This is a genomic window from Burkholderia sp. 572 (assembly GCF_040545135.1).
Lineage (GTDB): Bacteria > Pseudomonadota > Gammaproteobacteria > Burkholderiales > Burkholderiaceae > Burkholderia > Burkholderia cepacia.
In genome coordinates this window covers 225574-452721 of the sequence record NZ_JBEPLH010000002.1, presented here as the reverse complement: position 1 = coordinate 452721, position 227148 = coordinate 225574, and the positions used below count along the sequence as shown (strand labels likewise).

Annotated in this window: 214 protein-coding genes, 3 tRNA genes, 1 other RNA gene and 1 pseudogene (2 of these 219 cut by a window edge); 89 read left to right on the top strand and 130 right to left on the bottom strand. The window is 67.0% G+C overall.

What is annotated here, in order from left to right; genetic code table 11:
* From yoaA to ABIC51_RS05755, 3 genes are all read right to left on the bottom strand, one after another.
* On the bottom strand, positions 1-30 hold the 5' portion of the coding sequence (gene yoaA, locus ABIC51_RS05765; protein WP_027787247.1) for a DNA repair helicase YoaA. Its footprint begins 2217 nt before the window's first position; 30 of the gene's 2247 nt are visible here — the first part of the coding sequence; the start codon lies at positions 28-30; its stop codon lies beyond the left edge, outside the window.
* Positions 31-85: 55 nt separating this feature from the next.
* A complete protein-coding gene (locus ABIC51_RS05760; protein WP_006478692.1) occupies positions 86-301 on the bottom strand; it encodes an HP1242/YdcH family protein in 216 nt (71 codons plus the stop codon).
* A gap of 77 nt (positions 302-378) precedes the next feature.
* The gene (locus ABIC51_RS05755; RefSeq protein WP_027787246.1) at positions 379-1131 is read right to left on the bottom strand and encodes a hypothetical protein; all 753 of its coding nucleotides are present in this window, start codon (positions 1129-1131) and stop codon (positions 379-381) included.
* 160 nt (positions 1132-1291) lie between these two features.
* Between ABIC51_RS05755 and ABIC51_RS05750 the strand changes: the two genes are divergently transcribed.
* Together ABIC51_RS05750 and ABIC51_RS05745 are read left to right on the top strand one after the other, a co-directional pair.
* Positions 1292-3616, top strand: a complete 2325-nt coding sequence (locus ABIC51_RS05750) for a Tex family protein (RefSeq protein WP_027787245.1) — start codon at positions 1292-1294, stop codon at positions 3614-3616.
* A gap of 413 nt (positions 3617-4029) precedes the next feature.
* On the top strand, positions 4030-5058 hold the full coding sequence (locus ABIC51_RS05745; RefSeq protein ID WP_175899109.1) for a terpene synthase family protein: 1029 nt from the start codon (positions 4030-4032) through the stop codon (positions 5056-5058).
* A 22-nt stretch (positions 5059-5080) separates the two neighbouring features.
* Here ABIC51_RS05745 and ABIC51_RS05740 read toward each other — a convergent pair whose 3' ends face one another.
* The 17 genes from ABIC51_RS05740 to ndk all read right to left on the bottom strand — a co-directional run bounded on the left by ABIC51_RS05740 (position 5081) and on the right by ndk (position 23808).
* Complete coding sequence (locus ABIC51_RS05740; RefSeq protein WP_027787243.1) at positions 5081-6997, bottom strand: potassium transporter Kup; 1917 nt, start codon at positions 6995-6997, stop codon at positions 5081-5083.
* Between the two features lie 276 nt (positions 6998-7273).
* Positions 7274-7870, bottom strand: a complete 597-nt coding sequence (locus tag ABIC51_RS05735) for a phosphoribosyltransferase (RefSeq protein ID WP_021163124.1) — start codon at positions 7868-7870, stop codon at positions 7274-7276.
* A gap of 6 nt (positions 7871-7876) precedes the next feature.
* Positions 7877-9223, bottom strand: a complete 1347-nt coding sequence (locus tag ABIC51_RS05730) for an adenylosuccinate synthase (protein ID WP_011352252.1) — start codon at positions 9221-9223, stop codon at positions 7877-7879.
* A gap of 113 nt (positions 9224-9336) precedes the next feature.
* Positions 9337-10485 (bottom strand): ATP phosphoribosyltransferase regulatory subunit, encoded by a 1149-nt coding sequence (locus ABIC51_RS05725; protein ID WP_027787242.1) that lies wholly within the window; start codon positions 10483-10485, stop codon positions 9337-9339.
* A gap of 103 nt (positions 10486-10588) precedes the next feature.
* Entirely contained in the window at positions 10589-10780 is a 192-nt protein-coding gene (locus ABIC51_RS05720) for a DUF2065 domain-containing protein (protein WP_011352254.1), read from the bottom strand.
* A 36-nt stretch (positions 10781-10816) separates the two neighbouring features.
* Complete coding sequence (gene hflC / locus ABIC51_RS05715; protein ID WP_027787241.1) at positions 10817-11716, bottom strand: protease modulator HflC; 900 nt, start codon at positions 11714-11716, stop codon at positions 10817-10819.
* 15 nt (positions 11717-11731) lie between these two features.
* The gene (gene hflK / locus ABIC51_RS05710) at positions 11732-13072 is read right to left on the bottom strand and encodes an FtsH protease activity modulator HflK (protein WP_175852613.1); all 1341 of its coding nucleotides are present in this window, start codon (positions 13070-13072) and stop codon (positions 11732-11734) included.
* 47 nt (positions 13073-13119) lie between these two features.
* Positions 13120-14295 (bottom strand): GTPase HflX, encoded by a 1176-nt coding sequence (gene hflX, locus ABIC51_RS05705; protein ID WP_027787240.1) that lies wholly within the window; start codon positions 14293-14295, stop codon positions 13120-13122.
* Between the two features lie 72 nt (positions 14296-14367).
* Entirely contained in the window at positions 14368-14607 is a 240-nt protein-coding gene (hfq, locus tag ABIC51_RS05700) for an RNA chaperone Hfq (protein WP_006399927.1), read from the bottom strand.
* Positions 14608-14762: 155 nt separating this feature from the next.
* Positions 14763-16100: a ribosome biogenesis GTPase Der gene (gene der / locus ABIC51_RS05695; RefSeq protein ID WP_027787239.1), complete on the bottom strand. Its 1338-nt coding sequence runs from the start codon at positions 16098-16100 to the stop codon at positions 14763-14765.
* Positions 16101-16347: 247 nt separating this feature from the next.
* Positions 16348-17493 carry an outer membrane protein assembly factor BamB gene (gene bamB / locus ABIC51_RS05690; protein ID WP_042977620.1) on the bottom strand — a complete coding sequence of 382 codons (1146 nt, stop codon included), beginning with the start codon at positions 17491-17493 and terminating at the stop codon, positions 16348-16350.
* A 41-nt stretch (positions 17494-17534) separates the two neighbouring features.
* Positions 17535-18164, bottom strand: coding sequence for a tetratricopeptide repeat protein (locus ABIC51_RS05685; RefSeq protein WP_027787237.1), 630 nt, complete (start codon positions 18162-18164; stop codon positions 17535-17537).
* Positions 18165-18219: 55 nt separating this feature from the next.
* Positions 18220-19560, bottom strand: a complete 1341-nt coding sequence (hisS, locus tag ABIC51_RS05680) for a histidine--tRNA ligase (protein WP_027787236.1) — start codon at positions 19558-19560, stop codon at positions 18220-18222.
* 16 nt (positions 19561-19576) lie between these two features.
* Positions 19577-20881 (bottom strand): flavodoxin-dependent (E)-4-hydroxy-3-methylbut-2-enyl-diphosphate synthase, encoded by a 1305-nt coding sequence (gene ispG / locus ABIC51_RS05675; protein ID WP_027787235.1) that lies wholly within the window; start codon positions 20879-20881, stop codon positions 19577-19579.
* Positions 20882-20993: 112 nt separating this feature from the next.
* Entirely contained in the window at positions 20994-22022 is a 1029-nt protein-coding gene (locus ABIC51_RS05670; RefSeq protein WP_027787234.1) for a helix-turn-helix domain-containing protein, read from the bottom strand.
* Positions 22023-22187: 165 nt separating this feature from the next.
* Complete coding sequence (rlmN, locus tag ABIC51_RS05665) at positions 22188-23327, bottom strand: dual-specificity RNA methyltransferase RlmN (protein ID WP_027787233.1); 1140 nt, start codon at positions 23325-23327, stop codon at positions 22188-22190.
* 55 nt (positions 23328-23382) lie between these two features.
* Entirely contained in the window at positions 23383-23808 is a 426-nt protein-coding gene (gene ndk, locus ABIC51_RS05660; protein ID WP_011352265.1) for a nucleoside-diphosphate kinase, read from the bottom strand.
* Between the two features lie 249 nt (positions 23809-24057).
* Between ndk and ABIC51_RS05655 the strand changes: the two genes are divergently transcribed.
* Positions 24058-24756 carry a Bax inhibitor-1/YccA family protein gene (locus ABIC51_RS05655; RefSeq protein WP_006761414.1) on the top strand — a complete coding sequence of 233 codons (699 nt, stop codon included), beginning with the start codon at positions 24058-24060 and terminating at the stop codon, positions 24754-24756.
* Between the two features lie 65 nt (positions 24757-24821).
* On the opposite strand, the gene rlmD is transcribed toward ABIC51_RS05655, so the two are convergent.
* Entirely contained in the window at positions 24822-26276 is a 1455-nt protein-coding gene (gene rlmD / locus ABIC51_RS05650; protein ID WP_021163112.1) for a 23S rRNA (uracil(1939)-C(5))-methyltransferase RlmD, read from the bottom strand.
* A 151-nt stretch (positions 26277-26427) separates the two neighbouring features.
* On the opposite strand from rlmD, the gene ABIC51_RS05645 reads away from it, so the two are divergent.
* Complete coding sequence (locus ABIC51_RS05645; protein ID WP_175861590.1) at positions 26428-27282, top strand: endonuclease/exonuclease/phosphatase family protein; 855 nt, start codon at positions 26428-26430, stop codon at positions 27280-27282.
* A 30-nt stretch (positions 27283-27312) separates the two neighbouring features.
* On the opposite strand, the gene ABIC51_RS05640 is transcribed toward ABIC51_RS05645, so the two are convergent.
* The 10 genes from ABIC51_RS05640 to ffs all read right to left on the bottom strand — a co-directional run bounded on the left by ABIC51_RS05640 (position 27313) and on the right by ffs (position 36880).
* Positions 27313-28089 (bottom strand): 3'-5' exonuclease, encoded by a 777-nt coding sequence (locus tag ABIC51_RS05640; RefSeq protein WP_021163110.1) that lies wholly within the window; start codon positions 28087-28089, stop codon positions 27313-27315.
* Between the two features lie 3 nt (positions 28090-28092).
* Positions 28093-29181, bottom strand: a complete 1089-nt coding sequence (rpoS, locus tag ABIC51_RS05635) for an RNA polymerase sigma factor RpoS (RefSeq protein WP_027787230.1) — start codon at positions 29179-29181, stop codon at positions 28093-28095.
* A gap of 11 nt (positions 29182-29192) precedes the next feature.
* A complete protein-coding gene (locus tag ABIC51_RS05630) occupies positions 29193-30077 on the bottom strand; it encodes a peptidoglycan DD-metalloendopeptidase family protein (protein WP_175899105.1) in 885 nt (294 codons plus the stop codon).
* A 5-nt stretch (positions 30078-30082) separates the two neighbouring features.
* Complete coding sequence (locus ABIC51_RS05625) at positions 30083-31015, bottom strand: protein-L-isoaspartate(D-aspartate) O-methyltransferase (RefSeq protein WP_027787228.1); 933 nt, start codon at positions 31013-31015, stop codon at positions 30083-30085.
* Positions 31012-31773 (bottom strand): 5'/3'-nucleotidase SurE, encoded by a 762-nt coding sequence (surE, locus tag ABIC51_RS05620; RefSeq protein ID WP_027787227.1) that lies wholly within the window; start codon positions 31771-31773, stop codon positions 31012-31014. Before surE ends, ABIC51_RS05625 begins: the two co-directional genes overlap by 4 nt.
* Positions 31774-31995: 222 nt before the next feature.
* Complete coding sequence (locus ABIC51_RS05615) at positions 31996-33201, bottom strand: CaiB/BaiF CoA transferase family protein (protein ID WP_027787226.1); 1206 nt, start codon at positions 33199-33201, stop codon at positions 31996-31998.
* A gap of 48 nt (positions 33202-33249) precedes the next feature.
* A complete protein-coding gene (gene recR, locus ABIC51_RS05610) occupies positions 33250-33846 on the bottom strand; it encodes a recombination mediator RecR (RefSeq protein ID WP_006478665.1) in 597 nt (198 codons plus the stop codon).
* Between the two features lie 31 nt (positions 33847-33877).
* Positions 33878-34204 carry a YbaB/EbfC family nucleoid-associated protein gene (locus ABIC51_RS05605; RefSeq protein WP_006482124.1) on the bottom strand — a complete coding sequence of 109 codons (327 nt, stop codon included), beginning with the start codon at positions 34202-34204 and terminating at the stop codon, positions 33878-33880.
* A gap of 92 nt (positions 34205-34296) precedes the next feature.
* Positions 34297-36654 carry a DNA polymerase III subunit gamma/tau gene (locus tag ABIC51_RS05600; RefSeq protein WP_175899102.1) on the bottom strand — a complete coding sequence of 786 codons (2358 nt, stop codon included), beginning with the start codon at positions 36652-36654 and terminating at the stop codon, positions 34297-34299.
* A gap of 127 nt (positions 36655-36781) precedes the next feature.
* Positions 36782-36880, bottom strand: an RNA gene (gene ffs, locus ABIC51_RS05595) — signal recognition particle sRNA small type.
* 400 nt (positions 36881-37280) lie between these two features.
* Between ffs and trxA the strand changes: the two genes are divergently transcribed.
* The 8 genes from trxA to ABIC51_RS05555 all read left to right on the top strand — a co-directional run bounded on the left by trxA (position 37281) and on the right by ABIC51_RS05555 (position 45875).
* Positions 37281-37607 (top strand): thioredoxin TrxA, encoded by a 327-nt coding sequence (gene trxA, locus ABIC51_RS05590; protein ID WP_006402348.1) that lies wholly within the window; start codon positions 37281-37283, stop codon positions 37605-37607.
* 193 nt (positions 37608-37800) lie between these two features.
* Entirely contained in the window at positions 37801-39063 is a 1263-nt protein-coding gene (rho, locus tag ABIC51_RS05585; RefSeq protein ID WP_006478662.1) for a transcription termination factor Rho, read from the top strand.
* 133 nt (positions 39064-39196) lie between these two features.
* A complete protein-coding gene (locus ABIC51_RS05580; RefSeq protein ID WP_146252784.1) occupies positions 39197-39697 on the top strand; it encodes a MerR family transcriptional regulator in 501 nt (166 codons plus the stop codon).
* Positions 39694-41250, top strand: coding sequence for an MFS transporter (locus ABIC51_RS05575; protein ID WP_124544621.1), 1557 nt, complete (start codon positions 39694-39696; stop codon positions 41248-41250). Before ABIC51_RS05580 ends, ABIC51_RS05575 begins: the two co-directional genes overlap by 4 nt.
* A 38-nt stretch (positions 41251-41288) precedes the next feature.
* On the top strand, positions 41289-42122 hold the full coding sequence (locus ABIC51_RS05570; protein ID WP_175861588.1) for a M90 family metallopeptidase: 834 nt from the start codon (positions 41289-41291) through the stop codon (positions 42120-42122).
* Positions 42123-42279: 157 nt separating this feature from the next.
* Complete coding sequence (locus tag ABIC51_RS05565) at positions 42280-42540, top strand: type B 50S ribosomal protein L31 (RefSeq protein WP_021156486.1); 261 nt, start codon at positions 42280-42282, stop codon at positions 42538-42540.
* 144 nt (positions 42541-42684) lie between these two features.
* Positions 42685-44517, top strand: a complete 1833-nt coding sequence (locus ABIC51_RS05560) for an ArnT family glycosyltransferase (RefSeq protein ID WP_027787221.1) — start codon at positions 42685-42687, stop codon at positions 44515-44517.
* A 2-nt stretch (positions 44518-44519) separates the two neighbouring features.
* Positions 44520-45875 carry an MATE family efflux transporter gene (locus tag ABIC51_RS05555; RefSeq protein WP_175861587.1) on the top strand — a complete coding sequence of 452 codons (1356 nt, stop codon included), beginning with the start codon at positions 44520-44522 and terminating at the stop codon, positions 45873-45875.
* A gap of 11 nt (positions 45876-45886) precedes the next feature.
* Here the strand turns inward: ABIC51_RS05555 and lipA are convergent, their stop codons facing one another.
* From lipA to ABIC51_RS05525, 6 genes are all read right to left on the bottom strand, one after another.
* On the bottom strand, positions 45887-46852 hold the full coding sequence (lipA, locus tag ABIC51_RS05550) for a lipoyl synthase (RefSeq protein ID WP_027787219.1): 966 nt from the start codon (positions 46850-46852) through the stop codon (positions 45887-45889).
* Positions 46853-46854: 2 nt separating this feature from the next.
* Positions 46855-47970 carry an acetoin dehydrogenase dihydrolipoyllysine-residue acetyltransferase subunit gene (locus ABIC51_RS05545; RefSeq protein WP_354006381.1) on the bottom strand — a complete coding sequence of 372 codons (1116 nt, stop codon included), beginning with the start codon at positions 47968-47970 and terminating at the stop codon, positions 46855-46857.
* 4 nt (positions 47971-47974) lie between these two features.
* Positions 47975-48979, bottom strand: a complete 1005-nt coding sequence (locus ABIC51_RS05540) for an alpha-ketoacid dehydrogenase subunit beta (RefSeq protein ID WP_048021073.1) — start codon at positions 48977-48979, stop codon at positions 47975-47977.
* A 54-nt stretch (positions 48980-49033) separates the two neighbouring features.
* Positions 49034-50017 carry a thiamine pyrophosphate-dependent dehydrogenase E1 component subunit alpha gene (locus tag ABIC51_RS05535; RefSeq protein ID WP_021156490.1) on the bottom strand — a complete coding sequence of 328 codons (984 nt, stop codon included), beginning with the start codon at positions 50015-50017 and terminating at the stop codon, positions 49034-49036.
* A gap of 77 nt (positions 50018-50094) precedes the next feature.
* Positions 50095-50871: an SDR family NAD(P)-dependent oxidoreductase gene (locus ABIC51_RS05530; protein WP_027787216.1), complete on the bottom strand. Its 777-nt coding sequence runs from the start codon at positions 50869-50871 to the stop codon at positions 50095-50097.
* Positions 50872-50930: 59 nt separating this feature from the next.
* Entirely contained in the window at positions 50931-51989 is a 1059-nt protein-coding gene (locus tag ABIC51_RS05525; protein WP_048021069.1) for an ATP-NAD kinase family protein, read from the bottom strand.
* Between the two features lie 536 nt (positions 51990-52525).
* Here ABIC51_RS05525 and ABIC51_RS05520 point away from each other — a divergent pair.
* A complete protein-coding gene (locus ABIC51_RS05520; protein ID WP_175899097.1) occupies positions 52526-54439 on the top strand; it encodes a sigma-54-dependent Fis family transcriptional regulator in 1914 nt (637 codons plus the stop codon).
* A 25-nt stretch (positions 54440-54464) separates the two neighbouring features.
* Here the strand turns inward: ABIC51_RS05520 and ABIC51_RS05515 are convergent, their stop codons facing one another.
* Both ABIC51_RS05515 and ABIC51_RS05510 read right to left on the bottom strand, forming a co-directional pair.
* Complete coding sequence (locus ABIC51_RS05515) at positions 54465-54899, bottom strand: carboxymuconolactone decarboxylase family protein (protein WP_027787213.1); 435 nt, start codon at positions 54897-54899, stop codon at positions 54465-54467.
* Positions 54883-55344, bottom strand: coding sequence for a MerR family transcriptional regulator (locus ABIC51_RS05510; protein WP_060084261.1), 462 nt, complete (start codon positions 55342-55344; stop codon positions 54883-54885). Before ABIC51_RS05510 ends, ABIC51_RS05515 begins: the two co-directional genes overlap by 17 nt.
* Before the next feature lie 290 nt (positions 55345-55634).
* Here ABIC51_RS05510 and ABIC51_RS05505 point away from each other — a divergent pair, with 290 nt between their 5' ends.
* On the top strand, positions 55635-56246 hold the full coding sequence (locus tag ABIC51_RS05505; RefSeq protein ID WP_060084262.1) for a ComEA family DNA-binding protein: 612 nt from the start codon (positions 55635-55637) through the stop codon (positions 56244-56246).
* Between the two features lie 88 nt (positions 56247-56334).
* On the top strand, positions 56335-56766 hold the full coding sequence (locus ABIC51_RS05500) for a YidB family protein (protein WP_027787210.1): 432 nt from the start codon (positions 56335-56337) through the stop codon (positions 56764-56766).
* 127 nt (positions 56767-56893) lie between these two features.
* On the opposite strand, the gene clpB is transcribed toward ABIC51_RS05500, so the two are convergent.
* Together clpB and ABIC51_RS05490 are read right to left on the bottom strand one after the other, a co-directional pair.
* Complete coding sequence (gene clpB, locus ABIC51_RS05495) at positions 56894-59491, bottom strand: ATP-dependent chaperone ClpB (RefSeq protein ID WP_027787209.1); 2598 nt, start codon at positions 59489-59491, stop codon at positions 56894-56896.
* A gap of 157 nt (positions 59492-59648) precedes the next feature.
* Positions 59649-60167, bottom strand: a complete 519-nt coding sequence (locus tag ABIC51_RS05490) for an Rrf2 family transcriptional regulator (protein ID WP_027787208.1) — start codon at positions 60165-60167, stop codon at positions 59649-59651.
* 254 nt (positions 60168-60421) lie between these two features.
* Here ABIC51_RS05490 and ABIC51_RS05485 point away from each other — a divergent pair, with 254 nt between their 5' ends.
* A complete protein-coding gene (locus ABIC51_RS05485) occupies positions 60422-60991 on the top strand; it encodes a group III truncated hemoglobin (protein ID WP_146252790.1) in 570 nt (189 codons plus the stop codon).
* Between the two features lie 79 nt (positions 60992-61070).
* Here the strand turns inward: ABIC51_RS05485 and ABIC51_RS05480 are convergent, their stop codons facing one another.
* The 6 genes from ABIC51_RS05480 to ABIC51_RS05455 form a co-directional block, all read right to left on the bottom strand.
* Positions 61071-61547, bottom strand: coding sequence for a molybdenum cofactor biosynthesis protein MoaE (locus tag ABIC51_RS05480; RefSeq protein ID WP_060174307.1), 477 nt, complete (start codon positions 61545-61547; stop codon positions 61071-61073).
* A gap of 10 nt (positions 61548-61557) precedes the next feature.
* The gene (moaD, locus tag ABIC51_RS05475; RefSeq protein WP_011352296.1) at positions 61558-61815 is read right to left on the bottom strand and encodes a molybdopterin converting factor subunit 1; all 258 of its coding nucleotides are present in this window, start codon (positions 61813-61815) and stop codon (positions 61558-61560) included.
* Positions 61816-61834: 19 nt separating this feature from the next.
* Positions 61835-63082 carry a molybdopterin molybdotransferase MoeA gene (locus ABIC51_RS05470; RefSeq protein ID WP_027787205.1) on the bottom strand — a complete coding sequence of 416 codons (1248 nt, stop codon included), beginning with the start codon at positions 63080-63082 and terminating at the stop codon, positions 61835-61837.
* 276 nt (positions 63083-63358) lie between these two features.
* Positions 63359-64810, bottom strand: coding sequence for a threonine synthase (thrC, locus tag ABIC51_RS05465; RefSeq protein ID WP_175899094.1), 1452 nt, complete (start codon positions 64808-64810; stop codon positions 63359-63361).
* 14 nt (positions 64811-64824) lie between these two features.
* A complete protein-coding gene (locus ABIC51_RS05460) occupies positions 64825-66153 on the bottom strand; it encodes a homoserine dehydrogenase (protein ID WP_021156505.1) in 1329 nt (442 codons plus the stop codon).
* 52 nt (positions 66154-66205) lie between these two features.
* Positions 66206-67444 carry a pyridoxal phosphate-dependent aminotransferase gene (locus tag ABIC51_RS05455; RefSeq protein WP_027787203.1) on the bottom strand — a complete coding sequence of 413 codons (1239 nt, stop codon included), beginning with the start codon at positions 67442-67444 and terminating at the stop codon, positions 66206-66208.
* A gap of 315 nt (positions 67445-67759) precedes the next feature.
* Between ABIC51_RS05455 and ABIC51_RS05450 the strand changes: the two genes are divergently transcribed.
* The 9 genes from ABIC51_RS05450 to ABIC51_RS05410 all read left to right on the top strand — a co-directional run bounded on the left by ABIC51_RS05450 (position 67760) and on the right by ABIC51_RS05410 (position 76121).
* Positions 67760-68134 carry an Mth938-like domain-containing protein gene (locus ABIC51_RS05450; protein ID WP_027787202.1) on the top strand — a complete coding sequence of 125 codons (375 nt, stop codon included), beginning with the start codon at positions 67760-67762 and terminating at the stop codon, positions 68132-68134.
* 123 nt (positions 68135-68257) lie between these two features.
* Positions 68258-69934, top strand: coding sequence for a glycosyltransferase family 39 protein (locus ABIC51_RS05445; protein WP_027787201.1), 1677 nt, complete (start codon positions 68258-68260; stop codon positions 69932-69934).
* Positions 69935-69947: 13 nt separating this feature from the next.
* Positions 69948-70319: an EamA family transporter gene (locus tag ABIC51_RS05440; RefSeq protein WP_027787200.1), complete on the top strand. Its 372-nt coding sequence runs from the start codon at positions 69948-69950 to the stop codon at positions 70317-70319.
* 130 nt (positions 70320-70449) lie between these two features.
* Positions 70450-71601 carry a DegT/DnrJ/EryC1/StrS family aminotransferase gene (locus ABIC51_RS05435; protein ID WP_027787199.1) on the top strand — a complete coding sequence of 384 codons (1152 nt, stop codon included), beginning with the start codon at positions 70450-70452 and terminating at the stop codon, positions 71599-71601.
* 6 nt (positions 71602-71607) lie between these two features.
* Positions 71608-72645: a glycosyltransferase gene (locus ABIC51_RS05430; protein WP_027787198.1), complete on the top strand. Its 1038-nt coding sequence runs from the start codon at positions 71608-71610 to the stop codon at positions 72643-72645.
* Complete coding sequence (locus ABIC51_RS05425; RefSeq protein ID WP_060084266.1) at positions 72642-73589, top strand: formyltransferase; 948 nt, start codon at positions 72642-72644, stop codon at positions 73587-73589. Before ABIC51_RS05430 ends, ABIC51_RS05425 begins: the two co-directional genes overlap by 4 nt.
* Positions 73586-74641, top strand: a complete 1056-nt coding sequence (locus tag ABIC51_RS05420) for a bifunctional UDP-4-keto-pentose/UDP-xylose synthase (RefSeq protein ID WP_006482864.1) — start codon at positions 73586-73588, stop codon at positions 74639-74641. Before ABIC51_RS05425 ends, ABIC51_RS05420 begins: the two co-directional genes overlap by 4 nt.
* Positions 74642-74654: 13 nt before the next feature.
* Positions 74655-75551: a polysaccharide deacetylase family protein gene (locus ABIC51_RS05415; RefSeq protein WP_027787196.1), complete on the top strand. Its 897-nt coding sequence runs from the start codon at positions 74655-74657 to the stop codon at positions 75549-75551.
* Positions 75552-75659: 108 nt separating this feature from the next.
* Entirely contained in the window at positions 75660-76121 is a 462-nt protein-coding gene (locus ABIC51_RS05410) for a peroxiredoxin (RefSeq protein ID WP_006756046.1), read from the top strand.
* 192 nt (positions 76122-76313) lie between these two features.
* On the opposite strand, the pseudogene ABIC51_RS05405 reads toward ABIC51_RS05410, so the two are convergent.
* Positions 76314-76558 (bottom strand): annotated as a pseudogene (locus ABIC51_RS05405) (hypothetical protein); the annotation flags it as partial.
* On the opposite strand from ABIC51_RS05405, the gene ABIC51_RS05400 reads away from it, so the two are divergent.
* Together ABIC51_RS05400 and ABIC51_RS05395 are read left to right on the top strand one after the other, a co-directional pair.
* Positions 76454-78256 (top strand): PhoH family protein, encoded by a 1803-nt coding sequence (locus ABIC51_RS05400; RefSeq protein WP_059694576.1) that lies wholly within the window; start codon positions 76454-76456, stop codon positions 78254-78256. The pseudogene ABIC51_RS05405 and the gene ABIC51_RS05400 overlap by 105 nt on opposite strands.
* A gap of 239 nt (positions 78257-78495) precedes the next feature.
* Entirely contained in the window at positions 78496-79596 is a 1101-nt protein-coding gene (locus tag ABIC51_RS05395) for a C40 family peptidase (RefSeq protein ID WP_175899084.1), read from the top strand.
* A 137-nt stretch (positions 79597-79733) separates the two neighbouring features.
* Here the strand turns inward: ABIC51_RS05395 and ABIC51_RS05390 are convergent, their stop codons facing one another.
* The 10 genes from ABIC51_RS05390 to ABIC51_RS05345 form a co-directional block, all read right to left on the bottom strand.
* Complete coding sequence (locus ABIC51_RS05390) at positions 79734-80744, bottom strand: inorganic phosphate transporter (protein ID WP_027787193.1); 1011 nt, start codon at positions 80742-80744, stop codon at positions 79734-79736.
* Positions 80745-80754: 10 nt separating this feature from the next.
* Positions 80755-81381 carry a DUF47 domain-containing protein gene (locus ABIC51_RS05385; RefSeq protein WP_006478627.1) on the bottom strand — a complete coding sequence of 209 codons (627 nt, stop codon included), beginning with the start codon at positions 81379-81381 and terminating at the stop codon, positions 80755-80757.
* A 138-nt stretch (positions 81382-81519) separates the two neighbouring features.
* Positions 81520-82902, bottom strand: coding sequence for a replicative DNA helicase (locus tag ABIC51_RS05380; RefSeq protein ID WP_006486249.1), 1383 nt, complete (start codon positions 82900-82902; stop codon positions 81520-81522).
* A gap of 135 nt (positions 82903-83037) precedes the next feature.
* A complete protein-coding gene (rplI, locus tag ABIC51_RS05375) occupies positions 83038-83490 on the bottom strand; it encodes a 50S ribosomal protein L9 (protein ID WP_021156519.1) in 453 nt (150 codons plus the stop codon).
* Positions 83491-83517: 27 nt separating this feature from the next.
* Entirely contained in the window at positions 83518-83793 is a 276-nt protein-coding gene (rpsR, locus tag ABIC51_RS05370; protein WP_006486248.1) for a 30S ribosomal protein S18, read from the bottom strand.
* A gap of 4 nt (positions 83794-83797) precedes the next feature.
* Positions 83798-84097 (bottom strand): primosomal replication protein N, encoded by a 300-nt coding sequence (gene priB / locus ABIC51_RS05365; protein ID WP_011657069.1) that lies wholly within the window; start codon positions 84095-84097, stop codon positions 83798-83800.
* 40 nt (positions 84098-84137) lie between these two features.
* Positions 84138-84512, bottom strand: coding sequence for a 30S ribosomal protein S6 (gene rpsF / locus ABIC51_RS05360; protein ID WP_006402295.1), 375 nt, complete (start codon positions 84510-84512; stop codon positions 84138-84140).
* A gap of 242 nt (positions 84513-84754) precedes the next feature.
* A complete protein-coding gene (locus ABIC51_RS05355) occupies positions 84755-85651 on the bottom strand; it encodes an anti-sigma factor family protein (RefSeq protein ID WP_175899082.1) in 897 nt (298 codons plus the stop codon).
* On the bottom strand, positions 85641-86282 hold the full coding sequence (locus ABIC51_RS05350) for an RNA polymerase sigma factor (protein ID WP_059587858.1): 642 nt from the start codon (positions 86280-86282) through the stop codon (positions 85641-85643). The genes ABIC51_RS05355 and ABIC51_RS05350 overlap by 11 nt, the downstream gene beginning before the upstream one ends.
* A 163-nt stretch (positions 86283-86445) precedes the next feature.
* Positions 86446-87357, bottom strand: a complete 912-nt coding sequence (locus tag ABIC51_RS05345) for a substrate binding domain-containing protein (protein WP_027787190.1) — start codon at positions 87355-87357, stop codon at positions 86446-86448.
* 172 nt (positions 87358-87529) lie between these two features.
* Between ABIC51_RS05345 and gcl the strand changes: the two genes are divergently transcribed.
* The 4 genes from gcl to lysM all read left to right on the top strand — a co-directional run bounded on the left by gcl (position 87530) and on the right by lysM (position 92044).
* Complete coding sequence (gcl, locus tag ABIC51_RS05340; protein WP_027787189.1) at positions 87530-89305, top strand: glyoxylate carboligase; 1776 nt, start codon at positions 87530-87532, stop codon at positions 89303-89305.
* A gap of 43 nt (positions 89306-89348) precedes the next feature.
* On the top strand, positions 89349-90158 hold the full coding sequence (gene hyi / locus ABIC51_RS05335; protein WP_021162122.1) for a hydroxypyruvate isomerase: 810 nt from the start codon (positions 89349-89351) through the stop codon (positions 90156-90158).
* 26 nt (positions 90159-90184) lie between these two features.
* Positions 90185-91090, top strand: a complete 906-nt coding sequence (locus ABIC51_RS05330) for a 2-hydroxy-3-oxopropionate reductase (protein WP_330771982.1) — start codon at positions 90185-90187, stop codon at positions 91088-91090.
* Positions 91091-91573: 483 nt separating this feature from the next.
* The gene (lysM, locus tag ABIC51_RS05325) at positions 91574-92044 is read left to right on the top strand and encodes a peptidoglycan-binding protein LysM (RefSeq protein WP_021162125.1); all 471 of its coding nucleotides are present in this window, start codon (positions 91574-91576) and stop codon (positions 92042-92044) included.
* Positions 92045-92149: 105 nt separating this feature from the next.
* Here lysM and ABIC51_RS05320 read toward each other — a convergent pair whose 3' ends face one another.
* A complete protein-coding gene (locus ABIC51_RS05320; protein WP_175899079.1) occupies positions 92150-93172 on the bottom strand; it encodes an asparaginase in 1023 nt (340 codons plus the stop codon).
* Positions 93173-93443: 271 nt separating this feature from the next.
* Here ABIC51_RS05320 and ABIC51_RS05315 point away from each other — a divergent pair, with 271 nt between their 5' ends.
* The 3 genes from ABIC51_RS05315 (at position 93444) to ABIC51_RS05305 (ending at position 95248) form a co-directional block, all read left to right on the top strand.
* Positions 93444-93734, top strand: coding sequence for a PsiF family protein (locus ABIC51_RS05315; RefSeq protein WP_011549641.1), 291 nt, complete (start codon positions 93444-93446; stop codon positions 93732-93734).
* Between the two features lie 246 nt (positions 93735-93980).
* Positions 93981-94439 carry a membrane protein gene (locus tag ABIC51_RS05310; protein WP_027787186.1) on the top strand — a complete coding sequence of 153 codons (459 nt, stop codon included), beginning with the start codon at positions 93981-93983 and terminating at the stop codon, positions 94437-94439.
* A gap of 221 nt (positions 94440-94660) precedes the next feature.
* Entirely contained in the window at positions 94661-95248 is a 588-nt protein-coding gene (locus ABIC51_RS05305; RefSeq protein ID WP_011352325.1) for a BPSL1445 family SYLF domain-containing lipoprotein, read from the top strand.
* A gap of 96 nt (positions 95249-95344) precedes the next feature.
* Here the strand turns inward: ABIC51_RS05305 and ABIC51_RS05300 are convergent, their stop codons facing one another.
* The 9 genes from ABIC51_RS05300 to mltG all read right to left on the bottom strand — a co-directional run bounded on the left by ABIC51_RS05300 (position 95345) and on the right by mltG (position 103946).
* Positions 95345-96409, bottom strand: coding sequence for a glycosyltransferase family 4 protein (locus tag ABIC51_RS05300; protein WP_021162641.1), 1065 nt, complete (start codon positions 96407-96409; stop codon positions 95345-95347).
* A 238-nt stretch (positions 96410-96647) separates the two neighbouring features.
* Positions 96648-97823: an AAA family ATPase gene (locus ABIC51_RS05295; RefSeq protein ID WP_354006380.1), complete on the bottom strand. Its 1176-nt coding sequence runs from the start codon at positions 97821-97823 to the stop codon at positions 96648-96650.
* 22 nt (positions 97824-97845) lie between these two features.
* Complete coding sequence (locus ABIC51_RS05290) at positions 97846-99018, bottom strand: mechanosensitive ion channel family protein (RefSeq protein WP_060311808.1); 1173 nt, start codon at positions 99016-99018, stop codon at positions 97846-97848.
* A gap of 90 nt (positions 99019-99108) precedes the next feature.
* Positions 99109-99465: a Rap1a/Tai family immunity protein gene (locus ABIC51_RS05285; protein ID WP_006485939.1), complete on the bottom strand. Its 357-nt coding sequence runs from the start codon at positions 99463-99465 to the stop codon at positions 99109-99111.
* A 119-nt stretch (positions 99466-99584) separates the two neighbouring features.
* Entirely contained in the window at positions 99585-100295 is a 711-nt protein-coding gene (locus ABIC51_RS05280; RefSeq protein WP_027787182.1) for an ankyrin repeat domain-containing protein, read from the bottom strand.
* A 43-nt stretch (positions 100296-100338) separates the two neighbouring features.
* Positions 100339-101118, bottom strand: a complete 780-nt coding sequence (locus ABIC51_RS05275; protein WP_146252794.1) for a TatD family hydrolase — start codon at positions 101116-101118, stop codon at positions 100339-100341.
* 141 nt (positions 101119-101259) lie between these two features.
* Positions 101260-102288: a DNA polymerase III subunit delta' gene (locus ABIC51_RS05270; protein WP_021162646.1), complete on the bottom strand. Its 1029-nt coding sequence runs from the start codon at positions 102286-102288 to the stop codon at positions 101260-101262.
* A gap of 18 nt (positions 102289-102306) precedes the next feature.
* Positions 102307-102927, bottom strand: coding sequence for a dTMP kinase (tmk, locus tag ABIC51_RS05265; protein ID WP_027787179.1), 621 nt, complete (start codon positions 102925-102927; stop codon positions 102307-102309).
* Positions 102927-103946 (bottom strand): endolytic transglycosylase MltG, encoded by a 1020-nt coding sequence (mltG, locus tag ABIC51_RS05260; RefSeq protein ID WP_021162648.1) that lies wholly within the window; start codon positions 103944-103946, stop codon positions 102927-102929. Before mltG ends, tmk begins: the two co-directional genes overlap by 1 nt.
* Before the next feature lie 77 nt (positions 103947-104023).
* On the opposite strand from mltG, the gene ygfZ reads away from it, so the two are divergent.
* Both ygfZ and ABIC51_RS05250 read left to right on the top strand, forming a co-directional pair.
* Positions 104024-105058: a CAF17-like 4Fe-4S cluster assembly/insertion protein YgfZ gene (ygfZ, locus tag ABIC51_RS05255; protein WP_146252795.1), complete on the top strand. Its 1035-nt coding sequence runs from the start codon at positions 104024-104026 to the stop codon at positions 105056-105058.
* Between the two features lie 76 nt (positions 105059-105134).
* A complete protein-coding gene (locus tag ABIC51_RS05250) occupies positions 105135-105980 on the top strand; it encodes an NRDE family protein (RefSeq protein ID WP_060084278.1) in 846 nt (281 codons plus the stop codon).
* A gap of 20 nt (positions 105981-106000) precedes the next feature.
* Here the strand turns inward: ABIC51_RS05250 and ABIC51_RS05245 are convergent, their stop codons facing one another.
* The 4 genes from ABIC51_RS05245 to ABIC51_RS05230 all read right to left on the bottom strand — a co-directional run bounded on the left by ABIC51_RS05245 (position 106001) and on the right by ABIC51_RS05230 (position 108420).
* Positions 106001-106441, bottom strand: coding sequence for a GNAT family N-acetyltransferase (locus ABIC51_RS05245; RefSeq protein ID WP_146252796.1), 441 nt, complete (start codon positions 106439-106441; stop codon positions 106001-106003).
* Positions 106442-106479: 38 nt separating this feature from the next.
* A complete protein-coding gene (locus ABIC51_RS05240; RefSeq protein WP_021162652.1) occupies positions 106480-107439 on the bottom strand; it encodes an alpha/beta hydrolase in 960 nt (319 codons plus the stop codon).
* 190 nt (positions 107440-107629) lie between these two features.
* Positions 107630-108109 (bottom strand): PaaI family thioesterase, encoded by a 480-nt coding sequence (locus tag ABIC51_RS05235; protein WP_146252797.1) that lies wholly within the window; start codon positions 108107-108109, stop codon positions 107630-107632.
* The gene (locus ABIC51_RS05230) at positions 108106-108420 is read right to left on the bottom strand and encodes a Dabb family protein (RefSeq protein ID WP_027787175.1); all 315 of its coding nucleotides are present in this window, start codon (positions 108418-108420) and stop codon (positions 108106-108108) included. Before ABIC51_RS05230 ends, ABIC51_RS05235 begins: the two co-directional genes overlap by 4 nt.
* A 5-nt stretch (positions 108421-108425) precedes the next feature.
* Here ABIC51_RS05230 and ABIC51_RS05225 point away from each other — a divergent pair, with 5 nt between their 5' ends.
* On the top strand, positions 108426-108665 hold the full coding sequence (locus ABIC51_RS05225; protein WP_124544599.1) for a hypothetical protein: 240 nt from the start codon (positions 108426-108428) through the stop codon (positions 108663-108665).
* 629 nt (positions 108666-109294) lie between these two features.
* Positions 109295-111436, top strand: coding sequence for a glucosidase family protein (locus ABIC51_RS05220; RefSeq protein WP_175757929.1), 2142 nt, complete (start codon positions 109295-109297; stop codon positions 111434-111436).
* Positions 111437-111582: 146 nt separating this feature from the next.
* Here ABIC51_RS05220 and ABIC51_RS05215 read toward each other — a convergent pair whose 3' ends face one another.
* The 5 genes from ABIC51_RS05215 to ABIC51_RS05195 all read right to left on the bottom strand — a co-directional run bounded on the left by ABIC51_RS05215 (position 111583) and on the right by ABIC51_RS05195 (position 119075).
* Entirely contained in the window at positions 111583-112983 is a 1401-nt protein-coding gene (locus ABIC51_RS05215; protein ID WP_027787173.1) for a GGDEF domain-containing protein, read from the bottom strand.
* A 261-nt stretch (positions 112984-113244) separates the two neighbouring features.
* Positions 113245-114423: an acetyl-CoA C-acyltransferase gene (locus ABIC51_RS05210; protein WP_059553275.1), complete on the bottom strand. Its 1179-nt coding sequence runs from the start codon at positions 114421-114423 to the stop codon at positions 113245-113247.
* Between the two features lie 49 nt (positions 114424-114472).
* Positions 114473-115105 (bottom strand): bifunctional nicotinamidase/pyrazinamidase, encoded by a 633-nt coding sequence (gene pncA, locus ABIC51_RS05205; protein ID WP_027787171.1) that lies wholly within the window; start codon positions 115103-115105, stop codon positions 114473-114475.
* 40 nt (positions 115106-115145) lie between these two features.
* Positions 115146-117230, bottom strand: coding sequence for a 3-hydroxyacyl-CoA dehydrogenase NAD-binding domain-containing protein (locus ABIC51_RS05200; protein ID WP_027787170.1), 2085 nt, complete (start codon positions 117228-117230; stop codon positions 115146-115148).
* 201 nt (positions 117231-117431) lie between these two features.
* The gene (locus ABIC51_RS05195; RefSeq protein WP_059708046.1) at positions 117432-119075 is read right to left on the bottom strand and encodes a 3-(methylthio)propionyl-CoA ligase; all 1644 of its coding nucleotides are present in this window, start codon (positions 119073-119075) and stop codon (positions 117432-117434) included.
* 151 nt (positions 119076-119226) lie between these two features.
* Between ABIC51_RS05195 and ABIC51_RS05190 the strand changes: the two genes are divergently transcribed.
* The 5 genes from ABIC51_RS05190 (at position 119227) to ABIC51_RS05170 (ending at position 123036) form a co-directional block, all read left to right on the top strand.
* Entirely contained in the window at positions 119227-120795 is a 1569-nt protein-coding gene (locus ABIC51_RS05190) for a protein adenylyltransferase SelO (RefSeq protein ID WP_354006379.1), read from the top strand.
* Positions 120796-120839: 44 nt separating this feature from the next.
* Positions 120840-121271, top strand: a complete 432-nt coding sequence (gene msrB / locus ABIC51_RS05185; protein WP_021163396.1) for a peptide-methionine (R)-S-oxide reductase MsrB — start codon at positions 120840-120842, stop codon at positions 121269-121271.
* Between the two features lie 123 nt (positions 121272-121394).
* A complete protein-coding gene (locus tag ABIC51_RS05180; protein ID WP_011352350.1) occupies positions 121395-121925 on the top strand; it encodes a septation protein A in 531 nt (176 codons plus the stop codon).
* A 1-nt stretch (position 121926) separates the two neighbouring features.
* Positions 121927-122235, top strand: coding sequence for a BolA family protein (locus ABIC51_RS05175; protein WP_027787167.1), 309 nt, complete (start codon positions 121927-121929; stop codon positions 122233-122235).
* Between the two features lie 18 nt (positions 122236-122253).
* Entirely contained in the window at positions 122254-123036 is a 783-nt protein-coding gene (locus tag ABIC51_RS05170) for a peptidylprolyl isomerase (protein ID WP_027787166.1), read from the top strand.
* A 166-nt stretch (positions 123037-123202) separates the two neighbouring features.
* Here the strand turns inward: ABIC51_RS05170 and ABIC51_RS05165 are convergent, their stop codons facing one another.
* On the bottom strand, positions 123203-123748 hold the full coding sequence (locus ABIC51_RS05165; protein WP_175899160.1) for a GNAT family N-acetyltransferase: 546 nt from the start codon (positions 123746-123748) through the stop codon (positions 123203-123205).
* Between the two features lie 5 nt (positions 123749-123753).
* On the bottom strand, positions 123754-127818 hold the full coding sequence (gene purL / locus ABIC51_RS05160) for a phosphoribosylformylglycinamidine synthase (RefSeq protein ID WP_027787164.1): 4065 nt from the start codon (positions 127816-127818) through the stop codon (positions 123754-123756).
* Positions 127819-128149: 331 nt separating this feature from the next.
* On the opposite strand from purL, the gene ABIC51_RS05155 reads away from it, so the two are divergent.
* The 3 genes from ABIC51_RS05155 (at position 128150) to pgi (ending at position 132794) form a co-directional block, all read left to right on the top strand.
* Positions 128150-129451 carry an FAD-dependent oxidoreductase gene (locus ABIC51_RS05155; RefSeq protein WP_027787163.1) on the top strand — a complete coding sequence of 434 codons (1302 nt, stop codon included), beginning with the start codon at positions 128150-128152 and terminating at the stop codon, positions 129449-129451.
* Positions 129452-129515: 64 nt separating this feature from the next.
* A complete protein-coding gene (locus ABIC51_RS05150) occupies positions 129516-131060 on the top strand; it encodes an NAD(P)H-hydrate dehydratase (RefSeq protein ID WP_175899075.1) in 1545 nt (514 codons plus the stop codon).
* Positions 131061-131171: 111 nt separating this feature from the next.
* Positions 131172-132794: a glucose-6-phosphate isomerase gene (pgi, locus tag ABIC51_RS05145; protein WP_060194394.1), complete on the top strand. Its 1623-nt coding sequence runs from the start codon at positions 131172-131174 to the stop codon at positions 132792-132794.
* 77 nt (positions 132795-132871) lie between these two features.
* On the opposite strand, the gene ABIC51_RS05140 is transcribed toward pgi, so the two are convergent.
* Complete coding sequence (locus tag ABIC51_RS05140; RefSeq protein ID WP_060084289.1) at positions 132872-133585, bottom strand: ABC transporter ATP-binding protein; 714 nt, start codon at positions 133583-133585, stop codon at positions 132872-132874.
* Between ABIC51_RS05140 and ABIC51_RS05135 the strand changes: the two genes are divergently transcribed.
* Positions 133584-134258, top strand: coding sequence for an arylesterase (locus tag ABIC51_RS05135; protein ID WP_027787160.1), 675 nt, complete (start codon positions 133584-133586; stop codon positions 134256-134258). The two genes, ABIC51_RS05140 and ABIC51_RS05135, sit on opposite strands and share 2 nt — an antisense overlap.
* 72 nt (positions 134259-134330) lie before the next feature.
* Here the strand turns inward: ABIC51_RS05135 and ABIC51_RS05130 are convergent, their stop codons facing one another.
* On the bottom strand, positions 134331-136265 hold the full coding sequence (locus tag ABIC51_RS05130; protein ID WP_027787159.1) for a SurA N-terminal domain-containing protein: 1935 nt from the start codon (positions 136263-136265) through the stop codon (positions 134331-134333).
* Between the two features lie 602 nt (positions 136266-136867).
* On the opposite strand from ABIC51_RS05130, the gene ABIC51_RS05125 reads away from it, so the two are divergent.
* Complete coding sequence (locus ABIC51_RS05125; RefSeq protein WP_175899071.1) at positions 136868-138259, top strand: DUF1254 domain-containing protein; 1392 nt, start codon at positions 136868-136870, stop codon at positions 138257-138259.
* Positions 138260-138487: 228 nt separating this feature from the next.
* Here ABIC51_RS05125 and ABIC51_RS05120 read toward each other — a convergent pair.
* The 6 genes from ABIC51_RS05120 to tig form a co-directional block, all read right to left on the bottom strand.
* Positions 138488-138564: transfer RNA gene (locus tag ABIC51_RS05120), tRNA-Asp, on the bottom strand.
* A gap of 23 nt (positions 138565-138587) precedes the next feature.
* Positions 138588-138663, bottom strand: a tRNA-Val gene (locus ABIC51_RS05115).
* 203 nt (positions 138664-138866) lie between these two features.
* Positions 138867-141290 carry an endopeptidase La gene (gene lon / locus ABIC51_RS05110; RefSeq protein ID WP_011352361.1) on the bottom strand — a complete coding sequence of 808 codons (2424 nt, stop codon included), beginning with the start codon at positions 141288-141290 and terminating at the stop codon, positions 138867-138869.
* Positions 141291-141487: 197 nt separating this feature from the next.
* Complete coding sequence (gene clpX / locus ABIC51_RS05105) at positions 141488-142759, bottom strand: ATP-dependent Clp protease ATP-binding subunit ClpX (protein ID WP_006489345.1); 1272 nt, start codon at positions 142757-142759, stop codon at positions 141488-141490.
* A gap of 163 nt (positions 142760-142922) precedes the next feature.
* Positions 142923-143576 carry an ATP-dependent Clp endopeptidase proteolytic subunit ClpP gene (gene clpP, locus ABIC51_RS05100; protein ID WP_010092137.1) on the bottom strand — a complete coding sequence of 218 codons (654 nt, stop codon included), beginning with the start codon at positions 143574-143576 and terminating at the stop codon, positions 142923-142925.
* Positions 143577-143716: 140 nt separating this feature from the next.
* Entirely contained in the window at positions 143717-145063 is a 1347-nt protein-coding gene (tig, locus tag ABIC51_RS05095) for a trigger factor (protein ID WP_027787157.1), read from the bottom strand.
* A 386-nt stretch (positions 145064-145449) separates the two neighbouring features.
* Between tig and ABIC51_RS05090 the strand changes: the two genes are divergently transcribed.
* Together ABIC51_RS05090 and ABIC51_RS05085 are read left to right on the top strand one after the other, a co-directional pair.
* On the top strand, positions 145450-146595 hold the full coding sequence (locus ABIC51_RS05090; RefSeq protein WP_060206004.1) for a glycerate kinase: 1146 nt from the start codon (positions 145450-145452) through the stop codon (positions 146593-146595).
* Between the two features lie 62 nt (positions 146596-146657).
* Positions 146658-147107: a MarR family winged helix-turn-helix transcriptional regulator gene (locus tag ABIC51_RS05085; protein WP_021160399.1), complete on the top strand. Its 450-nt coding sequence runs from the start codon at positions 146658-146660 to the stop codon at positions 147105-147107.
* Positions 147108-147286: 179 nt separating this feature from the next.
* On the opposite strand, the gene ABIC51_RS05080 is transcribed toward ABIC51_RS05085, so the two are convergent.
* Complete coding sequence (locus ABIC51_RS05080; protein WP_027787155.1) at positions 147287-148285, bottom strand: 2-dehydropantoate 2-reductase; 999 nt, start codon at positions 148283-148285, stop codon at positions 147287-147289.
* Between the two features lie 98 nt (positions 148286-148383).
* A complete protein-coding gene (locus ABIC51_RS05075) occupies positions 148384-149529 on the bottom strand; it encodes a helix-turn-helix transcriptional regulator (protein WP_060358428.1) in 1146 nt (381 codons plus the stop codon).
* Positions 149530-149831: 302 nt separating this feature from the next.
* Between ABIC51_RS05075 and ABIC51_RS05070 the strand changes: the two genes are divergently transcribed.
* The 4 genes from ABIC51_RS05070 (at position 149832) to ABIC51_RS05055 (ending at position 153578) form a co-directional block, all read left to right on the top strand.
* Positions 149832-150878, top strand: a complete 1047-nt coding sequence (locus tag ABIC51_RS05070; protein WP_175899069.1) for a porin — start codon at positions 149832-149834, stop codon at positions 150876-150878.
* 21 nt (positions 150879-150899) lie between these two features.
* A complete protein-coding gene (locus ABIC51_RS05065) occupies positions 150900-152108 on the top strand; it encodes an MFS transporter (protein ID WP_175899066.1) in 1209 nt (402 codons plus the stop codon).
* A gap of 16 nt (positions 152109-152124) precedes the next feature.
* A complete protein-coding gene (locus tag ABIC51_RS05060) occupies positions 152125-153234 on the top strand; it encodes a histone deacetylase-like amidohydrolase (RefSeq protein WP_175899058.1) in 1110 nt (369 codons plus the stop codon).
* A 113-nt stretch (positions 153235-153347) separates the two neighbouring features.
* A complete protein-coding gene (locus tag ABIC51_RS05055; protein WP_021160392.1) occupies positions 153348-153578 on the top strand; it encodes a hypothetical protein in 231 nt (76 codons plus the stop codon).
* 103 nt (positions 153579-153681) lie between these two features.
* Here the strand turns inward: ABIC51_RS05055 and ABIC51_RS05050 are convergent, their stop codons facing one another.
* On the bottom strand, positions 153682-154149 hold the full coding sequence (locus ABIC51_RS05050) for a hypothetical protein (RefSeq protein WP_226128706.1): 468 nt from the start codon (positions 154147-154149) through the stop codon (positions 153682-153684).
* Positions 154150-154173: 24 nt separating this feature from the next.
* Positions 154174-154260, bottom strand: a tRNA-Leu gene (locus ABIC51_RS05045).
* 235 nt (positions 154261-154495) lie between these two features.
* Between ABIC51_RS05045 and hpnD the strand changes: the two genes are divergently transcribed.
* On the top strand, positions 154496-155329 hold the full coding sequence (hpnD, locus tag ABIC51_RS05040) for a presqualene diphosphate synthase HpnD (RefSeq protein WP_146252809.1): 834 nt from the start codon (positions 154496-154498) through the stop codon (positions 155327-155329).
* Positions 155330-155342: 13 nt separating this feature from the next.
* Here the strand turns inward: hpnD and ABIC51_RS05035 are convergent, their stop codons facing one another.
* From ABIC51_RS05035 to ABIC51_RS05025, 3 genes are all read right to left on the bottom strand, one after another.
* Positions 155343-156551 carry a DUF1501 domain-containing protein gene (locus ABIC51_RS05035; RefSeq protein WP_027787148.1) on the bottom strand — a complete coding sequence of 403 codons (1209 nt, stop codon included), beginning with the start codon at positions 156549-156551 and terminating at the stop codon, positions 155343-155345.
* Positions 156552-156618: 67 nt separating this feature from the next.
* Positions 156619-158121 (bottom strand): DUF1800 domain-containing protein, encoded by a 1503-nt coding sequence (locus tag ABIC51_RS05030; protein WP_175899056.1) that lies wholly within the window; start codon positions 158119-158121, stop codon positions 156619-156621.
* A 140-nt stretch (positions 158122-158261) separates the two neighbouring features.
* Positions 158262-158540 carry a hypothetical protein gene (locus ABIC51_RS05025; RefSeq protein ID WP_011352385.1) on the bottom strand — a complete coding sequence of 93 codons (279 nt, stop codon included), beginning with the start codon at positions 158538-158540 and terminating at the stop codon, positions 158262-158264.
* A 258-nt stretch (positions 158541-158798) separates the two neighbouring features.
* Here ABIC51_RS05025 and ompR point away from each other — a divergent pair, with 258 nt between their 5' ends.
* From ompR to ABIC51_RS05005, 4 genes are all read left to right on the top strand, one after another.
* The gene (gene ompR / locus ABIC51_RS05020; RefSeq protein WP_006478565.1) at positions 158799-159533 is read left to right on the top strand and encodes an osmolarity response regulator transcription factor OmpR; all 735 of its coding nucleotides are present in this window, start codon (positions 158799-158801) and stop codon (positions 159531-159533) included.
* A 40-nt stretch (positions 159534-159573) separates the two neighbouring features.
* On the top strand, positions 159574-160935 hold the full coding sequence (locus ABIC51_RS05015; protein WP_027787146.1) for an ATP-binding protein: 1362 nt from the start codon (positions 159574-159576) through the stop codon (positions 160933-160935).
* Between the two features lie 189 nt (positions 160936-161124).
* A complete protein-coding gene (locus tag ABIC51_RS05010) occupies positions 161125-161673 on the top strand; it encodes a peroxiredoxin (RefSeq protein ID WP_006478563.1) in 549 nt (182 codons plus the stop codon).
* Positions 161674-161749: 76 nt separating this feature from the next.
* On the top strand, positions 161750-162277 hold the full coding sequence (locus ABIC51_RS05005) for a carboxymuconolactone decarboxylase family protein (protein WP_011352388.1): 528 nt from the start codon (positions 161750-161752) through the stop codon (positions 162275-162277).
* A 132-nt stretch (positions 162278-162409) separates the two neighbouring features.
* On the opposite strand, the gene ispF is transcribed toward ABIC51_RS05005, so the two are convergent.
* The gene (gene ispF / locus ABIC51_RS05000) at positions 162410-162895 is read right to left on the bottom strand and encodes a 2-C-methyl-D-erythritol 2,4-cyclodiphosphate synthase (RefSeq protein WP_021160386.1); all 486 of its coding nucleotides are present in this window, start codon (positions 162893-162895) and stop codon (positions 162410-162412) included.
* 28 nt (positions 162896-162923) lie between these two features.
* The gene (gene ispD / locus ABIC51_RS04995; protein ID WP_059233911.1) at positions 162924-163634 is read right to left on the bottom strand and encodes a 2-C-methyl-D-erythritol 4-phosphate cytidylyltransferase; all 711 of its coding nucleotides are present in this window, start codon (positions 163632-163634) and stop codon (positions 162924-162926) included.
* A gap of 107 nt (positions 163635-163741) precedes the next feature.
* Between ispD and mfd the strand changes: the two genes are divergently transcribed.
* The 4 genes from mfd (at position 163742) to ABIC51_RS04975 (ending at position 170256) form a co-directional block, all read left to right on the top strand.
* Positions 163742-167212, top strand: coding sequence for a transcription-repair coupling factor (gene mfd, locus ABIC51_RS04990; RefSeq protein WP_027787144.1), 3471 nt, complete (start codon positions 163742-163744; stop codon positions 167210-167212).
* Positions 167213-167327: 115 nt separating this feature from the next.
* Entirely contained in the window at positions 167328-168548 is a 1221-nt protein-coding gene (gene argE / locus ABIC51_RS04985) for an acetylornithine deacetylase (protein WP_021160382.1), read from the top strand.
* A 60-nt stretch (positions 168549-168608) separates the two neighbouring features.
* A complete protein-coding gene (locus tag ABIC51_RS04980) occupies positions 168609-169628 on the top strand; it encodes a threonine/serine dehydratase family protein (protein ID WP_027787142.1) in 1020 nt (339 codons plus the stop codon).
* Positions 169629-169824: 196 nt separating this feature from the next.
* Positions 169825-170256 carry a DUF3574 domain-containing protein gene (locus ABIC51_RS04975; RefSeq protein ID WP_226128752.1) on the top strand — a complete coding sequence of 144 codons (432 nt, stop codon included), beginning with the start codon at positions 169825-169827 and terminating at the stop codon, positions 170254-170256.
* Positions 170257-170339: 83 nt separating this feature from the next.
* Here the strand turns inward: ABIC51_RS04975 and ABIC51_RS04970 are convergent, their stop codons facing one another.
* Positions 170340-172856, bottom strand: coding sequence for a penicillin-binding protein 1A (locus tag ABIC51_RS04970; protein WP_027787140.1), 2517 nt, complete (start codon positions 172854-172856; stop codon positions 170340-170342).
* Between the two features lie 443 nt (positions 172857-173299).
* On the opposite strand from ABIC51_RS04970, the gene ABIC51_RS04965 reads away from it, so the two are divergent.
* From ABIC51_RS04965 to ABIC51_RS04950, 4 genes are all read left to right on the top strand, one after another.
* On the top strand, positions 173300-173980 hold the full coding sequence (locus ABIC51_RS04965; protein ID WP_021160377.1) for a PspA/IM30 family protein: 681 nt from the start codon (positions 173300-173302) through the stop codon (positions 173978-173980).
* Between the two features lie 90 nt (positions 173981-174070).
* A complete protein-coding gene (locus ABIC51_RS04960; RefSeq protein ID WP_060084302.1) occupies positions 174071-175237 on the top strand; it encodes a tetratricopeptide repeat protein in 1167 nt (388 codons plus the stop codon).
* A gap of 232 nt (positions 175238-175469) precedes the next feature.
* Entirely contained in the window at positions 175470-175901 is a 432-nt protein-coding gene (gene mscL / locus ABIC51_RS04955; protein ID WP_006487991.1) for a large conductance mechanosensitive channel protein MscL, read from the top strand.
* Between the two features lie 333 nt (positions 175902-176234).
* A complete protein-coding gene (locus ABIC51_RS04950; protein ID WP_027784713.1) occupies positions 176235-176681 on the top strand; it encodes a hypothetical protein in 447 nt (148 codons plus the stop codon).
* Positions 176682-176747: 66 nt separating this feature from the next.
* Here the strand turns inward: ABIC51_RS04950 and ABIC51_RS04945 are convergent, their stop codons facing one another.
* Positions 176748-177641, bottom strand: coding sequence for an NAD(P)-dependent oxidoreductase (locus ABIC51_RS04945; protein WP_146252813.1), 894 nt, complete (start codon positions 177639-177641; stop codon positions 176748-176750).
* Between the two features lie 135 nt (positions 177642-177776).
* Here ABIC51_RS04945 and ABIC51_RS04940 point away from each other — a divergent pair, with 135 nt between their 5' ends.
* Together ABIC51_RS04940 and ABIC51_RS04935 are read left to right on the top strand one after the other, a co-directional pair.
* Complete coding sequence (locus tag ABIC51_RS04940) at positions 177777-177986, top strand: dodecin (protein WP_021160372.1); 210 nt, start codon at positions 177777-177779, stop codon at positions 177984-177986.
* Positions 177987-178208: 222 nt separating this feature from the next.
* The gene (locus tag ABIC51_RS04935; protein WP_006478550.1) at positions 178209-179138 is read left to right on the top strand and encodes a LysR substrate-binding domain-containing protein; all 930 of its coding nucleotides are present in this window, start codon (positions 178209-178211) and stop codon (positions 179136-179138) included.
* Between the two features lie 157 nt (positions 179139-179295).
* On the opposite strand, the gene ABIC51_RS04930 is transcribed toward ABIC51_RS04935, so the two are convergent.
* Complete coding sequence (locus tag ABIC51_RS04930) at positions 179296-180708, bottom strand: 8-oxoguanine deaminase (protein ID WP_060194407.1); 1413 nt, start codon at positions 180706-180708, stop codon at positions 179296-179298.
* A 518-nt stretch (positions 180709-181226) separates the two neighbouring features.
* Between ABIC51_RS04930 and uraH the strand changes: the two genes are divergently transcribed.
* Both uraH and ABIC51_RS04920 read left to right on the top strand, forming a co-directional pair.
* Positions 181227-181580 (top strand): hydroxyisourate hydrolase, encoded by a 354-nt coding sequence (uraH, locus tag ABIC51_RS04925; protein ID WP_059694643.1) that lies wholly within the window; start codon positions 181227-181229, stop codon positions 181578-181580.
* 52 nt (positions 181581-181632) lie between these two features.
* A complete protein-coding gene (locus ABIC51_RS04920) occupies positions 181633-182826 on the top strand; it encodes a urate hydroxylase PuuD (protein WP_021160368.1) in 1194 nt (397 codons plus the stop codon).
* Positions 182827-182927: 101 nt separating this feature from the next.
* On the opposite strand, the gene ABIC51_RS04915 is transcribed toward ABIC51_RS04920, so the two are convergent.
* Complete coding sequence (locus ABIC51_RS04915; RefSeq protein ID WP_060358418.1) at positions 182928-183338, bottom strand: ACT domain-containing protein; 411 nt, start codon at positions 183336-183338, stop codon at positions 182928-182930.
* Positions 183339-183413: 75 nt separating this feature from the next.
* A complete protein-coding gene (locus ABIC51_RS04910) occupies positions 183414-184334 on the bottom strand; it encodes a LysR substrate-binding domain-containing protein (protein ID WP_060206027.1) in 921 nt (306 codons plus the stop codon).
* Between the two features lie 134 nt (positions 184335-184468).
* On the opposite strand from ABIC51_RS04910, the gene ABIC51_RS04905 reads away from it, so the two are divergent.
* Positions 184469-185284, top strand: coding sequence for an aminotransferase class IV family protein (locus ABIC51_RS04905; protein WP_208451260.1), 816 nt, complete (start codon positions 184469-184471; stop codon positions 185282-185284).
* 26 nt (positions 185285-185310) lie between these two features.
* On the opposite strand, the gene ABIC51_RS04900 is transcribed toward ABIC51_RS04905, so the two are convergent.
* Positions 185311-185715 (bottom strand): RidA family protein, encoded by a 405-nt coding sequence (locus ABIC51_RS04900; RefSeq protein ID WP_027787133.1) that lies wholly within the window; start codon positions 185713-185715, stop codon positions 185311-185313.
* A gap of 152 nt (positions 185716-185867) precedes the next feature.
* Between ABIC51_RS04900 and ABIC51_RS04895 the strand changes: the two genes are divergently transcribed.
* Positions 185868-186830, top strand: coding sequence for a LysR family transcriptional regulator (locus tag ABIC51_RS04895; RefSeq protein ID WP_146252815.1), 963 nt, complete (start codon positions 185868-185870; stop codon positions 186828-186830).
* A gap of 86 nt (positions 186831-186916) precedes the next feature.
* Here the strand turns inward: ABIC51_RS04895 and ABIC51_RS04890 are convergent, their stop codons facing one another.
* The 11 genes from ABIC51_RS04890 to ABIC51_RS04840 all read right to left on the bottom strand — a co-directional run bounded on the left by ABIC51_RS04890 (position 186917) and on the right by ABIC51_RS04840 (position 197111).
* Complete coding sequence (locus tag ABIC51_RS04890; RefSeq protein WP_027787131.1) at positions 186917-187429, bottom strand: ureidoglycolate lyase; 513 nt, start codon at positions 187427-187429, stop codon at positions 186917-186919.
* A complete protein-coding gene (alc, locus tag ABIC51_RS04885; RefSeq protein ID WP_027787130.1) occupies positions 187426-188439 on the bottom strand; it encodes an allantoicase in 1014 nt (337 codons plus the stop codon). The genes ABIC51_RS04890 and alc overlap by 4 nt, the downstream gene beginning before the upstream one ends.
* Before the next feature lie 62 nt (positions 188440-188501).
* Positions 188502-189023 carry a 2-oxo-4-hydroxy-4-carboxy-5-ureidoimidazoline decarboxylase gene (gene uraD / locus ABIC51_RS04880; RefSeq protein ID WP_027787129.1) on the bottom strand — a complete coding sequence of 174 codons (522 nt, stop codon included), beginning with the start codon at positions 189021-189023 and terminating at the stop codon, positions 188502-188504.
* Positions 189020-189973, bottom strand: a complete 954-nt coding sequence (puuE, locus tag ABIC51_RS04875; protein WP_175899050.1) for an allantoinase PuuE — start codon at positions 189971-189973, stop codon at positions 189020-189022. Before puuE ends, uraD begins: the two co-directional genes overlap by 4 nt.
* Before the next feature lie 148 nt (positions 189974-190121).
* Positions 190122-190913 carry an aspartate/glutamate racemase family protein gene (locus ABIC51_RS04870; RefSeq protein WP_060311849.1) on the bottom strand — a complete coding sequence of 264 codons (792 nt, stop codon included), beginning with the start codon at positions 190911-190913 and terminating at the stop codon, positions 190122-190124.
* 10 nt (positions 190914-190923) lie between these two features.
* Positions 190924-192408 (bottom strand): NCS1 family nucleobase:cation symporter-1, encoded by a 1485-nt coding sequence (locus ABIC51_RS04865; RefSeq protein WP_175852580.1) that lies wholly within the window; start codon positions 192406-192408, stop codon positions 190924-190926.
* Between the two features lie 149 nt (positions 192409-192557).
* Complete coding sequence (locus ABIC51_RS04860) at positions 192558-193262, bottom strand: GntR family transcriptional regulator (RefSeq protein WP_027787125.1); 705 nt, start codon at positions 193260-193262, stop codon at positions 192558-192560.
* A gap of 307 nt (positions 193263-193569) precedes the next feature.
* On the bottom strand, positions 193570-194508 hold the full coding sequence (gene ldcA / locus ABIC51_RS04855; RefSeq protein WP_027787124.1) for a muramoyltetrapeptide carboxypeptidase: 939 nt from the start codon (positions 194506-194508) through the stop codon (positions 193570-193572).
* 100 nt (positions 194509-194608) lie between these two features.
* Positions 194609-195205, bottom strand: coding sequence for a tRNA adenosine(34) deaminase TadA (tadA, locus tag ABIC51_RS04850; RefSeq protein ID WP_021160355.1), 597 nt, complete (start codon positions 195203-195205; stop codon positions 194609-194611).
* Positions 195202-195603: a DnaJ family domain-containing protein gene (locus ABIC51_RS04845; RefSeq protein ID WP_006478536.1), complete on the bottom strand. Its 402-nt coding sequence runs from the start codon at positions 195601-195603 to the stop codon at positions 195202-195204. Before ABIC51_RS04845 ends, tadA begins: the two co-directional genes overlap by 4 nt.
* A gap of 278 nt (positions 195604-195881) precedes the next feature.
* Complete coding sequence (locus ABIC51_RS04840) at positions 195882-197111, bottom strand: MFS transporter (protein ID WP_175852579.1); 1230 nt, start codon at positions 197109-197111, stop codon at positions 195882-195884.
* 324 nt (positions 197112-197435) lie between these two features.
* Here ABIC51_RS04840 and ABIC51_RS04835 point away from each other — a divergent pair, with 324 nt between their 5' ends.
* The 3 genes from ABIC51_RS04835 to ABIC51_RS04825 are packed head-to-tail and all read left to right on the top strand — an operon-like array spanning position 197436 to position 200199.
* Complete coding sequence (locus tag ABIC51_RS04835; protein WP_060084312.1) at positions 197436-198206, top strand: GntR family transcriptional regulator; 771 nt, start codon at positions 197436-197438, stop codon at positions 198204-198206.
* Positions 198203-199942 (top strand): fumarate reductase/succinate dehydrogenase flavoprotein subunit, encoded by a 1740-nt coding sequence (locus ABIC51_RS04830; protein WP_027787121.1) that lies wholly within the window; start codon positions 198203-198205, stop codon positions 199940-199942. The genes ABIC51_RS04835 and ABIC51_RS04830 overlap by 4 nt, the downstream gene beginning before the upstream one ends.
* A gap of 11 nt (positions 199943-199953) precedes the next feature.
* Complete coding sequence (locus ABIC51_RS04825) at positions 199954-200199, top strand: 4Fe-4S dicluster domain-containing protein (RefSeq protein WP_006764074.1); 246 nt, start codon at positions 199954-199956, stop codon at positions 200197-200199.
* Here ABIC51_RS04825 and ABIC51_RS04820 read toward each other — a convergent pair.
* A complete protein-coding gene (locus ABIC51_RS04820) occupies positions 200168-200338 on the bottom strand; it encodes a hypothetical protein (RefSeq protein ID WP_175852577.1) in 171 nt (56 codons plus the stop codon). The genes ABIC51_RS04825 and ABIC51_RS04820 overlap by 32 nt on opposite strands.
* 18 nt (positions 200339-200356) lie before the next feature.
* Between ABIC51_RS04820 and ABIC51_RS04815 the strand changes: the two genes are divergently transcribed.
* From ABIC51_RS04815 to ABIC51_RS04795, 5 genes are all read left to right on the top strand, one after another.
* Complete coding sequence (locus ABIC51_RS04815; protein WP_175899049.1) at positions 200357-201352, top strand: HEAT repeat domain-containing protein; 996 nt, start codon at positions 200357-200359, stop codon at positions 201350-201352.
* The gene (locus ABIC51_RS04810; RefSeq protein ID WP_175899047.1) at positions 201349-201663 is read left to right on the top strand and encodes a gamma-butyrobetaine hydroxylase-like domain-containing protein; all 315 of its coding nucleotides are present in this window, start codon (positions 201349-201351) and stop codon (positions 201661-201663) included. The genes ABIC51_RS04815 and ABIC51_RS04810 overlap by 4 nt, the downstream gene beginning before the upstream one ends.
* Positions 201664-201760: 97 nt before the next feature.
* A complete protein-coding gene (locus ABIC51_RS04805; RefSeq protein ID WP_027787118.1) occupies positions 201761-202645 on the top strand; it encodes an NAD(P)-dependent oxidoreductase in 885 nt (294 codons plus the stop codon).
* A gap of 46 nt (positions 202646-202691) precedes the next feature.
* A complete protein-coding gene (locus ABIC51_RS04800) occupies positions 202692-203183 on the top strand; it encodes an NUDIX hydrolase (protein ID WP_146252821.1) in 492 nt (163 codons plus the stop codon).
* Between the two features lie 103 nt (positions 203184-203286).
* A complete protein-coding gene (locus tag ABIC51_RS04795) occupies positions 203287-203751 on the top strand; it encodes an acetyltransferase (RefSeq protein WP_060084316.1) in 465 nt (154 codons plus the stop codon).
* 131 nt (positions 203752-203882) lie between these two features.
* On the opposite strand, the gene ABIC51_RS04790 is transcribed toward ABIC51_RS04795, so the two are convergent.
* Positions 203883-204449, bottom strand: coding sequence for a TetR/AcrR family transcriptional regulator (locus tag ABIC51_RS04790; protein WP_226128700.1), 567 nt, complete (start codon positions 204447-204449; stop codon positions 203883-203885).
* Positions 204450-204545: 96 nt separating this feature from the next.
* Between ABIC51_RS04790 and ABIC51_RS04785 the strand changes: the two genes are divergently transcribed.
* Complete coding sequence (locus ABIC51_RS04785; RefSeq protein ID WP_175899045.1) at positions 204546-205199, top strand: DJ-1/PfpI family protein; 654 nt, start codon at positions 204546-204548, stop codon at positions 205197-205199.
* 235 nt (positions 205200-205434) lie between these two features.
* A complete protein-coding gene (locus ABIC51_RS04780) occupies positions 205435-206052 on the top strand; it encodes a 3'-5' exonuclease (RefSeq protein WP_059494117.1) in 618 nt (205 codons plus the stop codon).
* Between the two features lie 205 nt (positions 206053-206257).
* Here the strand turns inward: ABIC51_RS04780 and ABIC51_RS04775 are convergent, their stop codons facing one another.
* The 4 genes from ABIC51_RS04775 to guaB form a co-directional block, all read right to left on the bottom strand.
* Entirely contained in the window at positions 206258-207613 is a 1356-nt protein-coding gene (locus tag ABIC51_RS04775) for a glycosyl hydrolase family 18 protein (RefSeq protein ID WP_146252825.1), read from the bottom strand.
* An 845-nt stretch (positions 207614-208458) separates the two neighbouring features.
* The gene (guaA, locus tag ABIC51_RS04770) at positions 208459-210078 is read right to left on the bottom strand and encodes a glutamine-hydrolyzing GMP synthase (protein ID WP_027787108.1); all 1620 of its coding nucleotides are present in this window, start codon (positions 210076-210078) and stop codon (positions 208459-208461) included.
* Between the two features lie 116 nt (positions 210079-210194).
* On the bottom strand, positions 210195-210806 hold the full coding sequence (locus ABIC51_RS04765; protein WP_060084320.1) for an Asp23/Gls24 family envelope stress response protein: 612 nt from the start codon (positions 210804-210806) through the stop codon (positions 210195-210197).
* A gap of 6 nt (positions 210807-210812) precedes the next feature.
* Positions 210813-212273: an IMP dehydrogenase gene (gene guaB / locus ABIC51_RS04760; RefSeq protein ID WP_027787106.1), complete on the bottom strand. Its 1461-nt coding sequence runs from the start codon at positions 212271-212273 to the stop codon at positions 210813-210815.
* Between guaB and ABIC51_RS04755 the strand changes: the two genes are divergently transcribed.
* Complete coding sequence (locus ABIC51_RS04755) at positions 212272-212550, top strand: hypothetical protein (protein ID WP_155633576.1); 279 nt, start codon at positions 212272-212274, stop codon at positions 212548-212550. The two genes, guaB and ABIC51_RS04755, sit on opposite strands and share 2 nt — an antisense overlap.
* A gap of 1 nt (position 212551) precedes the next feature.
* Here ABIC51_RS04755 and ABIC51_RS04750 read toward each other — a convergent pair whose 3' ends face one another.
* Positions 212552-213358 (bottom strand): DUF2182 domain-containing protein, encoded by an 807-nt coding sequence (locus ABIC51_RS04750; RefSeq protein WP_175861621.1) that lies wholly within the window; start codon positions 213356-213358, stop codon positions 212552-212554.
* A gap of 37 nt (positions 213359-213395) precedes the next feature.
* Positions 213396-214160, bottom strand: coding sequence for a DUF899 domain-containing protein (locus tag ABIC51_RS04745; RefSeq protein ID WP_175899043.1), 765 nt, complete (start codon positions 214158-214160; stop codon positions 213396-213398).
* A 114-nt stretch (positions 214161-214274) separates the two neighbouring features.
* On the opposite strand from ABIC51_RS04745, the gene ABIC51_RS04740 reads away from it, so the two are divergent.
* From ABIC51_RS04740 to ABIC51_RS04730, 3 genes are all read left to right on the top strand, one after another.
* The gene (locus ABIC51_RS04740) at positions 214275-215495 is read left to right on the top strand and encodes a helix-turn-helix domain-containing protein (RefSeq protein WP_226128698.1); all 1221 of its coding nucleotides are present in this window, start codon (positions 214275-214277) and stop codon (positions 215493-215495) included.
* Between the two features lie 31 nt (positions 215496-215526).
* A complete protein-coding gene (locus ABIC51_RS04735) occupies positions 215527-216210 on the top strand; it encodes a Vgb family protein (RefSeq protein ID WP_060194439.1) in 684 nt (227 codons plus the stop codon).
* Positions 216211-216346: 136 nt separating this feature from the next.
* A complete protein-coding gene (locus tag ABIC51_RS04730; RefSeq protein ID WP_175861557.1) occupies positions 216347-217342 on the top strand; it encodes a DMT family transporter in 996 nt (331 codons plus the stop codon).
* 54 nt (positions 217343-217396) lie between these two features.
* Here the strand turns inward: ABIC51_RS04730 and ABIC51_RS04725 are convergent, their stop codons facing one another.
* Both ABIC51_RS04725 and ABIC51_RS04720 read right to left on the bottom strand, forming a co-directional pair.
* Complete coding sequence (locus ABIC51_RS04725) at positions 217397-217720, bottom strand: RnfH family protein (protein ID WP_175861556.1); 324 nt, start codon at positions 217718-217720, stop codon at positions 217397-217399.
* 4 nt (positions 217721-217724) lie between these two features.
* Positions 217725-218162 carry a type II toxin-antitoxin system RatA family toxin gene (locus tag ABIC51_RS04720; protein WP_027787100.1) on the bottom strand — a complete coding sequence of 146 codons (438 nt, stop codon included), beginning with the start codon at positions 218160-218162 and terminating at the stop codon, positions 217725-217727.
* A 98-nt stretch (positions 218163-218260) separates the two neighbouring features.
* Between ABIC51_RS04720 and smpB the strand changes: the two genes are divergently transcribed.
* A complete protein-coding gene (gene smpB / locus ABIC51_RS04715) occupies positions 218261-218707 on the top strand; it encodes an SsrA-binding protein SmpB (protein WP_006478511.1) in 447 nt (148 codons plus the stop codon).
* Positions 218708-218932: 225 nt separating this feature from the next.
* On the opposite strand, the gene ABIC51_RS04710 is transcribed toward smpB, so the two are convergent.
* The 3 genes from ABIC51_RS04710 to ppsA form a co-directional block, all read right to left on the bottom strand.
* Positions 218933-219868: an SPFH domain-containing protein gene (locus ABIC51_RS04710; protein ID WP_014896750.1), complete on the bottom strand. Its 936-nt coding sequence runs from the start codon at positions 219866-219868 to the stop codon at positions 218933-218935.
* 33 nt (positions 219869-219901) lie between these two features.
* Positions 219902-220336: an NfeD family protein gene (locus ABIC51_RS04705; protein WP_027787099.1), complete on the bottom strand. Its 435-nt coding sequence runs from the start codon at positions 220334-220336 to the stop codon at positions 219902-219904.
* A gap of 205 nt (positions 220337-220541) precedes the next feature.
* Positions 220542-222941, bottom strand: coding sequence for a phosphoenolpyruvate synthase (gene ppsA, locus ABIC51_RS04700; RefSeq protein WP_146252829.1), 2400 nt, complete (start codon positions 222939-222941; stop codon positions 220542-220544).
* 375 nt (positions 222942-223316) lie between these two features.
* On the opposite strand from ppsA, the gene ppsR reads away from it, so the two are divergent.
* Entirely contained in the window at positions 223317-224132 is an 816-nt protein-coding gene (gene ppsR / locus ABIC51_RS04695) for a posphoenolpyruvate synthetase regulatory kinase/phosphorylase PpsR (protein ID WP_021159117.1), read from the top strand.
* A 103-nt stretch (positions 224133-224235) separates the two neighbouring features.
* On the opposite strand, the gene ABIC51_RS04690 is transcribed toward ppsR, so the two are convergent.
* The 4 genes in view from ABIC51_RS04690 to lpxA are tightly spaced (at most 3 nt apart) and all read right to left on the bottom strand, a layout consistent with a single transcriptional unit that may run on beyond the window.
* On the bottom strand, positions 224236-225012 hold the full coding sequence (locus ABIC51_RS04690; protein WP_027787097.1) for a TrmH family RNA methyltransferase: 777 nt from the start codon (positions 225010-225012) through the stop codon (positions 224236-224238).
* Entirely contained in the window at positions 225009-225653 is a 645-nt protein-coding gene (rnhB, locus tag ABIC51_RS04685) for a ribonuclease HII (RefSeq protein ID WP_027787096.1), read from the bottom strand. The genes ABIC51_RS04690 and rnhB overlap by 4 nt, the downstream gene beginning before the upstream one ends.
* Complete coding sequence (lpxB, locus tag ABIC51_RS04680) at positions 225650-226819, bottom strand: lipid-A-disaccharide synthase (protein ID WP_027787095.1); 1170 nt, start codon at positions 226817-226819, stop codon at positions 225650-225652. The genes rnhB and lpxB overlap by 4 nt, the downstream gene beginning before the upstream one ends.
* A 3-nt stretch (positions 226820-226822) precedes the next feature.
* On the bottom strand, positions 226823-227148 hold the 3' portion of the coding sequence (lpxA, locus tag ABIC51_RS04675) for an acyl-ACP--UDP-N-acetylglucosamine O-acyltransferase (RefSeq protein WP_021159113.1). 463 nt of this gene lie beyond the right edge of the window; 326 of the gene's 789 nt are visible here — the last part of the coding sequence; its start codon lies beyond the right edge, outside the window; the stop codon is at positions 226823-226825.

Below are 227148 nucleotides of genomic sequence, written 5' to 3'. Positions count from 1 at the left end.
ATCGGGGGTGGCTTCAAGCGGTGAATTCAAGGCAAGCGTTCCTGTGTCCAGCGCCCGGGCGGCGCCGGCGCTTGCCAGGCCGCGCTCAGGCGCGCTTATCCGGTTCCAGCTGCGATTGCAGCAAAATGATTTTGTCCTTGGCCGCCAGCTTTTCCTTCTTCAGCCGGTGCAGCGTGATGTCGTCGATGTCGGAGTGCCCTTCCTTCAGCTCGATCTCCCGAGCGAGCTGCTGGTGCTGCTCCTGCAATGCAGCCAAACGGTTGTGCAATTCCTGCTGCTGTTCCGTGTGACGGTTTTGCATGTTTGCCTCCTCATCGAAGCAGCGCGCCGGCTGGCGTGCCAGCGCGCACGAGACTGATTCCGGATCAATCCAACACGTTACTGCCCCTGCTGTTGCTTCTGCTGCGCCTTTTCGGTCGCTTCCTTCTGACGCCGCTCGACATCGGCCTTGTGCTGCACGGCTTCCTTCTGCTTCTGCTCGTAGCGTGCGGCGTTGTCCGCCCGCTCCTGCGCCTTCTGCGCGGCCTGCTGGTGCGCCTGGTCGAGCTTGCGCTGGAAGTCGCCCTGCTTCTGGTCGTACGCCTGCTTGTTCGCCGCGCGCTGCGGCCCTTCCGCGCCGCGCTGCGCCTGCTTCAGCGCATTCTGCTCCTGCTTGTCGCGGAACGCAGCGGCGTTTGCCGCGTCGTTCGCCGCGCGCTGCGGCGCTTCCGCCGCGTCCTGCGCCTGCTTCAGCGCCTGCTGCTGGTCGCGCTGCTGCGCGCGCACCGCCCGCTGCTCGTCGTTGAGCGCGAGCTGCTCCTGGCGGATGCTCGCCCGCTCGTCGCGCATCTGGTCACGCGCCTTGCCGAGACAGTGATTGACGAAGAACTTGCTGTAGCAATCGTGCTCGGCCACCGCATAACGATAATCGTTTTCCGCGGAGCGTTGATTGAGCACTTTTTGACGGGCGTCGAAATCCGGTGCGGCCGCGGCCGTCACGGGTGCGGCCGCGGTGGCGGCCGGCGCGGTGGCGCCCGAAGCTTGCGCGAACGCGCTGGAAGGCCCGGCAGACAAAGCCGCGGCGAGCGCTGCGCCGAGCGCGACGAGAGAAATTCGGGAAGTTGGCAACGTCGTAGGAAAGCTGCGGGACATGTGTCAAATTCTATCACCCCCGGCTGGACGCTCCGCCATTTATGGCAAAATGCCCCGCTTCACTCACCCGCGGCATCTGGCCCGTCGGGCCCGCCACGCAGCCCGCCGCTTCGGGCCTGCCGGCCCGCGCCGCGATTTCAGCAGGCAGATCATCCACGACATGACGGAAACCGTAGCACTCAAGATCGTACAGCGCATCGCCACCGAACTGTCCGTCCAGCCGCGCCAGGTCGCGGCGGCCGTGCAACTCCTCGACGAAGGCTCGACCGTTCCGTTCATTGCCCGGTACCGCAAGGAAGTGACCGGCAACCTGGACGACACGCAGTTGCGCCAGCTCGAGGAACGCCTCCTGTATCTGCGCGAGCTCGAGGACCGCCGCGCGGCGATCCTGTCGAGCATCGACGAACAGGGCAAGCTGACCGACGAGCTGCGCGCCGCGATCGACGCGGCCGACAGCAAGCAGGTGCTCGAAGACCTTTATCTGCCGTACAAGCCGAAGCGCCGCACGCGTGCACAGATCGCCCGCGAGGCCGGCCTCGAGCCGCTCGCGCAGGCCCTGCTCGCGAACCCGCTGCTCGACCCGCAGGCCGAGGCGGCCGCCTACGTCGACGCCGACAAGGGCGTTGCCGACGTGAAGGCCGCGCTCGACGGCGCGCGCGACATCCTGTCCGAACAGTTCGGCGAAACGGCCGAGCTGCTCGGCAAACTGCGCGATTATCTGCACAGCCAGGGCGTCGTGTCGTCGGCCGTCGTCGAGGGCAAGGAAAACGAGGAAGGCGAGAAATTCCGCGACTATTACGACTACGCGGAAACGATCAGGACCGTGCCGTCGCACCGCGCCCTCGCACTGTTCCGCGGCCGCAACGCGGGCGTGCTGACGATCAAGCTCGGCCTCGGCGAAGAGCTCGACGCCCAGGTGCCGCATCCCGGCGAGGCGATGATCGCGCGCCATTTCGGCATCGCGAACCAGAACCGTCCGGCCGACAAATGGCTGTCCGACGTATGCCGCTGGTGCTGGCGCGTGAAGGTGCAGCCGCACATCGAGAACGAACTCCTCACGCAGCTGCGCGAAACGGCCGAAACCGAAGCGATCCGCGTGTTCGCGCGCAACCTGAACGACCTGCTGCTGGCCGCGCCGGCCGGCCCGAAGGCCGTGATCGGTCTCGACCCCGGCCTGCGCACGGGCGTGAAGGTCGCGGTCGTCGACCGCACCGGCAAGGTGCTCGCGACCGATACGATCTACCCGCACGAGCCGCGCCGCGACTGGGACGGCTCGATCGCGAAACTCGCGCGCCTCGCCGCGCAGACGCAGGCCGAGCTGATCAGCATCGGCAACGGCACCGCCTCGCGCGAAACCGACAAGCTCGCGAGCGAGCTGATCGCGAAACACCCGGAGCTGCGCCTGCAGAAAATCGTCGTGTCGGAAGCCGGCGCGTCGGTCTACTCGGCGTCCGAACTCGCGGCGAAGGAATTCCCCGACATGGACGTGTCGCTGCGCGGCGCCGTGTCGATCGCGCGCCGCCTGCAGGATCCGCTCGCCGAACTCGTGAAGATCGAGCCGAAGGCGATCGGCGTCGGCCAGTACCAGCACGACGTGAACCAGCGCGAACTCGCCCGCTCGCTCGACGCGGTCGTCGAGGATTGCGTGAACGCGGTCGGCGTCGACGCGAACACCGCGTCGGCCGCGCTGCTGGCGCGCGTGTCGGGCCTGAACGCGACGCTCGCGCGCAACATCGTCGACTACCGCGACGCAAACGGCCCGTTCCCGTCGCGCGAGCACCTGCGCAAGGTCCCGCGCCTCGGCGACAAGACCTTCGAACAGGCCGCCGGCTTCCTGCGCATCAACGGTGGCGAGAATCCGCTCGACCGCTCGTCGGTGCACCCGGAAGCGTATCCGGTCGTCGAGCGGATGCTCGCGAAGATCAGCAAGCGCATCGACGACGTGCTCGGCAACCGCGAAGCGCTGTCGGGCCTGTCCCCGACGGAATTTGTTGACGAGCGTTTCGGCCTGCCGACCGTGCGCGACATCCTGTCCGAACTGGAGAAACCGGGCCGCGATCCGCGTCCGGAGTTCAAGACCGCGACGTTCCGCGAAGGCGTCGAGAAGGTGTCGGATCTCGTGCCGGGCATGACGCTCGAAGGCGTCGTGACGAACGTCGCCGCGTTCGGCGCGTTCGTGGATATCGGCGTTCACCAGGACGGGCTCGTCCACGTGTCCGCGATGTCGACGAAGTTCATCAAGGACCCGCACGAAGTCGTGAAGGCCGGCCAGGTCGTCAAGGTGAAGGTGCTCGACGTCGACGTGAAACGCCAGCGGATTGCGCTGACGATGCGCCTCGACGACGAGGCAGCAGCGCCCGGCACGCCGTCGCGCGGCGGCCAGGATCGCGGCAACGCGGGGCGCGGCGCCGCCCGCCCGCAGCGTTCGCGCGAGCCGGAACCGGCCGGCGCAATGGCCGCGGCGTTCGCGAAGCTGAAGCGCTGAGCACGCGAAAAGCGTCGCCGCACAAAAAACCCGCCTCCCGGCGGGTTTTTTTATTGAATCGTCGTCCGCATTTTCGATATCCGGGATGAAAAACGAATATGCGCGTTTCCATCGTCATTCCCCTGCGTTTAATCGGCAAATTAAACAATCCGCGTTGCGACATGCGTTTTCTTGACGCTTCACAAGTGACACATAAAATAAGTTTTCGAACGGCCGTATTTTGATGCTTCTGTATTGGGCAGCGATCTTGCCGTTCAGCGGCCGCGTTCTCCGCGGCGCTCGCATGCACGGTGAATATCCTGCCCCCCGTGTTTCGGTCTCGCCTTTTTTGCAGTCGATTCGCGACGCATTGCATCCGGTATTCGCCTGACCGGCGAACCGGGACGGATTCGCGAAAAATGGATCGGGGAACCATGACAGACGACCATCTGAAAACCGAACTGGCCGCATTGCACATGCCCGTTTTCGACGTGCCGTGGGCCGGCGCCTGTTCACCGCACGTCGAGCGAATCGAATCGCGCATGCTCGAGTGGGCCGACGCATACGGCCTGTTCATCAGCGACGCCTACCGGGAACGCGTCGTACGCACCCGATACGGCTGGCTCGCCGCGCGCTGTTACCCGAACGCCGATCCTTCCCTGCTGCAGGCGCTCGCCGATTATTTCGTGTGGTTCTTTCTCGTCGACGACCTGTTCGTCGATCGCGTCGAGCCGGTCGGCCCCGATACGTTGCGCAATCTGACCGCGATGATCGATGTGCTCGACTACGAATGTACCGGCCCCCAGCCAATATATGGCGAGCGAGCATGGCTCGATGTGTGCCAGCGCTTGCGCGCCCGCCTGTCGGCCGAGCATTTCGCGCGCTTCGCACAAGGCATGCGCCTGTGGGCCACCACGGCCGGACTGCAGATTATCGGCCACCTGAGGGCCGAGCCGATCGCAGTGCAGCAATACGAAACGATCCGGCGTCACACGAGCGGGATGAATCCTTGCCTCGCGCTGGCGGACGCGGCCAATGCCGGTGCCGTCCCGCCCGATACGTTTCATCGGCCGGAAATCCAGACGCTGTTCCGGCACGCGAACCATATCGTCTGCTGGAGCAACGACATCCAGAGCGTCGGCGTCGAAGCGGGCCAGCCCGGGCAGTTCCGGAACATGGTGATGATCCACGCTTCCCGCGGCCATACGCTGCAGGCCAGCGTCGACTACACGGCCGAGCGTGTGCGCGCCGAGATCAGCGCATTCGTCCTGTGCGCCGATGCACTCGCCCAGCATGCCGACACGCGCGTGCGCGGCCTTGTCGACGGCTGCCGATACTGGATTCGCGGTTATCTGGATTGGGTCGCGCGGGATACGCAGCGCTATACGGCTACGGCCGCGGCCGGCGATGCGGACGATCGCGGCCTGATTGCCTGGTCGGCGGACTCGGCGGCGCGCGGCTGAACGACCCGCGCGCCGCCCCCGGTCAGATCTCGATCTTCGTCCCGAGCTCGACCACGCGGTTCGCCGGGATCGAGAAGAAGTCGGTCGGCTTCGCGGCATTCTGGTGCATCCACGCAAACACGCGCTCGCGCCAGATCGACATCCCGGGCAGATGCGTCGGCACGACCGTTTCGCGCGCGAGGAAGAACGACGTGTCCATCAGCTCGAACGTCATGTCGTGCGTGCGCCCGAATTCCTCGAGCACGGCCTTCACGTCCGGCGTCTCGTTGAAGCCGTACTCGGCCTTGACGATATACAGGCCGCCGCCCGCATCACGCGCGGTCTGGCGCTTGTCGTCGCGCACGTAGGGAAAATCGCGCGTCACGAACGTGAGGAAAATGGTCCGCTCATGCAGCACCTTGTTGTGCTTCAGGTTGTGCAGCAGGCTGACGGGCACGAGCTTGTCGTTGCCGGTCAGGTAGATCGCGGTGCCCGACACACGATGCGGCGGATGCGCGAGCAGGCCCTGCAGGAACGGCTCGAGCGGAATACCGTCGGCCGCCGTGCGCTCCTTGACGATGTGACGCCCCTTGTACCAGGTCATCAGCAGGAAGAACAGCAGCGCGCCGATGCCGAGCGGCAGCCAGCCGCCCTGCGCAACCTTCAGCAGGTTCGCGCCGAAAAAGCCGAGGTCGACCGCGAGGAACACGGCGATGATCGCGCCGACCAGCAGCCGGTTCCAGTTCCACACCTTCACCATCACGACCGCGGCGAGCACGGTCGTGATCACCATCGTCGCCGTCACCGCGATGCCGTACGCGGCCGCGAGGTTGTCGGAGCTCTTGAAGCCGATGACGATGCAGAGGATCACGAACAGCAGCAGCCAGTTCACGACCGGCACATAGATCTGGCCGATCGCGAGATCGGACGTATGCAGCACTTTCATGCGCGGCACGTAGCCGAGCTGGATGGCCTGCGACGTCAGCGAATACGCGCCCGAGATCACCGCCTGCGACGCGATCACGGTCGCGACCGTCGACAGCACGACGAGCGGCAGCAGCCCCCATTCGGGTGCCAGCAGGAAGAACGGGTTCTCGATCGCCTTCGGGTTCTGGATCAGCAGCGCGCCCTGGCCGAAGTAGTTCAGCACGAGCGACGGCATCACGAGCCCGTACGCGGCGATGCGGATCGGCTTCGCGCCGAAGTGGCCCATGTCCGCGTAAAGCGCTTCCGCACCGGTCAGCACCAGCACGACCGAGCCGAGCACGACATAGGCCTGCAGCACATGCTCCGACATGAACGACGCGGCGTAATACGGGTTGATTGCCGCGATGATGCCCGGCACGCGCACGATGTGGTACACGCCGAGCGCGGCAATCACAACGAACCACAGCACCATGATCGGGCCGAACAGCTTGCCGACCAGCGCGGTGCCGTGGCGCTGGATCCAGAACAGCGCGATCAGGATCACGATCGTGATCGGCATCACGAGATGGGACAGGTGCGGCGTCGCGATCTCGAGACCTTCGACCGCCGACATCACCGAGATCGCCGGCGTGATCACCGCGTCCCCGTAGAACATGCACGCGCCGAAAATCCCGAGCGCCATCAGCGCGCCCGCGACGCGGGTCTTCGAGTCGAGCGGCCGCAACGACAGCGCCATCAGCGCGAGCACGCCGCCTTCGCCGTTGTTGTCCGCCCGCATCACGAACAGCAGGTACTTGATGCCGACCACCAGGATGATTGCCCAGAACAGCAGCGAGATCACACCGAGAATCGATCCTTCGGTGAGCGGGATACCGTGTGCGGGGCTGAACGCCTCCTTGAGCGAATACAGCGGGCTGGTGCCGATGTCGCCGAACACGACGCCGATGGCTGCTATCGCTAGCGCCCGCATCGAGTGTTGCTGCGTCGAATGCGGCGCGTGTGCTGCGTCGGTCGCGTGGATCGTGTCGTTCATATGAAGCGTAATAATCGGGTCCGGGTCGGACAAAACGAGCGCTATTCTACTCGCGCCCCCTTGAAACGCCGCCCTGCTCTGTTGCCTTGGAACCACGTGAGCCACGCCATGCATGCAATCCGGCGCAAGCTGTGGCAGGGCTGCCAATCATAGCCGGGGCAGCGCCGTCTGCCTACCGGATCCGCGGCCCGCGCGCCGCCGGCGTGCATGGCGCCCCAATGAAAAACGGCGCCGCAAGCGGCGCCGTACAAGGCTTTCCTTCGATTGGCCGGCCGCTTACGCGCCCGAACCGTCGCGCTGTGCGCGACCGCGCTTGATCCACGCCTCGAGGTTGTGCGGGCGAACCGTATCCCATTCCTCGAACGGCTGATGAATCCACGGATTCGTCGGCAGATACTGCGTGTGATAGTCGGGCTTGACCTTCGAGCAACCCTTGTACCAGAGCACGGCAGAACGCACGGCCGTCACGGACGGGTAGCGCTCCTTCAGGTGCTCCTGCACGCGCGCAAGCGTGACGCCCGAATCGACGAGATCGTCGACCAGCAGCACGTTGCCCGCCAGATTGCCGCGCGTCATCGTGATGTACTGCGCGATGTCGAGCTCGCCCTGCTCCGTGCCGGCCGCTTCCCGGTACGAACTCGTCGCGAGGATCGCGAGCGGCACGTCGTAGATGCGCGACAGTTGATCGCCGACGCGCAGGCCGCCGCGCGCGAGGCACAGGATCTGGTCGAACTTCCAGCCCGATGCATGTACCTGGAGGGCGAGCAACTCGATGAGACGGTGATATTCGTCCCAGCCTACCCACAGGTTCTTGTCGTCGTTGCGCGGATCGGTCATCAAGTCTGCCGCCGTCATCGTGATTTGCTGCGTCATCTGGGGTTACACCTTGAACGGATGGCGGAGCAGGATCGTTTCGTCGCGGTCCGGGCCCGTCGATACCATGTCGACCGGCACACCGGCCACTTCCTGGACGCGGGTCAGGTAAGCCTGGGCGTTCGCCGGCAGCGCTTCCCACGTCTTGATGCCGACCGTGCTTTCCTTCCAGCCGGCAAACGTTTCGTATACGGGCTCGCAACGGGCCACGTCGGCGGCACCGCGCGGCAGGATGTCCGCATCCTTGCCGTCGATCTTGTAGCCGACGCACAGCTTGACTTCGTCGAGGCCGTCGAGCACGTCGAGCTTCGTCATGCACAGGCCCGACACGCCGTTGATCTGGATCGAGCGGCGCAGCGCGGCCGCGTCGAGCCAGCCCGTGCGGCGCGGACGGCCGGTGACCGAACCGAATTCCTTGCCGACGTTCGCGAGCGTGACGCCGACCTGGTCCTGACGCTGCGGGTTGTCCGCATCGTACAGTTCGCTCGGGAACGGGCCCGAGCCGACGCGCGTGCAATACGCCTTCGTGATGCCGAGGATGTAGTTGAGCTTCTGCGGGCCCACGCCCGCGCCGGCCGACGCCGCACCTGCGACGCAGTTGCTCGACGTGACGAACGGATAGGTGCCGTGATCGATGTCGAGCAGCGTGCCTTGTGCGCCTTCGAACAGCAGGTTCTGGCCCGCATTGTTCGCGTCGTACAGGCGGCGCGACACGTCGGCCACCATCGGCTTCAGGCGGTCGGCATAACCGAGCATCGTGTCGAGCGTCGCCTGGAAATCGACGGCCGCGCCGCCCAGGTACTGGGTCAGCACGAAGTTGTGGAAATCGAGGTTTTCGCGCAGGCGGTCGGCGAAGGTCTTCGCGTCGAACAGGTCCTGCACGCGCAGCGCGCGGCGGCCGACCTTGTCTTCGTACGCGGGGCCGATGCCGCGGCCCGTCGTGCCGATCTTGCCCGCGCCCTTGCGCGCTTCGCGCGCCTGGTCGATTGCGATGTGGTACGGCAGGATCAGCGTCGTCGCTTCGGAAATGAACAGGCGGTCGCGCACGTTCACGCCGGCCTCTTCCAGCTCGCCGATTTCCTTGAACAGTGCTTCGGGGGACAGGACGACGCCGTTGCCGATGTAGCAGGCGACGCCTTCACGCATGATGCCCGACGGAATGAGGCGCAAGATCGTTTTCTTGCCGCCGATGATGAGGGTGTGGCCGGCGTTGTGACCGCCCTGGAAACGCACGACGCCCTGAGCGTGGTCCGTCAGCCAGTCGACGATCTTGCCCTTGCCTTCATCACCCCATTGCGTTCCCACGACGACGACATTGCGCCCGGGAGTCACGTTCACTGCGCTGGCAGACATGTTGATTCGTTAGCTGGTTAAAAACGTATTCTACCTATGTTCGCGGGCGATTCCGAATTTTTCCGTTTCGCTTCAACGATATGCACGCCGAAGCACGTCCCGCGAACGCCTCTTTATCGGGGTTCGACCACCCATGCGCCGTTGCGCTCGACGAGCGACCGGTCGCAGGCGAACTCGTCAAGCACGTGATCGTGGCCCGGCAGCGCCTGGATCACGACCTCGCCCGCATCGCGCAGCGCCGAAACGGCCGCGCTCAGCGCGTCGTCCTGCGCCCACGGCGCGAGAATCGCGGTACCGCGAGCCTCGACCGGCGAAATCCGGGCGAGCTCGCGCAGGTCGAGCGAGAAGCCGGTGGCCGGACGCGCGCGACCATACGCCTGGCCGACGTGGTCGTAGCGGCCGCCGCGTGCGATCGCGTTCGGCACGCCGTCGATGTAGGCGCTGAACATCGCGCCGCTGTGATACGCGTAGCCGCGCAGATCGCCCAGATCGATCGCCACTTCGGCACCCTTCGCCTGCGCCGCGAGTTGCGCCAGATCGTCGAGCGCCCGCGTGATTTCGGGCAGCACCGGCAACCGCGTCCGCGCCTCGGCGAGCACGCTCGCGTCGCCATAGAGGTGCGGCAGCGCGCGCAGCGCGGCGCGCGTATCGGCGCCGAGATCGTCGGTCAGTTCGTTCAGCAGCGGCACGTCCTTGCCCGACAGCGCGTCGTACAGCGACTCGCCACGCTCCGCGGCCTGCGCGTCGCGCGCCAGCAGCGCCGCGAGCACGCCCGCGTGGCCGAGGTCGAGACGGATGCGCGACAGGCCTGCGAGATGCAGCGCATCGAGCATGAGTTGCTGGATCTCGAGGTCGGCTTCCAGCCCGGCATGCCCGTAGATTTCGGCGCCGATCTGGATCTGCTCGCGCGTCGCGTGCAGGCCGCGCGGACGCGTATGCATCACGTGGCCCGCATAGCAAAGGCGCGTCACGCCCTGGCGGTTCAACAGGTGCGCATCGATCCGCGCGACCTGCGGCGTGATGTCCGCGCGCAGGCCGAGCGTACGGCCCGACAGCTGGTCGACCAGCTTGAAGGTGCGCAGGCGCAGGTCGGCGCCGCCGCTCGTCAGCAGCGACTCGAGATACTCGAGCAGCGGCGGCATCACCATTTCGTAGCCATACGAACGGAAGCGGTCGAGCAGCCTGCGGCGCAGCTCCTCGATCTTGCGCGCTTCCGACGGCAGCACGTCGGCGATATTCTCGGGAAGTAACCAGGTCGACATCGGTACGGTCCTACGACGGGAAACAGCGCGCGACCAAGCGCGCCGCGATGTGAATCGGAAATTCTGAATTCGGGCGGGACGGACGGCGGATGCGCCGTCCGGATCAGGTGGCGAGCAGCAGGAGTATGAGCCCGAGCACCATCACGATCAGCCCGCCGATCCGGATATGATGCGGCGGCCGCTCAGCTATTCTACGAAACGTGTCGCGCCAGGCGACGGGAAATACGAAGGGGAACGCCCCCTCGATGATCAGCATCAGCGCTACTGCGAGCAACAACGAGCCAGCCAGGTCCATGCGAGCGACGGCGCCGCTCGACGCGGCGCCCCAAGGTCAGTGTTTGCGGGGAGCAGCAGCCGCCGGTGCGGCACCGCCCGTCGGGCTGCGCATGAAGCGGAAGAACTCGCTGTCGGGATCGACGACGATGATGTCGTTGCGCTTGAACGTATTCCGGTAAGCCTGCAGGCTCGCGTAGAACTGATAGAACTGCGGATCGCGGCCGAACGCATCGGCGGCGATCGTCGCAGCCTTCGCGTCGCCCTCGCCCTTGATCGTCTGCGCGGACTTGTACGCGTTCGCGAGCACGGCCTGCTGTTCGCGTTCGGCGTCGGCCTTGATCTGCTCGACGTCGGCCGCGCCTTGCGCACGCACCTGCGCGGCCTGATCGCGCAGTGCGCCGATCATCCGCTGATAGACGGCATCGGTTTGCGCGGCGGGCAAGTCGACGCGCGTCAGCTGGACGTCGACCACATCGACGCCGAAACCGGACGCCTTTGCCTTCACTTCGTCGCGGGCCGCATCGGCGATCGCACGCTGGCCGCCAAGCGCATCGTCGAGCGCACGCTTGCCGAACGCGTCGCCGAGTGCGCCCTTCAGTGCGCCGGCCAGCCGTTCGCTGGCTGCCGCCGGGTCGCCCCCCGTCGCCGTGAAATACTTCATCGGATCGCCGATCCGGTACTTCACCGCATAGGCGACGAGCAGATCGTGCTTGTCTTCCGTCGCCAGTTGCAGCGGATCCGACGACTCGAGCGATTGCAGCCGCGTGTCGATCAGCGTCGCCGTCTGCAGCGGCGGCGGCAATTTGAAATGGATGCCGGGCCCCGCCAGTTCAGGCTGGGCGCCGTCGCGCCCCGACAGCACGGCCGCATGGCGCGGATCGACGGTAAGGACTGTCGAGGATGCCGCAAAGGCAACGATCACGATTGCGACGACGAGCGCAATGATTCGGTTCATGTTCTGCGCTCTCCGTTACTTCAGATCGTCTTCGCGCGACCGGCTGCGAAACGCCTCGCGCGATCGCAGCACGTCGTTGCCCGACGCTGCCGCAGCCGACGCCGCACTCGCGGGCGCCGCTACCGCCGGCGCGACGGCCGCCGGTGCCAACGCCGCATCGGGTGCGGATGCCCCCGTGGACGCCGCGGCGTTTTGCCGCCCCTGCTCGACGAGCTTGTCGAGCGGCAGGTACACGACGCTGTTGCCGCCCTTGTTGCCGACGAACACCTTCGTCGAGTTCGAATAGATTTCCTGCATCGTCTCGAGATACATCCGCTCACGGATCACCGCAGGCGCCTTCGAGTACTGCGCATAGACCTGCTTGAAGCGGTCGGCATCGCCTTCGGCTTCCGTGACCACGCGATCGGCATACGCCTTTGCTTCGTCGACGAGCTTCGCGGCATCGCCCTGCGCCTTCGGCAGCAGGTCGTTTGCATACGCCTGCGCGGCGCGCTTCGCGGCCTCGCGCTCGTCGCGCGCCTTGGCGACTTCGCCGTACGCGGCCTGCGTCTGCTCGGGCGCCGCAACGCTCTGCATCGTGACGGCCGTCACCTCGAGTCCCGACTGGTAGCGATCGAGATCGCGCTGGATCGCGGTGGAAAGCTGCTCGCGCAGCGCGTCGCGGTCCTGGTTCAGCACGTCGGCGGCGCTGCGCGTACCGACGATCGCACGCACCGCAGCCTGCGCGGCCTGCGACACGCTGCGCTCCGGATCGACGCTGCGGAACAGGTAATCGGTCGCGGAACGGATCCGGTACTGGACGATGAAGCGCACGTCGACGATATCGGCATCGCGCGTCAGCATCGCGGCTTCCTTCACGTTCGCGAAGCGCACGACGTTGTTGCGGCCGATCTCGATCGAGCGGACCTGCGACGTGTCGACGATCTCGTGCGACGCGAACGGATACGGCGCGCGCCAGTGCACGCCCTGACCGACCGTACCCGACAGTTTGCCGAGCTGCAGCACGACGCCTGTCTGGCCTTCCTGCACGACGAACAGCCCGCTGCCCGCGTAGACCGCGACCAGCACGCCGATCACGATGCCTACGCCGACTCGCGCGGCCCGCCCGTTGTCAGGACGAAAACCGTTGCCGCCCTTGCCGCCGAAAAGGCCGTTCAGGCGCCGGTTGAAGTTGCGCCACATCTCGTCGAGATCGGGCGGACCATCACCGTCGCCGCCTTGCGGACGCTTCGATTCGTTCGCACGGGGACGGGATCCGTCTTTGCCATTGCCTTCGCCGCGTCCCCAGCGGGGATCGTTGATCGACAGCAAGGCGCGCATCCGCCGCCAGGTACTCCGCTCGTTGTATTCGTTCACCAGAGTTTGTTCACCAGATTAGACGCCGGCGAACCGGCCGGGACCGGTTAGCGCCCGTGTTCGGAAATCGTGTGGTCTTCGTGTGGTTCAGCGGGGGCGCCGTCGAGCGCGCCGTCGGGTAACGTCGCGCCGGAAAGGTGTTCCGCGGAGGCGATTTCGGCGATGGCGGCACGCAACGCGTCAAGACCCTGACCGGTGCGCGCGCTCAAAAAGACGCGCGAAATATTACCATACTCGTCCCGCTCGACCGCGTCGCCGCGGGCCGCCAGCTCAGGCACGGCGTCGATCTTGTTGAACACCAGTACCTGCCGGATCGTGTCCGCGCCGATCTCGTGCAGCACGCCGTTGACCTGCTCGATCTGTTCGAGCCTGACCGCGCTCGATGCATCGACCACGTGCAGCAGCAGATCCGCGTGAATCGTTTCCTCGAGGGTCGCGCGGAATGCGGCGACCAGCTGGTGAGGCAACTCGCGGATGAACCCGACCGTATCCGACACGACGATCTGGCCGACCTCGTCGCCGAGATACACGCGCCGCGACGTGGTGTCGAGCGTGGCGAACAGCTGGTCGGCCGCATAGGCCTGCGCTTTCGTCAGCGCATTGAACAGCGTCGACTTGCCCGCGTTCGTATAGCCGACCAGCGACACCGACATCGTGCCGCTGCGCGCGCGTTGCCGGCGTTGCGTGCTGTGTTGCCGGCGCAGCCGGTCCAGCCGCGACTTCAGCATCTTGATGCGCTCGCCGATCAGCCGGCGGTCGGTTTCGAGCTGGGTTTCGCCAGGGCCGCGCAGGCCGATACCACCCTTCTGCCGTTCGAGGTGGGTCCACGCGCGAATGAGTCGCGTCGACAGGTACTGGAGCTGCGCGAGCTCGACCTGCAGCTTGCCTTCGTGGCTACGGGCGCGCTGCGCGAAGATGTCGAGGATGAGGCTGGTGCGATCGACCACACGCCTGTTAAGTGCCTGCTCCAGATTACGTTGCTGGGCCGGCGCCAATGCGTGATTGAAGATGACGATTTCGACGTTGTGCGCGTCGCAGGCGAGCCGGAGTTCTTCGGCTTTGCCGCTGCCGATGAACATCTTGGCATCGGGACTGGAGCGACGACCCGTGAGGGTGACGGCGGGACGGGCCCCCGCACTGGAGGCGAGAAGACTGAGTTCTTCGAGACTGGCTTCGAAATCGGTCTTGCCGAAATCGATGCCGACGAGCGCTGCGTTGATCAAATTTTCAGGTGTCAAGATAAGGCGGCTGGCATCGGTCGCTCGCGGCGACCGGATGCCGGCCGCTGCGATAGGTTAGGACGAGGCTTCCGCGTCCGGGTGGAAATTCACCGGGCGCGCCGGCACGACCGTCGAGATGGCGTGCTTGTACACCATCTGGGTCACCGTATTACGGAGCAACACGACGTACTGGTCGAACGATTCAATGTTCCCTTGAAGCTTGATGCCATTGACGAGGTAGATCGAAACGGGAACGTGCTCTTTGCGCAGTGCGTTCAAAAACGGGTCTTGTAACAATTGCCCTTTGTTGCTCATGGCGTACTCCATCTTTTTTTGCAGGTTGATCTGGATTGGCGGCGAAGAAAAAGAGATCCGGCGCCAATCGCTACACTATAGCCGATTTTGCCTGGCCCACCCGGGGCATAGGCCGTGCGGCCTACCCCTTGTGTAACGCGTGTAACAGGCGTGCTTCAGCTCTTGTCCGCGTACGGATTGTTCGACGAACGGAACTCTATGCGCAATGGAGTCCCTGTCAGTGAGAAAGTTTCGCGGAACCGGTTTTCCAGGTAACGCTTGTACGTTTCCGTCACGGCGTCGAGCGCGTTGCCGTGGATGACGATGATCGGCGGATTCTGGCCGCCCTGGTGCGCGTAGCGCAGCTTCGGACGCACCGGGCCGCGACGGCGCGGCTGCTGGAACTCGACTGCCTCGATCAGCGCGCGCGTGAGCTTCGGCGTCGGCAGCTTCGCCATTGCCGCCGCGTACGCGTCGTCGACCGAGCGCATCAGCGTGCCGATGCCGGTCTTCTTCGTGGCAGAAATGAAGTGCGATTTCGCGAAGTCGAGGAATTTCAGCTTGCGGGTCAAATCCGCTTTCGCCCGATCGCGCGCATGCTCGTCGAGCCCGTCCCACTTGTTGACGCCGATCACGAGCGCGCGACCCTGTTCGACGACGAAGCCGGCGATGTGCGCGTCCTGATCGGAAATGTCCTGCTGCGCATCCAGCAGAAGAATGACGACGTTCGCGTCGGAGATCGATTGCAGGGTCTTCACGACCGAGAACTTCTCGATCGCCTCGAACACCTTGCCGCGGCGTCGCAGGCCGGCCGTGTCGATCAGCGTGTATTTCTTGCCGTTACGCTCGAAGTCGACGTAGATCGAATCGCGCGTCGTGCCCGGCATGTCGAACGCGATCACGCGATCCTCGCCGATCAGCGCGTTGACGAGCGTCGACTTGCCGACGTTCGGGCGGCCGACGATCGCGATCTTGATGCCGCGCGACGGATCGTTGTCGTCCTCTTCCGCCGGCCGGTCCGCGTACGCGACCTCCAGCGCCTCGTTGATCATGTCGGTCACACCGTCGCCGTGCGCGGCCGAGATCGCGCGCGGATCGCCGAGCCCGAGCTCGTAGAAGTCGGTCGCGACCGCCGTGTACTTCATCCCCTCGGCCTTGTTGACGACCAGGAAGATCGGCCGGCCGGTCTTGCGCAGGTAGTCGGCGATCGACTTGTCCTGCGGCGCGAGCCCGTTGCGGCCGTCGACGATGAACACGACGACGTCGGCTTCCTCGACGGCCTGGCGCGTCTGGCGCGCCATCTCGTGCAGGATGCCGTCCTTCGCGACGGGCTCGAAGCCGCCCGTATCGACGACCAGGTACGGCCGCTCGCCGACGCGCCCTTCGCCGTAATGGCGATCGCGCGTCAGGCCGGGCAAGTCGGCGACCAGCGCATCACGCGAACGCGTGAGCCGGTTGAACAGCGTGGATTTCCCCACATTGGGGCGCCCAACGAGGGCAATGACCGGTTTCATCTGTGTTTTCTACGGTGAAGCGCAGCAGCGGGAGGCCCGCTGCTGCGGGCGGCTGCGCTGAATGAAAATATCACGAATTCGCGCCGCGCCGGATGCGCGCGCCTGGCGCGCGATGCGCGCCGTCGTCTTTCGTCTCGAACTGCCTTTCAAATACCGAGCGGCCGGGAGCACCGGCCGCCTTCAAGTCGCGCGACCACGGCGCGCGGGACAAGCCCGTCGCGCCGCGGTCGCGCATGTTTCCTGCGCGTCAGCGCGGACGGAATCCGTACAGGCCGCCGTCCTTCGTCTGCACGACGAGCGTATTGCCCGCGAGGACCGGCGCCGCCGTGATCGCGCTGCCGTCGGTCTTCATCCGCGCGATGAAGCTGCCGTCTTCGCGCGACAGGAAATGCACGAAGCCCTTGTAATCGCCCATCACGACCGCGTGCCCGAGCAGGTACGGCACGCCGACGTCGCGGCTCTTCAGCTTGTCGTTGCGCCAGAGCTGGTTGCCCGAAGCGGCATCGTACGCGGTCACGACCGACCAGTCGTCGCCGCCGGCAACGACCGAGTCGTCCTGCGCGAGGCCGCTGCGGCTCGAGAACGGCTTTTCCCACAGCGGGCGCCCCGAGTTCGCATCGAAGCAGCCGAGCTGACCCTGGAACGTCACCGCGCAGGCTTCCGCGCCCACAAGCGTCGGCGGGCCGCTGACGTCGTTGATGCGCTCGACCTCGGTCACGCCCTTCGGGAACGACACCGGCGTCTGCCAGAACGGCTCGCCCGTCTGCAGGTTGATCGCGACCAGCCCGCCGCCGGGGAAACCCGCCAGCACCGCCGCGTCACCGGCGAACGTCATGCCGGCCGACACACGCAGGTTCAGCGGCACCGCGCGGTTGCGGTAGTTCCACTTCTGCTCGCCCGTCTGCGCGTTGAACGCGACCACCTGGCCGTCGATCGTGCGGACGACCACCAGGCCGTTGCCGACGAGCGGCGGCGAGAAGATCTCGCCCTGCACGCTGGTCTTCCACAGTTGCTTGCCGTCCGGGCCCAGCACGAACACGCCGCCCTTCAGCGCGCCGACCGCGGTCAGGTTGCCGTCGCTGCCGACACCGGCCGACAGGTCGGAGCCGACCTTCGCGCGCCAGACCGTCTGGCCCGTCTTCGCGTCGATCTTCTCCACCGAACCGTTTTCGCCCGCCGCATAGACGGCGTCGCCCACGGCCACCGGCGAGAACAGGTAGCGCCCGCCCTTGCCGACGCTCGCCTTCCAGACCTGTTGCACGTCCATCACGGGCTTGAACTCGGTGAGCGGCGTCGGCACGCGGCGCGCGTCCTTCGACGACGAGCAGGCCGCCAATGCGAGGACAGCCGCCGCGCAGGCAACGGGCACAGCGTAACGTTTCAGCAAATTCATCGGTTAGCGAAGCAGAGTTAAGAGGTTGAGGGGACCGGGGTTCAGCCGCCGAGCGCGTCCAGCTTGAACTGCACGAGCTGGCGGGCAGACTGGTCGTCCTTCGACAGGCCGTCGAGCGCGAGCTTGTATGCGGCGCGCGCGTCGTCGGTCTTGCCTTGCGCGGCAAGCAGATCGCCGCGGCGATCGGCCACGAGGCCCTTGAATGCATCGACCGGCGTACCCGACAGCAGCGCGAGGCCCGCGTCGTACGCCTTCTCGTCGAGCAGCAGCGACGCGAGGCGCAGCTTCGCGATCTGCTTGTACTCGTCATCCTTGGCGTGATCGACGGCCCATTGCAGTTGCGCCTTCGCACCTGCCGTGTCACCGGCCGCGTACAGCGTCTTCGCGGCGGAAAGCGCCGTCATCTGTGCATACGGCGTGCTGCCGAACTTGTCTTCCATGTCGGCGGCCGCGCGAGCCATCGTCGCCTTGTCGTTCGCGGCGGCAGCCTTCTGGACCTGTTCGTACAGCCCGGACGCCTCGGCAGCCTGACGGCGCTGCCAGTAGTTCCAGCCATTGAAACCGGCCGCGACGACGAGCGCCGCGAGCACGATCCACGTGGTGAGGTTGCCCCAGCGGGCCCACCACGCCTTCAGACTTTCAATCGATTCTTGTTCGTCGTGATAACTCATCGGCGAGCGATTCCTTCCTGTTCAGGCCTTTCTTGTCGAGCGGATGCCAGCGCGATCAGTCGTCGCCGTCTTCGGCGGATGCAACCATCGCATTGATTAGGAATTCGGTCAAGCCTTCGACCGGTACGGTCTGCTGAACGTTCTTTTCCCCGTCTCCGCCCGCACCGCGCAGCGCCTTCACGCCCACCGTACCGTTCGCAACCTCCTCTTCGCCGAAGATCACCGCGAACGCGGCGCCACTGGCGTCGGCCCGTTTCATTTGCGACTTGAAGCTCGCCGGCGCGCCGTCCGCGCTGCAGTGGAAGATCACGTCGAGGCCCGTATCGCGCAGGCGCTCGGCCGCGATGAACGCCTGTTCGCGCGCGGTCTCGCCCTGGTGCACGACGTACACGTCGACGCCTTCCTGCTCGGGCGCGAGATCTTCTTCCTTCAGCAATTCGAGAATCCGCTCGATGCCCATCGCCCAGCCGCACGCCGCGGTCGGCTTGCCGCCGAGCTGCTCGATCAGCGGATCGTAGCGGCCGCCGGCCGCGACCGTGCCCTGCGCACCGAGCTTGTCGGTCACCCACTCGAACACGGTCAGGTTGTAATAGTCGAGACCACGCACGAGACGCGGGTTGATCTTGAACGGGATGTTGTTCGCGAGCAGCAGGCGCTGCAGCCCTTCGAAGTGTGCGCGCGATTCTTCGCCGAGGAAGTCGATCAGCTTCGGCGCGTTCTGCGCGATTTCCTGCAGCGCGGGATTCTTCGTGTCGAGCACGCGCAGCGGGTTCGTATACAGACGGCGCTTCGCATCCTCGTCGAGCACGTCGGCGAACTGCTCGAGGTACTTGATCAGTTCGACGCGGTGCGCGGCACGCTCTTCGGCGAGGCCGAGCGAGTTGATCTCGAGCTTGATGCCGGTCAGGCCGAGGTCATCCCACAGGCGCTGGCACATCATGATGATCTCGGCATCCGCATCGGGGCCCGCGAAGCCGAGCGCCTCGACGCCGACCTGGTGGAACTGGCGATAGCGGCCGCGCTGCGGACGCTCGTGACGGAACATCGGGCCGATGTACCACAGGCGCTTCGGGCCGTCGTACAGCATGTTGTGCTCGATCGACGCGCGCACCACGGCCGCGGTATTTTCCGGGCGCATCGTCAGGTTCTCGCCGTTCAGCGCGTCGGTGAAGCTGTACATCTCCTTCTCGACGATGTCCGTGACCTCGCCGATACCGCGCGTGAAGAGCTGCGTGTGCTCGACGATCGGCGTGCGGATGTTCTGGTAGCCGTATGCGCGCAGCAGCGATTTCACGGTGGCTTCGAAGAACTCCCAAAGGCCGGCATCCTGCGGGAGGATGTCGTTCATGCCCTTGACGCCGGTGAGCTTCTCGATCTTGCGTTTTTGTTCAGTCATCGTGTGTGTGGACGAATTAGTTCAGGGCCTCGGTACGGCCGTAATTGCGTGCGACGTAGTCGCTGACGATCTGCTGGAATTCCTCGGCGATCCGCTCGCCGCGCAGCGTCTTGACCTTCTCGCCGTCGATGAAGACGGGCGCGGCCGGGTTCTCGCCCGAACCCGGCAGGCTGATGCCGATGTTTGCGTGCTTCGATTCGCCCGGGCCGTTGACGATGCAACCCATCACCGCGACGTTCATCTTCTCGACGCCCGGATACTCCTTGCGCCAGACCGGCATCTGTTCGCGCAGGTAGGTCTGGATCTGCATCGCGAGCTCCTGGAACAGCGTGCTCGTCGTACGGCCGCAGCCCGGGCACGCGATCACCATCGGTGCGAACGAGCGCAGGCCCATCGTCTGGAGGATTTCCTGGCCGACGATCACCTCGCCCGTGCGCGATGCGCCCGGCTCCGGCGTCAGCGAGATGCGGATCGTGTCGCCGATCCCTTCCTGCAGCAGCACGCCGAGTGCAGCCGTCGAAGCCACGATGCCCTTCGAGCCCATGCCGGCCTCGGTCAGCCCGAGGTGCAGCGCGAAGCCGCAGCGGCGGCCGAGTTCGCGGTACACGGCAATCAGGTCCTGCACGCCGCTGACCTTGCACGACAGCACGATACGGTCGCGGCCGAGGCCCAGTTCGACCGCGCGCTCGGCCGAGCCGATCGCCGACTGGATCAGCGCCTCGTACATCACGCTCTGCGCATCCCACGGCTGCGAACGCGCACCGTTCTCGTCCATCATGCGCGCGAGCAGATCCTGGTCGAGACTGCCCCAGTTCACGCCGATCCGTACCGGCTTGTCGTACTTGGCCGCGGCCTCGATCATCTGCGCGAACTGCGTATCGCGCTTCGCGCCCTGGCCGACGTTGCCGGGGTTGATCCGGTACTTCGACAGCGACTCGGCGCAGCCCGGGTAGTCACGCAGCAGCAGGTGGCCGTTGTAGTGGAAATCGCCGACGAGCGGCACGGTCACGCCCATGCGGTCGAGCTGCTCGCGGATCGCCGGCACGGCGGCCGCGGCCTCGGGCGTGTTGACCGTGATGCGCACCAGTTCGGAGCCCGCGTTCGCGAGTTCCTTGATCTGGATTGCCGTGCCGATCGCGTCGGCCGTGTCGGTATTCGTCATCGACTGCACGCGCACCGGCGCGTCGCCGCCGATCGTCACGAGCTGCCCGCCCCAGCGGACATCCACCGCATGCGATACGCGGCGCGGCTGATGCCCGCCGAACACCGGCTCGGTTGAACAAATCTGACTGCTGCGTGGGGATTGAGCTTCGGATTGCATCGATAGATCCATTTACGCGGAATGCGCCGCGACGCGGCGCATGAATTGAAAAAGCGCCGTGCCCTCACGGCCTGCCGATATCGACGACAGGCCTTCGCCACGGCGCTTGGCGTCAGGGCAACGTGAACCGCGCCACGTTACCCCGCGCTGCCGAATATTTTGCCGGATCGACGGGTTTTCCGTCGAACGCAACGGTGTCGAGGCCCGCCTTGTTGCCGATCGTGACCTTGAACGGGCCGTCGCCCGCGACCTGCTTCGCCTCGCCGCCGCGTACCAGCCCGGAGAACAGCTCCTTGCCGCTCTTGTCGCGCACGCTGAACCAGCTGTCCTGCTTGACCTTCAGTTCGACCATCGACTGGCCGGCCGCGACCGCGACGCTCGCCGGCTGAGCCGGCGCGGCAGCGCTTGCCGCCGTCGTCGCCACGACAGGCTGCGATGCGGCGGCCGTCACGGCCGGCGCCACCGGCGCGGGCGCCGGAGCTGCCGACGCAATAACCGGTGCCGGCGCAGCAGATGCAGCAGCCGGGGCCGGAACCTCATTCGCGACCACGGCAGCCGCCCCGCTCGAGGCCGCTTCTTCGACGGTTGACGAGGATGCCGCCGCCGGCACGCTCGCGGCCGACGCATGCTCCGCGTCGCCGCTCTTGAAACGCGCGAGCAGGCTCGACGAATCGCCGCCAGTGTGCCACATCAGTACGGCGACCACCGCGACGACGACGATCGCCGTGCCCCACAGCCACGGATGATGCCGCGACGATCCGCCCAGCGGAATCGACACGCGGCCGCGCGGCAGATCCGTCCCCGACGACGCGGGCATCGACAGATCGACTTCCGGCACACCGCGCTCACGGCGCAACGCCTGCGCGAACGGTTCCGGATCGACGCCGAGCATCTTCGCATAGCTGCGTACGACGCCGAGTGCAAACGTCACGCCGGGCAAATGACTGATGTCACCCGCCTCGAGCGCCCGGAGCTTCTGCGGTGCGACCTTGAGTCGCGCCGACACGTCGTCGACGGTCCACCCTCTTGCCTCCCGAAGCTGCGCCAGTCGGCTGCCGACCGCCGCAAGCGATTCCAACCCTGCCGGTGCCGGCTTCGCGCCATTCGTCTCTGCGCCGTTAGACGGCTGCGGCTCACTCATCCTTGTCCTCGCGTCGATTCTTCTTCACTGGCGGCCGCCGCCGGTTCCCGCCGGCCGGCACCCGCAACTGTCCATACCATGCGCGACGCCGTGGCGCCGCGACCGATCGCTTTTCGCGTGTTGTACCGCCCCAAAGGCGCTGGCATCCCCGGCCAGGCGCCCCTGTCAAATCGCCCGAACCTCGATGATTTTCCCTGCTGCGCCCGTTCGTTCCGCGAGGCGCGTGCGATCCTTCACTGCGCCGGCCAGCTGGCCGCACGCGGCATCGATGTCATCGCCGCGCGTCTTGCGCACGGTCGTGACGACACCCGCGTCGATGAGGACCTGCGCAAAGCGCTTGATCTGCTCCGGTTTCGAGCGGATGAGGCCCGATTCCGGAAACGGATTGAACGGGATCAGATTGAACTTGCACGGCACGTCGCGCGTGACGGCCAGCAGTTCGCGTGCATGCGCTTCGGTGTCGTTGACGCCGTCCAGCATGCAGTATTCGAAAGTAATGAAGTCGCGCGGCGCGACTTTCAGGTAGCGCTGGCAAGCCGCCATCAGCTCGCGCAGCGGATACTTCTTGTTGAGCGGCACCAGCTCGTCGCGCAGCGCATCGTTGGGCGCGTGCAGCGAAACGGCCAGCGCGACCGGCAACTCGGCGCCAAGGCGGTCCATCATCGGCACCACGCCGGACGTGGACAGCGTGACGCGGCGGCGCGACAGGCCGTACGCGTTGTCGTCGAGCATCAGCCGCATGGCCGGCACGACCGCGCTGTAATTCAACAGCGGCTCGCCCATGCCCATCATCACCACGTTGGTGACGACCCGCTCGGCCTTGCCGTTCGGGCCGGGTGCGCGACCCAGCGACGCTCGCAATGCAAATTCGGCCATCCGTAGCTGGCCGATGATTTCGGCTGTCGACAGGTTGCGGGAAAAACCCTGCTTGCCCGTCGAACAGAAGCGGCAGTTCACCGCACACCCGGCCTGCGACGACACGCACAGCGTGCCGCGCGTCTCTTCCGGGATGAACACGGTTTCGACCGCGTTGCCGTTTCCGACGTCGATCAGCCACTTGCGCGTGCCGTCGGTGGAAACGTGATCGCTGGCGATCTCGGGCATGACGATCGACGCGCGGCCCTTGAGCTTCTCTCTCAAGGACTTCGCAAGATCGGTCATACCGTCGAAATCGCCAGCGTTGTACTGGTGGATCCAGCGCTGCAACTGCTTGGCGCGGAACGGCTTCTCACCGAGGCTGCCGCAGTACGCGACAAGACCCTCGGCATCGAAGTCGAGAAGATTGACGGAAGTTTCGCTCGTCATGATGTGCTGCCTTGCCGCGTGCGCTGAATCCTGCCTACTTGCTGCCAGCCAGGGCTTAGCGCGAGTAAACGTTCATTTCCGGGAAGAAGAACGCGACTTCGACCGCTGCCGTTTCCGCAGCGTCCGAGCCGTGCACGGCGTTCGCGTCGATGCTGTCGGCGAAGTCGGCGCGGATCGTGCCCTTTTCCGCCTTCTTCGGATCCGTTGCGCCCATCAGGTCGCGGTTCTTCAGGATCGCGCCTTCACCTTCCAGAACCTGGATCATCACCGGGCCCGAGATCATGAAATCGACGAGGTCCTTGAAGAACGGACGCGCTGCGTGAACCGCGTAGAACTTCTCTGCGTCAGCACGCGACAGATGTGCCATGCGCGATGCGACGATCTTCAGGCCGGCGCCTTCGAAACGGCTGTAGATCTGGCCGATCACGTTCTTTGCCACCGCATCCGGCTTGATGATCGACAGGGTGCGCTCGATTGCCATAAAAACTCCAAGAAATTAAGAAGTTACAGGTTCAAATGAATCCGCTATTGTAGCACGATCCCGTGTATCATTGCGATTGAACCCTTACACGCATGAAAGGTTCAGAATCCATATGTTTTGTGACGCCCGGCCATTGAAACCTCCCGGCACGGAACGTATCTTAGCCATAGCTGCTCCGGTTTGCTGCGCCGCACACCGCGCGCGCCGAACCGGCCCCGGACGCCCACGCGTTCAATGTTAGGAGAAACCATGAACGACTATCCGTACAATTTCGGCCGCGGCGGTTCCGTCAGCACCGCCGAGGTTCGCAACCGCGTGCTGCGGAACACGTACTGGCTGCTCGCGCTGTCGATGGTGCCGACCGTGCTGGGCGCCTGGGTCGGCGTCGCGACGGGCTTCTCGCTGTTCGCGGCCACGAGCCCGATGATGAGCCTGCTCGCGTTCTTCGCGATCGCGTTCGGCTTCATGTTCGCGATCGAGCGGACGAAAAACAGCGCGGCCGGCGTGTTCGTGCTGCTCGGCTTCACGTTCTTCATGGGCCTGATGCTGTCGCGCCTGCTGAGCTTCATCCTCGGCTTCTCGAACGGCCCGTCGCTGATCATGCTCGCGTTCGGCGGCACCGGCATCATCTTTGCCGCGATGGCGACGATCGCCACCGTCAGCAAGCGTGATTTCTCGGGGCTCGGCAAGTGGCTGTTCATGGGCGTGATCGTCATCCTGCTTGCATCGGTCGCGAACATCTTCCTGCAACTCCCGGCGCTGATGCTCACCGTGTCGGTACTCGCGATCGCGATCTTCTCCGCCTACATGCTGTTCGACGTCCAGCGCGTCGTGAACGGCGGCGAGACGAACTACATCTCGGCGACGCTCGCGATCTACCTCGACCTGTACAACGTGTTCACGAACCTGCTCGCGCTGCTCGGCATCTTCGGCGGCAACCGCAACTGACGTTCGCCACGCATCATGAAAAAACCGGCCCGCGGGCCGGTTTTTTTTCGTCCGCCGCCCAGAACTCAGTCGCGCTCGAACAGTGCGATCGATTCGACGTGCGACGTATTCGGGAACATGTTCACGACACCGGCGCCCTTCAGGCGGTAGCCGGCCTCGTGCACGAGCAGGCCCGCGTCGCGCGCCAGCGTCGACGGGTTGCACGACACATAGACGATGCGCTTCGGCAGCGGGCCTTCACCGCTCTGCGCGATCTCGGCCAGCGCCTTCGATACCGCGAGCGCGCCTTCGCGCGGCGGGTCGATCAGGAACTTGTCGAATGCGCCGAGCGCACGGATGTCGTCGCCCGTCACTTCGAACAGGTTCCGGCACGCGAACGTCGTGTGACCGTCGACACCGTTTTCGCGCGCATTCGCCAGCGCGCGCGTCGTCAGCGTGTCGCTGCCCTCGATGCCCATCACCTCGCGCGACAGCCGCGCGAGCGGCAGCGTGAAGTTGCCGATCCCGCAGAACAGGTCGAGCACGCGGTCGTCGCGCGACGGCGCGAGCAGGCGCAGCGCACGGCCCACCAGCACGCGGTTGATCTGATGATTGACCTGCGTGAAGTCAGTCGGCTTGAACGGCATGCGGATACCGAATTCCGGCAGCGTGTAATCGAGCGACACGTCGAGCGGATAGAACGGCGTCACCGTATCAGGGCCCTTCGGCTGCAGCCAGAACTGCACCTTGTGCTCGTCCGCGAATGCGCGCAGCAACGCTTCGTCGTCCGCGTTGATCGGCTCCAGCACACGCAGCACGAGCGCCGTGACTTCCGAGCCGACCGCGAGCTCGATCTGCGGCATCCGATCGCGAATCGACAGCCCCTCGACGAGCCGGCGCAGCGGCACCAGCATCGCCGACACGTGCGGCGGCAGCACTTCACAGCTCGTCATGTCGGCCACGTAGCTGCTCTTCTTCTCATGGAATCCGACCAGCACGCCGCCCTTCTTCGCAACGTTGCGCACGGTCAGGCGTGCGCGGTAGCGATAGCCCCACGACGGGCCGTGGATCGGCGCGAACATCGTTTCCGCGCGCAGCTTCGCCAGGTGCCACAGGTTGTCTTCGAGCACGCGCTGCTTGACCGCTACCTGTGCGCGCATGTCGAGATGCTGCATCGAGCAGCCACCGCAGGTGCCGAAGAACGCGCATTTCGGCTTCGTACGCATCACGCTCGGGCGCAGAATGTCGACAACCGTCGCCTGCTCGTAGCTCGGCTTGCGGCGGAAGCTCGAATAGGTCACGCGCTCACCCGGCAGCGCGCCCTCGACGAAAATGACCTTGCCCGGCTCGCCGTCCTCGGTAATCGTGCGGCCGACACCGCGCGCTTCCATGTCGAGCGATTCGATCTCGAGAACCGGGGCGATTCCGGGCGCGACGGGCGCATTTCTTGATTTGCGCGCAGAAGTGGGGACGGCTTCGGACACCAGCTTTTCCTGACAAACGTTGAAGAAGGCGAGATTGTAGACGACGAAGGCCCGCATCGCCCGCTTTGCATGAGGCAGGCGTCCATACTTGAGCATAGACCGCACGGCATTGCGCCGGAATGCCCAGGCACACAACACGCCCGGGCGAGCGCTGCGAAGCCGAGCGGGTGCCCCCGGGCCTGGAATCCGCCCGGCAGGAGATTCGACCATGCGACTGATCGACTGGAACATCCAATGGGGTCGGGACGCGGACGGCGTCGTCGATCTTTCGCGCACCGTCGCGGCGATCCGCGGGCTCGGCGACTTCGACGTGCTGTGCCTGCAGGAGGTCACGCGCGGCTTCGGCGCATTGCCCGGCCGGCCCGGCGCCGACCAGTTCGCCGAACTCGCGGCGCTGCTGCCCGGCCATACGATCGTCGATGCGATCGGTGCCGACCTGCCGCCGATCGAAGCCAGCGCACCGCGTCGCCAGTTCGGCAATGCGATCGCGACCCGGCTGCCGGTCGGGCGCGTGCTCCGCCAGTTGCTGCCGTGGCCGGCCGACGCCGGTGCGCCGTCGATGCCGCGCGTCGCGCTCGACGTCGAGCTGCAGGCGCCCTTCGGGCCGCTGCGCGTGGTCACCACGCATCTGGAATACTATTCGGCGCGCCAGCGGCTCGCTCAGGTCGACGCGCTGCGCGACCGGCACCGCGAGGCCTGCGCACACGCGGCACGACCAGCGCCCGCCGAAACTGCCGAGGGGCCGTTCAGCACGACCGGCCAGCCGTGCGATGCGATCGTCTGCGGCGATTTCAACAGCGCGTTCGGCAGCGATGCCTATTGTCGATTCCTGGCGCCGATCGCAGACGCGCCGCGCTTCGTCGACGCATGGGTCGCCCGGCACCCCGGCCGCACGCCGCCGCCGACGGCAGGTGTCTACGATACGGTGCAATGGTCGGAGGGGCCGCTCGCGTGCGACTTCGTATTCGTGACCGATACGCTGCTGCCGCACGTGATGCGCTGCGAAATCGACGGCGACGTCCGCGCATCGGATCACCAGCCGGTGCTGCTCGAACTCGATTGATCGCGCCGGCCTCGGCGCACCCCGCCTGCGCTACGCGGTGAAGCCGGCGAGGTATTCGGCCCAGTGCGACGCCGGCTCCTGCGCAAGCGAGTTCTTCACGAGCAGGATCTCGTCCGCATACTCGCTCGGCGTCAGGCCGCCGCGCATCAACTGGAACCGGCAATACAGCAGGTAGGTATTGACGACGTCGGTTTCGCAATAGTTGCGGATTTCCTCGATCCGTCCGTCCAGGAACGCCGGCCACACCTGGCTGCCGTCCATCCCGAGCTTGCCCGGAAAGCCGCACATCTTGGCGAGTGCGTCGAGCGGCGCGTTCGCGCGCGCCTGATACATCGCGAGCACATCCATCAGGTCGGTATGCCGCGAGTGATAGCGCGAGATGTAATTGTTCCACTTGAATTCGCGGTCGTCCTCGCCGAGATCCCAGTAGCGGGTCGCGGGAATGCCGTGCACGAGCGCGCGGTAATGGAGCACCGGCAGATCGAAGCCACCGCCGTTCCACGACACGAGCTGCGGCGTGTATTTCTCGATCACGCGGTAGAACGACTGGATCAGCGTGGCTTCGTTGTCCTGCGGCGTGCCGAGCGAGCGTACGCGAAACCCGTTGTTGTCACGGAACACACACGAGATCGCCGCGATGCGCTGCAGGTGGTGCGGCAGGAAATCGCCACCGGTCTTCTCGCGGCGCGCGGCGAACGCATGTTCGGCCACCGCGGCATCGTCGAGCGTCGCGGGCAGGTCTTCCAGACGGCGAATGCCGTCGACATCGGGAATCGTCTCGATGTCAAAAACAAGAATCGGAGTCATCAGTTACAGAACGGCGTCCTTGCGCACGCCGTTGGAGGCGAAAAACCGCTTGAGGCGCACCAGCGCTTCCTGCTGGATCTGGCGCACGCGCTCGCGCGTGAGCCCCATCTCGTCGGCCAGCTCCTCGAGCGTCGCCGGTTCGATGTGATTCAGGCCGAAGCGGCGCTCGATCACGTGGCGGTGCTTGTCGGACAGCCGCGACAGCCACGCGCGAGTGAGCGTCTCGAGTTCGCGGTGCTGCACTTCGGCGTCGGGCGACTGGCTCTGGTCGTCGGGCAACAGGTCGAGCAGGCTGCTCGCGGGATCGAGGTCGAGCGGCGCGTCGAGCGACGCCGTGTGCTCGTTGAGCGCGAGGATGTCGGTGACTTCCTCGGCGGTCTTGCCGGTGAGATAGGCGATGTCGTCGATGCTGGCTTCGCGGCGCTCGGCCGCTTCGCCCGTCGACATCGAATTCTTTTCGAGGTGGCGCTTCGCGCGCAGCACCTGGTTCAGTTCGCGGATCACGTGCACGGGCAGGCGGACCGTGCGGGCCTGGTTCATGATCGCCCGCTCGATGCTCTGGCGGATCCACCACGTCGCGTAGGTCGAAAAACGGAAGCCGCGTGTCGGGTCGAATTTTTCGATCGCATGCATCAGGCCGAGGTTGCCTTCCTCGATCAGGTCGAGCAGCGGCACGCCACGGTTCAGGTATCCCTTCGCGATGCTGACGACGAGGCGCAGGTTGCGCTCGATCATCACCTGCCGCGCCTCGAATTCACCGGCCTTGGCCAGACGCGAATAGCGCTGCTCCTCCTCGACGGTGAGCAGCGGCTTCACGCTGATACGGTTCAGGTAATGCTGGATCGTGTCGGCCGTCAGTTCGGCCTGCAGCAGCGTGCGGAAATCGTCGACGTCGGGCGACGCCTCGGCCCGGCCTTCGCGCTCGTCGTCGCCACCGTCCGCCTCGGCGTCGCGCGCCTCGAGATCGCGTTCGTTATCCGCGTTGTCGTCTTCGTCGTCCGTCGAAGCACCTGCTCGCCCCACCGATGCTTGCGTGGCACGACTGATCTTCTCAGACTCGGCTTGCGGCTCGTGGCGCTTCGATTTCGGCATGGTCGTCTCGGTTATTGAGGCGGCAAATACTTCAGCGGATCGACAGGCTTACCCTGCCGGCGAACCTCGAAATGCAGCATCACGCGGTCGGAGTCGCTGTTACCCATCTCGGCGATCTTCTGCCCCTTCGTCACCGCGTCCCCCTCTTTTACCATCAAAGCGCGATTGTGTGCATACGCCGTGAGGTAAGTTGCATCGTGTTTGATGATAATGAGGTTGCCGTAGCCACGCAGGCCATTGCCGGAATAGACGACGCGGCCATCGGCTGCCGCTTTCACGGCCTCGCCGGCCGTACCGCCGATATTGACGCCCTTGTTCTTCGCGTCGTCGAACCCGTTCAGCACGGGGCCGCGCGCCGGCCACGCGAACGTCACGGGGCCGCTCGGTGCAGTTGCCGTGTCGCTCGATGCGGCTGCCGCGGCGGGCGGCGTCGCGACCGACGACGTACCGGCGGCCGGCGTTGCCGGGCCGCTGCTGAGCGGCGCGGTAGCGACGGCGGCGCCCCCGATCGGCGCGGCGACCTGGGTGCCCGCGACAGCGGCACCGGCCTGCGGCGACACGCGCAACAGCTGGTCGACTTCGATCTGATTCGGGTTCGCCAGGTTGTTCCACGCGGCGATGTCGCGATAGTTCTGCCCGTTTTCGAGTGCGATCCGGTATAGCGTGTCGCCCGGCTTTACCCGGTAGTAACCCGGCGGCGCCGGCGGAAGCGGTACCGCGGGCTGCGCGGCGGCAGTCGTGCCGAGCGAACCGGAGCGATCGACGACGGGCGCGTTGTCGAGCCGCGTCGCACAGGCGGCCAGTAGCGTGGAGAACGCGGCTACGCAGATCGCGCGCTGGGCGAGCGTGAGCGGTTCCCTGGAACGGTTGTTTTGCATCGCGCGCAACATACTCATCGGTTTCAAATTACTCCGGATTTTAAAGGGACAAAGAAAACGCGATCAAGCCGTGACTCCCGCCATTGCGCGTGCGCGACGCGCTCGACGAGCGTGAGCACCTGGTGCTGCCCGCTCTGCGCGCCGACCGGCGCGACAAGGCGCCCGCCGATCGCGAGCTGCTCGAGCAGCGCCTGCGGCACGTCGAGCCCCGCCGCCGCGATCACGATCGCGTCGAACGGGGCCGCGGACGGCAGGCCGACACGCCCGTCGCCGTAGTGCAGACGGATGTTCGGCACGCGCAGCGGCCGCAGGTTCAGCTTCGCGCGCTCGTAGAGCGGCTTGATGCGTTCAATCGAATACACGTCGCGTGCCACGTGGCTCAGCACGGCGGCCTGATAGCCGCAGCCCGTGCCGATCTCGAGCACGCGCTCGAGCGTGCGGCCGGCCATCGCGAGCTCGATCATGCGCGCGACAACCGACGGCTTTGAAATGGTCTGCTGGTGGCCGATCGGCAGCGCGGAATCCTCGTAGGCCTGCGTCGCCAGCCCCGGATCCACGAACAGGTGGCGCGGCACCGCGGCCATCGCCTCCAGCACGCGCGCGTCGGTCACGCCGTTCGCGCGCAGCCGTTCGACCATCCGTTCGCGCACGCGTTCCGACGTGAGCGCGAACGCGCCGGCCGGCGCGACGCTCGGCGCGGCCGGCTTCGGCATCGCGGGCTTCAGCGCGGTCGGCTTCGGTGCGGTCGCGGGCTTCGCGGCGGGGGAACCGGGCATGGCTGTGCGCGGGGCAGCGGGTTTCACCGCAACCGGTTTCAGCACGGCCGCGGGCTTGTCGGCGGCCTTCGATGCCGCGACCGCCGCATGGCGTTCACCGGCCCGACCTTCCGACTTGCGTGGCGCTCGCTTGAGATCTTCGAGCGCGAGCGGGAACCGCTTCGCGCGCTCGCCGCTCATGAAGCCCGCCCTCCGGCGCGCGCCCATTCGCGCGTCGCGGGCAGCATCTGCGTATGCGTGAGGTCCAGCTGCAGCGGCGTGATCGATACGAAACCGTTTGCCACCGCGTGAAAATCGGTGCCTTCGCTGGCGTCCAGCGCTTCGCCCGCCGCACCGATCCAGTAGATCGGTTCGCCGCGCGGGTCGGTCTGGCGAATCACCGGCTGCGACGGATGACGTTTGCCGAGACGCGTGACTTTCCAGCCTTTCAGTTCGTCGTAAGGCAGGTTCGGAATATTGACGTTCAACAGCGGCTGTCCCGGCAGCGGATGCGCGAGGGAGTGCTCGACGATCTCCGCAGCGACGCGCGCCGCGTCCGCGAGATGGGCCCAGCCCTTGTCGACCAGCGAGAACGCAATGGCCGGCACGCCGAACATGATGCCTTCGGTGGCGGCCGCAACTGTCCCCGAATAGAGCGTGTCTTCGCCCATGTTCTGGCCGTTGTTGATCCCGGAAACGACGAGGTCCGGCCTGGCGTCGGCCATCCCTGTCAACGCGACGTGCACCGAATCGGTCGGCGTGCCGTTCACGTAGAAGAAACCCGTACTCGCTGCGCGCTGCACCGACAGCGGCCGCGACAACGTGAGGGAATTCGACGCGCCGCTGCAGTTCTGCTCGGGCGCGATCACCGTGAGTTCGGCCAACGGCCGCAGCGCGTCGCTGAGCGCGGCGAGACCGGGGGCGAGATAGCCGTCGTCGTTGCTGAGTAGGATTCGCATCCGGCGATTGTAACCGAGGAAAGATGGCGCGAGAGCGACAGTCCGGCGACTGCGGAAGGACGGTTGCGGGCGGCCGTACACGCTGCACCGCCGCGTTGCGCGGCGGCGTTCTGCGGGTTCAGGAAAACGCCTCGCCGCCCCGGGTTTTCCAGCACCAACGGCGCTCGCTTGCGGAATGTGCCCTTCGGGGAGCCCGGCGCGAGGCGACAGGCCCAGGGGCGTTCAGATCGCACCCGCGTCGCGCAGTGCGGCAATCGCCTGCGCATCGTAGCCGAGGCCGCGCAGCACCTCGTCGGTATGCTCGCCGAGTTCAGGCCCGAGCCAGCGCGTTTCGCCCGGCGTGTCCGACAGCTTCGGCGTGATGTTCGGCAACGGAATGTCGGTACCATCGGCCAGCTTGAAGCGCTGGATCATCTGCCGCGCGACGAACTGCGGATCGGTGAACATGTCGGCGGCGCTGTAGATGCGCCCGGCAGGCACGTCGGCCGCGTTGAGCACGACGAGCGCTTCATCGATCGTGCGCGGCGCGAGCCATGCGGCAATCGCGTCGTCGATCTCCTGCGTGCGCGGCACGCGCCCGTCGTTTTGCGCGAGTGCGGGATCGTCGGCGAGGTCGTCGCGCTCGATCGCCTTCATCAGCCGCTTGAAGATCGGGTCGCTGTTGCCGCCGATCACGATACTGCCGTCGCGGCATGCATACGTGTTCGACGGCACGATACCCGGCAGCGACGCGCCGGTGCGCTCGCGCACCATCCCGTACACACCGTATTCGGGCACCACGCTTTCCATCATGTTGAAAACGGCTTCATACAGTGCAACGTCGACCACCTGCCCCGCGCCGCCGTTGACCTTGCGGTGATGCAATGCCATCAGCGCGCCGATCACGCCATGCAGCGCGGCGATCGAATCGCCGATGGAGATGCCGATACGCGGCGGCGGCAGGTCGGGATATCCGGTGATGTGGCGCAGCCCGCCCATCGATTCGGCGATCGCGCCAAAACCGGGCCGGTCGCGGTACGGGCCAGTCTGCCCGTAGCCGGACAGGCGCACCATCACGAGGCCCGGGTTCTCGGCCGACAGCACGTCGTAGCCGAGCCCGAGCTTTTCCAGCAGGCCCGGGCGGAAATTCTCGATCACGATGTCGGCCTCGCGCGCGAGTTGCCGCGCGATCGCCTTGCCGGCGTCGGCCTTCAGGTTGAGCGTGACCGATTTCTTGTTGCGCGCCTGCACGGACCACCACAGCGACGTGCCGCCCTGCTCCGGATGGAGCTTGCGCCACTTGCGCAGCGGGTCGCCGCCGTTCGGATCCTCGATCTTGATCACTTCCGCGCCGAATTCGGCGAACAGCCGCGACGCGAACGGCCCCGCGATCAATGTTCCGAATTCGAGCACTTTGACGCCCGCGAGCGGGCCCTGGCTGGTGCTCATGTGTCTCCCTGGCATGAGGAACGGCGCCGCCGACCGGCGGCGCCCGGCTTACATCGTGCGGCGGTCGAGCATCGCGCGGGCGATGGTGCCCGCGTCGACATATTCGAGCTCGCCGCCCACCGGCACGCCACGCGCGAGGCGCGTGACCGCGAGCCCGCGCGCCTTCAGCGTCTGGCCGAGGTAGTGCGCGGTGGCCTCGCCCTCGTTCGTGAAGTTGGTCGCGAGCACGACCTCCTTGACGACCCCGTCGGACGCGCGCCGCACGAGGCGGTCGAAATGGATTTCCTTCGGGCCGATCCCGTCGAGCGGGCTTAACCGGCCCATCAGCACGAAATACAGCCCGCGGTAAGTCATCGTCTGCTCGAGCATGATCTGGTCGGCGGGCGTCTCGACGACGCACAGCAGCGTCGGATCACGCTCTTCGTCGCTGCAGACCTCGCAGATCTGCGCTTCGGTGAACGTATTGCACTTCTCGCAATGCTGCAGGTGCTCGGTCGCGAACAGCAGCGACCGGCCGAGCCGCTCCGCGCCCTCCCGATCGTGCTGCATCAGGTGGACCGCCATACGCTGGGCGGATTTCGGCCCGACACCGGGCAGCACGCGCAACGCTTCGACGAGAGCGGACAGGGCGGACGGCTGTTTCATACGGCGGCAAAAAGTGGCACGGACGCCGCGTTCAGAACGGCAGCTTGAAGCCCGGGGGCAGCGGCAGGCCGGACGTCATGCCGCTCATCTTTTCCTGCGACGTCGCTTCGGCCTTGCGCACGGCGTCGTTGAACGCAGCCGCGACGAGATCCTCGAGCATGTCCTTGTCGTCCGCGAGCAGGCTCGGGTCGATCGACACGCGACGCACTTCGTTGCGGCACGTCATCGTCACCTTGACGAGGCCGGCGCCCGACTGTCCTTCGACTTCGATCAGCGCAAGCTGCTCCTGCATCTTCTTCATGTTTTCCTGCATTTGCTGCGCTTGCTTCATCAGTCCGGCGAGGTTGCCTTTCAACATGGGAATACTCCTTCTTGATCGTGTGAAAACCGGCACGCGGCGCGTGCCGGCCAATGTGTGGGCGTGATTGTGCCTGTCGCGGGGCGCTCAGTTCAATGCAGCGTCGGCGGCGGGCCGTCCGGCGCCGCGTCGGCGAGCGGGCGCACCGAACCCTCGACGATGCGCGCACCGAAGTCGCGCACGAGCTGCTGGACGAACGGATCGCCGTGAATCTCCTGCTCGGCCTCACGCTGGCGTGCTGCGCGCGCAGCCGCATCGAGTGCCGCCGCCGTACGCCGGGCGGGCCCGATTTCGACGGCCACCTCGACCGGTTTGCCGAGCGCATCGGCCAGCGCGGCCTTCAGCTTCGCCACCTGCGCAGCGTCCGCATATTGCGGCACCGGCACTGAAAGTTTCAACGTAGTCGCATCGACGGCCGTCAGCTCGCTGTTGAACGCGAGCTGGTACGCGACGCCCTTGAGCGGCAGCCGCGCAGCCAGCGCCGGCCACTCGCCATCGAAGCCGACCGGATCGAGCGCGATCGCGGGCGGCAGCGGACGCGTGTCGACCGGAGCGGACGGGCGGGCTTCCGCCGGCTTCGGCGTCACGCGCACATCGTCGGGGCCGCTGTCGAATACCGGCACGAAGCCGTCGTCGGGCGGGCCGCCAAACATCTCGTCGGCACTGAGCGGCACGTATTCGTCCGGCGGGATGTCCTCCCACGGCGGCGGGGCCTGACGTGCATCGGCTGCCTGCGGCGCACGGGCCGCCGCGCGCGGCGTCGGTACCTGTACGGCGGCGGGACGCGGCGCGACGGGCTTCTCGGCGGCCGGCTGGGCGGCCGGTTTCGCGGCGGCGCCTGCACGACCGCGGTCGGACGACACGCGCATCCCCGCATTGCGCAGCACGTCCAGCGCGGCAGCTGCTCCCCCGGAACGCGCTGCCGGACGGGCGGCGGGCTCGGGCGACGCAGCGCGCGGCACCGGTTCGGCCGGCGCAGCCGGCGTGTCGCTTCGCTGCACAACCGCAGCCGGCGGCTCGGGTTCATTGCGGGCGGGTGTCGGCCTCTCGCTGGCCGGCTCCGCTTGCGGTACTGCGGCCACGCGCGGCTGCGGCGTATCGACGACCGGCTCATCAACCTGGGCCGGGGATGCCGGGACGGCAGCCGGCTTCTCAGCCGGCTGGTCTGCTTCGCCGCCAGCCGGTGCCGGCGCCGCACGCACAACCGGCGCCGCTGGCGCGGCCGTTGCGGCAGCCTGCGGCCGCGCTGCCTCGACGGGTGCCGCGGATACCGGCTTCGCCACGGCAGCCGACGCCGCCGCCACGCGCGGCCCCGGCACCGCACGCGGCACGGACGGCTGTCCGCCCGGCGCGCTGCCGGTTGCCACAGCCGGCTCGAACGCGAGCATCCGCAGCAGCGTCATCGTGAAACCGGCGTATTCGTCCGGCGCCAGGCCAAGTTCCGCGCGGCCGACCGTCGCGATCTGATAGAACAGCTGGACCTGCTCGGGGCTCAGCGTCTCCGCGAAGCGGCGCAGGTCGCCCGCTTCGGGCCATTCGTCTAGCACCGAGCCCGGCGCGAACTGCGCCCACGCGATCCGGTGCAGCAGGCTCGCGAGATCCTGAAGCGCGGTCGAGAACGACAGGCTGCGCAGCGACATCTCGTCGGCAATCGCAAGGATTTCGGGGCCGCTGCCCGCGGCAAGCGCGTCGAGCAGACGCACCATGTAAGTCTGGTCGAGCGCGCCGAGCATGCCCGACACGGCCGACTCGGTCACCTCGTTTGCCGAATAGGCGATCGCCTGGTCGGTGAGGGACAGCGCGTCACGCATGCTGCCCTGCGCGGCACGCGCGAGCAGGCGCAGCGCCTGCGGCTCGAACGTGATGTGCTCTTCGCCGAGAATCCGTTCGAGATGCGACACGATATGCCCGGCCGGCATCTGCTTCAGGTTGAACTGCAGACAGCGCGACAGCACGGTGACGGGAATTTTCTGCGGATCGGTCGTCGCAAGGATGAACTTGACGTGCGGCGGCGGCTCTTCGAGCGTCTTCAGCATCGCGTTGAACGCGTGATTCGTCAGCATGTGCACTTCGTCGATCATGTAGACCTTGAAGCGCGCATCGACGGGCGCGTACACGGCACGCTCGAGCAGCGCGGCCATTTCATCGACACCGCGGTTGCTCGCGGCATCCATCTCGACGTAATCGACGAAACGCCCTTCGTCGATCTCGCGACAGGCGCGACACACGCCGCACGGCTGCGACGTGACGCCGGTTTCACAGTTGAGTGCCTTGGCGAAGATCCGCGACAGCGTCGTCTTGCCGACACCGCGGGTTCCGGTAAACAGATAGGCGTGATGGAGACGCCCGCCGTCGAGCGCGTGCGTGAGCGCCCTGACGACGTGCTCCTGGCCGACGAGCGAAGCGAAATCCTTCGGACGCCACTTGCGTGCGAGAACTTGATAGGTCATCGGGAAATTGTATCAGTAACGCTGCGTCGCGCCGACACGCGAAACGGTGCGAAAGACAGGCAACGCGCAGGTAAAACGGAGTGTGGTGCAGAAATAAAAAACGCCCGGCGAACGGGGCGAGAAGGAAGGTGACGAGCCCGACCCTCGGCACTGGCGGAAAACGATTGTGGCTGCTTCGTTCCCGACCTGACCAGGTTCACCGCCCCACCATGCGAGGAGGCCCGTCACGGCACATTCTATCACCGCTTCCGGATGAATGCGACCGTTTGTTCGCACCAATACGAATATGACCGGACAAACCGGCGCGCATCGGGTCGCACGACGCTCGCCCGCACCGAATTGCCTGCGTCCCCTTGTAATTTACGGGCCGGCCTCCACCTGCAGGGCACAACGGTCGAACGGCGCGTCGTACCCCTACTCGCGTAGCGGCTACTATCGCCGCCCGCAGCAGATAGCAATTTAGGCTAATATGACGCCCGAACGACCCGCGAGCCGCGGCATGCAGCGCTTACACCCCTCCTGTCCGGAGAGCGGAGTGACCTGCCGCAGCGGCCGGCAGCCAACGGCGGCCGGTACGCCGCAACGCGCAAGCAGGCAGTCCCCGAACCGTAAGAGGTATTGACCCAATGAGCGAACAGATCAAACACATCAGCGACGCATCGTTCGAACAGGACGTCGTCAAGTCCGACAAGCCCGTGCTCGTCGATTTCTGGGCCGAATGGTGCGGCCCGTGCAAGATGATCGCCCCGATCCTCGACGAAGTCGCGAAGGACTACGGCGACAAGCTGCAGATCGCGAAGATCAACGTCGACGACAATCAGGCAACGCCCGCCAAGTTCGGCGTGCGCGGCATCCCGACGCTGATCCTGTTCAAGAATGGCGCGGCCGCCGCGCAGAAGGTCGGCGCGCTGTCGAAGTCGCAGCTCACCGCATTCCTGGACAGCCACCTGTAATACCGGCAGTTCCGCGGACGTGTTGTCAACCGGCAACACGTCCGCCGTCAAGCCGCCGTTCGCTCGCTCAAGCGCGAATCGGCCTATGCTAGAATCAAAAAACGTCTACAAGACGCATTTAAGTCTCTGAGCGCTTCCGCTCGCCCTCCTCCCTTTATTTCTTTCGTCGTCTCCTCCCTGGCGGGTTCTCCGTATGCATTTATCCGAGCTCAAGTCTCTGCACGTGTCCGAACTGATCGAAATGGCCAATGGCCTCGAGATCGAAAACGCGAACCGCCTGCGCAAGCAGGAGTTGATGTTTGCCATTCTTAAAAAGCGCGCCAAGACGGGAGAGACGATCTTCGGTGACGGTACGCTCGAAGTGCTGCCGGACGGTTTCGGCTTCCTGCGCTCGCCGGAAATGTCGTACCTCGCGAGCACCGACGACATCTACATCAGCCCGTCGCAGATCCGCCGCTTCAACCTGCACACCGGCGACACCATCGAAGGTGAAGTCCGCACGCCGAAGGACGGCGAACGCTACTTCGCGCTGGTGAAGGTCGACAAAGTCAACGGGCAGCCGCCCGAGGCCTCGAAACACAAGATCATGTTCGAGAACCTCACGCCGCTGCACCCGAACAAGCCGCTCTCGCTCGAACGCGAAATGCGCGGCGAAGAGAACGTCACGGGCCGCATCATCGACATGATCGCGCCGATCGGCAAGGGCCAGCGCGGCCTGCTCGTCGCATCGCCGAAGTCGGGCAAGACCGTGATGCTCCAGCACATCGCGCACGCGATCAAGCAGAACCACCCGGACGTGATCCTGTTCGTGCTGCTGATCGACGAGCGCCCTGAAGAAGTGACCGAAATGCAGCGCTCGGTCGCGGGCGAAGTGATCGCCTCGACGTTCGACGAACCGGCCACGCGCCACGTCCAGGTCGCCGAAATGGTGATCGAGAAGGCCAAGCGCCTCGTCGAAATGAAGCACGACGTCGTGATCCTGCTCGACTCGATCACGCGTCTCGCACGTGCATACAACACCGTGATCCCGGCATCGGGCAAGGTGCTGACGGGCGGTGTCGACGCGAACGCACTGCAGCGTCCGAAGCGCTTCTTCGGCGCGGCACGCAACATCGAGGAAGGCGGCTCGCTGACGATCATCGGCACCGCACTGATCGAAACCGGCAGCCGCATGGACGACGTGATCTACGAAGAATTCAAGGGCACCGGCAACATGGAAGTGCACCTCGAGCGCCGCCTCGCGGAAAAGCGCGTCTATCCGTCGATCAACCTGAACAAGTCGGGCACGCGCCGCGAAGAAATGCTGATCAAGCCCGAGATCCTCCAGAAGATCTGGGTGCTGCGCAAGTTCATCCACGACATGGACGAAGTCGAGGCAATGGAATTCCTGCTCGACAAGATCCGTCAGACGAAGAGCAACTCCGAGTTCTTCGACCTGATGCGCCGCGGCGGCTAAGCGCCCCCGCCCCGCACCGAACGGCCGCCCGCGCATCCTGCCCGGCGGCCGTTTTTCGGTGCCAACCTGAACGTGAACGTACAGGTTGATCTATAATCGCGCCATCGCCCGGATCGAATTCCCTCCACGCCCCATGCCGAATGACACCTCCAACCCGTTGCTGACCGTGAGCGATGCCGCGTCGCGACTCGGCGTCACGCCGCGCACGCTGAAGTATTACGAGGAGCGCGGGCTCGTCACGCCGTCGCGCAGCGAGGGCCGCTACCGCCTCTACGACGAAGCCGACCTCGAGCGCTTCGCGCGCATCCTGCGGCTGCGCGCGCTCGGCTTCTCGCTGCACGGCATCACCGAAATGCTGAAGCGCCCGCTCGAAGAAACGGCCGACGGCCGGCGCCGCTACTCGGAAGCGTCGCTGCGCGACATCCGTACCGGCCTCGCCGAGCAGATCGATACGCTCGACCGGCGGATCGCGGCCGTCCAGCGCGAGCTGAAGGAAGCCGTCGCGCTGCGCAAGGAACTGCAGCACGACATCGACTACGTCGAGCGGCGTCTTGCCGGCGAAACCGCCGACGCGCTGATCGCGCAGCGGCAGGCCGAAAGCGGCACGCGGCGCGCGCGCAAGGCTCGCGAATGAACGCGATGCCCGGTCGCCCGCCGCTATGGAGCCGCGCGAACCTGCGCGCGGACCTGTTCCCGTGGGCGCTCGCGCTCGTCACCGGCATCGACTATTTCGACAACGCGGCCTTCTCGTTCTTCGCGAGCTACATCGCGGGCGGCATCAACGCTTCGCCCGACGAACTCGTGTGGTCGTCGAGCGCTTACGCGGTCACGGCCGTGCTCGGCATCCTGCAGCAGCAATGGTGGGTCGACCGGCTCGGCCATCGCCGCTACGTCGCAGGCTGCATGCTGATGTTCTCGTTCGGCGCGATCGCGGCCGCGCTCGCCGACACGTCGCTCGAACTCGCGTTCGCGCGCGGATTCCAGGGATATTTCATCGGCCCGATGATGGGCGCGTGCCGGATACTGATCCAGATCAGTTTCAAGCCGCAGGAACGGCCGCCCGCGACACGCGCGTTCCTCATCATGATCCTGCTCGGCAGCGCGCTCGCGCCGATCGTGGGCGGCCTGCTCGTCGCGCATTCGACATGGCGCGCACTGTTTGCATGCACGGCGCCGGCCGGCATCGCGTTCGCGATCCTCGCGCTGCTCACGCTGCCCGACTCGGGCCGGACGCCCGACGACGAACGCGGCTCCGGACACTTCTGGCCGTACGTCGTGTTCGCACTCGCACAAGGTGCGCTGCAGATCGTGCTGCAGCAGGTGCATTACCAGCTCTACAGCGGCTCGCCGATGCTGATCCTGCTGACGATCGCGGGGATCGGCGCGCTCGCGTGGTTCGCGTATCACCAGTGGAACCATCCGACGCCGCTCGTGCGCCTTCACGCGTTCCGCGAACGGACGTTCCAGGTCGGCCTGCTGCTCTACATGTTCTATTACTACGAGTCGACAGGCTTCAGTTACCTGACTTCGCGGCTTCTCGAAGGCGGACTCGGCTATCCGGTCGAGAACGCCGGGCGGCTCGTCGGCACGATGTCGCTGATTTCGGCCACCGCGCTGTTCGCCTACCTGCGTTACGCGAAATTCGTCACGCACAAGAAGTGGTTCGTCGTGCCGGGGTTCGCGATCGCCATCACGGCCGCGCTGTGGATGACGCGAATGACGCCGCAGGTCGGCGAAGCCGCGCTGATCGTCCCGCTGCTGCTGCGCGGGCTGCTCCTGCTCTTCATCGTGCTGCCGGTGGCCAACCTGACGTTCCGGATCTTCGCGATCGACGAATACACGCACGGCTACCGGCTGAAGAACATCGTGCGGCAACTGACGATCTCGTTTGCGACGTCGTCGGTGATCATCGTCGAGCAGCACCGCGTGGCCGTGCACCAGACGCGACTCGTCGAGCGTGCGAACGTGTTCGATCCGCTGTTCCAGCAGGCCGCCGATGCGCTGACGCGCAGCTATGCGGCCGCCGGCCACGCGCTGAACGACGCGCACGGGCTCGCGATCGCGTCGATCGCGCGCATGGTCGCGCAACAGGCGTCGTTTCTCGCGTCGCTCGACGGCTTTTACTTCCTGGCCGGCGTGGCGCTCGTCGGCGGCCTCTTCGCGGCATGGCAAAAAGAGATCGATTGAGTTAAAAGACAGGCTTTGGATTTCCGCGAGCCGCCTTCATGCTCTCGAAACTGACCCGCTGGTTCGACGACCGCCGCCGCGACCGCGCGCTGCGCAGCCATCCGATCCCCGACGCGCTATGGCACGACACCGTCGCGCGCCTGCCGTTCCTCGCGGCGCTGTCGCCCGACGCGCTCGGCCGGCTGCGCGAACTGACGAGCCTGTTCGTCGCGAAGAAATCGTTCTCGACCGCGCACGGGCTCGAGCTGACCGACGCGATGATCGTCGCAATCGCCGCGCAGGCCTGCCTGCCCGTGCTGAATCTCGACCTGTCGCTGTACGACGGCTGGGTCGGCGTCGTCGTGTATCCGGGCGAATTCGTGATCCGCAAGACGGTGCAGGACGAGGACGGCGTCGTCCACGAAGTGGAGCAGGACGCGAGCGGCGAGGCCTGGGAAGGCGGCCCCGTGATCCTGTCGTGGGAGGATGCGCAGATGACGGACGGCCGCGACGCGTACAACGTCGTGATCCACGAGTTCGCGCACAAGATCGACATGGTCAACGGCGCAGCCGACGGCTATCCGCCCCTTTTTCGCCGCTGGCACGCGCCGTACCTCGATGCGCAGGCCTGGGCCGACGTGTTCGAGCACGCGTACGACCAGTTCTGCGCGCGCGTCGACGCAGTGCCGGACCGCGCGTGGGCACGCTTCGAGCGGGAATCGCTGATCGATCCGTATGCGGCCGACCACCCGTCCGAATTCTTCGCGGTGTGCAGCGAAGCGCTGTTCGTACGGCCGAAAGCGTTCGAGTCCGAATTTCCGGAGCTGTACCGGCTGCTCGCGCGCTACTACCGGCAGGATCCGGCCGGCACCGGCGCACTCGACGCACCGTGAAAATAATTCGTCAACCATCTGATTTTCTGGCATAATCGCCGTTTTTCGACCTTAGGCAAGTGGCTCGCGCCGGGCTTGACGTCGGCCGGATCGCGCAACTTTGTGCGGCACGGCACGGCAAGCGGCGGGTTGGCTACCGCTCTCACCAAGGAAAATCATGAAACCTGGCATTCACCCGGATTACCGCGAAGTCGTCTTCCAAGACATGTCGAACGGCTTCAAGTTCATCACGCGCTCGACGATCCAGACGCGTGAAAACATCGAACTCGACGGCAAGACCTACCCGCTCGCCAAGATCGAAGTGTCGTCGGAATCGCACTCGTTCTACACGGGTCAGCAAAAGATCATGGACACGGCCGGCCGTGTCGAGAAGTTCAAGAACAAGTTCGGCGTTCGCGCCAGCGGCAAGGCGAAGTAAGCTTTGCACCGCATCCGGTGGTTGCAACGCACCGGTATCGCACAAAAGGGCAGCCCAGGCTGCCCTTTTTTGTCTCTGCTCGCCGGGAAAGCACCGGCCGGCGTCCGGGCATCGGCCTGACGCGCAACTGCCGGCGCGTCTACAATGCCGGATGCTCGAAACCGGCTCGACCGCGCGCACCCGCGCCGGCCGCCCGCCCATAACAAATCGCTCATCTGCATGAAGCCTGTCGTCCGTCTCACCGCCTCCGCCACGCGTGCGCTGCCGCGCTGGCTGCTGCTTACCCTCTGCTTCGTCTACGCAGCGTTCGGCCTGTTCGGCCGCGACCCGTGGAAGAACGAGGACGCGGCGGGCTTCGGCGTGATGTGGACGATGGCCAAGGGCGGCTGGCACGACTGGCTGCTGCCGAACCTCGTCGGCAAGTTCATCACGACCGACGGGCCGCTCGGCTACTGGCTCGGCGCGCTGTCGATCCGCGGCCTCGGCCCGTGGGTCGATGCGAGCAACGCGTCGCGCGTCGATACCGGCGTGCTGTTCTGCGTCGCGTGCGCGTTCGTCTGGTACGCAGCCTACCTGCTCGGCCGGCGTGCCGAGGTCCAGCCGTTCAAATACGCATTCGGCGGCGAACCCGAGCCGCGCGACTACGGCCGCACGCTCGCCGACGGCGCGCTGCTGGTGCTCGTCGCCTGCTTCGGCCTCGCGGAGCGCGGGCACGAAACGACGCCGCAGCTCGCGCAGTTCGCGTGGATCGCCATGCTCGTCTACGGGATCGTCCGCGGCATCGACAAGCCGATGCAGGGCGCGCTGTGGTGGGGGCTCGCGATCGGCCTCGTCGCCCTGTCCGGCAACCCGGTGCTCGTTGTCGCCCTGCTCGCCGGCACGGCCGTGCTGTGGCTCGTCACGCCCGAGATGCGCAACCTGCGCCTGCCGCTGGTCGGCGTACCGCTCGCGGCCGCGATCTTCGCGCTGTGGCCGCTTGCCGCGTTCGTCGCGGCGCCCGACGACGCCGCATGGTTCTTCAACCAGTGGATTCACGGCAGCCTGATGCGCTTTTCCGGCCCGCCGACCGCCGTGCTCGGCTATGCGGCAAAGAACCTGCCGCTGTTCACGTGGCCCGCGTGGCCGCTCGCGATCTGGGCATGGTGGAGCTGGGCCGGCATGCGCCGCCGCGCGCACGTCGCGATTCCGCTGTCGGTCGCCGTGCCGCTCGTCGCGCTCGTGATCCTGCAGAGCCAGCAGTCGAACCGCATGTACATGCTGCTGATGCCGCCGCTCGCGGTGCTCGCGACGTTCGCGCTGCCGACCCTCAAGCGCGGCGCGATCAACGCGATCGACTGGTTCGCGGTGCTGAGCTTCACGATCATCGGCACCTTCGTGTGGCTCGTGTGGCTTGCCTCGCTCACGGGCTTCCCGCATCCGCTCGCCCGCAACCTCGCGCGCCTCGTGCCCGGCTACGAGCCGCACTTCAAGATCCTGTCGTTCGTCTGCGCGGTCATCGCCACGGTGTGCTGGTGCTTCCTCGTGCGCTGGCGCATCTCGCGGCAGCCGAAGGTTCTGTGGCGCAGCGTCGTGCTGTCGGGTGCCGGCACCACGCTGATGTGGGTGCTGCTGATGACGCTGTGGCTGCCGATCGTCAATTACGGCCGGACCTATCGCGACGTCGCGCAGCAGATCGCCGTGCACCTGCCGTCCGACTACGAGTGCATCGCGCCCGTGCGGCTCGGTGACGCGCAGATCGCGACCTTCGCGTATTTCGGCAACATGCGCTTCGATTTCTCCGGCGACTGCGACGTGATCCTGCGCCAGGACCGCGCGGACTTCGGCGAGCCGAGCTCCATGTCGCAATACGTGTGGCGTCTCGTGTGGGAAGGCCGCCGCGTCGCCGACCGCGACGAGCGCTTCCGCCTGTACGAGCGCATCGAACGGCCGAAGACGCCCGTCAAGCGGCGTCCGCCGCGCCGTCAGCCGGCCGACTGACGATGTTCGGCGACATCCGCCGAATCGTCGGTCTCGCATGGCCGGTGCTCGTCGGCCAGCTCGCGATCATCGCGTTCGGCGTGATCGACACCGCGATGGTCGGCCGCTACTCGGCCGTCGATCTGGCCGCGCTCGGGCTCGGCTCGTCGATCTACGTGTCGATCTACATCGGCCTGACGGGCATCCTGTCCGCGCTGCAGCCGATCACCGGGCAACTGTACGGTGCGCGACGCTATGCCGAAATCGGCGAGGAAGTGCGCCAGGCGCTGTGGCTCGCGCTGCTGCTCGCGGTGCCCGGCTTTCTCCTGCTGCATTTTCCCGAACCGCTGCTGCGCGTCGCGCACGCACCCGCCGCGCTGCACGAACGCACCGTCGACTACCTGCGCATCCTGTCGTACGGGCTGCCAGCCAGCCTCGTCTTCCGCATCTACAACGCGCTGACCAACGCGGCCGGCAAGCCGCGCCTCGCGATGATCCTGCAGATCGGCGCGCTGGTGCTCAAGTTTCCGCTCAACGTGTGGTTCATCTTCGGCGGGTTCGGCGTACCGGCACTCGGCGGCCCCGGCTGCGCGCTCGCGAGCACGCTGATCAACTGGGCGCTCGCGCTGATCGGCTATACGCTGCTCGCGAAGCTCGACGTGTTCGCGCCGCTCGCGATCTTCTCGCGCTTCTGCTGGCCGGTCTGGGAACGCCAGAAGGCGATCCTGAAACTCGGCGTGCCGATGGGCCTGTCGTACCTGATCGAGGTCACGTCGTACACGTGCATGGCGCTGTTCATCGCGCAATTCGGCACGACGACGCTCGCCGGCCACCAGATCGCCGGCAACATCGGCGCGGTGCTGTACATGACGCCGCTGTCGATCGGCGTGGCGGCGTCGACGCTGGTCGCGCGCGCGCTCGGCGCCGGACGGCCCGAAGAAGCCCGGCTGCTCGGCCGGCACAGCGTGATCTTCGCGTGCGGCATTGCCGCGACATACGGCCTGCTCGTGTTCGTGCTGCGACCGCTGATCATCGGCGGCTATACGCCGAACCCGGCCGTCGCCGAGGCCGCGATGCCGCTCGTCGCGATCGTCGCGTGCTACCACGTCTTCGATGCGCTGCAGGTCACGTCGGCGTTCGTGCTGCGGGCCTACAAGGTCGCGGTCGTGCCGACCGTGATCTATGCGGTCGCGCTGTGGGGCGTCGGGCTCAGCGGCGGCTACGTGCTCGGCTTCGACGTGGGCGGCATCGCGCCCGCGTGGCTGACCGGCGCGCGCGGCTTCTGGTTCGCGAACACGGTCAGCCTGATGCTCGCGGGCGCCGGGCTCGTGCTGTACCTGCGCCGGGTGAGTCGCGCGCACGCCCCGGCGCCGGCCTGACGCGCCGCCCGCTACCTGTCCTCCAGCACGTCGGCCGCATGGTACGACGACCGCACGAGCGGGCCGGCGACGACTTCCCTGAAACCGAGCGCCAGCGCGTCGTCGCGCCACGCGGCGAATGCCTCCGGGCTCACGTAGCGTCGCACCGGCAGGTGATGCGCCGACGGCGCCAGATACTGGCCGAGCGTCAGCACGTCGACTTCGTGCGCGCGCAGGTCGCGCAGCGTGTCGCGCACCTCGTCGTCGCGCTCGCCGAGCCCGAGCATCAGTCCCGACTTCGTCACGAGCGTCGGCCGCGCGGCCTTCGCCTGCGCGAGCAATTCGAGCGAGCCGCGATAGTCGGCGCCCGGTCGCGCCGCGCGATACAGCGACGGCACCGTCTCGATGTTGTGGTTGAACACGTCGGGCCAGGCCGTCGACAGCGCATCGAGCGCACGGGCCACGCGGCCGCGGAAGTCCGGCGTCAGCACTTCGACGCCGATGCCCGGCACACTCGCACGTACCGCCGCGATGCACGCGGCGAAATGCGCGGCGCCGCCGTCGCGCAAGTCGTCGCGGTCGACCGACGTGATCACGACGTAGCGCAGGCCGAGCGCCGCGGCCGTGTCGGCCAGCCGCGCCGGCTCGTCGGGATCGAGCGGCTCGGGACGACCGTGCGCGACGTCGCAGAACGGGCAGCGCCGCGTGCACAGGCCGCCCATGATCATGAAGGTCGCGGTGCGCTGCGCGAAGCACTCGCCGATGTTCGGGCACATCGCCTCCTCGCAGACGGAATGCAGCCGATGGTCGCGCAGCACGGCAGCCATGTCGGCCACCGCCGCGCTCATCATCGGCCGCGCGCGCAGCCACGGCGGCTTCGGCAGCGCCGCGCCGGCCGCGGGCTCGACGCGCACCGGAATGCGCGCGAGCTTGTCGCGGCTTCTCGCGCCCGGCTGGCCGAGCGCCGTGAGGCTGGGTCGTTCGAGCGCGGCGGCCATCGTCAGTCTCCGAGGAACGCGACGATCAGGCGGTTCACGTCGGCGGCCGCCTCCATCTGCACCATGTGCCCGCGGCCGGCGATCACTTCGGCACGCACGCCGTCGGGCAAAGCCTGCGCGTGATGCGCCGGGATCACCTGGTCGCGCTCGCCCCAGATCACGAGCGTGCGCGGCGCAAGCGTCGCGAGCCGGTCGCGGAACACGCGCCGCTGGGCGGCGCCGTCGAACGCGGCGTTCGCGATCTTCTCCAGTGCGGCCTGCACGCCTTCGAGCCGCTTGTACTTGACGAGATCCTCGACGAGTTGCCGTGTGACGAGCGCGTCGTCCGCGAACAGCGCGCCGAGGTGCGGCTTCAGCGTGTTGCGGCTGTTGCCGGCGACGAAACCGTCGATGTAAGCGCGGTTGATGTCGGTGCCGAGCCCCGCGCTCGCGATCAGCGTCAGCGACGCGACGCGTTGCGGCGCGCGTTCCGCGGCCGCCATCGCAACCGCGCCGCCCATCGAATGGCCGATCAGGTGCGCCTGGTCGATGCCCTTCGCATCGAGCAGCGCGAGCACCGCGTCGGCCAGTTCGTCGAGGCTACCCGTCTCGACCGCCTTGCCCGATTCGCCATGGCCGGGCAGGTCCAGTGCCCACACGGGCCGGTGCGCGGCGAGATCCGCGTGATTGAACAGCCAGTTGTTCAGGTCGCCGCCGAAGCCGTGAATCAGCACGGCGGGTGTGCCGGTGCCTTCGCCGAGCTTCAGGAAGCGCACCGTCCGGCCGCCGATCTGCGCCTTCTCGGGTTGCGGGCCGGCCGCTTCGTCGGAGGCCGCGCTCGGCACGAAGTCGCGCTGGAAATCGGCGATCGCCGCGTCGATGTCCGCATCGCTCGCATCGGCCACCGCGACGACGCCGAGCAGCGCGCCGACCGGCAGCGTCTCGCCTTCCTGCGCGACCTGCCGGCGCAGCGTGCCGTCGAACGCGCATTCGACGCCCGACGAGATCTTGTCGGTCTCGACGTCGAGCACTTCGTCGCCCTTCGTCACGCGTTCGCCGATCGTCTTCAACCAGCCGTTGACCTGCCCCTGCTCCATCGACAGCCCCCACTTGGGCATCGTGATCATGTGAATCGACATCGTGTCAGCTCCTCGTCTTCAGGACCGCCTGCGCAATCGCATCGGCGGACGGGATATACAGGTCTTCCAGCACGCTCGCGAACGGCGCGGGCGTGTGCGGCGCGGTCACGAGCTCGATCGGTGCCTTCAGCGCATGGAACGCGCGCTGCGCGACGAGCGCGGCAATGTCGGTCGCGATCGAGCAGCGCGGGTTCGCTTCGTCGACGACCACGACGCGCCCGGTGCGCTCCGCGCTTTCGAGGATCGTTTCCTCGTCGAGCGGCGACGTCGTGCGCAGATCGATCACGTCGACCTGGATGCCGTCCTTCGCGAGCTTCGCGGCTGCGTCCATCGCGAGATGCACCATCCGGCCGTACGTGACGATCGTCGCGTCGTCGCCGTCGCGCATCACGTTCGCTTCGCCGAACGGAATCGCATAGGACTCCTCCGGCACGTCGCCTTCGCGGGTATAGAGCAGCTTGTGTTCGAGGAAGATCACGGGATCGTTGTCGCGGATCGCCTGGATCAGCAGCCCCTTCGCGTCGTACGGCGTCGACGGGCACACGACCTTCAGCCCCGGGATGTGCGTGAACAGCGACGTGAGCATCTGCGAGTGCTGCGCGGCCGCGCGCAGCCCGGCGCCGTACATCGCGCGGATCACGACCGGCGTCACGGCCTTGCCGCCGAACATGTAGCGGAACTTGGCGGCCTGGTTGAAGATCTGGTCGAAGCACACGCCCATGAAATCGATGAACATCAGCTCCGCGACGGGCCGCATCCCGCATGCGGCCGCACCGACCGCCGCGCCGATGTAGCCGCCCTCCGACAGCGGCGTGTCGAGCACGCGGCCCGGAAACTTGTGGAACAGCCCCTTCGTCACGCCGAGCACGCCGCCCCACGCGTCGTCCTCGCCCGGCGCGCCCGCGCCGCCTGCATTGTCCTCGCCCATCACGATCACGCTGTCGTCGCGCGCCATTTCCTGCGCGAGCGCCTCGTTGATCGCCTGCGAATAAGTGATCTTCCTTGCCATGTCTGTCTCCTGGAATGTTCGGTTCGCCGTGTCGGCCGCGGTGTCAGGCCGCGCTCACGGGTACGACACGTAGACGTCGGTCAGCAGGTCGGCCGCGTCGGGCAGCGGCGCGGCCTTGGCCTGCGCGACCGCGTCGTCGATCAGCGCCTTCACCTGGGCATCGACCGCGCGCAGATCGGCGGTCGTCAACGCTTCGGCCCGCACGACGCGCGTCTCGAAATGCTTCAGGCAGTCCTTCTCGTCGCGCAGCTTCTGCACCTCGCCGGGTGCGCGATAGGTCTGCGCGTCGCCTTCGAAGTGGCCGAAATAGCGCGTGAACTTCACCTCGACGAGCGTCGGGCCGCCGCCGTTGCGCGCGCGCTCGACGGCTTCGCCGAGCGCTTCGTGCACCGCGAAGAAGTCGAAGCCGTCGACGATCACGCCCGGCATCCCGAACCCGTTCGCGCGATCGGCGATGTTGTCGGTCGCAACCGACCAGCTCGACGACGTCGCTTCCGCGTAGCCGTTGTTTTCGGCGACGAAGATCGCGGGCAGCCGCCACACCGACGCGAGGTTCATCGATTCGAAGATCACGCCCTGGTTCGACGCGCCGTCGCCGAAGAAGCACACGCCGACGCCGCCCGTCTTCTTGTGCTTCGCCGCGAGCGCCGCGCCACACACGAGCGGGCCGCCCGCGCCGACGATCCCGTTGGCGCCGAGCATCCCCATCGACAGGTCGGCGATGTGCATCGAGCCGCCCTTGCCGTGGCAGACGCCGGTTTTCTTGCCGTAGATCTCGGCCATCATCCCGTGCACGTCGACGCCCTTCGCGATGCAATGGCCGTGGCCGCGGTGCGTGGTCGCGACGTAGTCGTCGAGGCCGAGGTGCAGTATCGTGCCGACCGCGGACGCCTCCTCGCCCGCGTACAGGTGAACGAAGCCGGGGATCTCGCCGGTCGCGAATTCGACGTGCAGGCGCTCCTCGAATTCGCGGATCGTGCGCATCAGCCGGTAGGCGTCCAGCAGCTTGTCCCTGCTGAGCTGTGTCGAAACGGTCATGTGTGTCTCCTGGGTAGGTCTGACTGCGAATGCCGCCGCGGCGATGCCGTGGCGACGGATTGCACGGCCTGCGGCCGTCAGTGGAACGTGAAGCCGCCGTCGACGTTCACGGCCTGGCCCGTCACGTTGTCCATCGTCGCGAAGAACAGCGCGAGCCGGCCCATGTCCTCCGGCGTCTGCGCGCGGCCCTGCGGGATCAGCGTCAACTGGTGCCGCTGCCACGATTCCTCGACCGTTTCGCCGTCGGCCTTCCATTCGTCGGACAGCCGGTCCCACATATAGGTACGGACGATGCCGGGGCAGATCGCGTTGACGGTCACGCCGTCGCGCGCAAGCTCCTTCGCGAGCGCGTTCGTGAAGCCGACGACCGCGAATTTCGATGCGCTGTAGTGCGCGAGATTCGGAAAGCCTTCCTTGCCGGCGATCGACGCGACGTTGATGATCCGGCCGCGGCCCTGCGCCTTCAGGTGCGCGAGCGCCGCGCGGCAGCCGAGGAAGGTGCCCTTCGCGTTCACGTCCATCACGACATCCCAGTCGCGCTCGGTCAGTTCGGCGACCGGATGAATGCTGATCACGCCCGCGCAATTCACGAGGATGTCGAGCCGGCCGAGTTCGGCGAGCGCCTGCGCGACCATCGCGTCGACCTGCGCGGCCTGCGTGACGTCGACCTTCGCGACCGCCGCCCGCCGGCCGAGCGCGCGTACCTCGCGCGCGGTGGCGTCGAGCGCGTCGTCGAGCAGGTCGGCCAGCAGGACGTCGGCGCCCGCGCCGGCAAGCGTCAGCGCAATGCCGCGGCCGATGCCGCGCGCGCCGCCCGTGACGATGGCGACTTGTCCTTCGAGTGAAGCCGTCATGGCAATGTCTCCTTGAGGATCGTTATGGAAGTCGAAACGTCATGCGAAACAGCAGCGACTCAGTCGTGCCACGCGCCGGCATCGCGCAGCAGTTGCCGCGACGACGCGTAGCGCAGCGTGCGGCCGACATCGACCGTCAGCGGCCCGCGCCAGTCGAGCGAGATCTCGTAGCGATCGCCGCGCGCGACCTCGATCTCGCGTTCACCGTCGAACGCGAGCGTGCCGCGCTCGAACGGAATCGTCTGCCACGCGCCCGGCTCGAGCCGTTCGCAACTGCGCATCACGACGCGATCGACGCGGCCCGGCGCAATCGGCGCGACGAGCGGCGTGCCGGCCGCCTTGCCTTCGGCCGCGAAGCGCATCGCGAGCCCGTGCGGCGCGCTGCGTTCGAGCGGCGCCCACGCGCCGCCGAGCGCGGACAGGCCGATCCCGTCCGGTTCCGCGAACGTCAGGTAGAGCGAATCGATGTCGTCGGACCCCGAGATCGCGCGGGCGCCGATGAAGCGCTGGCGCGCGGCACACACGTCGACGAGCGCGATCTCCTCGCGCCCCGGCTGCGCACCCGCCACGCAGCGCACGACGAGCCGCTTGTTGCGCGTGAACGCGACTTCGGCCGGCACCGCGCCGGTCGCGGCGAGTCCTGCCGCGACGCCCGCGACGGTTGCCTCGCGATGCTCGGGAAACGCGTTGTTGGTGCCGGTGGACAGCGCGACGAGCGGCGTCGCGCCACAGTGCGCGGCCACGGCGCGATGCGTGCCGTCGCCGCCGAGCACGACGATCAGCGCGACTTCCATGCGGTGCAGGTACGCGGCACCGGCCTGTGTGTCGGCGACGGTATCGGTGATCGGCAGGTCGACGAATTCGACCTCGGGCCAGCGCTCGTGCGGCGCGACCGCGCGATGCGTGTCGATCGCGCGCAGCAGCAGCGTCGCGATGCCCGTGCGGTCGCGCAGCGTCAGCACGCGCTCGACGCCCATCGCGCCGAGGCCGGCCAGCAGGCGCACGATCATGTTCGCCTTCTCCGCCGTCGGAAACACGGAGGCATGCGTCGTGAGGCGGCGGATGTCGCGCCCCGATGCGGGGTTCGCGATCACGCCGACGGTAACGGGCGTCGTCACGGGTTCGTCTCCATCCAGTTGGCCGGCCCCGGCGCATTGCTGTACGCCGCGGCCCTGCCCGTCTCGTCCGCTGCCATCGCCGGGCGGCGGATCTTCATCGTCGACGCGACCGCGCCGACCTGCCCGTGATCTCTGCAAGCGGCGTGCCATCGAGCGTGCGATGTCCGTGAAACCCGTGTGCACGCTGGCGCGGCGGGCATGTCGACGCCGCCGGTTCGCTGCCGGAGCCACGGCGCGCGCGGCAATTCCGCCCGTTCGTCTCACCCCGTCGATGCAACGAAACGGCCTCCGCGACGCCGGTGCAAGCGCGCCGTTGCGCCCGCAAACCCCGCGCTGTCGCGGCGCCGCGCGGGCCGCGTCATGCCGGACGATCCGCGCATGCCGCACATGCGCGCGTCTCAGCGACACGAGACAGCGCGCGATACCGGTGAGACGAACGTCTCACGCCCGCCGCGTGCTGCGATGCAATGTGATCCGTCGAACGGGATGTGCTACAAGAACATCGCATTCCCCGCCGTACGGAACCGGAGCCGACCATGCCTTACGCCGTCCCCCAGGCCCAGCACGCCGACCGTGTGCTCGGCGCGCTCGCCGGACGCCTGCCCGCGCCGGCCGAATCCACGCGCCTCGTGTCATCGTGGCAACGGTCGCTCGAGCGCTACCGTCTCGACCCCGCTTCGTCGATCGGCCCGCGCGTGCTGACCGCGGCGGAGCTGCGCGAAGTGCGCGACAAGGAAGAGGCCTTCCTGCGCGCGTCGGGCCAGTGCCTGACGCGGCTGCACGACATGATCCGCGTCGCCGACTACTGCGTGATGCTGACCGACGCGCACGGCGTGACGATCGACTACCGGATCGACCGCGAGCGCCGCAACGACTTCCGCCACGCGGGGCTGCACATCGGCTCGTGCTGGTCGGAAAGCGAGGAAGGCACCTGCGGTGTCGCGAACGTGCTGACCGATCTCGCGCCGATCACCGTGCACAAGACCGATCACTTTCGCGCGGCCTTCACGACGCTCACCTGCAGCGCGGCGCCGATCTTCTCGCCGGGCGGCGAGCTGATCGGCGTGCTCGACGCGTCGGCCGTTCAATCGCCCGACGGCCGCGACAGCCAGCGTCTCGTCTATCAGCTCGTACGGCAGAGCGCGGCGCTGATCGAGGACGGCTACTTCGTGCACAGCACCGCGCAGCACTGGATCCTGTTCGGGCACCCGAATCGTCACTACGTCGAAGCGCAACCCGAGTGGCTGATCGCGTTCGACGAATGCGGCAATATCGTCGCCGCGAACCGGCAGGCGCGCGACGCACTGCCGGCACTGCGCGAACCGCGCCATATCGACGAGATCTTCGATGCGACCGAGATGCCGCTGCGCGATGCCGCGCGGCTCGATGCGATCGTCGCGCTGCGGTTGCGCGCGACCGGCGCGCCGCTCTATGCGCGGCTGCGCGCGCCGCTACGGCGCACCGGCCGCGAGCCCGGCACGGCCTCGCGCCGCCCGGGCACCACGCAACGCCACGTCGGCGCGCTGACGCCGTTCCTGCACAGCAGTGACGCGCATATCGCGCAACAGGCCGAACTCGCGTTGCGTGTCGCAAGCAAGCGGCTGCCGATTCTCGTGCTCGGCGAGACCGGTGCGGGCAAGGAAGTGTTCGCGCGCGCGATCCACGACGCCGGCGCGCGGCGCGCGCGGCCGTTCGTCGCCGTCAACTGCGGCGCACTGCCGGAAGCACTGATCGAGAGTGAATTGTTCGGTTATGCGGCCGGTGCGTTTACCGGCGCGCGCAAGCACGGCGCGCGCGGCAAGATCGCACTCGCCGACGGCGGCACGCTGTTCCTCGACGAAATCGGCGACATGCCGCTCGCGCTGCAGACCCGCCTGTTGCGCGTGCTCGCCGATGGCGAGGTCGTGCCGCTCGGCAGCGATACGCCCGTGCGCGTCGATCTCGACGTGATCTGCGCGACGCACCGCGATCTCGCGCACATGGTGGCCGACGGCACGTTCCGCGAGGATCTGTACTACCGGCTGAGCGGCGCGACGTTCGAACTGCCGCCGCTGCGCGAGCGCGCGGACGTGCGCGACGTGATCGCCACCGTGTTCGCCGAGGAGGCGCAGGCAACCGGCCACGTGCTGACACTCGATGCAACGCTCGCCGAACAGCTGGCCGCGTATCCGTGGCCCGGCAACGTGCGGCAGCTGCGCAACGTACTGCGCTATGCGTGCGCGGTGTGCGACGCCGCGCGCGTGACGCGACAGGATCTGCCGGCCGATCTCGCCGCGCAGCTCGGCGGCGCATCAACTGCCCTGCCTGACGACGAGCGCGGCCGCATCGTCGCCGCGCTCACCGCGCACCGCTGGCGGCCCGACGCCGCCGCGCAGGCGCTCGGCATCTCGCGCGCGACGTTGTACCGGCGCATCGCGAAGCACCGGATCGTCGCGCCGCACCGCGCGTGACGCGCGGGTGCCGACGCGTGCCCCGTCACGCGAGCTGCCCGACCGCGTCGTTCGCGTCGCTTGTCTCTCCGGCCGCTTCGTCGAGCCGCGCGAACACCTCGCGCGCCGCGAACAGCGCGTTGAGCGCGGCCGGGAAACCCGCGTATACGGACATCTGCATGAACACCTCGACGATCTCGTCGCGCGTGCAGCCCACGTTCAGCGCGGCCTCGATATGCACCTTCAGCTGCGGCTGCGCGTTGCCGAGCGCGGCCAGCGCCGAGATCGTCGCAATCTCGCGCGCCTTCAGGTCGAGTTGCGGCCGGCTGTAGATGTCGCCGAAGCCGAACTCGACCAGCAGCCGTGCGAAGTCCGGGGCGATCGGCGCGAGCGCCGCGATCACGCGTTCGCCCGCCTCCCCGTCGATTTCCTTCAGTTTGTTCCAGCCGCGCGTGTAGCGGTCTTCAACGAGTCGTTCCATGGTGTCCGTCCTGTTCCGATGGGGAGTGAGAGGGTTTTGCCCGTCGTGCCGCATCGCGCTCCTGTGCCTCGTAGTACGCGATCTTGTCGCTGATCACGTCGAGGCTCGCCTGCAGCTCCGCGAGATGCGCGCGCACCGCGTCGCGATGCGTGACCAGCAGGCGGCGCCGCTCACCGAAGGTCGGCTCGCCCTGCGCGCGCAGCGCCGCGAATTCCTGCATCTGCGCGATCGGCATGCCGGTCGCCTTCAGGCGCATCACGAAGGCCAGCCAGTCAAGGTCGGCCGGCGCATAGAGCCGGTGCCCGGCCGCCGTGCGCGAAATCGCACGCAGCAGCCCGGCCTGCTCGTAGTACCGCAGCGTATGCGTCGACAAGCCGGTCAGCTCGGCGACTTGCCCGATCGTCAGCGGACCGGTGGCGGAAGGTTTGGATACGGTTTTCGACATGGCAGGAACAAGGTTAGGAGTTAGAGTCAACTCTAAGTCAAGCGCTTTCGAACGGCCAGCGCGACGACGACCCACGACACCCCGCGACACCGTAAAGAATGGTCAAAATCGCTGCCCTGCGCGGGTTTCGGTCTTTACAGCGCCGCAAGCCTTCAGCAAGATTCGGTCAGCCTGTCTTAAAAAGGGCACGCATTTGTCCTATGCTTAACGGCGACGCCCGGCCAAGTCTCGCCCGCCGTCCGTTGCAACAGCCATTCATCCGTCAGAATCAGAACCAGGGAGCCTTTGCCATGCTGAAAAAGCTGCTGATGCTGTTCGTCGCGCTGTCGCTGTCACTCGCCGCAGGCCTTGCCGCGGCCGTCGAAGTCAACACGGCCGACCAGGCCGCGCTCGAATCCGTGAAGGGTCTCGGGCCCGTGAAGTCGAAGGCGATCATCGACGAACGCACCAAGAACGGCCCGTTCAAGGACGCGGACGATCTCGCGAACCGCGTAAAGGGCCTCGGCACGAAGTCGGTCGGCCATCTCGAGGAAAACGGCCTGACGATCGGCGGCTCGTCGACGCCGCCGAAGGGCGTGAAGCTGTCGAAGCCGGCCGCGACGACACCGGCGACCCCGTCGGCAACGACGTCGGCAGGCACCGCGTCGACGTCCACGACCGCGACGGCCGGTACGACGGCCACTGCGCCGGCACCGGCGGCAAGCGCGCCGGACACGGCGGCGAAACCGGCCAAGGCCAAGCGCGCATCGAAGAAGGAAAAGGCCGCCGCGGCCGCGGCGGCATCCGCCGACGCGGGTGCGAGCGCACCGGCCGCGGCGTCGTCGGCCAAGGCGACGAAGGGTTCGAAGAAGAAAAGCAAGAAGGACAAGGCAGCCTCCGCCGCCGCGGCGTCGGGCGCCTGATGTGCGCCGCGCGCGCGACGGCGTGCGCGCGGCATTCGTTCAACGGGCGTCGTCGTCACGACGCCCTTTTCAGTAAAGGTGAAGCACCATGGGTCTCCTCGACATCGTTGGCGGTCTGCTCGGCGGCCAGGCCGGCGGCAACTCGCAAAGCGCGCTGATCACGACCGCGCTCGAATTCATCAACAACCAGCCGGGCGGCCTGAACGGCCTGATCGAGAAGTTCAAGGCAGGCGGCGCCGGCGACATCATCGGCTCGTGGGTCGGCAACGGCGAAAACCAGCCGATCTCGGCAGACACGCTGCAGAACGTGCTCGGCTCCGACGTCGTCGGCTCGCTCGCGAGCAAGGTCGGCATCGATCCGTCGCAGGCTTCGTCGATCCTCGCGCAGGTGCTGCCGCACGTCGTCAACGGCGCGACGCCGAACGGCGAAGTGCCGGCAGGCGGCCAGATCGATACGTCGAACGTGCTCGGCGCGCTCACGCAACTCGCCGGCATGTTCGGCGGCAACAAGCAGGGCTGAGCCCGCACCACGCCGGCTGACAGCCCCGGCGGCGGTTTCGGCCGCCCCATAAGCAAACACCCCGCCGAGGCGGGGTGTTTGTTTTTGCGCGCCCGGCGCGAACCGGGCGGGAGCCGATGGCAGGCGATCAGTGAACGACGCGGTCGAACACGAACTTGCCGTCGTTGACGTCGACCGGAATCACGTCCTTCGGACCGAAACGGCCCGCGAGGATGAGCTTCGCGACCGGGTTCTCGATCTCCTGCTGGATCGCGCGCTTCAGCGGCCGCGCACCGAACAGCGGGTCGTAACCGACCTTGCCGATCTGTTCGAGCGCCGCCGGCGACACGTCGAGCGCCATGTCGAGCTTCGCGAGCCGGTCGTGCAGGCGGGCGAGCTGGATCTTCGCGATCGACTCGATGTTGCTGCGGTCGAGCGCATGGAACACGACGACGTCGTCGATCCGGTTCAGGAACTCGGGGCGGAAATGCTGCTTCACCTCGAGCCACACCGCGTCCTTGATCTCTTCCTGCGGCGCACCCGTCATCGCCTGGATCACCTGCGAGCCGAGGTTCGACGTCATCACGATCACCGTGTTCTTGAAGTCGACCGTGCGCCCCTGCCCGTCCGTCATGCGGCCGTCGTCGAGCACTTGCAGCAGCACGTTGAACACGTCCGGATGCGCCTTCTCGATCTCGTCGAGCAGGATCACGCTGTACGGCTTGCGGCGCACGGCTTCCGTCAGGTAACCGCCTTCCTCGTAACCGACATAGCCCGGCGGCGCGCCGATCAGCCGCGCGACGCTGTGCTTCTCCATGAACTCGCTCATGTCGATGCGGATCAGGTGCTCTTCCGAATCGAACAGGAACGACGCCAGCGCCTTGCACAGTTCGGTCTTGCCGACACCCGTCGGACCGAGGAACAGGAACGAGCCGTACGGACGGTTCGGATCGGCGAGACCCGCGCGCGAACGGCGGATCGCGTCGGCCACCGCGCCGATCGCCTCATGCTGGCCGACCACGCGCTCGTGCAGCTTTTCCTCGATGTGCAGCAGCTTCTCGCGTTCGCCCTGCATCATCCGCGACACCGGAATCCCGGTCGAACGCGACACGACTTCCGCGATTTCCTCGGCGCCGACCTGCGTGCGCAGCAGGCGCGGCCGCGTCGGGTTGTGCTGCTCCTGCTCTTCGGCCTGCGTGACCTGCTTCAGCTGCGCCTCGAGCTGCGGCAGCTTGCCGTACTGCAGTTCGGCGACCTTCTCCAGCTTGCCGTCGCGCTGCAGCCGCGCGATGTCCGCACGCACCTTCTCGATCTCTTCCTTCAACTGCGCGCTGCCCTGCACCGCGGCCTTCTCGGCGGTCCAGATCTCCTCGAGGTCCGCATATTCGCGGCCGAGGCGCTCGATCTCTTCCTCGATCAGCTGCAGGCGCTTCTGCGACGCTTCGTCCTGCTCCTTCTTCACGGCTTCGCGCTCGATCTTCAGCTGGATCAGCCGGCGGTCGAGCTTGTCCATCTCTTCGGGCTTCGAATCGATTTCCATCTTGATCTTCGAAGCGGCTTCGTCGATCAGGTCGATTGCCTTGTCGGGCAGGAAGCGATCGGTGATGTAGCGGTGCGACAGTTCGGCCGCGGCGACGATCGCCGGATCGGTGATGTCGACGCCGTGGTGCAGTTCGTACTTCTCCTGCAGCCCGCGCAGGATCGCGATCGTCGCCTCGACGCTCGGCTCGTCGACGAGCACCTTCTGGAAGCGGCGCTCGAGCGCGGCATCCTTCTCGATGTACTTGCGGTATTCGTCGAGCGTGGTCGCGCCGATGCAGTGCAGCTCGCCGCGCGACAGCGCCGGCTTCAGCATGTTGCCCGCATCCATCGCGCCTTCGGCCTTGCCCGCGCCGACCATCGTGTGGATTTCGTCGATGAAGACGATCGTCTGGCCTTCGTCCTTCGCGATGTCGTTGAGCACCGCCTTCAGGCGCTCCTCGAATTCACCGCGATACTTCGCGCCGGCGAGCAGCGCGGCCATGTCGAGCGACAGCACACGCTTGCCCTTCAGCGTCTCGGGCACTTCGCCGTTGACGATCCGCTGCGCGAGCCCTTCGACGATCGCCGTCTTGCCGACGCCCGGCTCGCCGATCAGCACCGGGTTGTTCTTGGTGCGACGCTGCAGGATCTGGATCGAACGGCGGATTTCGTCGTCGCGGCCGATCACCGGATCGAGCTTGCCCGCACGGGCGCGCTCGGTCAGGTCGACGGTGTACTTCTTCAGCGCCTCGCGCTGGCTTTCCGCATCCTGGCTGTGCACCTGCGAGCCGCCGCGCACCGCGGCGATCGCGGCTTCGAGCGACTTGCGCGTGAGGCCGTGCTGGCGCGCGAGCTTGCCGGCTTCGCCCTTGTCGTCGGACACGGCGAGCAGGAACATCTCGCTCGCGATGAACGTGTCGTTGAGCTTCTGCGCTTCCTTGTCGGCCTGGTTCAGCAGCCCGGCCAGTTCGCGGCCGATCTGGATGTCGCCGCCTGTACCCGTCACTTGCGGCAGGCGCGAGATCGCTTCGTTCAGCGCGCCTTGCAGCGCCTGGATGTGAACACCCGCGCGCGACATCAGCGAGCGGGCGGAACCGTCCTGCTGCGCGACCAGCGCGGCCAGTACGTGAACGGGTTCGATGTATTGATTGTCGCGGCCAGCCGCAAGGCTTTGCGCGTCAGCGAGTGCTTCCTGGAACTTGGTGGTGAGCTTGTCGATTCTCATTTTGTCGAGACCTCCAATTTTCGATTAACACCAAGATGAGGATGGTTATGCGGCTTTCAAGCGAAATTCGGGTTGATTCAGCGCAAAAATCGATGGATATCCTCGAAGCGGCCCCGGGACGGGCCGCTGCCGGGCCGCGGAGCGCGGCGCTCGCGTATCAGCCGGCCGTCGACGGCGGCTCGACGGACACGGGCGCGTCTTCCGGCAACGGCGCGGCGGGATGCACGCGCACGACCGGGCGAATGCCGAGCAGCGCCATGAGCGGCGCAGCGGGTTCGACCAGTTCACCGAGCGTGTGACGGTCGAGTTCGGCGAAGAACGCATCGCGCGCGGCCGCCAGCACGCCCTTCAGGCGACACTGCGGCTCGATCACGCAGCCGCGCGACTCACCTTCGGCCGCAAAGCAGCCGACCAGCGCGAAGTCGCTCTCAGTTGCGCGCACGACCTCACCGACGGTCAGTTGCAGCGATTCGGGGAACAGCCTCAGCCCGCCATTGCGGCCGCGAACGGTGTCGACCCACCCCAGCTCGCCGAGCTGCTGCACGACTTTCATCAGATGGTTCTTCGAGATGCCGTAGGCGTCCGAGATCTCCTGGATCGTCGCGAGTCCCTCGCCGCGCACGGCAAGGTAAAGCATCACGCGCAGCGAATAGTCGGTGTAGTCGGTGAGTCTCATGGGTGAATACGGAAGAGATCGATCGTGTCCCAATTACGTGAGCCGGGCCGATCGGGATGCGCACGGGGCCGGTCGACAGCCCTGTTCCGCGGCCCCGGGTTGCCGGGAGGGCGCGCGCGCAATAAGATGCGTGACATCTACACGTTTTTCAGGGGTCGTTGGTCGCTATTTTGCGTCAAAATCCGGCCGGCGTCCTGCACGATGCCCGCGCCGCCGCCCCGTCGTTGTCTGTCTCTCCCGGCCCCCTTTTTGCCATGACCGTCCTGCCCGCCTCGCCCGATACCGCACCGGCCCGCCCTCGCGACGCCGAGCCGACCGAAGAGAACATCCGCGATCTCGTCTACGCGTTCTACGACCGCGTGCGCACCGATCCGCTGCTCGGGCCCGTGTTCGACGCAAAGCTGGCCGGCCGCTGGGACGACCACCTGCCGAAGATGGTCACGTTCTGGTCGAGCCTCGTGCTCGGCACCAAGGGCTATCGCGGCAACGTGCAGCAGGCGCACCAGCCGCTCGACGGGATCGAGCCGGCCCATTTCAGCCGCTGGCTGTCGCTGTTCCTGAAGACCGTCGAGGCGCGCTACGCACCGCCCGCGGCGGTCCGCTTCATGGAGCCGGCGCTGCGGATCGCACAGAGCCTGCAGTTGAGCCGCTTCGGCTGGGATTACCGGATTCCGCCCGAGCAGCAGGCGCTGCTCGACGCGATCGCACCGCGCCGCCGCGGCGGGGACGACGGGGGCGACGATCCGCACGCGCTGCCGTCGCGTACCCGCGGCGAGCCGTTTCCGACGAAGATCATCGGGCGCAGCACCGATCCGGACGCGTAACGGATTGCCATCACGGGTTGCCGTCACGCGCGGCGCTTGCGCGCATGCGGCGCCTTGCCGCACGAGGCCGACGCCGCGCTCAGCGCCGCGTATTGCCCGATTCGATCCCCCAGCGCGCGAGCGCGGCATCGTCGGCGCTGCGCGCGTCGACCCAGCGCTCGCCGTCCGGCGTGGTTTCCTTCTTCCAGAACGGCGCTTCGGTCTTCAAGTAGTCCATCACGAACTCGCACGACGCGAACGCGTCGCCGCGGTGCGACGCAACCGTGGCGACCATCACGATCTGGTCGAGCGGCAGGAGCCTGCCGACGCGATGCACGATCGCGACGTCGATGCCCGGCCAGCGCCGGCCGGCCTCGGCCGCAATCTTCTCGAGCGCCTTCTCGGTCATCCCCGGATAGTGCTCGAGTTCCATCGCGGCAACCGCATCACCTTCGTTCAGATCGCGCACCGTGCCGACGAAACACGCGACCGCGCCGATCTTCGGGTTGCGCGCACGCAATGCCGCGACCTCGGCGTTCAGGTCGAAGTCGTCGGTCTGGATTCGTACCGTTGCCATCGCCGGTGCCTCAACCGCCCGTCACCGGCGGAAAGAACGCCACTTCGCAGCCTTCGGTGAGCCGCGTATCGGGATCGGTCATCTCGTGATTGCACGCCATGCGCAGCGCGCGCCCTTCCGCGAGCGTCTCGGCCCATGCCCCGCCGCGCACGCGCAGCCATGCGCGCACGTCGCCCACGGTCGTGACGCTGTCCGGCACGTCGGCCTGCTCGTCGGCAACACCCAGTGCCTCGCGTACGCTTGCAAAAAATTTCAGCTGAATCTTCATGGTTCGGGAAGCCGTCGCGTTACGACAGCAGTTCGGAAAACGGAATGAAACGCACGGTCTCGCCGGCGCTGATCGCGTGCTGCGGCGGATTGTCGATCAGGCCGTCGCCCCACACCGTCGACGTCAGCACCGCCGAACTCTGGTTCGGGAACAGGTCGAGGCCGCCGGCCGCGTTCACGCGGGCACGCAGGAATTCGTTGCGGCGGTCGCCCTTGCCTTGCGAGAAGTCGGCGCGCAGCGACAGCGCGCGCGGCGCGACGTCGCGCACGCCGGACAGGCGCAGCAGGAACGGCCGCACGAACAGCAGGAACGTGACGAAACTCGATACCGGGTTGCCGGGCAACCCGATGAAGTGTGCATCGGGGCGATCGTCGCCACGGCGCACCGCACCGTAGGCAAGCGGCTTGCCGGGCTTCATCGCGATCTGCCACAGCGCGAGCCGCCCTTCGGCCTCGACGGCCGGCTTCACGTGATCCTCGTCGCCGACCGACACGCCGCCGCTCGTCAGGATCACGTCGTGATCGCGCGCGGCCGCGCGCAGCGTGTCGCGCGTCGCGGCGAGCGAATCGGGCACGATCCCGTAGTCGGTCACGTGGCAGCCGAGCCGCTCCAGCAGCCCGCGCAGCGTGAAGCGGTTCGAGTTGTAGATCGCGCCGGGCTTCAGCGGCTCGCCCGGCATCGTCAGTTCGTCGCCGGTGAAGAACACCGCGACGCGAATCCGCCGCGCGACCGGCAACTGCGCGCAGCCGACCGATGCGGCAAGACCGAGCGCCTGCGGCGTGAGCCGCGTGCCGGCCGGCAGGATCACCGAGCCCTGCCGGATATCCGCGCCCTGCGCGGTGATCCATTCGCCGGCCTTCGGCGTGTGCAGGATCTCGACCGCGTCGCCGTCGGCCGACGCCTGCTCCTGCATCACGACAGCGTCGGCGCCGGGCGGCACCGTCGCGCCAGTGAAGATCCGCGCGGCCGTGCCGGCTGCGAGCGGCGCGGCCGGATGGCCGGCCGGAATGCGCTGCGACACCGGCAAACGCCGCTCGCCATGCAGCAGGTCGGCGACGCGCACCGCATAGCCGTCCATCGCGCTCGTATGCATCGGCGGCACGTCGAGCGGCGAGCTCACGTCGGCCGCCAGCACGCGGCCGAGCGCATCGAGCGTGGCGACGGTTTCGACGCCGGGCAACGGCTTCGCGGCGTCGAGCAGCGCGGCGAGCGCCTCGGCGGTCGACAGCATCGGCGCGCGCGGCGCCGCGGGATTGGGGTTCGACATCGATGGAATCGGGGATCGTTGGATGCAATACGCCATTGTAGCGACGCCGTCGCGCGGGCGCGCGATATGGCGGACATGCGGAAACTGTGATTCGCGCGAGCGCGCGGGTCTGGCACTTGTTTCACGCGCGATGCCGGTTTGACGGCAGCCGCGCGGCGGGATGCCGAACGCCTGCACGGAGCGGCACCGCCAAACGAAACGGCCGGAACCCCGATCCGTTCGACGAATCGGCATTCCGGCCGTCCTGCACAGCCGGGCCCGCGGCCCGGCCATGCGTCATGCGCCCGTATGGGCGGCGATGAAGTCCTTCACCTGCTGCGCGTCGGCCTTCACGACCTCGAAACGCTGCGGCAGCGCCTCGAGCCCGTCGAATGCGGCCGGACGCTCGGCTTCGCGATCGAGTGCCTCGCGAATCGTCTCGCCGAACTTGATCGGCTGCGCGGTCTCGAGCACGACCATCGGCACGCCCGCGTCGAGATGCTCGCGCGCGACCTTCACGCCGTCGGCCGTGTGCGTATCGATCATCGTGTCGTAACGCGAGAACACGTCGCGGATCGTCGCGATGCGGTCCGTGTGGCTGCTGCGGCCCGACACGAAACCGAACTCGGCGACCCGTGCGAAATCGCCGCTCGCCGCGAGATCGAAGCCGCCTTTCTCCTCGACGTCGCGGAACAGCTGCATCACGCGCGCCGGATCGCGGCCGAGCAGGTCGAACACGAAGCGCTCGAAGTTCGATGCCTTCGAGATGTCCATGCTCGGGCTGCTCGTGTGATAGGTGTGCTCGGCGCTGCGCACGCGATACGCGCCCGTGCGGAAGAACTCGTCGAGCACGTCGTTCTCGTTGGTCGCGACCACGAGCTTCGCGATCGGCAGGCCCATCATCCGCGCGATGTGGCCCGCGCAGACGTTACCGAAGTTGCCCGACGGCACCGTGAACGACACGCGCTCGTCGTTGGACTGCGTCGCCGCGAAGTAGCCCTTGAAGTAGTACACGACCTGCGCGACGACGCGCGCCCAGTTGATCGAGTTGACCGTGCCGATCTTCTGCCGCGCCTTGAACGCATGATCGTTCGACACCGCCTTCACGATGTCCTGGCAGTCGTCGAACACGCCTTCGACCGCGAGGTTGAAGATGTTCGGATCCTGCAGGCTGAACATCTGGGCCGTCTGGAACGCGCTCATCTTCTTGTGCGGCGACAGCATGAACACGCGCACGCCGGCCTTGCCGCGCATCGCGTATTCGGCCGCGCTGCCCGTGTCGCCGGACGTCGCGCCGAGAATGTTCAGCGTCTGCCCGTGCTTCGCGAGCGTGTACTCGAACAGGCTGCCGAGCAGCTGCATCGCCATGTCCTTGAACGCGAGCGTCGGGCCGTTCGACAGTTCGAGCAGCGACAGCGCCGCGCCGTTCTCGGTGCCGAGCGTCTTCAGCGGCGTGATGTCGGACGCGTTCTCGCCATGGCGCGTGTTGCGGTACACGTCGGCCGTGTACGTGCGGCGCGTGATCGCGCGCAGGTCGTCGGCCGGCACGTCGTCGCAGAACTTCGACAGGATCTCGAACGCGAGATCCGCATACGACAGCGTGCGCCAGCGCGCGAGCTCGTCGGCCGACACCTTCGGATATTCGGACGGCAGGTACAGCCCGCCGTCCTTCGCGAGGCCGCCGAGCAGGATGTCGGAGAACGTGTGGCGCTCGCCGATGCCGGCGCCGCGCGTGGAGATGTAGTTCATGTCGCCTTCCGTCCTCAGTTCAGCGCTTCCATGCGCAGCTTCGTTACCTTCGAGACCACCGTCGAGAGGCTCTCGATCTGCGCGATCGCCGCGTTGACGTTCTTCTCGACCGTCTCGTGCGTGATCAGGATGATGTCGGTCTCGCCGTTCGCGCCGTCGATCTGCTCCGATTCCTTCTGCAGCAGCGCGTCGATCGAGATGCCCGATGCGGCGAGGATGCGCGTGATGTCGGCCAGCACGCCCGTCTGGTCGGCGACGCGCAGGCGCAGGTAGTAGCCGCTCGTCACTTCCTCGATCGGCAGGATCGGCGTGTTCGACAGGCTGTCCGGCTGGAACGCGAGATGCGGCACGCGATGCTCTGGGTCCGCCGTGTGCAGGCGCGTGACGTCGACGAGATCCGCGACCACGGCCGACGCGGTCGGCTCCGCGCCCGCGCCCTTGCCGTAATACAGCGTCGTGCCGACCGCATCGCCATGCACGACGACCGCGTTCATCGCGCCCTCGACGTTCGCGAGCAGGCGCTTTTCCGGGATCAGCGTCGGGTGCACGCGCAGCTCGATGCCGTTTGCGGCGCGGCGCGCGATGCCGAGCAGCTTGATCCGGTAGCCGAGTTCTTCCGCGTAGCGGATGTCGGTCGCGTCGAGCTTGCTGATGCCCTCGACGTATGCGCGGTCGAACTGAACCGGCACGCCGAACGCGATCGCACTCATGATGGTCGCCTTGTGCGCGGCGTCGACGCCTTCGATGTCGAAGGTCGGATCGGCTTCCGCGTAGCCGAGCTCCTGCGCGGCCTTCAGCGCGGTCGCGAAGTCGAGCCCGCGATCGCGCATTTCCGACAGGATGTAGTTGGTCGTGCCGTTGATGATGCCTGCGATGTACTGGATGCGGTTCGCGGTCAGGCCCTCGCGCAGCGCCTTGATGATCGGGATGCCGCCGGCGACGGCCGCCTCGAACGCGACCATCACGCCCTTCGCGCGCGCGGCCTCGAAGATCTCGGTGCCGTGCACCGCGAGCAGCGCCTTGTTGGCCGTCACGACATGCTTGCCGTTCGCGATCGCGCGCAGCACGAGGTCGCGCGCGATGCCCGTGCCGCCGATCATCTCGGCGACGATTGCGATCGACGGATCATCGACGACCGCGTTGAAATCGTCGGTGATCTGCGCAGCGCCGGCATCGCCGCCGAGCGCAGCCAGCGCCTTGGCCGGGTTGCGCACCGCAATGCGCGTCACCTCGATGCCGCGCCCCGCGCGTCGCTTGATTTCTTCCTGGTTGCGGCCCAGCACCGTGAAGGTGCCGCTGCCCACCGTGCCGAAGCCCAACAGGCCAACTTTGATCGGTTCCATGCTGCGTGTGATCGATGAGTAAGAAGTAGTGAGTGCCGTGTGGTCCTGCCGCTCAGGCCGAATGGCGCTTGCGGTAGCCGTCGAGGAAGCGTGCGATCCGGTTGATCGAATCGGTCAGGTCGTCGAGGTTCGGCAGGAAGACCACGCGGAAGTGGTCCGGCGTCGTCCAGTTGAAGCCCGTGCCCTGCACGAGCAGTACGCGCTCCTCGAGCAACAGGTCGAGAATGAACTGCTGGTCGTTCTGGATCGGATAAAGCTTCGGGTCGAGGCGCGGGAACATGTACAGCGCGGCCTGCGGCTTCACGCAGGTCACGCCCGGGATCGACGTGAGCATGTCGTACGCGAGTTCGCGCTGTTTGTACAGGCGCCCGCTCGGCATGATCAGCTCGTTGATGCTCTGGTAGCCGCCGAGCGCCGTCTGGATCGCGAACTGCCCGGGCACGTTCGCGCACAGGCGCATCGACGACAGGATGCCGAGCCCCTCGAGGTAATCCTTCGCGCGCCGGCGGTTGTCGCCGCCGAGGCCCGACACGGCCATCCAGCCCGCGCGGTAGCCGCACGAGCGATAGCTCTTCGACAGGCTGTTGAACGTGACGGTGATCACGTCCTCCGACAGCGAACCCAGCGCCGTATGCTCGAGGCCGTCGTAGACGATCTTGTCGTACACCTCGTCGGCGAACACGATCAGCCCGTGCTGGCGCGCGATCTCGAGCAGTTCGAGCAGCAATTCGTCCGAATAAAGCGCGCCCGTCGGGTTGTTCGGGTTGATCACGACGATCGCCTTCGTGTTCGGCGTGATCTTGCGGCGGATGTCGTCGAGATCGGGCATCCACGCGTTCTGCTCGTCGCAGATGTAATGCACCGGCGTGCCGCCCGACAGGCTGACCGCCGCCGTCCACAGCGGGTAGTCGGGCGCGGGCAGCAGCACCTCGTCGCCGTCGTTCAGGAGCGCCTGGGTCGCCATCACGATCAGCTCGGACGCGCCGTTGCCGATGTAGATGTCGTCGAGGCCGACGCCCACGACACCCTTTTCCTGCGTGTAGTGCATCACGGCCTTGCGCGCCGAGAACACGCCCTTCGAATCCGAATAGCCGGACGACGTCGGCAGGTTGCGGATCATGTCCTGGATGATCTCGTCCGGCGCATCGAAACCGAACGGCGCGAGGTTGCCGATGTTCAGCTTGATGATGCGGTGGCCTTCTTCCTCGAGGCGCTTCGCGTGCTCGAGCACCGGGCCACGGATGTCGTAGCAGACGTTGAGCAGCTTGTTCGACTTCTGAATCGGTTTCACGACGACACGGTTCCTGGGTTGGCCTTGCGGCCGGGGGGACGGGATCAAAACTGGAAAGCGGCCGGTCTGTGCGCGCTGTCTAGACTGGGGAAAAGCGGGCGGTCGGGCGCGGCTTGTGGCGACGCGCGACGCAAGTGGCGCCCGGGGGCGACCAAAAAGTTATAATTTAGCGGATTTTGGCCGACTTTCGCAATGCACCATAGCCGCGCCGGGCCCACGCCGTCAGGCGTCCCGCGTGCCCGGGCAAGCGAAACCGGCCCTCCGGGCCCCTGTGGCCCTGCGACACATTCCCCTACGGAACCGCGGAATACCGATTTGAAACTGCACCAGGACACGAGCGGCGCGCTCAACACCGTCACCGGCTACGGCCCCGATTACGTCGACGTCAATCTCGAACGCCATGAAACGAGCGTCATCGTGCTGCCCGGCGCGCCGGTCCAGATGTGGCCGGTGTCGTCGTTCGACGCGCTCGCGCCCGAGCATTTCGCGATGCTGCTCGACCCGACGCCCGAACTCGTCATCTTCGGCAGCGGCGCACGGCTGCGCTTCCCGCACCCGCGGCTCGTCGCGGCGCTCACGGCCAAGCGGATCGGCGTCGAGACGATGGATTTCCAGGCTGCCTGCCGCACCTACAACATCCTGATGGCCGAAGGCCGCAAAGTCGCCGCCGCGCTCTTAATTGAACGTTAATCCCCGATGCGGTAAAACTCGGGCCGGCGCAGCGGGTCGATCCCCGGATCGGCCCGGCCAGGCCGCCCGCCCCCGGCGCAACCCGCCGGCGGCTCGTCACAACAACCAACAGGCTGAAAATCCATGAACGATACGCCGTCGAGGCTACCGCTCAACCGCATCACGCTCGTCCTCCTCGTCGTCGCGCTCGCGATCGTCTGGTTCGCGCCGCTCGGGCTGCGCCACCTGATCCCGAGCGACGAAGGCCGCTACGCGGAAATGGCGCGCGAGATGTTCGTCACCGGCGACTGGATCACGCCACGCTACAACGGCTACAAGTACTTCGAGAAGCCGCCGCTGCAGACCTGGATGAACGCGCTCACGTTCGCGTGGTTCGGCATCGGCGAATGGCAGGCGCGCCTCTACACGGCCCTCGCGAGCTTCGCCGGCGTGCTGCTGGTCGGCTTCACGGGCGCGCGCCTGTTCAACCCGCTGTCGGGCTTCCTCGCCGCCGTCGTGCTCGCGGCGTCGCCGTACTGGAACCTGATGGGCCACTTCAACGCGCTCGACATGGGCCTTGCGTTCTGGATGGCGCTGTCGCTGTGCTCGCTGCTGCTCGCGCAGCGGCCCGGGCTGCGCCCGGCCGCGGCGCGCGGCTGGATGTGGGCGTGCTGGGCCGCGATGGCGTTCGCGGTGCTGTCGAAGGGCCTCGTCGGCCTGATCCTGCCCGGCGCCGTGCTCGTGCTCTATACGCTGATCGCGCGCGACTGGGCGCTCTGGAAGCGCCTGTACCTGGTGAGCGGCCTCGTGATCTTCTTCGCGATCGTCACGCCGTGGTTCGTGCTCGTCCAGCAGCGCAACCCCGAATTCTTCAACTTCTTCTTCATCGTCCAGCAGTTCCGCCGGTACCTGACCCCGGAACAGAACCGTCCGGGCCCGCTCTACTACTTCGTGCCCGTGCTGCTGGTCGGCTTCCTGCCGTGGCTGTCGGTTGCGTGGCAGAGCATCCGCCATGCGCTGCGGATGCCGCGCCAGCCGAACGGCTTCTCGCCGATGCTCGTGCTGCTGATCTGGAGCGCATTCATCTTCCTGTTCTTCAGCGCGTCGCATTCGAAGCTGATCTCGTACGTGCTGCCGGTCGCGCCGGCGCTCGCGCTGATCATCGGCGCGTACCTGCCGCTGATGACCGCCGACCGCTTCCGCCGCCACCTGCTCGGCTACCTCGTGTTCTTCGTCGCCGCGGCGTTCGGGATCATCTTCCTCGCGTACCAGGGCGATGCCCGCACGCCGAACGCGCTGTACCGCGCGTTCCAGATGTGGCTGTACGCGGGCCTCGCGGTCGCGGCCGCGCTGACGCTCGCGGCCGCCTGGCTGAACCGCCGCGCGGGCGTCGCCGCCGCGCTTGCCGCGTTCGGCGCCGCGTGGCTCGCCTTCGGCACGATCGGCGGCACCGGGCACGACGAGTTCGGCCGCTACAGCTCGGGCGCGCTGCTCGCGCCGACGGTGCGCGCCGAGCTGGCGAAACTGCCGCCCGACACGCCGTTCTACTCGATCGAGATGCTCGATCACACGTTCCCGTTCTATATGGGCCACACGACGATCATGGTCCAGCGCCAGGACGAGCTCGGGTTCGGCATCTCGATGGAGCCGAACAAGTGGATTCCGACCGTCGACGAATGGATCACGCGCTGGAAGCAGGAAACCCATGCGCTCGCGATCATGCCGCCCGGCCAGTACGACGCCCTGGTCAAGCAAGGCGTGCCGATGCGCGTGATTGCGCGCGACAACCGTCGCGTGATCGTCGAGAAACCGCAATCGTAAGGACGCCCATCGCATGAATCCCGTTTCGCTCGTCTGCATCGTCACCGGCGTGATGCTCAACGCCGTTGCGCAACTGCTGCTGAAGGCCGGCGTCAACGCCGTCGGGCACTTCGAATTCAGCCGTGCGAACATCATCCCGGTCGGGCTGAAGATCGCCACCCAGCTGCCGATCATCGGCGGCCTCGGCTGCTACGTGCTGAGCGTCGTGGTCTGGATCCTCGGGCTGTCGCGGGTCGACGTGTCGATCGCGTACCCGATGCTGTCGCTCGGCTACGTCGTCAACGCATTCGCGGCCTGGTACCTGTTCGGCGAGGTGCTGTCGGTCCAGCGGCTCGTCGGCATCGGCATCATCCTGATCGGCGTGCTGGTGCTCGCGCGAAGCTGAGCATGCCCCGCCGCGTTAAGCGTCCGCCTACAAAAAATCACGGTGCGTTTCCGCCAACCGGTGTTTAATGCCGGTTTCGGCCGGGATCGCCCGACCCTTTTATTACACGCCATTACAGGCCAAAGCGTACATGAGCCAGACTACCGCTCCGTTTCTGCCGTTCACCCGCCCCGAGATCGATGAGGAAACCATCCAGGGCGTCGTCGAAGTGCTGCGTTCGGGCTGGATCACCACGGGCCCGCAAAGCCAGAAATTCGAAGCGGCGCTGTCCGAATACTGCGGCGGCCGTCCCGTCCGCGCGTTCAATTCAGGCACCTGCACGCTCGAGATCGGCCTGCGCATCGCGGGCGTCGGCCCCGGCGACGAGGTGATCACGACGCCGGCGTCGTGGGTCTCGACCAGCAACGTGATCCTCGAGACCGGCGCGACGCCCGTGTTCGCCGACATCGATCCCGTCACGCGCAACATCGACCTCGACAAGCTCGAGCAGGCGATCACGCCGCGCACGAAGGCGATCATCCCGGTGTTCCTGTCCGGCCTGCCGGTCGACATGGACCGCCTGTACGCGATCGCGCGCGCACACAAGCTGCGCGTGATCGAGGACGCCGCGCAGGCGTTCGGTTCGACGTGGAACGGCAAGCGCATTGGCGCGATCGGCGACATCGTGTCGTTCAGCTTCCACGCGAACAAGAACCTCACGACGATCGAAGGCGGCGCGCTCGTGCTGAACAACGAGGAAGAAGCGACGCTCGCGCAGAAGTACCGGCTGCAGGGCATCACGCGCACGGGCTTCGACGGAATGGACTGCGACGTGCTCGGCGGCAAGTACAACCTGACCGACGTCGCCGCGCGCGTCGGCCTGGGCCAGCTGCCGCACCTCGAACGCTTCACCGCCCAGCGCCGCGCGCTCGCCCGCGCGTATTTCGCCGCATTCGACGGCAGCGCGGCCGTGAAGCTCGGCGTCGGCCTGCCGGTCGCCGAATTCGAGAACGGCAACTGGCACATGTTCCTGATCACGCTGCCGCTCGAGCGGCTGACGATCACCCGCGCCGAGTTCATGGCGCAGATGAAGGAACGCGGTATCGGCACGGGCATCCACTACCCGGCGATCCATCTTTTCACGCTGTACCGTGCGCGCGGCTTCAAGGAGGGCATGTTCCCCCACGCCGAACGGTACGGCGCGTCGACCGTCACGCTGCCGCTCTTCACGCAGATGACGGAAGGCGATGTGCGTCGCGTGGTCGACGCCATCAACCAGATTTGCGAACAATACGGAAATTAAGCGTACATGAGTCACCTTGAAGCACGCGCCGGGCATCCGGGCGCCGGGCACCTGGACGCAGGCCGTCCCGAAGTATCGGTCATCATCCCCGTGTACAACGAGGAAGACGGCCTCGCCGCGCTGTTCGCGCGGCTGTATCCGGCGCTCGACGCACTCGACACGTCATACGAAGTGATCCTGATCAACGACGGCAGCCGCGACCGCTCGGCCGCGATGCTCGCCGATCAGTTCCACGTGCGTCCCGACACGACGCGCATCGTGCTGCTCAACGGCAACTACGGCCAGCACATGGCGATCCTCGCCGGCTTCGCGCAATCGCGCGGCGAGATCGTCATCACGCTCGACGCCGACCTGCAGAACCCGCCCGAGGAAATCGGCAAGCTGATCGCGAAGATGCGCGAGGGCTACGACTACGTCGGCTCGATCCGCAAGCAGCGCCAGGACAGCCTGTGGCGGCGCAAGGCGTCGCAGATGATGAACCGGCTGCGCGAGCGCATCACGCGCATCAAGATGACCGACCAGGGCTGCATGCTGCGCGCGTACAGCCGCCGCATCATCGATACGATCAACGTGTGCGGCGAAGTCAACACGTTCATCCCCGCGCTCGCCTATACGTTCGCGCAGAAGCCGACCGAAATCGAGGTCGCGCACGAGGAGCGCTTTGCCGGCGAATCGAAGTACTCGCTGTACAGCCTGATCCGGCTGAACTTCGACCTCGTGACCGGCTTCTCGGTCGTGCCGCTGCAGTGGCTCTCGTTCATCGGCGTGATCCTGTCGCTCGGTTCCGCCGCGCTGTTCGTGCTGCTGCTCGTGCGACGCTTCATCGTCGGCGCGGAAGTGCAAGGCGTGTTCACGCTGTTCGCGATCACGTTCTTCCTGCTCGGCGTGATCATCTTCGCGCTCGGCCTGCTCGGCGAGTACGTCGGCCGCATCTACCAGCAGGTGCGCGCGCGGCCGCGCTACCTGATCCAGGCCGTGCTCGAGCAGCACGACGGCGTGCCGCCGGTGCCGGCCGGCACGAACCGCACGGGAGCCGGGCAATGAAACCGCGCGCAGTCGTCTTCGCGTATCACAACGTCGGCGTGCGCTGCCTGCAGGTGCTGCTCGCGCGCGGCGTCGACGTCGCACTCGTCGTCACGCACGAGGACAACCCGAACGAGAACATCTGGTTCGGCAGCGTCGCATCGGTCGCCGCCGAGCACGGGATCCCGGTCGTCACGCCGGCCGATCCCGCCGATCCGGCGCTGCGCCGCGCGGTGTCCGACGCGCAGCCCGATTTCATCTTCTCGTTCTACTACCGTCACATGCTGCCGGTGGACCTGCTCGCGATCGCGCCGCGCGGCGCGTACAACATGCACGGTTCGCTGCTGCCGAAATACCGGGGTCGGGTACCGACCAACTGGGCCGTGCTGAACGGCGAGACCGAAACCGGCGCGACGCTGCACGAGATGGCCGCGAAGCCCGACGCGGGCGCGATCATCGCCCAGACCGCGGTGCCGATCCTGCCGGACGACACGGCCACGCAGGTGTTCGACAAGGTCACGGTGGCCGCCGAGCAGACGCTCTGGCGCGTACTGCCCGCGCTGCTCGCGGGCGAGGCGCCGCACCTGCCGAACGATCTCGCGACCGGCAGCTACTACGGCGGGCGCAAGCCCGAAGACGGCCGCGTCGACTGGTCGAAGCCGGCCGCGCAGGTCTACAACCTGGTGCGCGCGGTCGCGCCCCCGTATCCGGGCGCGTTCACGGACGTCGACGGCACGCGTTTCGTGATCGCGCGCGCGCGCCTCGCGGCGCCCGGCAGCGCGGCAGCGGCCGCCGCGGCAGATTTGCCGCCCGGCCTGCACGTAAGCGATAATGCGCTATTCGGCGTCTGCGGCGACAGCCGCGCTCTATCCATTCTCGAGCTGTGGCAGCAGCGCGACGGCAGCGAAACCGTCGTGACGCCCGCGGAATTCGCGCAGTTCATTCATTCTTCCCGTCATTCATGAAAGCAAAAAAAGTCCTGATCCTGGGTGTGAACGGCTTCATCGGCCATCACCTGTCGAAGCGCATTCTTGAAACCACCGATTGGGAAGTGTTCGGCATGGACATGCAGACCGATCGGCTTGGCGACCTCGTCAACCACGAGCGGATGCATTTCTTCGAAGGCGACATCACGATCAACAAGGAGTGGGTCGAGTATCACGTGAAGAAGTGCGACGTGATCCTGCCGCTCGTCGCGATCGCGACGCCCGCCACCTATGTCCAGCAGCCGCTGCGCGTGTTCGAACTCGACTTCGAGGCGAACCTGCCGATCGTGCGTTCGGCCGTCAAGTACGGCAAGCACCTCGTGTTCCCGTCGACCTCCGAGGTCTACGGCATGTGCTCGGACGAGCAGTTCGACCCGGATGCATCGGCCCTCACCTACGGCCCGATCAACAAGCCGCGCTGGATCTACGCGTGCTCGAAGCAGCTGATGGACCGCGTAATCTGGGGCTACGGGATGGAAGGCCTGAACTTCACGCTGTTCCGTCCGTTCAACTGGATCGGCCCGGGCCTCGACTCGATCTACACGCCGAAGGAAGGCAGCTCGCGCGTCGTCACGCAGTTCCTCGGCCACATCGTGCGCGGCGAGAACATCAGCCTCGTCGACGGCGGCTCGCAGAAGCGCGCGTTCACCGACATCGGCGACGGCATCAGCGCGCTGATGAAGATCATCGAGAACAAGGACGGCGTCGCGTCGGGCAAGATCTACAACATCGGGAATCCGAAGAACAACTTCTCGGTTCGCGAACTCGCGCACAAGATGCTCGAACTGGCGGCGGAATTCCCCGAGTACGCCGATTCGGCCAAGCAGGTGAAGCTCGTCGAGACGACGTCCGGCGCGTACTACGGCAATGGCTACCAGGACGTGCAGAACCGCGTGCCGAAGATCGACAATACGATGCAGGAGCTCGGCTGGGCACCGCAGGCCACGTTCGACGACGCGCTGCGCAACATCTTCGAAGCGTATCGCGGCCACGTCGCCGACGCGCGCGCGCTCGTCGAGCAGCAAGGCTGAGCGGGACGTTCGCTTGGCTCGCATCGTCCTCAAGATCGACGTCGACACGCTGCGCGGCACGCGCGAAGGCGTGCCGAACCTCGCGCGCATCTTCGACCGCTTCAGTGCGCGCGCGACCTTCCTCTTCAGCCTCGGGCCCGATCACACGGGCTGGGCGCTGCGGCGCGTGTTCCGCCCCGGCTTCCTGAAGAAGGTGTCGCGCACGTCGGTGGTCGAACACTACGGCGTGAAGCAGCTGATGTACGGCGTGCTGCTGCCGGGCCCCGACATCGGCCGCCGCGCGATCGCCGACATGCGCGCGATCCACGAGGCCGGCTTCGAATGCGGGATCCACACGTGGGATCACGTGTACTGGCAGGACAACGTCCGTGCGCGCGATCGCGACTGGACCGCGCGTGAAATGCAGAAGAGTCACGCGCGCTTCATCGAGATCTTCGGCGCGCCGCCCGTCACGCACGGCGCGGCCGGCTGGCAGATGAACGATTCCGCGTTCGAGCAGATCGACGCATGGGGGATGCGCTACGCATCCGACGGCCGCGGCCATTCGCCGTACCTCCCCGTCGTCGACGGCCGCACGCTGTCGCACGTGCAGATGCCGACCACGCTGCCGACGCTCGACGAAGTGCTCGGCATCGACGGCGTCGACACGCGCAACGTCGCCGCGCACATCCTCAAGTTCACCGAAACCAATCCGCACGACCAGGTGTTCACGCTGCATGCGGAACTGGAAGGCCAGAAGCTCGCGCCCGTGTTCGAGCAACTGCTCGCCGGCTGGCGCGCGCAAGGCCACACGTTTGCGACGATGGGCGACTACCACGCGACGCTGGACCGCGACTCGCTGCCATCGTACCCTGTCACGTGGGGCGAAATTCCCGGCCGCTCCGGCGAACTGATCGTCCAGCCCGACTGAGTTCGCGCGCGCCGGCGTCGCCCGCGCCGCCCATGCGGCGCGCTGCCGCGACGCCCCGCCGAACCGCGCCGCCGCAGCGGCGCCTTTCCATAACAACAGGAGAAACACGTGTCCGTCGAAGTTGACCGTCAAGTTCCCGATTTCACCGCACCGGCCACGGGCGGCGACATTTCGCTGTCCGACCTGAAGGGCAAGAAACTCGTGCTGTACTTCTATCCGAAGGACAACACGCCGGGCTGCACGACCGAAGGGCTGCAGTTCCGCGATCTCTATCCGAAGTTCAAGAAAGCCGGTGCGGAAGTCATCGGCGTGTCGCGCGACAGCCTGCGCTCGCATGACAACTTCAAGGCAAAGCTCGAACTGCCGTTCCCGCTGATTTCCGATGCCGACGAAGCGCTGTGCGCGCTGTTCGATGTCATCAAGATGAAGAAAATGTATGGCAAGGAAGTGCGCGGAATCGAGCGCTCGACGTTCCTGATCGACGCCGACGGCGTGCTTCGCCAGGCATGGCGCGGCATCAAGGTTCCGGGCCATGTGGACGACGTGCTAAGTGCTGTACAAGCGCTTTGAGGCGCGTTATATTGGGCCGCAATGAATGCCAGTTCGCCCCATATTTCTCGTAGCTGCGCCGGTGCTCGATGCGATGCTTTCCGGCACTTGACGCGCATCACGACCGTATCAGCCGAGCCGCATGTCCCTGTCGACGGGGCAGCGGCTTTTTTTATGGATTGCGCGCCGGCCCTCGGTCCGGCCCTCACCCCGTCAAGGAGCTGATCGACACTTAGGCGAACCGGCTAGACGAACTTCCTGTGCGCCACCGCGCGCAAACTGCATGCGTCTACGTCACGCAGGATGCGATCAGCGGCGCACGCCATGCGACACGATTCCTCCCGAGGGACACCATGCCTTTGCCTACTCCCCCCAGCAAGCTCGGCAGCCTGCTGCCGCCCGACGAATACAAGGTGAAAGCGCGGCCCGCGAAAGCCGCGAAGAAATCCGCCGAAGGGGACGCATCCACAGCCGGTGACTACGGTCCGGCGAGCGTGGCCCAACCGATGATCGAAGCCGCGAACACGGCCGCGCCGCTGCGCGCCGTCGCGTCTTCGGCGCAGGAAACCGCGAGCGCACCCGCGCGCGGTCGCAAGACCAAACAGACGGCCGCACTGTTGCAGCCGATGCCGGCACCCGCCGAACCCGCGGCGCCGGTCGTCGCGCGCAACGACAAGCCGGCCGCCGGCAAACCGGCCGCGGCTCCCGCGCGCGACACGGGCGCTGCGACGAAATCGCGCAGCCGCAAGGCCGCCGAAGCCGAACAGCAGAAACTGTTCGTGCTCGACACCAACGTGCTGATGCACGACCCGAGCAGCCTCTTCCGCTTCGAGGAACACGACGTCTATCTGCCGATGATGACGCTCGAGGAACTCGACAACCACAAGAAGGGGATGTCCGAAGTCGCGCGCAACGCACGCCAGGTCAGCCGCACGCTCGACGCGCTGGTCGCCGACGCGGGCCCGATCACGGCCGGCATTCCGCTGTCGCGCCTCGGCAGCCGCGAGGCGGTCGGCCGCCTGTACTTCCAGACGAAGCTCACCGACATCGCGCCCGTCGAAGGCTTGCCCGAAGGCAAGGCCGACAACCAGATCCTCGGCGTCGTGCGCGCGCTGCAGCGCGACCGGCCGGACCGCCAGGTCGTGCTGGTGTCGAAAGACATCAACATGCGGATCAAGGCGCATGCGCTCGGCCTGCCCGCTGAAGACTACTTCAACGACCAGGTGCTCGAGGATTCGGATCTCCTGTACAACGGCGTGCGCGAGCTGCCGCAGGATTTCTGGACCAAGCATGCGAAGGGCATGGAAAGCTGGCAGGACACGAAGACGGGCACCACGTACTACCGCGTGACGGGCCCGCTCGTCGCGTCGATGCTCGTCAACGAGTTCGTCTATCTCGAGCCGCAGAACGGCGAGCCGACGTTCCATGCGATCGTCCGCGAACTGAACGGCAAGACGGCGCTGCTGCAGACGCTGCGCGACTACAGCCACCACAAGAACAACGTGTGGGGCATCACCGCGCGCAACCGCGAGCAGAATTTCGCGCTGAACCTGCTGATGAACCCGGAGATCGACTTCGTCACGCTGCTCGGCCAGGCCGGTACCGGCAAGACGCTCGTCGCGCTCGCGGCCGGCCTCGCGCAGGTGCTCGACGACAAACGCTACAACGAGATCATCGTGACGCGCGCGACCGTGCCCGTCGGCGAGGACATCGGCTTCCTGCCCGGTACCGAGGAAGAGAAGATGCAGCCGTGGATGGGCGCATTCGACGACAACCTCGAAGTGCTGCAGAAGACCGACGACGCCGCCGGCGAATGGGGGCGTGCCGCGACGCAGGAGCTGATCCGTTCGCGCCTGAAGGTGAAGAGCATGAACTTCATGCGCGGCCGCACGTTCGTCGACAAGTACCTGATCATCGACGAGGCGCAGAACCTGACGCCGAAGCAGATGAAGACGCTCGTCACGCGTGCGGGCCCGGGCACGAAGATCGTGTGCCTCGGCAACATCGCGCAGATCGACACGCCTTACCTGACCGAAGGCAGCTCGGGGCTCACGTACGTCGTCGACCGCTTCAAGGGCTGGGGCCACAGCGGCCACGTGACGCTCGCGCGCGGCGAACGCTCGCGACTCGCCGACTACGCGTCGGACATCCTGTAACGCGACAGGCCGGCCCGTCGGCCGGCTGTCGACGCATCGCGGCGCTCCGTTTCCGGAGCGCCGTTTTTATTTTTGGGGTCTGAAACGTTGGTCATGCATCGTTACGCAACAGCCGCACTTACGCGCGAAACTTCAAGTAAATTCTCAGGAACGGTTGCTTAAGCCCCGCCGGAACGTCTACCATCGGGTCTGTCTGTTGTCATACGATTCGCGAGCGTCCCGCGCTCGCCCGCCTTGCCATGCTTCGAATCTGGGTTCCCGTTGCTGTCGTTTCACTGCTTGCGGCCTGCTCCAGCGTGCCGCCGCAGTCGGCATCGCGCCCCGCGTCGGGCATGAAGATCACGACGCCGCGCGCATTCCCCGCCCCCGCCAATTTCCCGAAGTTCGTCGATCACAGCGTCGGCCAGGAAGAAATTTCGATCCAGGCGATGAGCCTCGTCGGCGTCCCGTATCGCTGGGGCGGCAACACGCCGACGAGCGGCTTCGACTGCAGCGGGCTCGTGCGCTACGTGATCGGCCGCGCAGCCGACGTGAACCTGCCGCGCACGACCGCCGACATGAGCGGCCGCGGCGTATCGGTCGAGCCCGACCAGATCGCGCCGGGCGACCTGATCTTCTTCAACACGACCGGACGGCCGCATTCGCACGTCGGCATCTACGTCGGCAAGCTGCGCTTCGTCAACGCACCGTCGACGGGCGGCACGGTGCGGCTCGACTACCTGACGAACCCGTACTGGGCCAAGCGTTTCGACGGCATTCGCCGCGTCGCGCCGCCGCGCGGGGCACCTACGCCGTTCGATGCGCCGACCTACGAGGCGAAGCGCGATGAGCCGCGCAGCGCGCCGGTCGTTGCGCCCGCCCCTGTCGTCGTGACTGCCGCCGCGCCGCGGCAGCCGGCCTATACGCAGTCGCAAGCCGCCGCGACCCGGGCGCCTGCCCCGGTCATGCCGGCCGCGCAGGCCGTGTCGACCGCCGCGGTCGCGCCCGCAGCCGCGTCGGCCGACCCGTATGAACCTCCGCCGCCGCGCATGCAGACGGCTCAGCAGCAGGCAACGTCCGTGAGCGACGGCACGGGCACCGCCGCCGCCACCTTGACCGCGAATGCAGCGCCAGCCGGTCCGGCCGAGGTCGGCACGCAGATTCCGACGACGGCACTGACGGCCGCCCAGGCTGCCGCCTTCGATGCTGAGCCGCCACCCGCCGTCGCGGCGACGTCACCGCGCGGCACCGAACCAGCCCCCGTGCAGGTATTGCGCGCGTCGACGCAATCTACCCCCGTCAGCCCGCGCACCGCCACCGCAGACGATCCGATTGCCCGGTTCGCGAACGGAAGTTACTAGCCCGCTTCGCGTTCGCCTGCGATCACGCGCGACTACAAACCCGCCATTCGCCGCACATTTCCGCTGCCCCAAAAGGAAAATGCGCCGCAGCCTTTCGGCTTGCGGCGCATTTCATGTCCGTTCGACAGTGCTGGCGATCAGAAGATCTGGTGGCCGAGCCACCATCCACCGGCCGCGAACAGCGCGGCCGCCGGCAGCGTGAGCACCCACGCCCACACGATGTTGCCGGCCACACCCCAGCGCACGGCCGACAGCTTCTGCGTCGCGCCGACGCCGACGATCGCGCCGGTGATCGTGTGCGTGGTCGACACCGGAATGCCGAGGAACGATGCGAGGAACAGCGTCATCGCGCCACCGGTTTCCGCGCAGAAACCGCCGACCGGCTTGAGCTTCGTGATCTTCTGGCCCATCGTGCGCACGATGCGCCAGCCGCCGAACAGCGTGCCGAGGCCCATCGACAGGTAGCACGCGCCGATCACCCACGCGGGCGGCGCATCGGCGGTCGCCGATGCATAGCCCGATGCGATCAGCAGCATCCAGATGATGCCGATCGTCTTCTGCGCGTCGTTGCCGCCGTGGCCCAGGCTGTACAGCCCGGCCGACAGCAGCTGCAGCCGGCGGAAACGCCGGTCGACCTTGCTGGGCGCGGTTCGGAAATACAGCCACGACACGCCGAGCATGAACAGCGAACCGAGAATGAAGCCGAGCAGCGGCGAAATGAAGATGAACGCGATGGTCTTCAGCAATCCGTCGATGTTCAGCGAAGCCCAGCCCGACTTGGCGAGCGCCGCGCCGACGAGGCCGCCGATCAGCGCATGCGACGAACTCGACGGGATCCCGTAGTACCACGTGATCACGTTCCAGCCGATCGCACCGACCAGCGCGCCGAACACCACATAGTGGTCGACGATCTCGGGATCGATGGTGCCTTTACCGACGGTCTGCGCGACTTTCAGGTGGAAGATGAAATACGCGATGACGTTGAACGCCGCCGCGAACACCACGGCTTGCTGGGGCTTCAGCACCCCGGTGGACACGACGGTGGCGATCGAGTTCGCCGCGTCGTGAAAGCCGTTCATGAAGTCGAATACGAGCGCGACGAGCACCAGCGTCGCGACCATCCAGAGGGCGAGTTGTATCGAATGCATCGTGGTCCGCTCAGGCGTTTTCCAGCACGATGCCTTCGATGATGTTCGCGACGTCCTCGCACTTGTCGGTGATCTCTTCGAGCAGCTCGTAGATCGCCTTCAGCTTGATGAGCGTCTTCACGTCGTCTTCCTCGCGGAACAGCTTCGACATCGCCGCGCGCAGCACGCGATCGGCCTCCGATTCCCAGCGGTCGATCTCCTCGCACTGCTTGAGGATCTGCGCGGACTGCTTCATGTCGGAAAGCAACCCGACCGCCTGCTGCACGTGCTGGGCGGACTGCGTGACGATGTGCGCGAGCTGGCTCGCCTCGGACGTGACGGACTGCACGTCGTACAGCGACACGGCGGTCGCGACGTCTTCCATCAGGTCGAGGATGTCGTCCATCGTCGTGATCAGCTTGTGGATCTCGTCGCGATCGAGCGGCGTGATGAAAGTCTTGTGCAGCAGATCGATCGCCTCGTGCGTGAGCTTGTCAGCGGCCTTCTCGGCAATTTGCACGTTTTGCTTGTGAATCTCGGCGTCGGCGAGATTGTCGATCAGCAGTTCGAGCTCGCGGCCACCGGAAACGATGTGCTTCGCGTGCGCGTTGAAGAGTTCAAAGAACTTGCCCTCGGTGGGCATGAATCGACCGAACATGGGATTCCTGAGAGATTGTCAAACTACTGTCACGAAAACGGGCGACATTGTACCGTTTTCGGTCGCGCCGCGACGCGCGCACATGCGCACGCCGGGATTGGATACAACGTTTGGCGATTTAGGGCTTTACAACCGGCGCTACTCGCCGTAGAAAGTCTGCGCCCCCGCAAAATTGTCGAACTTCGTGTATTGCCCCAGGAACGTGAGTCGAACGGGGCCGATCGGGCCGTTACGTTGCTTGCCGATGATGATTTCGGCCGTGCCTTTGTCGGGGCTGTCCGGGTTGTAAACTTCGTCACGGTAAATGAACAGGATCACGTCCGCATCCTGCTCGATTGCGCCCGATTCGCGCAAATCGGACATCACCGGACGCTTGTTCGGGCGCTGTTCGAGGCCGCGGTTCAACTGCGACAGCGCGATCACCGGCACGTCGAGTTCCTTCGCGAGACTCTTCAGCGATCGCGAGATTTCCGAGATTTCGGTCGCGCGGTTCTCGCCCTGCGACGAACCCGACATCAGCTGCAGGTAGTCGACGATGATCAGGCCGAGCTTGCCGCACTGCCGCGCCAGACGCCGTGCGCGCGAGCGCAATTCCATCGGGTTCAGGCCGCCCGTCTCGTCGATGAAGAGCTGCGCCTCGCTCATCTTCTGCACCGCGTGCGTCAGCTTCGGCCAATCCTCGTCCGTCAGGCGGCCGGTACGCATCCGGTGCTGGTCGAGCCGGCCGATCGAGCCGAGCATACGCATCACGAGCTGGGTGCCCGGCATTTCCATCGAGAACACCGCGACCGGCAGGCCGTACTCGACCGCGACGTATTCGCCGATGTTCATCGAAAAGGCGGTCTTACCCATCGACGGTCGTCCCGCGACGATGATCAGTTCGCCGCCGTGCATCCCGGAGGTCATCCGGTCGAGGTCGACGAAGCCCGTCGGCGTGCCCGTGACGTCGCTCGGGTTCGCGGTGTGGTACAGCGTATCGATGCGCTCGACGACCTGCGTGAGCAGCGGGCCGATCTCGAGGAAGCCCTGATTGCCCCGCGCGCCCTCTTCGGCGATCGAGAACACCTTCGACTCGGCCTCGTCGAGCAGCTGGCGGACTTCCTTGCCCTGCGGGTTGAACGCATCGGCCGAGATTTCGTCGGCAACCGACACGAGCCGGCGCAGCACCGCACGGTCGCGCACGATTTCCGCATAACGGCGGATGTTCGCGGCGCTCGGCGTGTTCTGCGCGAGGGCGTTCAGGTACGCGAGGCCGCCGACGTCGTCGGCCTTGCCGGACGTGGTCAGCGCTTCGTACACGGTCACGACGTCGGCCGGGCGCGTCGACGCGATCAGCCGGCCGATGTGCTCGTAGATGATCCGGTGATCGTAGCGATAGAAATCGCCCTGCGACAGGAAGTCGGCAATCCGGTCCCATGCCGCGTTGTCGAGCAACAGGCCGCCGAGCACCGACTGTTCGGCTTCGACCGAATGCGGCGGGACTTTCAGCGATTCGATTTGGGGATCTTGCGGCGCGTTCATGGGTTGGGATTATCGCGAATAGATCACGGCAGCGCTACCGCTCCGGCGATCGGGCAATAAAAAAGGCAGGCCCCGGTTGCCCGGGCGCCTGCCCTTGTCCGGACGACGGAAGCCGCCCGGAAAGCTTGCATACGCTTACGCGTGGTCGCCGATCACGTTGATCGTGACGTCGACGACGACGTCCGTGTGCAGCGCGACCTGGACGTTGTGCTCGCCGATCATCTTCAGCGGGCCTTCCGGCATGCGAACTTGCAGCTTCTCGACTTCGAAACCTGCCTTCTTCAGCAGTTCCGCGACGTCGCCGTTCGTGACCGAGCCGAACAGACGGCCGTCAACGCCCGACTTCTGCGTGATTTCGAACGACTGGCCGTTCAGCTTCTCGCCGACTGCCTGCGATGCTGCCAGCTTTTCAGCGGCGATCTTTTCGAGTTCAGCGCGGCGCACTTCGAATTCGGCGATCGCTTCCTTCGTTGCACGGCGAGCCTTGCGGTTCGGGATCAGGAAGTTGCGAGCGTAACCGTCCTTGACCTTGACGATGTCGCCGAGGTTGCCCAGATTGGCGACTTTTTCCAACAGAATGATTTGCATTCGAATTCTCCTTATGGCGTCGCCGAGTTACGCCTTGTGCTGATCGGTGTACGGCAGCAGCGCGAGGAAACGCGCACGCTTGATTGCCGTGTCGAGCTGACGCTGATAGTGCGCCTTCGTACCCGTCAGACGCGCCGGCGTGATCTTGCCGTTTTCGCCGATGAAGTCCTTCAGCGTTTCCGTGTCCTTGTAGTCGATCTGCTCGACGCCTGCGGCCGTGAAACGGCAGAACTTCTTGCGCTTGAAGAGCGGGTTTTGTTGCTGACGACGCTTGTCGAATTTCTTACCAGTCGGGCGGGGCATGATTTCAGTCCTTTCCAATGTCCTGCAATGCTGTGATGTGAAACACCAAGGTTCTCGCGTTGCGGCTTTTCTTTGCCAGGAAGCCCGTGAACAGCGTTTCGACGCCCATTTCACGGCTTTCCAGCCTGCCGCTCGCCTCACCGGCCGCCACCGCCTCGATCGTCATTTCGACCTGACGGGGAATGCCTGCTTCGACGACTTCCGTGCGGTGATGCAATGTGGCGCTTGCGATCGGAACACCTGCCGGCGTATATCGCACCGGTGCGCGTTCGACGACGCTTGCCGTCAATTGCAACCTGTTCACGTGAGTGGCGCGCTCCTTGATGGCTTAATGAATGACGAACTTAAGCCTGCGCTTCGGTCGGCTGAGCTGCAGCCGCCTTCTTGGCTTCTTCGCGCTGAACTTCCTTCATCATCGGCGACGGGCCGGTTTCGGCCTTCTTCATCTTGACGATGAGGTGGCGCAGCACGGCGTCGTTGAACTTGAACGCGTGTTCGAGTTCGTCGAGCGTCGTCTGGTCGCACTCGATGTTCATGCAGACGTAGTGAGCCTTCGCGAGTTTCTCGATCATGTAGGCCAGTTGGCGACGGCCCCAGTCTTCGACACGGTGGATCTGGCCGCCGTGCGACGTGATCGTGGTCTTGTAACGCTCGATCATCGCGGGCACTTGCTCGCTCTGATCGGGGTGCACGATGAATACGATTTCGTAATGACGCATTACACACTCCTTGTGGATTAAAGCCACCCGGGCGTCTGAACCGGTGTGGCAAGTGAGAAGCCGAAGATTCTAACCCGGATACGGGGCGCATGCAAGACCAATCGACGATTGGCGCGCGGATTCGGCCATGTTTTCAAAGACTTGAAGGGGCGAGACCGGACAGCCGGACCGTTCTTCGGCCTTTTCCCCGGTCAGGGTCGGAACGCAAGCGTGCGGCGGGCCCGCAGCCCGCCGTCGTGGCGTCATTCGCTGCGCGTGCCGGCCAGCCGCGCGTCGAGCGCGGTCCTGAACGCCGCAAGTGCCGACGGCTCGGCGTCGGTCACGGCCCACCACGTCATCCCGGCCGCATCCCAGCGGTCGAGCGCATAACCCTGCGACACGGTCGAGTACGGCGCCCCCGGCCCTTCCCCGGCCGGCCGCACATAGACGTCGATCACGTGCTGCCGGTAACGGTAGACTAGCACCGCGACACGGCGGCGTCCGACGTAGTCGAGCCGGCCGCCGACCAGCGCGAAGCCGTTCGCCGCGAGATCCTCGACCGGCGGCGCATAGTCGAGCCGGCCGTTGAACCACGGCTTGACCGTGTGCCGGTCGGTCGAGATCACGTCGATATCGCGTGCCGACAGGTCGGCACGCACGTGGCTCGACACGAGTTCGTCGATCGTGCGATCGGTGTCGGCGTGACGCGCGGACACCACCATCCCGCCGGCCGCGGCAAGCGCCACCAGCAGCGCGACGCCCCAGCCGAGGCCGGGCAATGCCGCGAAGCGCGGCCCGGTGCCGGCCGTGGCCGGGCGTGCCGCCCCGCCAAGCCCCGGCAACCAGGACAACCCGTTACGCCCGCGCGGCCGCCGCTGCGGCTGCGATCGGGATCCGGATTGCGGCTCCGCCCGCGCCTGCTCGCGGGCAGGCGCGTCGGCCGCGGCAGGCAGGCTCGCAAGAATGCTCGCCCGCAACGCATCCGGCGCACGGTGATAGTCGGCCTGACGCACGGCCTGCACCAGCGTGACGATCCGTTCGCGTTCCCGGCGACACACGTCGCACCCTTCGACATGCTGCTGGACCCGCAACGCGTCGGGCGCCGACAGCTCGCGGTCGACGTCCGCGTCCAGCAACGCTCGCGCTTCGTTACAGTCCATCGATAGCCTCCGATGCGGTTCCGCCTGCCGGCGTACGGCCCGGCCTGCCTTCGGCCGCCGGTGCCGGCGGGCCGCCCAGCAGCGCGGCGAGCTTGCGCCGGCCGCGTGCGAGCCGCGACATCACCGTGCCGACCGGCACATCCGCGATCGCCGCGATCTCGCGGTAGCTCAGGTCCTCCATCTCGCGCAGCACCAGCACCTCGCGGTATTCGGGCGGCAGCTTCGCGAGCGCCGCGTTCACGAGCCGCACGTTCTCGCCGCGCAGCAGGTGCGCGAGCGGGTCCTCGGTGGCGGGCTGCCAGTCGTCGGGCACGTCGGTGTCGTCCAGCGTGTCGGGCAGCGCGACCTCGTGCGCATGCGTGCGGCGCCGCCACTCCGTGTACCAGGTGTGGCGCACGATCGTCAGCAGCCACGGCCGCGCGTTGTCGCCGCGACACGAATCGACGAAGCGCAACGCACGCATGCACGCGTCCTGGACGACGTCGTCCGCATCGCCGGCGTTACCGCTCAGCCAGCGTGCGAGGTTGTACGCGGCGTCGAGATGCGGCAGCACGAGCGCGCGAAACCGCTCGCCGCGCGCGACCGCGTCGTCTGCCACCCGTTCTTCGACCGCCTGTCCGGCTTGCCCCACATGGCCTCCCTGGTCCCGGCGGCCGATGCCGCGCCCGTTCCGCGCACGGCGCCCGGACAGACCGGCAACGTGCGCGCTCGATGACCATACCGTTGCTGCGTCGAGTTTATTCCCGCGCCGGGCGTATGAAGCGTAAAAAAATCGCCGGGCCGCCCGCCTCCCGTTACGGCGTGGTGCTCCAGTAACCGGGGCGCGCATACGCGGCGCGCAGGTAGTCGATGAAATAGCGCACGCGCGCCGGCACGTAGCGCTGCTGCGGATAGACCGCGAGGATGTCGTAATCGGGCAGCGCGTATTCGTCGAGCACGGTCTCGAGCTCGCCCGTCTCGAGCTGCGCGGCGATTTCCCACGTCGAGCGCCAGCCGAGCCCGAGGCCTTCGGCCACCCAGCGGTGCAGCAGCTCGCCGTCGTTGCAGTCGAGGTTGCCGGCCACGCGCATCGTCGCGATCTTGCCGTGGCGCTGGAAATACCAGCCGCGGTTCTGCCCGCCCTGCAGGTTGAACGCCAGGCAGTTGTGCCTGAGCAGGTCGTCGAGCGACTTCGGCCGGCCGTGCTGGCGGAAATACTCGGGCGTGCCGCACACGACGCGCCGGTTCGACGCGAGCTTCACCGCGACGAAGTTCGGATCGACGGCACCGCCGATCCGGATCGACAGGTCGTAGCCTTCGCGCACGAGATCGACGACGCGGTCGGTCAGGTTGAACGACAGCTGCATCTCGGGCTTGTCGGCCAGAAAGCCCGGCGCGTGCGGCGCGACGTGCTTGCGCCCGAATGCGGCCGGCGCCGACACGATCAGGTGCCCGCTGACCGCGCGCCGCCCGGCGGCCAGTTCGTTCTCGGCCTGGTCCCATTCGGACAGCAGCCCGCGGCAGCGCTCGAGGAACGCCGCGCCCTCCTCGCTGACCACCAGCCGCCGCGTCGAGCGGTACATCAGCTTCACGCCGAGCCGCTTCTCGAGCGCGTCGATGCGCCGCCCGAGCACGACCGGCGACACGCCCTCCTCGAGCGCCGCCGCCGCGAGGCTGCCGGCATCGGCCACGCGCACGAACGTCTCGATCTGCTTGAAGCGATCCATCTCCCGTCTCCGTCTCTGTTCCGGCTCCGGCGGAAAGCCCCGCCCGGCCGTCATTCCATACTTTTAGTTTCGAAAAAAGCGACTTCGGCTGATCTTATCAAACCTTTCCTGCATCCCTAAAGTGTCCCCAACAGACCCATTCGCAAGATCCACCCCATTCAAGGAGACATTCATGGCCAAGATGAGAGCCGTCGACGCAGCTGTGCTCGTGCTCGAGAAGGAAGGCATCCAGACCGCGTTCGGCGTGCCGGGTGCGGCGATCAACCCGTTCTACTCGGCGATGCGCAAGTCCGGCGGCATCAGCCACGTGCTGGCCCGCCACGTCGAAGGCGCGTCGCACATGGCCGAAGGCTTCACGCGTGCGGCCCCGGGCAACATCGGCGTGTGCATCGGCACGTCGGGCCCGGCCGGCACCGACATGATCACCGGTCTCTACTCCGCATCCGCCGACTCGATCCCGATCCTCGCGATCACGGGCCAGGCACCGCGTGCCCGCCTGTACAAGGAAGACTTCCAGGCCGTCGACATCGAATCGATCGCAAAGCCCGTCACCAAGTGGGCCGTCACCGTGCGCGAACCGGCGCTGGTGCCGCGCGTGTTCCAGCAGGCATTCCACCTGATGCGCTCGGGCCGCCCGGGCCCGGTGCTGGTCGACCTGCCGATCGACGTACAGCTCGCCGAAATCGAGTTCGACATCGACACCTATGAACCGCTGCCGGTCTACAAGCCCGCGGCCACCCGCGCGCAGATCGAGAAGGCGCTCGCAATGCTCAACGACGCGGACAAGCCGCTGATCGTGTCGGGCGGCGGCGTGCTCAACGCGGCGGCGGAAGACCTGCTCGTCCAGTTCGCCGAAACGATCGGCGTGCCGGTGATCCCGACGCTGATGTCGTGGGGCGCGATTCCGGACGACCACCCGCTGATGGCCGGCATGGTCGGCCTGCAGACGTCGCACCGCTACGGCAACGCGACGCTGCTCGCATCGGACTTCGTGCTGGGCATCGGCAACCGCTGGGCGAACCGTCACACGGGCAGCGTCGAGGTCTATACGAAGGGCCGCAAGTTCGTGCACGTCGACATCGAGCCGACGCAGATCGGCCGCGTGTTCGGCCCGGATCTCGGCATCGTGTCGGACGCCAGGGCCGCGCTGGAACTGTTCGTCGCGGTCGCGCAGGAATGGAAGGCCGCCGGCAAGCTGAAGGATCGCAGCGCATGGGTTGCCGACTGCCAGGCACGCAAGCGCACGCTGCAGCGCAAGACGCACTTCGACAACGTGCCGGTCAAGCCGCAGCGTGTGTACGAAGAGATGAACAAGGTGTTCGGCCGCGATACCTGCTACGTCAGCACGATCGGCCTGTCGCAGATCGCCGCCGCGCAGTTCCTGCACGTGTTCAAGGCACGCAACTGGATCAACTGCGGCCAGGCGGGCCCGCTCGGCTGGACGATCCCCGCCGCGCTCGGCGTGCGTGCCGCCGACCCGAGCCGCCCGATCGTCGCGCTGTCCGGCGACTACGACTTCCAGTTCATGATCGAGGAACTCGCAGCCGGCGCGCAATTCAAGCTGCCGTACGTGCACGTCGTCGTGAACAACTCGTACCTCGGCCTGATCCGCCAGGCGCAGCGTGCGTTCGACATGGACTACTGCGTGCAGCTCGCGTTCGACAACGTGAATGCGCCGGAACTGAACGGCTATGGCGTCGACCACGTGGCCGTCGCGGAAGGCCTCGGCTGCAAGGCGCTGCGCGTGTTCAAGCCGGAGGAGATCGAGCCGGCGCTGCGCCAGGCGCAAACGCTCGCGGAAGAATTCAGCGTGCCGGTGGTCGTCGAAGTGATCCTCGAGCGCGTGACGAACATCTCGATGGGTACCGAAATCGACGCGATCAACGAATTCGAGGATCTCGCCGAAAAGGCCGAGCACGCACCGACCGCGATCTCGATGCTCGACTGAACCGCACGCCATTTTTGACTGACCGACCGAAGAGGCTTAGCTCATGCCGAAGTTTGCTGCAAACCTGACCATGCTGTTCAACGAAGTGCCGTTCCTCGACCGCTTCAAGGCGGCCGCCGATGCGGGCTTCGACGCCGTCGAGTTCCTGTTCCCGTACCCGTACGCGAAAGAGGAACTCGCCGAACGGCTCGAGACGCATCGCCTGCGCCTCGTGCTGCACAACCTGCCCGCCGGCAACTGGGACCAGGGCGAGCGCGGCATCGCGTGCCTGCCCGATCGCGTCGGCGAGTTCCAGGAAGGTGTCGGCCGTGCGATCGAGTATGCGAAGGCGCTGAAGGTGCCGCAGCTGAACTGCCTCGTCGGGATTCCGTCGGCGAGCACGGCGCGCGACAAGACGTTCGTCACGATCGTCGACAACCTGCGCTTTGCCGCCGACGCGCTGAAGCGCGAAGGCATCCGCCTGCTCGTCGAGCCGTGCAACAGCTTCGACATCCCGGGTTTCGCGCTGAACCGCTCGTCGGAAGGGCTCGACGTGATCCGCGCGGTCGGCTCGGACAACCTGTTCCTGCAGTACGACATCTATCACATGCAGCGCATGGAAGGCGAACTGGCCGCGACGATCGAACGCAACCTCGCATCGATCGGTCACGTCCAGCTTGCGGACAACCCGGGCCGCAACGAGCCGGGCACGGGCGAGATCAACTACGCATTCCTGTTCGCGCTGCTCGACCGGCTCGGCTATGCCGGCTACGTCGGCTGCGAATACAAGCCCCGCACCACCACGACGGAAGGCCTCGGCTGGCTGCACAGCGTCGCCGGCTGCGCACCGGGCTCGGCGCGTCGCGCCGCCTGAGATCCGCCCTTTCCGCATACGCCCCTATAGGAGACTTTCACATGGCAACCATCGGTTTCATCGGCCTCGGCATCATGGGCGCGCACATGGCGCGCAACCTGCTCAAGGGTGACCACCAGCTCGTCGTGAACGGCGCGTTCCCGATTCCCGACGACCTGCGCACGAGCGCGAAGGTCGTCGCGAATTCGACCGAAGTCGCACGGAACGCGGACATCATCATCTCGATGGTGCCGGATACGCCGGACGTGCGTAACGTGCTGTTCGCCGACGACGGCGTCGCGAAGGGCCTGACGGCCGGCAAGCTCGTGATCGACATGAGCTCGATCTCGCCGCTCGACACGCAGGAATTCGCGAAGCAGATCAACGCGCTCGGTTGCGACTACCTCGACGCGCCGGTGTCCGGCGGCGAAGTCGGCGCCCGCGAAGCGACGCTGACGATCATGGTCGGCGGCCCGGAGGCGGCATTCGAGCGCGCGAAACCGCTGTTCGAGAAGATGGGCAAGAACATCACGCTCGTCGGCGACAACGGCGCGGGCCAGACCTGCAAGGTCGCGAACCAGATCATCGTCGCGCTGAACATCGAAGCCGTCGGCGAAGCGCTGTTGTTCGCCGCACGCTCGGGCGCGGATCCGGAGCGCGTGCGCCAGGCGCTGATGGGCGGCTTCGCCGCGTCGCGCATCCTCGAAGTGCACGGCGCGCGGATGACGAAGCGCACGTTCGATCCGGGCTTCCGCATCGAGCTGCACCAGAAGGACCTGAACCTCGCGCTCGACGGCGCACGCAAGCTCGGCCTCGCCCTGCCGCACACGGCGAGCGCGCAGCAGCTGTTCAGCGTGTGCGCAGCGCACGGCGGCAAGGCGTGGGATCACTCGGCACTCGTGCGTGCGCTCGAGATCATGTCGAACTTCGAGATCGAGAAGACGGCGGGCTGAACGCATGCCGCCTGGCGCGGCTTGCTTCCGATGATGCAGTAACGCGCGGTCCGTCGCGATGACGGACACGCGAATGACACACGCGACCGGCACGGCCGGTCGCATCGATGCGCGAGACACGCGCGCATCACGGTGGGGCGCCCCGCCCTGCACTGCCGACGGCATGCGGGACGGGGCGAAAAACGCCGCTCTGGGCTGAGAGCGGCGTGGTGGGGTCCGCAGCGGCACCCGGCGACGCCGGGGAAGCCTTGGTCGGTCAGACGTCGTCGTCGGGTGTCCGCCTGTCGGATTTCGCGTATTACATTTCTTTACGTTCGAGCGTGCGATTTTTCATGCAATCGTCGCGATGAACGCCTACACTTTCGCCACGCCTTTCGAGAAAACCGCCGCGCTTGCGGTCACTTCCGGTGACCGCGCCCAGCGCGGTGTTTTTTTCGCCACTTCACGGCGCGTTTTCTTTTCAACCACCCAAGGAGTGCAACGATGGGTCTTCTTTCGTTTATCAAAGAGGCGGGTGAAAAACTGCTGGGTCATGCCGACGCGCAAGCAGCGGAAGATCCGAATGCCGCAAACCAGACCGCGGCCGATGCCATCAAGAACTACATCAACACGCAGGGTCTCGATACGTCGAACCTGACCGTGGCGTTCGACGGCGCATCGCGCACCGTGACACTGTCGGGCAGCGTCGCCGACCTCGACACGAAAGCGAAGGTCAAGGTCGCGGCCGGCAACGTGCAGGGCGTCGCGGGCGTCAACGACGACGATCTGCAACCGGACGATCCGGAAGTGCAGTACCACGACGTGAAGCCGGGCGACACGCTGTCGGCGATCGCCAAGGAAGTATATGGCGACGCGAACAAGTACCCGGCGATCTTCGAGGCGAACAAGCCGATGCTGTCGAGCCCGGACCGGATCTACCCGGGCCAGAAGCTCGTGATTCCGCCGCAGTCCTGAGCATTCGTGCAGCACTGACGCAAAAAAGGCAGGCCGCTCGGCCTGCCTTTTTCATGGGCGACGCGCGCCGTGCAATCGGCGCGTGTCGGTCATCCCGTCATCGAATCACAGCGTATCGAACGCGCGTTGCAATGCATCGCGATCGTGAATGCCGTTCGCGAGCGCGAGCATCAGCAGCACGCGCGCCTTGAACGGGTGCAGCGACCCCGCGCTCACGAAACCGAGCGCATCGTCGCTCGCGGCGCCGTTGCGCATCACGTGCCCCGCCCCGACGCGCGACGCACGCACCACCGCCACGCCCGCGTTGACCGCATCGGCGAGCGCCGCCTGCAGCGTCGCATGGATCGAGCCGTTGCCGGTGCCGGCGACGACGAGACCGCGTACGCCGGCCGCGACGAGCGCGTCGACGGCCGTGCGCGTCACGCCCGCGTAGCTCGCAACGACCTCGACCGGCGGCCAGGTTGCCGCGATCGCCAGTTGCGCGTCGCGCGAACGCGTGACGCGGCGTGCGAATTCGACCCGGCCGTCCTGCACCCAGCCGAGCGCACCGAGTTCCGGCGACTGGAACGCATCGACTGCATAGGTGCTCGTCTTCACCACGTCGCGCGCGCCGTGGATCCGGTTGTTGAACGCGACCAGCACGCCCTGCCCGCGAGCGGACGGATGCGCGGCCACCGTCACCGCATTCAGCAGGTTCAGCGGGCCGTCGGACGACAGCGCGGTCGCCGGCCGCATCGCGGCCGTCAGCACAACGGGCTTGTCGCCCCTGACGACCAGGTGCAGCGCATATGCGGTTTCCTCGAGCGTGTCGGTGCCGTGGGTGATCACGATACCGTCGACCGCCGGGTCGGCCATCAGCGCGTCGATCCGCGCGGCGAGCGTGTTCCACAGCGGCAGCGCGAGATCCTTGCTGTCGATGCTGGCGACTTGCTCGGCGTCGATGCGCGCGACGGACGCGAGCGCCGGCACCGCGTCGACCAGGAAATTGACGCCGAGCGCGCCGGCCTGGTAGCCGGCCGTGCTGGCCGCGTCGGGCGCGGCGCCGGCAATCGTGCCGCCGGTGGCGAGCACGGCGATGCGCGGCAGGGCCGCCGCGGACGAAGGGGATGCGGGATTCGGAGTATTCATGGCCGCGATTGTAAAGGCTTGCGGCCGGTATCCGGCAGGTTCCGGCACGGCGGCCGGGGTCGGCCGCCGCACATCATGGTTTGCCCCGATCGTCCGGCCGGGTGCGCCGTCAACGGACGTGGTATCTGCAACGTTATAGGAAGTGCCGTTTTGGTGTTTTCACATTGATTGGCCATAATCGGATCGCCCCGCGCGATGCGGCCCCATGCTCATCGTGCGGTGCGTCGTGACGGCGTCGATAAAACGCAATTCACCCCATGGGAGTGTCGAAATGAAAATCCAATCGCTCGTAGCCGCAGTGCTTCTCGGCGGCATGCTGGCTTCCCCCGCATTCGCGGCGAACAGCCAGCAGGACAAGATGAAGGCCTGCAACACCCAGGCAGCCGGCAAGACGGGCGATGAACGCAAGGCGTTCATGAAGGACTGCCTGTCGGCGAAGCCCGCGAAGGCGATGACGCAGCAGGAAAAGATGAAGGCATGCAACACGCAGGCCACCGGCAAGAAGGGCGACGACCGCAAGGCGTTCATGAAGAGCTGCCTGAGCAATCAGCCGGCAGCCTGAGTTCCGGCGCTCCCGTATCGAATGCCGCGCACCGCTTCGGCGGGCGCGGCATTTTTGTTTTCGTTGCACGCGCATCGACGCGCCCGGCCCCGACCTTTCCCGGCCCGCCGTGCCGGCGCCGCCACATGGTGCGGCAATTCGCCGCGATTTCTTCTATGATGGCTGCAACGCGGCCCATCCAAGTACAAGAAGCGCCATCGGGCCGCCCTCGAGACGGACGCGCACGCGCGTCAAACGGAGGCATGGATGGCATGGAGACAACACCGCTGGTTCCGCCGCTGGCTGATCGTGATCGTGTTCTGGGCCGTGCCCGTCGCGATCGTCGCCGTCCGCGAGATCCGCGAGGAAATGGCCTACAACAAGGCGGACCTGCAGCTCGCGCTGACCACCTGGCAGCTCACCGATGCGCAGCAGGCCGCCGGCGCCGCCGCGAAGTGCCACGGGGATCCTGACGAGGCGCGCGCGGCCGGCTGCCCGGCCGACGTGCTCGCCGCCAACGCGCCGCGCCAGCAGGCGGCCCGCGACGAATACGTGCTGCGCCGCAATACGCTCGCGGGCTACCTGTGGCATGCGTTCGTCGGCTACTGGGTCGTGCCGGCCGCGTTCCTGTTCGCGTGCGGCGTCGTGATCGCGCTGATCCGCCGCGTGCTGCGCCGCCCGCCGATCAAGCCGCCGGCTCCACCCGTTCCGCCCGTCACGCACTGATGCGCGCCGCAGGCGCCACCCACCGCACGATCGACCGCATGCCACCCCGCCCCGGCGCGCGGGCGCCGGATCGTCCGTTGGCACGCCGCGACACCCTCGCGCGATTTGACGCTTTTTGTTGCGCGGACGAAAAGGGGGTGTAATCCATTGTGATATAACTGCCGACGTGATCCGCTCCCTGAGCGAGACTCACTCCGAACGTCATCCGATGGAGAAGAACGATGCAAAAACGGAATCTTGTGCTGAAAGCCGCCGCTGCGCTCATCGTCGGTAGCCTCGCGCTCACCGGTTGCACCACCACCCCGGACAAGCCGGACAACGCCGCGACCAACGCGTCGAAGCGCCAGGCAATCGACTCGAGCGTCGACGCCACGCTGTCGCGCATGTACTCCACGGTCAAGGGTTCGCGGGAACTCGTCGCAAAGTCGCGCGGCGTGCTTGTCTTCCCGGACGTGATCCAGGCCGGCTTCATCGTCGGCGGCCAGTCCGGCAACGGCGCACTGCGCGTCGGCGGCAGCACGGTCGGCTACTACAACACGTCGTCGCTGTCGGTCGGCCTGCAGGCCGGTGCGCAGTCGAAGGCGATCGTGTTCCTGTTCATGACGCAGGAAGCGCTCGACGAATTCCGCGGCTCGGACGGCTGGGCCGCCGGCGCCGGCGCGTCGGTCGCGCTCGTGAAGATGGGCGCGAACGGCGCGGTCGACACGACCACGGCCACCGCACCGGTCCAGGTCGTCGTGCTGACGAACGCGGGCCTGATGGGCGACGTGTCGATCAACGGCACGAAGGTCTCGAAGCTGAAGATCTGACGCTCACGCACCGCCCGTGCGCAACGCGCACGGGCCATGCGCAAACGGCGATGTCCTTGCGGGCATCGCCGTTTTTTTATCCTCGCGCGCCCCGCGTCAGGTCGTCGAGTCGATCACCTTGAAGCGCGAGCGTTTCTGCGCGCGGATCACCGACTGGTAGACGTCGACGTACTGCTGCGCCATCCGGCGCGACGTGAAGCGCGCCTCGAAGCGCTGCCGCACGCGCGCGCGCGGCAGCAGGTGCAGCCGGTTCACGGCGGCCACCGCGCTGATTTCATCCTCGACGATGAAACCCGACACGCCCTCGTCCACCACTTCGGGCACCGCGCCGCGATTGAACGCGATCACCGGCGTGCCGCACGACATCGCCTCGATCATCACGAGGCCGAACGGCTCCGGCCAGTCGATCGGAAACAGCAGCGCATGCGCGCCCGACAGGAACTCGGCCTTCTGGTGATCGGCGATCTCGCCGATGTATTCGACGTGCGGCAACGCGAAGAGCGGCTTGATCTCGCGCTCGAAGTATTCCTGGTCGGCCGCATCGACCTTCGCGGCGATCCTGATCGGCAACCCGCACTGACGGGCGATGCGGATCGCCGTGTCGACGCGCTTCTCCGGCGAGATGCGGCCGAGGAACGCGAGATAGCGCGGCTCGACGGGCTGCGGCATGTACAGCGTGTCGGGCAGCCCGTGGTAGACGGTCGTCAGCCATTTCGCCTGCGGCAGCGGCTGGCGCTGCGAGTTCGAAATCGAGATCACCGGCGCCGTGTTGAACGTGTCGAACACCGGCTGCTGCTCGGGCAGGTCGAGCCGGCCGTGCAGCGTCGTCACGTAAGGCGTTTCCTGCCGGTTGAAGACCGAGAACGAGTAGTAATCCATGTGGAAATGGAGCACGTCGAAGTCCTTCGCGCGGCGCGCGACCGTCTCCATCAGCAGCATGTGCGGCGCGACCCGGTCGCGGATCGACGAGTCGAGCCGCAGTGCACGCGGCCAGACCGGCTCGAGCTTCGCCCGCGTCGTCGAATCGCCGCTGGCGAACAGCGTCACGTCATGACCGAGCTCGACGAGCGCCTCGGTGATGTAGGACACGACGCGCTCCGTGCCGCCGTACAGCTTCGGCGGCACCGATTCGGTCAGCGGCGCGATCTGGGCAATTCTCATGGTCCACGTCTCCTGTGTCCTGTCCGTTGCGGCACGGCCGGCGGGCCCTTGCGCTTTCGCGCGCGGCTCGCCCCGATGCAGCGCCCGCCGGATATCTCCTCATTATTCGCGATCCGGTTGCCCGGAACCGCCCGTCTTTCATTTTATGGGTGTTGTTACAGGCAGGATACATTCCGCCTGCCATGCCGATATGGCCCCCGACACGACGATCGCCCCCGAACGCACGCCGCGCCGCCCGTCAGCGCGACGGCCACCTCCATGCCGGCAGGTCGCGCGTGTCCGCGTCGACGAGCCCCGTCGCGCCGAGCTGCTTGTCGAGCACCAGCGATTCGCAGCCGGCCTCGCGCTCGAGCGTCGCGATGAGCCGCGCCGCGTGCGACACGACCAGCACCTGCGAACGCTGCGCCGCCTGCGCGATCAGGCGGCCGAGCGCCGGCAGCAGATCGGGGTGCAGGCTGGTTTCCGGTTCGTTCAGCACCATCAGCGCCGACGGCCGCGGTGTCAGCAGCGCCGCCGCGAGCAGCAGGTAACGCAGCGTACCGTCCGACAGCTCGGCCGCCGCGAGCGGCCGCAGCAGCCCCGGCTGGCGCATCAGCACGTCGAAGCGGCCGCGGCCGCCCGGATTGTCGATCTCGACCGACGCGCCCGGAAATGCGTCGTCGATCGCCGCATCGAGTGCCGCGCCGTCGCCGATTTCGCGAATCGTCTGCAGCGCGGCGGCCAGATCGGCGCCGTCGTCCGCGAGCACCGGCGTATGGGTGCCGACGTGCGACTGCCGCGCGGGTGCCTGCGCATCGGTGCGGAAATGGTCGTAGAAGCGCCACGAACGGATCCGTTCGCGCACCGCGATCATTTCCGGCGCGCCGGTCGGGTCGGCGAACTCGGTCATCATGCTGTCGAAGCTCGCCACCGGCTGCGGAATCGTCTGCCAGTCGCCGGTCGCGGTGCGCGCGCGGATCTGCGCGCCCTGCCGGTCGACCAGCAGCGTCGACGGGCGCAGCACCGCGCCGCCCCAAATGCACTCGCGCTTGACGACCGGATCGAGCGAGAACTGCGAGTGGCTCGGAATCGGCATGCCGAGATCGATCGAATAACCGAAATCGTCGCAGGCGAAACCGAGCTTCAGGCTCACGGGCCCCTTGCGCACCGTGCCGGTGACCGGCGCGTCGCCGTCCAGCATCGCCCGCGAGAAACGCTCGGGGCCGGCCCACAGCGTCGACGGCAACCCGCCTTCGCGCGCGAGGGACGGGATCACGCGCCCCTGCGCGGTGTCGGCGAGCAGCCGCAACGCGCGGTACACGCTCGACTTGCCGCTGCCGTTCGGCCCCGTGACGACGTTGAGCGCCGCGAGCGGCACGATCAGCTCGCGCAGCGAGCGGTAATTGGCGATGGCAAGCGTTTTCAGCACGGTCATGACGATGGCGGGCGAGCCGCGTTCAGCGGCCTTCGACGGCCTGCGGATCGGCCGCGGTGTTGGCCGCCGTACTGGCGGCAGGGGCGCGCGCGTGCGGCCGTTCTGGATTCGGTGCATCCGGCGCGGAATCGTGCGGATACAGTTCCATCCGGCTGCGCGGCAGGCATTGCGGATAGCGGTCCTGCAGATAGGCGATCAACCCTTCGCGCACGCGGCAGCGCAGGTCCCAGCACGACGACGAGTCGGCCGCGCTGACGAGCGCGCGCAACTGCATCGTGCGCTCCGTCGCGTCGGTCACCTGCAGCACCTGCACGCGGCCGTCCCACTCGGGCGCCGCATGGACGAGCCGCGCGAGCTCCTCGCGCAGCGGTGCGAGCGGCGTACGGTAATCGACCGACAGGTAAACCGTGCCGATGATCTCCGAGCTGCTGCGCGTCCAGTTCGTGAACGGGTTCTCTATGATCCATTGCAGCGGCACGACGAGGCGCCGCTGGTCCCACAGCCGCACCGACACGAACGAACCGGTGATTTCCTCGATGCGCCCCCACTCGCCCTGGATCACGACCACGTCGTCGAGCCGGATCGGCTGCGTGAGCGCGATCTGCAGCCCGGCGATCAGGTTGCCGAGCACCGGCCGCGCGGCGATACCGGCGACCAGGCCCGCGACGCCGGCCGACGCCAGCAGGCTCGCGCCCACCTGGCGCACGTTCGGGAACGTCATCAGCGCGGCGCCGGTGCCGATGATCACGATCAGCACCATCACGGTCCGCACGAGGACCTTGGCCTGCGTATGGATGCGCCGCGCCTGGAGGTTGTCGGCCGTATCGATCGGATGCGCCTGGATGATCGCGTCGCCGACGCCCGCCGCGAGCCGCACCAGCAGCCACGTGAGCGACACGATCGAGCCGACCGCGGCCGCGGTGCGCATGCCGCGCACGAACGACATGCCGTCGTCCGCCTGGACCCACACGAACTCGAGCGCCAGCAGCGCCAGCACGACGAGCGACGGCTTGTCGATGTAGCGCAGGATCGCGCTCATCAGCGGATACGGCTGCGCGAGGCGCTTGACGATGCGTGCGCCGAGGCGGTGCACGACCGTGACGACCAGTATGACGATGACCGACACGGCCAGCGTGCCGAGCCACGAATGCAGCGGCGCATCGGCGATGCGCTGCAGTTCCTCGATTGAAATCATCGGCGCCCTTGGGTGATGAGGCGTGCATGCCTCGTCCTGGGATGCGTCGGCGACGTCCGGGCCACGCGCGTGCCCGGACACGGCGTCAGGTCAGTTGCCGCTCCTGCAGGGAAACGCCTTGCCGAGACCGAGCGACACCGCGGTGCTCGCGTTGTAGTCGGCCAGCTTCGGATTTTCCGCGATGTACTTGCGCACCGCGTCGGTCATCTGCTGTGCCCGGATGTCGGGCGGCAGGCAGAAATACTGGCCAACCCGCGGCCCCGTCGTGCCGCCGATCGCATCGATGGTGTTGTAGACGCCGTCGGCGGCGCCTTCGATGTAGGCCGCGCACGACGCCCGCGACTTGACGTCCGTCTTCGCGCACAGCCGGTCGAGATCCGCGCCCGTGAAAGCCGCCGCCGACAACGGCACGGCAAACGCCGCGGCACAAAACATTGCGCGCAACATGGTGTTCCTTATGTCAATGCGGCCCGAGACCGCCTGCTGCCCTGGCCGGCGCGGCGCCGGGATGCCCTGCTCCGGCCGGCATCCGGCCGGGCGGGCACCGTCTGCCGCACCGAAAACCGTTATTTTGCACTCTTTTGCGCGTCTGCCGGCGTCGACGCCCCGATGCGGGTCGTCCGCTTGCTCAGGATCTCGATCGCGTCCGGCGCGTTGTAGTGCTTCGCGAATTCGAGCGCGGTGATGCCGAGCTGGTTCTTCACCTGCGGATCGGCGCCCTGGTCGAGCAACAGCGTCACCGTCGACGCATGGTTGCCGCGTGCGGCCATCATCAGCGGCGTCGTGCCGTTCGGCGATGCGGTATCGATATACGCGTCGTGGTCGAGCAGCAGCTTCACGACCGCGTCCTGGCCGTTGGTGGCCGCGTAGTGCAGCGGCGCCCAGCCCTTCTTGCTGACTTCCGCGCCCTTGTCGACCAGCAGCTTCGCAAGGCCGAGGTCGCCGTTCAGCGAGGCGAGCATCAGCGCGGTTTCGCCGGCCTTGTCTTCCTTCTCGAGGTCGACGTTCGGCGTCGTGGCGAGCGCCGCCGCGACCTTGTCGGACTTCTCGCGCGCGGCGATCACGATCAGCGGGTCGCCATTCGGCGCGATCGTGTTCGGGTCGAGCTTGCCGCTCTTGAGCTGCTTGCCGATGTCGGCGATGTCGTCGAACTTGACGGCCTTGACGATCGCGTCGAGCGATTCGGCATGCGCGCCGGCTGCCGCGAACAGGCCGCTCGCGACGAGCGCGGCGGCAACGAGTGCACGTTTCGGCAGATGGTTGGTCGGCTTCGTCATTGTTGTGGGCTCCTTCCCTGGGTTGTCGGCTGCGCGCACGTCGTTAGCGGGCGATCTTGAACAGCCGGAAAAAGTTCTGCGTCGTCGCGTCGGCGAGTGCCTCGACGGCGATCCCGCGCTCGGACGCGATAAAGCGTCCGACATGGCTGACGTACGCAGGTTCATTCGGCTTGCCGCGATACGGCACCGGCGCGAGGTACGGCGAGTCGGTCTCGATCAGCAGCCGGTCGAGCGGCACGCGCCGCGCGACGTCCTGCACGTCGGTCGCGTTCTTGAACGTGACGATGCCCGACAGCGAGATATGGAAGTTCTGCGCGAGCGCCTGCTCGGCCACCGGCCACGGCTCGGTGAAGCAGTGCATCACGCCGCCCGGCACGTCCGCGCGCTCCTCGGCCATGATCCGCAGCGTGTCCTCCGACGACGAGCGCGTGTGGATGATCAGCGGCTTCATCGTCGCGGTCGCCGCGCGAATGTGCGTGCGAAAGCGTTCGCGCTGCCACTCCATGTCGGCGATCGAGCGGCCTTCGAGGCGGTAGTAGTCGAGGCCCGTTTCGCCGATCGCGACGACCTTCGGGTGCGCGGCCAGCTCGACGAGTTCCGCGAGTGTCGGCTCGCGCGCGTCCTCGTGATCGGGATGCACGCCGACCGACGCATAGACGTTGTCGTGCGCGTCCGCGATCGCAAGGACCTCCGGCAGCGTCTCGAAATCGACGGACACGCACAGTGCGTGCGTGACGTCGTGCTCGCGCATGTTCTGGAGCACGGCCGGCAGGCGGTCGGCCAGGCCCTTGAAATTGATATGGCAGTGAGAGTCGACGAACATCGTGTTTCCTGAATTCGTAAGGCGCGCGCTCATGCGCGCGCCGGCATGCGGCAACGGGCGGCGTTCGCGGGCCGGCCGGCCACGGTCGCGTCGCGGCGTGAGCCGGTCATCGTTTCGCAACCCACGGGAAACAATGCCGGATCACGCGAAGATTTCCCGGTACCCGAGAAACAATTCCTCGAATACGAGCCGCGCGTTGAGCGGATGGTTCTCGACCGTCCGCTGCCGCGTCACGGCCTTCATGAAACGCGCGAACGCGTTCGCATCGACCGCTTCCGCGCACCGCGCGAGCGCCGCCGCATGCATCGGGAAGTAGCGCGGCGCGCCCGCCATCCGCTGCGCGAGCAGGTCGTACAGCCAGCGCTGCAGCCAGCCGAGCACCAGCGGCACCGGCAGTTTCTGCAGCGTCTCGCCGCACGCGAACGGGTCGCATGCCGCACCGGCCGCGAGCTGCCCGAGCGTGTAGTCGCGCAGCGGGCGGTTCTCGTCGCTCGCGAGCGCCAGCGCGGCGAGCGGCGCGCCGCCGGCCTCGGCGAGCAGCGCGTCCGCATGCTCGACGCCCTGCGCCGCGAGCCAGGCCGCGGCCGCGTCGGGCGCCGGCACGGTCATCGGCCACTGCCGGCAGCGGCTGATGATCGTCGGCAGCAGGCGGTCGATACGCGCCGACACGAGCAGGAACACGACGCCGGACGGCGGCTCCTCCAGCGTTTTCAGCAGCGCGTTCGACGCGGCGACGTTGAGCGCCTCGGCCGGATACAGCACGACGACGCGCGCGCCGCCGCGGTGCGAACCGACCCCGCAGAAATCGAGCAGCGCGCGCACCTGCTCGATCTTGATTTCCTTGCTCGGCGCACGGGTCTTCTTGCCGCCCTCGTCCGCGTCGGCCGCTTTCGGGTCGTCCGCGGCGCCCGGCGCCTCGCCCGCCAGCGCCTCGGGCAGCACGATCCGGTAGTCCGGATGGTTGCCCTGCGAGAACCACGTGCAGGCCGCGCAGGCGCCGCACGGCTCGCCGTTCGGCTGCGGCGATTCGCACAGGAAGCCCTGCGCGAGATGCTGCGCGAACTGCAGCTTGCCGATCCCGGCCTGGCCATGCAGCAGCAGCGCGTGCGGCCATTGCGCACGCAGTTGCTGCAGGCGGTTCCAGTCGTCGGTCTGCCACGGATAGATCATGTGGTGCGTTCCTTGCAATTACAGCGCGGCGAGCACGCGCTCGAGCTGCTGGCGAATCTCGGGAATCGTCCGCGTCGCGTCGACGATCGCGAAACGGTGCGGCGCCTCTTCCGCACGCCGCAGGTATTCGCCGCGCGTGCGCGCGAAGAACGCGTCGGACTCGCTTTCGAACTTGTCGGGCATGCGCGCGGCGCCGCGCCGCTCGCTCGCGACCTGCGGCGCGACGTCGAACAGCACCGTCAGGTCGGGCTGGAAGCCGCCCTGCACCCAGCGCTCGAGCGTCTCGAGCTTGTCGCGCGGCAGCCCGCGGCCGCCGCCCTGGTACGCGAACGTCGCATCGGTGAAGCGATCGGACACGACCCAGTCGCCGCGCGCGAGCGCCGGCTCGATCACGAGCGCAAGATGCTCGCGACGCGCGGCGAACATCAGCAGCGCTTCCGTCTCGAGATCCATCGGCTGGTTCAGCAGGATCTCGCGCAGTTTCTCGCCGAGCTGCGTGCCGCCCGGCTCGCGGGTGACGACGACCTGCCGGCCGGCCGCGGCCAGCTTGCCCTGGAGGCGTTCGCAGAACCATTGCAGGTGGGTGGTCTTCCCCGCCCCGTCGATGCCTTCGAACGTGATGAATTTACCGCTCGCCATTATTGACCTCGTATGTACTTGTCCACGGCCTTGTTGTGGTCGCCGAGCGTGTCCGAGAACACGCTCGTGCCATCGCCTTTCGCGACGAAATAGAGCGCGCTCGTCTGGGCCGGATTGATCGCCGCCTGCAGCGCGGCGACGCCCGGCAACGCGATCGGCGTCGGCGGCAGCCCGCGTCGGGTGTAGGTATTGTAAGGAGTGTCGGCCTGCAGGTCGCGCTTGCGCAGGCGGCCGTCGTACGCGTCGCCGAGCCCGTAGATCACCGACGGATCGGTCTGCAGCGGCATGCCGATGCGCAGCCGGTTCGCGAACACGGCCGCGACGAACGCGCGATCGGCCGCATGGCCCGTTTCCTTCTCGACGATCGACGCGATCGTCAGCGCTTCGTAAGGCGTCTTGTACGGCAGGCCCGGCACGCGCGCGGCCCAGGCCTCGTCGAGACGCGTCTGCATCAGATGGTATGCGCGCCGATAGATGTTCAGGTCGCTCGTGCCCTTGTCGAACAGGTAGGTATCGGGGAAGAACAGCCCCTCGCCGCTGCCGCGTTGCACCGCGTTGTCCGGCGCGCCGATCGCGCGCAGCAGCTCGGCGTCGCTCATGCCGGCCGTCGAGTGGGCAAGATCGGGGTTCGCATCGAGTTCCGCGCGCATCCGCTTGAAGGTCCAGCCTTCGATGACCGTCGCGACGTATTCGTTCACGTCGCCGCGCGCGATCTTCTGGAGTACCTCGTACGGCGTGATGCCGGTCTTGAATTCGTAGTTGCCGGACTTGAGCCGGCTCGACAGCCCGAGCACGCGCGTCATCGCGACGAAGCCGAGCGGCTCGACCGGCACGCCGCCGCGCCTGAGCTGCAGCGCGACGCTCTTCACGCTGCTGCGCGGCTTGATCGTGACGTCGAGCGATGCGGAACCCAGCAGCAGTGGCCGGGTCGCCCAGTAATACCCGCCGCCCGCGCCGGCAGCGGCCACAACGACGGCCAGCGCCACGATCGTCGCGGCGCATTTCTTCAGTAGGGACATGGAAACGTGACTCAGGTAAGACCCATATAATACTTGCTCGCCTTCGTCAAAGTCAGGGTTGACTGTTCCCTCATTCCATGAGCACACCGTTCGCTTCACCGGCTGCCCAGGCCGCATCTGCCTCGCTCCCCGTTTTTCCCCGCCCGTCCGCCGCCGATTTCGACGCGCCGGGCGCCTGCATGCCGCTGCCGCAGTTCGGCGTGATCGACGTGGCCGGCGACGACGCCGCGACGTTCCTGCACAGCCAGCTCACCAACGACATCGAGCATCTCGACGCCGCGAGCGCGCGGCTGTCCGGCTATTGCTCGCCGAAGGGGCGCCTCCTCGGGTCGTTCCTCGCGTGGCGCGCCGGCCACGGCGTGCGCCTGCTGGTGTCGAAGGACGTGCAGCCCGCCGTGCAGAAGCGGCTGTCGATGTTCGTGCTGCGCGCGAAGGCGAAACTGACGGACGCGAGCGACACGCTCGCGGTGGTCGGCTTCGCGGGCGACGTGCGCGACGCGCTGTCGGGCATCTTCGACGCGCTGCCGGACGGCGTGCACGTGAAGGTCGACGGCCCGGCCGGCACGCTGATCCGCGTGCCCGATGCAGCCGGCCGCAAGCGCTATCTGTGGATCGGCCCGCGTGCGGAAGTCGACGCGCGCGTCGCCGCGCTCGGCGGTACGCTGCCGGTCGTGTCGCCGGCCGTATGGGACTGGCTCGACGTCCGCGCGGGCGAACCGCGCATCACGCAGCCTGCCGTCGAACAGTTCGTGCCGCAGATGGTCAACTTCGACGTGATCGGCGCCGTTAACTTTCGCAAGGGATGCTACCCGGGCCAGGAAATCGTCGCACGCAGCCAGTACCGCGGCACGATCAAACGCCGCACGGCGCTCGCGCACGTCGCCGGCGAGACCGATACCGTGCATGCCGGCGTCGAGCTGTTCCACAGCGACGATCCCGGCCAGCCGTGCGGGATGATCGTCAACGCGGCGGCCGCGCCCGCGGGCGGCATCGACGCGCTCGTCGAGATCAAGCTCGCCGCGCTCGACAACGGCACGGTGCACCTCGGTTCGGCCGACGGCCCGGTGCTCGCGTTCGACGCGCTGCCGTACGCATGGCCGACGGAAGCGTGACGCACTGACAACCCGTTCGTGCGCCGGCTCGCGAGTCGCAGCCGGCGCCCGATGTTTCCTGCGAGAGATTCGCCCGATGTGTCTGATTGCCTTCGACTGGCAGCCCGATGCCGCCGCCGGTCCCGTCTTTACCCTCACCGCCAACCGCGACGAGTTCTTTCGCCGGACGAGCGCGCCGGTTTCGTGGTGGGAAGATGTCCCGGGCGTACTGGCCGGCCGCGATCTCGAAGCGGGCGGCACGTGGCTCGGCGTCTCGCGCGACGGCCGGTTCGCCGCGCTGACGAACTACCGCGCGCCGTTCGACATCCGCGCCGGCGCGCCGACCCGCGGCAAGCTCGTGTCCGATTTCCTCGGCGGCCCGTCCGTTGCGCCGCTCGACTATCTCGGGCGGCTGGCCGAGCATGCGGCCGTCTATAACGGCTTCAACCTGCTCGTCGGCGACTGGAGGCGGCGCGAACTCGCGTGGTTCTGCAATCGTGCGCCCGAAGGCGAAAGCGGTGTCGCCGCCCCCGTCGCGATCGCGCCCGGCGTGCATGCGCTGTCGAATGCGCGGCTCGATACGCCCTGGCCGAAAGTGGTGCGCAAACGTGCGGAACTCGGCACGCTGCTCACCGACAATCCGACCCCGTCGCTCGACGACCTGATCGCGTTGATGCGCGACCCGCATGTCGCGGCCGACGACGCGCTGCCGCACACGGGCATTCCGATCGAGCGCGAGCGTGCGCTGTCGGCCGCGTTCATCGAGACGCCCGAATACGGCACGCGCGGCACGACCGCGCTACGCGTCACGATGAAGGAAGGCGTGCGGCTCACGGTCGAGATCAAGGAGCGCTGCGACGACGACGGTTCGCACCGTACCGTGCGGCCGGGTTCGTTCGAGCGCGCGTTCACGTTCGACCTCGACGCGACCCCGCCGCGCTGAGCACGCGTGCGGGCGCCGTGCTACGGCGCGCGCGCCATCTCGACGTGCGGCACGCCGGCTTCGACGAACGGTTCACCGACCGCCGTGAAGCCGCGCCGCAAGTAGAACGACACGGCCGAATCCTGCGCATAGAGCCGCACGACGATTTCGCCGCGGCGCCGCGCCGCGTCCAGCAGCGCGTCCAATACGGCTGACCCGACGCCCTGGCCGCGTGCATCGGCCAGCACCGCGACGCGGCCGATCGTGCCCGACGGCAGCAGCCGCCCCGTCGCAACCGCGGGGCGCACGCCGGTCGCGGCATCGACCCGGTACGCCACCGCATGGAGCGACAGCGGATCGTCGTCGTCGAGCTCCCATTCCGGCGGAATCTGCTGCTCGCGCACGAACACCGCGTCGCGGATCCGCGCGGCGTCGCCGCCCAGCACCGTCCAGTCGCCCGTTTCCACCACGCCGTCCGTCATCGCAGCCCTCCACGCGGCGCGCGCGCCGTCAAATGCCGTCAAACGTCGTCGAATGCGGCCTTCAGTGCCGCGACCGCGTCGGCATGCGCGGCCCGCACCTCGGGGATGTAGCCGCCCATCTTGAAGAATTCGTGGATCATCCCCGGATAGCAGACCAGCGTGACCGCATTGCCCGCCGCACGCAACTTCTCTGCATACGCGGCACCCTCATCGCTCAGCGGATCGTATTCGGCCGTCGCGATCCACGCCGGCGCGACGCCCGCGAACGACGGCGCATCGCGCGTGCCGTCGAGCGGTGCGAAACGCCAGTCGTCGCGGTCCGCCCGATCGCGCACGTATTGCGTGAAGAACCACTGGATCGTGTCCTGCGTCAGCAAGTAGCCGTTCGCGAGCCGTGCGTGCGATCCGGTGTCCTGGTAGCCCGTCACGCCCGGATAGATCAGCATCTGCAGCGCGAGGCGAATGCCCGCATCGCGCGCGAGCACCGCGCAGACGGTCGCGAGCGTGCCGCCCGCGCTGTCGCCGCCGACGGCCAGCCGTTCGGCATCGATGCCGAACGTGGCGGCCTCGCGGTGCAGCCATTGCAACGCGTCGTCGGCGTCGTTCACCGCGGTCGGGAACCGGTGCTCCGGCGCGAGCCGGTAGCCGACCGACAGCACCGCACACTGCGCGTCGTGCGCGAACATCCGGCACAACGCGTCGTGCGTATCGACGCTGCCGACCGTGAAACCGCCGCCGTGGTAGTACACGAGCGCCGGCAGCGGCTCCGCGAGGCTCGGCGCGACCGGCAGGTACAGCCGCGCGCCGATCGTGCGGCCATCGCGCGTCGGGACCACGCACTCCTCGACCGAATGCATCGGCGCCGGTGCGACGTCGAGGATCGGCGCGCTCTTCTCGTACGCGGCGCGCGCCTGCTGCGGCGTCTGGTGATGGTAGGACGGACGTTTCGCGCGCTCGATCATGTCGAGCACCTGGGCGATCTTCGGATTCAGCGGCATCGATAAGGACGGCGCCGGTGCGACGCCGTGAACGGACAAGCGTCACATGATGCCACGCCCTCGTCGTGCAGGCGCGGTGCGCAATCCCGGCCCTCTCTCGGCCTGCCGTGAACGCGTTCGACGGCACACCTGCGCCATGAAAAACAAAACGGCCCTGCCGGCAAAGCGGCAGGGCCGTGCGTCCCGGCGCTTACGCGTCGCTCGGGCCGGGCTGGGCGTCCGGCGCCGTGCGCGAGCGTTGCCGCTTGATGTCGCGGCCCACCGCGAGCCGCCGCATGTACTTGAACGTGCCGAGCGCCTTCGCGACGAAATTGCCGTCGCTGTCGCGCACTTCGCCTTCGCAGTAGGCCATCGTCGTCGAACGATGCATCACGCGCCCGTAAGCGCGCAACTCGCCGCGCCCCGGCTGCATGAAGTTCACCTTCATCTCGACCGTCACGACGCCGACGCCGTCGTCGGTCAGGCTGCGCGCGGCCATCGCGAGAGCGATGTCCGAGAGCGTCATCGTCACGCCGCCGTGCGCGATGCTCCACGTGTTCATGTGCCGCTCTTCGAGCGGCAGCACGAGCTCGCTCGCCCCGTCCTTCGCGGACACGAGCTGCACGCCGAGCAGGTCGACGAACGGGCTTTCGATCGACGGGCCGTCCGTCGGGGTTGCCGCGTCGCTCATCGTGCGCTGTCGACGATGTAGTCGACGCATTCGCGCGACTCGGCCACCGCGACGACGAATTTCTTCACTTCCTGGTGAACCGGGTGCACCTGGTAGGCATCGAGCGCGGCCTTGTCCGCGAAATCGGACACGAGCACGATGTCGGCGGTCGCGTCGAGGCCGGGCGTTGCCACGCCGACGTCGATCTGCAGCGTGCCCGGCACGAGGTCGCGACAGCCTTCGAGCTTTTCCTTCAGCTTCAGCGCGTTCTGCGCGCGCGTCGCGCCTTCGGCCGATTCTTTCAACTTCCACATGACGATATGACGGATCACTTCGGTTGCTCCTGTTCGTTGGTGTTCACGATGCGGGCTCGGCCCGCTTCGTGGCCGGCCGGGTGATGCCCGGCCGGTCGTCTGCCCGCTTCGCTTGCACGCGGTCGCGGCAACGGGGGAAAAAACGCGTATCGAATCGGCTGTCGTCCGGCCTTTCCGGCGACGATACGCGCATTTTCACCGTGTCGCTCACCGACGGCGCGATCCGCGCAAGCGGCGGCAATCGCCAAGCCTACCAAACTTGACGGCTCCGATGGAACGATCGCGCAGCCTTCCATTGAATCGCGGGAACGCGGCTTGCCCGGCTTCGCGCGCGCCGCTTCGGCGCAGGCCTGTACGCCTCGGCAATCGCCCGCGCAAACTCGACGATTCAATTCCAGCACGGCAGCAATCGGCAAAATGAAACGTCATTGTCGATTATTTATTCACCGAATATCCGGATTCCAATACCCGCCTTCATTAAATCGCATAATTTACCGACTCAATGAGTAATAGTTACGATCGCCTTTTCGCAAAACCGCCTGAAATCAGGAAAACGTCATTGACTTCGATTCTTCCGAAAATTTAGAATCCCCTACAGCGGCTTACGATTGATTTTCTCCCGCCGCACACAAGCCGGCACGCACCTGCACGAGGGCCGCCCGCCCTGCCTTTTCTCGCTTCATGTCGAGGCGGCGTCCCTTGCCGCTTCAGTTTTCGGCATTTATCGCCTGCTTGCCAATTTCCTGCTCGATTCACTCACCGCAACAGCATCACATCCTGATTAACACTCGGCATTCACTTGAATGCCCGCGACACGGTACCCAACGGACAACAGATCCGTTCATTCAATCATCCCGATAAAAAATCGCCAGTCATCAGGAGGGACATCAACATGCATCGCCTTGTGAAGTCGCTGTGCCTCGGATTCATCTGCGCCGGCCTGCTCGCGGCCTGCAACGACGACGACGTCAAATCGAACAGCCCGCCGTCGAACAACGCCGCGCTGTCGTTCCGCATGGACGCCGGCGGCCAGATCAACGCGTTCTACCGGCAGGACAAGGTCGCCGCGCACCTGCTGGTGCGCTCGTCGACGAAACCGCGCCTGCTCGTGGTCTTCCCCGCCGGCAACAGCGGCACGGGGCTGTGGTTCGACGACACCGCGCAGCCGGTGAACTGGAGCCTCGACACGCCGCCGTCCGCGCTGTCGGCACCCGACGCGCACGGCCGCCCGCTGTACGGCATCGGCGCCGACGTGTCGGTGGACACCGGCACGCTGACGATCCGCCAGGGCGTGCTCAGCAACGTGCGCTTCCTGCGCGACTTCAACGGCGGCGCAACGATTCCGCAACAGATTCTCGCCGCGCCGACGGTCCAGGGCAGCGCCGCGCAATGGCAACGCGACCGGATCGACGGCGCGCCCGGCTATTCGCTGCGCATCACGTTGCGCGACGGCGGCAGCATCGTGCCGGCTGCGGGCGGCAAGCTCGTCCTGAGCGCACCGGCGGGCTCGCACACGCTGCGGCTGCATGTCGATGCGCTGTCGGGCGAGACGCCGTTGTCGCCGATCACGCGCGCCGACCTGCTCGCGCCGTCGGTGAACCCCGACCCCGTGAGCCAGAACGTACTCGAATTCCTGAGCTTCCACGACAAGCTGCTGGCGGGCTCGTGGCAGTACGACACCTACTTCGGCCGCGACACGCTGATCTCGGTTCGCATGCTGATGCCCGTGCTCGAACCCGCGGCGATCGAGGCCGGCCTGTCGTCGGTGCTGAGCCGGCTGTCGGCCGACGGCAAGGTCGCGCACGAGGAAGGCATCGGCGAGTTCGCACTCGTCGACAACCAGAAGAACGGGAAGCCGAACGATCCGACGCCGACCTACGACTACAAGATGATCGACAGCGACTACCTGCTCGCGCCGATCGCGGCCGCGTGGCTGATCGACGATACGCGCGGCCAGGCGCGTGCGGCTGCGTATCTGGCCCAGCGCGGCAGTGACGGGCAGACCAACGGCGCCCGCCTGGTCGTCAACCTGCTGCACGTCGCGACCACCGCGCAGCCGTTCGCGCAGCAGCCGTCGGTCGCGAACCTGATCCACCTGCGGCCCGGCGAGATCGTCGGCAACTGGCGCGACAGCACCGACGGGCTCGGCGGCGGCGTCTACCCGTATGACGTGAACGCGGTGCTCGTGCCGGCCGCGTTGCGCGCGGCGAACGCGTTCCTCACGCGCGGCCTGCTCGATCCGTACCTGGATGCCGGACAGCGCGCGACGCTCGCCAACACGGCTAACCAGGCGGCCACATGGGAAACGCAGGCGCCGCCACTGTTCCAGGTCAGCGTGCCGGCCGCGCAGGCGACCGCCGACGTGTCGGCCTATGCACCGTCCGCCGGCGTGCCGGCCGGTGCCGCGCCTGGCGCACCGCTGGCCTTCTACGCGCTGTCGCTCGATCAGCAGGGCAACCCGATTCCGGTGATGAACTCCGATGGCGGCTTCGCGTTGCTGTTCGGCACACCGCCGGACGACCAGCTCCAGCGGATCGTCGCCGACGTCACGCGGCCGTTCCCGACCGGGCTCGTGACCGATGCCGGCATGCTGATCGCGAACCCTGCGTATGCGAGCCAGGCACTGTGGCCGAAATTCACGAGTTCCGCGTATCACGGCACGGTGATCTGGTCGTGGCAGCAGGCGATGTGGGTGGCCGGGCTCGATCGCCAGCTCGCGCGCCAGGACCTGTCGGCCGCGACCCGCACGCTGCTCGCGCAGGCGCGGCAGACGATCTGGCAGGTGATCTCGAACGGGCGCGACATGCGGACGTCGGAGATGTGGACGTGGTCCTACGTGAACGGCAAGTACCAGACCGACGCGTTCGGCACGCGCAGCGCCGATGCGACCGAAGCCAACGCGGCACAGCTCTGGAGTACGACGTATCTCGCGATCCGCGATCCGCAGCAGCGCGCGGGCAAGTACTGGTGGCAGGCGTCGCGGCAGATGCAGGATGCGCAGCCGGAAAACGCCGCGGCCCTGGCATCGCGCTAGCTGCGTATCGCCCGTCGCATGCCGACCGGGCATGCTGAAGCCCCGGGTACGTTACCTCGCCCGGGGCTTGGGCGGAAACCGAAACGATCGACACGCCTTCGGCACGGCCGCGTTGCCGAACGTCCCGTGTGCCGCGCCACCCCGCGTCACCGCGACACGACGCGGTTTCTCCCTTCCCGCTTCGCCTGGTACAACCGTTCGTCGACGACGCGCAGCAACGCGTCGACCGTGCTGCCGTCGACCCCGTATTGCGCGACGCCGACGCTGACCGTCACCTGCACGCGCTTGAAATCGAGCCCGAACGGCGAGCTCGCGATCGACGAGCGCACGCGCTCGGCCGTCATCCGCGCGCCTTCGAGCGGCATCTCGGGCAGCAGCGCCATGAACTCCTCGCCGCCGACCCGCGCGAGCCCGCCGGCCGGCCGGATCGCGTCGAGGCACTGACGCACGACGCCGCGCAGCACCTCGTCGCCGATCTGGTGCCCGTACGCATCGTTGATGTTCTTGAAATTGTCGAGATCGAGTGCGAGCAGGCAGAACGGCGTGCCGTCGCGCTCGGCCCGCACCATCTCGCGCTCGACCTGCGCGATGAACTGCCGGCGGTTCGACGCGCCCGTCATCGGATCGGTCGCGGCCATGTATTCGAGCTTCTGGTTCGTGCGCCGCAATTCCTGCAGCGCGCTCTCGGTGCGCGCCATCGATTCCGACAGCCGGCTCATCAGGTCTTCCTGGCTGTAGATCGCCGAGAACGAGCGCGTCGTCTGCAGCGCCTGCACGACGCCGTAGCTGAGCAGGAAGAAGCCGCCCGCGAAAATCGCGTGCGCGAGCCACCACATGTGATTCCACGGCTTGCCGAGAATGAACGCCAGCGACGACAGCGCAAACGCCATGATCGACACGCCGTAGATCACCATCAGCGGCGAGCGGATCCGGCGCGCGAGCAGCACGGCGACGTTCAGCAGCGAGAACACGAGCGCGCCGCCTTCCATCGACAGCCGCGTGCCCGGCGCGCCCGCGACCGGCGAATACGCGATGTACGCCACGACGACGTTGACGATCACGAAGAACACGATCCACGGCAGCCACGTGCGCACGCTCGTGCGCTTGTCGAAGCGATCGGGCGGACGGGCATAGGACAGCAGGCCCGTGAGCAGCAGGATCGACATCACGAGCCGCGACGCGGGCCCGTACAGCAGGAACAGCCAGATATTGTGATGCGCCATCCCGGTGAACGCACCGTGCAGCGCGTAGATCATCGCGAAGCCGAGAAAGCCGAGTGTCAGCCAGCGCAGCAGCGGTTCGCCGGACGACCGGTAGCACACCCACGTCACGTAGGTAACGAACCCGCCCTCGAGGGTCGCGGCCGCGATCGCGATTTCATGGAACGCGTGGTTCTCGAACACCGCGTGCGGGTCGCTGAAGAACCACAGATAGGCGATCAGATAGGCGGGCAGCAACGCGAATCCGACCAGCAGGCATTTCGCGTAGAGCCTCGCGGCCGCGCTGACGACGCGCGGCGGTTCCCCGGCTGCATAGGTCGTACTCATTCGGTCCCCGGTCGGTCTGCTGCGTTGGTTCGAACCTTCGCGGCACGGATCGTGCGACGCACGATCCGGCCCATCGTGCCGAAAGGCAAATGTCAGAGCAAGTATAGGTGGGGCAAATTGTTTGACAAGTAAGGGGAAACGGCATTGCCCGGCGCATGCCTTTTGCTTCCCGATTGTTTCGAATGGCGGTTCAGTGGCACCGATTCGCATCGCGGCCGCCTGCCTCGCCGAAGCGAAGCCGCGGCCGCCACCCGCCAAAGATCAGAGGATTTCGAACAGGCCGGCCGCGCCCTGCCCGCCGCCGATGCACATCGTGACGACCACGTACTTCACGCCGCGCCGCTTGCCTTCGATCAGCGCGTGGCCCGTCAGGCGCGCGCCCGACACGCCGTACGGATGGCCGACCGCGATCGCGCCGCCGTTCACGTTCAGGCGATCCTCAGGAATCCCGAGCGTGTCGCGGCAGTACAGCACCTGCACCGCGAACGCTTCGTTCAGTTCCCACAGGCCGATATCGTCGACCTTCAGCCCCGCCTGCTTCAGCAGCTTGGGCACCGCGAACACGGGGCCGATACCCATCTCGTCCGGCTCGCAGCCCGCCACCGCGAAACCGCGGAATGCGCCGAGCGGCTGCAGCCCTTCGCGCTGCGCGGCATCGGCGCTCATGACGACGCAGGCCGACGCGCCGTCCGAGAACTGGCTGGCGTTGCCGGCGGTGATCACGCCGCCCGGCACGGCCGACCGGATCTTCGACACGCCTTCGAGCGTCGTGTCCGGGCGGATCCCTTCGTCGGCCGATACCGTCACTTCCTTCGTGAACAGACGGCCCGTGGCCTTGTCGGCGATGCCCGCGAGCACCGTGATCGGCACGATCTCGTCGCGAAAGCGTCCGGCTTCCTGCGCGGCCGCGGCACGCAGTTGCGACTGCACGCCGTACTCGTCCTGCCGCTCCTTCGAGATGCCGTAGCGCTTCGCGACGTTCTCGGCCGTCTGCAGCATGTTCCAGTAGATCTCGGGCTTGTGCTGCGCGAGCCAGCCTTCCTGGATCATGTGGTGGTTCATCTCGTTCTGCACGCACGAGATCGATTCGACGCCGCCCGCGACGTACACCTCGCCTTCGCCCGCGATGATCCGCTGCGCGGCCAGCGCGATGGTCTGCAGCCCCGACGAGCAGAAGCGGTTCACCGTCATCCCCGGCACGCTCACGGGCAGCCCGGCGCGCAAGGCGATCTGCCGCGCGATGTTCGCGCCGGTCGCGCCTTCGGGGTTCGCGCAACCCATGATCACGTCCTCGACGCGCGCGGGGTCGAGCTTCGCGCGTTCGAGCGCGGCCGCGACCACGTGGCCGCCGAGCGTCGCGCCGTGCGTCATGTTGAAAGCACCGCGCCAGGATTTCGCCAGCGGCGTGCGGGCGGTCGATACGATTACGGCTTCGGTCATGCGAGTCTCCTTCGGTCCTGCTTCATGTCCTGCATCGAATGGGAATGCGCTACGCCGCCGGGCGCGCGCCCGCGGACGTCACATGCGCGACGCCCGCTGCCTGCATCTGCTGCCATGCGTGGGCGAGCGACCCGTTCAGGTCGATCGCGCGGCACGCATCGTTGATCACCGCGGCGTCGAAACCGGCCGCACGCGCGTCGAGCGCCGACCACGCGACGCAATAGTCGGTCGCGAGCCCGCAGCACCACACGCGCTTCGCGCCGAGCTCGCGCAGATAGCCCGCGAGCCCCGTGCGCGTCGTGCGATCCGCTTCGACGAACGCGGAATAGCTGTCGACCTGCGCGTCGCCGCCCTTGCGGATGACGAGCCGCGCATGCGGGATGTCGAGGTCGCGATGCAGCGCCGCGCCGTCGGTGTCCTGCACGCAGTGCACGGGCCACAGCACCTGCTCGCCGTACGGCAGCGCGAGCGTGGAGAACGGTTCGCGGCCCGGATGGTTCGCCGCGAACGACACGTGCTCGCGCGGGTGCCAGTCCTGCGTCAGCACGACCTGGTCGAAGCGCCGCGCCAGCGCGTTGATCACCGGCACGACCGCGTCGCCGTCGGGCACCGCGAGCGCGCCGCCCGGCATGAAGTCGTATTGCACGTCGATCACGAGCAGTACGTCGTCGGTGTGTCTCATTGCGTTTCTCCGGGTGTTCGTCGCGCCGCGATCCGGCGCGTCAGCCGTTGAACCCGCGGCCGGCCTTCGCGAGCTCGGCGATCGACGGCGCGAGCTGCCATGCGTCGCCGTTCGGCGCGGCCGCGTAGCGGCGAATCGCGCGCTCGACGTTGTAGAGGCCGACCACGTCCGCGTACAGCATCGGGCCGCCCCGCCACAGCGGGAAGCCATAACCGGTCAGGTAGACCATGTCGATGTCGGACGCCTTCGACGCGATCTTCTCCTCGAGGATCTTCGCGCCTTCGTTCACCAGCGCGAACACGAGCCGTTCGACGATCTCGTCGTCGCCGATCTTGCGCCGCTCGACGCCGCGCTCCTTCGAATACGCGACGACCATCTCGTCGACGAGCGACGACGGCTTTGCCTTGCGCTCGCCCGGCACGTAGTCGTACCAGCCGGCGCCCGTCTTCTGGCCGAAGCGGCCCTGCTCGCACAGGCGGTCGGCGATCTTCGAGTACTGCAGGCCGGGCTGCTCGACATAGCGGCGCTTGCGGATCGCCCAGCCGATGTCGTTGCCGGCGAGGTCGCTCATCCGGAACGGACCCATCGCGAAACCGAATTTCTCGATCGCGCGATCGACCTGCGCGGGCAGCGCGCCTTCCTCGAGCATGAAGAGCGCCTGGCGGATGTACTGCTCGATCATCCGGTTGCCGATGAAGCCGTCGCACACGCCCGACACGACCGCCGTCTTGCGGATCTTCTTCGCCACGGCCATCACGGTGGCGAGCACGTCCTTCGCGGTCTGCGCGCCGCGCACGACCTCGAGCAGCTTCATCACGTTCGCCGGGCTGAAGAAGTGCATGCCGACGACGTCCTGCGGACGCTTCGTGAATGCCGCGATCTTGTCGACGTCGAGCGTCGACGTGTTCGACGCGAGGATCGCGCCCGCCTTCGCGACTTCGTCGAGCTTCCTGAACACCTGCTCCTTCACGCCGAGTTCCTCGAACACGGCCTCGACGATCAGGTCGGCATCCTTCAGATCGTCGTAGGACAGCGTCGGCGTGATCAGCGCCATGCGCGCGTCGAGCTTCTCCTGCGTGAGCTTGCCCTTCTTCACCTGCGCGTCGTAGTTCTTGCGGATCGTCGCGACGCCGCGCTCGAGCGCTTCCTGTTTCGTTTCGAGCAGCGTGACGGGCAGCCCTGCGTTCACGAAGTTCATCGCGATGCCGCCGCCCATCGTGCCCGCGCCGATCACGCCGACACGGCGAATCTCGCGCAGCGGCGTATCGGACGGCACGTCGGGAATCTTGCTCGCCGCGCGCTCACCGAAGAACGCATGCCGCAGCGCGCGGCTTTCCGGCGTCATCATCAGCGCGACGAAACCCTCGCGCTCGGCGATGCTGCCCTTGTCGAAGCCGTGCAGCACGCCGGCCTCGATCGCGTCGATGCACTTGTGCGGCGCGGGGAAATTCGGTGCGGCGGCCCGGGCCGAGTTGCGCGCGAACTGGATGAAGCCCGCGGCGTTCGCGTGGACGATCTTGCGATCGCGCACGCGCGGATGCGGCCCCTTCTGCGCACCGGCCTTGCGCGCGAACGCGACGGCCGCGTCGAGCAGGTCGCCGTCGGCCATCTCGTCGAACAGACCGCTCTTCGCGAGTTGCTCCGACGGCACGGGCGCGCCCGACACGATCATGTTCAGCGCGGTTTCGAGCCCCACCGCGCGCGGCAGGCGCTGCGTGCCGCCCGCGCCCGGCAGCAGGCCGAGCTTCACCTCGGGCAGCGCGACCTGCGCGCCGGGTGCCGCGACACGGTAATGCGCGCCGAGCGCGAGCTCGAGGCCGCCGCCCATCACGACGCTGTGCAGCGCCGCGACGACGGGCTTCGCGCTCGCCTCCACCGCGCGGATCACGGTGTGCAGCGTCGGCTCCTGGAGCGCCTTCGGCGTATTGAATTCGGTGATGTCGGCGCCGCCCGAGAATGCGCGTCCTGCGCCGGTCAGCACGATGGCCGTGACCGACGGGTCCTGCGCGGCGCGATCGAGCGCGTCCATGACGCCCTGACGGGTCGACAGGCCGAGCCCGTTGACGGGCGGATTGTTGAGCGTAAGGACGGCCACGCCGTCGCGAGTCGAGTAATCCACTGCCATCTGCCTGCCTCCATGCATCGCGCGCCGGGGTGGCTGCGCTTCATTGTGCGCGGTCGAACAGCCGCATGTCCGGTTGAACGCAGGCAGCATACAACGAAAAAGCACGGTCGTTCAATTTGAATTTTGTTCCCGATCCGGGGACGGATCGGGCGACCGTTTCGCGAGCCGCTTGCGGCCCGGGCGCAGACGTTACGGCTCGCGTTACGACTCGCCGACCGCCGTCGGCAACACGTAATCGCGGAATGTCTCGCGCAGCTTCAGCTTCTGCAGCTTGCCGGTCGCGGTGTGCGGAAGCGAGTCGACGAACACGACGTCGTCGGGAATCCACCATTTCGCGACCTTGCCTTCGTAGAACGCGAGCAGCGCGTCACGGTTCAGGTTCGCCCCTTCGCGCGGCACCACGACGAGCAGCGGACGCTCGGTCCATTTCGGGTGCGCACAGGCGATGCAGGCGGCCTCGGCCACGCCCGGGTGCGCGATCGCGACGTTCTCGATGTCGATCGAGCTGATCCACTCGCCGCCCGACTTGATCACGTCCTTGCTGCGGTCGGTGATCTGCAGGAAGCCGTCGGGGTCGATCGTCGCGACGTCGCCGGTCGGAAACCAGCCGTCCGACAGCGGCGACGTATCGCCGCGAAAGTAGTGGTCGATCACCCACGGGCCGCGCACCTGCAGCTCGCCGAACGCGACGCCGTCCCACGGCAGCTCGTGGCCGTCCTCGCCGACGATGCGCATGTCGACGCCGCAGATCACGCGCCCCTGCTTCTCGAGCAGCTTGCGCTGCGCGTCGAGCGGCCGCTGCGACTGCGCCCAGTTGAGCTTCGCGAGCGTGCCGAGCGGCGACAGTTCGGTCATCCCCCAGGCATGGATCACGCGCACGCCGTATTCGTCCTCGAAGGTGCGCAGCATCGCGGGCGGGCACGCGGAGCCGCCGATCACCGTGCGGTTCAGCGTCGAAAAGCGCACACCGGCCTCGCGCATGTAGTTGAGCAGGCCGAGCCACACGGTCGGCACGCCCGCGGAGAACGTCACGCGCTCGGCTTCCATCAGCTCGTACAGCGATTTCCCGTCGAGATCCTTGCCGGGCAGCACGAGCTTGCCGCCCGTGAGCGGCACCGCGTACGGCAGCCCCCACGCGTTGACGTGGAACATCGGCACGACGGGCAGCACCGCGTCCATCGCGGACAGGTTCATCGCGTCCGGCAACGCGGCGCCGTACGCGTGCAGCACGGTCGAGCGGTGCGAATACAGCACGCCCTTCGGGTTGCCGGTCGTGCCCGACGTGTAGCACAGCCCCGACGCCTGCTGCTCGTCGAGGCGCGGCCAGTCGTAGCGGCCGTCCTCCGCTTCGACGAGCGTTTCGTAGCACAGGAACGGCGTCGTGCCGGACGGCAGATGCGCGGCGTCCGTCATCGCGACCCAGCCCTTCACGTGCGGGCACTGCGGCGCGATCGCATCGACGAGCGGGGCGAAATTGAGGTCGAAAAAGACGTAGCGATCTTCCGCGTGATTGACGATGTACGCGATCTGCTCGGGGAACAGGCGCGGGTTGATCGTGTGGCACACGGCCCCCATGCCGCCGATCCCGTAATACGCTTCCAGATGCCGGTAGCCGTTCCACGCCAGCGTGCCGACGCGATCGCCGGTTTCGACGCCGAGCCGCGCGAGCGCCTGCGCCAGTTGCTTCGCGCGGCGTTCGCAATCGCGGTACGTGTAGCGATGCAGATCGCCTTCCACGCGCCTCGATACGATCTCCGTGTCGCCGGCATGTCGCGCGGCATGAGAAATCAGCGAGGACACCAGCAACGGCATGTCCATCATCTGGCCCAGCAACGGCTTACCCATCGTCTTGTTCTCCGTGAGGATGCGAATCGGTGACCAGCCTCTGCGGCGCGCCCGTCAGCGGCCCCGGACGGGTGTCGCGCATGGCGCGCGGGCCGCCATGCGGGCGGCGCGGCGCCGCCTTACAATATCGGCTTACCCAGAGGCGCTCAACATGTCGTTTTCCCGAAGCGCAGCCGATACGGCTGACACCCTCCCCGACCTCGCCGCCACGCTCGGCGCGCCCGCCGCCGGCGCGTTCGTCGCGCTCGGCGACGCGTTTCATACGCGGCTGCCGGCCGCGCCGCTTGCCGCGCCGTACGTCGTCGGCTTTTCCGGCGAAGTCGCGCACCTGCTCGACCTGCCGCCGTCGCTCGCCGCGCAGCCCGGCTTCGCCGAGCTGTTCGCCGGCAACCCGACGCGCGACTGGCCCGCGCACGCGATGCCGTACGCATCGGTGTATTCCGGCCACCAGTTCGGCGTGTGGGCGGGCCAGCTCGGCGACGGACGCGCGCTGACGATCGGCGAGCGCACCGGCACCGACGGCCGCCGCTACGAATTGCAGCTGAAAGGCAGCGGCCGCACGCCGTATTCGCGGATGGGCGACGGCCGCGCGGTGCTGCGCTCGTCGATCCGCGAATTCCTGTGCTCGGAAGCGATGCATCACCTCGGCATCCCGACCACGCGCGCCCTGACGGTGATCGGTTCCGACCAGCCGGTGGTGCGCGAGGAAATCGAGACGTCGGCCGTCGTCACGCGCGTGTCGGAGAGCTTCGTGCGCTTCGGCCACTTCGAACACTTCTTCTCGAACGATCGCCCCGACCTGCTGCGCCAGCTCGCCGATCACGTGATCGACCGCTTCTATCCGGATTGCCGCCACGCCGACGATCCGTACCTCGCGCTGCTCGAAGCGGCGACGCTGCGCACGGCGGATCTCGTCGCGCAGTGGCAGGCCGTCGGCTTCTGCCACGGCGTGATGAACACCGACAACATGTCGATCCTCGGCGTGACGATCGACTACGGCCCGTTCGGTTTCGTCGATGCGTTCGATGCGAACCACATCTGCAACCACTCGGATACGAACGGCCGCTATGCGTACCGGATGCAGCCGCGCATCGCGCACTGGAACTGCTACTGCCTCGCGCAGGCGTTGCTGCCGCTGATCGGGTTGCAGCACGGCATCGCCGACGACGATGCGCGCGCCGAGCGCGCGGTGGTCGACGCGCAGGCCGTGCTCGCGAAGTTCCCGGAACGTTTCGGCCCCGCGCTCGAGCGCGCGATGCGCGCGAAGCTCGGCCTCGAGCTCGAGCGCGAGAACGATGCCGACCTCGCGAACAAGCTGCTCGAGACGATGCATGCGAGTCACGCGGATTTCACGCTGACGTTCCGCCGGCTCGCACAGGTCTCGAAGCACGACGCGAGCCGCGACGCACCCGTGCGCGACCTGTTCATCGACCGCGACGCGTTCGATGCGTGGGCGAACCTCTACCGCGCGCGGCTGTCCGAGGAAACGCGCGACGACGCGACACGCGCGGCCGCGATGAATCGCGCGAACCCGAAATACGTGTTGCGCAACCATCTGGCCGAAGTCGCGATCCGGCGCGCGAAGGAAAAGGATTTTTCGGAAGTCGAGCGGCTCGCGCAGATCCTGCGCCGGCCGTTCGACGAACAACCGGAGCATGAAGCGTACGCGGCGTTGCCGCCCGACTGGGCCGGGTCGCTCGAAGTGAGCTGCTCGTCCTGAAGCCCGCAACCCGCGCGTATCGACCGACCGATCAGGAGAACCCCATGTCCCACGATTCCGACGACAAGACCTTCCCGTACCAGAAGGACGACGCCGAGCTGCGCCGGCGGCTCACGCCGATGCAGTACGAAGTCACGCAGCACGCGGCAACCGAGCGTGCGTTCACCGGCGAATACACCGACACCGAAGACGCCGGCATCTACAAGTGCGTCGTCTGCAGCACGCCATTGTTCGAATCCGGCTCCAAGTTCCACTCGGGCTGCGGCTGGCCCAGCTACTTCAAGCCGCTCAACGGCGAGGTGATCGACGAGAAGGTCGACTACTCGCACGGGATGGTGCGCGTCGAGGTCCGCTGCAACCACTGCGGCGCGCATCTCGGCCACGTCTTCGAGGACGGCCCGCGCGACAAGACCGGTTTGCGCTACTGCATCAATTCGGCTGCGTTAAACTTCGAGTCCCGACCCGAAAACGAATGAGCGGCGCCGGGCGGATCGGCGGGGCATCCCGCGCCGCCGCCCCGATCCGCTCCGGCGGTGCCTGGCGGGTCCCTACAACGGTGAAAGGCCGCGCAAGCGGCCTTTCACGCAGCTGCGAGCGCCATGAAATTCCTGTTCGATCTGTTTCCGATCATCCTGTTTTTTGCCGCCTTCAAGGTCTGGGGCATCTTTACCGCCACCGCCGTCGCGATCGTCGCGACGCTGGCCCAGGTCGCGTGGGTCGCCTTCCGGCACCGGAAGGTCGACACGATGCTGTGGGTCAGCCTGGGCGTGATCGTCGTTTTCGGTGGTGCCACCCTCGTCCTGCATGACGAGAAATTCATTCAATGGAAACCGACTGTGCTGTACTGGCTGTTTGCGATCGGGCTGCTCGCCGCGCGCTATGCGTTCGGCAACAACCTGATCGAGAAGATGATGGGCAAGCAGCTCACGCTGCCGCACCCCGTGTGGGACAAACTGAACGTCGCGTGGGCGCTGTTCTTCGCGGTGCTCGGCGTCGCGAACCTGTACGTGGTGCACAACTTCACCGAGTCGCAATGGGTGAACTTCAAGCTGTTCGGCACGACGGGCGCGATGGTCGTATTCATCATCCTGCAGAGCCTGTGGCTCACGAAATACCTGAAGGACGAGTGACATGACGGACGCCTTTCTCCACGCGTCGCCCGACGAACGCATCGCGCTGATCGAGGCGCGCCTCACCGCAGCGCTCGCCCCGCTGTCGCTCACCGTGCGCGACGACAGCGCGCAGCACGCGGGCCACGCCGGCGCGGCCGCCGGCGGCCACTTCACGGTCACGATCGTGTCGGCCGCGTTCGCGGGCAAGCCGCGCGTCGCGCGGCACCGGCTGGTGTATGATGCGCTCGCTGATGCGATGCAGCGCGGCATTCACGCGCTCGCGATCGTGGCTTACACGCCCGAAGAATTCAACGAATCTTCAATCTAGTCTCATTAGGAATTCCCGATGATCCTGAAATCCCCCCGCCTGTGGGTCGCGGCGGCTGCTTTCGCAGCGGCACCGGCATTTGCCCAGAACATCGCCGTCGTCAACGGCACGCCGATTCCGAAGTCGCGCGCGGACGCGATGGTCGCCCAGCTCGTGCAGCAAGGCCAGACCGACAGCCCGCAGCTGCAGCAGGCCGTGCGCCAGGAACTCGTGAACCGCGAAATCCTGATGCAGGAAGCAATCCGTGAAGGCATCCCGAACCGTCCGGACGTGAAGGCGCAGGTCGCCGTCGCGCAGCAGACCGTCGTGCTGCGTTCGATGATCGAGAGTTTCCTGAAGAAGAACCAGCCGACCGACGCCGAAGTGAAGGCGCGCTACGACGACCTCGTCAAGGGCGCCGGCGGCAACCGCGAATACCACCTGCACCACATCCTCGTCAGCGACGAGCAGCAGGCGAAGGACCTGATCGCGAAGATCAAGGCCGGCGCGAAGTTCGAGGATCTCGCGAAGCAGTTCTCGAAGGATCCGGGCTCGGGCAAGAACGGCGGCGATCTCGACTGGTCCGACCCGAAGGCGTACGTGCCGGAATTCGCGGCGGCCGCGCAGAAGCTGCAGAAAGGCCAGATGACCGACACGCCGGTGAAGACGCAGTTCGGCTGGCACATCATCCGCGTCGACGACATCCGCGACATCGCGCCGCCGCCGCTCGATCAGGTGAAGGCACAGATCGCGCAGCAGCTCGTGCAGCAGAAGCTGCAGGCGTTCGAGGAAGGTCTGCGCCAGCAGGCAAAGATCCAGTAACGCAGGCGCTCGCCGCTCGCGCATCGAAAAGCCGCTCCCCGGAGCGGCTTTTTTGTTGCCCGCAGGCCGGCCGCCAGCGCATCGCGATGTGCGGCGTTCCCACCAAAGAAAAGGCCGCTCTTCGGAGCGGCCTTTTCCGTATGCCTGATCGGCTCGCGCCGCAGACTTACGCGGGATGGAACACGTCGTGATAGCGAACGTCGCCTGACGGCCGCGGTGCCGAGTCGTCGAGCGTCAGCGCAAGGAAATACTCGGGCGGTACGCCCGGGAACACGATGCCGCCGGACGGCGCAAAGCCAAAGCGCGTGTAGTACGCGGGCTCCCCGAGCAGGACGCAGCCGCGCGCACCGAGGCGGCGCAACGCGTCGAGCCCCGCGCGTACCAGCCCCGTGCCGATGCTCTGCCGCTGGCAGTCGGGCAGCACCGCGAGCGGCGCGAGCCCGTACCAGCCCTGGCTGCCGGGCGCCTCGCCGCCGATCGACACCGGCGAAAACGCGACGTGCCCGATCAGGCGGCCGTCGCGTTCCGCGACGAGCGAGACGCTCAACGCACCGTCCGCACGCAACGTGTCGACGATCCGTCGTTCGAACTGCCCGTCTTCCGGCTCGCCTGCGAACGCGGCGACGATCACACGGCCGATCGCGTAGGCCTCGCTCGCGCGCTCGTCGCGCAGCGTGACGACCTCGACCGGCGCGTTCGGGTCGAACATCATCCCGATCAGCCGATCCAGCGGCGCGCGTTGCGGAACACGCGCATCCACGGGCTCGCTTCACCCCAGCTTTCCGGGTGCCAGCTCATCGCGACCGTACGATGCACGCGCTCCATGTGCGGCATCAGCACCGAGAAGCGGCCGTCGGCCGTCGTGACCGACGTGATGCCGGCCGGCGAGCCGTTCGGGTTGAACGGATAACGCTCGGTTGCTTCGCCGCGGTGGTCGACGAAGCGCATCGCGACCGCGACGCGATCGATGTCGCCCTGTTGCGAGAAGTCCGCATAACCTTCGCCGTGCGCGACCGCGACCGGAATCCGCGAGCCTTCCATCCCCGCGAAGAAGATCGACGGCGATTTCTCGACTTCGACGAACGAGAAACGCGCCTCGAACTGCTCGGACTTGTTGCGCGTGAACTTCGGCCAGGCTTCCGCACCCGGGATCATCGACGAGATGCTCGACAGCATCTGGCAGCCGTTGCAGATGCCGAGCGCGAACGTGTCGGGACGCGCGAAGAACGCCGAGAACATGTCGGCGAGATTCGCGTTGAAGCGGATCGTCTTCGCCCAGCCTTCGCCCGCGCCCAGCACGTCGCCGTATGAGAAGCCGCCGCATGCGACCGCACCCGCGAAATCGGCAAGATTCGCGCGGCCGGCCAGCAGATCGCTCATGTGCACGTCGTGCGCATCGAAGCCCGCGCGGTCGAACGCGTAGGCCGTTTCGAGATGCGAGTTCACGCCCTGCTCGCGCAGGATCGCGACGCGCGGCCGTGCGCCCGTCGCGATGAACGGCGCCGCGATGTCGTCGGCCGGATCGAAGCTCAGCACCGGCGAGATGCCCGGGTCGGCCACGTCCAGCAGCGCGTCGTATTCGGCATCCGCGCACGCGGGGTTGTCGCGCAGGCGCGCGATGCGCCAGCTCACTTCGCTCCACGCACGATGGAGTTCGGCGCGCGGTGCGTCGAAAATCTTCTTCGCGTCGCGGTACACCTCGATCACGTCGCGATCGTTGACCGAGCCGATCACGTGCGAGCACGCCGACAGGCCGAACTCGCGCAGCGCGCCCAGCACCGCGTCGCGGTCGGTCGCGCGCACCTGCACGACGGCGCCCAGTTCCTCGGAGAACAGCGCGCGCAGCGTGCGATCCTCGCGGCGGCCGCTCGTCTGCTTCGCCCAGTCCTTCGCGTCGCCGTAGTCGGATTCGTGATTCGGGTCGAGCGTCAGCATGTCGACGTTCAGCGACACGCCCGCGTGACCCGCGAACGCCATTTCGCACACCGTCGCCCACAGGCCGCCGTCCGAGCGGTCGTGGTACGCGAGCAGCTTGTCTTGCGCATTGAGCGACTGGATCGCGTTGAAGAAACGCTTCAGGTCTTCCGCATCGTCGACGTCCGGCGTCGTGTCGCCGACCTGCTGCGTGACCTGCGCGAAGATGCTGCCGCCCATCCGGTTCTTGCCGCGGCCGAGATCGATCGCGATCAGCACGCTGTCGCCCGCATCGGCGATGCGGCGCAGTTGCGGCGTCAGGTGACGGCGCACGTCCTCGACCGGCGCGAACGCGGAGATGATCAGCGACACCGGCGACACCACTTCCTTCGCGACGCCCTGCTCGTCCCACTTCGTCTTCATCGACAGCGAGTCCTTGCCGACCGGGATGCCGATCCCGAGTGCCGGGCACAGCTCCATGCCGATCGCCTTGACCGTGTCGAACAGCGCGGCGTCCTCGCCGGCCGTGCCGCACGCGGCCATCCAGTTCGCCGACAGCTTCAGCTTGTCGAGCGACGCGATCGGCGCGCTCGCGATGTTCGTGATCGCCTCGCCGACCGCCATGCGGCCCGATGCCGGCGCGTCGATCACCGCGAGCGGCGTGCGCTCGGCCATCGTCATCGCCTCGCCCTTGAACCCCGCGTAGTCGAGTGCGGTGACCGCGCAGTCGGCCACCGGCACCTGCCACGGGCCGACCATCTGGTCGCGCACCGACGTGCCGCCGACCGAGCGGTCGCCGATCGTGATCAGGAACGACTTGCTGCCGACCGTCGGGTGCTTCAGCACGTCGATCGCGACTTCCGACAGCGCGATGCCCGTCACGTCGACCGGCGCACGCTCGGTCGTCACGCGCGTGACGTCGCGATGCATGCGCGGCGGCTTGCCGAGCAGCACTTCCATCGGCATGTCGACCGGGTATTCGTCGGCGCCCGTCGCTTCGTCGTCGACGAGCTTCAGCTGGCGTTCGTCGGTCGCGACACCGACCACCGCGAACGGGCAGCGCTCACGCGCGCAGATCGCCTCGAAACGGGGCAGGTCGGCCGGCGCGATCGCCAGCACGTAGCGCTCCTGCGCTTCGTTCGACCAGATTTCGCGCGGCGACAGGCCCGATTCCTCGAGCGCGACCTTGCGCAGTTCGAAGCGCGCGCCCTTGCCCGCGCCGTCGACGATCTCGGGGAACGCGTTCGACAGGCCGCCCGCGCCGACGTCGTGGATGCTCAGGATCGGGTTTTCCGCGCCGAGCTGCCAGCAGCCGTTGATCACTTCCTGTGCGCGACGTTCGATTTCCGGGTTGCCGCGCTGCACCGAGTCGAAGTCGAGCTCGGCCGTGTTCGCGCCGGTCGCCATCGAGCTCGCGGCGCCGCCGCCCATCCCGATCCGCATGCCGGGGCCGCCGATCTGGATCAGCAGCGAGCCGGCCGGCACGTCGTGCTTGTGCGTATGCTGATCCGCGATGTTGCCGAGGCCGCCCGCGATCATGATCGGCTTGTGATAACCATGCACCTTCCCGCCGACGTTCTGCTCGTACACGCGGAAGTAGCCGCCGAGGTTCGGGCGGCCGAATTCGTTGTTGAACGCGGCGCCGCCGAGCGGGCCGTCGATCATGATCTGCAGCGGCGACGCGATGCGGTCCGGACGGCCGTACGGGCCGTGCGCGTCGTTCGGATTGCGCTCGCCGACCGGCTGCGCGGCGTCGCGCGCGTTTTCCCACGGCTGGCGGGCGTCCGGCAGGTCGAGGTTCGACACGGTGAAGCCCGTCAGGCCGGCCTTCGGACGCGCGCCGCGGCCCGTCGCGCCTTCGTCGCGGATCTCGCCGCCCGCGCCGGTCGCCGCGCCCGGGAACGGCGAAATCGCCGTCGGGTGGTTGTGCGTCTCGACCTTCATCAGCGTGTGCGTGAGCTCGGTGTGGCGGCCGTAGCGCTCGCCCGGCTCGCCGGCCGCGCCTGCGTTGCGCGGGAACCAGCGTTCGGCTTCGGCGCCGACCATGATCGACGAGTTGTCCGAATAGGCGACGATCGTGCCCTGCGGGCTCAGCTTCTCGGTGTTGCGGATCATCGCGAACAGCGACATGTCCTGCGCTTCGCCGTCGATCGTCCACTGCGCGTTGAAGATCTTGTGGCGGCAGTGTTCGCTGTTCGCCTGCGCGAACATCATCAGTTCCACGTCGGTCGGGTTGCGTTCGAGCTTGCGGAACGCGTCGACCAGGTAGTCGATCTCGTCGTCGGCGAGCGCGAGGCCCAGCTCGACGTTCGCGCGCTCGAGCGCGCCGCGGCCGATACCCAGCACGTCGACGGTCGAGAGCGGCTTGGCCGGCAGTTCGTCGAACAGGTGCTGCGCGTCGTCGCGCGCCGCGACCACGCTTTCGGTCATCCGGTCATGCAGCGCGGCCGCGACGGCCGCGCGCGCGTCGTCCGACAGCGCCTTCTTGCCGCCGAGCAGGCCCGACTTCAGCGTGACCGTGAATTCGACGCCGCGCTCGATGCGGCGCACGTGCGTGAGGCCGCAGTGCTGGGCGATGTCGGTCGCCTTGCTCGCCCACGGCGAAACCGTGCCGAAACGCGGCAGCACGACGAAGGTCTCGGTCGTGCCCTTCTCGGCCGCCGGCTCGAACGGCGCGCCGTAGTGCATCAGCGCGTCGATGCGCGCGCTGTCGTCGGCCGACAGCGGCTCGGCCGCATTGACGAAGTGCAGGAACTGCCCGCGCACCGCGACGATGTTGGCGTCGATTTGCCTGAGCGTGTCGAGCAGACGGGTTTGACGGAAATCGGAGAGGGCCGAAGCGCCGGGAAAACACGAGAAGTGAGCCATGGGCTGGACTGACGTCGATGAGTCGCGCGAGGTGGCGACGTGGGGCGAAAGGAAGGCCGTAATTATACCCGGAAGTCGGTCGCCCAAGACCGGCCGATCGGCAACCCGCATGCACCGCATCGGTGCCGCGATGTCCACCGCGCACGGCCTGCCCGCCGGGCCGCCCCGCGCGGGCGCGGCAGCCGGCGGCCGCGGCACGGCGGCACGGCCCGTGCCACCCCGGCGCCGGTTCCCGCGATTTTGGCGCTATCATTCCGGGTTCACCGGGCCCGGGCCCTCAGCGAATTCTCACCGGGCAGCGCCTGCGCGCCGCCCGTCATCGAAGCAATCCATGGATGTCATCGTCATCGGCGGCGGAATCAGCGGCGTCGCCACCGCCTACCAGTTGCGCGCGGCCGGCCATCGCGTATGCGTGGTCGAACGCCACGCGACCGTCGCGCAGGGTGCGACCTACGGCGACGGCGGCGCGCTGCTGCCGAGCCCGCTCGACGTCTGGTTCGGCCCGACCTTCATGCGCCAGCGCCAGCCGCGCGACAGCGGCATCGTCTACAAGCCCGGCTTCAACGGCGGCGTACGGCGCTTCGTCAAGCAGCTCGGCAGGCTGCGCGAGCCCGACGCGTTCGCTGCGCAGTACACGCGGCTCCGGCCGCTGATCGACGCGTCGCGCGACGCGCTCGCCGACATCGAGACGCGCCTCGAGCTCGAGTTCGAGCAGAAGCCCGGCATCCTGCACGTCGTGCGCGATCCGCGCGACTGGGAAGCGATGCAGCCCGCGCTCGACCTGCTGCGCACGCTCGACCAGCCGTACCGCGTGCTCTCCGCAGACGAATGCGCGGCACTCGAGCCGTCGGTGCCGGCCGAGCCCGGTTTCGCCGGCGGCGTGCTGCTCGAGACCGAGCGCACCGGGAATTGCCCGCTGTTCGCGAAACTGGTCAAGCAGACGCTCGACGAGCACGGCGTGCAGTTCCGCTTCGGCGCGGAAGTCGCCGCGATCCGCGTCGACAACGGCCGCGCCGCGGTCGAGCTCGTCCCGCCCGGCGACCGCCACGCGTCGAACGCCCGCGACGTCGACGTGATTTCCGCCGATGCGATCGTGGTCGCCGCCGGCGCCGGCAGCCTGCCGCTGCTCGACCGCCTCGGCTGGCGCCTGCCGCTGCACCCGGTGCGGGTCCATGCGCTGACCGCGCCGGTCGCCTACGAAGAACATGCGCCGCACCTGAACGTCATCGATTCGATCAAGCGCATCTCGATCACGCGCACCCACCAGCGGCTGCGCGTCGGCGGCGGCGCCGTGCTGCAGAGCCTGCCCGACACCGCGAAGCCGCTCGCCGAGCCGCTGTCCGAGGCCGCGCTCGCGTTGCTCGGCCAGGCCGTCCACGACTGGGTGCCCGGTGCCGCGAGGATCTCGGCCGCGCTGTCCTGGCAAGGCACGCAACTGCTGTCGCCGGACGGCCTGCCGGTCGTCGGTCCGACCCCGCATCCGCGTGTATTCGTCAATTTCGGGCACGGCCCGGCCGGCTGGGGGCTCGCATGCGGGTCTGCTAAAGTGGTGACCGACTACCTGGGCGGCGACGTGCAGCACTGGCGCGCCGACACGCTCGCCGCGCTAAGCGCCGGGCGCTTCACGACCTGACCGCCGCGGGGCCCGTCCCCGGCGGCCGCCTTGCCAGCCGCCGCGACCCGGCGATGACCCCGCGATGACCGTTACCCTTCCGCTTCCCGATTCCGCTCCGATCGCGCTGCTGCGCGTCGCCGACCTGCGCGCGGCCGAAGCCGACGCAGCCGCGGCGCTGCCGCCGCATACGCTGATGGGTCGCGCCGGCGCCGCCGCCGCGCGCTGGCTGTCCGAACGCGCGTCCGGCGACGACCGCCCCGTGTGGTTCGCGGTCGGCCCGGGCAACAACGGCGGCGACGCGCTCGTTGCCGCCGCGCACCTCCAGCAGCTCGGCGTCGCGACCCAGGCGTGGATGCCGGTGCCGGTGAAGCCCGACGACGCGCAATGGGCGCTCGGCCTCGCGCGCGCCGCCGGCGTGCCGCTGTCGGCCACGCCGCCTGCTTCGCTGGACGGCTATGCGTGGGTGGTCGACGGACTGTTCGGCATCGGTCTCGGCCGCGCGCTCGACGGCGCGTTCGCCGAGCAGGCCGCGCGCATCGCCGCGCATGCGCGCAGCGGCGGCCGCGTGCTTGCGCTGGATGTGCCGAGCGGACTCGACAGCCACACGGGCCAGATCGTCGGCGCGGGCGTCGCCGTCGCCGCCACCCACACGCTCACTTTCATCGGCGCGAAGCCGGGCCTCTACACCGGCGAAGGCCGGGATCTCGCCGGCGCGATCGACGTCGAATCGCTCGACGTCGCGCCACCCGCCGCGCCGGCCATCGTACTGAACGCGCCCGCGCGGTTCGCCGCCGCCCTGCCCGCGCGCGCATTCGCGTCCCACAAGGGCACGTACGGCAGCCTCGCGGTACTCGGCGGCGACACCGGCATGTGCGGCGCGCCGATCCTGGCCGCGCGCGCCGCGCTGTTCGCCGGTGCCGGCAAGGTGCATGTCGGCTTCCTCGGCACCGGCGCGCCGCCGTACGATCCGCCGTTCCCCGAACTGATGCTGCACGCGGTCGACACCCTCGACCCCGGCGCGATGACCGCCATCGCCGCGGGCTGCGGGCTGGGCACGCGCGAGGCCGCGGCGACGCTCGTGCGCGACGTGCTTGCCCACGACGCCGCGACGCTGCTCGATGCCGACGCACTGAACCTCGTCGCGACGCACGCGGATCTCGCGACCGCCGTCGCCACGCGCGGCGCGCGCGGTTATCCGTGCGTGCTGACGCCGCATCCGCTCGAGGCCGCGCGGCTGCTCGGTTGCGACACGGCGGCGATTCAGCGTGACCGCCTCGCGGCCGCGCAGGCGCTCGCGTCACGTTATGCGGCCATCGTCGTGCTGAAAGGCTCGGGCACGGTGATTGCGGCGCCCGACGGCCGCATGACGATCAACCCGACCGGCAACGCGGCGCTCGCCACGGGCGGCACCGGCGACGTACTCGGCGGCCTGATCGGCGCGCTGCTCGCGCAACGCGTCGCGCCGTACGAAGCGGCGCTGGCAGGCGTCTACCTGCACGGCCTCGCGGCCGACACGCTGACCGCGAACGGAACCGGCCCGGCCGGACTCACGGCAGGCGAACTCGCGCCGATGGTCCGCACGCTGGTCAATCGCCTTTTTTATGCGTCGCCGCGCGCCGGCACATAACGCCGCTATACTGACTGCCCCGCCGCACGGCGGGCCCTCTCGTCCGCCGGCCTTCCGATCCCGATGAGCCGGCGCGGCATTCCTCCCGATTCACGCTTCACTCGAACCGCCATGACGCTGAATTCGCTCCCCGCCTGGACTGCCCTTCAATCCCACTTCGAACAGATCCGTCACGCCCGTCTGCGCGACTGGTTCGCGCCGGAACACGACCGCGCGCCGACCCGCGCCGAACGCTTCACGATTCCGGGCGGCGGTCTCGCGGCCGATTTCTCGAAGAACCGCATCAACGACGAAACGCTGCGCCTGCTCGTCCAGCTCGCGCGCGACGCGGGTGTCGAGGCGCGCCGCGACGCGATGTTCGCGGGCGAAATCGTGAACCCGACCGAAGGCCGTGCCGCCCTGCACACCGCGCTGCGCGCGACCGATCCGCAAGCGCCGTTCCACGCGCAGGTGAGCGCCGAGCGCGCGAAGATGGCGACGTTCGCTCGCGCCGTGCGCAGCGGCACCTGGACGGGCTACACCGGCAAACGCATCCGCCACGTGATCAACATCGGCATCGGCGGCTCCGATCTCGGGCCGAAGATGGTCGTGCACGCGCTGCACCACGTCGCGACGCCCGAAATTTCCACGCACTTCGTGTCGAACGTCGACGGCGCCGATCTCGCACGCGTACTCGAACAGGTCGATCCCGAGGAAACGCTCGCGATCATCGTGTCGAAGACCTTCACGACGCTCGAGACGATGACGAACGCACGCTCGCTGCGCGACTGGTTCGTCGCGCGCGGCTGCCCCGAGGACGCGCTTGCAAAGCACTTCGTCGGCGTGTCGGCGAACCCGGCCGAAGTCGTGAAGTTCGGCATCGCCGCGGACAACGTGTTCGAAATGTGGGACTGGGTCGGCGGCCGCTATTCGCTGTGGTCGGCGGTCGGGCTGTCGATCATGATCGCGATCGGCCCCGAGCAGTTCGACGAGCTGCTGGCCGGCGCGAACGACATGGACCGTCATTTCCGCGAGGCGCCGCTCGAGCGCAACCTGCCCGTGCTGCTCGGCCTGATCGGCATCTGGTACCGGAATTTCTTCGGTTCGCAGAGCTATCTCGTCGCGCCGTATTCGGAAGCGCTGCACTACCTGCCGTCGTACCTGCAGCAGCTCGAAATGGAAAGCAACGGCAAATCCGCGCGCCTGGACGGCACCTTCGTCGACTACCCGACGTCGGCCGTCACGTGGGGCGAGCCGGGCACCAACGGCCAGCATGCGTTCTTCCAGATGCTGCACCAGGGGCCGACGATCGTGCCGATCGACTTCATCGCGGTGCTGACGCCCGAGCATCCGCTCGCGAGCCACCACCCGAAGCTGCTCGCGAACTGCTTCGCGCAGAGCGAGGCACTGATGCTCGGCCGCACGCTGGAGGAAGCACGCAAGGTCGCGGGGCCGGGCAAGGAGGCGCTCGCGCCGCACCTGACGTTCCCGGGCAACCGCCCGACGACGACGCTGCTCGTCGATGCGCTGACGCCGCGCACGCTCGGCGCGCTGATCGCGCTGTACGAACACAAGGTGCTCGTGCAGGCAACGGTGTGGGACATCAATCCGTTCGACCAGTGGGGCGTCGAGCTCGGCAAGATTCTCGGCAAGGTGGTGGAAGCCGACCTGTCGGCCGAGTCGGTCGATCCGGCGAAGCACGACTCGTCGACCACCGCGCTGATCGAGCGCGCCCGCGCGGCGTTGAAGCGCTGAGGCGTTTGAGGCACTGACGCAGCGGCGTCATGCCCATGCCGGCCGCTCGGCGCACGCCGCGCGGCCGGCAAAAGCATTCAGCCGTTGCGCTGCGCCGCGCGCGGCTCGACGATGCGCCCGGCGTCGAGCGTTACCGTCGTCGCGCAGCGACGTGCCAGTTCGGCATCGTGCGTGACGAGCACGAGCGTTGCACCGTTCGTGCGGTTCAGTTCGAACATCAGGTCGATGACCGCATGGCCCGTGGCCGCATCGAGGCTGCCGGTCGGCTCGTCGGCGAAGAGGATCGCCGGGCGCGTGACGAATGCGCGCGCAAGTGCGACGCGCTGCTGCTCGCCGCCGGACAACAGCTTCGGATAATGCGCGGTGCGTTCGCCGAGACCGACCTGCACGAGCAGCGCCCGGGCGCGATCGGCGGCATCGCGCGCACCGATGCCGCCCTGCAGTTCGAGCGGCAGCATCACGTTCTCGAGCGCCGTCAGGTGCGGCATCAACTGGAACGACTGGAATACGAACCCGACTGCGCCGTTGCGCAGCGCCGCGCGCGCGTCCTCGTCGAGCTGGTCGAGCGCGCGACCGAGCAGGCGAACCGTGCCGCTCGTCGCGCTGTCCAACCCCGCAAGCAGGCCGAGCAGCGTCGATTTACCTGACCCCGACGCACCGACGATCGCGAGACTGCTGCCCGGCCGCACGGCGAGCGTGATGCCGTCGAGGATCGTCAGCTCGCCGGTTGCGTCGGCGACCCGCTTGCACACGTCATGGACTTCGATGATCGGATCGGTAATCTTGAACATGGACACGACATTTCGCTGGAAAAGACGCGCGGCGATCGCCGCGCTGCTGGGTACGCTGCTGGCCGCCGCCGTGCCCGCACGCGCCGCGACGACACCGGCCGCGACATCGGGCCAGCCCGTGATCGTCGTGCTCGGCGACAGCCTGTCGGCCGAATACGGGCTGCCGCGCGACACCGGCTGGGTGGCGTTGCTGCGGCAACGGCTCACGACCGAGCGAATCGATTATAGCGTCGCGAACGCCAGCGTCAGCGGCGACACCACCAGCGGCGGCCGCGCGCGGCTGCCTGCGGTGCTGCAGCGGCTCAAGCCGTCGATCGTCGTCGTCGAGCTCGGCTCGAACGATGCGCTGCGCGGCGTGCCGCTCGCGACGACCGAACAGAACCTGCGCGACATCATCGCCGGTGCGCGGCAAGCGCGGGCTAGGGTCGTGCTGGTCGGCATGTACGTGCCGCCCAACTACGGCCCGGACTACACGCAGAAGTTCCACGCCGTCTATACGCGGCTGTCGAAGGATCTCGGCGTGCCGCTCGTGCCGTTCCTGCTGGCCGGCATCGAGAACAAGCCCGAGATGTTCCAGGCCGACCAGATGCATCCAGCGCAGCAGGCCCAGGGCATTCTGCTCGACAACGTCTGGCCGGCGCTGAAACCGCTGCTCGGCAAGCCGCGCGGCTGACGCCGCCTCGCCCCGCCGGAAAGCAAAAAGCCCCGCGTGAAGCGGGGCTTTTTGTTGCGGGCGAAACGATGCTCAGTTGTCGCCGTCCGGCGACTGGCTGGCCGTCGAGCCGTACAGCTTCACCTTCGAGCGATCGCGCAGCGCGGCGAGATACGCTTCGCCTTCGCTCTGCGCGTCGACCTGCGCCATCTGCTGCTGCGCGGCCGCCAGTTGCTGCGGATCGACCGCCGAACCCGGGATCACCGCGTTCACGCGATAGATCGCATAGCCGTCCGCGCCGAGATCGACACCGACGTAGGCCGGCAGCGTCTTCGCATCGACCTTGTAGACGGCGCTCAGCGCAGCCGGCGTCAGGCCCTGCGACTGCGTACGCGATACCTTCTGCGCGGCCGCGAACCCGTCGGTCGACTTCGACTTCTGCAGTTCGGCCAGCTTCGCCGCGCCGTCCTTCTTCGCGAGTTCGGCAGCCTGCTCGGCGACCACCTTCTGGCGCACGACGTCCTTGATCGCGTCGAGCGCGGGCACGGCAGCCGGCTTGTAGTCGGTCACACGCGCCGAGATCAGCGTGTTGTTGCCGACGTCGATCGCCTGCGTGTTGTTCTGGTTCTTCACCGAGTCGTTTGCGAACACGGCGGCCAGGAACTTCGGATTGTTCAGCGGGCTCGTCGGCGGCAACTGCGGATTCGGCGTCGGCGTGACGGTAGCCGTCTGGATCGTCAGCTTGTACTTGTCCGCAGCCGGCTGCAGCGTCTTCGCTTTTTCGTAGACGGTGGACGTGAAGCCTTCCGCGTTGTCCGTGAACGCCTTCGATGCGTACTGCTGCTTCAGGTCGACTGCGATCTGGTCCTTCACTTCCGCGAACGGCTTGACAGCCGCCGGCTTCACTTCCGTTGCCTTCAGGATGTGGAAGCCCAGATCCGACTGCACGACACCGCTCACATCGCCTTGCTTGAGCGCGAACGCGGCATCGTCGAACGCCTTGCCGCCCGCCGTCGAACCGCGCGTGATGAAACCGAGGTCGCCGCCCTTCGCGGCCGACGGCGCATCCTGCGAGTCCTTCTGCGCGATCTGCGCGAACTGGTCCGGGTGCGCCTTCACGTCGGCAAGCAGTTGCTCGGCCTTCGTCTTCGCTGCAGTCTTGTCGGCCGCGCTTGCGCTGCCCGGTGCGGCGATGAAGATGTGGCTCACGCGCACCTGCGCTTCGGTGCGGAAGTGCGTCGGGTTGTCGTCGTAGAACTTCTTGATGTCCGCGTCGGTCGGCTGCGCGCTCGCGGCCGCTGCCGCCGGCGAATAGACGAGGTACTGGATCGTCGCGGTCTCCGGCGTCGCGAAGCTCTGCTTGTGCGCGTCGTAGTACGCGGTGAGCTGCGCGTCGGTCGGCTGGACCTTTGCGGCGAAGTCGCTCGTCTTCAGCACGAGCGCCTGCACTTCGCGCTGCTGCGCGGCGAGTTCGGACAGACGTTGCGCGAGGCTCTTCGGCGTGAACGCGCTCGACACGATGCTGGCCGGAATCTGCTGCAGCGCGAGGCTGTAGCGCACGCGCTCCTGATACTGCTCGGGCGTCATCCCCTGGAACGACAGCAGCTGCGCATAGCGCTCGACGTCGATCGACCCGTCGGGCTTCTTCAGCGACGCGATCATCGGATCGCTCATCAATGCGTCGCGCACGGCGTTGTCCGATGCGGTCAGGTGCAGACGTTGGGTCTCGTCGGCCAGCACGCGTTGCTGGATCAGGCCGTCGAGCACCTGCTTGCGGTGCTCGGGCGTATCGAACATCTTGATGTCGAACTGCCCGCCGAGTGCCTGGCGCGCCTGGTCGATCTGCTGGCGGAACGCGCCGTCGAATTCGACCCGCGTGATCTTGTGCCCGTTGACTGCCGCGACGTTCGCGCTATCGTCGAAGAAGCCGCGGAAGCCTTGGATCCCGACGAAACCCAGCCCCGGCAACACGATCAGGAGCAGGAGCGCCATCATCAGGCGCTGGTGATTACGGAAGAAATCGAGCATGCGTGACGGGAAAATTGGACAAAACGCCCGATATTACAACATACGGGGTGGAACGGGAGAAAAGCGGCGGCGCCCGCGGCGATCACCACAGGAAGTACAGGCAAAAATACCCGTCTTTCAGAACCGACCACGCACCGTCACCCGCCTCTCCTCGCGAAGTTCGGAAAGCAGCTCGCCCAATGATCGCCCCCACCGCGGCCGCCCAGGCTCGCGACAGCACACGATCACTCGTTCGCGGAGCGGCTTGCCTAATGTGGGGCTGGCGTCATTCGCGCCGACGACCGCACGGCACCGCCGGGGCCGCGAATCGAGCCAACGGAAGGCGCCCGACACGGGAGCACACGGCACAAGCCCGGGATGTACGTCCCGGCATGGGCCGCGAGAAACGTGACGACCGGAAAGGCGACAAGAATCAACCGCACGATGCCGATCGGTCGACACCGCCCTAACGAGTCGTCGGACTTTGCATATCGAAAATAGATCGTTCGTGCCGCATCGCAAGCCGGATACGCTTTTCGCGCCGTGCAATCCGTGCCACGCTCGTCGACGAAACGATGAACGGGTGCGGCCCATTCGACCATTCAACCCTACCGCACCACTCGATGAGTTTTCTTCACCACGCGCGCCTCGTCGCATTCGCTGCCTCTGTCAGCCTTCTGGCGGGCTGCAATGGGGAAAGTGTCGATAGCTCGGGCGTTTCGCCCGTCGCGACGAAAAATGCCGCAAACAGTGCCACGCTATTCACGATTCCGCTGTACCAGTTCTACGCAACCCGACAGAGCTACATCGCTCAGGGCCTTGCGCCGAATACGTTTGCGCACAGTCGCCAGCTGTCCGACGCTTCGTCCACCTCGGTGACGAAGCCCAATCACGACACGCTGTATTCCGTCGCCATGCTTCAACTGGACGCCGGTCCTGTTCAGATCGACACACCCGCCAGCGGCACCCGCTACTTTTCCCTCGCGCTGATGGACGCCTATACGAACAACTTCGCGATTCGCGGCACGAGCGCCGACAACGGTGTCGCGAAGGTCTTTTGGGTCGTGGGGCCGAACTGGCAGGGAACCGCCCCGGCAGGCGTCACCGTGCTCCGCTCGTCGACCAACGCGGTGTGGGCGTTGGCGCGGACTTACGTGAGCGATGCGAACGATTACCCCACCGCGTGGGCCGTTCAGAATCAACTGGTCGTGTCGCGCCCCGCTGGAACCGGTGTCGCTGCGTGGGACAGCGTGGACACGCAAAAGCCGCCCGGTTATGCCAACTGGCCATCTTATTTTCAGTACGTGAACCGGCTCTTGAAAAAGAGTCCGCCGACGCCGCAGGATACGGCCGAGGCGACGAACGCTCTCGACGTGACAGGTATAGGCCCGGCGCAGACCTTCAACGCGTCGTCCGCCGACATCGCATCGATCGACGCAGGCGCGGCAGAGGCGCTGGCGAGTCTGACGGGCGGCGGAACGCAGCAAGCCGCCGCCCAGACGAGTACCGGCTCGAATGGCTGGACAGGCGGCCCGGCCAACGTCGGCAACTATGGAACCCAATACACGCTACGGGCGCGCGTTGCGCTGAACGGCCTCGGTGCGCTGCCCGGCAGCGAAGCGATCTACTACACCAGTACGGGAGCGGCGAACACGTCGGGGGCGAATTACGACGGCAACGGCGTCTATCAGATGACGTTCCCGGCGGGACAGCTTCCTCCGGCGCGCGCCTTCTGGTCATTGACGCTGTACGCCGGCACGAACCAGGCGCAGGCTTTCTTTTATCCGAATCCCGATCGAATCTATGCGCTGTCCTATCCGGCGTCGAACTTTCAGTTCGCGAGCGACGGCTCGCTCGTGCTCACCATCAGCCATGTGCGACCCGCGGGCGTACCCGCCAGCAACTGGCTGCCGGCTCCTGCCGGCGCGTTCAATCTGACGCTGCGCACCTACTTGCCGGACGCCCCGCTCCTGAACGGAACCTACAAGTTGCCGCCGGTAATACGCGTTCAGTAATACCGTCCCGCGCGAGCCGGAAAAACCGGCGCCTCTGCGGCGAGAAAGCATGAAAAACCCGCGACCGCGTTCAAGCGGTCGCGGGTTTTCCGTTCTGACGGCGGCGCGCCCCGGAGGCCGCGCAGACGATTTCCCCCGCCGTTTTTGCGTTCGGTTTGCGCCCGGGATCTGGCGCAAACCGAACGCAAAAACAACAATGCCCGCACGAGGCGGGCATTGTTGTTTGTTTGGCGGAGCGGACGGGACTCGAACCCGCGACCCCCGGCGTGACAGGCCGGTATTCTAACCGACTGAACTACCGCTCCTTGGTCTGGCTGAATCAGGAAACTGGTGGGTGCTGAGGGGTTCGAACCCCCGACCTACGCCTTGTAAGGGCGCCGCTCTACCAGCTGAGCTAAGCACCCGTTTCCGATTCGTTCTGGCTGCGATCTGCGTTTCGGCATCAACAACCAGCGAGCCCGCAAGTTTAATTCATCCCAGATCATTTTGCCAAGCCCCGGCACGAATATTTTTCACGCTCGCGCATACGATTCCGGGACGCATAAAAAACCCGCGGCCAGGCCGCGGGTTTCGTGAACAACTGTCAGAACGAACGGCGCTCCGATGCTCAGTGCTTGACGAATTCCGTCGAGCCGGCATCCTTCGCCGCATCGGCGACCGGTGCCGCCGCCTTCGCCTCTTCTTCCGGCGGCAGCGGGGTCGGCGAACGCTCGAGCGCGAGTTCAAGCACCTTGTCGATCCAGCGGACCGGCACGATCTCGATCGCGTTCTTCACGTTGTCCGGAATCTCGGCGAGATCCTTGACGTTCTCTTCCGGGATCAGCACGAGCTTGATGCCACCGCGATGCGCTGCGAGCAGCTTCTCCTTCAGGCCGCCGATCGGCAGGACTTCACCACGCAGCGTGATTTCGCCCGTCATCGCGACATCGGCACGCACCGGGATACCCGTCAGCACCGACACCAGCGCGGTCGTCATCGCTCCACCGGCGGACGGACCGTCCTTCGGCGTCGCACCTTCCGGCACGTGGATGTGAATGTCCTGCTTCTCGAACGCTTCGTCCTTGATGCCCAGACGCCGCGAACGCGAGCGCACGACCGAACGTGCCGCCTCGACCGACTCCTTCATCACGTCGCCGAGCGAACCCGTACGGATCACGTTGCCCTTGCCCGGCATCACCGCGGCTTCGATCGTCAGCAGATCGCCACCGACTTCCGTCCACGCGAGGCCCGTCACCTGACCGACCTGGTTTTCCTTCGCCGCGAGGCCGAAGTCGTACTTGCGCACGCCGAGGAAGGTATCGAGGTTCTCGCCGTCGACCTTGATCGCGCCCGATGCCTTCTTCAGCAGCAGCATCTTCACGACCTTGCGGCAAATCTTCGACACTTCCCGCTCGAGCGAACGCACACCGGCTTCGCGCGTGTAGTAGCGGATGATGTCGCGGATCGCCTGCTCGGTGACCTCGATCTCGCCTTCCTTCAGCCCGTTGTTCTTCTTCTGCTTCGGCAGCAGGTAACGCTGGGCAATGCTGACCTTCTCGTCTTCCGTGTAGCCCGACAGACGGATCACTTCCATCCGGTCGAGCAGCGGCGGCGGGATGTTCAGCGAGTTCGACGTCGCGACGAACATCACGTCCGACAGGTCGAAGTCGACTTCGATGTAGTGGTCGGCGAACGTGTGGTTCTGTTCCGGATCGAGCACCTCGAGCAGCGCCGACGACGGATCGCCGCGGAAATCCATGCCCATCTTGTCGACTTCGTCGAGCAGGAAGAGCGGATTGCGCACGCCGACCTTCGTGAGGCTCTGCAGGATCTTGCCCGGCATCGAACCGATATACGTACGACGGTGGCCGCGGATCTCGGCTTCGTCACGCACGCCGCCGAGCGCCATCCGGACGAACTTGCGGTTCGTCGCACGGGCGATCGACTGGCCGAGCGAGGTCTTGCCGACGCCCGGGGGCCCGACGAGGCACAGGATCGGCGCCTTGACCTTGTCCACGCGCTGTTGCACCGCGAGATACTCGAGGATGCGTTCCTTCACCTTCTCGAGGCCGAAGTGATCTTCGTCGAGCACCTGCTCGGCGTTCGACAGGTCGTTGTTGACCTTGCTCTTCTTGCGCCACGGCAGGCCGATCAGCGTGTCGATGTAGTTGCGCACGACGGTGGCTTCCGCCGACATCGGCGACATCAGCTTCAGCTTCTTCAGCTCGGCGTCGGCCTTCTTCTTCGCTTCCTTCGGCATGCGCGCGGCGTTGATGCGCTTCTCGAGCTCCTCGAGATCCGCACCCTCTTCGCCTTCGCCCAGTTCCTTCTGGATCGCCTTGACCTGCTCGTTCAGGTAGTACTCGCGCTGGCTCTTTTCCATCTGGCGCTTCACGCGCCCGCGGATGCGCTTTTCGACCTGCAGGATGTCGATCTCGGCTTCGAGCTGCGCGAGCAGGTGCTCGAGGCGCTCGATGACCGGGAACATCTCGAGGATGTGCTGCTTCTGGTCGAGCTTCAGCGGCAGGCGCTCGGCGATCATGTCGGCGAGGCGGCCGGCTTCGTCGATGCCCGACAGCGACGTGAGGATCTCCGGCGGGATCTTCTTGTTCAGCTTCACGTACTGGTCGAACTGCGACACGATCGCGCGGCGCAGCGCTTCCGTTTCAGCGCTGTCGGCGTGATCGGGCTCGAGCGGCATCACTTCGCAGGAGAATTGCGTTTCCTGCTCTTCGATCGACAACGCCTTCGCGCGCTGCAGGCCCTCGACGAGCACCTTCACGGTGCCGTCCGGCAGCTTCAGCATCTGCAGGATGTTGGCGATACAACCGACCTCGTACATGTCCTTTTCGGTCGGTTCGTCCTTGGCCGCGGTTTTCTGGGCGACAAGCATGATGTGCTTGCCGCCTTCCATCGCTGCTTCGAGGGCCTTGATCGATTTCGGCCGGCCCACGAAGAGCGGAATGACCATGTGCGGGAAAACGACGACATCCCGCAGCGGCAGCAGCGGGAGCGTGATGCGTTCCGGCGGAAGAAGTTGGGTGCCTGACATTTCATTTCCCCATGAGTGGAATCAATTGTTCGGTAATTGAGGCCGCCACAACGAATTGCAAGCCTTCAAGTGCGGGAAATATTCGGTAAGAAAGTAACCACCGCGAGTCGAGTCAGAGTTACCCACAAGATAAACGAAAAAAAGCCGCCCACGGACTCATGAACGGCCTTTTTCGCAGAACATCGTCGGCAAGCCGGTCAGTTCGAACCCGCCACCTTCGGCGTGTCCTCGTAGATCAGCAAAGGCTTGCCGTCGCCATCGATGACGTTTTCGTCGATGATGACCTTGCTGACCCCTTTCATCGTCGGCAGCTCGTACATCACGTCGAGCAACGCCTGTTCGATGATCGAACGCAAACCGCGCGCGCCGGTCTTGCGGCGGATCGCCTTGCGGGCGACTGCCTGCAGCGCGCCCGGCCGGATCTCCAGCTCGACGCGCTCCATCGCGAACAGTTTGTGATACTGCTTGACGAGCGCATTCTTCGGCTCGACCAGGATCTTCATCAGCGCTGCTTCATCGAGCTTGCCGAGCGTCGCGACCACCGGCAGGCGGCCGATCAATTCGGGGATCAGACCGAATTTGATCAGGTCTTCCGGCTCCGTTTCACGCAGCACTTCGCCCGCGTCACGCTCCTGCTTGCTCTTGACCGTCGCACCGAAGCCGATACCGGTTTTCTCGGTACGATCGGTGATCACCTTTTCGAGACCGTCGAACGCACCGCCGCAGATGAACAGGATGTTGGTCGTGTCGACCTGGATGAAATCCTGGTTCGGGTGCTTGCGGCCGCCCTGCGGCGGCACCGACGCCATCGTGCCCTCGACGAGCTTCAGCAGTGCCTGCTGGACGCCCTCGCCCGACACGTCGCGCGTGATCGACGGGTTGTCCGACTTGCGGCTGATCTTGTCGATTTCGTCGATGTAGACGATCCCGCGCTGGGCCTTGTCGACCTCGTAGTTGCAGTTCTGCAACAGCTTCTGGATGATGTTCTCGACGTCCTCGCCAACGTAGCCGGCTTCGGTCAGCGTCGTCGCATCGGCGATCACGAACGGCACGTTGAGCAACCGCGCGAGCGTCTGCGCAAGCAGCGTCTTGCCGGAGCCCGTCGGGCCGATCAGCAGGATGTTGCTCTTCGACAGCTCGACGTCGTCCTTCTTGTCGAGATGCTTCAGGCGCTTGTAGTGGTTGTACACGGCCACCGCGAGGATCTTCTTCGCGCGCTCCTGGCCGATCACGTACTGATCGAGGATGTCGCGAATTTCCTGCGGGCTCGGCAGATCCGACCGGGACAGGCTGGCCTCGACGCCGGCGGCAGCCGCCTCGTCGCGAATGATTTCGTTGCAGAGGTCGATACATTCATCGCAGATGAACACCGACGGACCCGCGATGAGTTTTTTCACCTCATGCTGGCTTTTTCCGCAAAACGAGCAATACAACAGCTTCTCGCTGTTCGAACCTTTTTTGTCCGCCATGAATGTAGAGCCTCCGGACAGGTAAATGACATGATACGCCGAATGCTCCGGGCACCGCGCCTAGGGCGCGACCGGAGCCGACCGGATGCGCTTGCCGCAGATGCTCTGGGCGTTCGGGAAGTCGCAGGGCGCCGCACGAATCGGGGCGGCACCCCACTTAAGCTCACGGGCGCTTCAGCAGCACCTGGTCGATCAGCCCGTACGCCTTCGCATCCTCGCTCGACATGAAGTTATCACGGTCGGTGTCGCGCGCGATGCGTTCGACGTCCTGGCCCGTGTGCTGCGCGAGCAACTGGTTCAGCCGCTCCTTCAGGTAGAGGATTTCGCGCGCCTGGATCTCGATGTCCGATGCCTGGCCGCGTGCGCCGCCGAGCGGCTGGTGAATCATCACGCGCGAGTTCGGCAGCGCGAAACGCTTGCCCTTCGCGCCCGACGCGAGCAGGAACGCGCCCATGCTGGCCGCGAGGCCCATGCACAGCGTCGACACGTCCGGCTTGATGAACTGCATCGTGTCGTAGATCGCCATGCCGGCCGACACCGACCCGCCCGGGCTGTTGATGTACAGGCTGATGTCCTTGTCGGGATTCTCGCTCTCGAGGAACAGCAACTGCGCGACCACGAGGTTGGCGGTCTGGTCGTTCACTTCGCCGACCATGAACACCAGGCGCTCCTTCAGGAGACGCGAATAGATATCGTACGAACGCTCGCCGCGGCCGCTCGTTTCGACGACGATCGGCACCAGCCCCAGCGCTTGCGCCTCGAAACCTTGCGGCGCGTTCGAAGCAAGCATGTCCAGCAATTCAGCGCGAGTGATCATTCAATGAACCTTGTTCGAATGGAAAATTGAACGGAAGGAAGCCGCCCGCTCAATCGCCATATTAATGGCAACCGTGCGCTTGACGTAAAAACGGCGTGCGGGCCGTCGCTCCGACAGCCGGCACGCCGCTAGAGCAACACTTACGCTTGCGCCGATGCGCTCGCGAGTGCTTCGAAGCTCACTTCCTTGTCCGTCACCTTCGCCTTGCCCAGCACGAAATCGACGACGTTGCTTTCAACGACGAACGCTTCCATCTCGGCGAGGCGCTGCTGGTTCGAATAATACCAGCGGACCACTTCCTTCGGGTCTTCGTAGCTCTTCGCGAACTCGTCGACTTCCGCGCGGATCTGTTCCGGCTTCGCTTCGAGGCCGTTCGACTTCACCAGCTCGGCCAGCACGAGGCCCAGCTTCACGCGGCGCTCTGCCTGCTCGGTGAACATCTCGGCCGGGATCGGTGCGTCCTTCGCGTTCGGCACGCCGCGCTGCGCCAGATCCTGGCGAGCCATTTCGACGAGGCGTTGCTGGTCCTGCTCGATCAGCGCCTTCGGCACGTCGAGTTCGGAGATCTTCAGCAGCGCGTCCATCACCTGGTTCTTGACGATCGATTGCGTGCGGCGCTTCGCTTCGCGCTCGAGGTTTTCCTTGATCTCGGCGCGCATCTTCGCGAGATCGCCGTCTTCGATGCCGAGCGACTTCGCGAATTCACCGTCGATTTCCGGCAGGTGCGGCCACTCGATCTTCTTCATCGTGACCGTGAACTGGGCCGTTTTGCCTGCCACGTCCTTGCCGTGGTAGTCGTCCGGGAACTTCAGGTCGAACGTGCGCGCTTCGCCGACCTTCAGGCCCAGCGCCGCGGTTTCGAATTCCGGCAGCATGCGGCCTTCGCCGAGCACGAACGGGAAATCTTCGGCCGTGCCGCCCTGGAACGCGACGTCGTCGATCTTGCCGACGAAGTCGACCGTCACGCGGTCGCCGTTCTTCGCTGCGGTGTCCGCGCCGCCGTCGCCGTGCTCGCCGGCTTCGCCGCGTGCGTGGAAGTGCACGCGCTGCTTGCGCAGGATGTCCAGCGTGCGGTCGATTTCGGCGTCGCCGATCGACGTCGTCGAGCGCTCGACTTCAGCCGTCGCCAGATCGCCGATCTTGACTTCCGGGTAGACCTCGAACGTCGCGTCGAACGCGTATGCATCTTCAGCCTGCTCCTGCTTCGGCTCGAAGCTCGGCTGGCCGGCGACGCGCAGGTTTTCCGCGCGGCTGATCGTGAAGAATTCCTGGCCGATCTTGTCGCTCAGCACTTCCGCTTCGACCTGACCCGCGTACTGTTGCGCGACCATCTTCAGCGGCACCTTGCCCGGGCGGAAACCCGGCATGCGCACGTTCTTCGCGAGTTTCTGGATACGGGCGTCGATTTCCTTCTGCACGGTGTCTTTCGGCAGGGAAATCGTCACGCGGCGTTCAAGCTTGCCGAGGTTCTCAACAACGTTAGCCATGGCTTCAATCGTCCTAAAATTATTCGAGCGAATCGGGTTTTCCTTGCCGTGCCTGCCTGCGGCGTGATGTGCGTCACATACACTCGCCGCGCCGGAGCGCCACGCCATCCCTGCACGCGCCGAATGGCTAGCGCAAGCGGCTCGGAGCACGGCTTTGGCCGGAAGAATCGACTATTCTAGCAAACAATTTTCCTCACACCGCCAGATCGGCGCGACGCGCGTGCGTCCGCACCGCGCCGGCAGCCCTTCGCACGGCAATGCGCGCGGATCGCCGCTATGCCGCATGGCGTATCCACCACGGGCCCGCCATCCTGTAAGCTCCGAATGAGGTGCACCGCCGTCGCGCCCCAATATTCTTCACACCAATCACGCCTTCCGGAGACACCATGCCGCAACACCCGTCCGCGCCTGTCGTCGTCATCGCGCCCGATTCGTTCAAAGGCTCGCTTTCCGCCGAGCAGGTCGCGGACGCGATCGCCACCGGCATCCGCCGCGCCCGGCCCGACGCCGTCGTGCGCTGCTGCCCGATGGCCGACGGCGGCGAAGGCACGCTCGACGCGATGCTGGCAGGCGGCGGCACGCGGCGCACGCTGCGGGTAGCCGGTGCGTCGCTCGCGGCGCGCGACGCGGCGGTCGGCGTGATCGACGCGCGCACCGCGATCGTCGAAACGGCCGAGATCGTCGGCATCACGGACCCGGTCGGCATGAGCGTGCCGGTCGACGCGCGCAGCACGCGCGGGATGGGCGAGGCGGTCCGCACGCTGCTCGACGAAGGCGTGCGCCGCTTCTTCGTCGCGCTGGGCGGCAGCAGCACCAACGACGCGGGCGCCGGGCTGCTCGCAGGCCTCGGCCTGCAGTGCTTCGACGCGGGCGGCCAGCCGGTCGAGCCCGTGCCGTCGCGGCTCGCCGACATCGCGCGCGTCGACGCGTCGGGGCTCGACCCACGGCTGAAGGAAACCGAATTCATCGGCATGTCCGACGTCGACAACCCGCTGACGGGCGCGCACGGCGCAACCGCCGTATTCGGCCCGCAAAAGGGCGTGACGCCCGAGCAGGTCGCCACCCTCGACGCCGCACTCGCCCGCTTCGCCGACCTGCTCGAAGGCGCGCTCGACCGTCGCGGCCGCGACCTGCCGGGCGCCGGTGCCGCGGGCGGCCTCGGATTCGCGCTGCACATGCTCGGCGCGCAATTCGAAGCGGGGGCCGAGGTGGTCGCGCGGCAGGTCGGGCTCGACGCGGCGCTCGCCGGCGCGGGCTGGCTGATCACCGGCGAAGGCCGCTCCGACGTACAAACGCTGCACGGCAAGGCGCCGTTCATCGCGTGCCGCCACGCGCAGGCCGCGGGCGTGCCCGCGTCGCTGCTGTCCGGCGCGGTCGACCCGGCCGCGCTGCCGCGCCTGTCCGAACATTTTTCCGGCTGCTTCTCGCCGGCTCCCGGGCCGATCACGCTCGACGTCGCGATCCGCGACGCGGCCAATCTGCTCGCGAACGAAGCGGAGCAATTGACACGCCTGAAGTACGGCGCACACTGACCGTTGACCCGAGCGCGCGATACAGGAACAATCGGGCCCGCCCTTTTTCTTCAGGATTCGACATGAAAGGCCGTCAAGCCGGGCTCGATCAGTTTCTGACCTATCGCCTCCACGCGCTCACGAAGCGATCCGACCGCGGGATCGGCGAGGTGTACCGGCACAAGCTCGACATCTCGCTGCCCGAGGCGCGCGTGATCGCCGCCGTCGGCGCCTTCGGCCCGTTCTCGATCATGGATCTGGCGCGCCACACCAATCTCGACAAGAGCCAGGCGAGCCGGGCAGCCGAAGCGCTGCTGCGCCAGGGGCTGCTCGAACGCAGCGCAAGCGAGGAAGATGGCCGGATCGTGTTGATCGCGCTGACCGCCGACGGCCGCGCGCTGCATCGCAAGATCATGCCGATCGTGCGCAAGTGGAACGATGGCTTGCTCGCATGCCTGTCCGACAGCGAACGCCAGACATTCGAGCGGCTGCTCGACAAGGTCGTCGCGCACGCGATCGAGCGGGACGACTGACCGGCACGCGGGCACGACGCCCGCGGTATCGATCCGATTTGATCCGATGAATTCGACGGGCCGCCCCGGTCGCCACATCAGCGACGCGGGCGGCCCGCTTTGCGTGATGCGCTGCGCGCGGCAACGGGATTGCAGCGCGCCACGTCGCCGGCATCGCGCATGCAGCGGCCCTCCCGCACTTATAGCCCGCTGTTCGTCGCCCGCTGGCGCAGCAGCCCGAGCACCGCGTCGCAATACGGAGTCGGCACGTCGAGCTTGCGCCCGAGCTCGGGAAACACACCGAGGATCGGCCCGATCTCGAGCGCGCGGCCCGCCTCGAAATCCTGCAGCATCGACGTCTTGAACGCACCGAGCTTGCGCGTGACCGCAATCCGCTCGGGCCCGCTCATCCCCGTCGACAGGCCGAGCTTCGCGCCGATCGCGGCCGCCTCCTCCATCATCCGCAGCGCGAGACCCTGCGTGAACGGATCGTCGAGCAGCTGCTCGGCCGTCGACCCCGTCAGCGCGCTCAGCGGATTCATGTTCATGTTGCCCCACAGCTTCGTCCAGATCTCGGCCCGGATCGCCGGCGTCGACTCGACGTCGAAACCGCCCGCCGCGAGCGCCGCGGCAAACCGGGCAGCGGCCGTATCGAGCCGCGCATCGGGCGCCCCGACGATCAGCCGGTTGCCGCGCCCGCGGCGCACGACGCCCGGCGCGTCGGTACTCGACGACAGGTGGACGACGCACCCGATCGCCTGCGCGGGCGGCAACGCCGCCGACACCGCGCCGGCCGGGTCGACCGCGTCGAGCGGCACCCCGTCGAGCGCACCTTCGAGCCCGTGCGTGAACCACCACGGCAGCCCGTTCATCGCCGCGACGATCACGGTGTCCGGCCCGACCAGCGGCGCGATGCGCGCGGCCAATGCCGGCAGTGCCTGTGCCTTCAGCGCGATCACCACGTAGTCCTGCACGCCGAGCGCGGCCGCATCGTCACTCGCTCGCACCGGAACCGACGACGACGTGCCCGCCTCGTCGATCACGCGCACGCCGTGCGCGTTCAGCGCGTCGAGCGTCGCGCCGCGCGCGTACGCGCTCACGGTCATCCCGGCCCGCGACAACGCGGCCGCGAGCAATCCGCCGATCGCGCCGACCCCGACCACCGCCGCGCGCACCGACCCTGAATTCGTGTCGTTCATGATGGAATTCCGTCTCCTGGGAGCTGACGAGCATAACGCTCAATGGTTGCGGGCACAACCATTCACGCGCCCCGTGCGACGCACGGCGTTCGCATGCGTCAGCGCGGCTCGCCGCCGGCTTCCACCGGTTCGTCGTCGGCCGCGCCGCCCGTCGCGCCGAGCACGCCGGCGATCTGGCTCTTGTCGTGCATGCCGAGCTTGCGGTACGCGCAGCGCAGGTAGTGGCGCACGGTCGTCGGCGAAATCGCCATCTGTTGCGCGACTTCCTTGTGCGAGCGCCCGGCGCCGTAATAGCGGATCGCCGCGAGCTCGCGCGGGCTCAGGCGGTCGAGCAGCGAGCGCGGCCGCGCCTCGATCTGGAACAGCCCCGCAACCGGCACGCACTGGATCCGCAACGCATCGCCGACGAACGCCTGGCCCGGCTGGCGCCGCAGGTGCGCAACGAGCGGCTCCGGCACGCGTGCACCGGCCCATGCCGGCCATTCGGTGCGCAGCACGTCGTCGAAACCATGATCGGCGTGATGCAGCACACCGAAGTTGTCGCACAACGCGCGGGCGGCCGGCGCAACCGCATCGCCGCGCTCGCGCGTGAGCTGCGCGGCGCGATTGATGGTCAGCGCCGCCGCGAGATGCGGAATCACTTCCTCGAAACGGCGTGCATCGTCATCGCTGAACGGGCGGTTCAGGCCCTGACGGTAGATCGACATGAACGTCGTCAGGCCGAAACGGCGATCGAGCGTGCACACGCACATCAGTTGCGCGAGCCCGTACTTCACGCACCAGTCGCGAAACCGTGCATCGAGCCCCGGCTCGACGACCGACAGCCGCACCGCATGGCCGTGTGCGCCGCGCAGCGTGCGGTGCGCGAGCGGGTCGCAATCGCGCACGCGCTTCCAGTCGCTGAAGAACGCGTGCGGCAGACGGTACAGGAAGCTGTTGTGCATCACCGGGCCGGTCGGCACATGCGTCGCGACGCCTGTCCACGCGGCGTCGAACGGAATGAGCGCCTGCAGCAGCGAAAAGAAGCGGTATTCGAATTCGCCGATGCCGGACCGCGCGGCAACCGCGTACAGGTCGAGCAGCATCAACCCGAGTTCGCGCTGCGATGCATCGCCGCGCGTGACGCCGTCGAAATCCGCACGCCGGGACGGCAGCGGCGGCCAGGCGAAGTCGTCGAGCACGATGGCTGCCGGCACGTCACGCAGCGCTTCGAGATCCTGCCCGATATCCGTCGTGATCCTCACCTTCCGCTCCCCTGCCCGATCGGGCTGCTGACGTGCGCAACGACACCGGCCGATTATAGCGACCGGCTTTTTTGACGGGCCCCGGTGCCGGAACCGGCGCCAGCCCCATCCATTTGAACGGTGCGCGGCACGTTGCTGCTCCCCAGCACGCCGCGCGACGCCAGCGCGTCGCGACCATGCCGCGCACCTCGGGTTTTCCGCACCGTTCATCTGTACGACTGTTCGAAGGTTTTCCCGCTGCGGACACTGCGTCGCGACAACACCAACGACAAACCGATGCAGGACGGTATGGAGAACCCCACGTGACGAAACCCCGCTTCATCCGCACGGCCGCGGCCGTCGCGACGCTTGCCGCGTGCGGCGCCGGCGCGCATGCGCAGTCGACCCTCACGCTGTACGGCGCGCTCGATGCCGGCGTGCAATACCTGACGCATGCCGACGGGCGCCGTTCGGCCGTGCAGTTGCAGAACTACGGCATCCTGCCTTCTCAGGTCGGGCTGAAGGGCAACGAGGATCTCGGCGGCGGCTGGCGTGCGCTGTTCAAGCTCGAACAGGGCCTCAACCTCAACGACGGCACCGCGACCGCGCCCGGCTACGCGTTCTTCCGCGGCGCGTACGTCGGCATCGCCGGGCCCGCGGGCACCGTCACGCTCGGCCGTCAGTTCAGCGTGCTGTTCGACAAGACGCTGTTCTACGACCCGCTCTGGTATGCGTCGTACAGCGGCCAGGGCGTCATCGTGCCGATGAACGCGAACTTCATCGACCACTCCGTCAAGTACCAGTCGCCGACGTTCGCCGGCTTCGACGTCGAGGCGCTTGCCGCGACGTCCGGCGTCGCCGGCAATACGCGCGCCGGACGCGTACTCGAACTCGGCGGCCAGTACACGAGCAACGGCCTGTCGGTCAGCGCGGTGCTGCATCAGGCACACGGCGAGGTATCGGCGGCCGACGACACGTCGGCGCGCCGCCGCGAACTCGGCACGCTCGCCGCACGCTATGCGTTCGCCGCGCTGCCGCTCATCGTCTATGCAGGTGTCGAACGCCTGACCGGCGACCTCGACGCCGCGCGCACGATCGTCTGGGGCGGTGCGCGCTACCTGACACCGAACGGGATCGGCCTGAACGCGGGCGTCTACCACACCGACTCGCGCGCGCCGGCCATCGGCCACCCGACGCTGTTCATCGCGAGCACCACGTATGCGCTGTCGAAACGCACCGTCGCCTACGTGAACCTCGGCTATGCGCGCAACAGCGGCCAGAGTTCGCAGACCGTCTACGAATACGACCCGACGCCGCTCGCCGGCGCATCGCAGTTCGGCGCGATGGTCGGCATGTACCACCTGTTCTGATTCCCCACACGAGACCCCGCCATGAAAACCCTGTCCTCGGATGCCGCACTCCCGCCCGACGGCCGCGCATCGGCCTTCGCGCGCTCGACGCTCGTCGCGCTCGTCGTGTTCGCGGCCATCACGCCGCTGCTGCTGCTCGTGGCGCCCGCCGTCGCCGGCCAGCTCGCGACGCAGCTCGGGCTGTCCGCCTCGCAGATCGGCACCTACTTCTTCGTCGAACTCGGCGCGTTCAGCCTCGCGACCGTGCCGTCGTACCTGTGGCTCGGTCGCATCGACGCACGCCGCGTGGCCGCGTTCGCCATCGCGCTGTTCGGCGCGGGCAACCTGCTGACCGCGCTGTGGATGCCGGGCTTCGTCGCCCTGCTCGCACTGCGCGCCGTGACCGCGCTCGGCGGCGGTTCGCTGATGGTGCTCTGCATGACGAGCGCCGCAACGAGCGAGAACAACGACCGCGTGTACGGCCTGTGGGTCGTCGGCCAGTTGATCGCGGGCGCGATCGGCCTGTTCGTGCTGCCGCACGTGTTCGCGGCATTCGGGCTGCGCGCGCTGTACGTCGCGCTCGCCGGGCTCGCGCTGCTCGCCGCGCCGCTGTCGCGCGGCTTCCCGTCATCGCTGGGCGCGCGAACCGCGCCTGCGCAACACGCGCGCGGCGCGGCGGCACGGACGCCGCAAGGCTTGATCGTGCTCGCGATCGGCGCGGTACTGACGTTCTATCTCGCGATCGGCAGCGTGTGGACGTTCGCGAGCCGTGCCGCGGCCGAAGCCGGGCTCGATCCGCAGTCGACCGGCAACGTACTCGCGATCGCGAGCGTGATGGGCATCGCCGGCGCGGCGCTCGCGTCGTGCGCGGGCGGCCGGCTCGCGCGGCGCGCCATGCTGACGGCCGGTTACGCGCTGCTGGCGGCCTCGCTCGTCGCGCTCGCCGTGATGCGGCAAGCCGGCGGTTACAGCGCGGCGATCTTCGCGTTCAAGTTCGCGTGGACATTCGTCCTGCCGTTCATCCTCGCGACCGTCGCGCAGATCGATACGTCGGGCCGCCTCGTGGCCACGCTCAATTTCGTGATCGGCGCCGGCCTCGCTGCCGGCCCGTTGCTCGCCGGGCTGATGCTCGACGCCGGCGGCACGATGCACGCGCTGTTCACGATCGCGACGGCCGTCGCGATCGTGTCTTTCGCCGCGCTGCGCCACATCGATCGCCGCACGCACGCCTCCGTTTCCTCCCAACCGTGACAGGTCTCGCACATCCATGAATCGCACTGCCTTTTTTACCGACGAACGCACTTTCTGGCACACCGGCGGCACGCATGCGCTGTTCTTCCCGGTCGGCGGCTGGGTCCAGCCGCCGTCGAGCGCGGGCTACGCGGAATCGCCCGATTCGAAGCGCCGTTTCCTGTCGCTCGTGCAGGCCTCGGGCCTGGCCGCGCAGCTCGACCTGCGCGGCGCCGAACCGGCAACGACCGCCGACCTGCTGCGCATTCATCCCGCGCACTATCTCGACGCGTTCCGCGCACTCAGCGACGCGAACGGCGGCGACCTCGGCGATCTCGCGCCGTTCGGCAAAGGGAGCTACGAGATCGCCGCGCTGTCTGCCGGCCTTGCGATCGCGGCCGTCGATACGGTCGTCGGCGAGCGCGCGGCCAACGCGTTTTCGCTGTCGCGGCCGCCCGGTCACCACTGCCTGCGCGATCGCCCGATGGGCTTCTGCATGCTGGCGAACATCCCGATCGCGATCGAGGCCGCCCGCGCGAAACACGGCGTCGAGCGCGTCGCGGTGATCGACTGGGACGTGCATCACGGCAACGGCACGCAGTCGATCTACTACGACGATCCGGACACGCTGACGATCTCGCTGCACCAGGACCGCTGCTTCCCGCCCGGCTATAGCGGCGCGGACGATCGTGGCGAAGGCGCGGGCGTCGGCGCGAACCTGAACGTGCCGCTGCTCGCGGGCAGCGGCGACGATGCCTATCGCTACGCGTTCGAGCGGATCGTGCTGCCGGCGCTGGCGCGTTTCCGGCCCGAGCTGATCTTCGTCGCCAGCGGCCTCGACGCGAGCGCGGTCGATCCGCTCGCGCGCATGCAGTTGCATACCGCCAGCTATCGGTTCATGACGCGTGCGGTGAAGGATGCCGCGCAGCGCCATTGCGGCGGGCGGCTCGTGATCGTTCACGAAGGCGGCTATTCGGAGGCATACGTACCGTTCTGCGGGCTCGCGATCGTCGAGGAACTGGCCGGCATTCGTACCGACGTCGCCGATCCTATGCTCGACCTCGCGATCGCGCAGCAGCCGGGCGAGCGGTTCATCGCGTTCCAGCGCGGGCTGCTCGACGAACTGGCGGCGTCGTTCGGGTTGTAATGCGCGCTGACGAACGCGCCGGGGCCGGCCGGCGGCGGCCCTCTTGCGCGATCGGAGCGGATGGGGTCTCCTGTGCCTTTATTCCCGTTCCGGCCCGAAGCCGTACTCTTCCGATGAAATCGTCCCCGCGCGACAACAATGACGATGCCAAGACGCGCCGCCAGCCTTCGAAACTGGCCCTGAACATCGCCGCCGTGACGGTCGGCCTCATCACGTTCGCGCTCGGCGCGGCGTGGGTGATCTATAGCTGGATCGTCGATCGCGAGGCGCAGTATTTCGCGATCCCGCTGGTTTTTTCGGTGCCGGTGATCGTGGCGGTTGCAATCCGGAGTTTCTGGGAATAGACGCGCCTGAAACGGCGAAGCGCCGCGCGTCGGGTGACGCGCGGCGCTTCGTCGGGCTTGTTCCGGATAACGCGGCGAGCCGCTCGACTCGCCTGCGCGCCGGTCACAGGCCGGGACGCGGGCACGGATTGGAGACCGCGCCCTGATACCCACCGGTGACGGCGCCCAGCACGGCGCCGGCCAGCGACGTACCGAGCGCTTTCAGCACGTTTTCGGTCGACAGCGACTCGCCGCCCGCCATCACCCGCCCCGAGTACGCAGAGCACGCCGACGTCGATGCAGCCGCGTGCACCGGTCTGGCGCTCCACGCGACGTTGTCGGCAGGTGTATTGGCAAGCGCCGGCGCGGCCAGCATCAGCGCCAGAACGGAAATCGGGATGCGTACGGTGTTTTTCATCGGTGGCCCCTCGGTGTTCTCGTACTTCTCGTATTCGATCGCGCTGACGATATTACATGCGGCCGAATTTGAGGGTGCGCTCCTCGTACGGGCTGCACGTCCGCGAACAAGACAGGCATCAACAAAAAAAGCGCTGCGGTCAGCCGACCGGCAGCGCTTTTTCGGGAACAGCACCCCGACGAGTGCATGTTCGACTTCTGGTGCGTGAGGCCGGACTCGAACCGGCACACCCTTGCGGGCGTCAGGACCTAAACCTGGTGCGTCTACCAATTTCGCCACTCACGCGCATTTTCTGTCGCCTGACTACGCGGCACGCAAGATGTGTTGCCGCGCGCCCGGGACATCGCGCCGGCCTCGAGCCGGCACGCCCGATCAGGCGAGCGCGAGATTCTACCCGATCCGGGCGGCGTTGTCTCGCCCCGCCGGCACCCGTCGTGCGGCGGTGCTAGAATGCCGCGCTCGACGTTTCGGCACCGCGCCGCCGCGCGTCCCCCGAACCCGCCCCCACACGATTCCGCCCGTGAACTTCGACGTCTACTGTCAGCAAAAGGCCGCCCCTGCGGGCTCCAGCGTCTACTACGCGTTGCGTCAGGCGCCGCTCGCCACGCAACCGCGCCTGACCGCGCTGTTCGCGCTGCGCCGCGAACTCGAGGAAACCGTCAAGGAAACCAGCGACCCGACCGTCGGACACACGAAGCTCGCGTGGTGGCACAAGGAACTCGCGGCGCTGGCCGACGGACAGCCGTCGCATCCGGTCACGAAGGCGCTCGCGCAGCATCACCCAGCGATCACCGCCGAAGCCGACGCGTTGCGCACGCTCGTCAACGGCTACGGGATGGATCTCGAACAGGCGCGCTACCTCGATTTCGCGAATCTGCAGCGCTACATCGCGCAGGTCGGCGGCACCTTCGCGTCGCTGGTCGCGCGCGCCAGTTCGGCGAACCCCGCCGACCCGCAGCCGTGGGCCGCGGACGCCGGGCGCGCGCTGATGCTCGCGCAGTTCGTGCAGGAACTCGGCAACGACGCGCGCCACGGCCGCATCTACCTGCCGATCGACGAACTGCAGCGCTACAACGTGACGGCGGCCGACCTGCTGAACCGTCGCTACAGCCCCGCGTTCACCGAGCTGCTGCAATTCCAGACGGCACGGGCGCGCGAAGCGCTTGCGGCCGCCGAAGCGGCGATCCCCGCATCCGGGCGCCGCGCACAGCGCACGCTGCGCGCGCAGATCGCACTGGCCGGCGCGCTGCTCGACGAAATCGAGCGCGACGACTACCAGGTGCTGCACCAGCGCATTGCACTGACGCCGATCCGCAAGCTGTGGATCGCGTGGCGCGCCGCGCGCCGCCGCTGAACGTCACGACGCATCACGCCTTCAACAACGGCAGCGTGTCGAAGCGCTGCTGCAGCACGCGCGTCGCATCGAGCCCCCACCACGGCCCGAGCACGGTCGCATAAAGCTGGCGGAAATCGACCGCGACCGGCAGGTTGCCGTTGCCGTCGAGCCGCCCGAGCGCCGGCGGTGCGCCGTACAGCCCGCCGGCCACGCGACCGCCCATCACGAAATGCGGCGCGGCCGTGCCGTGATCGGTGCCGTTGCTCTGGTTCTCCCGCACGCGCCGCCCGAATTCCGCATACGTCATCACGAGCGTCTGGTTCCAGCGCCCGAGTTCGATCAATGCGCCGCGCATCGCGCTCATCCCTTCCGCGAACTGCTTGAGCAGCGCGGCCTGCTGCCCCGGCTGGTTCTGGTGCGTGTCGAAGCCGTTGAGCGTCAGGCGCAGCACCGCGACACCATCCTGCGCGCCGGGCCCGGACGCTTCGCACGCGGCCAGCACCTGCATCGCAGTCTTCACCGACGTGCCGAACGCGCCGGCCGGAAAAGCCGTCCGGAATTCGCGCATCCCGCCGCGCGGGCGCAGCCGGTCGGCGGCCTTCACGATGTCGTTCTCGACGTCGATGATGTGTGCGAGCGCGGGGTTCTGTTCGCGCAGCGACGACGGCTCGGCGAGGCGGGCCGCACGGATGAACTGCGCGGGATTGACGAGCGCGATCGCGCGCGCGCCGTTCGCGAGCGGCCCCATCTCGGCGCTGCCGAGCACGACGCCGTCCGCCGCGAACCCGGGCGGCACCGGCGCCTGCGCGAACGTCCGCGTGAGCCAGCCTTCGTGCAGGTACTGGTCGGAGCGTGACGCGGTATCCCAGATCTCGATCGAGCGGAAATGCGACAGGTTCGGCTGCGGATAACCGACGCCCTGCACGACCGCGACCTGCCCGTCACGCCACAGCGGCATCAGCGGCGCGAGCGACGGATGCAGCCCCGTGTGCGCGTCGAGTTGCAGCACCTGCTCGCGCTTGATGCCGATGCTGCGCCGGAACTGGTAATACAGCGGATCGGCATACGGCACCACCGTGTTGAGGCCATCGTTGCCGCCCTTCAGCTCGACGAGGATCAGCACGTTCGCATACCCTGCCGCCGGCTGACGTCCGGTCGCAGCCATCGCGGGCGCCTGCCACAGCGACACGCCGGCTGCGGCCGCGGCGCCCGTCAGCGTCAGAAAATCACGTCGGTTCATCGCGCATCCTTTGGTTCACCGCCCGGCACCTTTGCCGCACCGGTTCCCCGCTTCATCGTCGTTCGAATCATTTCAGTTGATAGGCCGGATCCATCAGCAGCGCCTCGAGATACGCGCTGCCGGTCGAATCCGTGTCGATCGCCGCGACCGGCGAAAGCTGCAGCACCGCGTGCTGCAACTGAAGCTCGGTCGACAAGCCCGCGATCGCCTGCGGCCGCGCGCGATATTGCGCGAGCCAGCGTTCGAGGTCGAAACGCAGGCCGCCGCGCGCGGGCCTGGCAGGCGCCGCGCGCATGCCGGCGGCGGACGCCGCATCGACCACCGGCGTCGCGTGCGCGCGGACATTCGGCGGCGGCACCATCGCACGCGCCGGCGGGTGCATGCCGGCCGTCTCGGTCGCGCGGAACAGTTGCTCGACGAACTGCTTGCGCGCAAGCAGCGTGGTGCTGTTGATCCACAGCGCGCCGCCCGGCCAGCCCTTCACGTTCGGCGGATAGAACAGGTTCTGCCCGAGCGTGCGCACGGTGTTCGCAAGCATCTGCGGATCGCCGTACGCAACGTCGAACAGCCGCACCGAGCCGACGACGAATTCCGCCGGCGACTTGACGAGCACGCCGCGATTGCGCGGGTCCCAGAAGGCGTCGGTCGACCACAGCGCGGCGAGCGCCGCGCGAATGTCGTAGCCGCTCGCGCGAAACCGCTCGGCCACCGCATCGAGCGCGCCCGGATCGGGCGTATCCGACACGAACTCGCGCCACAGCTTGCCGGCGATGAAGCGCGCGGTGCCGGGCTGCTTCAGCAGGATGTCGAGGAAGCCGTCGCCGTCGAACGGCCCCGTTTCGCCGAGGATCGTCTTGTCGCCCGCATCGTGCCATTCCGGCCGCACCTCGAAGCGCAGCGTGTCGGGATCGACCGTCCAGCCCGTCATCGCGCGCGCGGCTTCGGTCACGTCGTATTGCGTGTAATGCCCTTCGCCGAGCGTGAACAGTTCCATCACCTCGCGTGCGAAGTTCTCGTTCGGGCGGCCCTTGCGATTGCTCGCGCCGTCGAGATACTGAAGCATCGCCGGATCCTTCGCGACCGCGTGCAGCAGCACGCCGAAGTTGCCGAGCGCCTCGCGGCGAAACAGCGCGTTCTGCGCGGCCATCGTCTGCGGGTAAGGCACCTTGTCCTGCCCCGACGTGAAGTGCCCGTGCCAGAACAGCGTCATGCGCTCGGTCAGCGGCGACGGCGTGACGATCATTTCGTTGACCCAGGCCGCGCGCAGCGCATCGTAGCGGACATTGCGCTCGCGCTGCTCGTCGCGCCGCATGTCGGGGGTCAGCGCCTGGCGTTGCGCGCGCGTCGGCGGCAACTCGGCGATCCAGTCCGGCCACGTCGTGACGGGCTCGCGCCGAACACTGCCGAGCGTGTCGGCCACGACCTGCGCGCGAGTCATGCCGACGATGCGCGCGACATCGACGGGCGCGGGAGAAAAACCGGTACGGCTCAGGAAAAACAATGCGTCGTCGGCGTCGAGCGGCGACTGCATGGCGGGCGACGGCGCCGGTGCGGCAGCGTTCGCTTTCATCGTCATGGACTCCCGGTGCGCACCGGCGGTGCGGATGCCGGTACAACGGCAATCGGCAGGCGAAAGTTGACGGAAAAATTGCTACGAATCTTTTCCGCGCGATGTATCGCGTTGTAATCCGCAGGGCGAAAGACGGCGCGTCAGCGCTTGTACAGCTCGCGAACGGCGTCCTCGATGTGCTGGCGCAAAAGGTGGCGCTCCTCGGGCGTCATGTGCCCGTCGCGGCGGCGCTGTTCGAGATCGGGAGGTACGGCGGAACGGACCGTCATCTCGGCGGTACGATCGGACTGCGGCGCTTTGCCGCGCGGCAGCTTGCGCGACGATGCGCCCTGCTCGGGGCGCTGCGCATACGCGAAGTTCGACGCATACGGACCGGCGAGCGCGATCGTCAGCATCAGTGCAATCCGGGCAGATCGCATGACCGTCCTCGCTTCTTTGGTCGATTTGTTCCCTTCGTCACGCGGCAACCGGTTACCTCTGGTACTTGAAAAACCCTGCGGAATTCGGGTGTGCAAAGATGAATGATGGAGTGCAGGGGAGTATCTACCGAATTTCGGCTTCGAGTAAAGGAATCTATATAGCCTGCCTTTACTCGGCGCGACACTACGGGTAAATTTTGTAACCGACTGTAACGCACGAAAATACGCGGCCGTGCGTCAATTCCCATTCGCGATAAGATGCCGATCATGGAAACGAAAAACCCCTCCAAGATTCTCGTCGTCGACGACGACCCGCGCCTGCGCGATCTGCTGCGCCGCTATCTCGGCGAGCAGGGTTTCAATGTCTACGTCGCCGAAAACGCAACCGCAATGAACAAGCTCTGGGTCCGCGAGCGTTTCGACCTGCTCGTGCTCGACCTGATGCTCCCGGGCGAAGACGGCCTGTCGATCTGTCGCCGCCTGCGCGGCAGCAACGACCGCACGCCGATCATCATGCTCACCGCGAAGGGCGAGGACGTCGATCGCATCGTCGGCCTCGAGATGGGCGCCGACGATTACCTGCCGAAGCCGTTCAACCCGCGCGAGCTCGTCGCGCGCATTCATGCGGTGCTGCGCCGCCAGGCGCCGGCCGAGCTGCCGGGCGCACCGTCGGAAACCACCGAGGTGTTCGAGTTCGGAGAGTTCTCGCTGAACCTCGCGACCCGCACACTGACGAAATCCGGCCAGGAAATTCCACTGACGACCGGCGAATTCTCGGTGCTGAAGGTATTCGCGCGCCATCCGCGCCAGCCGCTGTCGCGCGAGAAGCTGATGGAACTCGCGCGCGGCCGTGAATACGAAGTGTTCGACCGCAGCCTCGACGTGCAGATCTCGCGCCTGCGCAAGCTGATCGAACCGGATCCGGGCAGCCCGCGTTTCATCCAGACCGTCTGGGGCCTCGGCTACGTGTTCATCCCGGACGGCGCCGCCTGATCTTTTTCCTTTCCGGTTTCGCCCGCCCACGGCCCGTCCCATGCGTATCGACCGGCGCCTCCTGCAGCTCGCGTTCGGCGGGCTGTTCTGGCGCACCTTCCTGCTGATCGCGCTGCTGATCTCGGTCAGTCTCGCCGCGTGGTTCCAGAGCTTTCGTGTGATCGAGCGCGAGCCGCGCGCGCAGCGCGTGGCTCTCCAGCTCGTCGCGGTCGTGAAGCTCACGCGCACCGCCCTGCTCTATTCCGATCCCGACCTGCGGCGCGCGCTGCTGCAGGATCTCGAGAGCAACGAGGGCGTGCGCGTGTACCCGCGCGAAAAGACCGACAAGTTCAAGCTGCAGCCCGACGAATCGCTGAACCGCCTGATCGAACACGACATCCGCAGCCGCCTCGGCGACGATACCGTGATCGCGCAGTCGGTCAACGACATTCCCGGCGTGTGGATCAGCTTCAAGATCGACGACGACGATTATTGGGTCGCGCTCGACCGCGACCAGCTCGACAACGTCACGGGCCTGCAGTGGGCCGGCTGGGGGTTATTCGCGCTCGCGCTGTCGCTGTTCGGCTCCGCGTTCATCACCAGCCTCGTGAACCGGCCGTTCTCGCGGCTCGCGCTCGTCGCGCGCCAGGTCGGCTCGGGGCAGGCGCCCGACCCGCTGCCCGAACGCGGGATGGGCGTCGCGGCCGACACCAACCGCAGCTTCAACCAGATGGTGCGCGACCTCGAGCAGCTCGAGGCCGATCGCGCGCTGATGCTCGCGGGCATCTCGCACGACCTGCGCACGCCGCTCGCGCGGCTGCGGCTCGAGACCGAGATGAGCCCGTCCGACCAGGCGACCAAGGACGCGATGGTCGACGACATCGAGCAAATGGATCGCATCATCGCGGCCTTCATCGACTACGCGCGTCCGACCCAGCGCAAGCCGGAGCCGGTCGACCTCTCCTCGATCGCGCACGAAGTCGCCGCGCGCGTGTCGGGCGAGGACGGCGTCGAGATCCGCACGCGGCTCGCGCCGAACGCCGTGATCGAAGCCGACGAGACCGACATGCGCCGCGTGATCGGCAACCTCGTCGAAAACGCACGCAAATACGGCCAGAGCCGCGACGACGGCGTGTCGCGCATCACGCTCGAGACGCGCGTGACGCACGCGCGCGTCGAGCTGTCGGTGAGCGACGAGGGCCCCGGCATCCCTGAGGACCAGCTGCCGCTCGTGATGCGGCCGTTCTATCGCGTCGACACGGCGCGCACCAAGGCGGACGGCACGGGGCTCGGGATGGCGATCGTGCTGCGCCTCGTCGGCCGCTATCGCGGTGCGCTGCGCCTGCGCAACCGCAGCCCCGACGCGGGCCTCGAAGTCACGCTCGAATTCCCCGGCGCCGGCAAGGCACGTGCGACGGCGTGACGCGCTCGCGTACGCCTGCCGCCCTTCACACTATCGATCCGGTTGAAAAAAACTATGGAGGGCGTTAGTCAAAATCTATTGAAGCGCCTTACTAATAGTGTTACAGTCTCGCCCATGCTGTCACACCATCGTTGCAGCACCGAGGTAGCTTGACTCAGTCTTCTTCCCAACTCATACAGGAGTATCCGCATGAAAACCGTTGGCGATAAACTCGAAGCTTTCACCGTCGTGGCCGCGAAGCCGGGCTTCAACAACCACGAAGAAAACGGCCAGTCGGCATTCGAGACCGTCACCGAAGCGTCGTTCCCGGGCAAGTGGAAGATCATCTACTTCTACCCGAAGGACTTCACGTTCGTGTGCCCGACGGAAATCGTCGAATTCGCAAAGCTCACGAAGCAGTTCGAAGAGCGCGACGCCGTCCTGCTGGGCGGCAGCTCGGACAACGAATTCGTCAAGCTCGCATGGCGCCGTGAGCACAAGGACCTCGACAAGCTGAACCACTACTCGTTCGGCGACGTCAAGGGCGAGCTGATCGACCAGCTCGGCGTGCGCGACAAGGAAGCCGGCGTGGCCCTGCGTGCAACGTTCATCGTCGATCCGGACAACACGATCCAGCACGTTTCGGTGAACAACCTGAACGTCGGCCGCAGCCCGGAAGAAGTCCTGCGGATTCTGGACGGCCTGCAAACGGACGAACTCTGCCCGTGCAACCGTGCAGTCGGCGGCGCAACGCTGTAAGCGCATCGATGCACGAAGCCCGCGGCGCACGTCCTGCCTGCGGGCTTTTTTAACGGCCAACCCATAGGAGATATCAATGGAATTCATCGATTCGATTAAGGCACGTATTCCCGACTACGCGAAGGACATTCGCCTGAACCTCGACGGCACGATCTCGCGCTCGTCGCTCGAAGGCACCGACGCGGTCGGCGTCGCGCTGGCGGCGGCGATCGCGGCGAAGAGCACGGTACTCATCAAGACGATCCGCGAAGCCGGCGTCCTGTCGCCCGAAGAGACGAATGCCGTGCTGACGGCGGCCGCGCTGATGGGGATGAACAACACCTGGTATCCGTATGTCGAGATGGCCGACGACGCCGACCTGAAGACGCAACGCGCCGAACTGCGGATGGGCGCGTACGCGACGCACGGCGGCGTCGACAAGCGCAAGTTCGAGATGTACGCGCTCGCCGCGTCGATCGTCGGCAAGTGCCACTTCTGCGTGAAGTCGCACTATGCGTTGCTGAAGAACGAGCAAGGGATGACCGTCACGCAGCTGCGCGACGTCGGCCGTATCGCATCGGTGATCAACGCCGCCGCGCAGGTGATCGCCGCCGAAGGCGAATAAGCGGTTGCGTTCCGCGCCGGCAGCAATGCCGGGCGCGGCGCCGGCTTCAAACGAAAATGCCACGCCGACGCGTGGCATTTTTCATTGCCGCGGCATCGCGCGGGGCGAACCGCGCGATGCCGCTGCCCCCCGTCAACCGCCCTGCTTCACCAGCAGCGCGGCGGCCTGCGCCTCGATCCCTTCGCCGCGGCCGAGATAACCGAGCTTTTCGTTCGTCTTCGCCTTCACGTTCACGCGATCGAGCGGCAGCCCGAGATCGGCCGCGATGTTCGCGCGCATCCCGTCGATATGCGGTGCCAGCTTCGGCGCCTGGGCGATCACGGTGCTGTCGACGTTCTGGATCGTGAAGCCGGCCGCCTTGATGCGGGCCGCGCACTCGCGCAGCAGCACGCGGCTGTCGGCGCCCTTGAATGCCGCGTCCGTGTCGGAGAAGTGGCGGCCGATGTCGCCGAGCGCCGCCGCGCCGAACAGCGCGTCGGTGATCGCGTGCAGCAGCACGTCCGCGTCCGAGTGGCCGAGCAGGCCGCGTTCGTACGGAATCGTCACGCCGCCGATGATGAGGGGGCGCCCCTCGACGAGCTGGTGCACGTCGTAGCCTTGTCCGATTCTGAAATCCATGCGTGTTCCGATTGAGAGGGGGTGAAAATCAGGAGGCGTTCGCGGGGCGCGCGAGGATCGCTTCCGCGAGCGCGAAATCCTCCGGGTACGTGACCTTGAAATTGCGCAGGCTGCCCTGCACGACGCGCGGCGTATGGCCGGCCCATTCGATCGCGCTCGCTTCGTCGGTCAGGTCGTGCCCTTCGCGCTGCGCGCGCAGGATCGCCTCGCGCAGCATGCCGATGCGGAACATCTGCGGCGTCTGCGCCTGCCACAGCGCGTCGCGCGACTCGGTGCGCGCGATCGCGTCGCCGCCGGCCGGCACGCGCTTGAGCGTATCGGCAACCGGCAGCGCGACGATGCCGCCGACCGGATCGTCCTTCAGCGTCGCGACGAGCGTGCGGATCAGCTCCGGCGTGATGCCCGGGCGCGCCGCGTCGTGCACCAGCACCCAGTCCTGGTCGGTCGCGCCGAATTCGGCCAGCTCGAGCAGCCCGTTCAGCACCGACGCCTGGCGCGAGCCGCCGCCGCAGCGGCGCACCGCGAAGCGCAGGCCCGCGAAGCGGCGCGCGTCGAAATGGGAATCGTCGGGCGCGAGGACGACGAGCGTCTGCGCGAATTCGCTGCACGCGTCGAACGCGGCAAGTGTGTAGTGCAGCAGCGCGCGGCCGGCCAGCGTGCGGTATTGCTTCGGCACGGCCGAACCGGAACGGCTGCCCGTGCCGGCACAGGGAATCAGGGCGAAAAGTCGGGGAGTCACGAAGGGAAACGCCGGAAAGATGAAATCGAGAAGCGGATTTTATAATAGGTCTTTCGTCTCGACCGGCGCACCGCGATGCGCCCGTGCACGCCACCCCTGTCGTCCCTATGCCAGATAACGCTTCCACCCCGTCCGCCTCGCCCATTGCCCGCGTCAAGTCCGGCCAGCGTTTCGCCTTCGACGGCGCGCATGGTTCCGCCGACGCGCTCGCCATCGCCCGTTATCTCGCCGACAACCGCCAGGACGTGCCGCTCCTCGCGGTGATCTGCGCGAACGCGGTCGATGCGCAGCGGCTCTCGCAGGAAATCCGCTACTTCTCGCCCGACGCCCGCGTGCGCCTGCTGCCGGACTGGGAAACGCTGCCGTACGACACGTTCTCGCCGCACCAGGACCTCGTATCGGAGCGTCTCGCGACGCTGCACGATCTCGGCGAGGGCCGCTGCGACATCCTGCTCGTGCCCGCGACCACCGCGCTGTACCGGATGCCGCCCGCGTCGTTCATGGCCGCGTACACGTTTGCATTCGCGCAGGGCGAGCGGCTCGACGAGGCGAAGCTGAAGGCGCAGCTCACGCTGGCCGGCTACGAGCACGTGAGCCAGGTCGTGCGGCCCGGCGAATACTGCGTGCGCGGCTCGCTGATCGACCTGTACCCGATGGGCTCGCCGCTGCCGTACCGGATCGACCTGTTCGACGACCAGGTCGACTCGATCCGCGCGTTCGACCCCGACACGCAGCGCAGCCTCTACCCGGTGCGCGACGTGCGCCTGCTGCCGGGCCGCGAGTTTCCGTTCGACGAAGCCGCGCGCACGGCCTTCCGCAGCCGCTGGCGTGAGACGTTCGAAGGCGACCCGAGCCGCGCGCCGATCTACAAGGACATCGGTAACGGCGTGCCGTCGGCCGGCATCGAGTATTACCTGCCGCTGTTCTTCGACGAAACCGCCACGCTGTTCCACTACCTGCCGCAGGATGCGCACCTCGTGTTCGCCGGCGATCTCGAAGCGTCGATCCGCCGCTTCACGGCCGACACGAAGCAGCGTCACGCGTTCCTCGCGCACGATCGCGAGCGGCCGATCCTCGAACCGCAGCGCCTGTTCCTGTCCGACGAGGATTTCTTCGCGTTCGCGAAGCCGTTCGCACGCGTCGTGCTGCCCGCGCAGCCGGCCGGCGGCTGGGCGACGGCGCTGCCCCAGCTCTCCGTCGATCGCCATGCCGACGATCCGCTCGCGTCGCTGCGCACGTTCGTCGAATCGTCCGGCAAGCGCGTCCTGCTGACCGTCGAATCGGCCGGGCGTCGAGAGACGATCCTGCAACTGCTCGCCGAACACCATCTGCGCCCCGCGTCGAACGACCACTTCGCGGGCTGGCTCGAGAGCGACGAACGCTTCGCGCTCGGCGTCGCGCCGCTCGCGAACGGCTTTGCAGTGCCGGGCGAAGGCTACGCGGTCGTCACCGAGACCGAGCTGTACGGCGCGCTCGGCCGCCGCGCGGGCCGCCGCCGGCAGGAACAGGCCAGCAACGTCGACGCGATGGTGCGCGACCTGTCGGAGCTGAAGGTCGGCGACCCGGTCGTCCACGCGCAGCACGGCATCGGCCGCTACATGGGCCTCGTGTCGATGGACCTCGGCGAAGGCGAGACCGAATTCCTGCATCTCGAATACTCGGGCGACAGCAAGCTCTACGTGCCGGTCGCGCAATTGCACGTGATCTCGCGCTACAGCGGCGCCGATCCCGACAGCGCGCCGCTGCACGCGCTCGGCTCCGGCCAGTGGGAGCGCGCGAAACGCAAGGCCGCGCAGCAGATCCGCGATACGGCCGCCGAGCTGCTGAACCTGTACGCGCGCCGCGCGGCCCGCGAAGGCCACGCGTTCTCGCTCGATCCGCGCGACTACGTGAAGTTCGCCGAGAGCTTCGGCTTCGAGGAAACGCCCGACCAGGCGGCAGCCATCGCGGCCGTGATCGGCGACATGACGAGCGGCAAGCCGATGGACCGCCTCGTGTGCGGCGACGTCGGCTTCGGCAAGACCGAGGTCGCGCTGCGCGCCGCGTTCATCGCGGTGCTGGGCGGCAAGCAGGTCGCGCTGCTGTCGCCGACCACGCTGCTCGCCGAGCAGCACACGCAGACCTTCGCCGACCGCTTCGCGGACTGGCCGGTGCGGATCGTCGAGCTGTCGCGCTTCAAGACGACGAAGGAAGTGAACGCGGCGATCGCGCAGATCAACGAAGGCAGCGTCGACATCGTGATCGGCACGCACAAGCTGCTGTCGTCGGACGTGCAGTTCAAGCGCCTCGGCCTCGTGATCATCGACGAGGAACACCGCTTCGGCGTGCGCCAGAAGGAAGCGCTGAAAGCGCTGCGCGCGGAAGTCGACGTGCTGACGCTCACCGCGACGCCGATCCCGCGCACGCTCGGGATGGCACTCGAGGGGCTGCGCGACTTCTCGGTCATCGCGACCGCGCCGCAGAAGCGCCTCGCGATCAAGACCTTCGTGCGCCGCGAGGAAGAAAGCGTGATTCGCGAGGCGATGCTGCGCGAGCTGAAGCGCGGCGGCCAGGTGTACTTCCTGCACAACGAGGTCGAGACGATCGAGAACCGCAAGGCGATGCTCGAGGCGCTCGTGCCCGAGGCACGCATCGTGATCGCGCACGGCCAGATGCACGAACGCGAGCTCGAACGGGTGATGCGCGATTTCGTCGCGCAGCGCGCGAACGTGCTGCTGTGCACGACCATCATCGAGACCGGCATCGACGTGCCGAGCGCGAACACGATCATCATGCATCGCGCGGACAAGTTCGGCCTCGCGCAGCTCCACCAGTTGCGCGGCCGCGTCGGCCGCTCGCACCACCAGGCATACGCGTACCTGCTCGTGCACGATCCGCAGGCGCTGACCAAGCAGGCCCAGCGCCGGCTGGAAGCGATCCAGCAGATGGAGGAACTCGGTTCGGGCTTCTATCTCGCGATGCACGACCTCGAGATCCGCGGCACCGGCGAGGTGCTCGGCGACAAGCAGTCGGGCGAGATCCACGAGATCGGCTTCCAGCTTTATACGGACATGCTGAACGACGCGGTGAAGGCGCTGAAGAACGGCAAGGAGCCCGACCTCACCGCCCCGCTCGCCGCGACGACGGAAATCAACCTGCATGCGCCGGCGATCCTGCCGGCCGACTACTGCGCGGACGTGCAGGAGCGGCTGTCGCTGTACAAGCGGCTCGCGAACTGCGAGCACGGCGACGCGATCGACGGTATCCAGGAAGAACTGATCGACCGCTTCGGCAAGCTGCCGCCGCAGGCGCACGCGCTCGTCGAGACGCACCGGCTGCGGATCGCCGCGAAGCCGCTCGGCATCGTGAAGATCGACGCGAGCGAGGCCGCGATCGGGCTGCAGTTCGAGCCGAATCCGCCGATCGATCCGATGCGGATCATCGAGATGGTGCAGAAGCACCGGCACATCAAGCTCGCGGGCCAGGACAAGCTGCGGATCGAGACACGCTCGCCCGACCTCGCGATCCGCGTGTCGACGATCAAGGAAACGCTGCGCGCGCTCGCCCCGAGGCAGGGCGCGGTGGCCGCGGCGCGCTGACGGGTCGTGACGCGGTCCTGACGGCCGCGCCGATGCTGCACCGCACTGCGCGCGGCGCGGGCGGGCCGGCGCGTTTTTGAGTATGATTTTCGCATTCATCAGACGGAGTTTTGCCATGTCCACTCTCGACGCCACGGCGCCGTCCACCGACACCCAAGGCGACGCGTCGCTCGTCAGCCTGCCCTGGATCAAGCAACTGGTGTCGATGGACACGACGAGCCGCGTGCCGAACCTCGGCCTGATCGAAACGGTGCGCGACGCGCTCGCCGCGAAAGGCATCGCCTCGACGATCACGCACGATCCACGCGAAGGCTGGGCGAACCTGTTCGCGACCGTGCCCGCGCACGACGGCTCGACGAACGGCGGCATCGTGCTGTCGGGGCATACCGACGTCGTGCCGGTCGATGGCCAGCAATGGGACAGCAACCCGTTCGCGCCGGAAATCCGCGACGGCCGCCTGTACGGCCGCGGCACCTGCGACATGAAGGGTTTCATCGGCGCCGCGCTCGCGCTGCTGCCCGAGATGCAGGCGACGAAGCTCGCGAAGCCGATCCATTTCGCGCTGTCCTACGACGAGGAAATCGGCTGCGCCGGCGCGCCGCTGATGATCGCCGATCTCGTCAAGCGCGGCGTGCAACCGTCGGGCTGCATCGTCGGCGAGCCGACCAGCATGCGGCCGATCATCGCGCACAAGGGCATCAACGCATACCGCTGCTGCGTGCGCGGCCATGCGGCGCATTCGTCGCTGACGCCGAAGGGGCTGAACGCGATCGAGTATGCGGCGCGCCTCATCTGCCACATCCGCGACATCGCCGACCGCTTCCGCGCCGAAGGGCCGTTCGACGCGCTGTACGACGTGCCGTTCACGACCGCGCAGACGAGCACGATCCAGGGCGGCAACGCGATCAACACGGTGCCGGCCGAGTGCCGTTTCGACTTCGAATTCCGCAACCTGCCGACGCTCGATCCCGAGCAGATCTTCACGCGCATCGAAGCGTATGCACGGGAAACGCTGCTGCCGCAGATGCTTCGCGAGCATCCGAATGCCGCGATCGAATTTTCGAAGATCGCCGCGGCGCCCGGCCTCGACGCAACCGAACAGGCCGCGATCACGCAACTCGTGCGCGCGCTGACGGCGGACCAGGACAAGCGCAAGGTCGCATACGGCACCGAGGCCGGCCTGTTCGAACGCGCGGGCATCCCGAGCGTCGTATGCGGGCCCGGCAACATCGAGCAGGCGCACAAGCCGAACGAATATGTCGAGCTCGCGCAGCTCGCCGGCTGCGAGCAGTTCCTGCGCAAGTTCATCCGCAGCATGTCGGTCGACGCGCACTGACTGCCTCCCGCCACGCCGGCCCGCGTGTGCGGGCCGGCCCACTCCGCCACCCGCCACGTCATGTCGACTGAACAACAGGGCACGGCCCATACGACGATCGACGGCGAACCGATCCCGACGCTCGACGAAATCGCCGCGCAGCATTTCGCGCTGTCGCCCTGGGTCGCGCGCACGCCCGTGTTCGAACGCGCCGACCTGCCGTCCCTCGAGGGCACGCACGTCAACTTCAAGTTCGAGCTGCTGCAGGTGAGCGGCAGCTTCAAGGCGCGCGGCGCGTTCACGCACCTGCTCGCGCTCGACGAGGCGCGCAAGAACGCCGGCGTCACCTGCGTGTCGGCCGGCAATCACGCGGCGGCCGTCGCGTATGCGGCCATGCGGCTCGGCAGCAGCGCCAAGGTCGTGATGTTCCACACCGCGAGCCCGACGCGCATCGCGCAGTGCAAGCAGTACCGCGCGGAAGTCGTGCTGGCGGGCAGCGCATCGCAGGCGTTCGATCTGGTGCGCCGGATCGAGGCCGAGGAAGGCCGCTTCTTCATCCATCCGTTCAACGGCTATCACACGATCCTCGGCACCGCGACGCTCGGCTACGAATGGGCGACGCAGACCCCCGACCTCGACGCGGTGATCGTACCGATCGGCGGCGGCGGGCTCGCGGCCGGCATGGCGACCGCGCTGCGGCTCGCGAATCCGCGCGTGCACGTGTACGGCGTCGAGCCGGAAGGCGCCGACGCGATGAGCCGCAGCTTCGCGGCCAATCACACGATCAAGATGAGCGCGATGCAGACGATCGCCGATTCGCTGATGGCGCCGCATACCGAGGAATACAGCTACCAGCTGTGCCGGCGCCACGTCGACCGCATCGTCACCGTGTCCGACGACGCGCTGCGTGCCGCGATGCTGTTCCTGTTCTCGCAACTGAAGCTGTCGGTCGAACCGGCATGCGCGGCCGCCCTCGCCGCACTGCTCGGCCCGCTGCGCGAAACGCTGCAGGGCAAGCGCGTCGGCGTGCTGCTGTCGGGCACGAATACCGACCCGGGTACGCTCGGCATGCATCTCGCGCACGCGAAACTGCAGCACTGATCGCGCGCCGGGCGTCAGCGAACCAACCTAGGGTTATCCCCAGATTATGTTGACAGCCCTGTTGATAACCCGCCGGACAAGCACGCAAGTGGTTGAGCGCGCAGCGTTTTGCGCGCGCGGAGGTCGATCGACACGAATTGGGCAGATGCGGCCTTCAGCCACCCGCCCCGCAGCCTGGTGGCACCGCGCGGCGCCCATGATCGGCGGCGTCGCGATCGCACTGCTCGCCGGTTGCGCGGCACCGCCCGCGCCCCCGCCCCCGCCCGTCGCCGGCACGGTGCCGGCCTGCACCCAGCCGGGCGAGAGCCGCATGCTGCAGGCCGACCTGCTGTTCGGGCGCGACATCGCGGGACACGGCTCCGTCACCGATGCGGAGCGCGCGGCGTTTCTCGCCGACACGGTCACGCCGCGTTTTCCCGACGGCCTGACCTACTGGGATACACACGGCCAATGGCGCGACCGCACGACGGGCGGCATCACGCGCGAGGACAGCTTCGTGATCCGTATCATCGCCGACGATACGCCCGACACGCGCGTGCGGCTCGCCGCGATCCGCAAGGCCTATATGGAGCGGTTTCATCAGGAATCGGTCGGCATGACGGTGGTGCCTGCGTGCGCGTCGTTCTGATTCAGCCGCTCCCGCTTGCCTCGACCCACAAAAAAACGGGCGCCCGAAGGCGCCCGTCGCATGCATGAACAGCGGTATCCCGCTTACTTGTTCTCGAACATGTCCATGATCTGCTGCTTCTCCTGCGGCGTGACGGGCGGCGGCGCCAGCCCGGCCGCACCGGCCGAACCCAGCGCGTCGTTCGCGCTGATCGCGTTCTCGGCCGGGTTGATGTCGACGTTCGCGACGAAGCCGTTGCCCGGCGTGCGATCGGCGTAGTACAGCTCGCCGTCGATCGAGGTCAGGCCGTCCGGCATCGGCATCTGCTGCTCGGGCACGCCGTTCAGCGCGGTGCGCATGTAGTTCACCCAGATCGGCAGCGCGAGCTGCGCGCCGAACTCGCGGCTGCCGAGGCTCTTCGGCTGGTCGAAGCCCATCCATGCAACCGCGACGAGCGATTGCTGGTAGCCGGCGAACCAGCCGTCCTTCGCGTCGTTCGTCGTACCGGTCTTGCCCTGCAGGTCACTGCGGCCCAGTGCGTTGGTGCCCGCACCCGTGCCGGCCGTCGCGACCGAATGCAGCAGGCTGTTCATCACGTATGCATTGCGGCCTTCGATCGTGCGCGGCGCCGTGCTGCCCGCGAGCACCGGCTGCGACTTCTGCAGCGGCTGGCCGCGCGCGTCGTCGACCTCGGCGATCAGGTACGGATCGACCTTGTAGCCGCCGTTCGCGAACACCGCATAACCCGTCGCGAGCTGCAGCGGCGTCACGAGGCCCGCGCCGAGCGCCATCGGCAGGTAAGGCGGCGTCTTCGCGGGATCGAAGCCGAAGCGCTGCGTCACGTACTGCTGCGCATACTGCGTGCCGATCGACGCGAGGATCCGGATCGACACGAGGTTCTTCGAACGCTGCAGGCCGGTACGCATCGTCATCGGGCCGTCCGGCTGGTCGTCGTCCTTCGGCTCCCAGGCGGTGCCGCCCGGCACGCTCGGCGGGAAGTACAGCGGCGCGTCGTTGATCATCGTCGCCGGCCCCATGCCCTTGTCGAGCGACGCCGAGTAGATGAACGGCTTGAACGACGAGCCCGGCTGCCGCCATGCCTGCGTCACGTGGTTGAACTTGCTCTTGTTGAAGTCGAAGCCGCCGACGAGCGAGCGGATCGCGCCATCCTGCGGCGCGATCGCGACGAGCGCGCCTTCGACCTGCGGCAGCTGCACGACCTGCCAGCCCGTCTTGCCGTCCTTCAGCACGCGCACGACCGAGCCCGGCTTGATGCGCAGCGTATCGTTCGCGCGCGGGCTCAATGCGGCCGACACAAAGCGCAGCCCGGCCGGCCCGATCGTCGTGGTCGCGCCGCCGACGAACTGCACCTCGACCGCGTTCGGCGACGCCGACAGCACGACCGCCGACTGAAGGTCGCCGTTGTCCGGGTGATCGGCGAGCGCGTCGTCGATCGCCTCGTCGCGGTCGTCGCCGGCCGCGGGCAGCTGGATCGACGCTTCCGGCCCGCGATAGCCGTGGCGGCGCTCGTAGTCGAGAATGCCGCGACGCACGGCCTGGTACGCCGCTTCCTGGTCGGCCGAATTGATCGTCGTCGTGACGGTCAGCCCGCGCGTATAGGTTTCGTCCTTGTACTGCTGGTACATCATCTGCCGCACCATCTCGGCGACGTACTCGCCGTGCACCGCGTACTGGTTGCCCGGCGTGCGCACGTGGATCTCTTCCTTCACGGCCTCGTCGTACTGCGGCTGCGTGATGTAGCCGACCTCGAGCATGCGCTTCAGGATGTATTCCTGGCGCACCTTCGCGCGCTTCGGATTGACGACCGGGTTATAGGCGGACGGCGCCTTCGGCAGCCCCGCGAGCATCGCCGCTTCAGCGAGCGTGATGTCCTTCAGGTCCTTGCCGAAATACACGCGCGCGGCGGCCGCGAAACCGTACGAGCGCTGGCCGAGATAGATCTGGTTCATGTACAGCTCGAGGATCTGGTCCTTCGTCAGGGCCTTCTCGATCTTGTACGCGAGCAGCATTTCGTAAATCTTGCGCGTGTAGGTCTTCTCGCTCGACAGGAAGAAGTTGCGCGCGACCTGCATCGTGATCGTGCTCGCGCCCTGGCGCGCGCCGCCGTGCATCAGGTCGGCGACGCCCGCGCGCAGGATGCCGACGAAGTCGACACCGCCGTGCTCGTAGAAGCGGTAGTCCTCGATCGCGAGCACGGCCTTCTTCATCACGTCGGGAATGTCCTGGAACCGCACGAGGCTGCGGCGCTCCTCGCCGAACTCGCCGATCAGCACGTGATCGGCCGTGAACACGCGCAGCGGCACCTTCGGCTGGTAGTTGGTCAGCGCATCGAGCGACGGCAGTTGCGGCGCCATCACGACCAGCGCGTAGCCGACGATCAGCGCGCCGACGATCGCCAGCGTCGCGAACAGGCCGGCGAACCACAGCGCGACGCGCGAGCCGAACGAGCGACGGCGCCCTCCGCCGCCGCTGCGCTGGGTGCGGCGGTCGTCGTCGCGATCGTCGTCATCGGGGTAATAGGCTCCGGACGGCGAACGGCGCAGCGTGTAGTGAGGTTCGTTCCTGTCGGAAGAAGAAGGCGGTCGTTTGATAATTGGCATGTCGGAATGGCGGGCGTACGTGGCACCCTCGGACGCATGCGGAAATGCAAGCGGATGAATCAGAGCGGGTACAGCGTGATGCGGCTGTCACGTCGACAGACCCCGCCGCGCGGCGATCCGTTCCCGCGACGTGACAGCGCATTTTAATGAAATCGACCGGGTGCCTTCGCGATTTTTTGTAAAAATTCCCGCAATGCCGTGATTTGAGGAACGTATTGTCGGCATCCTCTGCCTATCATGGACACGCAATATGGCGCGCACGGTCGATTTTCTTTCAACCGCGAAAGGTTCGACATCCTGATGCGCGCGCCGCTTGAACTCGCGCGTTTAAGCCGTATTTAAGTGAACCGGTGGTGTAATATCCGCCGGCTCATGCGGGTCGGAACCGGCTCGCTACGGGCACTGCCGCGGCTACGCGGCGCCTTTCAACCACGGAGGATTTCATGTCGCTTTTCGACTCTGTTTCGCGCACGATCAAAGGCCTGCTGAACGATGCGGCCGATTCGGTACAGGATCCGTCGCGCGACGCACGGCAGATCGTGCGGGAGCTCGACGACAGCATCGGCCGTGCCGAGAATTCGCTGATCGAGATCGAGGCACAGGTCGCGACCCAGCGCAGCAAGCGCGATGCGGCCGACGACAAGGTGAAGAAGTACGAGGACGGCGCGAAGCGCGCGCTGCAGGCCGGCGACGAGGCGCTCGCACGCGAGGCGCTCGGCGCGCAGTCGAACGCGGAAGCCGAGCGTGACGCGCTCGCGGCCGAGCTGTCGACGCTCGAGCCGTCGGTCGACAAGCTGAAGGGGCAGATCGCCGACATGCGTCAGCGCCGCAACGACCTGAATGCGCGCTCGAACATCCTGCAGGCCAAGCAGGAAATCGCGCAGGCGAAGGACGTCGCGGCAAGCGCGCTGGGCGGCATCGGCGGCAAGAACCTGTCCGAAGACTTCCAGAAGCTCGAGGACAAGGTCGCGCTGCAGAACGCCCGCTCGGACGCGCGCCTCAATTCCGCCGACACGTCGAGCGGCAAGGCACTCGACGACAAGCTCGCCGCGCTGAACAAGGGCCCGTCGGTCGAGGATCGCCTCGCCGCGCTGAAGAAGCAGCTGGACACGCCCGCGCAGTAACGGCAACTGCGGGCAACCGCGCCGCCGCCCGCCCCGGGCGCGCGGCGCGAACCGATCGTCAGGAGACGGGCGCCTGCGCCCGGTTCGACCATGAAGAAATCTCTCGCCGCACTCGGCCTCTCGCTGATGTTGCTGTCGTCCGCCGCGTTTGCGGTCCCGTCGCTGCAGCAGGTCGAGCAGTCGATCGCGCAACGCAACTGGCAGCAAGCCGACACGCAGCTGTCGCAAGTCATCGACGCCCATCCGAACAATGCGCACGCGCGCTACCTGTATGCGCAGGTGCTGGACCGCGAGGGCCGCGCGTCCGATGCGCTCGCGCAGCTGCAGCGCGCGAAGTCGCTCGATCCGCAACTGAAGTTCACCGATGCGTCGCGCTTTGCCCAGACGGAGTCGCGCATTCGCGCCGACGCCGCGCGCGTGAGCGGCAACGCGCCGTCGGCGACGCAGGCCGGCACGCTGCAATCGTCGCTCGCGCCCGCTGCCGCGCCGGCCGAAAAACACGGCCCGTCGACCGGCATGTGGATCGGCCTCGGGCTGATCGTCGCGGTGATCGCGCTGGTGCTGCGCTGGACGCTGCGGCGCGCGCGCACGGCCGACAACAGCCGCGCCGACGACGAGCGCCGCACGCAGCTCAAGCGCGCCACCGACGTGCTGAACGACATCCGCCCGCTGAAGCTCGACGCGAAGCTGTCGACGGCGCCGGGGGCCGCGGCGCTCACGGGCGAACTCGAAGCGATCGAGACCGACGCGCGCACGCTCGTCGAAACGCTGTCCAACGGCAAGAATCCGGTACCGCCCTATCGCGTCGACGAACTCGAACAGCGCCATGCGAGCGTGAAGGCACGCGTCGAGGGGCGTCCCGACCCGGCCGCGCAACCTGCTGCACCGGTGAACGGCAGCGGCTCCGTGTATGCGCAGGAAGCCGATCGCATGACGGGCGCGCAGGGCCAGCCGTATCCGCCGCAACCCTACCCGCAACAGCAGCCGCCTGTCGTGATCCAGCAAGGCGGCGGCGGTTTCGGCGGCGGCATGGGCGGCCTGCTGACGGGCGTATTGCTCGGCGAGGCGATGTCGGGCGGCCGCGAGCGCGTGGTCGAACGCGACGTGATCGTCGACGGCGAACGCCACCGGCAGGACAACGATCCGGGTTTCGACCTCGGCCGCGGCGATGCGTCGAACTGGAGCGACGGCAACGGCGGCGGCGGCGGCATGGACCTCGGCAGCAACGACGACGGCTGGACCGACGACAACACCTGACGCCGCGCGGCGCGTCGACACACCCGCGGCGCACTCCAACGCACGCCACGCTCCCCTTCAGCGCCGGCCGCGCCGACGCGCGGATTTGTCAATCATTTCAAGATGGACTACCGGCAATGGGGAGCGTTCGCTATCATGCGGCCATCGGCGTGCCACCGACCCTCATTCGACGCTCTGCATCCCCGCGCGTCGCGGCACGCCTCCCCTCGCCCCCAACAGGAGAAAGCCGCTCATGAGCATCATCAAGGAATTCAAGGAGTTCGCCGTCAAGGGCAACGTCATGGATCTCGCCGTCGGCGTGATCATCGGCGGCGCGTTCTCGAAGATCGTCGACTCGGTCGTGAAAGACCTCATCATGCCGGTGATCGGCGTGCTGACGGGCGGTCTGGATTTCTCGAACAAGTTCGTTCTGCTCGGCACCATCCCCCCGACGTTCAAGGGTAATCCCGATTCGTTCAAGGACCTGCAGGCCGCGGGTGTCGCCGCGTTCGGCTACGGCTCGTTCATCACCGTGGCGATCAATTTCGTCATCCTCGCATTCATCATTTTCCTGATGGTGAAATTCATCAACAAGCTGCGCAAGCCGGAAGAAGCCGCACCGGCCGCGACGCCGGAAGACACGGTGCTGCTGCGCGAGATCCGCGATTCGCTGAAGCAGCGCTGATCTCCGAGCACCCCGCCTGCCAGGCCCGCCCCGTGCGGGCCTTTTTATTGCGCGCGCGATGCACCGCCGCATGCGGCCTATCTCACTTTTTTGTGACGGGCGAATGCACGCGCGGGAAAAGCAGGTCTATGATGGAGACTAAACGACAGTACGGGCGCCAAGACGCTGACTGTGTCGATCATGGCGAGCAGGTCGACGGGAGACATTGATCGTCGTACTGCACGAAGGCAGCATTTTCGTGTGCTATAAAGGATCGACATGCGGCGTACATAGCCGGGAGTGGGTCGCATGAAAATGCCGCATTTCTTGCAATTGTTTTTGAGGCGAGTGTTTATGTCCTTCCCGAAAAAACGTCGGCGTGCCCAGCAGGATGGCCAGGAGTCATTCCTCGCGGTATTGCGCCACTCGAAACCGTTTGCCCAGCTCGACACCAAGATTGCCCGCGCCCGTGCGCAGGACGAACCCGTCCTGTACGCCCACGTGCTGCCCGGTCTCGACGTGCTCCTGTGCAGCGTGCGCGGCGCCCAGCCGCCCTATCCCGCCATCGCCGAGCTGCGCAAGCGTTGCATCGAATCGATCGCCAACGCGCTCGAGCAGCCGCTCGACGGCCTCGAGAACGGTGGTTACTGGTACGAAGCGAACGGCTTCGGTTTCCTCGTGTTCGCCAGCCGTGCGCGTGCGCGCATCCTGCCCGAGTTTGGTGCAGGCACGAAAGCGAGCCTGCGCGGCGGGCTCGGCCGCCAGAACGCCGGCGACACGACACCCCGCTCCCTCGGCTGATCCGCCTGCCATTCGATGGGCCGCCTCCGGGCGGCCCATCTGCCATTCACCCGCCCCGCTTGCCCGTCACGACGCCTGCCGACGCCCGTTGCCGGGCCGCACGATGTCGATGAACGCGGCGAAATCGGCGCCGGCGAGCCCTTGCGCGGCGCCCAGCCGCAGCACCTGCTGCACGGTGGCCGACACCGGCATCACCGCACCCGTGTCGCGCGCCGCGTCGGCTATCGCATCGACGTCCTTCTGGAACGTGCTGAGCGCGCCGATCGGTGCATGACCGCCCGACGTCATGCGCGGCACGAACGTCTGCAGCAGCACCGAATCGGCCCAGCCGCCGGCCAGCGCTTCGGCCAACCGGGCGGCATCGATGCCGCTCGCCTGCGCGAGACCGACGGCCTCGGCAATCGCGGTCACCGTCGCGGTGACGATCGCCTGGTTGCACAGCTTCGCCGTCTGCCCCGCGCCCGCGTCGCCCATGTGCGTGATGCGCGACGCGTACGTGTCGATCAGCGGCCGCACCGTGTCGAGATCGGCCGCGCGGCCGCCGGCCATCACCGCGAGCGTGCCGGCCTGCGCGCCGGGCACGCCGCCCGATACGGGCGCATCGATCCAGCCGACGCCGAGTGCGGCCGCGCGCGCCGCGTAATCGCGCGTCGCCGCGGGCGGGATGCTCGAATGATCGACGATGCGTTGCAGGCGACGCGCGGCGGCGTCGCCGGCCAGCAGCCCGTGCTCGCCGAACACGACGTCGCCCACCGCGCGGCCGTCGAGCACGCACATGAATACCGTATCGACGCGCTCCGCCAGTTCACGCGGCGTGCCGGCCACTTGCGCGCCGTCCTTCACGAGCGCCTCGGCCTTGTCGCGCGAACGATTCCACACGCTGACCCGATGCCCGGCCGCCAGCAAATGCCGAATCATCGGCGCGCCCATCAATCCCGGTCCGCAAAATCCGACTTCCACGATGTTCCTCGTCTCCGATATGGGTTGCACTTGCCGCCCATCATACCTATCACTCAAGAAGCCGGGCACGCGCGGCGCCGCTTCGGGAACGCGACCTGCACCGGCGATATATGCCGATATCCCAGGGAGCGCATCATGAGCGACCACGTGTACAAGATGATCGAACTGACCGGTTCGTCACAGCAATCGAGCGACGACGCCATCCGCAACGCGATCTCGAAAGCCGGCAAGACACTGCACAACCTGCACTGGTTCCAGGTGACCGAAACGCGCGGCCACATCGAAGGCGACCAGGTGGTTCACTGGCAGGTGACGCTGAAGGTCGGCATGCGCATCGACGACTGACGCGCCCGTCGCATCCCACGCCGCGCCGCGATCCGGAGTCGCACGACACGTGCCTCCGCACGGCGCGGCGCGCCCGCTTGCAACCCCGTTCAGGCCCCTTGTCGCGGCCCGGCCGGCGGGTGCCTGCGGGTATCCATCTCTTGACGCTGATTTTCGTTCATATTAAAAACGATATACCCACAGTACCCCTCGATCAGCCCAGCCATATAACCCGGAGAAATCATGAGTCAGCAACGCGAGGCGATCGACACGTACCTCTTGCGCGTCTTGCACACCTTGTTGATGGAGCGCAGCGTCACGCGCGCGGCCGTCAAACTGAACCAGTCGCAACCGGCAATCAGCGCGGCGCTGCGGCGCCTGCGCGACATCACCGGCGATCCGCTGCTGGTGCGCGGCAAATCCGGCATGGTGCCGACCGAATACGGGCTGCGCCTGCTCGAGCCCGTGCAGAACGCGCTGCGTGAAATCGAGCGGATCAAGTTCCAGCAGCACAACTTCGACCCGGCCACGTCGATCCGCTGCTACCGGATCGGCTGCCCCGACTACCTGAACGTGCTGTTCGTGCCGACCGTCGTCGAGCGCTTTCGCCTGGCCGCGCCGAACGCGACGCTCGAGTTCCATTCGCTCGGCCCCGCCTTCGACTACGAGCTCGCGCTGGAGGACGGCAAGCTCGACATCGTCGTCGGCAACTGGCCCGAACCGCCCGAGCAGCTGCACCTGTCGAACCTGTTCGTCGACGAAATCGTCTGCCTGATGAGCAACACGCACCCGTTCGCGAAGCGTGGCGGGCTCACGCTCGACCAGTACCTGAACGCGCCGCATCTCGCGCCGACGCCGTACTCGGTCGGCCAGCGCGGCGCGATCGACGTGCATCTCGCGCGCGAACGGCTCAAGCGCCACGTGGTCGTCACGCTGCCGTACTTCAACCTCGCGCCGTACGTGCTCGTGAAGTCCGACCTGATCTTCACGACAACGCGCCTGTTCGCCGATCACTACGCGAAGTTCCTGCCGCTGTCGGTCGTGCCGGCACCGCTCGACTTCCCACCGATGCAGTACTACCAGCTGTGGCACGAGCGCTGCCACTACTCCGACGAAGTGCGCTGGCTGCGCAGCCTCGTCGCCGAAGCCACCCGCACGCTGATCGAAGCGTAAGCGCGCACGACGCGCGCGCCGGCCACGCCGCTGCGGCGTGGCCCGGTGTGGCCCGGTGTGGCCCGAAGCGGCCTCGTGCGGCCGGGCGTGACGGATCCCGGCCCCGGGCGCCACGCGCCCGACGTGCAGCGCGCGGCGCACTCTCCAGCTCAGTGCATCAGCGCGACGCCTCCACGAGTGCCTGCGCCAGCGCGTTATGCCGCGCGATGACGGGCGGCAGATCGAGCGTCGCCAGCCGCCCCTCCCGCACCACCACCTTCCCGTTCACCACCGTGTACGCCGTCTGCGACGGCGCGCAGAACACCAGCGCCGCGACCGGATCGTGCAGCGCGCCCGCGAACAGCGGCTGGCGCAGGTCGAATGCGGCGAAGTCGGCGGCCATGCCGGGCTTCAGCGCGCCGATATCGTCGCGGTTCAGCACCTTCGCGCCGCCGAGCGTCGCGATCTCGAGCGCTTCGCGCGCGGTCATTGCATCGGGCCCGAAACCGACCCGTTGCAGCAGCAGCGCCTGCCGCACTTCCGCGACCATCTGCGCACCGTCGTTCGACGCGGAGCCGTCGACGCCAAGGCCGACCGGCACGCCCGCGAGACGCATCTTCTTCACCGGCGCGATGCCCGACGCGAGCCGCATGTTCGAGCACGGACAGTGCGCGACGCCCGTGCCGGTGCGCGCGAACAGGCCGATGCCCGCATCGTCGAGCTGCACGCAGTGCGCGTGCCACACGTCGTGGCCGACCCAGCCGAGATCTTCCGCATATTCGGCCGGCGTCATCCCGAACTTCTCGCGGCTGTACGCGATATCGTTGACGTTCTCCGCGAGGTGCGTGTGCAGCGACACGCCGTATTCGCGCGCCAGCACGGCCGCGTCGCGCATCAGCTCGCGGCTCACCGAGAACGGCGAGCACGGCGCGACCACCACGCGCAGCATCGCGTAGCGGCCTTCGTCGTGATAGGTCTCGATCAGGCGCTGCGTGTCGCGCAGGATCTCGGGCTCGCGCTCGACGACCGAATCGGGCGGCAGCCCGCCGTCGCGCTGGCCGACACTCATCGAGCCGCGGCTCGCGTGAAAGCGCATGCCGATCCGCTGCGCGGCGCCGATGCTGTCGTCGAGGCGGCTGCCGTTCGGGTAGATGTACAGGTGGTCGCTCGACGTCGTGCAGCCCGACTGCAGCAGCTCGGCCATCGCGGTGAGCGTCGACACCTCGATCATCTCGGGCGTCAGGTGCGCCCAGATCCGGTACAGGCTCGTGAGCCAGCCGAACAGTTCGGCATTCTGCGCGGCCGGCACCGCGCGCGTCAGGCTCTGGTACATGTGGTGGTGCGTGTTCACGAGCCCCGGGATCACGAGGTGGCCGCGCAGGTCGAGCACTTCGTCGGCCGTGTCGGGCAGCTCGGCGCTCGGGCCGACCGCGACGATCCGGTTGTCTTCGATGTAGAGCCCGGCGTCGCGCAGCTCGCGGCGCGTGTCGTCCATGGTCACGAGCACGTCGGCGTGCTTGACCAGCAGGGTTTTCGGGCGGGATGAGGAAGGGTTCGGCGCGCGTGCGCCAGCGTGCTGCTCGAGGTTCATGCGTTCTCCGCGTCGGTTGCCCCCAGGCGCTGATCCTGGAGGCGGTCACACAGCCGTTCGAACGCTGAATCGCGGCACGCTCCGGTGCCTGCGTCCGTTCGAACGCCCTGGCCCGGTTACCCGGCGTGCTCGCCGTCTTCGGGGTACGCGCGGGCCACAGGCCGACGCGCACGGCGGGAGGATCGCCCAAGCACGCGCCGCACACAATGCGCGATCCGGAATACCGCGCTTCACGGTTTCGATATGGTACGCCGCGCACCACCCGGCGAAAGGCCGGAAACACCCGAAAAGCCCGCCGGAAGCGGTATCCGGCATACCGTCGACAGCCGCTCATGCGCGGCGCATTATCTTTGATATCGCGCCCGTATTTGCGCGGGGAACCTTTTTACAATGCCTGCACGGCGCTCGCTTCAATCTCGCCGACGGGTATGTAGCCACGTGACGTGGAGCCTCGATCCGCCGCACAGTCAATGGATCGAGTCGCCGCCGAACCCCGCATTCACATAAGGACACAACGAATGGGAAAGCTCACTACCCACGTACTCGATACGGCGCACGGCCGTCCCGGCGCGGCAATCAAGGTGGACCTCTACGCGCTGGACGGCGAATCGCGCCGCGCGCTCAAGACCGTGCTCACCAATAGCGACGGCCGCTGCGACGAACCCCTGCTCGAAGGCGCCGCGCTCGCCGCCGGCGAATACGAACTCGTGTTCCACGCCGGCGACTACTTCGCGTCGCTCGGCGTGAAGGTGCCCGAACCCCGTTTCGTCGACCGCGTCGTGCTGCGCTTCGGCATCGCCGACACCGCTTCGCACTACCACGTGCCGCTGCTCGTGTCGCCGTGGTCGTACAGCACCTATCGCGGCAGCTGACATTCGAATCAGCGCCCGCATCAAACAAACGATTTGAGTCTGGAGGAGTTTCATGGAAGGCTTCATCACCGACTGGCTGAACCTCGCGCTGCGATGGCTGCACGTCATCGTCGCCATTGCGTGGATCGGCGAGTCGTTCTATTTCGTCGCGCTCGACAACAGCCTGAAACCGCCGACCGACCCGAACCAGCGCAAGCGCGGCGTGTTCGGCGAGCTGTGGCATGTCCACGGCGGCGGTTTCTACAACATGCAGAAGTACACGGTCGCCCCGCCGGAAATGCCCGATGACCTGCACTGGTCGAAGTGGCCGTCGTACACGACCTGGCTGTCGGGCTTCTCGCTGTTCTTCGTGCTGTACCTGCTCGCACCGAACACCTACCTGATCGACAAGAGCGTGCTCGACATGGGCCCGGTGGTCGCCGTCGCGTCCGCACTCGGCTTCCTCGCGGCCGGCTGGATCGTCTACGACTCGCTGTGCCGCATCCTCGGCACCAACGACCGCGTGCTCGGCATCTGCGTCGGCATCTACGTGGTCGCCGCCGCCTACCTCGCGTGCCATATCTTCGCGGGCCGTGCCGCCTACCTGATCGTCGGCGCGATGCTCGCCACGATCATGTCGGCGAACGTGTTCTTCGTGATCATCCCCGGCCAGCGCAAGATGGTCGACAAGATGCTCAAGGGCGAAGAGCCGAACCCGATCTACGGCAAGCGCGGCAAGCAGCGCTCGGTGCACAACACGTACTTCACGCTGCCGGTCGTGTTCGCGATGCTGTCGAACCACTACGCGATGACCTACACGAACAAGTTCAACTGGGTCGTGCTCGTGCTGATCATGCTGGCCGGCGCGCTGATCCGCCAGTTCTTCGTGATGCGTCACCGCGGCAAGCAGCTGTGGTACCTGCCGATCGGCGGCGTCGCACTGCTGTCGGGCGCACTGGTCTGGACGATGCCGAAGCCGGTCGCACCGGAAGCGCAAGCGGCCAACGCACCGAAGATCGTGATCAACGACATCATGCCGATCCTGCAGCAACGCTGCGTCGAGTGCCACTCGTCGAAGCCGACGCTGATGGGCAGCGCGCCCGCGGGCGTGATGTTCGACACGCCGGACGAAGTGTCGAAGAACGCACAGCGCATCTACGAACAGGCCGTGCGCCTGAAGGCGATGCCGATCGGCAACGTCACGCACATGACCGACGACGAGCGGACGAAGCTCGCCGCCTGGTTCGAGGGTGGCGCGAACAAGTAAGCCGCCGTGCGCCGGGCGTGAGTGCCCGGTGCAATCCTCTCCGTTCTCGGGCCCGGTGACGGGCCCGTTCTTTTTGGCGCGTCCCGGATGCCCTTCGCGCGTCAGCCGCGCGTCGCGTCGCGCTGGAGCGCGACGAGCGCATCGAGCGCGCGCGGGCCGTCGTCGAACGGCACGAAGATGTGATCGTGGTACGCGGCCGCCATCACGTTGCAGCTGATGCCGGCCGCGCCGAGTGCCCGCGCGAACGCCGCCGTGAGGCCGACGGCCGCCAGGTCGGAATGCACGGTCAGCGTGATCCAGGCCGAGCGGAACAGCACCGGCCAGCCGCGACGTGCAGCCGTTTCCTCGTTGACCACGACCGTCAGCCCTTCCGCTTCGCGGAACGTCGCAATGACTTCGGATAACGATACGTCTGCATCGGCCGGCAGCGACACGAAGGCGAACGCACCCGGATGCAGTTCGGGCTGCATCGTGCGCAGCAGGACCGCGAGGTCGTTTTCAGGTTGGCTCATCGGAAGAACACGCCCGGAACCGGGCATCGTGCGGTGGAGATGCGGGCACGATAGCATGCGCCGCCGCTGCTACCGCTACGCGCGCATCGTCGCGACCTCGTCCGCGAGCCAGCCGCGCAGTGCGACGATGCGCGGATCGTCCTGCGTGCGTTCGGGATACACGACGTGATACGCAAGGCCCGGCGCCACCCCGACGCTCACGTCGAACAGTTGCACCACGCGCCCTTCCGCGAGATCGCGCGCGATCATGTGCGGTTCCGCAAGACCGACCGCCGTGCCGTCCGTCACGGCCTGCACGACGTGGCTCGAATCCGGAAACGACACGCACCGGCTGTCGTCGAAACCGTCGACGCCGGCCGCGGCCATCCACGCCGACCAGCGCGGCCAGGTCACGCCGTCGACTTCGCAATCGACCTGGCAGAGCGTATGGCGCAGCAGATCGCGCGGCTTGCGCAACGGCGGCCCGGCCGACAGCAGTGCCGGGCCGCAGACCGCGACGACCGACGTATCGAACAGGCGCTGCGCGCACGCGTCGCGATAGCGCCCGGTGCCGAAGCGGATCGCGACATCGACGTCGTCATCGTCGAAATCGCGCAACCGGTCGGTGATGTCGAACGTCAGCTCGAACGCCGGATGCGCGGCCCTGAAACGCGGCAGGCGCGGCAGCAGCCAGTGCGTCGCGAAACGCGCGCCGACCGACACGCGCAACTCCGTCTGCTCCCGCGCGATGCGCCGCGCCCGGGCCGTCGCGCGCTGCAGGCCCGCCAGCGCATCGGCGGCCGCGGCGGCCAGCACGGCACCGGCCGGCGTCAGCCGGATGCTGCGGCTCGTGCGGACGAACAGTGCGACGTCGAGCTGCGCCTCGATTTCCTTGATCTGATGACTGACCGCCGCCGGCGTCAGCCCGACCTCGTCGGCCGCCCGCGAGAAATTCAGGTGCCGCGCCGCCGCATCGAACGTCCTCAGCGCGCGCGTACCGGGCCACATGCGTTCCATCGATCTTCAAACCGGATTTGATGACCGTTCCAAAACTACTCGTTTTTCAAGATGCCATCAATCCGCAAACAATAGGCTTTCTTGACGATGCCGCGAGGCGCCACGCGCTCGCGACCGAACCCGGAGATCCGCCGATGACCGTTGCCCCGTTCCCGTCCGTCGTTCAGCTCAACGGCGGTGCCGCCACCCCGGACGCGCTCGCGCCGCTCGCATTCGCGGGCCACGCGCATTTCACCGCGATGCAGGTGCGCGACGGCCGCGTACGCGGCCTCGACCTGCATCTCGCGCGGCTGCGCGATGCGTCGAACGCACTGTTCGGCCAGGCGTTGCCCGACGACCGGATTCGCGCGCTCCTGCGCGCTGCGCTCGAGCGCGCGCCGTCGGCGCTGTCGCTGACGGCGACCGTGCATGCGACGACGGGGGAATTCGTCGCGCCGCGCGACGACGAAGCGCTCGACGTGCTGGTGCGCACCGCCGCGCCGTCGTCGGGGCCGGCGGGCCCGCTCGATCTCGCGTTGTTCGACCACGAGCGCGTGCTGCCGGAGATCAAGCACGTCGGCGAAGTCGCCAAGACGCACTTCCTGCGCCGCGCGATCGCGCAGGGTTTCGACGATGCGGCATTCGTCGATCGCCACGGACGCATCAGCGAAGGCTCGATCTGGAACCTGGCGTTCTGGACGGGCGACGCGGTCGTGTGGCCGGTGGCCGGCATGCTCGGCGGAGTCACGATGCGCATCGTGCGCCGGCAGCTGGCGCGCCTGGGCGTCGCGCAGCACGATCGCGAACTGACGCCGGCCGACCTGCCGTCGATGGCCGGCGCCGTCGTGATGAACTCGTGGACGCCCGGTGTCGCCGTGCACCGCTTCGGCACGGCGACGCTGCCGGACGCGTCGTCGTTCGTCGCCCTGCTGCATCGCGCGTACGAACAGGAGGTGCCCGTCGCGCCGTGACGCGCGGGCCCCGTGTCGGGCATGGCTCACCCGTCGACCGTCTCCGGCAGCCGCGCGATCGCCTTGATCTCGAACTGGAAGCCGTACAACCACGTCACGCCGACGGCAGTCAGCGTCGGATGAGGCGCGTCGCCCCAGTACTCGGGGACGATCTCCCAGATCCGCTCGAACGTCGCTTCGGGATCGACGAGGAACACCGTCACGTCGACGACGTCGTCGAACGTGCAGCCGGCCGCGCGCAGTACCGCGTTCAGGTTGTCGAACGCGCGGCGGACCTGCACGCCCAGTTCCGGTTCGGGCGAGCCGTCCTCGCGGCTGCCCACCTGCCCGGACACGAACAGGAAGCCGTTCGAGCGCAGCGCCGGCGAATAACGGTTGCGCTCGTACAGTGCCTGCCGACCGGGCGGAAAAACCACGCTACGCTTTACCATTCAGCACCTCCTTCGGTTTGTGGGGCGAAACCGCCCCGGCATCAACGATGAAGGCACTTTAAGGACGGTGGCACGGCGAATAAACCGGCAACCCTGTCCAACACTGTTTGCGCGCCCCAAACAATTCCCGACCGACGCGGAGCCCTGACCCGATGGACCGATTCGACGCAATGCAGGCGTTCGCCCGCGTGGTGGAAGCCGGCAGCTTCACGAAGGCCGCCGAGACACTGCACATGAGCCGCACCACCGTCACGCAACTCGTGCAGCAGCTCGAGGCACGGCTGCGCGTGAAGCTGTTCAACCGCACGACGCGCAAGGTCGTCGTCACCGCGGACGGCGCCGCGTACTACGACCGCGTCGTGCGGCTGCTGGCCGACATGGACGATGCCGAAACCAGCCTGTCCGCGGCGTCCGCGACGCCCCGCGGGCGGCTGCGCGTGGACGTGCCGAGCCCGTTCGCGCGCCTGATCCTGATCCCCGCGCTGCCCGCGTTCCATGCGCGCTATCCGGACATCCAGCTCGACATGGGCGTGAGCGACCGCGTGGTGGACGTGATCGGCGAGAACGTCGACTGCGTCGTGCGCGGCGGCGAGCCGACCGACCGCTCGCTGGTCGCGCGGCATGTCGGCGACCTGCGGCTCGGCGTGTACGCGTCGCCGGCCTATCTCGCGCGTGCCGGCACGCCGGCTCATCCGGACGAGCTGGAGGACTCGCATCACCGGATCGTCGGGTTCCTGTGGGCGCGCACCGGCAAGGCGTTGCCGTTTGCGATGGCATGCGACGGCGAGCGGATCACCGTGCGCGGACGCTACGTGCTCGCGGTCGACGACGGCAATGCGTACCTCGAGGCCGGCCTCGCCGGGCTGGGCATTCTGTGGCTACCCGACTACATGGCCGGCGCGCATCGCGCCCGCGGCGAACTGGTGCCGCTGTTCGAGCGATGGCAGCTCGAACCGATGCCGATGTACGTCGCGTTCCCGCCGAACCGCCACGTCAGCGCGAAGCTGCGCGTTTTCATCGACTGGGCCGCCGGGCTGATCGCCGAGCATGCGCCGGTCGCGAACCGGCGCTGCGCCCACGGTCCGCGCGACGCGCGCAAGACCGCGGCGACCTGAATCGCACGAAAACGGCGGCACCATGAAAAAACCCGCGCAACGTGCGCGGGTTTTCGATCGGCCATGGCGGAACCGCTAGCGACGACTCAGGCCGTCAGTGCGTGCAGCGCCTCGTCGGTGAGCCACAGCGATTCCTGCAGGTCCTGCTCGTTCAGGTTCAGGCCGTCGCCGCCGCGATCGACGACGATGAAGTCGCTGACGCCGCCGAGCGCGATCAGCGGGTGATGCCACACGCCCTTCGCATAGTTGACGCCCTGCCACCCGCTCGTCACGAACGCGCGGATCTTCGCCGGATCGAGATCGCCCGCGGGCGCCACGACGACGAGATACGGCTGGTCGTTCAGCGGCACGAACGCCTGGCTGCCGAGCGGGTGCCGTTCGAGCATCTTCACTTCGAACGGCAGCGTGCGCGGCTGGCCGCGGAACAGGTTGACGAGCGTGCGGCCGTCTTCATCGGTCACGTCGACTTTCGCGAGATCGTGGAAGCGGATCGTCGTGCCGAGGTTGATCGGGATCTGCTTTGCCCCTTCCGTTTCGATCACGTCGCCGAACGGCGCGAACGCTTCCCTGGTCAGCGGTTCGATGACAAGCGTCTTCATTTGTCGAGCGTCCCCCACAGACGCAGGCGCGACACGCCGCCGTCCGGAATGATGTTCAGTCGCACGTGCGTGACGGGGCCGAGCGACGCGATGTCTTGTTCGAAGTAGTGCTGCTTGTCCATCTGCAGCTTCTGTTCGCCGAGCAGCACCGGCCAGAACATCGACTGCGTGATCAGCGAGCTGTCCGTTCCGCCCGACACGTACGCGGCCTGGATCGAGCAGCGATCCGGATAGTTGCCCTTGAAGAACGCGGTATCGACTTCGATCTTGCGGATCACGCCCGGCTGCGCGAGCGCGATGATCGCCCAGTCGTTGCCCGGTTCGCGGCGGCGGCGGGTTTCCCAGCCGTCGCCCATGTTCACGCCGCGACCCGGCAGCAGCAGGTTCGACGCGACGCCGAAGTGCTGGTTGTTCGCGGCCACCACGTAACCGCCGTTTTCCATCGCCGCGAGGTCGAACTGCTCGGTCGCGCTCGCGCCGGCCCAGTCGAGCTGCGGCTGGCCGTACACACGCAGGCGTGCAATGCCGCCATCCGGGTAGATGTTCACGCGCAGGTGCGTGAACGCACGCGCGTCGCTCGCGTCGACATAGTGATGGCTGTTGCCCTGCAGCGTCGTCGACGGCACGATCTCGACCCACTCGGTCGCCTGCGTCGGCGCGCCGTCGGCCACGAACGCGGCCTCGATCGACGCGGCCGGCGGGAAGTTGCCGGTGAAGTGGCTCGTGTCGATGTCGAAGCCCTTGATCACGCCCGGGCGCGCGAGCTTGACGATGCACCAGTCGTAGCCCGTCGTGCGCTTGCGGCGCGTTTCCCAGCCGTCCATCCACTTGCCGTGGTCGTCGTACTTGCCGGGAATGAAGACGGCCGGCTCGGGGTTCAGCATCCGGTCCTTCGGCGCGAAGAAATCGTCGCTGGCCTCGAGCGCCTGCGCACCGAGACGCGGGTCGGCAAGATTCACGTAGCGCCGCGTGAATTCGGGTGCGTTGGGATCGAGAAGCGGAACAGCCATGATGTTTCCTTGTTTCAGTGAGGCGATCCGGCCGCTGCGACGCAGCGGGCCGTACTGCGGTGTCAGGCGTCGATCAGGTCGTCGAGGCGAAAGCGCGCGATCCGGTAGATCTGGTCGAGGCTCGCGCGCAGTTCCTCGGTGCGCGAATGATTCACGCGCGACTCGAAGTTCGCGATGATGCCGTGCCGGTCATAACCGCGCACCGCGAGGATGAACGGGAAGCCGAACTTCTCGCGATACGTGCGGTTCAGCGTCAGCAGCTTGTCGAACTCTTCCTGCGTGCACTGGTCGAGGCCCGCGCCGCTCTGCTCGCGCGTCGACTCGGCCGTCAGCTCGCCGCGCACGGCGGCCTTGCCGGCCAGTTCCGGGTGGGCGTTGATCAGCGCGAGCTGGCGCGCTTCACCGCCCGATTCCACGGCACCCGACATCGTCTTGTGCAGCGCGTCGATGCTCGCGAACGGCCGCTCGCCGGCGGCGACTTCGGCCACCCACGGCGAATGTTCGAAGATCCCCGACAGCGCCGCGACAAATGCGCTCGGCGCCATCGTGTTCAGTTGATCCAACGTGTAGCGCATCGCCTTCATGCTTTCCCTTCGTTTCGATGATTGGGCTGATACGGATGATGTTCACGCCAGTGACGCGCGATATCGACACGGCGCGTCACCCATACGCGATCGTGCTTCTCGATGTGATCGAGGAAACGCTGCAGCCCGCGGAAACGGCCCGGCCGGCCGAGCAGCCGGCAGTGCATGCCGATCGACAGCATCTTCGGCGCTTCGTCGCCCTCCGCGTACAGCACGTCGAACGCATCGCGCAGGTAGTCGAAGAAGTGATCGCCGGTGTTGAAGCCCTGCGGCGTCGCGAAGCGCATGTCGTTCGTGTCGAGCGTGTACGGCACGATCAGCTGCGGCGACGTCTTGCCGCCCGACACTTCGACGTCCATCCAGAACGGAAGATCGTCGCCGTAGTTGTCGGAGTCGTACAGGAAACCGCCGTATTCCGCGACGAGACGGTGCGTGTTGGGGCTGTCGCGGCCGGTGTACCAGCCGAGCGGGCGCTCGCCCGTCACGCGCTCGATCGCTTCCATCCCGAGGCGCATGTGCTCGGCCTCGAGTTCCGGCGTCATGCTCTGGTAGTGGATCCAGCGCCAGCCGTGGCACGCGATTTCATGGCCCAGCTCGAGGAACGCGCGCGCGAGCTCCGGGTGGCGTTCGATCGCCATGCCGACGCCGAATACCGTCAGCGGCATCCCGCGCTTCTCGAATTCGCGCAGGATACGCCACACGCCGGCCCGCGAACCGTATTCGTAGATCGACTCCATGCTCATGTGGCGGTCGGGATACGCGGCCGCGCCGACGATTTCGGACAGGAACTGCTCGGAGCCCGGATCGCCGTGCAGCACGCAGTTCTCGCCGCCCTCTTCGTAGTTCAGCACGAATTGCACGGCGACGCGGGCGCGCCCCGGCCAGTTCGCCTGCACGGGATGGCGGCCGTAGCCGATCAGGTCGCGAGGATAGTTGGGATCGAGTGACATGGTTCGAGGTGCGGCAAAAGCTCGCTGAAATAATGGGTTCGCATCGACCGCGCGGGTGCCGGAGGCCGGCTGCGCAAGCCGATGCGATGACGGCCCAGTGTAGCGAAAACGCCCATACGCGCCCATACAGCGGCGCAGATAGTGCGTGTCAGACGGTGTGTATGTGCGGTTGCGGCAAATTCGGGGCCGGCTCTGCCTCGTCCCCGCCCGGCGGGCTGAAGCGGGCGAACGCGCCGTCGTAGCGCTTGGGCAGCGGCCGCGCGTAATCGCCGCGCTTCGCCGTCGCGAGGCGCAGCGCGACGAGCGCCTCGGCCCACTTGACCGCCGCCGTGACGCCCTCGACCACCGGCGCGCCGATCTGCTGCTCGATTTCGTGCGCGAACTCGGCCATCCCCGCGCAGCCGAGCACGATCGCGTCGGCACCGTCCTCGTCGAGCGCGCGCCGGCATTCGTCGACGATGATCCGCCGCGCGGCCGAGCCCGGCCGGTCGAGCTCGAGCACCGCGACGTCGGTCGCGCGCACGTTGCGGCAGAACCGCTTCATTCCGTAGCGCTCCGCGAGGTGCCACGCCATCCCGCAGGTGCGCGCGAGCGTCGTGACGACCGAGAAGCCCGGCGCGAGCACGCTCGCCGCATGCATCGCGGCCTCGGCAATGCCGATCACCGGCCCGCGCGCGAGTTCGCGCGCCGCGTACAGGCCCGGATCGCCGAAGCACGCGATCACGTATGCGTCGCAGCCGTCGCGCTCGCCTTGCGCGATCTCGGCAAGCAGCCCCGGTGTCGCGAGCGCCTCGTCGTAATACCCTTCGATCGACGGCGGCCCCATCGGCGGGCTCACCGCCACGATCTCCGTGCCGGCGGCCGCGACCTCGCGCGCGCAGCGGCCCATCGAGTCGGTCATCCGCTGCGTCGTATTCGGATTGATCAGCCGGATCTTCATCGCACGCTCCTCAGGCCTTCGTGTTCACGAGCAGCCGGTAGAACACGAAGCCGAGCCCCGCGCCGATGAACCACGAGAAGTTCGCGACGCCCTGCCAGCCCGGCACCATCACGCACACGATCGCGATCACCGCGGCCGGCAACAGCGCGACGAGCGCGCGGCGGTTCACGCCGCCCGTGTACCAGTACGTCCCGCTTTCCGACATCGTGTACAGGTCGTCGCGCACGAGCCGGCCGCGCTTGACGAGATAGAAGTCCGCAATCAGCACGCCGTACAGCGGGCCGATGAACGCGCCCAGCACGTCGAGCGTGTAGTGGATCACGGCCGGGTTGTTGAACAGGTTCCACGGCGTGATGAAGATCGACGCGACGGCCGCGAGCATCCCGCCCGCGCGCCAGCTGATCAGGCGCGGCGCGACGTTCGAGAAGTCGAACGCGGGCGACACGAAGTTCGCGACGATGTTGATGCCGATCGTCGCGATCGTGAACGTCAGCGCGCCGAGGATCACCGCGGTCGGATGGTCGATGCGGCCGACCGTCTCGACCGGGTCGGTGATGAGTTCGCCGAACACGGGCAAGGTCGCTGCCGTCGTGATCACCGTGACGAGCGAGAACGCGAGGAAGTTGACCGGCAGCCCCCAGAAATTGCCGCGCTTCACTTCGCCGAACGAGCGGCAGTAGCGCGAGAAATCGCCGAAGTTCAGCATCGGCCCGGAGAAGTACGACACGACCAGCGATACGGCCGTGATCATCACCGGAATCACTTCCGCGCCGTGATACTTGACGCCGCCGAGGTTGATGCCGATGTTGCGCCAGCCCGCGCGCCACACCATGTAGCCGGCGAGGATGAACATCACGACGTAGACGGCCGGCCCCGCGAAGTCGATGAACTTCTTGATCGTCTCCATCCCGTTCCAGAACACGAACGCCTGGAGCACCCACAGCAGCATGAAGCCGGCCCAGCCCACCGCCGACAACCCGAGGAAGCCGTAGCGATGCACGTCCGCGTAAGGCAGCCATTGCGGGAAGAATTTCAGCACGACGATCACGAGCGCGCTCGACGCGAGATAGGTTTGGATGCCGTACCACGCGATCGCGATCAGCCCGCGAATCACGGCCGGCACGTTCGCGCCGAGCACGCCGAACGTCGCGCGGCACGCGACCGGGTACGGCACGCCGATCTGCTGGCTCGGCCGTGCGATCAGGTTGCACAGCACGTTCACGAGGCTGATCCCGACGATCAGCGCGATCAGCACCTGCCAGCTCGTCAGCCCGAGCGCGAACAGGCTGCCCGCGAACACGTAGCCGCCCACGCTGTGCACATCCGACATCCAGAACGCGAAGATATTGTACGAACCCCATGTCTGGTTTGTCAGGGGTGCCAAATCTTCGTTATACAGACGTTCGCTGTAACCCTTCGGCAGCGTCGGGTCGCCGCCCTCGCCGCCCTCTTCCGCCGGATAGGCGCTATCGTGCGCCACACTGAACTGAGCCATGACTTCTCCTTGACGCGACCGGATGGCCGCTCCACCGTCATCGATATCGCTCCGGATCGACGCCCGGAGTCGGACCAGCGGCCCGCGGCAAATACCGCGGGCCTGCATTTCGCTCGTTATGTGGCGCGCGGCCGGGTTCGCGTCGCCGCTCAGGCGCCGCCGAACACTTCGCGCAAATCGACCTGCCCTTGTGCGGGCCGGTCCAGCATCTTCAGTTCGACATGCTGCAGGTGGTGCGCCATCAGCGTCACCGCCCGCTTCGGATCCCCCGCCTCCAGCGCGGCGAGGATCTCTTCGTGGTCGTCGCACGAGCACGGGCTGCGCCCGTGCGATTCGTACAGCGCCGACATCAGCGTCGAGCGTGCGACGAGCCCTTCGAGGCACTCGCTGAGCGTCGCATTGCCCATCAGCGTGGCGAGCGCCGTGTGGAATTCGCCCGACAGCCGGATCCACGCCGCGAAGTCGTGCCGCTCGAACGCCTTGCGTTCCTTGTCGATCAGCGCGGCGACGCCCTTCAGCCGCTTCGCGCCGGGCCCGGTCGCGAGCCGCTCGACCACGGCGAGCTCGATGATCCGGCGCATCTCGAACACCTCGTGCACGTCCTGCAGCGTCGGGCTCGCGACGAACGCGCCGCGGTTCGGCTCGAGCTCGACGAGCTTGTCGGTCGCGAGCTGCGCAAGCGCCTGGCGGATCGTCCCGCGCTTCACGCCGAATACGTCGCAGAGCTGCGCCTCCGTCAGCTTCGAACCTGGCGCGAGCCGATGCTCGAGGATCGCCGTGCGAATCCGCTCGGCGATCGCTTCGGGGCTGGCTGCACCGGACAGGTGGGCTTCGGGCTCGTTCATGATCGGCATCGTGTGATGATCCTCATCCTAGGGCGGACACAAAGATTGTCAACAATTCTTTTCCGGCATTGCGCACAATCGGCGTGCATCGACGCGACCCCGTTCGGTGCATGATGCGTCGAATCCATGCACGACAAGGCCGAGACGTACGACAGAGGCCCTTCTCGTCGTATACCCTTCCGGCTTTTTTGTTGACAAAACTGGTGCAAAATTCGGCGACCGTGCTGCGGATGTCGACGAAAAAACTTGATCGTTAGTTGCGCGCTTACCTAAAGAAAAAGGCGGGAAACCCGCCTTTCGATCGATCGCGCCCATCTCAGCCGAGGTGCGGATAGTCGGACAGCGTGAGCCGGAAACCGTGCGCATTCGCGACCAGCTGCGCGTGCGCGCCGAACGGCAGCGTCAGCAGGTCGGGCACGTGGCCGAACTGGAGCCCCGTGACGACCGGAATCCCGACCACCGCGCGCACCTGCTCGATCATCGCCTGCATGTCGTAGCCGTTGTCGTACTCGAACGGCCGCGCACCGGTGAACTGGCCGAGCACCAGCGCCTGCTGGCGTGCGAGCAGCCCCGACAGGTGCAGTTGATAGATCATCCGTTCGATCCGGAACGGCTGCTCGTTGACGTCCTCGATGAACAGGATGCCGCCTTCGATGTCGGGCATGTACGGCGTGCCGACGAGCGACGAGAGGATCGCGAGGTTGCCGCCCCACAGCGTGCCCGTCACGTTCACGCTCTGCACCTGCGGCGCGTCGGCGACGATCGTCGTGCTCGGCTGCGTCAGCGTCTGCCAGAAGTGCTGCATCGTGAAGTCGCTCGGCGTTTCCGCGCCGAAATCGGCGGACAGCATCGGGCCGCCGAACGTCTTGATGCGTGCCTTCGCATACAGCGCGAGCTGGAGTGCCGTGAAGTCGCTGTGGCCGACGAGCGCGACCGGCTGGTCGCGCAGCCTGCGTTCGAGCCCGCGATAGTCGAGCCCGTGCAGGATGCGCGCGGCGCCGTAGCCGCCGCGCACCGCCAGCGCGATGTCCGGCAGCGGCCGCTCGGGATCGGCAAGACGGTTCAGGTCGCCTGCCCGCTCGCCGTCGGTGCCGCCGAACCGCTGGAAGCGCCGCTGCGTCGCCTCGATGTTCTCGATGCGGTGCTGTGCGGTGCTGAGGCGCTCGAGCGCGCGGTTGATCGCGTCGGGGTCGTGCGGATAGCCGGACGGCGCAAGCAGCCGGATGGTGTAGGACGCGGCGGGCTGGAAGGACATGGCGAAAGGTGTCGGGTCGTCAAACCTGCTTAGAGGGTCTGAACCGTCTCCGGTTCACGAAGCCGTGCACGCCCGGCTCGGGTCGGGGCGGCGGGCGCGCCTATGACGCGCCGGATTCGGCGTCGCGGGCCAGCCGCGCTTCGCGCAGCGCGCGACGGCGCTCGGCGAAGAACGACTTCAGCGCGGCGCCGCACTCGTCGGCGAGCACGCCGCCGGTCACTTCGGTATGGTGGTTCAGCTGCGGATTCGCGAACGCGTCGATCACGCTGCCGCAGGCGCCCGTCTTCGGATCGGCGGCGCCGTAGACGACTCGCGCGATACGCGCATGCATGATCGCGCCCGCGCACATCAGGCACGGTTCGAGCGTCACGTACAGCTCGCAGCCGGGCATCCGGTAATTCTGCAGATGCTGCGCGGCCATGCGCAGCGCGGCCATTTCCGCATGGGCCGACGGGTCGTGCCCGCCGATCGGATGGTTGAAGCCGCGCGCGATCACTTCGTCGCCGCGCACGAGCACCGCACCGACCGGCACTTCGCCGGCCGCGCGCGCCTCTTCGGCAGCGGCCTGCGCGAGACGCATGAAATGCAGGTCGCGCGCCGATACGGGCGCAGCTTCGGGAACGGGAGAATCGGCGGCGGGTTCGGCCGCCGGGGTGTCTGCCGGGCGGGCTGCGTCGTGCAGCGCGTCGGACGTCACATCGGCCCCGCTTCGGCGGACGCTTCGTCGAGCCCGCGCTCGCACAGGCGCTCCGCGATGCGCCGGCAGTAATCGCGCGGCATCACCATCGGGCCGCCGCGCAGCGATTCGAGCGCCATGTCGAGCGCGAGGATCTTCGCCTGGAGCCGGCACCGCGCGGCACGGTCGCTGACCGCCTGCACTTCGTCGTGCAGGTTGCGCAGCGCGCGCAATTGCTCGACGGCCGGCGGCACGAAGCCCGCATTCTTCAGGATACGGTTGGCCACCCGCACCTCCTCGGGCACGAGCAGGTCGTCATCCAGCGCCTGCGGCGCGCCGGTACCCGGCAAATCGTCGAACTCGCCCCGCGCGGCGGCGGCGGCAATACGTTGTTCGACCAGGGCGTCAAGCAATCTCATCAGTCAATCGGAACAATGCGGCAGGCCGAATTCTAGCAGGGTGACGCGGGTATGACAGGCCCTTCGAATATATGCTCGACATTGCATTTTTAGGGGCCGAATCGCCGCGCATGCGTGCCGATCGGCATCATTTGCCGCGCTGCTGCGCCGCAGCGGGCTGCAAGCTGTCCCGACACCCGCGAACGGACGCAATGCCGGCCCCGTTTTTTGTCAGTGGCGACGCAGGCCGAGCCGCGCCGATACGGTGAAATTCAGGCCGCCGTGTTTCCGACGCCGGGTCACGCGGCCACCGTTTCCGGCCGCGCTTTCGCGAACGGGCGGAACATCATCGCCATCAGGAACGCGCCGACGCCGATCGCGAACGAACCGACGTACAACCAGCCATAGCTGCCGAACGTATCGACGATCAGGCCGCCGGCCACGGGGCCCGCGGCCATCCCGAGGCTGCCGGCCATCGCGCAGCCGCCGATCACGGTGCCCATCATCCGCAGCGGGAAGTTCTCGCGCGCGAGCACCGAATACAGCGGCATCACGCCCGCATAGATGAAGCCGAACAAGGTCGCGACCGCGTAGAACCCGTCGATCGTGCGCACGAAGTCGTACCCGAGCGCGCCGAGCGCCTGCGCAAACAGCCCGGCCACCAGCGTGCGCTTCGCGCCGATGCGGTCGCCCAGGATCCCGAACGCGATCCGGCCGCCCATGCCGGCAAGCCCTTCGACGCTGTAGATCGACACCGCGACGATCAACGGAATCCCGCAAGTCACCGCGTAGCTGACCGTATGGAAGATCGGGCCGGAATGCGTCGCGCAACAGAAGAAGTTGGTCAGCAGCAGCACGATGAACTGCGGCGAACGCAGCGCGTGCGCGACCGACATCGCCGCGGGATCACCGGCCGGCGCGGGAGCCGCGGAGGCCGCCGGGGCCGCATGCGCGCCGTCGAGCGCGGGCGCGCGGCGCACCAGCAGCGACACCGGAATCATCACGACGGCCGCCAGCGCCGCAATCAGCAGCATCGACGTGCGCCAGTCGCGCACCGACACGAGCCACGCGGCCAGCGGGGCCATCGTCATCGGCGCCATCCCCATGCCGGCCGACACGAGCGACACCGCCAGGCTGCGGTGCGTGTCGAACCAGCCCGTCACGCATGCCATCATCGGCGCGAATATCGCGGCCGTCGCACCGCCGACGGCGAGGCCGAAAGTCAGCTGGAACGCGAGCAGCGACGGCGCGCGGCTCGCCAGCGCCAGGCTTGCCGACAGCAGGACGGCACCCGTCATGACGACCGGGCGCGTGCCGACGCGGTCCGACAGGCTGCCCCACCCCATGCTCGCGAAAGCCATCGCGATGAAGCCGAGCGTCATCGCGCCGGAAATGCCGGTCATCGACCAGCCGGTGTCGCGCGCGATCGCGCGCAGAAAAACGGGCAGCGAAAACATCGCGCCGATGGCGATGCAGCCCATCAAGCCGCCCGCGGCGACGATGACCCAGCGGTATCGGGAATCCGGCATGGGAGGTCTCCTTTTCGTTACGGCACTCCTCGGTACCCGGGCGCTACCCGCAAGGTGCAATGCCCGGTCGACATGGATACGACGGGCGACGCATCGGGAAATCGACACGCGCGGCACGGGCGCCCGCGAATTTCCTTGATTGTCCGCCGCTCCACTTCGCCCGTCATGGGTGGATCGGATCGACACCTCACGCCGGATCGTCCGTCCGGTCCGCCCCTGCCGCCGTGCTTTTCCGGAATCGGAAAGTCGAAATCAGAAATCGTTGGTTGGGACGCGCGATCGCGCTGACTACACTCGAGCGATCTTGTCATAACAAGTTGATCGATGACCTCACCCAACGTCGTGCCGCTGTCCGCGGCCCCGCTCTACGTGCAGATCAAGGACACGCTGCGCGCGCGCATCCTCGACGGCACCTATGCGCCGCACAGCCGGATGCCCTCCGAGCACGAACTCTGCGCGGCGTTCGGCGTCAGCCGGATCACGGTGCGCCAGGCGCTCGGCGATCTGCAGAAGGAAGGACTGCTGTTCAAGCTGCACGGCAAGGGCACCTTCGTGTCGAAGCCGAAGGCATTCCAGAACGTGACGTCGCTGCAGGGTTTCGCCGAGGCGATGTCGTCGATGGGCTACGAGATCGTCAACCAGGTGCGCAGTGTCCGCACCGTCAAGGCCGACCGCCATCTCGCAACGAAGCTGAACGTGCCGGAAGGCGCGCCGCTCGTCGAGATTCACCGCGTGCGGCTGCTGAACCGCGAGCCCGTGTCGCTCGAACAGACCTGGGTGCCCGAGGCACTCGGCAAGCGCCTCGCGGGTGCCGATCTCGCGACCCGCGACATCTTCCTCATGCTGGAAAACGACTGCGGCATTCCGCTCGGCCATGCCGACGTGTCGATCGACGCGATCCTCGCCGACGACGAGATCGTCGATGCGCTGCACGTCGAGGAAAGCAGCCCCGTGCTGCGCATCGAGCGCCTCACGCATGACGCGTCGGGTGCACCGATCGACTACGAATACCTGTACTTCCGCGGCGATGCCTTCCAGTACCGGCTGCGCATCGACCGGCAAAAACCGCGCAAACCTGCAAGGAAACAACGATGACTACCCATGTGCTCGAATACGACATCGTCGTGGTCGGCGGCGGCACGGCCGGCCCGATGGCGGCGATCAAGGCGAAGGAGCGCGACCCGTCCCTGCGCGTGCTGCTGCTCGAAAAAGCCAACGTGAAACGCAGCGGCGCGATCTCGATGGGGATGGACGGCCTGAACAACGCGGTGATTCCCGGGCATGCGACGCCCGAGCAATACACGCGCGAGATCACGATCGCCAACGACGGGATCGTCGACCAGGAAGCCGTGTACGCGTATGCGACACACAGCTTCGCGACGATCGAGCAGCTCGACCGCTGGGGCGTGAAGTTCGAGAAGGACGGCACCGGCGACTACGCGGTGAAGAAGGTCCATCACATGGGTTCGTACGTGCTGCCGATGCCGGAAGGACACGACATCAAGAAGGTGCTGTACCGGCAACTGAAGCGCGCGCGCATCGCGATCACGAACCGGATCGTCGCGACGCGCGTGCTGACCGACGCACAGGGCCGCGCGAGCGGCGTACTCGGCTTCGACTGCCGCACGGCCGAGTTCCACGTGATCCGCGCGAAGGCCGTGATTCTCTGCTGCGGCGCGGCCGGCCGCCTCGGCCTGCCGGCCTCGGGCTACCTGATGGGCACGTACGAGAACCCGACCAACGCGGGCGACGGCTACGCAATGGCCTATCACGCCGGTGCCGCGCTCGCGAATCTCGAGTGCTTCCAGATCAATCCGCTGATCAAGGACTACAACGGCCCCGCATGCGCGTACGTGACGGGCCCGCTCGGCGGTTTCACCGCGAACGGCAAGGGCGAACGCTTCATCGAATGCGACTACTGGAGCGGCCAGATGATGTGGGAGTTCTACCAGGAACTGCAAAGCGGCAACGGCCCCGTGTTCCTCAAGCTCGATCATCTCGCGGAGGAAACGATCCAGACCATCGAGCAGATCCTGCATACGAACGAGCGGCCGAGCCGTGGCCGCTTCCATGCGGGGCGCGGCACCGACTACCGCAGCCAGATGGTCGAGATGCACATCTCCGAGATCGGTTTCTGCAGCGGCCACAGCGCGTCCGGCGTGTACGTGAACGCACGCGCGGAGACGACCGTGCCCGGCCTCTACGCGGCCGGCGACATGGCGGCCGTCCCGCACAACTACATGCTCGGCGCATTTACGTACGGCTGGTTTGCCGGGCAGAACGCGGCCGATTACGTGGCCGGCCGCGAGCATGCGCCGGTGAACGACGAACAGGTCGCCGCCGAACGCAAGCGCGTGCTTGCCCCGCTGCTGCGCGAGCGCGGCCTGGCACCGGCGCAGGTCGAATACAAGCTGCGCCGCATGGTGAACGACTATCTGCAACCGCCGAAAGTGACACGCAAAATGGAAATCGGGCTGCAGCGCTTCGATGCCATTACCGAGGATATCGAAGAGATAAAGGCAAGCCATCCGCACGAACTGATGCGCGCCGCCGAGGTGCGCGCGATCCGCGACTGCGCGGAAATGGCCGCGCGCGCGTCGCTGTTCCGCACCGAGAGCCGCTGGGGGCTGTACCACCATCGCGTCGACTTTCCGCATCGCAACGACGCCGAATGGTTCTGCCACACCTGGCTGCGCAAGGACGCCGACGGCGCGATGCGCAGCGAGAAGCGCCCGGTCGAACCGTACGTCGTGCCGCTCGCCGACGACGATCGCGGCGCCTACACGAATCTGCGCATCCGCGAACCGGCCGCGCTCGCGGCCGCCCTCTGAGGAGCCCTACCGTGCCCCATACCCCGCACGACATCTTCCTGCGCAGCAGCGCGCCCGTGACGATCGACGAGGAACGCTGCATTGCCGACAAGGGCTGCACCGTCTGCGTCGACGTGTGCCCGCTCGACCTGCTCGCGATCGACGTGACCAAGGGCAAGGCCTACATGCAGTTCGACGAATGCTGGTACTGCATGCCGTGCGAGCGCGACTGCCCGACCGGCGCGGTCAAGGTCGACATCCCTTACCTGCTGCGCTGAGCGCGCGCGGCCGGTCGTCGTCGCGCCGCCCGCGCGGGCCGTGCATCGACGACGTGACGGCCGGGCCGGCGTTCGCCAGGTTCGCGCCGCCATGCCGCGCCGCCCATGCATCGCGCTGCGCGAGCAGCGGCTTTTTCACCGAACCGATCCTTTGCCCATGACCGCTTTCTCTTCCACCGTCTCGCTGCCCGGCACGCACGATCCGGATCGTGCCGCACTCGCCCTCCGCCTCGCCGCGCCCGACGCATCCGTGCGCCGCATCGCACTGATCGAGCTTGCCGATCTCGAGGAATCCGATCTGGTGCCGTCATTCGTTGCGGCACTGTGCGACGATCCGTCGGCCGACGTACGCAGCGAGGCTGCGCGCGTGCTCGGCGCATGGGAACAGCCCGACGTCGTCGACGCACTGTGCGGCGCATTGCTCGATCCGGACGAAGGTGTACGCGCCACCGCCGCGCAGAGCCTGTCCGAACTGAAGGACGCGGCATCGGGTACCGTGCTGTGCAGATGGGCCGACCGGCCCGAGTCGTTCGTGCGCCGTGCAGTGCTGCGCGGATTGCGCGAGTTGCGCGACCCCGGCGCGTTCGCGCCCGCGCTGCGCGCACTCGATGCCGAACACGCCGCCGTGCGCGCCGAAGCCGTCGCGGTGCTCGGCTGGCTCAGGGACCCCCGTGCGCTGCCGCCGCTCGCGCGCATCGCGACCACCGATGCCGCAGCGGACGTTCGACGCGCCGCGGTCGGCGCGATCGGGTTCGCGGCACCCGACGATGCGGCCACCATCGACGCACTGCTCGCCGCGCTGCGCGACCGCGAATGGCAGGTGCGCGAGGAAGCGGCCACGACGCTCGGCAAGTTGCGTGTCGCGGCCGCGCGCGACCCGCTCGCCGCCGCGCTCGACGACGACTACTGGCAGGTGCGCTTGCGTGCCGCGCGTGCGCTCGGGCAACTGCGCGATGCTGCGGCGGCGCCGGCCGTCGCCGCACTGCTGTCGCATGCGATCAGCAACCTGCGCAAGGAAGCCGCGCTCGCGCTCGGTGAATTGCGCGACCGCGCGACGTTGCCCGCGCTCACCCACGCGCTGGAGGATCACGATCCGGAAGTGCGCAAAGCCGTGCGAATCGCGATCCGGCAAATCGACGAGGCATCGCGATGATCGCGCCGACCGAAATCGCGCTCGATCACGCTGCACGCGCGTTGACGCTCCGCTGGCCGGACGGTCGCACGCAGCGCATCGGTTATGCGCAGCTGCGCGGCGATTGCCCGTGTGCGGAATGCCGAAGGATCCGGCTCGACGGCGGTCGTGTCGATGCGCGGCCCGACCTGACGCTGGCCGGCCTCGAGGCAGCCGGCTACGGCATCCGCGCCCTCTTCGGCGACGGCCACGCCCGCGGTATCTATCCGTGGCCGTTTTTGGCTGACATGGCCGACATGGCGGACAGGGCGGACACGACGGCGCGGCCGTGACGTGGCTCCCGCAGGTGCGCGGACGACATGGCAGACGTGCGGAAACGCTGCGATACTGACGCCCACGATCGTCTCCACCCACCGTGGGAGTCAGAACATGCAAACCGCAGTCGGATTCATCGGCCTCGGCGTGATGGGCACGCCGATGGCGCTCAATCTCGCGCGGGCCGGCACGCCGCTCGTCGTATGGAGCCGGTCGCACGGCAGCGACGATGCGTTGCGCGACGCCGGCGCACGCGTGGCCGAGCACGCCGACGACGTGTTCGCCGCCTGCTCCACCGTGATCCTGATGCTCGCGAACGACGCGGCGATCGACGCCGTTCTCGCGCGCGGCACGCCCGGTTTCGCTACCCGTGTCGGCGGGCACACCATCGTGAACATGGGCACGAACGCTCCCGGTTATTCGCGCGCGCTGGCCGATGAAATCGCCGCCGCGTCGGGGCGCTACGTCGAAGCGCCGGTGTCGGGTTCGCGCAAGCCGGCCGAAGCCGGCCAACTCGTCGTGATGCTCGCCGGCGCGCCGGACGACGTCGACGCCGTCCGCGCGCTCGTGAAGCCGCTGTGCCGCGACAGCTTCGTGTGCGGCGACGTACCGTCGGCGCTGACGATGAAGCTCGCCGTGAACCTGTTCCTCATCACGATGGTCACCGGACTGACCGAAGCCACGCATTTCGCGCAAAGCCACGGTATCGATCTCGCCCGCTTCGCCGACGTGCTGAACGCGGGACCGATGGCGAGCGACGTGTCGCGCGTGAAACTCGGCAAACTCGTCGCGGCGGATTTCTCGGTGCAGGCCGCGATCACCGACGTGCTGAAAAATGCGCGCCTCGTCGCGGAATCCGCGCGCGGCGCCAACATCGCGTCGCCGCTGCTCGACATCTGCCACGCGCTTTACGGCGAGACCGAGCGGGCCGGACATGGCGCGGACGACATGGTCGCCGTGATCCGCGCGATCGAGCAGCGCACGCACGACGCGCGGTGAATCGTCACCGCCCGCCCCCTCGACCACGCGCACGCATCGATCCGTCATGTCCGACTCGCCCCGCTCCCCGACCGGCGTCATCGCCTCCATACGCCCCGTTCCCGCCGTGATCGGCATCGTCCTGCGGGAACGCGACGTGCTGCTGGTGCGCCGCGCCAATCCGCCCGATGCGGGCTGCTGGGGCTTTCCTGGCGGCAAGATCGAAGCAGGCGAATCGATTACGAGCGCGATCGTGCGCGAGATCGTGGAAGAGACGACCGTCGACGTCGAGGCACTCGACGTCTTTACCGCGCTGGATGCCTTCGATTACGATGCTGGCGGCAACGTGCACCAGCATTTCGTCATGGTCGCGGTGCTGTGCAACTGGCTGCGCGGCACACCTGCTCCCGGCGACGACGCGCTCGACGCGCGCTGGTTCGATCTCGCCGAGCTCGACCGCGACGATTTGCCGATGAGCGCGGGCGTTCGCGACGTCGCGCGACGAGCGATCGAGCGTGCAGCGAGCCTCGGCGACGCACGGCGTCCGGCCATTCCCTGAAACAACGCCGTCTGCCCGCATCCCTTGCGAGCGGCCCGATCGCGGCCATGACGGTGTCGGCGGGCCGCCGACCTTCAAACTACAAATCAAGACAGGTCAAACCATGATCAGAATTCGCAAGTCCACCGAGGCCGACGGCGCACGCGTGCTGGATATCTGGCGCAACGCGGTCGACGCCACGCATCACTTCCTGAGCGACGACGATCGTCGCGCGATCGAATCCGAAGTGGTCGGGTTCCTGCCCGGTGCGCCGCTCGATCTCGCCGTCGACGAGGCCGACCATGCGATCGGCTTCATGCTGCTCGACGGCAGTCACATGGAAGCCCTGTTCGTCGATCCCGCGCACCATGGGGCAGGCGTCGGACGCCTGCTCGTGGAAGACGCACTCACGCGTCATCCCGACCTGTCGACCGACGTCAACGAGCAGAACGAATCGGCAGCGCGATTCTATGAGCGGCTCGGCTTCGAGCGCTGCGGGCGCTCGGCGCTCGACGGACAAGGACGACCGTATCCGCTGATCCACCTGCGCCATCGCGCGGCACCGCCCTCGTCGCCACGGCACGCATGACCCGTCTGGCCGGCGCGGGAGATCGCGCCGCCCTCTACGTCACACGCACGGCACATGCGAACGCGGCTGCGTACTACCGAGTCCGCGCCCCGCATGCCGCGCGTGCACCGGTACGCGTGCCAGGTGACGCATCATGCGCGACGCATCGGCAGCACGCGTTCGACCATTGAAAAAGCGCGCTGCATGAAGCCGTTGAACCGGTCGGCGTCGCGCCGCAGCCCTGACTGCTGCCCACCGATCAGGCACAAGTGCACGGCCTGCCCGACGATCTCGGCCTCGCCCGGCGTGCGCACCAGCCGGCGCGACGTGTCGATCGCAAACGCGAGCCGCGCCGCGTCGACACGCTGCTGGCATTCCGCGACCAGCGGATCGTGCAATGCCCAGGCACGGATCGCGATTTCACGCCCTGGCCGTTTCTCGGCGGCAATGCGCAGGTAGCGCAACAGCGTGTCCCCGGCACCGTGGCCCTCCGCCGCATACGCCAGCATGCGCACGGTGTAGTCGTCCTCCCACGCGGTCAGCAGGGTCCTAACGAAGTCCTCGCGATTGCGGAAGTGGTGATAGAACGATCCGCGCGTCACGTTCAGCCGACGCGCGAGACTCTCGGCCGAAATGCCCACATACCCCTCTCCGTCGAGGGCGTCGAAGCCCGCGGCAATCCAGTCGTTTCGCGTTAGTGTGCTCATCGTCTTCGCCATACAGGCTGTGTATGGTGCGGCATGGACAGATAGGCTGCGAACTCTATCACGGCCGCCGCCGCTTCCGGCAGCGCGCCATTACGTAAGGAGTCCGCCTTGAAAGACATCGCGCTCGTCGCATTCGACCGGTTCACCGATATCGACCTGTTCCTGATGTGGGACATTCTCGGTCGCAACAGCAAGGACTGGCGCGTCCGGATCCTGGGTGCGCAGCCGGTGCTGCATTCCGCCCAAGGTCTGGCGATCCCGACGCACGGCCCGCTCGCCGACGCCAATCGCGCCGACGCGGTCCTGTTTTCGAGCGGCAAGGAAGGTGTACCGGCCGCGCTCGCCGATCCTGATTTCCTGCCGTCGTTCGATCTCGATCCCGTACGCCAGCTTGTCGGGTCGATCTGCGGCGGCGCCTTCATTCTCGAACGGCTCGGGCTGCTACCGCAGCGCCGCGCGACGACGCACCCCGAAGCGCGGCAGGGTTTGCAGGCAGTCGGGCTGCAAGTGATGGACCAGCCGCTGGTGTGTCACGGCAACGTCGCGACCGCGGGCGGATGCCTTGCGTCGCTCTATCTGACGGGATGGCTGGTGGAATCGATGTTCGATGCGGACAAGCGGCGCGAGACGCTGCTGCCCGTGCTGCCTGCCGGGCAACGGGAGATTTTCGAAGCGCTGATCGAGTTCAGTCTCGGGCAGGGTGCGGGACACGCCGCGGGCCCGATCCGGATCGGCGAAGGCGGAAACGGGATTGCGGCATGACGCGCGGGTCGAGGGGCTGCCGCTAGCCTGCACCCTTCTGCATCGTCGCGCCTCGTGCGTCCTGCCAGGCCAACGGCGAATCGGGACGCATTCGCGGGCGATCCCAGGCATCGATCGGATCGGCTTGTACCGCACGGATGGTTGTTTGCCGGGCTGAACGAGTCCGTCGTGGGCCGGGAAATGCTAACCTCTCGGCCTCTCTGAACGACACCGCGTGAAGCAACAGGATTCGACCATGCAAACCGTTGCGGTACTGGACTTCGAAACAACCGGACTTTCGCCGAACCTGGGTGATCGTGCGACCGAAATCGCCGTCATCCTCCTCCGCGACGGACAAGTCGTCGATCGTTTCCAGAGCCTGATGAATGCAGGCAGACGCATACCGTCGGACGTGGTCGCGCTGACCGGCATCACGAACGAGATGATCGCATCGGCGCCGCCGGCATCGAAAGTCATGAAGGAAGCGGCTGCGTTCGTCGGCAAACACGCGGTCGTCGCCCACAACGCCGGTTTCGACAAACGGTTCTGGCAGGCGGAACTCGGGCTGCTTGGCATGACGGCCGAGCATGCCTTTGCCTGCACGATGCTCGTGGCGCGACGCATTTACCCGGACGCGCTGAGTCATCGCCTGTCGAGCCTCGCGGACATGCTGCGATTGCCGAAATCGGGACGGGCGCACCGGGCGATGGTCGATGCCGAAATGGCCAGCCACCTGTGGTGCAGGCTGCAGCAGGACATTGCCCGGACTTACGGGCTGGATCGTATCGATCACGCGCTCATGACGCGTGTCCAGGCAACGGCGAAGGCGAAAGTGCCGATGTACCTGCGCTCGCTCGCGGGCGCGCATGCGTGAGAATCGGTCGACGGCCGCAGGCGATCGCTGTAAGGCACATGACGGATTGCCGCATCACGCGTGCCACGCGACGTTCCATGACTCGGGCAGCATGTGAGCGCAAAACGGCTTGGGAATCTCCCGACACGAATTGAAAAAAGGCCATGCAGTCGCATGGCCTTGGTCAACCATTGCCGCAGGTACTGAAAAATCGTTATCAGGTGCCTCAGGCGAAAACGGCATTCAGCGTTGCAAGAATTGCGGTCTGGCTGCCCCCTGCCAACGGAACCGTCACCGTAGATCCACTGAAGCCGACCACGCTTTGTCCGGCCGGAGCAGACTGTACGAAACCATTCCGGGTGGTTGAGCCGGCCATACTGCCGAACGGGCCATAAGTGGCCCCGCTTTTCCCGGTCAACGTGAGTTGCAAAACACATTGCCAGCCGTACCACACGCCCGTGTAGCCGGAAATGGACACGATCGGATCGTCAAGCGGAATATTGATGACCTGGGCAGTCCCGCTGTTTCCGCCGTGTTGCAACAAGGTGAATATTCCGGTTCCCGTTCCCTGGGTGCCGGTGTTATATGGCCCCGTCCCGGTATTGACGGCCTGAACCGCGTTGAGTACGTCGCCTGACCGGATCGTCATTCGGGTTAGGTTGGGATTACCTGCGGCGCTGATAATCGGTGTGTCGTCGAAGGCGTTGCTGGTGGGTGGATTTCCAAGTTGATCGAGAATCATGAACTGCGCCTGCTCGAACTGGAAGTTTCCCGAATTGAAGCGCCAGACAAAAATATCCTGATAATCGTACCGCGTACCCCCGGAAGAAAAACCTTCCGAAACCATGCTCCAGACCTGTTGCGCACTGGCATTGGGGGCGGAATTTCCTGGCTCGAACTGAGCGCCATAGCCAATCCTGGACGGCGATATGCCGGCATCAAGAAAATCCGATAGCGGCGTGCCGTCGTAGAATTGCGGAGAGACAAAATCGAACTGGCTATTGACCGTAGCGTAATCAATCGAACTGGTGGGCCATGCGGGCGTGAATGACAGATAATATTTCACCGGCTGTCGATCGAATTCGGCGCGAATAGCAGAGAACAGAATCTGAAACTGCGTTCGCGTCATTTTATCGGAAACATCACCTTCCCAATCGATATCCAGGCCATTCATTCCATTATTCTGGAGATATGTCACCAGATTATTCGCAAAGTTGGCCGCCTGTGTTTGCGGATCTCCACCTCCCGAGAAAACCGCCGCCAATGTATTGGCGCCGGAATACACCATCGTGGCCAGAAATTTAATTCCAGGATTCACCTGACGCGCATCACGGAGTACAAAATTCAAATAATCCTGATTGGTCAACCCACCCGAATGCGACGCGTTGCCGATCTGGATCGTGGAACTCTGTGCGGCGGGAACGACCTCGAAAAAAGCAATGCCAAGAAAATTTGCACTGTCGTAAACCTTGCAATCGATCAGCGATTGATAGCAACTTTCGGGACTGTTGTAGTTGGTTTGTGGCGGTTCGTCTTCGTTCAAGAAAATCCACGCATTGATGCCGTTTTGTAGGTTTGCCATTTTTCTTTCCTGTGACGTAGCGTTTTTTGGCGGTGGCGCGCGACGCTGCAACTACAGTAGAAGGCCACCAAATACCACGGCCAATCGACCGTGGTGCATCGGCAATGCGGTCACGCCCGGAGACGACACAGCCCCGCAATGAACCAAGGCGTTCCACGTTGCTGAAGACCATTATAGGAAGTGGTAAAAGATAAAACGGTGCAAACTGCGTGAAAAAAATATCGATCCTTTGGAGAAACACGCGACACCAATTCGACGACAAAATCCCTGTCGAACGCAACAATGCACTTTCGGATTCGCCATTCCGGCTTCATTACGCCAACTGGCGACGCATTCAGTGAAAAGCTTCGACACGGCGCGCGGCCGCCATCGTTTCCCTTCACTCAATAATGCTGGTAATCGTATCGAAGAAAGGAAATATGCCCGCCGGAGATACTGCGACATGCACACCGTCGCGGTCGGCGATCTTGTACAGGGCTGTACGGGATTTAAAAGGATTGCGGAATGCGAATTCAGTGAGCCTCGTTTCCCGTTCTCGTGATTGATATCGCTTTTACCGCTACCAATCACGAGCCCTCGATGTGCCCGCAAACCCGCCCCGCATCCCGGATTCTGGAAGGAATTTTACTGCCACGACCGAATCCCGTTGCCGGGGGATTATCGAGTCGCAATCGTGCATTCGGCTACTGCCCGCCCCACTGTCACTTGCAGCGCATACGCGGCGGGCAGTCTCCGGATTCGTAGAAACTTCGTTTCTACGTCAATGGCTTACGACCATGCGGATCGCAACGAAAACCCTGCAAGATCCTGCGCAAGCCAATGATTCAAGAGGAGCCTTTTACCGCTCACTCCCACTCGATCGTCGCCGGCGGCTTGCCCGAGATGTCGTACACAACCCGGTTGATCCCGCGCACCTCGTTGATGATCCGGTTCGACGCGCGGCCGAGCAGCGCGTACGGCAGGTGCGCCCAGTGTGCGGTCATGAAGTCGGTCGTCTGCACGGCGCGCAGCGACGTCACGTAGTCGTACGTGCGGCCATCGCCCATCACGCCCACCGACTTGACCGGCAGAAACACCGCGAACGCCTGGCTCGTCAGGTCGTACCAGGTCTTGCCGACATCGGCTTCGCCGCACAGGCCGGCAGCCGCATCCTGCGCGGTCGCGGTCGTGTTGCGCAGTTCCTCGATGAAGATCGCGTCCGCGCGGCGCAGCAGGTCCGCGTATTCGCGCTTCACTTCGCCGAGAATCCGCACGCCGAGGCCCGGGCCCGGGAACGGATGGCGGTACACCATCTCCGGCGGCAGGCCGAGTGCGACACCCAGCTCGCGCACTTCGTCCTTGAACAGGTCGCGCAGCGGCTCGAGCAGCTTCAGGCCGAGCGTTTCCGGCAGACCGCCGACGTTGTGGTGGCTCTTGATCGTCGTCGCCTTCTTCGTCTTCGTGCCGCCCGATTCGACCACGTCCGGGTAGATCGTGCCCTGCGCGAGCCACTTCGCCTTCGACAGCTTCTTCGCCTCGGCCTGGAACACCTCGACGAACTCGCGGCCGATGATCTTGCGCTTCGCTTCCGGATCGGTCACGCCGGCCAGGTGGCCGAGGAACTGCTCGGATGCGTCGACGTGCACGACCTTCGCATGCAGGCGGCCTTCGAACATGTCGAGCACCATCTTGCCTTCGTTGAGGCGCAGCAGGCCGTGGTCGACGAACACGCAGGTCAACTGATCGCCGATCGCGCGATGGATCAGCGCGGCTGCGACGCTCGAATCGACACCGCCCGACAGGCCGAGAATCACTTCCTCGTCACCGACCTGCTCGCGGATCTTCGCGACGGCTTCCTCGATATGGTTCTTCATGATCCAGTCGGGCTTCGCGCCGGCGATCTGCAGCACGAAGCGCTCGATGATCTGGCGGCCCTTCACCGTGTGCGTGACTTCCGGGTGGAACTGCACCGCGTAGTACCCGCGTGCCTCGTCGGCCATGCCGGCGATCGGGCAGCTCGGCGTCGACGCCATCAGCGCGAAGCCCGGCGGCAGCTCGGCAACCTTGTCGCCGTGGCTCATCCAGACCTTCAGCATCCCGTGGCCTTCGTCGGTCTTGAAATCCTCGATGCCGTCGAGCAGGCGCGTATGGCCGTGCGCGCGCATTTCCGCGTAACCGAATTCGCGGTGGTCGCTCCACTCGACCTTGCCGCCGAGCTGCACGGCCATCGTCTGCATGCCGTAGCAGATGCCGAGCACCGGCACGCCGAGATCCCACACGGCCTGCGGCGCGCGCAGCTGGTGGTCTTCATACGTGCTCGCGTGGCTGCCCGACAGGATCACCGCCTTCGGCGCGAATTCGCGGACGAAGTCGTCGGACACGTCGTTCGGATGGATTTCGCAGTAGACGTGCGCTTCACGCACGCGGCGCGCGATCAGTTGGGTGACTTGCGAACCGAAGTCGAGAATCAGGATTTTGTCGTGCATGGCTGCGGACGGGATGAAGAGAATAAGAAAAGCAGCGCATCGTTTGCATCATGCGCTGCGTCAAAAGCATGGACAGCGGCGTCGGGCGGAAGGCAGCACGCGCGACGCATGGCCGGTCAATCCTGCATCGGCGGGCGCTCGTCGAGTGCGACGGTGCCTGACGACGATTGGCCGGATGCGGCGGATGACGGTGCGGCGGCCGGCGACGGCGCCGCGGGGCGGCTGACGACGGGTTCGACACGCTGCGGCGCGGCCGACGACGCTTGCGCCATCGCAGGCTCGTCCGGACGCGACGCCGGCGCGCGCGCCTCGAGCGCCTGCGCTTTTTCGCGCCGGCGCACGGCCGATGCGAGCCGCACGCCGCCGAGGCCGAGCACGATCAGTGCGACACCCGCCACGGCCGACAGCACCCTGCCGGCGGCGGCGAGCGCGGGACCGCTGCCGGTGCCAATCGACCAGACGATCGTCAGCGCGCCGGTCAGCCAGTACACATGGCCGACCGCGCGCGCGACGGGCGCGGTGAGATCCCCGTTGAACGCTGCATGAAACGCGAGCCACGCGAGCCCGAGCAACGCGATGCCGAACGCCTGGCCGAGCATCGCCGGCTGGACGTTCGCGAGCTGCAGCGCGTTGAAGAGCGACTGCCAGGGCGTCAGCACGAACAGCACGCCGAACGCCAGCAGCAGCACGGCATCGATGATCAGCACGGCTCGCAGCAGCGGTTTCATCGGCGATCAGTCCACGTGGTAGTTCGGCGCTTCCTTCGTGATCTGCACGTCGTGCACGTGCGACTCGCGCATGCCTGCCGCGGTGATCTGGACGAATTCAGCCTTGTCGTGCAGCTCGTCGATCGTGCGGCAGCCGCAGTAGCCCATGCTGGCGCGCACACCGCCGACCAGCTGGAACAGGATCGCGTTGACCGAACCCTTGTACGCGACACGGCCTTCGATGCCTTCCGGCACGAGCTTGTCGATGTTCGCCGAGTTGTCCTGGAAGTAGCGGTCCGCCGCGCCGTCCTTCATCGCACCGACCGAACCCATGCCGCGATACGACTTGTACTGGCGGCCCTGATACAGGAACACGTCGCCCGGCGCCTCTTCGGTGCCCGCGAGCATGCTGCCCATCATCACCGCGTTCGCGCCGGCCGCGAGGGCCTTCGACACGTCGCCCGAGAAGCGCACGCCGCCGTCGGCGATGCACGGCACGCCCGTGCCCTTCAGCGCTTCCGCGACGTTCGCGATCGCGCTGATCTGCGGCACGCCGACACCGGCGACGATCCGCGTCGTGCAGATCGAACCCGGGCCGATACCGACCTTGACCGCGTCCGCGCCGTATTCGACGAGCGCCTTCGCGGCGGCGGCCGTCGCGATGTTGCCGCCGATCACTTCGACGTGCGGGAAGTTCTGCTTGACCCAGCGAACGCGCTCGAGCACGCCCTTGCTGTGGCCGTGCGCGGTATCGACCACGATCACGTCGACGCCGGCCTGCACCAGCAGCTCGACGCGCTCTTCGTTGTCCGGGCCGACGCCGACCGCCGCGCCTGCGCGCAGCTTGCCGTGTTCGTCCTTGCACGCATCCGGGTGCTCGGTCTGCTTCGTGATGTCCTTGACGGTCATCAGGCCGCGCAGTTCGAACGCGTCGTTGACGACCAGCACGCGCTCGAGGCGGTGGCTGTGCATCAGCGCCTTCGCTTCGGCGAGCGGCGTGCCTTCCTTGACCGTGACGAGGCGCTCGCGCGGCGTCATGATCGACTTGACCGGCTCATCGAGGCGCGTTTCGAAACGCAGGTCGCGGTTCGTGACGATGCCGACGAGCTGCGGGCCTTCGACGACCGGGAAGCCCGAGATGCCATGCTGGCGCGACAGCGCGATCACGTCGCGCACCTTCATTTGCGGCGGCACCGTGATCGGATCGCGGACGACGCCCGATTCGAAACGCTTGACCTTCGCGACTTCGCGGGCCTGCTCGGCCGGCGTGAGGTTCTTGTGGACGATACCGACGCCACCCTGCTGGGCCATCGCGATCGCGAGGCGACCTTCGGTGACCGTGTCCATCGCGGCGGACACGAGCGGCATGTTCAGGGAGATGTTGCGGGTCAGCTTGGTCTTGAGGCTGGTGTCGCGCGGGAGAACGTCGGAGAAGGCGGGAACGAGGAGCACGTCATCGAAAGTGAGTGCTTTTTGGATCAGACGCATGGCAAATCCTATGGGCGCAAAAGCGAATTATACGCGAAGCGCCGTGAATTTTCACAACACGAACAACGGCTTAGCCGGTTTCGGCCGTTCGGGGGCCGAATCGTTCGGTTCGCCGTTCGGTTCGTTTTCGATCGTCTTTCGTTTCACCGCCGCATCGAGCCATTCGCGCAACGGGCGGCAATATGGCCCATCGGCCTGTTGCAAACGGGCCACGCAGCCGAAGCAGCCACGGCGAAGCAAGGCCCGGCAACGTGTCGAATCGGCCTGCCTACCCTGAGTTATAGCAGCCCGGCCGCGCGCGCGATCATCGCGATGCCGCCGCCGACCGCCACGCAACCGGCGATCCGCTCGACACGCCCGCCGGGCGGCCCGAGGCGCTCGGCGGTGATCGCGACCGTCACGGCGGCCATCACGCGCAGGTCCATCATGCCGGCCGCCAGCGCGATCGCCATCAGGTTCCCGCAACAGGCGCCGCAGTGCATGGCGCCCCGCACGCCGTGCCACCATGCCGCACCGGCAACCGCCGACGACCGGTGTGCGTCGCCTGCCGCATGCCGGCAGCACGCCAGCCGCCGGGCCTTCCACGCGGAAAATTGCAGCATGCCCGCAACCGACACGACCGCGCCGGCCGCAAACGGCAGCGCGCGGGCAAGCGCCGGCAGCCGTGCGGCGGCGGCCGTCAGCGCGGCGCCAGCCGGAAACACGAGCGCCCCGAGCGCCATCCACACCGCGAAGTACCCGGCGCCCGCCACGACGACGAGCCAGGCGGAACGCGCCGTCGCCATCGGGCCGATGCGCTGCCGGTATCGCCAGAGCATCGGCGCCAGCACCGGCAGCATCATCGTCACCGTCATCGCGCCCCACATTCCGGCGAACGCCGCGAATGCGCGTCCGGCGCCCCGGCCGCACGGCTGCAGCCATGCGGCCGAAGCCATCCAGCCGCCGGCCATCGGTTCGCGCCCCATCGCGGCCATCGACGCATGCTGCGCCACGGTCGCGAGCGCGGCAACGGCGAACACGGCCACGAGCGCCGCGCCGAAGGCTCGCGGATCGGGGCCTGCGTCGCGGGCCGGCGGCCGCGCCATCGCCCGCCCCGGCCGCCCCCGCCCGTCGCCGGCGCCCTCAGCCGCGTGGGTACTCGTCATGACGGCGCCACCACGGGCCGGCCTCGTTGCGTCCGCGCGGCGCGCGATCGAGCCACTGGTACATCCCCCACAGCCCGTCGAGCCCGCGCGCATAGGTGGAGTACGTGTGATAGACGACGCCGTCCTCGCGCACGAACGCGCTCATCCCCGGCCGGTCGAGCGAATACGTGAGCGCATCGGTGCCGCACGTCGCAGCGAACTGCACGACGGGTGCCGGCGGCGGATCCATGTCCATCGCGTGGCCGGCCAGCGCGTAGTTGTATTCGACGGCGCCCGCGCGCTGCTGCGTTTCGGTGAACGACACATTGAAGTCGAAGTTGAAATCGCTGCCGACCGACGACGCCCACGGGAAGCGCCACCCCATCCGCTGCCGGTAAGCGAGGAGTGTCGCGAGCGGCGCACGCGACACGGCGGCGAGCGTCACGTCGTGGTTCGCCAGGTGCACGGCGAATCCGTCGAAACCGTCGGCGAGCGCCGAACACGACGGGCAGCCTGCCTTGTAGTCGGGGCCGAACATGAAGTGATAGACGAGCAGTTGCGAACGGCCGCGAAACAGGTCGCCGAGCGTGGCCTGCCCGTCTTCGGTGTCGAACCGGTAGGTCTTGTCGACGCGTACCCAGGGCAGCGCCTGGCGCCGCCGCGCGAGTTCGTCGCTTTGCCGCGTCAGCGCCTTTTCCGCGTCGAGCAGCGCGCGCCGCGCGGCCAGCCATTCGTCGCGCGTTCCGGTGAGATGGGTCGTCATTGCGGGTTCCTCCTTCCGATGGGTAGCCGGGCACGGCGTCCGGTGCCGTGTGCGTGGTGCTAGATTAGTGGCGGGCATCGGGCCGGAGGGAGTGACAAGTGTGTCGGGATTCGGATGGATTCGCTGATCACGGCGGCCGCGCGCGCGCTCGCGGCCGGTGACGCGCTCGGTGCGCTGAACCGCGTCGCGCTGCGCGACGACGCGCCGGCGCTCGCGCTGCGCGGGATCGCGATGGCGCAGCTCGGCGATTTCGAACGCGCGCGCGCACTCGTGCGCGGCGCCGCACGCGCGTTCGGCACCCGGGAGGCCGTGGCGCGTGCGCGCTGCGTCGTCGCGGAAGCGGAGATCGCGCTCGCATCGCGCGACTTGCGCTGGCCGACACGCGCGCTCGATGCCGCCTGTGCGACGCTCGACGCACACGGTGACCGCGCGAACGCCGCGCACGCGCGCTATCTCGGCGTGCGCCGGCTGCTGCTGGTCGGCCAGCTCGACGACGCCGAACGGATGCTCGCGAATCTCGATCCCGCACCGCTGCCGGCTGCATCGCGCGCCGCCCATGAGCTGATCGCGGCCGGCATCGCGATGCGCCGCATCCGCACGCAGGCGGCCCGCGCGGCGCTCGAGCGGGCGCGCGCGGCGGCCCGCGACGCCGGCATCGCCGCGCTGACGGCCGAAATCGACACCGCGGCACGCGTGCTCGACGCACCGGCCGCGCGCCTCATCGTGCGCGGCACGTCGCGGCTCGTGCAGCTCGACGAAGTCGAGACGCTGTTCGCGTCGAACGCACTCGTCGTCGATGCGTGCCGCCACACGGTACGCGACGCGCGCACGACCGTGTCGCTCGCGCGACGGCCCGTGCTGTTCGTGCTCGCCCGCGCGCTCGGCGAAGCATGGCCGGCCGACGTATCGCGAAACGCGCTCGTCGCGGCCGCATTCCGCGCGAAACACGCGGACGAATCGCATCGCGCGCGCCTGCGCGTCGAGATCGGCCGGCTGCGCGCGGTGCTGCGGCCGCTCGCAAACATCGTCGCGACGCCGCGCGGCTTTGCGCTCGAACCGCTCGGCGTACGCGAGACCGTCGTCCTCGCGCGCCCGGTCGACGATCGCCACGCAGCCGTGCTCGCGCTCCTCGCCGATGGCGAAGCATGGTCGAGCTCCGCGCTGGCGCTGGCCCTCGGCGCGAGCCAGCGCACCGTGCAGCGCGCGCTCGACGTGCTCGCCGAAGCGGACAAGGTCCAGGCGCTCGGCCGCGGCCGCGCGCGCCGCTGGATGACGCCGCCGCTGCCCGGTTTCGCGACGACCTTGTTACTCCCTGCCCCGCTGCCGGGAGATTAGGATGACCTCACCGAACGACGAGGTGACGAACATGAAACGCTCCAGTGCAGAGATCCTTCGCGAATACGGCCCGTTTCCCGGCGTCGACGGCGTACACGGCGTCACGTTCGACGGGAAATACGTGTGGTACGCGTCCGGCGACAAGCTGAATGCGCTCGACCCGGAGCGCGGCACGACCGTCCGCTCGATCGACGTCGCCGCGCATGCGGGCACGGCGTTCGACGGCCGCCACCTGTACCAGATCGTCGAGGACCGCATCGAGAAGATCGACCCCGAATCGGGCCGCGTGCTCGCGACGATTCCCGCTCCCGGCGGCGGCGGCGATTCGGGGCTGGCATGGGCCGAAGGCGCGCTGTGGGTCGGCCAGTACCGCGATCGCAAGATTCATCAGGTGGATCCGCAGTCGGGCGCCGTGCTGCGCACGATCGAGTCGAACCGCTTCGTCACCGGCGTGACGTGGGTCGACGGAGAGCTGTGGCACGGCACCTGGGAAGCCGATCAGGCCGACTTGCGGCACATCGATCCGCGCACGGGCCGGGTGCTCGAGCAGATCGACATGCCGGCCGGCGTCGGCGTGTCGGGGCTCGAATCCGACGGCCACGACCGCTTCTACTGTGGCGGCGGCAACAGCGGCACGTTGCGCGCCGTACGGCGGCCCGCGCGGGCGCGGGCACCGGGCGACGGTGCGGCGGCGCCCGATCCGGCTGACGACTGATCCGCCGCCTGCCGCGATCGCTGCTGCGCGCGGCGCGCCCACCCACCGGCCTGCACCGAGTGCAGGAATGAACAAGACGACGCCGCGACGGCGTCGCTAAGATGCGCGCTCATCAGTCACGTGTTCGGAGCAGTCGATGCAGCGCGGTGTGGTCTATGGTGTCCTGGCAGGTGCCCTGTGGGGCATGGTGTTTCTCGTTCCGCGGCTGCTGACCGACTTCTCGCCGCTGCTGCTGAGCGCCGGCCGCTATGCGATGTACGGTCTCGTGTCGCTCGCGGCCGCGCTGCCGGCGGCCCGCTCGCTGCTCGCGCGGCTGACCCGCGAGGATCTCGTCGCGCTGGTCAGGCTCGCCGTCATCGGCAACGTCGCGTATTACATGCTGCTGTCCGGCGCGGTGCACCTGATCGGCATCGCACCCAGCTCCCTGATCGTCGGCGTGCTGCCCGTCACGGTGACGCTCGCAGGCCTCGGCGACCACGGCGCCGTGCCGTTGCGCCGGCTCGCCGCCCCGCTGGCGCTGGTGATCGCGGGCATCGTCTGCATCAACGTCGACCTGTTCACGTCCGAGGCCGCGCATGCGACGACGCTCGGCCAGAAACTCGCCGGCATCGCCTGCGCGGCGGGCGCGCTCGCGAGCTGGACCTGGTATGCGGTCGCGAACGCACGTTATCTGCAGCGCCATCATCGTTTCGGCGGCAACGAGTGGTCGGTCTTGTGGGGTGTCGTGACGGGCCTGATCGGCGGGCTCGTCTGGGTCGCGATCCTCGCGCTCCCGGCCGGCACGCTCCAGGAAGCGGTGCCCGCGTCGCGCTGGCAGTTGTTCTGGCTGCTGAACCTCGTGCTCGCGATCGGTGCGTCGTGGCTCGGCAACGGGCTGTGGAATGCGGCGTCGAAGCGGCTGCCCCTCACGCTGTCGGGCCAGCTGATCGTGTTCGAAACCGTATTCGCGATGCTTTACGCGTTCGTGTACGACCGGCGGATGCCGCATGCGCTCGAGATCGCCGCGCTGGTGCTGCTGCTCGCCGGCGTCTATGGATCGGTGCGCCGGCATGGCGACACGCCCGCCGGCGGCGGGACGGCGGGAAGCGCGCCGGCAAACGCACCGGCAAACGCGAATGCCGCAGCCCATTGAACGCCGCGGCGTTTGCTCAGACGAATCGAGTTGAAGGACGCGGATCGCTCCGCGTCAGCGCGCGTCCTTGTGCATCCACTTGCGGCCCTCGATGGAGCCGTCGCGGCGCGACTTGTCGACGCGCCGCTGGCGCGCGAGTTTCGGATCGACGATCAACGGGCGGTAGATCTCGACGCGGTCGTGGTCGGCGAGCTGCGTGTCGAGCGGCGCAAGCTTCCCGTACACGCCCGTCTTCGCGTTCGCGAGATCGATTTCCGGGTGCAGCGCGAGCACGCCGCTCGCATCGATCGCCGAACGAACGGTCGCCCCTTCGGGGAGCGACAGCGGAATCAGCGTCTGGCGATCCGGCAGCGCATAGCAGACTTCGATCGACAGCATCGCGTCACCCCTTCCCGTAGCGCTGGTCGGCGCGCTTCACGAACGAATCGACGAACGTGTTCGCGATGTGGCTGAACACCGGCCCGATGATCTTCTCGAGCAGGATGTTCGAGAACTCGTAATGCAGGGCGAATTCGATCTTGCACGCATCGGCACGCAGCGCCGTGAAGCGCCACGAGCCCGTGAACTTCTTGAACGGGCCGTCCGTGAACTCCATGTCGATCCGCGTCGGGCGCTGCTGCGTGTTGCGCGTCGCGAAGTGCTGCTTGATGCCCTTGAAGTTGATGTCGATGCGCGCTTCCATCCCGCTCTCGTCCTGACGGCGAACCTCGACACCGCCGCACCAGGGCAGGAAATTGGGGTAATCGGCCACGTCGGTGACGAGGTCGAACATCTGTTCCGCCGAATGACGGATCAATACGGTTTTCTGGACATCTGCCATAAATCGCGCGGCATCGCTCAAGGTGGGAACGCAAGCCGGGCGATTCCCGCCCTGCTTTGCTAAAATCGTGATTTTAAACGAGTTGGCCCGATCCTTTCATGAGCATCATCGACAACAGGAAAGCGCACTTCGATTATCACATCGAGGAACGCTACGAGGCGGGGCTCGTGCTTGAGGGCTGGGAAGTCAAGGCGCTGCGCGCCGGGCGCGGCCAGATCAAGGAAGGCTACGTCGTGGTGAAGAACGCCGAGATCTTCCTGATCGGTACCCATATCAGCCCGCTGCCCGAAGCCTCGACGCACATCAAGCCCGACCCGGTTCGCACGCGCAAGCTGCTGCTGCACCGCGAGGAAATTAAGAAGCTGATCGGCAAGGTCGAGCAGCGCGGCTACACGCTCGTGCCGCTGAACTTCCACTACAAGGGCGGGCGCGTGAAGTGCGACATCGCGCTCGCAAAGGGCAAGAAGCTGCACGACAAGCGCGAAACCGAGAAGAAGCGCGACTGGGAACGCGAAAAGGCACGCATCATGCGCGCCGGCACCTGACGCGCGACGCACCCCGCAAACGACACGGCCCGCTCGAAGCGGGCCGTGTTGCTTTGGACTACGTGAATCGCCGATGCTGGCTGTACGGCGGCGGCTGAGGCACGCCATACCGCCGGCGTCGGCCGAAGAAAGGTGCCGCGGGCATCATCCGCGCCGCGGCTGCGCGACGATTCGCCGCACACCGATCGTACGCGGCGTGCCCTTCGCACACCGCGTATATCCAACTCAGGCCTTCCCGCCCGAGGCCGCCCCCGCGTTCTTGACGATCGTCAGCGCCGACGAGATCGCGGTGCCGAGATCCGACAGGTTCGACGGCACGATCAGCGTGTTGCCCTGCTTCGCGAGATTCGAGAACGCCCCGACATACTGCTCGGCGACCTTCAGGTTCACCGCATCCATCCCGCCCTGCGACTGGATCGCGTTCGCGATCTTCTGGATCGCCTGCGCGTTCGCCTCGGCCACCGCCAGAATCGCAGCGGCCTCGCCCTGCGCCTGGTTGATCGCAGCCTGGCGCTCGCCTTCGGATTTCTGGATCGCCGCTTCGCGCGCGCCCGACGCGAGGTTGATCTGCTCCTGCTTGCGGCCTTCGGATGCGGCGATCAGCGCGCGCTTTTCACGCTCCGCGGTGATCTGCGCCTGCATCGCGTGCAGGATTTCCTTCGGCGGCGTCAGGTCCTTGATCTCGTAACGCAGCACCTTCACGCCCCAGTTCGCCGCGGCCTGGTCGAGCGCCGACACGATGTTGTGGTTGATGAAGTCGCGCTCCTCGAACGTCTTGTCGAGTTCGAGCTTGCCGACCACCGAACGCAAGGTCGTTTGCGCGAGCTGCGTGATCGCGAGCACGAAGTTGCTCGACCCGTAAGACGCCTTCATCGGATCGGTCACCTGGAAGTACAGCACGCCGTCGACCTGCAGCTGCGTGTTGTCGCGCGTGATACAGACCTGGCTCGGCACGTCGAGCGGGATTTCCTTCAGCACGTGCCGGTACGCGATGCGATCGACGAACGGCAGCACGATATTCAGGCCGGGCGACAGCGTCGCGTGATAGCGCCCGAAGCGCTCGAGCACCCATGCATGCTGCTGCGGCACGATCTTCACCGTCTTCGACACGATCACGATCGCGATGACGAGCAGGACAACCCAGATGATCAGCGAATCCATGAAATATTCCCTCCTTGTTGTATCGGCGGACGATCAGCCCGCGGGTTTCGCCACGACCACGAGACAATTGCCGCGCACGGCACTCACCTGATACACATGCGCATCGTCGCGCTCGCCGTTCGCGAGCTCGACGTCCCAGTCGGCGCCGCGATACTGCACGCGCGCACGGCCGTCGCGCCACGCATCGACCGTAACGGTCGAGCCGATGTCGAGATTGACGTCCGGATTCGTCGACGTGTCGCGCTTCTGCTTGCGGCCGAGCCCCGAGCGGCGCAGCGCGATCATCGCGACGATCGCGACCGCGGCCGCCGCACCGAACTGCACGTGCGGTGCGAAACCAGCCAGTTGCAGCAAGCCGCCCGCGAGAAAGCCGAGTGCGATCATCAGCAGGTAGAACGTGCCCGTCAGCAGTTCGGCCACGACCAGCACGCCCACCGCGACCCACCAGAACAGATGCCCCGACATCATTTTGGCCTCCAGAAAAACGCCCCCGATACTCACTATATTCGCTGCCGCGAGCGGAGGCGACCGGCACGCCCGGATCGGCACGTTGCGTACCGACAAATAAAAACACCCCGGTGCGTACCGGGGTGTTTATAACACGAACCTTGCATTTTGCCTTCAACGAAAGCGCGGCGGCACCGCGCTTTCACCGAAGCGGCATCGCCGACCGTTACTTCCGGTTGGCAAGCGCCTGCCACGTATCGATGATCGTGTCGGGGTTCAGCGAGATCGACACGATGCCTTCGTCGGTCAGCCATTGCGCGAAGTCCGGATGATCGGACGGGCCCTGGCCGCAGATACCAACGTACTTGCCCATCTTGCGGCAGGTATCGATCGCGCGCTTCAGCAGGAACTTGACGGCCGGGTCACGTTCGTCGAAGTCGACAGCCAGCAGTTCCATGCCCGAATCGCGGTCAAGGCCGAGCGTGAGCTGCGTGAGGTCGTTCGAGCCGATCGAGAAACCGTCGAAGTGCTCCAGGAACTCTTCGGCGAGGATCGCGTTGGTCGGGACTTCGCACATCATCACGAGGCGCAGGCCGTTTTCGCCGCGCTTCAGGCCGAACTTCTCGAGCAGGCCGACGACACGCTCCGCCTGCTTCACGGTACGCACGAACGGCACCATGATCTCGACGTTGGTCAGGCCCATCTCGTCGCGCACGCGCTTCAGTGCACGGCATTCCATCTCGAACGCCTGCGCGAAGTCTTCAGCGATGTAGCGCGATGCGCCGCGGAAACCCAGCATCGGGTTTTCCTCGTCCGGCTCGTAACGCGAACCGCCGATCAGCTTCTTGTACTCGTTCGACTTGAAGTCGGACAGACGCACGATCACGGGCTTCGGATAGAACGCCGCAGCGATCGTCGCGACACCTTCCGTCAGCTTGTCGACGTAGAACTGACGCGGCGATGCGTGACCGCGCGCGACGCTCTCGACGGCCTTCTTCAGGTCCTGGTCGATGTTCGGGTACTCGAGGATCGCCTTCGGGTGAACGCCGATGTTGTTGTTGATGATGAACTCGAGACGCGCGAGACCCACGCCGCCGTTCGGCAGTTGCGAGAAGTCGAACGCGAGCTGCGGGTTGCCGACGTTCATCATGATCTTGACCGGGATTTCCGGCAATTCGCCGCGCTGCACTTCCGTGACTTCCGTCTCGAGCAGGCCGTCGTAGATCTTGCCTTCGTCGCCTTCCGCGCACGACACGGTGACGAGCGCGCCGTCCTTCAGGACGTCGGTCGCATCGCCGCAGCCGACGACTGCCGGCACGCCGAGTTCACGCGCGATGATCGCCGCGTGGCAGGTCCGGCCGCCACGGTTCGTGACGATCGCGGCCGCACGCTTCATCACCGGCTCCCAGTTCGGGTCGGTCATGTCGGCCACCAGCACGTCGCCCGGCTGCACGCGTTCCATTTCCGACGGATCCTGGATCACGCGCACGGGGCCCGCGCCGATCTTCTGGCCGATCGCACGACCCGTCGCGAGCACCTGCGACTGGCCCTTCAGCTTGAAGCGCTGCTCGGCCTTGCCGGTTGCCTGGCTCTTCACGGTTTCCGGGCGTGCCTGCAGGATGAAGATCTTGCCGTCGCGGCCGTCCTTGCCCCACTCGATGTCCATCGGACGCTGATAGTGCTTCTCGATGATGACCGCGTACTTCGCCAGCTCGATCACGTCTTCGTCGGTGATCGAGTAGCGGTTGCGCTGTTCGTGCGGCACGTCGACCGTCTTCACGCGGCCCGGCTCGCCCGGCTGCGTGAATTCCATCTTGATCAGCTTCGAGCCGATCGAGCGGCGGATGATCGGGTACTTGTCCTGTGCGAGCGTCGTCTTGAACACGTAGAACTCGTCCGGGTTCACCGCGCCCTGCACGACGGTTTCGCCCAGGCCGTAGCTCGACGTGATGAACACGGCGTCCTTGAAGCCCGATTCGGTGTCGATCGTGAACATCACGCCGGCCGCGCCGACGTCCGAGCGGACCATGCGCTGCACACCGGCCGACAGCGCGACTTCCGCGTGCGTGAAGCCCTTGTGCACGCGGTACGAGATCGCGCGGTCGTTGTACAGCGACGCGAACACGTGCTTCATGCGGTCGAGCACGTCTTCGATGCCGACGACGTTCAGGTACGACTCCTGCTGTCCGGCGAACGATGCGTCGGGCAGGTCTTCCGCGGTAGCGGACGAGCGCACGGCGAACGACAGCTCGCCCGGCGAACTGTTCTTCAGGATGTCGAACTGCTCGCGGATTTCCTGCTCGAGACGTGCCTGCATCGGCGCATCGACGATCCACTTGCGGATTTCCGCACCAGCTTCGGCGAGCGCCTTCACGTCGTCGATGTCGAGCGACTCGAGACGCTTGGCGATGCGGTCGGTAAGGTCGTTGTGCTTGAGGAATTCGCGGAACGCGAGCGCGGTCGTGGCGAAACCGGTGGGTACGCGAACGCCTGCTTCGGAAAGCTGGCTGATCATTTCGCCAAGCGACGCATTCTTGCCGCCGACGATTTCCACATCGGTCATCCGCAACTGCTCGAACGGAATTACATACGCCTGGTCCTTTGCGACGTTTGCTGCGTTAGTCATACAAGCCCCTAAGTGTGAAAAAAATGCTCGATTGCGCAAGTGGGCTCGGACGCGGGCGCTTGCAAAAAGGCGCGGCGCGTCTTGCGCAACCTGTTGGAGAAACACTCGCAGCGGCGAAAATCTTCTGACCCGATTTGCAAAAATCCCGGCAGAAGGGCGATATTTGCAGACAAATCGCCAAACTTGCCGGGAATTATGGAATCGAGCGGCAAAGCCTGGGGCGCCGTTCGCGCCCTGCCCCCGCAATTGCTTATCCAACAGGTTGCCGCTATTCTACCGTGCCGGCTGCCGGATGTGGCGCGACCTTGTCACTGCGTCTGGAGGCGACCCTCCAGCCGCCCGCGCAACCGCCCTTCACGCTCGACGTCCAGATTCATGCTGCCTACCGTATTCATCGTCTCCGACGGCACCGGGATCACTGCCGAAACCTTCGCGCACTCGATCCTCTCCCAGTTCGACCAGAAATTCCGTCTCGTGCGCGTGCCGTTCGTCGACTCGCTCGACAAGGCCTATGCGACCGTCGAGAAGATCAACGAGGCCGCCGTGCACGACGGCCGCCGCGCGATCGTGTTCACGACGCTCGTCGACAGCGAGTCGAACGACATCGTCAAACGCTCGAACGCACTCGTGCTCGACATGTTCCAGCGCTTCGTCGAACCGCTCGAACAGGAACTGGAGCTCAAGTCGAGCCACGCGATGGGCCGCGGCCACCAGAACGCGGACACCGAGGAATACAAGACCCGGATCGAGGCGATCAACTTCTCGCTCGCGCACGACGACGGCCAGTCGAACCGCAACCTGTCGGAGGCCGACGTGATCCTCGTCGGCGTGTCGCGCAGCGGCAAGACGCCGACGAGCCTGTATCTCGCGATGCAGTACGGCGTGAAGGCAGCGAACTATCCGCTGATTCCGGAAGACTTCGAACGCGGCAAGCTACCGTCGGCGCTCGCCTCGCACCGCGAGAAGCTGTTCGGGCTGTCGATCGACCCGCAGCGCCTGTCGGAGATCCGGAACGAGCGGCGCCCGGGCAGCAAGTACGCGGCGCCCGAGAACTGCCGCTACGAAATCAACGAGGCGGAAGCGATGATGCGCCGCGAGGGGATCAAGTGGCTGTCGTCGACGCACAAGTCGATCGAGGAAATCGCGACGACGATCCTGCAGGAAGTCCGCCTCGACCGGCAGTCATACTAAGGTCGAGCGCCGGCGGCCACCCAGACGCCGCCGGAAACGAAAAGGCCGCGTCGAACGCGGCCTTTTTTCGTGGTGCGGGGAACGCGCGAGCGTGGCGTCACGCTCACCGCTGCTGGCGCACCTGCTCGAACAGGCACACCGCCGCCGCGGCTGCGACGTTCAGCGACTCCATCCCGCCCGGCTGCGGAATCGTCACGCGATGCGTGGCCACCTCCCGCCAGTACGCGCAGACGCCTGCGCCCTCGTTGCCGAACACCCACGCCACGGGGCCCGACAGGTCGCAATCGTAGATTGCCTGCGCGCCGTGCGAGTCGGTCAGCGCAACCGGTACATCGAGGCGTTCGGCGAGTTCGCCGGCTTCGACATCCTCGTGGATCGACAGCAGGAAATGCGCGCCCATGCCCGAACGCAGCACCTTCGACGACCATGCGTACGCCGTCCCCGGCGCACAGAACACGTGGCGCACGCCTGCGGCCGCCGCGCTGCGCAGGATCGAGCCGACGTTGCCGGCGTCCTGCACGCCGTCGAGCACGACCGACGTATGCGTGACGCGAGTGGGCAGCGGTTGCGCCGGCCGGTCGACGAGCAGCAGGAAGCCGACGCCGTTGACGACGTTCGACAACTGCCCGAACAGCGCGTCGGGCAATGTGACGATCCGTTGCGCATCGATGCGCGCGACGATCGCCTGCGCTTCCGCGTGGCCGAGTGCGCCTTCGGTCGCCACGCACAGCTCGGGCGTCGCGCCCGTATCGAGGTACGCGCTCGCAAGATGGAATCCTTCGAGCAGCGCCTGGCCGCTGCGGCGCTGATGGGGCGTCGAACCCGCGAGCGCCTTCAGGCGCTTGTACAGCGGGTTGTCGCGGGAAGTGATGCTTTTCATCGAATCAGGTCGAGTGCCGCGCGAACCGGCGCGAACGAGCGCCGGTGCGCTTCGCATGGCCCGTGCTCGCGTAGCGCGGCAAGGTGTTTCGCGGTGCCGTAGCCCGCATGTACGTTGAAGCCGTACACCGGGAAACGTTCGTGCAGGTCGACGAGCATGCGATCGCGCGTGACCTTCGCGAGAATCGACGCGGCCGAGATGCTCGGCACGAGCGCATCGCCGCTGACGATCGCCTCGGCACGCACCGTCAGCGTCGGACAGCGGTTGCCATCGATCTGCGCGAGCGTCGGCAGCACCGACAGGCCCTCGACCGCCCGCTTCATCGCGAGCATCGTCGCGTGCAGGATGTTCAACGTGTCGATTTCGTCGACGCTCGCCGACGCGACGCAATACGCGCGCGAACGTGCGACGATCAGGTCGTACAGCGCGTCGCGCTTCTTCGCGGAGAGCGCCTTCGAATCGTCGAGCCCGTCGATCGGCTGCGCCGGATCGAGGATCACGGCGGCGGCCACCACCGGCCCCGCGAGCGGACCACGGCCGGCTTCGTCGACGCCGCAGACGATCTCGTCGGGCCGGCTGAAATCGAAACCGTCCTGCACGTCGCTCGACGCGCGGCGGCGTGGTGCACGTACTGCGGTCATGCGCGCCCCTTGCGTTGTTCGAGCACGCGCACGACCGCTTCGGCCGCCTTCGCGGCCGTGTTCTGCCGCAGCGAAAGATGCATTTCGGTGAAGACTTCGGTCAGTGTGCGGCGGTTCGCGTCGTCGCGCAGCTGCGTGAGCGTCGCATCGGCGAGCGCCTCGGGCGTCGCGAAGTGCTGCAGCAGCTCGGGCACGACGAAACGCCCCGCCAGGATGTTCGGCAAGCCGACGTACGGCAGGTACCCCTGCCGGCGCATGATCTGCCCGGTCAGCCAGGGCACCTTGTACGAGATCACCATCGGCTTCTTCAGCAGCGCGGCTTCCAGCGTGACCGTGCCGCTCTTCACGAGGATCGCGTCGGCCGCCGTCATCGCGACCTGCGAGCGGCCGTCGGTGAGCGTCAGCGCAAGCTGCGGATGCGCGTCGACGAGCGGCTGCAGCAGCGCGCGCAACGCGGGCGTCGCCGCCGGCATCACGAACCGCACGCCAGGCTCGCGCTGCTGCATCAGCGCCATCGCCGCAAAGAACGTCGGGCCGATCAGCGCGATTTCCGAACGCCGGCTGCCCGGCAGCACCGCGATCACCGGGCCGTCGGCCGGCAATCCGAGCGCGATGCGCGCGCCGTGCATGTCAGGCTCGAGCGGAATCTCGTCGGCCAACGGATGGCCGACGTAGGTCGAAGCAACACCTGCCTTGTCGAGAATCGCAGGTTCGAACGGGAACAGGCACAGCATGTGGTCGACGGACTTCGCGATCTTCTTGATCCGGCCGCCGCGCCATGCCCAGATCGATGGGCACACGAAGTGGATCGACGGGATACCGGCATCGCGCGCGGCCTGTTCCACGCTGAAGTTGAAGTCGGGTGCGTCGATGCCGATGAACGCGTCCGGTCGCTCGGCGAGCAACTGGCGCTTCAGCTCACCGCGAATCCGCAGGATCTCGGGAATCTGGCCGAGCGCCTCGACGTAGCCGCGCACGGTCAGCTTGTCCATCTGCCAGTGCGAGTCGAAGCCCTGCGCGATCATCCGCTGCCCGCCGATCCCGTAATACTGGGCCGATTCGGGCAGCCGCTCGCGCAGCCCGCCGAGCAGCGACGCCCCGAGCAGGTCGCCCGACGGTTCGCCGGCCGCCATCGCGAGCCGGAGCTGAGTGGTCGGAAGCGGCATCGCTTAGCGGATGATGCCGCGTTGCGACGCGTCGATGAACTCGACGAACGCCTTGACCGCCGCGTCGCCGTCGCCGCCCGCTTCCGCGAGCTCGCGCAGCTGCACCTTCGCTTCCTCGAACGACAGGCCGTTCTTGTACAGCAGGCGGTAAGCGCTGCGCAGCGCCGAGATCGCATCGGGCGAGAAGCCGCGCCGACGCAGCCCTTCGACGTTGATGCCGTGCGGCTCTGCCTTGTTGCCCGCCGCGATCACGAACGGCGGAATGTCCTGCACGAGCGCCGAAGCGCCCCCGAGCATCGAGTGCGCGCCGATGCGCACGAACTGGTGGA

Bases quoted from the DNA above. Each gene is read 5' to 3' on its own strand.
- ABIC51_RS05760 (WP_006478692.1), bottom strand. From the start codon at position 301: ATGCAAAACCGTCACACGGAACAGCAGCAGGAATTGCACAACCGTTTG.
- ABIC51_RS05755 (WP_027787246.1), bottom strand. From the start codon at position 1,131: ATGTCCCGCAGCTTTCCTACGACGTTGCCAACTTCCCGAATTTCTCTC.
- ABIC51_RS05750 (WP_027787245.1), top strand. From the start codon at position 1,292: ATGACGGAAACCGTAGCACTCAAGATCGTACAGCGCATCGCCACCGAA.
- ABIC51_RS05745 (WP_175899109.1), top strand. From the start codon at position 4,030: ATGACAGACGACCATCTGAAAACCGAACTGGCCGCATTGCACATGCCC.
- ABIC51_RS05740 (WP_027787243.1), bottom strand. From the start codon at position 6,997: ATGAACGACACGATCCACGCGACCGACGCAGCACACGCGCCGCATTCG.
- ABIC51_RS05735 (WP_021163124.1), bottom strand. From the start codon at position 7,870: ATGACGCAGCAAATCACGATGACGGCGGCAGACTTGATGACCGATCCG.
- ABIC51_RS05730 (WP_011352252.1), bottom strand. From the start codon at position 9,223: ATGTCTGCCAGCGCAGTGAACGTGACTCCCGGGCGCAATGTCGTCGTC.
- ABIC51_RS05725 (WP_027787242.1), bottom strand. From the start codon at position 10,485: ATGTCGACCTGGTTACTTCCCGAGAATATCGCCGACGTGCTGCCGTCG.
- ABIC51_RS05720 (WP_011352254.1), bottom strand. From the start codon at position 10,780: ATGGACCTGGCTGGCTCGTTGTTGCTCGCAGTAGCGCTGATGCTGATC.
- hflC (WP_027787241.1), bottom strand. From the start codon at position 11,716: ATGAACCGAATCATTGCGCTCGTCGTCGCAATCGTGATCGTTGCCTTT.
- hfq (WP_006399927.1), bottom strand. From the start codon at position 14,607: ATGAGCAACAAAGGGCAATTGTTACAAGACCCGTTTTTGAACGCACTG.
- der (WP_027787239.1), bottom strand. From the start codon at position 16,100: ATGAAACCGGTCATTGCCCTCGTTGGGCGCCCCAATGTGGGGAAATCC.
- bamB (WP_042977620.1), bottom strand. From the start codon at position 17,493: ATGAATTTGCTGAAACGTTACGCTGTGCCCGTTGCCTGCGCGGCGGCT.
- ABIC51_RS05685 (WP_027787237.1), bottom strand. From the start codon at position 18,164: ATGAGTTATCACGACGAACAAGAATCGATTGAAAGTCTGAAGGCGTGG.
- hisS (WP_027787236.1), bottom strand. From the start codon at position 19,560: ATGACTGAACAAAAACGCAAGATCGAGAAGCTCACCGGCGTCAAGGGC.
- ispG (WP_027787235.1), bottom strand. From the start codon at position 20,881: ATGCAATCCGAAGCTCAATCCCCACGCAGCAGTCAGATTTGTTCAACC.
- ABIC51_RS05670 (WP_027787234.1), bottom strand. From the start codon at position 22,022: ATGAGTGAGCCGCAGCCGTCTAACGGCGCAGAGACGAATGGCGCGAAG.
- rlmN (WP_027787233.1), bottom strand. From the start codon at position 23,327: ATGACGAGCGAAACTTCCGTCAATCTTCTCGACTTCGATGCCGAGGGT.
- ndk (WP_011352265.1), bottom strand. From the start codon at position 23,808: ATGGCAATCGAGCGCACCCTGTCGATCATCAAGCCGGATGCGGTGGCA.
- ABIC51_RS05655 (WP_006761414.1), top strand. From the start codon at position 24,058: ATGAACGACTATCCGTACAATTTCGGCCGCGGCGGTTCCGTCAGCACC.
- rlmD (WP_021163112.1), bottom strand. From the start codon at position 26,276: ATGCGGGCCTTCGTCGTCTACAATCTCGCCTTCTTCAACGTTTGTCAG.
- ABIC51_RS05645 (WP_175861590.1), top strand. From the start codon at position 26,428: ATGCGACTGATCGACTGGAACATCCAATGGGGTCGGGACGCGGACGGC.
- ABIC51_RS05640 (WP_021163110.1), bottom strand. From the start codon at position 28,089: ATGACTCCGATTCTTGTTTTTGACATCGAGACGATTCCCGATGTCGAC.
- rpoS (WP_027787230.1), bottom strand. From the start codon at position 29,181: ATGCCGAAATCGAAGCGCCACGAGCCGCAAGCCGAGTCTGAGAAGATC.
- ABIC51_RS05630 (WP_175899105.1), bottom strand. From the start codon at position 30,077: ATGAGTATGTTGCGCGCGATGCAAAACAACCGTTCCAGGGAACCGCTC.
- ABIC51_RS05625 (WP_027787228.1), bottom strand. From the start codon at position 31,015: ATGAGCGGCGAGCGCGCGAAGCGGTTCCCGCTCGCGCTCGAAGATCTC.
- surE (WP_027787227.1), bottom strand. From the start codon at position 31,773: ATGCGAATCCTACTCAGCAACGACGACGGCTATCTCGCCCCCGGTCTC.
- ABIC51_RS05615 (WP_027787226.1), bottom strand. From the start codon at position 33,201: ATGAGCACCAGCCAGGGCCCGCTCGCGGGCGTCAAAGTGCTCGAATTC.
- recR (WP_006478665.1), bottom strand. From the start codon at position 33,846: ATGAAACAGCCGTCCGCCCTGTCCGCTCTCGTCGAAGCGTTGCGCGTG.
- ABIC51_RS05605 (WP_006482124.1), bottom strand. From the start codon at position 34,204: ATGTTGAAAGGCAACCTCGCCGGACTGATGAAGCAAGCGCAGCAAATG.
- ABIC51_RS05600 (WP_175899102.1), bottom strand. From the start codon at position 36,654: ATGACCTATCAAGTTCTCGCACGCAAGTGGCGTCCGAAGGATTTCGCT.
- trxA (WP_006402348.1), top strand. From the start codon at position 37,281: ATGAGCGAACAGATCAAACACATCAGCGACGCATCGTTCGAACAGGAC.
- rho (WP_006478662.1), top strand. From the start codon at position 37,801: ATGCATTTATCCGAGCTCAAGTCTCTGCACGTGTCCGAACTGATCGAA.
- ABIC51_RS05580 (WP_146252784.1), top strand. From the start codon at position 39,197: ATGCCGAATGACACCTCCAACCCGTTGCTGACCGTGAGCGATGCCGCG.
- ABIC51_RS05575 (WP_124544621.1), top strand. From the start codon at position 39,694: ATGAACGCGATGCCCGGTCGCCCGCCGCTATGGAGCCGCGCGAACCTG.
- ABIC51_RS05570 (WP_175861588.1), top strand. From the start codon at position 41,289: ATGCTCTCGAAACTGACCCGCTGGTTCGACGACCGCCGCCGCGACCGC.
- ABIC51_RS05565 (WP_021156486.1), top strand. From the start codon at position 42,280: ATGAAACCTGGCATTCACCCGGATTACCGCGAAGTCGTCTTCCAAGAC.
- ABIC51_RS05560 (WP_027787221.1), top strand. From the start codon at position 42,685: ATGCCGGATGCTCGAAACCGGCTCGACCGCGCGCACCCGCGCCGGCCG.
- ABIC51_RS05555 (WP_175861587.1), top strand. From the start codon at position 44,520: ATGTTCGGCGACATCCGCCGAATCGTCGGTCTCGCATGGCCGGTGCTC.
- lipA (WP_027787219.1), bottom strand. From the start codon at position 46,852: ATGGCCGCCGCGCTCGAACGACCCAGCCTCACGGCGCTCGGCCAGCCG.
- ABIC51_RS05545 (WP_354006381.1), bottom strand. From the start codon at position 47,970: ATGTCGATTCACATGATCACGATGCCCAAGTGGGGGCTGTCGATGGAG.
- ABIC51_RS05540 (WP_048021073.1), bottom strand. From the start codon at position 48,979: ATGGCAAGGAAGATCACTTATTCGCAGGCGATCAACGAGGCGCTCGCG.
- ABIC51_RS05535 (WP_021156490.1), bottom strand. From the start codon at position 50,017: ATGACCGTTTCGACACAGCTCAGCAGGGACAAGCTGCTGGACGCCTAC.
- ABIC51_RS05530 (WP_027787216.1), bottom strand. From the start codon at position 50,871: ATGACGGCTTCACTCGAAGGACAAGTCGCCATCGTCACGGGCGGCGCG.
- ABIC51_RS05520 (WP_175899097.1), top strand. From the start codon at position 52,526: ATGCCTTACGCCGTCCCCCAGGCCCAGCACGCCGACCGTGTGCTCGGC.
- ABIC51_RS05515 (WP_027787213.1), bottom strand. From the start codon at position 54,899: ATGGAACGACTCGTTGAAGACCGCTACACGCGCGGCTGGAACAAACTG.
- ABIC51_RS05510 (WP_060084261.1), bottom strand. From the start codon at position 55,344: ATGTCGAAAACCGTATCCAAACCTTCCGCCACCGGTCCGCTGACGATC.
- ABIC51_RS05505 (WP_060084262.1), top strand. From the start codon at position 55,635: ATGCTGAAAAAGCTGCTGATGCTGTTCGTCGCGCTGTCGCTGTCACTC.
- ABIC51_RS05500 (WP_027787210.1), top strand. From the start codon at position 56,335: ATGGGTCTCCTCGACATCGTTGGCGGTCTGCTCGGCGGCCAGGCCGGC.
- clpB (WP_027787209.1), bottom strand. From the start codon at position 59,491: ATGAGAATCGACAAGCTCACCACCAAGTTCCAGGAAGCACTCGCTGAC.
- ABIC51_RS05490 (WP_027787208.1), bottom strand. From the start codon at position 60,167: ATGAGACTCACCGACTACACCGACTATTCGCTGCGCGTGATGCTTTAC.
- ABIC51_RS05485 (WP_146252790.1), top strand. From the start codon at position 60,422: ATGACCGTCCTGCCCGCCTCGCCCGATACCGCACCGGCCCGCCCTCGC.
- ABIC51_RS05480 (WP_060174307.1), bottom strand. From the start codon at position 61,547: ATGGCAACGGTACGAATCCAGACCGACGACTTCGACCTGAACGCCGAG.
- moaD (WP_011352296.1), bottom strand. From the start codon at position 61,815: ATGAAGATTCAGCTGAAATTTTTTGCAAGCGTACGCGAGGCACTGGGT.
- ABIC51_RS05470 (WP_027787205.1), bottom strand. From the start codon at position 63,082: ATGTCGAACCCCAATCCCGCGGCGCCGCGCGCGCCGATGCTGTCGACC.
- thrC (WP_175899094.1), bottom strand. From the start codon at position 64,810: ATGAACTACATCTCCACGCGCGGCGCCGGCATCGGCGAGCGCCACACG.
- ABIC51_RS05460 (WP_021156505.1), bottom strand. From the start codon at position 66,153: ATGGAACCGATCAAAGTTGGCCTGTTGGGCTTCGGCACGGTGGGCAGC.
- ABIC51_RS05445 (WP_027787201.1), top strand. From the start codon at position 68,258: ATGAACGATACGCCGTCGAGGCTACCGCTCAACCGCATCACGCTCGTC.
- ABIC51_RS05440 (WP_027787200.1), top strand. From the start codon at position 69,948: ATGAATCCCGTTTCGCTCGTCTGCATCGTCACCGGCGTGATGCTCAAC.
- ABIC51_RS05435 (WP_027787199.1), top strand. From the start codon at position 70,450: ATGAGCCAGACTACCGCTCCGTTTCTGCCGTTCACCCGCCCCGAGATC.
- ABIC51_RS05430 (WP_027787198.1), top strand. From the start codon at position 71,608: ATGAGTCACCTTGAAGCACGCGCCGGGCATCCGGGCGCCGGGCACCTG.
- ABIC51_RS05425 (WP_060084266.1), top strand. From the start codon at position 72,642: ATGAAACCGCGCGCAGTCGTCTTCGCGTATCACAACGTCGGCGTGCGC.
- ABIC51_RS05420 (WP_006482864.1), top strand. From the start codon at position 73,586: ATGAAAGCAAAAAAAGTCCTGATCCTGGGTGTGAACGGCTTCATCGGC.
- ABIC51_RS05400 (WP_059694576.1), top strand. From the start codon at position 76,454: ATGCCTTTGCCTACTCCCCCCAGCAAGCTCGGCAGCCTGCTGCCGCCC.
- ABIC51_RS05395 (WP_175899084.1), top strand. From the start codon at position 78,496: ATGCTTCGAATCTGGGTTCCCGTTGCTGTCGTTTCACTGCTTGCGGCC.
- ABIC51_RS05390 (WP_027787193.1), bottom strand. From the start codon at position 80,744: ATGCATTCGATACAACTCGCCCTCTGGATGGTCGCGACGCTGGTGCTC.
- ABIC51_RS05385 (WP_006478627.1), bottom strand. From the start codon at position 81,381: ATGTTCGGTCGATTCATGCCCACCGAGGGCAAGTTCTTTGAACTCTTC.
- ABIC51_RS05380 (WP_006486249.1), bottom strand. From the start codon at position 82,902: ATGAACGCGCCGCAAGATCCCCAAATCGAATCGCTGAAAGTCCCGCCG.
- rplI (WP_021156519.1), bottom strand. From the start codon at position 83,490: ATGCAAATCATTCTGTTGGAAAAAGTCGCCAATCTGGGCAACCTCGGC.
- rpsR (WP_006486248.1), bottom strand. From the start codon at position 83,793: ATGCCCCGCCCGACTGGTAAGAAATTCGACAAGCGTCGTCAGCAACAA.
- rpsF (WP_006402295.1), bottom strand. From the start codon at position 84,512: ATGCGTCATTACGAAATCGTATTCATCGTGCACCCCGATCAGAGCGAG.
- ABIC51_RS05355 (WP_175899082.1), bottom strand. From the start codon at position 85,651: ATGGACTGTAACGAAGCGCGAGCGTTGCTGGACGCGGACGTCGACCGC.
- ABIC51_RS05345 (WP_027787190.1), bottom strand. From the start codon at position 87,357: ATGGATCGCTTCAAGCAGATCGAGACGTTCGTGCGCGTGGCCGATGCC.
- gcl (WP_027787189.1), top strand. From the start codon at position 87,530: ATGGCCAAGATGAGAGCCGTCGACGCAGCTGTGCTCGTGCTCGAGAAG.
- hyi (WP_021162122.1), top strand. From the start codon at position 89,349: ATGCCGAAGTTTGCTGCAAACCTGACCATGCTGTTCAACGAAGTGCCG.
- lysM (WP_021162125.1), top strand. From the start codon at position 91,574: ATGGGTCTTCTTTCGTTTATCAAAGAGGCGGGTGAAAAACTGCTGGGT.
- ABIC51_RS05320 (WP_175899079.1), bottom strand. From the start codon at position 93,172: ATGAATACTCCGAATCCCGCATCCCCTTCGTCCGCGGCGGCCCTGCCG.
- ABIC51_RS05315 (WP_011549641.1), top strand. From the start codon at position 93,444: ATGAAAATCCAATCGCTCGTAGCCGCAGTGCTTCTCGGCGGCATGCTG.
- ABIC51_RS05310 (WP_027787186.1), top strand. From the start codon at position 93,981: ATGGCATGGAGACAACACCGCTGGTTCCGCCGCTGGCTGATCGTGATC.
- ABIC51_RS05305 (WP_011352325.1), top strand. From the start codon at position 94,661: ATGCAAAAACGGAATCTTGTGCTGAAAGCCGCCGCTGCGCTCATCGTC.
- ABIC51_RS05300 (WP_021162641.1), bottom strand. From the start codon at position 96,409: ATGAGAATTGCCCAGATCGCGCCGCTGACCGAATCGGTGCCGCCGAAG.
- ABIC51_RS05295 (WP_354006380.1), bottom strand. From the start codon at position 97,823: ATGACCGTGCTGAAAACGCTTGCCATCGCCAATTACCGCTCGCTGCGC.
- ABIC51_RS05290 (WP_060311808.1), bottom strand. From the start codon at position 99,018: ATGATTTCAATCGAGGAACTGCAGCGCATCGCCGATGCGCCGCTGCAT.
- ABIC51_RS05285 (WP_006485939.1), bottom strand. From the start codon at position 99,465: ATGTTGCGCGCAATGTTTTGTGCCGCGGCGTTTGCCGTGCCGTTGTCG.
- ABIC51_RS05280 (WP_027787182.1), bottom strand. From the start codon at position 100,295: ATGACGAAGCCGACCAACCATCTGCCGAAACGTGCACTCGTTGCCGCC.
- ABIC51_RS05275 (WP_146252794.1), bottom strand. From the start codon at position 101,118: ATGTTCGTCGACTCTCACTGCCATATCAATTTCAAGGGCCTGGCCGAC.
- ABIC51_RS05270 (WP_021162646.1), bottom strand. From the start codon at position 102,288: ATGATCTATCCGTGGCAGACCGACGACTGGAACCGCCTGCAGCAACTG.
- tmk (WP_027787179.1), bottom strand. From the start codon at position 102,927: ATGGCGAGCGGTAAATTCATCACGTTCGAAGGCATCGACGGGGCGGGG.
- mltG (WP_021162648.1), bottom strand. From the start codon at position 103,946: ATGTCCCTACTGAAGAAATGCGCCGCGACGATCGTGGCGCTGGCCGTC.
- ygfZ (WP_146252795.1), top strand. From the start codon at position 104,024: ATGAGCACACCGTTCGCTTCACCGGCTGCCCAGGCCGCATCTGCCTCG.
- ABIC51_RS05250 (WP_060084278.1), top strand. From the start codon at position 105,135: ATGTGTCTGATTGCCTTCGACTGGCAGCCCGATGCCGCCGCCGGTCCC.
- ABIC51_RS05245 (WP_146252796.1), bottom strand. From the start codon at position 106,441: ATGACGGACGGCGTGGTGGAAACGGGCGACTGGACGGTGCTGGGCGGC.
- ABIC51_RS05240 (WP_021162652.1), bottom strand. From the start codon at position 107,439: ATGCCGCTGAATCCGAAGATCGCCCAGGTGCTCGACATGATCGAGCGC.
- ABIC51_RS05235 (WP_146252797.1), bottom strand. From the start codon at position 108,109: ATGAGCGACGCGGCAACCCCGACGGACGGCCCGTCGATCGAAAGCCCG.
- ABIC51_RS05220 (WP_175757929.1), top strand. From the start codon at position 109,295: ATGCATCGCCTTGTGAAGTCGCTGTGCCTCGGATTCATCTGCGCCGGC.
- ABIC51_RS05215 (WP_027787173.1), bottom strand. From the start codon at position 112,983: ATGAGTACGACCTATGCAGCCGGGGAACCGCCGCGCGTCGTCAGCGCG.
- ABIC51_RS05210 (WP_059553275.1), bottom strand. From the start codon at position 114,423: ATGACCGAAGCCGTAATCGTATCGACCGCCCGCACGCCGCTGGCGAAA.
- pncA (WP_027787171.1), bottom strand. From the start codon at position 115,105: ATGAGACACACCGACGACGTACTGCTCGTGATCGACGTGCAATACGAC.
- ABIC51_RS05200 (WP_027787170.1), bottom strand. From the start codon at position 117,230: ATGGCAGTGGATTACTCGACTCGCGACGGCGTGGCCGTCCTTACGCTC.
- ABIC51_RS05195 (WP_059708046.1), bottom strand. From the start codon at position 119,075: ATGGGTAAGCCGTTGCTGGGCCAGATGATGGACATGCCGTTGCTGGTG.
- ABIC51_RS05190 (WP_354006379.1), top strand. From the start codon at position 119,227: ATGTCGTTTTCCCGAAGCGCAGCCGATACGGCTGACACCCTCCCCGAC.
- msrB (WP_021163396.1), top strand. From the start codon at position 120,840: ATGTCCCACGATTCCGACGACAAGACCTTCCCGTACCAGAAGGACGAC.
- ABIC51_RS05180 (WP_011352350.1), top strand. From the start codon at position 121,395: ATGAAATTCCTGTTCGATCTGTTTCCGATCATCCTGTTTTTTGCCGCC.
- ABIC51_RS05175 (WP_027787167.1), top strand. From the start codon at position 121,927: ATGACGGACGCCTTTCTCCACGCGTCGCCCGACGAACGCATCGCGCTG.
- ABIC51_RS05170 (WP_027787166.1), top strand. From the start codon at position 122,254: ATGATCCTGAAATCCCCCCGCCTGTGGGTCGCGGCGGCTGCTTTCGCA.
- ABIC51_RS05165 (WP_175899160.1), bottom strand. From the start codon at position 123,748: ATGATGTTCGACCCGAACGCGCCGGTCGAGGTCGTCACGCTGCGCGAC.
- purL (WP_027787164.1), bottom strand. From the start codon at position 127,818: ATGGCTCACTTCTCGTGTTTTCCCGGCGCTTCGGCCCTCTCCGATTTC.
- ABIC51_RS05155 (WP_027787163.1), top strand. From the start codon at position 128,150: ATGGATGTCATCGTCATCGGCGGCGGAATCAGCGGCGTCGCCACCGCC.
- ABIC51_RS05150 (WP_175899075.1), top strand. From the start codon at position 129,516: ATGACCGTTACCCTTCCGCTTCCCGATTCCGCTCCGATCGCGCTGCTG.
- pgi (WP_060194394.1), top strand. From the start codon at position 131,172: ATGACGCTGAATTCGCTCCCCGCCTGGACTGCCCTTCAATCCCACTTC.
- ABIC51_RS05135 (WP_027787160.1), top strand. From the start codon at position 133,584: ATGGACACGACATTTCGCTGGAAAAGACGCGCGGCGATCGCCGCGCTG.
- ABIC51_RS05140 (WP_060084289.1), bottom strand. From the start codon at position 133,585: ATGTTCAAGATTACCGATCCGATCATCGAAGTCCATGACGTGTGCAAG.
- ABIC51_RS05130 (WP_027787159.1), bottom strand. From the start codon at position 136,265: ATGCTCGATTTCTTCCGTAATCACCAGCGCCTGATGATGGCGCTCCTG.
- ABIC51_RS05125 (WP_175899071.1), top strand. From the start codon at position 136,868: ATGAGTTTTCTTCACCACGCGCGCCTCGTCGCATTCGCTGCCTCTGTC.
- lon (WP_011352361.1), bottom strand. From the start codon at position 141,290: ATGTCAGGCACCCAACTTCTTCCGCCGGAACGCATCACGCTCCCGCTG.
- clpX (WP_006489345.1), bottom strand. From the start codon at position 142,759: ATGGCGGACAAAAAAGGTTCGAACAGCGAGAAGCTGTTGTATTGCTCG.
- clpP (WP_010092137.1), bottom strand. From the start codon at position 143,576: ATGATCACTCGCGCTGAATTGCTGGACATGCTTGCTTCGAACGCGCCG.
- tig (WP_027787157.1), bottom strand. From the start codon at position 145,063: ATGGCTAACGTTGTTGAGAACCTCGGCAAGCTTGAACGCCGCGTGACG.
- ABIC51_RS05090 (WP_060206004.1), top strand. From the start codon at position 145,450: ATGCCGCAACACCCGTCCGCGCCTGTCGTCGTCATCGCGCCCGATTCG.
- ABIC51_RS05085 (WP_021160399.1), top strand. From the start codon at position 146,658: ATGAAAGGCCGTCAAGCCGGGCTCGATCAGTTTCTGACCTATCGCCTC.
- ABIC51_RS05080 (WP_027787155.1), bottom strand. From the start codon at position 148,285: ATGAACGACACGAATTCAGGGTCGGTGCGCGCGGCGGTGGTCGGGGTC.
- ABIC51_RS05065 (WP_175899066.1), top strand. From the start codon at position 150,900: ATGAAAACCCTGTCCTCGGATGCCGCACTCCCGCCCGACGGCCGCGCA.
- ABIC51_RS05060 (WP_175899058.1), top strand. From the start codon at position 152,125: ATGAATCGCACTGCCTTTTTTACCGACGAACGCACTTTCTGGCACACC.
- ABIC51_RS05055 (WP_021160392.1), top strand. From the start codon at position 153,348: ATGAAATCGTCCCCGCGCGACAACAATGACGATGCCAAGACGCGCCGC.
- ABIC51_RS05035 (WP_027787148.1), bottom strand. From the start codon at position 156,551: ATGAACCGACGTGATTTTCTGACGCTGACGGGCGCCGCGGCCGCAGCC.
- ABIC51_RS05030 (WP_175899056.1), bottom strand. From the start codon at position 158,121: ATGAAAGCGAACGCTGCCGCACCGGCGCCGTCGCCCGCCATGCAGTCG.
- ABIC51_RS05025 (WP_011352385.1), bottom strand. From the start codon at position 158,540: ATGCGATCTGCCCGGATTGCACTGATGCTGACGATCGCGCTCGCCGGT.
- ompR (WP_006478565.1), top strand. From the start codon at position 158,799: ATGCCGATCATGGAAACGAAAAACCCCTCCAAGATTCTCGTCGTCGAC.
- ABIC51_RS05015 (WP_027787146.1), top strand. From the start codon at position 159,574: ATGCGTATCGACCGGCGCCTCCTGCAGCTCGCGTTCGGCGGGCTGTTC.
- ABIC51_RS05010 (WP_006478563.1), top strand. From the start codon at position 161,125: ATGAAAACCGTTGGCGATAAACTCGAAGCTTTCACCGTCGTGGCCGCG.
- ABIC51_RS05005 (WP_011352388.1), top strand. From the start codon at position 161,750: ATGGAATTCATCGATTCGATTAAGGCACGTATTCCCGACTACGCGAAG.
- ispF (WP_021160386.1), bottom strand. From the start codon at position 162,895: ATGGATTTCAGAATCGGACAAGGCTACGACGTGCACCAGCTCGTCGAG.
- mfd (WP_027787144.1), top strand. From the start codon at position 163,742: ATGCCAGATAACGCTTCCACCCCGTCCGCCTCGCCCATTGCCCGCGTC.
- argE (WP_021160382.1), top strand. From the start codon at position 167,328: ATGTCCACTCTCGACGCCACGGCGCCGTCCACCGACACCCAAGGCGAC.
- ABIC51_RS04980 (WP_027787142.1), top strand. From the start codon at position 168,609: ATGTCGACTGAACAACAGGGCACGGCCCATACGACGATCGACGGCGAA.
- ABIC51_RS04975 (WP_226128752.1), top strand. From the start codon at position 169,825: ATGATCGGCGGCGTCGCGATCGCACTGCTCGCCGGTTGCGCGGCACCG.
- ABIC51_RS04970 (WP_027787140.1), bottom strand. From the start codon at position 172,856: ATGCCAATTATCAAACGACCGCCTTCTTCTTCCGACAGGAACGAACCT.
- ABIC51_RS04965 (WP_021160377.1), top strand. From the start codon at position 173,300: ATGTCGCTTTTCGACTCTGTTTCGCGCACGATCAAAGGCCTGCTGAAC.
- ABIC51_RS04960 (WP_060084302.1), top strand. From the start codon at position 174,071: ATGAAGAAATCTCTCGCCGCACTCGGCCTCTCGCTGATGTTGCTGTCG.
- mscL (WP_006487991.1), top strand. From the start codon at position 175,470: ATGAGCATCATCAAGGAATTCAAGGAGTTCGCCGTCAAGGGCAACGTC.
- ABIC51_RS04950 (WP_027784713.1), top strand. From the start codon at position 176,235: ATGTCCTTCCCGAAAAAACGTCGGCGTGCCCAGCAGGATGGCCAGGAG.
- ABIC51_RS04940 (WP_021160372.1), top strand. From the start codon at position 177,777: ATGAGCGACCACGTGTACAAGATGATCGAACTGACCGGTTCGTCACAG.
- ABIC51_RS04935 (WP_006478550.1), top strand. From the start codon at position 178,209: ATGAGTCAGCAACGCGAGGCGATCGACACGTACCTCTTGCGCGTCTTG.
- ABIC51_RS04930 (WP_060194407.1), bottom strand. From the start codon at position 180,708: ATGAACCTCGAGCAGCACGCTGGCGCACGCGCGCCGAACCCTTCCTCA.
- uraH (WP_059694643.1), top strand. From the start codon at position 181,227: ATGGGAAAGCTCACTACCCACGTACTCGATACGGCGCACGGCCGTCCC.
- ABIC51_RS04920 (WP_021160368.1), top strand. From the start codon at position 181,633: ATGGAAGGCTTCATCACCGACTGGCTGAACCTCGCGCTGCGATGGCTG.
- ABIC51_RS04915 (WP_060358418.1), bottom strand. From the start codon at position 183,338: ATGAGCCAACCTGAAAACGACCTCGCGGTCCTGCTGCGCACGATGCAG.
- ABIC51_RS04910 (WP_060206027.1), bottom strand. From the start codon at position 184,334: ATGGAACGCATGTGGCCCGGTACGCGCGCGCTGAGGACGTTCGATGCG.
- ABIC51_RS04905 (WP_208451260.1), top strand. From the start codon at position 184,469: ATGACCGTTGCCCCGTTCCCGTCCGTCGTTCAGCTCAACGGCGGTGCC.
- ABIC51_RS04900 (WP_027787133.1), bottom strand. From the start codon at position 185,715: ATGGTAAAGCGTAGCGTGGTTTTTCCGCCCGGTCGGCAGGCACTGTAC.
- ABIC51_RS04895 (WP_146252815.1), top strand. From the start codon at position 185,868: ATGGACCGATTCGACGCAATGCAGGCGTTCGCCCGCGTGGTGGAAGCC.
- ABIC51_RS04890 (WP_027787131.1), bottom strand. From the start codon at position 187,429: ATGAAGACGCTTGTCATCGAACCGCTGACCAGGGAAGCGTTCGCGCCG.
- alc (WP_027787130.1), bottom strand. From the start codon at position 188,439: ATGGCTGTTCCGCTTCTCGATCCCAACGCACCCGAATTCACGCGGCGC.
- uraD (WP_027787129.1), bottom strand. From the start codon at position 189,023: ATGAAGGCGATGCGCTACACGTTGGATCAACTGAACACGATGGCGCCG.
- puuE (WP_175899050.1), bottom strand. From the start codon at position 189,973: ATGTCACTCGATCCCAACTATCCTCGCGACCTGATCGGCTACGGCCGC.
- ABIC51_RS04870 (WP_060311849.1), bottom strand. From the start codon at position 190,913: ATGAAGATCCGGCTGATCAATCCGAATACGACGCAGCGGATGACCGAC.
- ABIC51_RS04865 (WP_175852580.1), bottom strand. From the start codon at position 192,408: ATGGCTCAGTTCAGTGTGGCGCACGATAGCGCCTATCCGGCGGAAGAG.
- ABIC51_RS04860 (WP_027787125.1), bottom strand. From the start codon at position 193,262: ATGCCGATCATGAACGAGCCCGAAGCCCACCTGTCCGGTGCAGCCAGC.
- ldcA (WP_027787124.1), bottom strand. From the start codon at position 194,508: ATGTCCTTCCAGCCCGCCGCGTCCTACACCATCCGGCTGCTTGCGCCG.
- ABIC51_RS04845 (WP_006478536.1), bottom strand. From the start codon at position 195,603: ATGAGATTGCTTGACGCCCTGGTCGAACAACGTATTGCCGCCGCCGCC.
- ABIC51_RS04840 (WP_175852579.1), bottom strand. From the start codon at position 197,111: ATGCCGGATTCCCGATACCGCTGGGTCATCGTCGCCGCGGGCGGCTTG.
- ABIC51_RS04835 (WP_060084312.1), top strand. From the start codon at position 197,436: ATGACCTCACCCAACGTCGTGCCGCTGTCCGCGGCCCCGCTCTACGTG.
- ABIC51_RS04830 (WP_027787121.1), top strand. From the start codon at position 198,203: ATGACTACCCATGTGCTCGAATACGACATCGTCGTGGTCGGCGGCGGC.
- ABIC51_RS04815 (WP_175899049.1), top strand. From the start codon at position 200,357: ATGACCGCTTTCTCTTCCACCGTCTCGCTGCCCGGCACGCACGATCCG.
- ABIC51_RS04810 (WP_175899047.1), top strand. From the start codon at position 201,349: ATGATCGCGCCGACCGAAATCGCGCTCGATCACGCTGCACGCGCGTTG.
- ABIC51_RS04805 (WP_027787118.1), top strand. From the start codon at position 201,761: ATGCAAACCGCAGTCGGATTCATCGGCCTCGGCGTGATGGGCACGCCG.
- ABIC51_RS04800 (WP_146252821.1), top strand. From the start codon at position 202,692: ATGTCCGACTCGCCCCGCTCCCCGACCGGCGTCATCGCCTCCATACGC.
- ABIC51_RS04795 (WP_060084316.1), top strand. From the start codon at position 203,287: ATGATCAGAATTCGCAAGTCCACCGAGGCCGACGGCGCACGCGTGCTG.
- ABIC51_RS04790 (WP_226128700.1), bottom strand. From the start codon at position 204,449: ATGGCGAAGACGATGAGCACACTAACGCGAAACGACTGGATTGCCGCG.
- ABIC51_RS04780 (WP_059494117.1), top strand. From the start codon at position 205,435: ATGCAAACCGTTGCGGTACTGGACTTCGAAACAACCGGACTTTCGCCG.
- ABIC51_RS04775 (WP_146252825.1), bottom strand. From the start codon at position 207,613: ATGGCAAACCTACAAAACGGCATCAATGCGTGGATTTTCTTGAACGAA.
- guaA (WP_027787108.1), bottom strand. From the start codon at position 210,078: ATGCACGACAAAATCCTGATTCTCGACTTCGGTTCGCAAGTCACCCAA.
- ABIC51_RS04765 (WP_060084320.1), bottom strand. From the start codon at position 210,806: ATGAAACCGCTGCTGCGAGCCGTGCTGATCATCGATGCCGTGCTGCTG.
- ABIC51_RS04755 (WP_155633576.1), top strand. From the start codon at position 212,272: ATGGCAAATCCTATGGGCGCAAAAGCGAATTATACGCGAAGCGCCGTG.
- guaB (WP_027787106.1), bottom strand. From the start codon at position 212,273: ATGCGTCTGATCCAAAAAGCACTCACTTTCGATGACGTGCTCCTCGTT.
- ABIC51_RS04750 (WP_175861621.1), bottom strand. From the start codon at position 213,358: ATGGCGCGGCCGCCGGCCCGCGACGCAGGCCCCGATCCGCGAGCCTTC.
- ABIC51_RS04745 (WP_175899043.1), bottom strand. From the start codon at position 214,160: ATGACGACCCATCTCACCGGAACGCGCGACGAATGGCTGGCCGCGCGG.
- ABIC51_RS04740 (WP_226128698.1), top strand. From the start codon at position 214,275: ATGGATTCGCTGATCACGGCGGCCGCGCGCGCGCTCGCGGCCGGTGAC.
- ABIC51_RS04735 (WP_060194439.1), top strand. From the start codon at position 215,527: ATGAAACGCTCCAGTGCAGAGATCCTTCGCGAATACGGCCCGTTTCCC.
- ABIC51_RS04730 (WP_175861557.1), top strand. From the start codon at position 216,347: ATGCAGCGCGGTGTGGTCTATGGTGTCCTGGCAGGTGCCCTGTGGGGC.
- ABIC51_RS04725 (WP_175861556.1), bottom strand. From the start codon at position 217,720: ATGCTGTCGATCGAAGTCTGCTATGCGCTGCCGGATCGCCAGACGCTG.
- ABIC51_RS04720 (WP_027787100.1), bottom strand. From the start codon at position 218,162: ATGGCAGATGTCCAGAAAACCGTATTGATCCGTCATTCGGCGGAACAG.
- smpB (WP_006478511.1), top strand. From the start codon at position 218,261: ATGAGCATCATCGACAACAGGAAAGCGCACTTCGATTATCACATCGAG.
- ABIC51_RS04710 (WP_014896750.1), bottom strand. From the start codon at position 219,868: ATGGATTCGCTGATCATCTGGGTTGTCCTGCTCGTCATCGCGATCGTG.
- ABIC51_RS04705 (WP_027787099.1), bottom strand. From the start codon at position 220,336: ATGATGTCGGGGCATCTGTTCTGGTGGGTCGCGGTGGGCGTGCTGGTC.
- ppsA (WP_146252829.1), bottom strand. From the start codon at position 222,941: ATGACTAACGCAGCAAACGTCGCAAAGGACCAGGCGTATGTAATTCCG.
- ppsR (WP_021159117.1), top strand. From the start codon at position 223,317: ATGCTGCCTACCGTATTCATCGTCTCCGACGGCACCGGGATCACTGCC.
- ABIC51_RS04690 (WP_027787097.1), bottom strand. From the start codon at position 225,012: ATGAAAAGCATCACTTCCCGCGACAACCCGCTGTACAAGCGCCTGAAG.
- rnhB (WP_027787096.1), bottom strand. From the start codon at position 225,653: ATGACCGCAGTACGTGCACCACGCCGCCGCGCGTCGAGCGACGTGCAG.
- lpxB (WP_027787095.1), bottom strand. From the start codon at position 226,819: ATGCCGCTTCCGACCACTCAGCTCCGGCTCGCGATGGCGGCCGGCGAA.